Consider the following 228,066-nt stretch of genomic DNA (forward strand, 5'->3'; position numbering starts at 1 on the left):
ACGCTTCAAACGCGCGATGGAAAACCATTTCGAAGGTTTGATCCTCTTTACTATCGCTTGCGGCGTGGTGGTGATCAGCGATCAATCCACCGGTTTCACTGCGGGCTGTGCATGGGTCTACCTCTGCGCCCGGGTGCTCTACGTGCCGGCCTACGTATTGGGCTGGACCCCAGGCCGCTCGATCATCTGGTTTGTTGGCTTTTTTGCCACGGTCTTTATGTTGACCGCAGCGCTGGTATGAGCCGTCATCTTTCCTCAAATACTCCGGGGGAGGCCCGCATGGGCCGGGGGCAGCGCCCCCTCCCCGTCAACCCTGAAGGAGCACATCAATATGGCATCCTATGACGTGATCGTAATTGGCGCCGGCCCCGGTGGCTATGTCTGCGCCATCCGCTGCGCCCAGCTGGGCCTCAAGACCGCAGTGGTCGAGGGCCGCGATACCCTCGGCGGCACCTGCCTCAACGTCGGCTGCATCCCCTCAAAGGCACTACTGCACTCGACCCATTTGCTACATGAAGCTGAACATAACTTCGCCCACATGGGTCTGAAGGGCAAAAGCCCCTCGGTCGACTGGTCCCAGATGAAATCCTACAAGGAAGAAGTCATCGGCCAGAACACCGGCGGTATCGAATTTCTGTTCAAGAAAAACAAGATTGACTGGATCAAGGGTTGGGCCTCCCTTTCGGAAGCCGGCAAGGTCAAGGTGGGTGACGACACCCATGAGGCCAAGAACATCGTCATTGCCTCCGGCTCGGTGCCTTCCTCGCTGCCAGGCGTTGAGGTCGATAACGACAAAGGGATCGTAGTGGACAGCACCGGCGCGCTGGACCTGCCCAAGATCCCAAAGAAAATGGTCGTAATCGGTGCCGGCGTCATCGGGCTGGAACTGGGGTCGGTCTATGCACGTCTGGGATCTGACGTGACCGTGGTTGAATATATGGACGCCGTTTGCCCCGGCATGGACAAAGATGTTCAGCGCAGCTTCAAGCGGATCCTGGAAAAGCAGGGTCTGAACTTCATCATGGGGGCTGCGGTACAGGAGGTTGAAACCTCCAAGACCAAAGCAAAGGTGAAGTACCAGCCGAAAAAAGGCGGCGATGACGAAGTGATCGATGCCGATGTGGTGTTGGTCGCCACCGGTCGCAAGCCCTACGCTGAGGGGCTGGGCCTTGATGCTCTGGGTGTCAAGATGACCGAGCGCGGCCAGATCGCAACCGACGCCCATTGGGCCACCAATGTCAAAGGCGTCTATGCTATCGGTGACGTCATCGAAGGTCCTATGCTGGCCCATAAGGCCGAAGACGAAGGCATGGCCGTTGCCGAGGTGATTGCGGGCAAACATGGCCACGTTAACTACGGCGTGATTCCCGGCGTGGTCTACACCACACCCGAGGTGGCCACCGTGGGACAGACCGAAGATGCGTTGAAGGCCGAAGGTCGCAAGATCAAGACCGGCAAGTTCATGTTCATGGGCAACGCGCGCGCCAAGGCCGTGCATCAGGCCGAAGGTGGCTTTGTGAAACTCATCGCGGATAAGGAAACCGACCGTATACTGGGCGCGGCCATCATCGGTCCCGGCGCTGGCGATCTGATCCATGAAATCTGTGTCGCAATGGAATTCGGCGCCTCTGCCGAGGATCTGGCCCTCACCTGCCATGCGCATCCGACCTACTCCGAAGCCGTCCGCGAGGCGGCACTGGCCTGCGGCGACGGTCCGATCCACAGCTGATCATGGATTTGCCTACAGGAAACGGGGTACTTTCTGCCGCCACCTCCTGCTAGATACAGACCCAACACCAAAGCGGTCCACTCATGGTGGGCCGCTTTCTCATGAACCGGAGCCCCTGCCATGACCGTCAGCCTACAAGTGATCTACCCTGCACCCGAAGACGCGACGTTTGACTACGACTACTATGAAAAAACCCATCTTCCCCTGCTGGAAGAGCACTGGGGCGATATGATGGACACGGTAGAGGCCTCACGCGGGATCGCCAGCGGGCCGGACGTGCCGCCTGCCTTTTTGCTGATCGCGACAATTACCTTCCCGGATATGGAAACGCTCGACACGGCGATGGCGGAGAAAGGCGGGCCGATAATTGATGATGTGGCAAACTTTACCAACATCCGCCCGCAGATCCTTATTGGACAGGTCCTGATGAGCTGATCGGAAACACCTCGCGCCTTAACGGTCGATGTCCTGATGACAGGACAGGGCGCCGGTTTGCCTCCCGACGCCTTGGCTTTACCACATGGTCTTGGCGGCGCGCGGTGCCCAGGCTTCGTCGTAGGCCTTCCCGCCCTCTACTCCGGCGGTCTGCTCGGCAAGGATCTCCCCCATAGTCGGCAGATCCGCGCTTTCATCCTCTGCGGCCCAGGTACGCGCACGCATCAGCGCGCGAGCGCATTGGCTGTAGATCTCGTTGATTTCAATAACAATGACGGTGCGGGGCTGTTTGCCGCTCTTGTCAAACTTGGCGCGCAGATCGGCGTCCGCCGTCACCCGGGCTTCACCGTTCACGCGCACCACGTTGTTCGATCCCGGCACCAGAAACATCAACGAGACACGCGGGTCCCGCACGATATTGCGCAGGCTGTCGATCCGGTTGTTGCCCCGCCAGTCCGGCAGGGCCAGCCTGCCCGGATCCAATTCCAGAACCACCGGACCATCATCGCCACGCGGGCTGTCATCGGTGCCTTCCGGCCCAACCGTGGCCAACATGCATAGCCGCGACGCCATAATCCACTTGCGATAAAGCGGCGTCATCTGCCGTGCCACCTTACGCAGAGAGGGCGCACCGGGTGTGCCGTAATGCGCCTCAAGCGCCTCAACCCTGGTGAGAAACTCCATCGATATTATACCCCGCTTCCTGCATCAACTTGTTTGAGTGTGTCTCCACTTCGCGCTCCAGCGTGGCCATGAAGGCATCACGGTCCAGTCCCGGTGCGATCGCAGGCAGGAATTCCACCACGCCCAACCCCGGTTTGCGCATGATACCGGTGCGCGGCCAGAACAAACCCACATTGGTTGCTGCCGGTACGCAAGGCTGCTCCAGCGCTGCATAAAGAACCCCGGTACCGATCTTATAGGGCCGGTCCGCACCGGGTGCGACACGGGTGCCTTGCGGATAGATCACCAGCTGGCCGGGGTCCGCGAACTCTGCCGCGACGTCCTTGACCATGCGGGCAATGGCATTGCCCTTCTTACCGCGGTTGACCGGCACGCACCCCAAACGCTTGGCATAGATGCCTATGATCGGTGTCCACAGCAACTCGCGTTTCATGATGAACTTGGCTGAAGGGGTGGCGTGAAAGATGATCAGAATATCCAGAAAACTCTGATGCTTCGCTGCGATGATCACCTCCTCAGTCGGCACCGGACCTCGCACCTCGGTACGCAGGCCCAGCATCCAGCGGGCGCACCATAACACATAGCCGGCATAGCTGCGACAGGCCACACGGGCACCGCGTGGCGACACCAGAGCCCAAGGTGCAAAAACCAGGCCAAAGATCAGCATCATCACATAGATCTGAACCATAAACACGGCCGAGAGCAGCCATCGAAATGCAGTTTTCACGCCAAATCTCCAAGACGTTTGTTGGCTGCGCGGGTCGTTGCGGCAAAGGCAACGAGCGCACCAAGCAAAGGAATGCACAACGGCAGGAGCCAGCTCCAGCCCTGAAAGCCGAGACCGGTCAGAAACCCGCCCTCGCGAGAGGCTTCGGGCATCAGCCAGACCCCCAACATGCCAAGCCCCATGCCAACCCCCGCCCCGAACAGAGCGCGTAGGGTAAAGCGCCGGATAAAGGCCTGTGCGATGTAGGTGTCTAATGCACCAACAAGGCGCAGAACCTCAATCACCTGGGCGTTGGCCGCAAGAGCCGCATTGGCCGCGAGGGTGATCATCGCCGCCGTCGCTCCGCCGATGAGCAGAATAGACACCCATGCCAGACGACGCAGCGCTTGCGCCGCATCCACCAAAGGTGCGCGCCAACGGGTATGATCATCCAGAACGGCACCTGGCACCTCAGCCTGCAGCCGCAGTCGCAGCCCCGCATCATCGTAACCCGGATCACCTTCGATCACCTCAATCAGCTGCGGTATCGGCAGTGTATCCAGCGGCAGCTTGGTCCCGAACCACGGCGTCAGCAGCGCAGCCTGCTCTTCGCGGCTGAGCGCGCGGGCCGAGGCGACACCCGGTGTCTGCTCCAGAATGGTCATCGCCACCTCGGTCTGAGCCACGCGTTGCTCGGCGGGCGCGTTGATCCGCAGCGTCGCAGCGCGGGCCAATTCCTCTGCCCAGCGATCCGCCAACCGGCCTGAGGCCAGCGACAAGGCCAGCGCAAAAACCGCGAGAAACGCCATCGCCCCCGACACAAATAACGTCAGCTGGGCCGTAAATCCGCTTGGCGGAACCACGCGGTCAGCCTGAGCATCTCCGACAATCACATCGCGCATCCGGCCTAGGTTCATAGATCTGCCCCCGCCTGCTGAAGCTGCCGGTTGGAAATCCGCAGTACTCGCGCCTGCACCTGTTTCTTGGCCGCCCGGATCAGCGACAGATCATGGGTGGCCACCAGTACCGTCTTGCCCATATGGTTCAGCTCTACCAGCAATTGCAGCAGTCGCTGCGACATTTCCCAGTCCACATTGCCAGTTGGTTCATCCGCGATGATCACTTCCGGTGACAGGATGACCGATCTGGCCAGCGCTGCGCGCTGCCGCTCCCCCCCGGACAGCTCCGGCGGCGTTGCATGCGCCCGCTCCGACAGGCCGACCCAATTCAGCAATTCTCTCAGATTGGCCTCTTCCTGATCAATGTCACGCCCGGACACCGTCAGCGGCAAGGCGATGTTTTCGATTACTGGCAGGTGGTCCAGAAACCGACAATCCTGATGGACCACACCAATACGCCGCCTCAGATAAGCCATCTGATCACGGTCCAAGCCATTAATATCCATATTGAAAGCTCGTGCTCGACCAGACGTTGGCGTCAATGCGCCGTAGCAGAGTTTCAACAGGGTCGTTTTCCCTGCCCCGGATGGACCGGTCAGAAAATGGAACGACCCCGGCGCCAGCTGTACTGACACCTCGCTCAGCAGTTCGCCGCCACCGTAATTGTACCCCACATTGTCCAGCTCGATCACGGCGGTCCCCTTTTGGTCACCGGTGTTTTGCCCGACTGTGCGGCCAGTTTCAATGGTCCGCGCTGTTGCCGCGCTGCGCCCTCTGGAAACAGTCCATGCCCGTCGACGCGATTGGCCCTTTCGTGGAAAGGCGGAACTGCCTATGATTATTCAACAATCACACGCCGACAGCCGCCCGGATCCCCCCCGGAGCCACCCCAGGTCCCAAGGAGTGACCCATGCGACTGACATGTCCGAACTGTGCAGCCCAGTATGAGGTGCCGGATGATGTAATCCCTGATGAGGGCCGCGACGTGCAATGTTCCAATTGCGGGCAGACGTGGTTTCAGGCTGGCCGTGCGCTTGACGCAGATGATGCAGAGCGCGCGCCAATCACAGACCCAGAGCTCGCCGATCTGCCACCGGACGCTGTTGAACCCGCGCCCCATGCTCCAGATCAGGATCCGCTGACAGATGATGCAGGCGATGATATCGCCGAAGAGGCCGATCTGCCACCCGATGAGGAGGCGCCTGAAGATCAGGCCTCCGAAGAGGATACAACTGAGGAACCGGCCCCTGACGTCGCGGCCACTGCGCGCGGTCTGGACCCGGCAATCAGCGATATCCTACGCGAAGAGGCTGAGCGTGAAGCCAGCCTGCGTGCCGCCGAAAACAGCACACTGCAAACCCAGACCGATCTGGGGCTTGATTCACTGCCTGAGGAAGAATCAGCCCGACGCGCCCGCGAGGCGCGCGAGCAAATGGCCCGGATGCGCGGTGAGGATCCGCAGCAGCTTGCGACCGCTGAGACGGAATCCCGCCGTGGACTGCTGCCCAATATTGATGAGATCAATTCCACGCTGCGCTCGGGTGAGGGCGCCGCAGCACCAATTGCGCCCCCCATGGATGCGGCACCTCCCAAGAAAAAGCGCAACTTTACCCGCGGCTTTGCCTTTGCCCTGCTGATCGCTCTGGCCCTTGCTATGGCTTATGACAATGCTCCGCTGATCGCACAGAAGCTGCCACAGGCTGATCCCTATCTCAGCACTTATGTCGCCAAGGTGGATGCCGCGCGGTTGTGGCTGGATACGCAGGTGCGCGCCTTTACCGTGCAGCAATAGCGCCGTTGCCGTTTTGCTCAAGCCTAGAAAACGCCCAAACGTAGCGGCTCCACCGACGCTGTCAGAACCGGTCGAGTAACCGCTCAAGGTAGCTGCGTTCGGTTTCGCTACGGCTACGCTCACCGGCCCGGCGGCGGATTTCTTCCAGCAGGTCCCAAGCCCGGCGATAGGCCTGACCCTCGCTGAACTGCCCGTCCGAGACACCGCCGTCGCCCTGCTCACCATTGCGTCGGCCCAGCGGGTCCATGCGATTGCCCTGCGCCGAGGTACTGGCGCGCCCCTGCCCCTGCTGCTGTCCGGGCTGTTGCTGTTCTGCCATCGCTTCGCCAAGTGCCCGCATACCTTCGCGCAGCGCCTCCATAGCGTCGGACTGGCGGTCTATGGCCTCTGCCAGGTCTCCCTGTCGCAGCGCCTCCTCAGCACCGTCCATGGCGCGCCCGGCATCATCCAATGCATCTCGCGTCGCCTGATCACCCTCGCCATTGCCCAATGGCAGACCCTCGCGCTGTGCGCGCAGCTGATCCCTGAGGGCTTGCTGGCGATCCGCGAGGGAACTACCAAGTCCGCGACCGCCACCCGGCTGGGTCGCGTCGTCGCCACCCTGACCTCCTTCGGCATCCGGTGCGCGTTGCCCCTGACCACCTTGGCCAGGTTGCCTCTCTCCGCCAGGATTGCCAGCACCCGGCCGGTCGCCCTGACCGCCTTGATTGCCCTGCCCGCCCTCGTGGGACTGTCCACGGCCCAGACCGCCATTGCGTCCTTCGTTGCCGTCACTTTCGCCACGACGGGCACCGGGGTTGAACTGCTCTTGCAAGTCGCGGAAGGCCTGATCCGACAAGCCCTGCTGTTCGCGCAGGGTATCGGCCAGCCCATCCATGCTTTGCTCACCGGGCGAACCATCCTGCCCCTGCTGCCCCTCGGTCACGCGCATGTTTTCCATCATCTGCTGAAACTCGCGCAGCGCCTGTTCAGCCTCGGCCATGCGGCCCTGTTCCATCAGTTCCTGAATGCGATCCATCATCGCCTGCAAGTCCTGCTGGGTCAGCTGCATAGCGTTCTCATCCGGGGCGCCCTGCTGCTCTCCCTGATTACCCTGCTCCTGTGCCTGACGCTGTAACTGGCGCAGATAGTCCTGCGTCGCATCGCGCAGCTGCTGCATCAGGCGGGCAATCTCTTCCTCGCTGGCGCCATCACGCATCGCCTGGCTGAGCTGCTCCTGCGCGCGCTCCATTCGTGCCAAGGCATCCCCGACATCCCCCTCCTCAAGCTGAATGGCCAGATCCCAGAGCGCGTCAGCGAGGTCGTCCTGCTGGTCCGGACCCAAAGTGCCCGCCGTGCTATGCTGCTCAAGACGTCGCAAAATTGTACGCAGGCGCAGGTAGTCACCGTGGTCGCGAAACACCTCCGCCGGGTAGGTCGACAGGGTACGCAGGATCTGGGCCACCCTTGGCGCATTGGCGCGCGCCCAGAGGAGGTCGCGCCGCTGCTCGGCCACTGCAGCGGCCATAGGATCAAAGAAACGACGGGTCACAAGCGGCGCGTTCAGCGGCTCGGCATGAGCCTCCTGACCAGCGGCATCCTGTGCAAGCATCCGGTAGGTGACCGGCATATTCGCCCAAGGATGCTTGGCAAAGGTCTCAATCATCTGTTCATCAAACGCACGGCGATCGCCGCTTAGTGGCAGCGGCAGATCCAGTACAATCGGGTCACGCGCATCCGGCGTCACCGCCAATCCGTGACGACGATCCAGCGCCTCCATATCCAGCGCAATCTCCACCTGCCCGCCAGCAACGCCGTAGTCATCACTCGCGGTATATGCCAGCGATGTAGTGTCATCGGATTCAAGCGTCGGGTCGCCGATAATGCCAACGCTCGGAGGCCGGTCCTTTAGCAGCGTAACATCCCAACTGCGTCCGCCTGCACCATTGATCGCAAGCGTGCCGTCACGGGTAATGTCAAAACTCTGTTCTGCGGCAGCGGCAGACGGCAGGTCGCCGACACGTCCGGAGATGGTCTCGTCCAGCGTCAGATCGCCGACCTCGCCATAAAATCGCAGGGTTAGGCGGCTGTTCTCCGGCAAGCTCAGCGCAGTCTCAGTCTGATCATTGAGATAGAGCACCGGAAGGCCAGTGTAGCGTGGCGGTTCGATCCAGCCTTCCCACGTCGGCCCCGTGGCAGCCGCAACCGCGCCGGGGGTCATCTCACCAAGGGTGCCAACCCGCCAGATGGAGCCGAACAACAACGCCACCGCCAGCGCCAACATCGCCAGATATCGCAACGCAAACGGGTCCGCACGTGCAACGGAGAGATTGGGTTTCGGAGCTTTGGCCGCCGCGGCGCGGGCCTGCATCCGTTGTTGATGGGCCTGCCAGAGCGCTTGCGAGGCAGGGTCATCAGATCCAATGGCTTGCGCGTCAAGAACTGCCGCAATCGGATGTCCGGGGACCGTCGCATCCAATCGCGCAAGAGCGTCCGACAGGCGGGGGCGTGTGAACCGCCAGCCCCCAAAACCAAGCGCTGCCACAGCAGCCAGGACGAGTACAACCGCGCCGACCCAGACCAGCTCCACCGGCAGCTGTTCATGGAGGCCAAGCATCATCGCGGCAAGCGCCAGCATCACCAGCGACAACAGGGGCCAATAGGCGCGCACCAGACGTTCAGACAGCAGACCGAGCCATGTCAGTCGCAGGGGCCAGCGCAACCGTGCCAACCGCGGATCTGAGAACTGCAAACCTGATGACGCAGAAACTGGCACCGCGTCGCTGCCGCCTGCCCCCCATGGCAGCCCTACATCTGCCTTACCGCGTCCCGGAGAGCCGGGCGCGGCGGCAGGTATATCGTCAGCCTTGCGGCGGAACTTGGGGGTGTTCACCATGCGGGCGGCGCCTCCGATCAGCCCTGCGCCGCGCCAGATGCCGCGAAACCCGTCAGAGCCACTCAGGGATGGTATCGCGGTTTATCATTTCGTCAAAGTCCGGACGTCGGCGGATAACCGCGAATTGATCCCCGTTCACCAGGACTTCGGGGATGAGCGGGCGCGAATTATATTCGCTGGCCATCACCGCCCCATAAGCCCCTGCACTGCGGAAGGCGACCAGATCCCCAGCCTCAAGTGGCGGCATATCGCGGTGGCGGGCGAAAGTATCGCCGGTTTCGCAGACCGGGCCGACAATATCATAAGCACGCTGCTCGACCCCGGCACTCGGTTCGATGACCGGTACGATATCATGGTATGCCTCGTACATTGCGGGGCGGATCAGATCATTCATCGCACCGTCAATGATCAGGAAATCCCTGTCTTCACCGGATTTCACATAGATCACCTTGCTCACCATGATCCCCGCGTTGCCCGCAATCAGGCGCCCCGGTTCAATCTCGATCTCACACCCAAGGTGGCCCAGTGTGCGCTGCACCATGGCACCATATTCCACCGGCAGCGGCGGTGTATCGTTGGAGCGGGTGTAGGGAATGCCCAAGCCACCGCCGAGATCCAGCCGATGAATGTCATGCCCGTCAGCGCGCAACTGTTCGGTCAACTCCGCAACCTTCTGATACGCCAGTTCAAACGGCGCCAACTCGGTCAGCTGGGAACCGATATGAACATCGATGCCAATCACCTTCAGCCCCGGCAGGCTGGCGGCCCGGGCATAGACTTCCCGCGCGCGGGCAATTGGAATGCCGAATTTGTTCTCGGACTTGCCGGTGGCGATCTTTGCGTGGGTTTTGGCGTCCACGTCGGGGTTCACACGCACGGTGATGGGCGCAACCACGCCCAGCTCCAGCGCCACGGCGTTGATCACATCCATTTCCGGCTCGGACTCAACGTTGAACTGGCGGATGCCTCCGCTAAGTGCGGTGCGGATTTCATCCTGCGTCTTACCAACGCCCGAGAACACGATCCTGTCACCCGGAACCCCGGCAGCCTTGGCGCGCAGATATTCACCCTGGCTCACCACGTCCATTCCGGCTCCGGCCTGTGCCAGCGTTTTCAGGATCGCCTGATTGCTGGCCGCCTTCATCGCGTAGCAGACCAGATGATCCATCCCCTTCAGTGCGTCGTCAAAAAGGTTGAAATGGCGCAGCAGCGTTGCGGTGGAGTACAGATAGAACGGGGTGCCCACAGTGGCTGCGATCTCGGCCACCGGCACATCTTCGGCGTAAAGCGCGCCGTCACGATAGAGAAAATGATCCATAGGTCGCGCTTAGACCAGAACCGGGGCGCGGATCAAATGATTCCGCGCTGTATCACACTCCAAGATAGACGCTGAGTGGCCCCTTGTGCAGGCCAAGACTGCCCCCCGCGTGTACACCGCTGCTGGAGACGCCAACGCCTGCATTCAGAGAGGGGCGCACCGGTTCGCCGTCAACACCACAGGCCGCAAGACCAGCGCAGACTGCCAGCGCACATAGGATCAGACCAGGTTTTGCCATGATGACCTCTTTGACATTGGCGTCTTTTCAATTGGACGGCTGCGATCCGGTTTCGACCTCCTGACCGCAAACTTGCTGCCGTCAATCGGACAGGACATCCTGCCAGCGGGCAATCTGCGCGCGGACCTGCGCCGGAGCCGTGCCGCCATAAGACATGCGTGAGTTTACCGAGTTTTCGACGCCAAGCACAGAGAAGATGTCTTCGGTGATGCCTTCGTGAACGCCCTGCATGTCCGCCAGTGTCAGGTCCGGCAGGTCGCAGCCGCGGCTTTCCGCCATCGCCACCAGGGTACCGGTCACGTGGTGGGCATCGCGGAACGGCACCTTCAGCACCCGCACCATCCAGTCCGCGAGGTCAGTCGCGGTGGAGAAGCCGGAGCCTGCAGCCGCCGCCAACTCAGCGCGGTTACCGGTCATGTCTTTGACCATGCCCTCCATCGCTGCCAGCGCCAGCATCCAGTTGTCGGCAGCGTCAAACACCTGTTCCTTGTCTTCCTGCATGTCCTTGGAATAGGCCAGCGGCAGCCCCTTCATTACCATCATCAGCGCGGTATTGGCGCCAAAGATCCGGCCCACCTTGGCGCGGATCAGCTCGGCGGCGTCCGGGTTCTTCTTCTGCGGCATGATGGAGGAGCCGGTGGAGAAACGGTCAGACAGGGTCACAAAACGGAACTGAGCGGAGGACCAGATCACCAGCTCTTCGGCAAAGCGGGAGAGATGCACGGCGCTGATCGACGCCACAGACAGGAACTCCAGCGCAAAGTCGCGGTCGCTGACCGCATCCAGCGAGTTCGCCGCCGGGCGGTCAAAGCCCAGCGCGCTTGCCGTCATCTCCCGGTCGATCGGGAAGGAGGTACCGGCCAGCGCCGCCGCGCCCAGAGGCGATTCGTTCATACGTTTGCGCGCATCGCGCACACGAGACAGATCGCGGCCGAACATTTCCACATAGGCCATCATGTGGTGGCCCCAAGTCACCGGCTGCGCGGTCTGCAGGTGGGTAAAGCCCGGCATCACCCAATCAGCGCCCGCTTCGGCCTGCGACAGAAGCGCGCGGATCAGCGCCAGGAGGCCGCTTTCGGCTGCGTCCAGCTGGTCCCGCACCCAGAGTTTGAAATCCGTCGCCACCTGGTCATTGCGCGACCGGCCCGTGTGCAGACGGCCTGCGGGCTCGCCGATGATGTCTTTCAGGCGGGCCTCCACATTCATGTGGATGTCTTCCAGAGCGGTGGAAAACTGGAAGGTTCCGCCCTCGATCTCTGACAAAACGGTGAGCAGCCCTTCCCGAATGGCCTCGGCATCATTATCCGTAATAACGCCTGTTGCGGCCAACATCGCCGCATGGGCCCTGGAACCTGCGATGTCCTGAGCTGCCATCCGCTTGTCGAACCCGATCGAGGCGTTGATCGCCTCCATGATCGCGTCCGGGCCAGCGGCAAAGCGGCCGCCCCACATCTGGTTCGAGGATTGATCTGTCATGGTGTGGAACCCCGGAGATAATATGCGTCTGTTACGTCAGCTTTCCCTTTATATGGCCCTGACCTTGGGTGCAAATGCCGCCTTGGCCGCCGATCCGGCCGTGCTGGCGGATATGCGACAGGGTGATATGAAAAAATTGGTGCTACATAGCGCCCCAAAACCTGTTTCCAGCGCAGAGTTTCAGCTGGCGGACGGCGCTGGCGCCGCGACGTTGGGGGATTACAAAGGTAAGATCGTGCTGCTGAACTTCTGGGCCACCTGGTGCGCGCCCTGCCGCAAGGAGATGCCCCAGCTGTCAGAGCTGCAAGAGGAATTTGGCGGTGACGAGTTCGAGGTACTAACCCTAGCCACCGGACGCAACTCGCCTGCCGGTATCCAGAAGTTCTTTGACGATACCGGCATCACCAACCTCCCCCGCCATCAGGACCCCCGGCAGGCCGTAGCACGCGAAATGGCGGTGCTGGGTCTGCCGATTACCGTTCTGCTCAACCGCGAGGGCGAGGAAATCGCACGGCTGCGCGGCGATGCTGAATGGAACTCCGACAGTGCCAAAACCATCATCCGGGCGCTGATCGCCTCTGACTGAACCTCAGGGCAATCGTCAGCCGAACTTCCGGCCTGGGAGAGTACTCAGGCCGGTTGACCCAACGCCACCTTTGACAGGACCGCGACCCTGCCGCCAATCTCGGTGGCAGGGAGGATATGATGCCGCTGGAGATCCTGGTCACAATGGTGCTCGTGGGCATTATTGTCATAGCTATTCTGCTTCATTTCACCGGCTGGTCCGCGCCAGTGCTCATGACGCGCGAGACAGCCTCTAAGGCATGGTCCCGCCACGATCCCGACTCACGGATTCTTGATGCCCGGCCAAGCACCATTGCCCATGCTGCACTGATCGACACGGATAAGGGGCTTGGACTGGTCTGGTGTTTTGGCGCCGATACGATCGCACGCCCGCTTGCTGAGTGCAGCCTTGTAGATCACGCCCAAGGGCTCCGGATTCGATTCGCCGATTTCGCCACCCCATCGGTGCTGCTGCGCCTGTCCGATAAAGAACGCGAGGACTGGCGCAGCCAGATCCTGGCTGCGAGCAAGTCCCCACAGCCCCCGGCCGCCACAGAACAGAGAGAACAGACACATGCCTGATACGATCTCATACCCTGATGTCACCCAATGGGCCGTTCCCTTTTTCATCGCGGCCATTTTGGCGGAGTTTCTCTGGATCGCGATCAAACGGCGGGGCGGGCGCTACGAAACCCGTGATGCTGTCACCTCTCTGGTAATGGGGGCGGGCAGCGTTGCCTCCGGCATTGCGCTCGGTTTCATCGCTTGGGCGTTTTTCATGCTGCTGTGGCAGATCACGCCGCTGGACCTCGGCACTTCGGTCTGGGTGATTGCATTGTGTTTTGTTCTTGATGACCTGCGCTACTACTGGGTGCATCGTTTTGGGCATCGGGTGCGCTGGGTCTGGGCCAGCCATGTCAATCATCACTCCAGCCAGCACTACAACCTGACCACAGCGTTGCGGCAGACCTGGACCGGCACCTTTACCTTCATGATGGTGGTACGCGCGCCTCTGGTGCTTCTGGGGTTCCACCCGGCCATGGTGCTTTTCGTCGGGGGGATTAATCTGGTCTATCAGTTCTGGATCCACACCGAAGCAATTGGCCGTATGCCGCGCTGGTTCGAGGCGGTGATGAACACGCCCAGTCACCACCGTGCCCATCACGGACGCAACCCACGCTATCTCGATTGCAACTATGCCGGCGTCTTCATCGTCTGGGACAAGATATTTGGTACCTTCGTTCCTGAACAAGACCACGACCGCCCGGATTACGGTCTGGTCCACAACATTGGCACCTTCAATCCTCTGCGTGTGGCTTTTCACGAATGGGCCAGTATTTTCAAGGACATGACACAACCCGGCCTGACGCCACGACAGCGGCTTCTCTACGCAGTCGCGCCACCTGGTTACAGCCACGATGGCAGCCGTGACAGCTCAGAGACGATCCGCGCCAAACATCTGCAGCGCCATCCCGAGGACATTGGCAGCGCCGGATTCGACTAGACCTGAGCGCTGCCTCTCAATTTGGGTAAAATTCTCCCTTTAATCCAAGCGCAACGCTTTTGCGTCAAGGTGACGCCTGATCCATATTGATCAGACTACGCCAGTGCCAAGGGATATACCCGTGAAGAAGAAGCAAAAGGTCATGGCCGACATGCCGGAAGGCGGGGAAAACCCGCTGACCTCTGCGGTCGTCTCGCGCGATCGGTCGACCCTCGACATGGTCAGCGATGCTATTCGCCACAATCAGACCATGCTCGCCTATCAGCCCATCATGCAGGCCATGCCGCCACAGGGGGTTGCCCTCTACGAGGGGTATATCCGTGTTCTCGACTCGACGGGCCGTGTGATCCCCGCACGCGACTTCATGCCATTGGTTGAGGATAAAGAGGAAGGCCGCGAACTGGACTGCCTCGCACTGGAACATGGCCTGAAGGCGCTCGCGCGCAGTCCCAATATCCGGCTCTCCATCAACATGTCAGCGCGATCTATCGGCTATCGGCGCTGGATGCGAGTTCTGGAGCGGCACCTGAAGAAAGATCTCACGCTGGGTGAGCGGTTGATGCTTGAGATCAACGAAGCGTCTGCGATGGCAACGCCTGAACTTGTGATCGATTTCATTGACCGGATGCAGAAACATGGCATCGCCTTCGCGCTTGATAACTTTGGTGCGGGAGCAACCGCCGTCAGTTATTTCCGCCAATTCTTCTTCGATGCGGTTAAAATTGACGGGCAGTTCGTGCGCCGCATCCATGCCAGTCACGACAATCAGGCAGTTGTCCGTGCATTGGTCGGGATCGCCAAGCAATTTGACATGCTTGTGGTTGCCGAATCCGTAGAAAGCCCTGCGGATGCAGAATTCCTGATCTCAATTGGGATTGATTGTCTGCAAGGCTATCTGTTCGGCGCCCCCTCCGTCAGCCCGCCGTGGCTGGAAGAGCTGCGGGAAAACAGCCGCGCCTCTTGAACGCCGCCAACCTGTTATCCACCACCTAGTCAGAATTGGCCGATTCTCGCTCCGGGTGGGATCGCCTCAAGGCCGCGTTGAATTGATTGCTTGGCAAATGCACGGGCCTGCCACAATATATTCCCCATAGTATTGATTGACACAGGCTCTCCCTGTGGGACACCTTGCGCGTGCTGCACCTGCAGCGAGATACACAGCCTGTCTCAGAAAAGGCAGGGGATCCCGGTTGCTGCGGCTGCGAAGAAGTGGACTGCTCAGTTGGCCTCCCGGGACTATGAATGGCAGAGGACCCTAACTGATGACTAATGTAGTAATTGCATCCGCCGCACGCACCGCCGTCGGCAGCTTTGGTGGCGCATTCGCCAAGACCCCCGCACATGACCTCGGCGCTGCGGTGCTGCAAGCTGTTGTCGAACGCGCCGGGATCGACAAATCCGAAGTCTCAGAGACCATTCTGGGCCAAGTGCTGACTGCAGCGCAGGGGCAGAACCCAGCCCGCCAGGCACATATCAACGCTGGGCTCCCTCAGGAATCCGCGGCTTGGAGCCTCAACCAGGTCTGCGGATCGGGGCTGCGGGCCGTGGCATTGGCTGCACAGCACATTCAGCTGGGCGACGCTGCCATCGTCTGCGCGGGCGGTCAGGAAAATATGACACTCTCGCCGCATGCTGCAAATCTTCGTGCTGGTCACAAGATGGGCGATATGAGCTATATCGATACCATGATCCGCGATGGCCTTTGGGACGCTTTCAACGGCTACCATATGGGCCAGACCGCTGAGAATGTTGCTGAAAAATGGCAGATCTCCCGCGAGATGCAGGATGAATTCGCCGTTGCCAGCCAGAACAAGGCCGAAGCGGCACAGAAGGCGGGCAAATTCGCCGATGAAATCGCAGCCTTCACCGTCAAGACCCGTAAGGGCGATATCATTGTGGATCAGGATGAATACATCCGCCATGGTGCTACGATCGAAGCCATGCAAAAATTGCGCCCCGCCTTCGCCAAGGATGGTTCGGTCACCGCCGCCAATGCCTCCGGCCTCAATGATGGTGCCGCCGCTACTCTGCTGATGAGTGCGGATGACGCCGAAAAGCGCGGCATAGAGCCTCTGGCGCGGATTGCCTCCTATGCCACCGCGGGGCTGGATCCGTCGATCATGGGTGTCGGCCCGATCTACGCCTCCCGTAAGGCACTGGAAAAGGCAGGCTGGTCCGTTGATGACCTTGATCTGGTGGAGGCGAACGAAGCCTTCGCAGCCCAGGCCTGCGCCGTGAACAAGGATATGGGCTGGGATCCGGCAATCGTGAACGTCAACGGCGGCGCCATCGCCATTGGTCACCCGATTGGGGCCTCTGGTTGCCGGGTTCTCAATACGCTGCTGTTCGAAATGAAGCGGCGCGACGCAAAGAAAGGGCTGGCAACCCTTTGCATTGGTGGCGGCATGGGTGTCGCCATGTGCGTGGAGCGCCCCTGAGGCGCAGACTGCTGACCATATCAAGGGCGCCCCTGTGGCGCCCTTTTCTATCTCTGGTGTATTTTGCGATGGCTTTGCGGAGGAGGCGACGCGACGTCCAACTCAATATCGATCTGAGACACACCCTTTTGCGACGCAATATAATTGCGTATTTCAAAACGAAATAGTAGCAAGATTACCAAGCTAAATAACGGAGGATTTTTCCATGGCACGTAACGCACTCGTCACCGGCGGCTCTCGCGGCATCGGCGCAGCAATTTCTCAGGCGCTGAAGGCGGAGGGTTACACGGTAGCGGCGACCTATGCCGGCAATGATGAGGCAGCCGCGAAGTTCACCGAAGAGACCGGCATCAAAACCTACAAATGGGACGTTGCCAGCTATGAGGATAGCGCCGCCGGAATCGCCAAGGTCGAAGCGGATATCGGCCCCATCGACATTGTGGTCGCCAATGCCGGCATCACCCGCGACGCCCCGTTCCACAAGATGACGCCGGAGCAATGGCAGCAGGTGATCGACACCAATCTCACCGGTGTGTTCAACACCGTGCACCCGATCTGGCCCGGTATGCGTGAGCGCAAATTTGGCCGCGTTATCGTGATTTCCTCAATCAACGGGCAAAAGGGTCAGTTTGCTCAGGTGAACTATGCCGCAACCAAAGCCGGTGACCTTGGCATTGTGAAATCCCTAGCTCAAGAAGGCGCGCGCGCGGGCATCACCGCCAACGCCATCTGCCCCGGCTATATCGCTACTGAGATGGTGATGGCCGTTCCCGAGAAAGTCCGCGAATCGATCATCAGCCAGATTCCGGCAGGTCGCTTGGGTGAACCCGAAGAAATCGCCCGCTGTGTCGCCTTCCTCGCCTCAGAGGATTCAGGCTTTATCAACGGATCAACCATCTCCGCAAACGGCGCGCAGTTCTTCGTCTAAGGCCCACAAAGCCAAAAACGGCAAGGGCCGACCCTACGGGTCGGCCCTTTTCCAATCCCGTAAAGACATGCGCGCTATGCCCAGCGGGAAATTCCTGCACCCACACGGCCAGTACGGCGGGATGCAAATAGACGAGCCCAGAGCGCCCGAAGGACCTGACCGCGTTCTTCATGCGCACGCTGCATGGCCAGTTTCACGGTACTATTGGCAGAATATTCCATCGTTTCGGCCTCCATTCAGATCAGTGTTGCTAACTTGACCTCAATATGGCCCTTTCTTGCAAAAGCGACAAACGAGACTTTTCGCGGCTTCAGTTAAGTAATACTTATGTCGCATGTCGGACCGTCTTCCCCCACTGACCGCGCTACGTGCCTTTGAGGCAGCCGCGCGCCACATGTCCTTCGCCAGGGCGGCGCAGGAGCTCAACGTGACTCCCGCTGCGCTATCGTTCCAGATAAAATCACTTGAAGAGCATCTGGGCACGCCTGTGTTTCGTCGGCTAAACCGCGCAGTCGAGTTGACCGCCGCCGGAGCCACCTTGGCACCAGGAACCTCTGATGGGTTTCAGGCCCTAACCGCTGCATGGCGCACGGCCCTACGCCTGCAAGACGACGGTGCCTTGACGGTCACGGCAGGCCCTGCCTTCACTGCGAAATGGCTGGCCCCCCGGTTCTATGAATTTGCCCGCGCCCATCCGGAGATTGATCTTCGGTTCTCCGCCAGCCTGCGCCGGGTAGACCTGATACGCGACGATGTGGATGTCGCCATCCGCTTTGGCTATGGTCCCTACCCGGATGTCTATTCTATGCCGCTTCCGGTCGAATGGGTCATGCCAGTGATGACGCCGGAAATCGCCAGGCAATACCCCACTGTCGCCGCGCTGAAGGATGCGCCGCTGATCCATGATGATTCACTGAATTTCATGTCACCACTGCTCGATTGGGCAGCTTGGTTCAAGATGATGGGCGAAGAGTTCACCCCGATGCATGGCGCGCGCTTCAGCAACGCAGATCACGCGGTAGACGCGGCTTTGGCCGGTGCCGGAGTGGCCCTAGGGAGGCGGGCGCTGGTGGTGAAGGATATCGCCGAAGGACGGCTGGTTACGCCTTTCAGAACGGCACTGACAGGCAAGGCCCGCTTTAGCTTTCTGTGCCAAAAAGGAGCCGAGAACCGGCCCCAAATCGTCGCCTTCCGCGACTGGATACTCGCCGAGATTGAAAAGACGGCTGGGGTATCCGAAGGCTTGACTATTGTCTCGGTGGACAGCTTTACATGAGTAGAAATCGCGCAACCGCTATCGGATTTGTCGCCGTGCTGCTCTGGGCCCTGCTGGCAGTTTTCACCGTTGGCACGGCCCCGACACCGCCGCTGCTGTTGAATGCGCTATGCTTCAGCATTGGCAACTCACTGGGACTGGTCTGGTGTTGGGGCCTGTTGGTCTGGCGTTCTATGTCTGGGACATCGGTGTGAAGCAGGGCGACATCCAGTTGCTGGGCACCAGCTCTTATGCCGCGCCGCTTCTCTCAACCTTGCTCCTGGTGCTGGTAGGGATTCCCCTGCCACTTGGACGCTGGCCGTCGCAGCCTGCCTGATTACGGGCGGAGCCGTTCTCGCCGCCCGCGCCAACCGAGGGCATTCATAGCGGTGCAAACGAAAAGGGGCCATCAGCCGCGCTGATGACCCCTCACATCCAACTTTCAAGCTCCCTATACCGCAGCGGTGAGACCGCAGGTCATATAGGAGCCAAGGCGCTCCTCAAACGGCAAGCTCTTCCGTCGAGAGGCGTTCAATTTCTTCTTTCAGCTTTAGTTTCTGCTTCTTCATCGACGCGATACTTAGCCCGTCTGTGGCGGGCGAACGTTGGGCGTGTTCAACTTCCATGCTCAGATGCTCATGCTTCTTCTTTAGTTCGGTGAGATGCGAGCTGAGGCTCATGTCATTCCTCCTTCTTTGAGCGTGTTGCGTACAAAGTGAGTGGAACACAAGATTATTGCTCTGTCACGCTGCAGAAGCATATATTTTGTCATGAAACCGTCATTTCGGCATGGACCCGCCGAGCGGGGTCCGATTTTTACGAATCATCCGGAAGTATCATCGAGGCCAGGGCAGCGCACACCCGTTGCGAAGGGCCGCCCGAATATCGGGACGGTAGCTCTCGGCATCACACAGATGCGCCTCACCATCATGCAGGATCATCGGCGCATGCAGCTTGAAACCCGCGCGTCCGCCCTTGCGCGCGCGCAGCAACACAAGCTCTGCGCGCCGGCCCACACGGGCGGCCAAGGGCAGAACCTCAAGCGATCCCAGACGCCCCAGACAGGCCTCCAGCATTTCCGGCAGGCGATCGGCTCGCTGGATCATATGGAGATATCCTTTGTGGCAGAGACGCCGCGCGGCCGTGTCGAACCAGACGCTCAGTTCGGTTGCTCCACCAAGCGCGATTTGCCGCCCAACATCCTGCGCGGGGCTGTGTGCACCTGCACGATAATAGGGCGGGTTGGCGATCACCTGGTCAAATTGCTGTTGCCGTAAATCCGCTGGCAACGCCGCCAGATCCGCCTCAACCACGGTCATATCGACCGAGTTCAGCGCGGCATTGCGTCGCGCCAGATCCGCATAGTCGGCTTGGAGTTCCACACCGGTCAGGTCTAGGTCCGGCACCCGAGCCGCCAGACACAAAAGCCCCGGCCCACCACCGCAGCCCAGCTCCAGCACCCTATCGCCGGGGCGAGCAGGGACAGCAGCGGCCAGCAATACCGGATCTACACCCGCGCGATATCCCTGTATTGGCTGCAACAGCTGCACTTGCCCGCCCAGGAACGCGTCCTGACTAAGCGCCGCGTCATCAAAGCCGGGCATCAGCGCAACGGGATGTCATTATCGCGCATCACGCGCTCAGCAGCTGCATGATCATCGCTGCGCACCATCAACCTGCGGGGGAAGATTCCGATGCCGCCTTCAAGGATGCTCATATTTACGTCCATTTGAAAGCAGTCTATATCCTCACCCTCAAGAAGGGCGGTGGCAAAGGCCATGATGGTTGGGTCGGTGCTGCGCAAAAGTTCCTTCATAGGGATGGATCTAAGGGCAAGGCCCGCGCCTTGTCGAGCCTTGCAAGCGGGAAAACGATGAATCAAATCCTGACGCAAAAGCCGCATGACATGCTGGCCGCGACACTCAGCGACGAAATGGCAGCGGTGAATACGCTGATCCAGACCCGGATGGCGTCCAAACACGCCCCGCGCATTCCCGAAGTAACGGCGCATCTTGTTGAGGCCGGCGGCAAACGCCTGCGCCCGATGCTGACGCTCGCGGCAGCGCGCCTCTGTGGATACAGCGGCGACAACCATGTGAAACTGGCGGCCACTGTGGAGTTCATCCACACAGCCACCCTGCTACATGACGATGTGGTCGACGAAAGCGGCCAACGGCGTGGCCGACCGACGGCCAACCTCCTCTGGGACAACAAAAGCTCGGTCCTGGTGGGAGATTACCTGTTTGCCCGCAGCTTTCAGTTGATGGTGGAAACGGGATCGTTGCGGGTTCTCGACATCCTCGCCAATGCGTCTGCCACGATCGCCGAAGGCGAAGTCCTGCAGATGACTGCAGCCAGTGATCTGGCCACGGACGAGGGGATCTATCTTCAGGTTGTGCGGGGCAAAACCGCAGCTTTGTTTTCAGCAGCCACGCAAGCAGGTGGTGTTGTGGCCAATGCGCCCGAAACACAGATCGATGCACTGTTTGCCTATGGCGATGCGCTCGGCATTGCCTTTCAGATCGCCGATGATCTTCTGGATTATCAGGGCGATAGCGCCGCGACGGGCAAGAACGTCGGTGATGATTTCCGCGAACGCAAGCTGACCCTGCCGGTGATCAAAGCCGTGGCACAGGCCACCGCTGAGGAGCGCGGCTTCTGGGTCCGAACTATTGAGAAGGGGCGTCAGGATGAGGGCGATCTGGATCACGCACTGGCTCTGATGGACAAATACGACACCCTGACAGCAACCCGCCACGACGCCATGGATTGGGTGGCAAAGGCACAGAACGCATTGACCGCGCTGCCCGATGATCCCATCCGCCAGATGCTGCATGATCTGGCCGACTACGTTGTGGCCCGGCTCGCCTGATATCTGAAAAATAAAGTGGCGTTTCCGCCAAGACGAAGCCAGCGCCCATGCGCTGGCTTTTTCACTATCAGGGCATCAGGCCAGCAGACGCCCCGCACGCACCCACCAGTCAGCATGTGCCGACCGCAGCTGGCCTGCGGCGGCCTCTGCCTCTGCATCTGTTGAGTAGAGACCATAGCAGGTCGCGCCCGACCCGGACATCGCGTGATACAGGGGGTCCGTCCCAGATAGTTCCTCCAGAACCGTTCCGATCACAGGTTCCAACCGGATAGCTGGCGGCTGCAGATCGTTGCGCTGCATCTTAAGCCATGCTGCCAGATCGCCAACAGAGTCCCAGGTAGGAAGCTCGGCAGGCATGGCCGGATTGTCCCGTTTGCCCATGGCGCGAAAAATCGCGGGCGTGGCCACGGACACGCCCGGGTTTATGAGCACAATCGCGCAGTCTGGCAACGGTGGCAGACCGTCCAGGCGCTCCCCTATCCCACGCATCCGCTGCGTGCTCTGCGACATACAGACCGGCACATCGGCACCTAGCGGAAGCACATCCTGCGTGCCCGGCAGGGGCAGCCCCCACAATCCAGACAGCGCCCGGAGAGTCGCCGCCGCATCAGAGGACCCCCCACCGATACCCGACGCAGGCGGCAGGTTTTTCTCCAGTGACAGCGCAGCCCCGCGCACAGGATCCATCAGCGCTGCGGCCTGCATCATCAGATTGCTGTCATCCACCGGCACGCCTGCTGCCATCGGCCCAGTCACCTGCAGCGATCGCTCATCCGCTGCAGCAACCGTGATCCGGTCTCCGATATCGGCAAAAACCACCAGCGAATCGAGAAGATGATAGCCATCCGCGCGCTGGCCGGTCACATGCAGGGTCAGATTGATCTTGGCAGGGGCAAATGCCTCAACCGTCATGAGCAACCTTCAAAGGCGCTGCCCCCTCTTCCGCGAGCACCGCATCTAGCCCAGTTTCCAGCTTGCGACGAATACGATCAGGGTCAGCCTCGCTGTCGGTATCCTCCGGGTCGATGAAAGACAGCGCCCGCTTCCATTGGAATTCAGCCTCACGGGCCCGGCCAACAGCCCAGTAAACATCGCCGAGGTGATCGTTGACCACCGGGTCCACCGGCATCAGCTCGACGGCAGTCTCCATATGGCCAACGGCCTCTTCATAGCGTCCCAGCCGATAGAGCACCCAACCAAGGCTATCGACGATATAGCCCGCATCAGGCCGTGCCGCGACAGCGCGCTCAATCATCGAGAGGGCCTCATCCAGCTTGATCTGCTTTTCCACCAACGAATAACCAAGATAGTTCAGCACCTGAGGTTGATCGGGACGAATTTCCAAAGCCGCACGGAAATCGGCCTCCGCCTGCTCCCAGTTCTTCAGCCTCTCATGGCAGATCCCGCGAGCATAGAGCAGGAACCAGCGCCCCTCGACGCTCTCATCCATCAGATCCAGCGCGGTATCATAGGCGGCGACTGCGCCGCCATAATCTTCCTGCTGGCGCAGCAGGTCACCCAGATTGGTGTGAACCGGCACTTCCTTCGGGAAATCACGCGCCAACTGCTGCAACACCTCTGCGGCAGCATCGGGCTTGGCTGCACGGCGCAGTGCCTCAGCCCGACCCAGTTCAGCGGCGTGATAATCGGGATGATCGCGTGGCACCTGTTTGTAGAGGTCGATCGACAGGGTATAGCGGCCCAGCTGGTCGAACAGCTCTGCCGCGAGCAGCAGCGCATCCACGTGATCCTCACGCAGGGCCGCAGCGACGCGCGCATACATCAGCACATAGTCATCCGCCATCTCACCATTGAGTGCCGCACCCATGGTGAAAAACACTTCGGCAATGCCCTGTTGCGGTGTAGCAGCCAGCGCATACGGCAGGGTTTCGTCATTCTGCAGCCGTTCAGAAAGGGCCGCAAGGCCGGGATCCAGCTGCCCACTGAAGGCCTCGGAGAGAACCTCCAGCGCCTTATCGTTGCGGCCCAGCTGCGACAGGATCTCAAGCCGTGCAATCACGGCTCGGCGCGAAGTATTGGTCAGCTGCCCCTCATCGGCGGCAAAGAGCGCCTCCGCCCCCTCATAATCGCCAACAGATGCAAGCGCCAAGGCGCGGTGATAGCGGGCAAAGAGGCTAAGCCCCTCCTTTTCGCCCAGCTGGTCGAACTGCGCCAGCGCATCACTCACCGATCCGGCCCCAAGATGCGCCCAGCCCAACAGCAGCCCATCAACCAGCGCGTTGATTTCGTATTGCCCGTCTGGCTGCGAGGTCACGCGCTCAATGATGGCCGGGTAGTCCTCAGCCATCACCAGACTGGCGGTCATGACAATATTGGCAACCTGACTGCGCGCGCCCATTTCGGACAGGCGTTCCGCTACCGGCGCTGCCCCTTTGATGTCGCCTAACGCCAGCCGGGCAAAGACCACATGCTCCATCAGCAGCGGGTTCTGCGGATCGCGTACCAGCGCCCGATTATAATAGTCGGCGGAGGCTTGAAAATCGCTGTCCAATGTCGCCGCCCGCGCCGCCAGATATGCCCCGGCAAGCCCGTCAGCATGCGCCGCATCGGCCTGCAACAACATCGGCAGGGTGGTCGTCGCGGCAAGAGCCGCCGCACATGTCAGGCTGCGAAAGAATCGGACGGGCACGGGGGGCCTCCTCTGTGGTGACTGGTCAATATCTGCCTCGCCACAAAGCGTAGAGCGCCACCCCATAACACGCAATGGGGCAGCCCGCAGGCTGCCCCCATTATTCCGGCAAATACCCGCCGAAACCGCTCGAGAAGCGATCACATATTCGGGTAGTTCGGCCCGTCACCCCCCTGCGGGGTGGTCCAGGTGATATTCTGGCTCGGATCCTTGATGTCACAGGTCTTGCAGTGAACGCAGTTCTGGAAGTTCACGACAAACTCCGGTTTGCCATCCTTTTCGACCACCTCATAGACACCAGCCGGGCAGTAGCGCTGCGCAGGTTCGGCGAATTTGGGCAGGTTAACACTGATCGGCGTGTCCAGATTGCCCAACCGCAGGTGACAAGGCTGGCTTTCCTCGTGGTTGGTCGCCGCAAAGGCCACGTTGGTCAGACGATCAAAGGACAGCACGCCATCGGGCTTGGGGTAATCAATCGGCTTATGTTTGGAGGCTTCCTCGGTTGCCTCGGCGTCGTTTTTGCCGTGGCCCAAAGTGCCAAAGAAGGAAAAGCCAAAGAGGGTGTTGGTCCACATATCCACGCCACCAAAGGCCAGCGACGCGGTGAGGCCCCACTTCGACCACATCGGTTTGACGTTGCGCACTTTCTTGAGGTCTGTGCCGATCGCGCCATCGCGCACGTTTACCTCATAGTCGGCCAGCTCATCGCCCGATCGCTCCGCCTTGATCGCGTTATAGGCGGCCTCTGCAGCGGCTTTGCCCGACAGCATAGCGTTGTGGTTGCCCTTGATGCGCGGCACGTTGACCATGCCCGCAGAACAGCCCAGCAGGGCCACACCGGGCGCGACCAGCTTCGGCATCGACTGATAGCCCCCTTCGGTGATCGCACGGGCGCCATAGGCGACGCGCTTACCGCCCTTCAGCAGCTCAGCCACCATCGGATGGTGCTTGAAACGCTGGAATTCCATGTAGGGGTAAAGATGCGGGTTCTTGTAGTTCAGGTGAACCACGAAACCGACGTAAACCTGATTGTTGTCGAGATGATAGATGAAGGAGCCGCCGCCAGCATTGGAGCCCAGCGGCCAACCCATCGTATGGGTGACAGAGCCCTCTTTGTGCTTGGCTGGGTCGATCTCCCAGATTTCTTTCATGCCAACGCCGTATTTCTGCGGCTCTTTGTCATCAGAAAGGCCGTATTTGGCAATCACTTCCTTGGAAAGCGAACCGCGTACACCTTCGGACAGGAAGACGTATTTGCCATGCAGCTCCATCCCCGGCTCGGTGTTGGGACCATAGGAGCCATCAGCCTCCAGACCAAAGACACCGGCAACCACGCCTTTGACTTCGCCATTATCACCATAGACCAGTTCAGAACAGGACATGCCCGGGAAGATTTCGACGCCCAGTTCCTCTGCCTGCTCGGCCATCCAACGACAAACATTGCCCATAGAGACGATGTAATTGCCATGGTTGTTCATCAGCGGCGGCATCGGGAAGTTGGGGATACGGATCTGCCCCGCCTCGCCCAGCATGTAGAAATTGTCGTCCTTGACCGGCACGTTCAGCGGCGCGCCTTTCTCCTTCCAGCCGGGGATCAGCGCATCCAGACCGCATGGGTCCAGAACCGCCCCGGACAGGATGTGCGCGCCCACTTCTGAGCCTTTTTCCAGCACCACGACCTGAAGATCGCTGTCCAGTTGCTTCAGTCTGATCGCCGCAGACAGACCAGCCGGGCCTGCCCCAACGATCACAACGTCGTATTCCATCGCTTCACGTTCAATCTCGGCCATTGAGGGCTCCTTGGCTGTAGGTCTGGGCCATCCGATACGGACGGCGTGTCCTTGGCGTAATTTTGTTTCGCGGTTGCTTAGCGGTTGGCAGAGGCACTGGTCAATCCAAACTCTACGTTACACTGCTGTAGAACCCTCAAATGCGACAATTCGAGCGTCAGTTTTCGTCATTTGGAAGAGTATTCCCGTCGTTCACTGTTTCTGAGGGCTTATCTCCCATCAGATAGCGCGGCCCCTGCCCCTTGGCAGCGGCAGCGTCATCCGGGTTGTACAGCTTGCAGGTGGGCAAAGACAGGCAGCCGCAGCCGATGCAGCCATCCAGATTATCGCGCAAACGCTCCAGCGTTTCGATTCGGGCATCCAGATGGCTACGAAAGGCGGCAGACAGATCGGTCCAATCTGCCTTGGTCGGGGTCCTCCCACCCGGCAGACTTTTCAGAAAGTCGCGGATCTCCGGCAGGGTGAAGCCAAACTTCTGCGCAATCATGATGAAACTCAACCGCCGCAGATCAGCCCGATGAAATCGCCGCTGCCCGCCCGTATTGCGCCAAGGCTCAACCAACCCCTGTGCCTCATAGTAGCGAATGGCCGACACCGCGAGGCCCGTGCGCTCCGCCAGATAGCCGATGGTCAACCCGTGAGATGCAGCCATGGGATACTCCCTTACAGTCACTGAGCCCTTACAGTCCCTGAGATTTCACAGCGCCAGAATCCGCAGACTGAGAAAAATCACAAAATATCAAAAAAAATGCTTGAGCTAAAGTTAGGTTTAGAAATTACGACTCAATCAGGCAAGAGAAAACACAAAGGAGCCTGACATGACCGTACGTCTTGAACACGCAAACATCACCGTGTCCTCTCCAGAAACCACCGCAGCCTGGATGCAGGATGTATTTGGCTGGCACATTCGCTGGCAGGGGGAAGCCATCAGCGGCGGCTACAGCCTGCATGTGGGGGAGGCCGACAGCTATCTTGCGCTTTACCGCCCCCCAGAACCACTGGCCGATGCCCCGACCAGCTACACCGTAAACGGAGGGCTCAATCATATTGCCGTTGTTGTCGATGATTTGGACGCCGTCGAAACACGGGTCCGCGCGGCTGGCTTCACCCCAGGTGAGCATCACGACTATGAACCGGGTCGCAGGTTCTATTTCCGAGACCGGGACAATATCGAATTCGAGGTGGTACAATATGATGCTTGATCTTCTCTGGCACAGCAGCCACCCGCGCGCGGTTTTGCCCACCCGGCGGCGGCCCCCCGCCCCAAAGATGCTCTCACAGCAGCGCGCGACGATAGGCCAGCTGCAACAGATCCACCGATCTCCCCCGGTCGACCGCCTGATCAGCTTGCTACAGCGGCTGGATCCACGGCCGCGGGTTCCCCGCCACAGCCTGACTGGCAAGACATCCGGCCTGCCGGAGGGTCCCTGACCCCATAAAGGCGCTGCCGCAATGGTGACAAAACCGGACCTAAACTGGCCGACACATTGCAAGTTTTTCGCCGACCCTCTGTCCGGGAACGTCTGAAAAAGCGGAGTTTTCCGCCTGTTGGCATGAAATCGCTGTGGACAGGCGACCCCGCCCTCTTGCATTCGGCGGCAGGATTGGGTCAGGTAAATGTGACACAACCGGTTTGTCCCGCTGTCAGTTCGGCAGTGGGACAAACCGGTTTTCCTATAGACGCGAACCGCCACGGCCGGTGGCCAAACCTGACACGATATCTGGACACAGACATGGAAAAGATCCCGATGACCCCAACGGGTCACGCCGCCCTCGAAACTGAGCTGAAGACCCTGAAATCGGTGGAACGCCCGGCGATCATCAAGGCCATCGCCGAAGCCCGCGAGCTGGGCGATCTGTCGGAAAACGCCGAATACCATTCCGCACGCGAAAAACAGTCCTTCATCGAAGGCCGCATCAAAGAGCTGGAGGGCATCCTGTCGCTGGCCGATGTGATCAACCCGGCAAAACTCTCCGGCGCGATCAAGTTCGGCGCCAAGGTCACCGTCGTCGACGAAGACACCGATGAGGAAAAGACCTGGCAGATTGTCGGCGAACATGAGGCCAATATCGAAGCCGGTCTTTTGAACATCAGATCACCCATCGCCCGTGCCCTGATCGGCAAAGAAGAAGGCGACAGCGTCGAAGTCCGCACCCCCGGTGGGGACCGCGCCTATGAGATCCTCAAGATCATCTACGCCTGACACACTGCATCGGCGTGGCGCGCCATATAGGCGCCCCGCCAATCTCACCCAGCCGCCGCGTCCCGCGGCATATGCCAACCCACCGCGCCCCTGTTTCCGAGCAACAGTATGACCCGTTCCAGTTCCCCAGCCGCAACGCCCACCAGCGCCCTTGATACGCCACCGGAACGCCCGGTCTTTGGCCTCATTGAGGCCGCGGCACTCGGGCTCAGCGCCATGTGGTTTCTGGCAGTTGTCGCGATTTTTGTATTGGGCGGCACACCAGACGCGCCAGCAGCGGGATGGTCGGATATTCTGTTGCGCATCGTCGCGGTAATCCTGCCGGTACTGCTCATCTGGGTGGGCGCCATCGCCCTGCGCTCAGCGCAGGTGATGCGGGATGAATCACAACGGCTCCACGCTGCCATCGACGGGATGCGCAACGCCTACATCGCCCATGCCCAACAGGCGGCCTCGGTTGCCGAACCTTCGGTAACCCGCAAGCTGGATGAAATCGCCGCCGCAACCCGCAAAACGGAAACGGCCCTCGCCACCTTCCACACCAGCCGTCGTGACCGGCCGATGCCTGGGATCGCCACGGCCGCCGCAGGGGGTGAGGTGACCGATCAGGGGCTTCTGGCACTTGGCACCCCTGCCGAGGATCTGGCCGCCCCCCTGCCCTCCGGCCAGTTGATCCGCGCACTGAACTTCCCAGAAACCGCAGAGGATGAGGAGGGCTTTGCCGCGCTCCGTTTGGCACTGCAGGATCGTAAGGCTGCACAGGTTATTCAAGCCGCGCAGGATGTGCTGACACTGCTCAGCCAGGATGGCATCTATATGGATGATCTGCGCCCCGATATGGCACGTCCTGAGATCTGGCGTCAGTTCGCCCAAGGTACCCGAGGGCGCGCCGTGGCCGCGCTTGGCGGCATCCGCGACCGCAGCTCCCTTGCGCTGACCTCCGCCCGGATGAAGCAGGATCCGATCTTTCGCGATGCGGCCCATCACTTCCTGCGCCGCTTTGATCAGATGCTGGCCGAGTTCGAGGAAGAGGCGAGCGATACAGATATTTCATCGCTGGGCGAAACGCGCACCGCGCGCGCCTTCATGCTGTTGGGTCGTGTGGCTGGCACCTTCGACTAGGACCGCGCGGCTTACAGGCCGAAACTTGCGTAGGGAATGAAACGCACTGGGTCACCGGGTTGGATCGTCGCGGCGCCATCTGCCAGTTCAACCAAACCCTCCGCCCAGCTGAGCGAACTGACCCGCCCTGACCCTTCGGATTTGAACACCTCAACCTTGCCATCCCGCACACGGGCGCGCAGATACTCCCGCCGCCCCGGCTTTTTCCGCTTCTGAAAGGCCGCAGGCAGATCGAAGCCCTGCGGCAGGGTCCAGCTTGCCCCCGCCATCAGCCCCATGGCCGGACGGGCAAAGATCAGGGTACAGACCATCGCCGCCACCGGATTCCCCGGCAGACCAAACACCGGCACCCCCTGCCACAGCCCCAACGCCAGAGGTCGGCCGGGTTTCAAGGCAATCCGCCACTGCTGCATCGCGCCGCTTTCGCGCAACAATGCCGACATATGGTCCTCATCCCCCGCAGAGGCACCGCCGCTGGTCAGGATCACATCGACCCGTGTCGCCGCATGATCAAGACAGGCCCGCAAGGCCGCACGATCATCCGGCGCTTTGCCCAGATCCACAGCGACAAATCCCATCTGTGTCAGCACCCCCAACAACATCGGACGATTAGCATCATAGATCTGCCCTGCCGCCGCAGGCTCGCCCGGCTCCACCAGCTCATCGCCCGTGGAGAGAACCCCAACCCGCAGCAGCTGCCGCACTGGCAGTTCAGACACCCCCGTCGCCGAGGCCAGCGCCAGATCCGCAGGCGTAATCGCCCGTCCCTTGGACAGGATCAGATCACCGGCCACAGCATCCTCGCCTGCCTTGCGGGTATTAGCGCCCTTCTTCAGCGGCCCGTGAAAGGCGATCTCGGCGCCTTCCCGGCTGACGTCCTCCTCAAGGATCACGGTATCCACCCCCGGAGGCAGCGCCGCACCAGTCAGAATACGAATGGCCCGTCCGGCGGCGACCTCTCCCTCATAGGCCAACCCGGCAGCCGCCCGCCCCTCAGTGAGCGGCATGACCTGCGGGCCATCCTCTGCCGGGCCTGCAAACCCGTAACCATCCACGGCGGTATTCGCCTGCGGCGGGTTGCTGCGGGCCGCAAACACATCCTCGGCCAGAACCCGGCCAAGGCTTTCGGCCAGCGATACAAGCTCAACCGCAGTCACCGCAGTCAGGTTCTGTCGCAGATGCTCCAGTGCAACATCCACCGGCGTCCAGTCCACCCCGGCAGGCAAAGCAAAGCAGTCATTGCGCAATGGCGGTGGGGCAAGGGTCATATTTGGTCCACTCCCAGGATCCAGCCCTCTTCGGGCGCGGTGACGGTCAACAGCTGCTGCAATTCTGCCACGGGTAGGCCCGCAAGTTCCAGCGCCACCTTATGCACCTGCCAGGCATCCTTGATCCAGTGGTTCGGCCCCGGCCCAGCCAGCAGTGTCGGCCAGATTTCGACCAATGCCACCGGTTTATCCAGTGGCTCAAACGGCCAGACCGCAACCTGTCTAGCAAAGCGGCGGCGCAAACGATCCAAAACCGGCAGCCCCATCATCACCTGACTGCCAACCGCTCCTGCACCGGCCATTTGCCAGCAGGTGAAACTGCGCTTGTCGTAATGCTCAACTGCGCGGCGCTCGGGAAACGGATTGCGGTAATTGTCTTTCTTGCGTGGCAACCCCGGAATATCCCGCTTTAGACCATTGGCCCAGAACGGCCCCTGACCGCCAAACTGCCGATTGATACTTCCGGCGAGATCAAACCGGTTGTTGTCGCCCGGCGCATCCTCAATGCGCGTCTCGAACCAGTGCCAGAGGTCAAGCGGATCGTCTGATCCAGTCACAGCCCTGCAAAATCCAGCTGGGTAGCCAAAGGGGAAATCGAACCCAAGCAGCAATCTGCGCCCGGCCGTCAGTTCGGCCTCAATCAGACCGGCCAGCCAATCCTCTGCCAGCTGGCGATTGCGCAAGTATAAAGGGTCGCCGGTGGCACCGTCACGACGGACGCAGGCCCAGATCGCATCTTTGCACGGGGTTGCCCCCCGGTCCTTGCCACCCGACCAGTCCACCATGGCAAAACTCTGCCACGGGATCACAGCGCAATCTCCCCCGCGATAAAATCGGCAATCGCGGCCGTATCGTCCAGATCAAACACCGGTCGGTCCAGATGAAGTGGAACATCGCTGGCGACGGCGCGGATCGTCGCGTCCTCGGGCGCAATAAGCGTCTGCCCGGCCGCCGTACGATAAGCTTCGATCTTCGGGTGGGTCTCACGTTTGAAACCTTCGACCAACACCAGATCGACGGGGCGCAACCGGGACAGCAGCTCAACGAAGCTCGGCTCATCCGCTCCACGCAATTCCTGCATGATGGCCACCCGGTTTGGCGAAGCAAGGATAACCTCAGCCGCCCCCGCCGTCCTGTGACGATAGCTGTCGGTGCCCGGCTGATCCACATCCGTGCTGTGATGAGCGTGTTTTAACGTCGAGACGCTGTGGCCGCGCCGACAGAACTCAGCGACCAGTCGCTCCATCAAGCCGGTCTTGCCGCAGTTCTTCCAGCCCGTGACACCGTAGACCTTCATCGCAGCAATGCCTCCGCCCGTGCCAGATCATCCGGTGTATTGACGTTGAAAAAAGGATCAAACGGGCCAGCCTCAAACAGGGCTTCGCGCCCCTGGTGCTGATCCGTCCAGAGCACAACCTTGCGCAAGCCACCCTGCAAGGCCGCACGCAGGTCATCGCGCAGGGCCACCGGCCAGAGGCCAAAGGTTGGATGTCGATTTACCCGGCTGCGCCCACCGGATTTCAGTTCTTCTCCGGTCCGCGGCGTTGTTGCCAGCACCAGTGGATGCATCTGCCCGGTGGCGCTTTCGCTGAGACGCGCGACGAGGTCCTGCGGAAAAAAGGGCGTATCGGCTGCAACGGTCACGATGCTGTCAGCTCCCTGTTCTGCAGCCCAGTCCAATCCCGCCAGCACACCGGCCAGCGGCCCGGCAAACCCGTCAATACTGTCCGCAATCACCGGCAGCCCCAGGTCATCGAAACGCGCAGGCTCTCCGTTGGCGTTCAATGCCATCAGCTCCACCTGCGGCGACAGGCGGTCAATCACATGACGGATCAGGCTGCACCCGCCAACCTGCAGGCGCCCCTTGTCGCCGCCCCCCATGCGGGTGGCGAGACCTCCTGCGAGAATGATGCCCAATGGTCCGTTTTGTTTCATGACATCTCCTCTCGGCGCCCGAAATGAGGTGGTTTCAGAAGCATAGCCCGCATGTAAAGCGCCTATCGCTCCGCGCTTTTGCGCCGATGCGCCTTTGCCTCTACAGGCACTTTGGCCGGATCGGTATCCCGGATCAGCCGCGCCTCGCCCGACAGACAGATGAACCGCTGCCCACGCATCCGGCCGATAAGTGTCAGGCCAAGCTCCTGTGCGATCTCGACACCCCAGGCGGTGAAGCCGGATCGCGACACCAGCACCGGGATCCCCATCATCGCGGTTTTGATCACCATCTCCGAGGTGAGCCGTCCGGTCGTATAGAGGATCTTGTCGGAGACCTCCGCGCCAGTGCTTTGGATCCAACCCGCAATCTTGTCCACGGCGTTGTGCCGCCCCACGTCCTCCATATAGACCAGCGGGCGATCCTCCTGACACAGCACCGTGCCGTGAATGGCGCCTGCCTCAAGATAGAGCGAGGGGGTGCGGTTGATTTTATGCGCAAGTGCATAAAGCCAGGAACTGCGTACGGGTGTCTGTGGCAGCACGACCCCCTCGAGCCCCTCCATCATATCGCCAAACACAGTGCCCACGGCACAGCCGGATGTTCGGGTCTTTTTCTGCAGCTTATCCTCATAAGAGGTCTCAACGGCGGTTCGCACCACCACCGTCTCCAGCTCTTCGTCATAATCGATGGCCGTAATCTCATCACCAGGGTGCAACATACCCTGATTGCGCAGAAAGCCGAGCGCCAGATACTCAGGATAGTCCCCGATGGTCATCGCCGTCACGATTTCCTGACGGTTGAGGTAGATCGTCAGCGGCCGTTCCTCCACCACCGAGATTTCCGTTACCGTGCCGGCGTGATCGATTCCCTGAACCGCCCGCGTTAGCCGGACATCTGCGGGCGCAGGGGCGATCACGTATTCAGCCAATACCGACGCCAGATCAGAGCCTTCTTCAGCCATCATCAATTGCAAACCTCCGCCACCAGGCTTATGCCATCTGAGTAGTAACTCTAGGACCAGATCATGGCAATCACCACCACGAAATCGGCGTTTTGGAAGGGCTTTCGTGATGGCGCACCTTTCCTTCTGGTGTCCGGACCATTTGGGCTGCTGTTTGGCGTTCTCGCCGCCGAAGCGGGACTGATTGTCCCCGAAGCAATGATCTTCTCGCTCTCTGTCTTCGCCGGGTCGGCACAGTTTACTGCTTTGCAGCTGATGGAGGAAAACACGCCACTGGTGATCATCCTGATTTCAGCTCTGGCCGTGAACCTGCGGGTCGCGATGTATTCGGCATCGCTCACACCGTACCTCGGCGGCGCCCCGTTGTGGCAGCGCGCCTGTGCGGCGTATCTGACGGTTGATCAGTCTTATGCGCTCTCGATTGTGCAGTTCGAAACCCATCCGCAGATGACCCTATCCCAGCGCATGGCCTATTTCTTTGGCACCAATGGCTGCGTGGCGCCGGGCTGGATGGTCGCAACCTATATCGGTGCATTGGTCGGCACCCAGATCCCGGCGAGCTGGGGGCTCGATTTTGTCTTGCCGCTCGCGTTTCTGGCCATGATCGGACCAATGCTGCGGACGCCGGCCCACGTTGTCGCCTGTTTCGCCGCCGTCGTCACTGCCCTGCCTGCAACTGCGCTGCCCTATAACCTTGGCCTGATTGTTGCAGGCCTCGTCGGCATGATGGCCGGTGCCCAGGCCGAGGTCTGGCTGGAGCGCCGCCAAATTGCAAAGGACCCGTCATGACCCAGTCCCCCGATCCGACGCTGCTCTGGACTATTATTATTGGCCTTGCCATTGGCAGTTTTGCCCTGCGTTTCGCCTTTATCGGGCTGATGGGTGGGCGCAGTATGCCACCATGGCTGATGCGCCATCTGCGGTACACTGCGGTGGCGATCATTCCGGCGCTGGTGACACCTCTCGTGGTCTGGCCGACGCCAACAGGCGGCACGCCCAGTCTCCCGCATCTGGCGGTCGCCGCCGCTGTCTTTGCGCTTGGCTACTGGACGCGAAATGTGCTGATCGCCATGGGCAGCGGCGCGATCGGTTTCCTGCTGCTGTTTCTGTTCTCAGGCTGATCTATTCCGGCAAAAAGCAAAAGCCGCAGGCGATGCTGCGGCTTTTCAATATCTTCGGTCCTGGCAAGCGCCGAGGTGATCAGCCGCCCGCGTTCAGCGCCGCGTTATTCTTCGCCAGCCCCTCTTGCAGGTCTGCGCTGTCATTTTCCCGGTAGCGCTCCGTTGTGACACCCGGCAGGGCGCCGAACTGCTCAGACAGATTGCCTGGATAGAAGGTCACGTTCAGGCTCTCAAGCCCAGGAACCTGTTTCAGGATTGACGCCGTAGCATTGGCACAAAACGCACCCGGCACGCGCCCGTTCGCCCGAACCAGTTGATAGGCCCGTTGCGCCTGCTCCGGCGTCACCTCAAGCCGCTGCACCACCACATGATGCGTGCTGCGCGCATGAGACCCGCGATAGGCTTTCTCTACACCCGGCGTGATGCCGAACAGCACATCGTCGCGCTCTGGCACCACATCCGCATAGAACGAGCCCGCCGGATCAAAGATCACCCGCTCCGAGGCGTTGACCATCAGCGATGTATGCGCGCCCTTGCCGGTGCGGTTGTTGATCATAGTATACAGCGTCAGCGCAGGCGGACCATTGTGACGATAGGCCACCCGCTCCAGCGTGGCGTCATCGGCATTGGGCTGCTGCTGGGCCGCACAGGCCGTCAGCGCGGCAACTGCCAGACCGAGAGCTGCAAATCGCAACCCAGTCGACAGCCGCCGAACACCGGAACGCACGTTGAGATCAGAACCACTCACGAGGGTGATCAGGTCGCGAAGATTGCAAGGAACACCGCAAAGAGCAGCGCCGCAATGCAGAACCGAGTGGTGAATTTGAGGAAGCCGTTGTAGGTCTTTTCCTGAACGGTGATATCCATCGAACCGTGCTTATGGTCAGCCATGTGTCCATTCCTATTCGCGTCTGTTTTCCGCTGAATACTGGATTTCGCAGACCCTGTCACCACGTCAATCGGGCGCAGCCGGATCAAATCATCGGGTGGAATTGCCACGACAGGGCCGATAGCCATATCCCCAACGCCAACTCAACCCACTGCAGGGCGCGCCGCCGAATCGCACGGCCGCGTAGATCGCTGCCGCCACTGGTGACGCAAGATTGGCGATTGTGGGGTCTTTGGCGCTTAGATTTGTCTCTACGCAGCGGCGCAGAGCCTGATCCGCGACCAGCCGCGCACGTTGGCTAGCCACGGACAGTTCTACCGCTTCCGACACGGCTATATCCGCACCGCCAATCCCAGCCGCGTTGTGATATTTCCGGTCATGGGCAATGCAGCACACCTCAAATGGCGGTCCGCCATCAGCCCCAGACTTTCCGCTCATCTGCCGCCAGATCGCCGACAGACCACCGCTACACCCATCTGTGGTGAATGGCGCCGTCGCACCGCCAGCCGCTGCAACTTCCTGCATCAGCGCGCGATGCGCGGCGCGCTCCAGCCGCTCCCAATATCCGGTCGGCACATCCGTATCCGCGTCAGCAGCGCCCGCGGCAATGCAGCAAAACAACGCAATGCCGCCCCATAAGGATAGCGCCACCCCGCGATCAGGTCTCAGACCCCTCGCCCTCAAGATCAGAGACCAGACGAAAGCCGATCCGATTGGCGGGTGCCGCCTCGTTGCGCTTGGGCAACGCCCGCAACATCACATTCAGCTGGCTGACGTGCTGCACCAGCTGCGTGCGCGCACCGCTGGAGTCGCTGCCATAATATGTGATCATATCGGGATCAAAATACCCCATGCCTTCAATCCGCATCACGCCCGCATCGCCACCGGCAAAGCCCATGGCCACCTCATGCTCGCCGTCGAGCTGCTCCTCGAAGTTCTTGATATAGAGGATCAGCCGCTCATAGGCCCAGCGTGCAGCGCTTTTATCTGCAACCGGCTTTTGCAGCGGCTCAGGCAGCTTTTTGATGCCTGAGCAGGCATCAGGATCTGAATGGACCTCATGTACACAGGGCAGAATAGCGGCCTCGACGGCCTCGGCGCTTGTTGCGATCTCATCTGTCATGATCTCTCCCTTTCCAGGGGTCGATCACCCCTTGCGCTGGTAGAGCCAGGCCCCGTCAGCCCGGCGGCTGCGGTCCACCTGACCCAGATGGTACAGATGATTTACATGGGCCACCGCCTCGACCAAAGCAAGCCCGTATTCCCCCCCTCCGATCTTGCGCTTGAACAGCGGCGCAAAGCACTCAGCCGCAGTCCGCGGCTCATCCAGGTGGTCAAGCAACCGCGCCAGCGCGCCGTGATGATTGTCGATCAGCTGCGCCATGCGATGCGGCAGGCCGAGGAATGGCAACTTATGCCCGCCCAAGGCCAGTTGATCAGCCCGTGTCAGTGGTGCCAGACGCTCGCAGGCCTCCAGCCACTCTGCCACCGGATCGGCCATCGGTTCCGTCGCATAAACGCCGATATTGGGGCTGATAGAGGACAGGATCTGATCGCCGGTGATCACCAGATTGTCATCACGGCTCCAGAAGGTTGCGTGCTCAGGCGCGTGACCATTGCCCATGTGGATGTCCCAGTCACGCCCACCCATGCGCAGCACATCGCCCTGTTTGATGCGGGTAAACCCAAGTGGCATGGGATAAACCGTATCGGAGAAATTGAATGGCCGCTCCGCCACCCGCGCGTCATAGATTGCCGGATCCATTCCGGCACTGCGATAAAACGCCAGTGTCTCCTCCGGCCAGCTCTCCTGCACGTCCAGTGTCAGCATACGTGCAAACAGCCAGGCTGTGCGCGTGGTCACCAGCTCCGCACCATGCTCCGACTGGAACCACCCCGCATTGCCGATATGATCCGGGTGATGATGCGTCACGACCACCCGGCGAACCGGTTTGCCGCCCAAGGGTCCCGCCATCAGCTGCTCCCAGATCCGACGGGTCTTGTTCGACGACATACCTGTGTCCACGACGGTCCAGCCATCGCCGTCATCCAGAGCATAGACGTTCACATGGTCCAGCTTCATCGGCAGTGGCAAGCGCATCCAGAGGACGCCCTCCGCCACCTCGATCGCCTCGCCCTGCGCGGGTGGCTCAGCCCATGGGCCGTCTGGGCGCGGACTGGTCATCCGTCGGCCAGCTCATCCAAAGTCAGCGCCCGCGCGCCCGCGCTCCCCGACTGCGCATGGGCCAGCAGTGCAGCGTGTTCCGGCAACATCCGGTTGATGTAGAAACGCGCCAGCTTCTCACGCGGGCCACCGATATCAGCCATCGCCGCCGCCAGGTGGTAGTGCCCGCCCAGAACCCGCGCAAACGCATGCAGGAACGGCACCGCCCCGGCGAAACGCTCGTCCATATCATCCTGTGCCGTCAGCCATTCGGTCGCCTCGCGCAGGGATTCGCAGGCCTGCCAGACCGCTTCGGCCATATTCGGATGGGTGGTGCGCGCGCGCTCGGCCTGTTCCTCGATCTCGTCGATCAAACGGTGCGCCATATCGCCACCGTCCATCATCTTGCGCCCCACCAGATCCATCGCCTGAATGCCGTTGGTGCCCTCGTAGATCGCCGTCACACGTACATCACGATAGAACTGCGCCGCGCCGGTTTCTTCAATGAATCCCATACCGCCGTGCACCTGCACACCGGTCTCAGAAACCCGCATCCCGGTTTCAGTGCCAAAGGCCTTGGCAATCGGCGTCAGGAAGGCAGCCCGCGCTGCCCACTCCTGCGTCGCGGTGGCCGTCTGCATATCAATCGCCTGCGAACAGGCCAGAAGGATCGCGCGCGCAGCGAAGAGATCTGCCTTCATCTCCATCAGCATCCGGCGTACATCCGCATGATCAACGATGGTGCCAGACGCAGATTTTCCCTGCTTGCGCTCCAGCGCATAGGCCAGCGCCTTCTGATAAGCTGCTCCAGCAATGCCAACGCCCTGACCACCAACACCCAGACGGGCATTGTTCATCATGGTGAACATCGCCGCCAGACCACCGCCCGGCTGACCAATCATCCAGCCGATCGCACCATCATATTGCATCACGCAGGTTGGTGAACCATGCAGACCCATCTTGTGTTCCAGGCTCACCACCTTCAGGTCGTTGGCTTTGCCGGGATTCCCATCAGCATCGGGCAGGTACTTGGGCACCAGAAACAGGGAAATTCCCTTGGTTCCGGGTGCCGCATCAGGCAGGCGCGCCAGCACCAGATGGCAGATATTGCCCGCAAAATCATTGTCACCCCAGGAGATGTAAATCTTCTGCCCACTGATCGCATAGGTACCGTCGTCCAACGGATCCGCCTTCGAGCTGAGCGCCCCCACGTCGGAGCCGGCCTGCGGCTCGGTCAGGTTCATGGTGCCGGACCATTCACCGGAAATCAGCTTCGGCAGATAAAGCGACTTGATCTCATCGCTGGCGTGATGTTCCAGCGCCTCGATCTGACCCTGGCTCATCAGCGGTGCCAGCTGCAGCGACAGACAGGCGCCCGACATCATTTCATTTACGGCGGTGGTCAGGGTCATCGGCAGCCCCATGCCGCCAAACGCCTCAGAGGCGCTCATGCCGATCCAGCCCCCCTCGGAGATCGCCTGCCACCCTTCGGCATAGCCCGGCGATGTGCGCAACACCCCGTTTTCAAGATGTGCCGGCTGGAGGTCCCCGCCCCGGTTCAAGGGCGCCATCACCTCATCACAGAATTTTCCGGCTTCGGTCAGAATCGCAGTCACGACATCGTCGCTCGCCTCGCTAAACCGGTCGGTTGCGGAAATATCGCTATAGCCAACGATGTGGTTCAGAAGAAACTGATACTCGGGAACGGGGGCGCGGAAGGTCATGTCTGGCCTCTTTCAGAGAGAGCTGGTCGGGGCAGCCTTGGCATCATTGCCCCAAACCTTTATGTTGAACGTCTTGTCCGATTACCTAACCGGGCCCCTTATTCAAGCAACCAAAACGCCGCGTCACCAGCCATGTCCAGCCCTACAACCCGCCTCCTGACCGCTCAGCCGCAGGAAATCAGCACCGCTGCGGACCTGTTGAAGGAAGGCCAGCTTGTCGCCTTTCCGACAGAAACCGTCTACGGACTGGGCGCCGACGCGCGCCAGACCAACGCGGTTGAGGCGCTTTATGCCGCCAAGGGACGCCCCAGCTTCAATCCGCTGATCGCGCATGTCCATTCGGTCGAAACAGCCCAGCGCCATGTGATCTGGTCTGATATCGCCGACACACTGGCGGAGGCCTTCTGGCCTGGCCCGCTGACGCTGGTCCTGCCGCTGCGTGAGGACCACGGTATCTCGCCTCTGGTCACCGCCGGGCTGAACACCCTCGGTATCCGTATTCCTGCCCATCCCGCCGCCCGCGCGCTGCTATCGGTGCTGGATGGCCCGGTTGCCGCGCCTTCGGCCAATCCATCGGGCAGGATCAGTCCGACAACCGCAGCCCATGTCATCGCCGGTCTCGGTGGGCGCATTGCTGCAGTTGTTGATGATGGCCCCTGCGGCGTTGGCGTGGAGTCAACAATCATCGGGCTGGCTACCGGCACCCCCCTGTTGCTGCGTCCCGGTGGACTCGCCACAGAAGAGATTGAAGCCGTTCTAGGCCACACCCTGCATTTGCGCGATGCCAGCGATCCGCTGACCGCGCCGGGTCAGCTGCTGTCGCACTATGCCCCCCGCGCCAGCGTCCGCCTGAACGTGACAACCCCGCAAGACGGCGAACTCTACCTTGGTTTTGGCGCCATGGAGTGTGATTTGAACCTCTCCGCCAGCGGCGACCTGCGCGAGGCGGCAGCGCAATTGTTTGGCCACCTGCACCGCCTCGACGCCAGAGCGCAGCCTATCGCAGTCGCCCCCATCCCGGACGCCGGGCTGGGCGTCGCCATCAACGACCGCCTGCGCCGCGCCGCAGCGCCGCGCTGATCGGCAGCCCCCAAACGTCAGCTTATCTTGATCGGTCAGGCGTGACCGGCACTGGTCGACAGGGTCAGCGGATCAACACCCAGCGACCGCAAGGCCGCCTCCCATTTGGTGGTATCATCCAGATCAAACACCAGCTCCGGTGTTGCCGGAGCGTTCAGCCAGCCATTATTGGCGATTTCCGTTTCCAACTGCCCCGGGCCCCAACCGGCATAACCCAGCATCACCATGACCTGTTCAGGCCCGCGCCCCATTGCGATGTCTTCCAATACATCCACGGTCGCAGTCATTGAAAACGCCTCTGCCACCCGCAGAGAACTGACGTTGGATTTATACTCAGGCGAATGCAGCACAAAGCCACGCTGCGTCTCAACCGGTCCACCGAAACGGACCGGCAGCGCTGCCTCCTCTGCACTGCGCGGTGTGATATCCAGTTGTTCCAGAAGGTTGGACAAATCGACACCCGCAGCGGGCTTGTTCACGATCAACCCCATTGCGCCATCGTCTTCATGTGAGCACAGCAAGATCAGCGAATGTTCAAACCTCGGGTCACCGATGCCGGGCATCGCAATCAGCAGTTCGCCGGTAAGATCCATATGAAGCTGTCGTCCTTTTTGTAATTGCCGTCATCCGTAACGCGGCGACGGGCCTGCCCTCTCACAATGGCCACCCACAGCAAGAGGTTCAAGGCCAAGCCGTACCAAAGCGTCGGCTCGCTGGCGCTGACCGGAACGTGACTTGGCATTTCAGGCGGAATTGCGCATGTAATCTGGCATGAAGACACATCCGTTTCTCTCTGCTCTCGCGACAGCTGTCAGATCACTGGCGAAGGGTCTTGGCACACCTCTTGTGCTGGGACTGCTAGCCTTGCCCACCAGCACATCAGCCGAGCAAATGTCCGACATCGTGCAGATTGAGGTGCTGGATGGTGGTGCGACCCGGCGCGGCACACATATGGGTGCATTGCGACTGACGCTCTCGGAGGGCTGGAAAACCTACTGGCGCGCACCCGGTGACGCCGGCATCCCACCCCGGTTCAGCTGGCGGGGATCGCGCAACGTCGGTGCGGTCGAAATCCGCTGGCCCACGCCCGAGGTTTTTCTGACCTCCGGATTTCGCACCATCGGCTACCATGACCAACTGGTGCTTCCGATTGAAATCACCCCCGCCAAACCGGGCCAGCCACTGCGACTGAAAGGCCGGATGGAGCTGGGCATCTGTAAAGATGTCTGCATCCCCTCCGAACTGCGCTTTGATCGCCCGCTAAAACCCAACAGCCGCCGCAATCCAGCGATTGTGGCAGCGCTGGCGGATCGTCCGTGGTCGGCCAAAGAAGCCGGCGTGCAGGCCGCAACCTGTGCGATCACACCCAGCCGCTACGGCATGGAACTCGTCGCCCGGATCACCATGCCCAGCGCAGGCGGAGATGAGATCGTGGTGGTTGAGCCCGGCCCGCCCACCTTGGTGACTACCGAGACGACAACCACCCGGCAGGGCCGCCACCTGACTGCTAAGACCGAGATCATCTCCGCTGAGGGTGGCCCCTTCGCCGTTGATCGCTCACAGATGCGGTTTACCGTGCTTGGGCGCAACCATGCGGTGGACATTCAAGGCTGCACCCGACACTAATAAGGGGATTATCAGCCGGATCGGATCCAGCCATGTCAAACGACGCAGCCGCCCCTGATAGCTCCGGTGGTCACAATCAGCCCCTGCGCCCGATCCTTGGCGCTCTCGCCGTGGTCTGCCAATCCAGCCAAAGCGGCGATCGGGTGATCCTCGTCCAGCGCAGATCGCCCCCGAATGCAGGCTGGTGGGGTTTCCCCGGCGGCCATGTTGAACTGGGCGAAACTGCGATGCAGGCTGCCGCCCGTGAACTGCTTGAAGAAACCGGCGTCATCGCAACCCCGCGTGAAGTCCTGACTCATGTCGATGTCATGCTGCGCGATGAAGCCGGCGAGGTTCAACGACAGTATCTCTTAGTCGCTGTGCTCTGTGACTACGTCTCCGGTCAGCCAGCCCCGGATGATGATGCCCTACAGGCGCAATGGGTGCCGGTCGCCGATTTGACCAGTCGTTTTGGTGCCACCCCTGATCGTATGCTGATCGATCAGGTGGCGGAGGTTGCCGCCCTTGCCCAGAAACGGCAGCGTCGCGCAACGGGCGCCTGACCTTCATTTCGCCATTCGAACAAGTGGCAGCCGCTCATCAGATAGCTGCGCGACGTCCCCCCAGTATCCGCGCTGTAACATAGGTCATCAGGCTCAGCAGCACCGCGCCGATCACGAACAGCAACAGGCCAGCGCGCAGTGGATCCATCTCCACCAGCTCCGGCGCGGCGGCTCTCAACACCGGATGCAGCGCCCCAACCGCCATCGCATAGCCAACAGTCAGCGCCAGCCACAGGATCTGCGCCGCACCAAGCCCCAGCGTCAGCCAACGCAGGTCACCAGCCCGCGACGACAGCCCCCGCCGCAGCGCTGCAAAGGGACGCGCCACATCCGCCTGCACCGCCACCAACGCGGGCACAACCAGCAGCACCAGGAACATGCCGAACCCAAGGCCATAGACCAGCGTGATCACTGTGGGTTTAAGAAACTGCGCTTGCTGCGAACCTTCATACATCAACGGAGCCAGCCCCAGAACGGTCGTCAGAGTCGTTAGCATCACCGGTCGCAATCGATCTGCAGCCCCATCAATGATCGACGGGATCAGCCCGCGCTCTTCTGCGTATTCGTCGATGGTTGTCACCAATACGATCGAGTCGTTGATGATTATGCCTGTCATCCCCAAAAGGCCAACCACAGTGAACATCGACAGCGGCACCTCCCAGAGGTAGTGCCCCCAGATCGTCCCGACGAGCCCAAAAGGAATGATCGCCATAACCACCAAGGGCCGCGTCCAGCTGGCAAAGATCCATGCCAACACCAGATAAATCCCCGTCAGGCATAGGATCAATCCGGTTCTGGCGTCATTCAGAAATTCGTTTTCCTGCTCACTCAGCCCAGCCAATTGCCAATCCACCTGTCGCTCGCTGGCGATCTTCGGCAGGATCTCTTCTTGCAGCGCTGTGACAATTGCCTGTGCCCGTGCCGGATCATCCTCTGAGATATCCCCGGTGACACTGATCACACGGACACCATTTTCACGTCGCACGGTGGAAAACCCGGTACGCTGGGTCACCGACACGATATCGGCCAAGGGCAGATAGACCCCTGCCGGGCTGCGCATCAGCGTGCGCTCCAGGAAATCGGCGGTCAACTCACCCTCCGGCAGTTCGACCCGGATTGCGGCACTGCGCGGCCCATCCGGATAGGTTGCCGCCTCTATGCCGTTCAACCGTGCCCGCAAGGCCCGCCCCAGCGTCTCCACCGTGAATTCCAGCGCGCGCCCCTGCGGTGTCAGTTCGAGCACCAGCTCTTCCTTGTCATAGGCAAGATTGTCCTCAACCGCCGACACCTCCGGGTAGCGCAGGACAGCGGTTTTCAGATCCTCGGACGCTGCTTTCAGCACCTCGACAGCAGCGCCGCTGAACTGCACATCCAATGCATCGCCACCTGGACCCGACCGCCAGCCTCTGAACGATACCGTCTCCGCGAGCGGGTGACGGCGCACACTGTCCTGCAGCTCCGCCACAAAGGCAAAGCTGGAGTATGGCCGCAGATCGGCATCAATCAGCTCAATCGAAATCCCCCCCAGAAGATCGCTGTCCTTGGCATCCACCCCGGCCAGACCACGCCCCGCATTACCGCCAATTTCGGCCATGACAAAATCAACCGGGTTGCGGCCATGCCGTGCCTCGTAGTCCTGTCCCAGCGCCTCTACCGCGCGCTGCATTTCCTGCATCATTGCAAGCGTATCCGCCCGCGTTGCCCCCTCAGCCATGGCAAAATTCCCGGTGACCGATCCGCGCTCCGGCGCGTTGAAAAACCGCCATTTGACGTCGCCGCCGATGAACAGCGCCAGCTGGCTCGCCAGGATCACCGCAGCAGCGGCCAGCACCACGTAGCGGGCACGAACCACCAGCGCCATCAAAGGCCGGAACAGAGTGTCGCGCAGGCGGCGGAACCCCCGGTTTACCACACGGCTGGGCAGGTCATACCAATGCTCCTTGGCACTATGTGCCAGCGCATGGGCCAGATGATTTGGCAGGATCAGGAAACATTCGATCAGCGATCCCAGAAGCACCGCAATCACCGTCAGAGGGATATCTCGGATCAACTCGCCAAACCGCCCACCAATCGACACCAATCCGAAAAACGCGATAACCGTGGTCAATGTGGCTGCGAAAACCGGCATCGCCATGCGGCGCGCGGCGTTCTCTGCCGCGGCAACCGGGTGTTCGCCCAGACGCCGCGCACGGAAATCGGCGTGTTCCCCCACCACGATTGCGTCATCCACCACAATGCCAAGGGTGATGATCAGGCCAAACAGGCTGATCATATTGATGGTCAGCCCCGCCATATACATCAGCGCAATGGCGGCAAACATTGCTGCCGGAATGCCTGCGGCCACCCAGAAGGCGATGCGCGCATTAAGAAACAGGAACAGCAGCGCCAGCACCAGACCCAGACCCATCAGCCCATTATCGACCAGGATATCCAGACGCCCGGTGATCGCTTCGGCGCGGGTGCGGATCAGATCCGCACTGACACCATCCGGCAGGCTGGCCTGCAAGGCCTCCACCACATCTTCGACCTGATGCTGAATATCGATGGCATCGCCCTGATCCGACCGGTCCACCCGGATCGACATCGCAGGGTTGTCCCCGACAAAATAGGAGCGATTGCGATCCACGCCCTCGACCCGGATCGTAGCAACGTCACCAACCGTCAGGGCCGACCCATCCGGATTGGTTCGCAACACGATGCCCGCCAGCTCCTCCGGCGTGCGTTTCTCACTGCCAGTGCGGATGCGCGCATTGGCGCCACTCACGTCACCAGCCGGATTGGCATCAACCTCCGCCGCAATCGCCGCCGCAATATCAGCCATTGCGATATCGTGGGCAATCAAGCTGGCAGAGGGCACTTCGACCATGGTTTGCGGAGCAGCAATGCCCCGGATCGTGGTGCGGGTGACACCCACCTCAAACAGGCGCACAACCAGCTCATCTGCAAACAGTCCCAACTGGCGCGGTGCGATTGGCCCAGTGATCACCACATCCGTGACCCGATCGCGCCACGCCCCGCGACGCACACTCGGGTCTTCGGCCTCCTCCGGCAGTGTGGTGATTCCGTCTACGGCACTCTGCACATCATCCGCTGCGCGCGCCATGTCCCAGCCCGGCTCAAAGTCCAGCGAGATGCTGGCGCGCCCCTCACGCGATGTGGCACTGGAACTTTCGACCCCGTCAACCGCCAGCAGCGCAGGTTCCAGCGCCTGCACAATGGCGCTGTCGATGTCCTCAGGCCCGGCCCCTTCCCATTCGACAGAGACTGACACCCGGTCCACAATCACATCCGGAAAGAACTGCGCCCGCATATTGGGAATCGCCGCTGCGCCCAGCACCAGCAGCAGTACCAAAAGCAGGTTCGACAAGGTCCGGTGACGGGTAAAATAGCTCAGAACGCCGCCAGCCGAGCGGGGGAGGTTCCGCAGCATGACCCCTAGCCCCCCATCCGGGTTTCAATACGGTTGATCAGCCGCGCGGGGACCTTTGCGGCGGCCAGCTGTTCCAGCATCCGCGCCCGCACCGCCTCCGGCATCCGACTATTGCCTTCGACCATGGCGACCAGTCTGGCCCGGCGATCCTCCGACAGTTCAATCAGTTCAGCCTCCGCCGCAGCGGTGTCGCGCGGGGCGTCAGGATTGGCACCGGTAACCTCTGCGCCCTGCCGCAGTGGTCGCACTTTGATGCCCGCGCCCAGCAGAGGCGTGCGCCCGGTGACAACTTCGCGACCCTCCAGCCCTGTGCCACGCAGCAGCACATCGTCCCCCTGCCGACGCACCAATGTCACGTCCAGCGCCTGCAGCCGGTCATCCTCTCCCAGCAGCAGCACGGTCCCGTCGGACCCCAGCGCCGATGCGGGCAGCCGGGCCACGTCGCTCACCACCGGTTCCTCAACCTCCACCGTGACAAAATCACCGGGTTTGAAACCAAGCGCCCGGTTCAGCCGGGCGTAGATCAATCGGCCGGCCAGCCCCTCACCTGCATCGCCACTGTCTCGCACCACCACGCCAGGCGCCTTCAGCGCCGCACCGGTTGCGTCCAGCGTCACCTCTACCGGCGCCGAGAGCAGCTGCCCCGCAGCGTCCAGCAGCCGGGCGTATTGTACGGTCGAAACCCGGAACGCCACATCCAGCTGCGCCGGATCCACCAGATCCGCAAGCTTTTCATTGGCCGATACCAGCCGCCCCTCAACCAGATTGACCGACTGCAAAGTTCCGTCAAAAGCGGCGATGATGGTCGTGTCGTCAAGATTGCGACGGGCCTCATCCAGCGCAATCTGCGCCCGCGCCAGCCGCGTTACCGCCTGATCAATACGCGCCTCCGCCAAGGACAGCGCCTGCCTGCGTGAGATCACCGCCTGCCGGGCCTGTGCAGCAGCCAGTTCCGCCACTTCCACTGTTGCAGCAGACCCAACACCGCGGGTTTCCAGATTTTGCTGCCGGTCCAGCGCCCGGGCCCGCAAAGTCGCCTGATCTTCGGCTGCCGACAGCTCATCCTGCGCCAGCGCCAATCCGCGCCGGGCCTCACGGGTTTCGGCCTCCGCATCCATCATGTCCGCTTCGGCGCGCTGTAGGGCCGCCTGCGCATCGGCCGGGTCGATCTGCACAAGTAAGCTGCCCGCCGTGACGTCGCCGCCATCCTCAAACCCAGGCGCCAGCTGCACCACCCGACCCGCCGCTGCCGTGCGCAGTTCCAGCCTACGACGGCTTTCGATCCGGCCAAAGGCGGTCAGCACAGGCTGCACCGCCCCAAGCTCGGCCCGCACAACATTCACAGCAAACACCCGCTCGCGAGCCGGTGGCGCGCGGCGCTCCTCACCCATACGGGTCTGGATCGCGGACAGGACCATCTGTACCGCCAAGAGCAGCAGCGCCGCCGTCAGCGCCGCAAGGAAAACCCCAATCACCGTTTGCCGCAAAAAACGCATACTCAATTCCTCAATCGGCCAAACGAACCGGTCCACCACCGCCGCGACACACACATGCATGCACGCCGTCAGAGCCGGAGAATACCAGTTTGCACAAAGCTATACGAGGTTACACGCAGTCGCGGATCAATTCCGTCTCACTTGCGGCGCAAATGTTCGTCAAGTCGTGGCATGATTTCCACGAAATTGCAGGGCCGATGCCGGTAGTCGAGCTGCTTCACGAGGATTTCATCCCAGGCATCCTTACAGGCCCCCGGGCTTCCCGGCAGCGCAAAGAGGTAGGTGCCCCCCGCAACCCCGCCCGTGGCCCGTGACTGCACGGCCGAAGTGCCGATTTTCTGCATCGACACGATGGTAAAAACAGTTCCAAACGCATCGATTTCCTTCTCGTAGACATCGCGGTGCGCTTCGACCGTGACATCGCGCCCGGTCAGACCAGTGCCTCCGGTTGAGATCACAACATCAATCTCCGGGTTGGCGACCCAGTCCCGCAGCTGGCCGGCAATTTCCTCCCGTTCATCCGGCAGGATCTTGCGATCCGCCAGCACATGTCCCGCCGTTTCCAGCCGGTCAACCAGCACCTGACCGGAGCGATCTTCAGCCAGTGACCGGCTGTCCGATACGGTCAGCACCGCAATCCGAACCGGAATGAAATCCTTGCTATTGTCGCGTTGCGCCATGGTCGTGGCCCTTATTTCTGATGTTTTCACAGTCTTGAAGAATGATGCCGAAGACCCCCCGAGATTTGGGCTAGATTCAGTCCGCTGTCAGCCGGGCCTTGATCTCCAGCAGATCAGCCCAGGCTGCCCGTTTCTGCGCGGGCTGGCGTAACAGATAAGCCGGGTGGAACATCGGCATGACGGGCTTGCCCTGCGCCTCCTGCCAGGTGCCGCGCATCCGGGTGATTCCGCGTTTGCCAAGCAAGGCATCACAGCTGATGTTGCCCATAGCGATCAGGATATCCGGCTTTGCCAGCGCGATATGACGCTCCAGAAAGGGCGTCATCATGGCGATTTCTGCCGGTAGGGGATCGCGGTTCTGCGGCGGCCGCCAGGGCAGCACATTAGCGATATAGACGCTGTCCTTACGAGACAGCCCGATGGCCGCCAGCATCCGGTCCAACAGCTGCCCGGCCCGGCCCACAAACGGTTTGCCTGCAATATCCTCGTCGCGGCCGGGCGCCTCGCCCACCACCATGACGCGGGCACCGGGCTGACCATCTGCAAACACCAGATTGCGCGCGCCTTTTTTCAACTCGCAGTGTTCAAACTGCCCCAGCGCCTCATAAAGGCCCTCCAGCGACCCTGCTGCACCCGCCATCTGTCGGGCCACCTCAACCGGATCAATGTCCCGAGGTTTCGCCGGTGCCACCTCAGCCGCCGCTGCGCCGGGTTTGGGCAGCCGCGCCTGCAATTCATAACGATTGACGGGCGCGTCACCGATCGCATCGGTCGCCCCCAATTCAATCTGCCAGGCCAAGAGCGCATGGGCGCTGTGATAATCCAATGCCGATTCCATACCCCAAGCTACCCCGCCTTGCGACGGATCAAAATACCCGCTGTGCGCACCGCTTGCCGCAGGTCACAGCCCTGCTATAAGAGCGCAAACATCGCGGAGCCTGCCCATGCCCACAGCCACCTCGTCACCTGATCCGATGGCCTTTTCTCAACGGCATCTTCTGGGCATCGAACCGCTGAAACCGCATGAAATCACCGCGATCCTTGATCTCGCGGACAGCTATGCAGAGCTGAACCGGCGTCCCGACAAACACGCCAATGCGCTGTCGGGGCTGACCCAGGTCAATATGTTCTTTGAGAACTCCACCCGCACGCAGGCCAGCTTTGAAATCGCGGGCAAGCGGTTGGGCGCGGATGTGATGAACATGGCGATGCAGGCCTCCTCAATCAAAAAGGGGGAAACCCTGATCGACACCGCGATGACGCTGAACGCGATGCACCCAGATCTTCTGGTGGTGCGCCATCCGCATTCCGGCGCCGTGGATCTCTTGGCGCAGAAGGTAAACTGCGCGGTACTGAATGCCGGCGACGGGCGGCATGAGCACCCTACACAGGCGCTGCTGGATGCGCTGACCATCCGCCGTGCAAAAGGCCGTCTGCACCGGCTGAACATCGCAATTTGCGGTGATGTGGCCCACTCCCGTGTGGCGCGCTCGAACCTGATCCTGTTGGGCAAGATGGAGAACCGCATCCGCCTGATTGGCCCGCCGACACTGGTGCCCGGCCACTTTGCCGACTTCGGCGCCGAGATTTACGACGACATGCGCGAAGGCCTGAAAGACGTGGATGTGGTCATGATGCTGCGCCTCCAGAAGGAGCGTATGGATGGCGGCTTCATCCCGTCGGAGCGCGAATACTACCATCGCTACGGGCTTGATGCGGAGAAACTGGCGCTGGCCAAACCCGACGCCATCGTCATGCACCCCGGCCCAATGAACCGGGGCGTTGAAATCGACGGCACGCTTGCCGATGACATCAACCGCTCGGTCATTCAGGAACAGGTCGAAATGGGCGTCGCCGTCCGCATGGCCGCCATGGACCTTCTGGCCCGCAACCTGCGCACCAGCCGCGAGCGGGCAGCGGCGCAACCGGGCGTGGCCTGATCCATGGCTGAGTTGGTTGCACAACCCTTCAGCATCGCCGCAGGTGAGCAGAGGATGATCCATGTCTTCGACCTCGACATGCGGCCCGAACAGGCGCGTTTCCTGCGAGAACCCGGCGCGCTGGCGCAGGTTCTGGGAATTGAAGATATAGATCTGGATCACGTGGAGATCTTCCCGGTGAGCGATCTGGAGGATCTGGGGCTTGTCGGCTATCTGCGTGACGGCTGCGGTATCCCGAATGAGCAGCTGGCCTCAGACACACAGAAACTCACCGGGATTGAAGGCTATGTGCTGCTCCTGCGCTCCCGCGCGCTGCGGGGCGAGGAAACGCGTCTCACTCCGGCCCGTCAAATTCGACATATTGGCGGCTATAGTGAGGTGGGGGCGGATTGGACCAGTCTACCCAGCCACCCCGACGACACCCCCGATAGCGCCAAACTCTACTCGGCGCCACGCCCCTCCCCGCGGGAGGCCCGCTCCCGCGCGCGGCGCATCGGGGCCACGATCTTTGCGATTGTGATGGCGCTGATCCTATTCGCCGTCCTGATGCTGGCAACCTGAGATGTCCGAAACCGTCTTCCCCCCTGATCGCATGGCCTACTGGCGCAGCCACGCCTGGCTCGCTGTGATTGCCATGGTTGGTGCAATGGGCATTCTCTGGGTGATGGGAAACCCGCATGTCTGGACCGGTGCCATCGGCGGGCTGGCCGCCATTGGCCTGCGCGGCGGCTACCTCATGTCCGATGAGATGACCCGTGTTTGGAAGCTCGGCGACACCACCATCAACGGCCCCGACCAACAGACCATCCCGCTGGCCGATGTGGCCGAGCTGAACCGCCTTGGCAGTACTGTCCAGATCGTCACCCATGATGGCCACAAGTACCTGATCAAATACCAGCCCGACCCAGGCGCGACCCTCAATGCAATTGAAAGAGCAAAGGTATGAGTAGCACAGACGAATGGACCGGCATCCTTGACGATGGTGAAGAAATTATCTGGCAGGGCCGACCTGATGGGGCGATTGCCTTACGTCCCGCAGCCCTGTTCAAAGCTGCTTTTGGATTGTTTTTTTCTGGCTTTGCACTGTTTTGGATGCTGGGGGCATTCAAATCGGGCGGATCCTTCTGGATGTTTGGTCTTTTACACTTCAGCGTCGGCTTAGGGATCATTTTCCACGCTGTCTTTTGGTCATCATATGTTCGCCGGAACAGCTGGTACACGCTAACCGACCGTCGCGCGTTCATCGGAATCGGCCTGCCATTGCTTGGACGAAAGCTGCAGTCCTACCCGCTCACCGGCAGCACACCGCTAGAACTGGTTGATAGACAGCCCGCCAGCGTATTTTTTGCCGAAAGAACCAAGCGCGGGCAGAACGGATCAACGACTGTTCCGGTTGGATTTGAGCGAATTGCGGAAGGTCGCGAGGTCTATCGCATGATGCGCGATGTTCAGGCCAGGGCGCCGGAAAGGAAATGACACTTATGACCACTCTCTTCACCAACGCCCGCCTGATCGACCCTGAGGCCGGAACCGACAGTATCGGCGCGGTTCTGGTGCAGAACGGGCGCATCGCGGCCGTGGATAAGAATGGCACCGGCTCTGACCAATTGTTTCGCACGCGAAACATTGGGGCAGAGGATGTGACCCTTATTGATTGCCGCGGCAAATGTCTGGCCCCCGGCATTGTCGATATCGGCGTGAAGGTCTGCGAGCCGGGTGAGCGCCATAAGGAAAGCTATAAATCTGCAGGTCTCGCGGCGGCGGCGGGTGGGGTCACCACCATGGTGACACGCCCTGACACCACCCCGTCCATCGACAGTCCGGAAACGCTGGAGTTCGTGACCCGTCGCGCGCAGGCCGATGCGCCGGTGAATGTTCTGCCAATGGCCGCCCTGACCAAGGGCCGTGCAGGTCGGGAAATGACCGAGATCGGCTTTCTCATGGATGCGGGCGCGGTTGCCTTCTCCGATTGCGATCACGTGGTCGCCGACACCAAGGTCTTTTCCCGCGCGCTGTCTTATGCGCGCAGCTGCGGCGCGCTGGTCATTGCGCATCCGCAGGAGCCGGGATTGAGCAAAGGGGCTGCGGCAACCTCGGGTAAATTCGCCACTCTGCGCGGGCTGCCCGCCGTCACGGCGATGGCGGAGCGGATGGGGCTGGATCGCGATATCGCCCTATTGGAGATGACCGGCGCCAGATACCACGCCGACCAGATCACCACCGCCCGTGCCCTGCCCGCCCTGCAACGGGCAAAGGCAAACGGGCTGGACATCACCGCAGGCACGTCGATTCACCATCTGACGCTGAATGAGCTGGACGTTGCGGACTACCGCACCTTCTTCAAGGTGAAACCGCCGTTGCGCTCCGAAGAGGACCGTCTGGCGCTGATCGAGGCACTGCGCGAGGGGCTGATTGATACGATCTCCTCCATGCACACGCCACAGGACGAGGAAAGCAAGCGCTTGCCCTTTGAAGAGGCCGCCGCCGGTGCCGTGGCGTTGGAGACACTGCTGCCTGCGGCCCTGCGGCTTTATCATGCGGAGCAGCTCGACCTGCCGACACTGTTTCGCGCGATGGCACTGAACCCGGCCAAACGTCTGGGACTGGACTGTGGCCGTCTGTCCCAAGGTGCTCCTGCTGATCTGGTGCTGTTTGATGCGGACCAGCCCTTTGTGATGGACCGGTTTGCGCTGCACTCGAAATCACAGAACACCCCCTTTGACGGGCAGCGGATGCAAGGTAGGGTGCTGGCAACCTATGTGGCCGGTGAACCGGTCTACCGGAGAGATTGATGCCGCCTATTGAAACTGCCGCCCCTGTCCTGCTGCTATGGGCCGTGATTGGCTATGCACTGGGGTCTATTCCCTTTGGCCTGCTGCTGACACGGATCATGGGGTTGGGCAATCTGCGCACTATCGGATCGGGCAATATCGGCACCACCAATGTGCTGCGCACCGGCTCGAAAAAAGCCGCCGCGCTGACTCTGCTGCTGGACGGTGGCAAGGGGGCGGTCGCGGTGCTGCTGGCGCGCACGCTGGCGGGCGAAGATGCCGCACAGCTGGCGGGTCTGGCGGCTTTTCTTGGCCATTGCTACCCGATCTGGCTGAAATTTCAGGGCGGGAAAGGCGTTGCCACCTTCCTTGGCCTGATGCTGGCGCTGGCCTGGCCCGTAGGGATCGCCTGCTGCCTGACCTGGCTGGCCGCCGCCTATCTGAGCAAGATCTCCTCAATGGGGGCTTTGGTGTCTGCAGTGGCGGCCCCGCTGTGGTGCCTGCTTCTGGGCGCACCCATAACGACGGGGCTGGCCGCTCTACTGGCCGCGATCATCCTGTGGCGGCACAAGGAAAACATCGCGCGATTGCGCATGGGCACCGAGCCCAAGATCGGACAGAAGTAGCCCGATATCAGCTAAACCTCTGTTTTGTAAAAAGCCCTCCTCCACCATGGACGAGGGCTTTTTCATGCTCACAGGAATGTGCCACCGCGCCTGTGCAGAGAATTTGTGCATCAACGCACATACAAAAGGAGTTGTTTTGAACGTGATCGAGGGAGTCCTCATATCGGTGTCGTGACCAAAACGGTCCAATTTTGAAGACCTGTATTTTGATGACGTAACGCTTTGATCATTCCAACTCAGGGTGCCGAGGTACCCGCTACATCGAAAGGTTCATACCGATGAATACCGTAAAATCCCTTCTGGGCGGGATCGCCCTCTCCGTTACGCTGGCAACCTCCGCGCTGGCCGCTGGCGTTGATGTCAACGCCTCCTCTACCGGTCTGGCCATGCAGGGATATGACCCTGTCGCCTATTTCAACGCCGGTGAAGCGACCAAAGGTTCCTACAAGGTGACCGCCACCCACGACGACGCTACATATTGGTTCGCTACCGAGGAGAACAAAGCCCTGTTTGAAGCCACACCGGACGCCTACATCCCGGCCTACGGCGGCTACTGCGCCTTTGGTGCGGCGATGGGCTTCAAGTTCGACGGCGATCCGCATCAGTGGAAAATCGTCGATGATGTCCTCTACCTGAACCTGTCGAAGGACATTCAGGAACGTTGGAGCACGGACATTCCCGGCTTCATCGAAAAAGCCGATGTGAACTGGGATGAGATCGCTGACGCCGAGCCGGCGGAGCTGCTGCAGTAAGCCTGTAACGGCAGATCCAAATCGCAGATGGGCGGCAGGATATCCTGCCGCCCATTCTGTTCATGCCTCAGAGGGAACACTCCCTCTGCGCAGGATATTACTTCGAGGCCAGCCGTTCGACCGCCTCGGCCGTGCGCTTGGTGTTGTTGTAAATTCCCAGCGCCAGATAGAGCGAGCCGGCGATCAGGATCACATAGAGGGTGCCAACCACAAGCACACCGAGTGCCGCGAGGATACCGCCGCCGCCCGGCTGCATGGTTGCCAGAACTGCCCCGCCGACAACTGCGAGCAGCAGCAGCACAACGACGACACCAACCAGTTTTTCAAATGCTGAAATAAAGAAATTGCCCATATCAATACCTTTCCGAGCTCTAGATTGCGCGTTTTCTAGGGGGGAGAAATAGAGAGAACAAGCTCTCAATTAGGGGGAAAATCAAGCGGGTAGCGCCAGAGGGAGCCCACACCAACACCCGCAAAATCAGTCGAGAACCCGCCGCGCGGCCCGCGCAGAAAAAAGGGCGCCTGCACAGCGCCCTCTTCGATGGTCTCAATCTGGTCCCCTGTGGGTCTCAGTAGCTGTATTCAGAGTAGATGCGGCTCAGATCGCCATTCCAGTCGCCATGGTAGCGATCCAGCAGCTCATCCGCTGGGACTTTGCCGGTCTCGATACTGTCCTTCAGCGCATTGAGGAAGTGGGTTTCATCCGGCACCAACCCCCCGGCCCCGGCGCGCGCGCGGGATTTGAGGCCCGCCTCAGAGATCGCCACCACTTCGCGGGCCAGATCATGCATCTTGATATTGCCGACCTGTGCCTGCAGCCCTTGTTCCGATGCGGCCACACGCAGGGCCTCGCGGGTTTCTGCATCCCAGCCCTTTGCCAGATCCCAGGCGGCATCAAGGCTGGATTGATCGTACATCATCCCCACCCAGAAGGCCGGCAGGGCACAGAGGCGGCGCCAGGGACCGCCATCGGCACCGCGCATTTCCATATATTTCTTGATCCGGGCTTCGGGGAAGGCGGTGGTCAGATGATCAGCCCAGTCGCTCAGGGTGGGGGTTTGCCCCGGCAACGCGGGCAGTTCTCCCTTGAGGAAGTCGCGGAAGGACATGCCAAGCGCGTCGATATACTGGCCGTCGCGGTAGACGAAGTACATCGGCACATCGAGCGCGTATTCGACCCAACGTTCGAACCCGAATCCCTCATCAAAAACAAAAGGCACCATGCCGGTCCGGTCAGCATCCAGATCGCGCCAAACGCGCGAGCGCCAGGATTTGTGGTTGTTCGGCTTGCCCTCAAGAAAGGGCGAATTGGCAAAGAGAGCGGTTGCGACGGGCTGCAGCGCGATGGCCACGCGCATTTTCTGCACCATGTCCGCCTCGGATCCGAAGTCGAGATTGACCTGAACGGTACAAGTCCGGCGCATCATCGTGCGACCCATAGTGCCGACTTTACCCATATAGGCATCCATCAGCTTGTAGCGGCCCTTGGGCATCAGCGGCATTTCTTCGTGCGACCAGATCGGAGCCGCCCCCAGACCGATAAAACCGACGCCGATTTCATCGGCGATATCCTTTACCTCGCGCAGGTGGGTGTTCACCTCGTCACAAGTTTCATGGATTGTCTCCAATGGGGCACCAGAAAGTTCCAGCGCACCACCGGGTTCCAGCGAAACATTGGCGCCATCTTTTTCAAGACCGATCAGGTGGCCACCTTCGCGCACCTCGGACCAGCCGTGACGGTCGCGCAACCCCTCAAGAACGGCCACTATTGACCGCGTGCCTTCAAACGGCAGCGGCTTCAGCGAGTCCTTGCAATAGCCGAATTTCTCATGCTCGGTGCCGATACGCCATTGGTCACGGGGCTTGCAGCCAGAGGCAAGATATTCCGCCAATTGTTCGTGCCGTTCGATCGGCCCACCGCCGGATTGAGGGATAGACATCTGGGGCTCTCCGTAAGGTTGATCCGTCCTGCGCTGCAAGTCGTGGTCGGTATTTCCGGCAGTGTCAATGCAGCCTGTGCACGGTTGGTCGTGTTGGTGCGCGCTCCCAGATCACGACCTGGTGACCACCGGATTTGCGCAATTCTGCCAGCATCCGCTCCATACGCAACCCCGGCAGGGTCGCAAAGGCGTCAAAGAGCGCATCGGTGTTGGTCGCATTGACGGGGATCGCCAAGGCGGACTGCCCCGGTTGATCCAATAGCCAATGAGGTGGTTTCGCAGCGTGATCCAGTGTCAGGCGCTCCAATTCGGAGAGCGCGACAGCGCCGCCAGTGAGGGGGCCGAAATAGGCGATCTGCCCTTCGTCCACTTGAACCACGCCGGGGCCGCCGCCGCCCAGACGGAACCGCATCCGCTGCATGCCGATAACTGCGATGACAACACCCAGCCCTAGCAGCGCCCAGCCCAGCAGCGCCTGAGCCCCGTAGCTGCCAAGCGCCCAGAACAGGCCAAGCGCACCGAGAGCAGCCGCCGCGATCATCTCGCGCCAGCGCCAGAGGGCCGCGCGGGCTTCTGGTCGAATAAAGGTCATGAAGCAGGCTCCCCCTCAGCCATCGAAGGCAGCGGCGCGTGATCAAAAAGGATGAGCGAATAGCCGCCAATGGATTGAAATCCGATGGCCCGATAAGCACGCACAGCGGCCTCTCCTGCAGCAAAGAGAACCGCCTGTTCCACACCCGCCGCGCGGGCTTCCTTAAGGTGCAGTGCCAGAGCGCAGCGGGCGTAGCCGTGGCCGCGTTGTTCCGGCGGTGTATAGACCCCGCCGATCTGCACCACCTCGGGCAGTTGCGCGTTGAACCCTGTCATTGCGACCCAACGGTCTGCGATATTCAGCACGCGGTGACTGTCGCGCAGCAGGTAGCTGTCGATATCTTGTGATGCGACAGCTACCGCCTCAGACGCGGGGGTGCCGAGAATTTCCTGGTGATAGGCCGCGCGCCATTGCACGAGCATTGGTCGGGGCGCAGCCGACAGGGGATGCAGAACGGCGCCAGACAACTGCGGGCGATCCAGACTGCCCAGATCCAGTTCCGTCAGCGATAACGCCAGTCCCGGTTCATCGCGATCAAGTCGCTTGGGGTGCTGGTCAAGCCCGGTGGCCGCAAGATAGCGCCGCACCTGCGCCGTTTCGCCCAGGACGCCGACCTGCGGTTGTGGCGTCCCCGTCGACAGCTGCAAATCGACCAGTTGTTGTAGTTCATGCCAATCCGTGGCGCTAGCCTCCGCCGCCTGCAACAATAAGGTGCCATCGTTGGTCAGACCGGCGACGCCACCGTCACCACTGCCGCGCACCCATACACGCATCGCCTTGGCTGCGGCACTGTGCAAGCCGTGGTCCCGCAAATTGATCAGCAGAAACATGGAGCTGGCGACATTGCGACGCAGCAGATCATGGATCGCGGCGAGATCGCGATCCTGTGCCGGGCGCCAGCTCATCCCCAATCTCCATAGCGTTGCTGCCACACAGTCAATGCGGCCACCGCTGCGGTATCAGCGCGCAGGATGCGGGGGCCAAGACTCACCACATGGGACTGCGGCAACGCGTGCAGTCGCTTGCGCTCGGCCTCGGAAAACCCGCCCTCGGGTCCGATCACAATGGCCCAGGGTGCCTGTGCCGCTGTCTCGCTGGCCAGTGCCAATGCACTGCCGACCTCTGCTTCGTCACAAAACATCAGCTGGCGTTCTTCAGGCCAGTGGTCCAGCAGCCGCGAGAGTTTTTGCAGATCTGCCACCTCCGGCACATAGGTGCCACCACATTGCTCGGCGGCCTCAACCGCGTGGGCCTGAAGCCGGTCCTGGCGAATGCGGTCAGAATTTGTGAACTCGGTCTGCACCGGCAGGATCCGCGCCGCGCCCATTTCAGCAGCCTTCTCCACGATGAAATCAGTTCGCGCCTTCTTGATCGGGGCGAACAGCAGCCACAAATCCGGCGGCAGCACCAATGGCCGCGTCTGCTCCTGGCAGATAAGGACACCACTGCGCTTGCTCGCCTCGGCCACCTCGGCGCGCCATTCGCCATCCTCTCCGTTGAACAGCAACAGCTGCGCCCCAACCGTCTGCCGCATGACCCCAAACAGGTAATGCGCCTGATCGCGGTCCAGAGGAACCGATTGCCCTGCCCCCAGCGGGTGCTCTACATACAGTCTGATCTTTGCACTCATGAGGCATACATATGCAAGGCGGGACGCCAACACCAGATGGACAGGTCGCAGATGCGGTCAAAGGCAATTGGGTCGATCGCTACGCCCCTGAATGGAGTCGCCCCTATCTGCGCCTCAGCCGCGCCGACCGACCGATCGGCACCTGGCTGCTGCTAATCCCCTGTTGGTGGGGCCTGATGCTGGCGATTCTGTGGGATCAAAGCCCACGCTGGGAGGATCTGTGGATCTTTGCCGCCTGCGCTGCTGGGGCATGGCTGATGCGCGGCGCAGGCTGCACATGGAACGATATCACCGACCGCAATTTTGACGGACAGGTGGAACGCACCCGGTCCCGCCCCATTCCATCTGGTCAGGTCACGGTCACCGGAGCATTTATCTGGATGGGGCTGCAGGCACTGATCTCGCTCGGCATACTGCTGAGTTTCAATCAGGCTGCTATCGCGATGGGCATTCTGGCATTGTTTCCAGTGGCGATCTATCCCTTTGCCAAGCGGTTCACCTGGTGGCCGCAGGTGTTTCTGGGATTGGCCTTCAACTGGGGCGCGATGCTGGCCTGGGTGGCCCATACCGGCACTCTCAACTGGCCGCCGGTGATATTGTATCTGGCCGGGATTGCCTGGACGCTGTTTTATGACACTATCTATGCCCATCAGGATACTGAGGATGACGCGCTGATCGGGGTTAAATCCACAGCACGCCTGTTTGGCACACAAACGCCGATGTGGCTGCGCCGGTTCATTGTGGCAACCGTCAGCCTGATGGCGATCGCCATCATTCTGGCCGTCCAACCGCAGGGATCGGTTCTCGCGCTGATGCTGGCACTGGCCGCGCCCTGGGCGATGGGCTGGCATATGACCTGGCAGCTACGGGTGTTTGACGCCGAGAACAATGATCGTTTGCTGCAACTGTTTCGCCTCAACCGGGATACGGGCTTGATTCCGCTGATCTTCTTTGCCGCAGCTCTGTTCGCATGATTGAACCCGTCGCGCAGCCCCTGTAAGACAGGCAAAAGCCGTCTCAGACGGACGCCCTAACGGAGACCAGCCTGCCCATGCGCCTGTCCTCGCTTTTGATCTCTGGCCTGACGTTTGTCGCCGCTGCCGCGCTGAGCCTGGTGGTGGCCGGTTTTGCGGTGACGGGTATCGAAGCAGGCAGCGAAACCGCCGTACGCCGTGCGCTGGACAAAGTCGGCTATACCTGGGCCGAGGTTACCGCGGATGGGCTGCGCGTGATCCTGAATGGCACCGCACCGGATGAGGCCACACGATTTGGCGTGATATCGCTGGTCGGCGGTGTGGTCGATGCGGCGCGGGTGATTGATGAAATGCAGATCACCCCGTCCGAAGGCATCGCCCCTCCCCGGTTCTCAGCGGAAATTCTGCGCAATGACAGCGGCATTTCGATCATCGGGCTCATCCCGAGGGTTACCGACCGTGAAACCGTGATCACCCGGCTGAATACGATCGCAGGTGCGGATCAGGTCGCGGATCTGCTGGAAACCGCAAATTACACCGCCCCCAGGGGCTGGATGGCCGCAATGGACTACGCACTGGATGCCTTGAGCCTGCTGCCCCGGTCGAAGATCTCGGTCGAGGCGGAAGAAGTCTCCATCACAGCGATCTCCGACAGTGTTGATGCCAAGGAACAAATCGAAAAACGCCTGACCCGCATGGCCCCAGCCGGGCTGCGCCTGTCACTGGATATCGCTGCGCCGCGTCCGGTCATCACGCCGTTCACGCTGCGCTACAGCCTTGATGACGCGGGCGGCCGCTTTGATGCCTGCTCTGCCGAAAGCGAGTTGAGCCGTGATCGAATTCTGCGGGCAGCGACCAAGGCAGGGTTTGACGGCAAAGCCGATTGCGTGATTGGCATGGGGGTGCCCTCGCCCAATTGGGCCCGCGCCGCGGAGCTGGGCATTGCGTCCTTGTCAGAGCTGGGCGGGGGCTCCGTGACACTGGCCAATGCCGATATGACTCTGGTTGCGGCAGAGGGAACGGCACCGGCCCTGTTTGACCATGTGGTGGGTGAGTTGGAAAGCGCGCTGCCCCAGGTCTTCGCCCTGCATGCGGTGTTGCCCGAGCCGGAAACCGAAGACGGCAACGGTCCGCCTGAGTTTACCGCAACCCTAAGCCCGGAAGGTCAGGTGCAGCTGCGGGGCCGGATTTCGGATGAGGCCCTGCGCCAGATCAGCAGCAGCTATGCCCAGGCGCGCTTCGGTTCGCAGAATGTCTACAGTGCCACGCGGGTGGTTGAGGATCTGCCTGCTGACTGGCCGGTGCGGGTGCTGGCCGGGCTGGAGGCGCTGTCCCATCTTCAGCGCGGCGCGGTTTCGGTGACCCCTGACAGTCTGAGCCTGAGCGGGATGAGCCACCGCGAGGACGCGCCCTCCGAAATCGCCAAACTCTTGTCTGCGAAACTGGGCGATGCAGAGAGCTATGAGCTGAACGTCACCTATGAAGCGCCGCCCGAACCTGCGGACAAGCCGATGTCGCCGGAGCTGTGTGAGGCGGAGCTGGCTGCGGTGCAGACGGTCTCCAAAATCACCTTTGAGCCGGGGTCGGCGACTGTGGCCGCGGGCAGCCGGGACACATTGGATCAGATTGCAGACATCCTGGCACGCTGTGACGGGGTACGGCTGGAAATCCAGGGCCATACCGACAGTCAGGGACGCGAGGAAATGAACCAGACACTCAGCCAGTCGCGGGCACAGTCGGTTCTGAATGAGCTGCGTGGCCGTCGTCTGGTCACCAGCAGTTTCACCGCCAAAGGCTATGGCGAAAGCACCCCGATTGCGAGCAACGACACCGAGGACGGCCGTGAAGCCAACCGTCGGATCGAGTTCCGCCTTATCCGCCCGGCCAATGACGCCGCCAGCGAAACCACACTTGATGAGGCCGCCACCGCACCTGAAGGCACCTCAGAGACCCCTTCCGACAGTGAACAGGAGACATCCGGACAATGAACAGGACAGAGTTCATCATTACCACTGCCATTATCCTGTTTGTCGCCTTTGCGATGGGGTGGTTTGCCAATTGGCTGGTGCATCGCTTCACCCGCGTGAAGCAGAGCGACGTGGCCGATCTGGACCGGATGAGCCAGGAACTGCACGAAGCAGAGGAAACCCGCGATCAGGCGATCACCTATCTGCAGCAGCGTGAGGCTGAACTGTCCAACCAACTGGCCCAGACAGAGGCAGAGTTACGGGCGGCTATGGATGGTCTGCGGGATGCGCGTCGCGAGGCAGAAGAGCTGCGCGGACAGCTGCACGGCTGAAGCGGCCGGCACGGGGATCAGTCCCAACGGGTCAGCGCCTCTTCGTCGCTGTGCTTTGCCTCAACCCAATTGCCGGTGCCGTCCTGCGTCATCTCTTTCTTCCAGAAGGGGGCGCGGGATTTGAGGTAATCCATCAGATATTCCGCTGCCTCAAACGCATCGGAGCGATGGCGCGCAGCGGTGGCGACCATCATGATCTGCTCGCCCGGAACTAACCGCCCATGACGATGAATGACCAGCGCATCCGCAAGTGACCAGCGCTGCTGCGCCTCCTGCGTAATCGTCTTTATCGCGCGCTCAGTCATGCCGGGGTAATGCTCGATCTCCATCGCCACCATCTCACCCTTCTCGGATCCCCGCACAACACCGGTAAAGGTTACGAGAGCGCCGGCATTGATCCCAGAGATGGCGACATCCGACGCAAAGCGCTGGCTTTCCTCCCCCAGATCAAATGCGTCCTTCTGAACCGCGATCCGCATCGCTCAGCCTCCGGTCATTGGTGGGAAGAACGCCACCTCTCGCACGCCTTCAAGCGGGGCGTCAAAATCCGACAGGTCCTGATCCAGCGCCACACGTAGCGCCGACAGATCGGCAAAAGCCGCGGCATAGCGCGGATCGCGGGCGCTGAGTTCAGCCACAAGATCGCGCACGTTTGCGGCTGTGGTCTCAACCTTTTCCTTGGGCAGTCCGATGCGCTCGCGCACCCAGGCAAAATAGAGAACATCCATCAGCGCGTCTCCTTCAGATGTGGCAGCGCCTTGCGCATGTAGTCAGCGCCAGTGATCAGCGTCAGTGCCGCCGCGATCCACAGCAGCCACAGGCCCAGCCGGCTGGTCCAGATCATGCCTTCATATTTCCAGCGCAGACCAAACTCATCGCTGACCTCCCCCAGCATAATCTGATCCACCAGCGCCTGATCCATGCCAAAGGAGGACATCACCAGATAGTGTTCGAAGATGCCTTGGGAAAACAGCGTGGCGATCGCGATCATCTGCGCGGTGGTCTTCCACTTCGCCAGCGCCGTCACCTTGAGCGTGCCGGCCGTATCGCCGAGGAACTCACGCAAACCCGAGACAAACACCTCACGAAACAGGATCACGGTGGCGGGCAGCACCAGCCAGGGCGTCCAGTGTTCGGCGGCATATCCGACAAGGATCATCAATGCGATCACCACCATCGCCTTGTCAGCGATGGGATCAAGCATTGCCCCCATCTTCGTCTCCTGGCCCCAAGACCGGGCGAGGTAGCCGTCAAACCAGTCAGTAATCGCCGCGCTGACAAAGAGGATCAGCGCAAACCAATCCGCATAGGGGCGCGAAAAATAGAGGAACATAATCGCGAGCCCCGGTGCTGCCACCAGGCGCAATAGGGTGAGGATATTAGGCACGGTCCATTTCATGGCTGCACACTAGCTCGCAGTGTCACGGGTGGAAAGCGGTACAGATGAATTTTCGGACGCGAATGGTCACATCTGTGCGGCTGTTTTTTGACCATCAAGTCAGGACCTTGTCGCCGCCACACCTTCGGCCTCCCACGGAGCGTGCCGCACCCGACACCGGATGGCTGTCGTGCGGGCTGACACCTGCGCGGGGCCCCTACCCCTGCGCGTGAAAGAAATCATAGATCCGCTGTGCCAGCGCCGCCGAAACCCCCTCTACAGCCTTCAGGTCCGATAGATTGGCCCGGCTGACCGCCTTGGCGCTGCCAAAATGCGCGAGAAGCGCACGCTTGCGGGCCGCGCCGACACCTGGCACCTCGTCCAGCGGTGTGGCGCCCATGGCTTTCGCCCGTTTGGCGCGGTGGGTGCCAATCGCAAAGCGGTGCGCCTCATCCCGCATCCGCTGCACGAAATAAAGCACCGGATCATTGCGCTGGAGAGCAAAGGCGGGCGCACCCAGGCGGTGGAATTCTTCCTTGCCGTGGTCACGGTCGACGCCTTTTGCCACACCAATCATCGGTATGTCCTGCACACCATGCTCTGCCATGATCTCCGCCACCGCACTGACTTGCCCGGCGCCCCCATCAATCAGCAAAAGATCCGGCCAGAGACCCTTCTCGCGGTCAGGGTCCTCTTTCAGCAGACGAGAGAAGCGGCGGTTGAGCACTTCCTTCATCATGCCGAAATCATCACCGGGAGTGAGATCATCTCCCCTGATGTTGAACTTGCGATAGGCGTTTTTCATGAAACCCTCGGGGCCGGCAACGATCATGCCCCCCACCGCATGGCTGCCCTGAATATGAGAGTTGTCGTAGACCTCGATCCGCTGCGGCGGACCCTCCAGACCAAAGGCTTCAGCCACACCGCGCAGCAGTTTCGCCTGTGTCGCGCTTTCGGCCATGCGGCGGGCGAGAGATTCGCGGGCGTTGCGGACGGCACCTGCCACCAGCTCTGTCTTCTCCCCCCGTTGCGGCACCAGAATTTCGACCCGGCGCCCGGCCTTATCGCTGAGAGCCTGTTCCATCAGGTCGCCATTCTCAATCTCATCAGACAGGATCAACTGCCGGGGCGGTTCCTTGTTGTCGTAGAACTGGCCAATGAAGGCCTCCATTACCTCCGCCGGGGAGACGTCCCCGTTGATACGGGGGTAGAAATCCTGGTTGCCCCAGTTCTGATTGGCCCGAATGAAAAACACCTGCACGCAGGCCTGTCCGCTGTCGAGATACAGACCGATCACATCTGCCTCCGCCACACCACGTGGGTTGATACCCTGCGAGGTCTGCACCTGTGTCAGCGCCTTGATCCGGTCGCGCAGGGCGGCGGCGCGTTCAAACTCCATCGCTTCGGAGGCTGCGGCCATCTGCTCGGCCAGTTCCTCTTGAATCTTGGTTGAGCGCCCGGACAGGAAACGTTCGGCATCCCGCACAGAAGACGCATAGTCCTCGGCCGATATCTCGCCGGTACAGGGCGCGGTGCAGCGCTTGATCTGATACTGCAGGCAGGGACGCGTGCGGCTTTCAAACATCGCATTGCTGCAATTGCGCAGCAGGAAGGCCTTCTGCAACTGATTGAGAGTTCGGTTCACCGCGCCTGCACTCGCGAAGGGACCAAAGTAGCTGCCCTTCTCGCGCCGGGTGCCGCGGTGTTTCTTGATTTGCGGAAACGCGTGATCCTTCGCGACCAGAATATTGGGGAAACTTTTGTCGTCACGCAGCAGCACGTTGTACTTCGGCTTGAGCTGCTTGATCAGGTTCTGCTCCAGCAGCAGTGCCTCAGTCTCCGTGCGGGTGGTCAGGAACATCATCGATGCGGTTGCCGCGATCATCCGCTCAATCCGGGGCGAATGGCCCGGTCGGGAATAGTTCGACACCCGCGCCCGCAGATTGCGCGCCTTACCGACGTAGAGCACACGGCTCTCGCTATCCAGCATCCTGTAGACGCCCGGCGAGCTGTCCAGGGTCTTCAGATAATCCTGTATTACGGCGTACCCCGTCCGGTGGGTCGGGCGCGCCGTTTCAGGCGGGGTGTCGGGCTGATGGTCTGTCATGTTTCGAGATCTATGATTCCCGCAGGTGGTCTGCAATGTTAGCGCATCAGGATCAACATGGAACAAATCCACTGATGCTGTGGATAAGTCTGGTAATATCTTATGGCTATCCGCGATTTTTCCTTATTTTTGGCTGATTTCCAGCGTTTGCTTAAAAAATAGGCACTTATTTAACTAATTGATAAAAAACAAAAACTTTTCACATTGCGGACAAGTTTATGATTTCAAAAGGATTTTTGTAACGAATTTACGACGGGTTGACGCTACGTGCACAACTTCGGCGCTACCACTTTTGAACCGCCCCGCAAACCCGGTTATTCCAGCCCCACAACGTCCGGTGTTTCCCAGCTGAGATGTTGACCGCTATCGATGCAAATCAGCTGTCCGGTGACCGACGGCGCGCGCAAAAGATAGCTTAGCGCGGCTCTGCTGTCAGCCGGATCAGCACCGCGCTGCAACGGTGTGTTGGCACATTGGCGGGCGAATTGGCTTTCGCTCTGCCGTGGACCTCTCAGCGTGGGTCCCGGGCCGATTCCATTGACACGGATGCGCGGCGCGAGCGCCTGTGCACTGGTGCGGGTCAGCGTCCAAAGCGCCGATTTCGCCAGCGTATAGGTCATGAATTCCGGTGTCAGTTTACGCACGCGCTGATCAATGAGATTTATAACGGATGCAGACGCCAGCGCCCGCCCCTGCTCATCGACCTGTTGCGGCAGATCCTGCGCGGCCAATTGTTGTGTCAGGATGAAAGGCGCGCGCAGATTGCTGTCCATGTGGCGATCCCAGCTGCTGCGGGTCGCGGTCTCCAGGCTGTCATGTTCAAAGATAGAGGCATTGTTCACCAGACAGGTGATCAGCCCTCCCAGAGCGTCCGCCGCAGCAGGCAGCAGGGCCTCTGTCGCCTCTTCCTCCAGCAGGTCGGCCTGCAGGGTAACGGCAACGCGGCCCATAGCGCGAATATCCACCGCTGTGGCTTCTGCCGCATCAGCAGAGCTCGCATAGTGGACGGCGACGTCATAGCCGTTTTCCGCCAGTTCCAGCGCCATCGCGCGGCCAAGTCGCTTGCCCGCGCCGGTTACCAATGCCCGCATATTGCTCTCTCCTCATCTGCCTGTTGGCAATGAGTTAGAACAGCTGCACTAGGTAGACCACATAAACAGCAGATAAAATAATTCCCCAGGTGCGGGTGATATCCATTTTGAAGAACACAAATGGCACCAGCAGCAGCGAAGAGGCCAGCATCACCCAGAGGTCGACCCGCAGGAAAGAGGGATCAACGCTGATCGGGCCAATAAAGGTGGCGATGCCCACGATGGCCAGCAAGTTGAACATGTTGGAGCCGATGACGTTGCCAAGAGCAACATCCGCCTGACGGCGCAGTGCCGCCATTACGGTTGTCGCGAGTTCCGGTAAGGAGGTGCCAATGGCAACCAGCGTCAGGCCGATCACGGTTTCCGTGACCCCATAGGTACGGGCGATGATCGACGCGTTATCGACCAGCAGATCAGCCCCCAGCGGCAGGCCGATCAACCCCAGGAAAAGGTAAATGCCGATGCGCCAGTAAGGCATATCGGGATCCGCCTCTTCGATATCATCCAGTTCACTGTCCTTGCCATTGCGGCGATGAGCGCGGGCCTCACGGAAGGCGACCCCAAGAACCACCGACAGGGCCGCAAGCAGGATCAGGCCGGACCAGATCGTGAAGGTCCCGCAGAAGGCCAGCGCAATGAAGAGGACCGAGGCGATCAGCATAAAGACATAGTTTTTGCGCGTGTCGCACTCGCTGGTATGCAAGGATCGCATCAGGGCGGGAATGCCCAGGACCATCAGGATATTGGCGGTGTTTGACCCGACCACATTGCCAAGGGCAATCCCGTCAGCGTTTTCCCCGACGGCACGGATCGCGATCAGCAGCTCAGGCGCCGAGGTGCCAAAAGCCACGATCGTCAGACTGACGATCAGCGCCGGCACGCCCAGTCGCAGACTGAGGTTCACAGCCCCGCGCACCAGAGCGTCCCCGGCGAGCAACAGGATCACAAGCCCAAGTCCAGACAACAGCCATGGCATCATTGCCGAGGCCCTCCATTCTTTTTACAGGCACAGGGGCCTTTTCCGATCCTGAAGCGGCCGCAGCTGCCACAGCGCCGCGAGGCCAGGTGTTTTTGGCCGGGCATCCGCAGCTTGCCGAACATCGCCAGCACAGCCATCACCACAAGAAACAGGGAAACGATCTTAAATATCACGTCAGAGGCCAAACCGCGCATATTCGGCGCGTTCCTCGATGCCGCTCAGCGCATCTTGCGCGATCTGTACACCGATCCGACCCAGAAGCGGCTTCTTGATGCCATAGCGGCGGAACCGCACCTTGGGCCCGAAGCGAGCCTGCATCTTGGGGCGCAGATGGCCGATGCCATCAATCAGACCAAGGGACACGGCGCGTCGTCCAAGCCAGATCTCACCGGTATAGAGATCCTCGCTTGTGTCCAGTTTGTCGCCACGGCGATCTTTGACATGGGCGATGAAATTGTCGTGAATATCGCCCAGAAGCTGTTTCAGGCGCTTCACGTCCTCGGCATTTTCCGGGCGGAAAGGATCCAGCATCGATTTGCTGCGACCGGCGGTATAGACACGCCGTTCAACACCTTGACGCGCCAGGAAGACATGGGCGCCGAAGCCTGCAGAAATAACACCAATGGAGCCGAGGATCGAGCTTTCGTCGGCCCAGATCTCATCCGCTGAGGCCGCCAGCCAGTAGCCACCAGAGGCGGCCACATCTTCGACAAAGGCGATGGTGGGAACCTTCAGCTCCTCAGAGAGGCGGCGAATACGCGCGCCGATCAAGGCGCTTTGCACGGGGGAGCCACCTGGCGAGTTGATCTCGAACGCGACCGCAGCAGGCTTGCCCTTGCGGAAGGCACGTTCGAGCACCGGACCCAGTGCGGCATCATTCAGCGCACCGCGACCGGCCATGCCAATGGCGCCATTGAGGCGCACAACAGCAACCAGCGGTGGCTTGTTCAAGAAAGGCAATTTCAGGTTCATGTCGCCGATGTAGAATGCCGACTGACCTGAAACAAGGGATGGCGCCGGAACGAAGCAAGCGCAGCGGCAAAAAAGCCGCGCAGCTTGGGTAAAATTGCAACGTTCCCCTAATACGTGCGAGGTTCGCACAGATTGCCTGCCGTTGGGGCAGCCCGGCAAGGACCACCCCGATATCATGTTTTGGAGGGTCAAACCTCACCGCAGAGGCGCGATGGTCTGACCATATTGACGGGTCATCAGGACCGAATGCGCCAACCGGTTTTGAAAATCCACCAGATCACCGCAAGGCAGAGCGTCGTAAAGCCACCGATAGCCAGCAGGCTAAGCCCGACGGGCACGTCTGAGGCCCCGAAGAACGACCAGCGGAAACCGGAAATCAAATAGACCACCGGGTTAAAGAGGGTGATCTTCTGCCAGATCGGCGGCAGCATCGAGATCGAATAGAAAGACCCGCCAAGGAACACCAACGGTGTCACGATCAGCAAGGGCACCAGTTGCAGCTGTTCAAAATTCTTGGCCCAGACCCCAATGATGAACCCCAGCAAAGCGAAGCTGACGCATGTCAGCACCATGAACAACACCATAGCCAGCGGGTGCGCAATGGTCAGATCGACAAAGAGCGACGCCGTCACCAGAATTACCACGCCGATAAACAGCGCCTTGGTTGCCGCCGCCCCCACATAACCGATCACGATCTCCAGGAAATTCACCGGCGCGGAGAGCAACTCATAAATGGTGCCGATAAATTTTGGAAAATAGATCCCGAAGGACGCGTTGGACGTGGCCTGTGTCATCACGCTGAGCATGATGAGACCAGGCACGATGAAGGCACCGTATGGCACGCCTTCAACCTCATCGATACGGCTGCCGATGGCGGCCCCGAACACAACGAAGTAGAGCGAGGTAGACAGGACAGGGGATAGGAAACTCTGCATCAATGTGCGAAAGAACCTTGCCATTTCAAAGCGGTAGATTGAAGCGATTGCGGTCCAGTTCATGTCGGTTCTCCTGAAACCAGCCCGACGAATATGTCTTCAAGACTGGATTGCCGGGTTTGCACATCCGCCAGCGTCAGGCCGGATTTCGCCACATCATTCAGCAGCGTCGTGATGCCGGTGCGCTCGGCGTTGGTGTCATAGGAATAAATCAACCCGCGGCCATCCTCGGTCAGGGTCAGCCCATAGGCACCAAGGCTGTCGGGTACGGCTGTCAGCGCGTCGGTCAGCTGGACTTCAAGCTGCTTCTTGCCAAGCTGCGCCATCAGCCGGGCCTTCTCCTCCACCAACAGGATTTCCCCATTGGTGATGACGCCCACCCGGTCGGCAATGGCCTCGGCTTCCTCAATATAGTGAGTTGTCAGAATGATGGTGACGCCATCGCGTTTCAGCTCCGCCACCACGTCCCACATATCTTTTCGCAGTTCCACGTCGACGCCTGCCGTCGGTTCATCCAGAAACAGGATGCGGGGATCGTGGCTGAGCGCCTTGGCAATCAACACCCGCCGTTTCATCCCACCTGACAGCTCCATGATCCGGCTCTTACGTTTATCCCAGAGCGACAGCTTGCGCAGGATTTCCTCAAGCAGCGCATCGTTGCGCGGTTTACCAAACAGCCCGCGGGAAAATCGGACAGAGTTCCAGACTGTTTCAAACGGCTCCAGGTTGATTTCCTGCGGCACAAGCCCGATCAGGCTACGCGCGGCCCGGAAGTCTTCGATAATATCGTGCCCGCCGACCGATACGTGACCCGAAGTGGGTGTTGTGATACCGCAGACGGTTGAAATCAATGTGGTCTTGCCGGCGCCGTTTGGACCAAGCAGCGCGAGAATTTCGCCCTCCTCAATGTCGAGCGAGACACCCTTGAGGGCCTGAAACCCGCCCTCATATGTCTTTTCCAAATCACGAATGGATAGGATGGCTGACATTGCTGCCTCCCTTCAAAAGTAAACTCATCAGTTCAGCGCACGGTAGCGCCAACACTGCCCAATCGCCAGCGGGGATTGCAGCGCGGGTGTTTACACGTGCGCATTGCCTTGTGCGTCAGTGCAGGGCGGATTTTATCTTGACGTCAAAGTAAAATCGGAACATTAGTTATCTCGATGTCAAGATATGAGGGTTAAATGGATATTCTTCTTTTTGGGGCGACCGGAGATGTTGGCCGTGCCACGGTGCAGCAAGCCATTGAACGCGGGCACCGTGTGACCGCAATCGCGCGCAAGCCTGACCTGCGCGGACCACTTGGCGACAGGTTGGTGACACCCCTTGCACTGGATGTGTTGACCAGCGCAGACCAGCTGGCCGATCTTGCCCGCCACCATCAGATCATTATCAGCGCATTGCGCCCCGTTGCCGGGCAGGACGCGCTGCTGGTGGAGCTGACGCAAGCGGTGCTGCGGGCCGCAGAGGCAGGCAATATCCCTGCACTGATCACCGGGGGCGCTGCCCTTCTGAAGCTAGCCGATGGCAGCGGAGAAACGGTGCTGAGCGCACCGGGCTTTCTCCCAGATACAGTACGTCCGATCGCCACGGCCTGCGCTGCGCAAGACCATCTACTGGAGAGCACCCCATATGTCGATTGGACATGCCTGCGCCCACCTGCGATGCTGCAGGAGGGAGAGCGGCGAGATCGCTACGAATGGGGCACCGATACGCTGGTCACCGATACCAATGGGCTGTCGCAGATTTCCTTTGCCGATTTTGGCGGCGCCCTGATGGATCTGGCAGAGCAGCAAAATCGCCCCGAAAAGCGGCTGACGGTCGCCTGGGGGAACGCCTGAACCTAGACCCTAATAGGGTAATCCCACATAATTTTCCGCCAAAGATGCCTGGGCCGCGTCGGAGGAAAACAGATAGTCCAGATCCGCCTGCTGCAGCCGCAGATCCGCTGGCGACATGTCAGGGAAGCGATGCAGCAGGTTGGTCATCCACCAGCTAAACCGTTCAGCTTTCCAGATCCGCGCCAGCGCGCGTTCGGAATAGCTGTCCAGCGCAGTATCATCATTGCGTTGAAAGTGATCAGACAAACCTTCGTACAGATAGTGGATATCCGAGGCCGCGAGGTTCAGCCCTTTGGCCCCGGTGGGGGGCACAATATGGGCGGCGTCACCCGCCAGAAACAGCGCTCCATAGCGCATCGGCTCTGCCACGAAGCTGCGCAGCGGCGCGATGGATTTCTCAATCGAAACGCCGGTCTGCAGACCCTTCGCCACATCCTCGGGCAAGCGCCGCTTCAGCTCCTCCCAGAAGGCAGCGTCGCTCCAGTCCTCGACCCGATCCGTCAACGGTACCTGAATGTAATAGCGGCTCAGCTGGGCATTGCGCATCGAACATAGCGCAAAGCCACGATCGTGTCGGGCATAGATCAACTCATCCGCAGCGGGCGATGTCTGCGAGAGCACGCCGAGCCAGCCGAACGGGTAGACCTTTTCATATTCGCTCAGGACATCTGACGGGATCGACTTGCGGCTGACCCCATGAAACCCATCCGCGCCCACGATGAATTTGGTATCAATCCGGCGGGTTTCGCCCTGTTGTTCATAGGTAACATTAGGCCGCGCCGTCGTCAGATCATGCAGGGCGACATTCGCGGCTTCGTGGATGATCTGCCCGCCCATGGCGTCGCGGGCGTCATAGAGATCGCGGGTCACCTCGGTCTGGCCGTAAACCATCACCGTCTGCCCTTTGGCGCTGCCTGCAAGATCGATGCGGTCCAGCCGCCCCTGATGGGCAATGTGAAATCCGTGATGCACCATACCATCGCGGTCCATGCGCGCGCTGGCACCAGCCCGGCGCAGCAGGTCCACAAACCCGTGCTCCAGAACGCCTGCGCGAATACGTCCCAACACGTAGTCCCGAGTCTGGCGCTCCAGCACGATTGTGTCGATCCCGGCCCTGTGCAGCAGCTGCGACAGCAACAGCCCGGAGGGACCACCCCCAACAATCACCACCTGTGTTGTCTGGCTCTGCATCAGCTTTCTCCTGTTCGCCCGTCCATCATGCCGAAACTTCGCCATCTTGCGAATAGACCCAACCGCCCGGTTCTTGTATATTTCGCACATGACTGAGCCAAAGGCGATAACCACCTACTCCCTGTTCGGAGAGAATACGGAGTTGGCGGATCTACTGCATATTGAAAGCATTGAAGCACGGTCCTCGCTCCATGATTGGTCGCTGACGCCCCATCGTCATGCCCGGTTGCATCAGCTGTTGACGCTGACGCATGGCGGTGGACTGGCCACGCTTGACGGAAACGAGCAGGATCTTCATCCCCCGTGCATGGTCAATGTTCCCCGTGGCGCCGTGCATGGGTTCCAGTTTAGCAGCGATACCAGAGGATGGGTGCTGACACTGACATCCGATCTTATGGATCAGGTGCTTGGGGATAGTCTCGATATTCTGACAACCCTAGATCGCGCGGCGGTCACACCGCTACGGGATGACCTGCTACAGCTTCTCACCGCGATCCGCGACGCCTATGACGCCGACGGTTTTGCGCGCACACCGATCCTGCGTGGACTTGTCGGCGCGATCACCGGCACCGTCGCGCAGTGCATCGGCGCGCAGCAGTCGCGCGATGCCAACCCGAAGGCGCATCAACTGTTCGCCCGGTTCGAAACGCTGGTGAACAGGGATTTCCGTGCCCGGCGTCAGGTCAGCGACTACGCGCGCGAACTTGCCGTTTCGACAACGCACCTCAATCGGATAAGTCATCAGGCCACCGGACAGTCCGCCTCGCAGCTGATCAACGAGAGGATGCTCCGCGAGGCGCGACGCCTGCTGATCTATACGTCCATGAGTGCGGCACAGATCGCCTATGAGCTCGGCTATGCAGACCCGGCTCACTTCAGCCGGGTCTTTGCCCGCGGCACCGGGCTGCCACCACGTCGCTTTCGCCGACAAATCATTACGAGCGGGCTGCCCCCTGAGTGAGGAACTACGCTATCCGACAAAAAAACCGCCCCGAGGTATTCCGAGGCGGTTTTTATAATGTGCACAGGGTTGCGCCAGCGCTTACTGCTCCGGCCCCAGCTTTGACAGACCCTTCAGAATATCGATGGCATAGGCCAGCTGATAATCTTCCTCGCGGCGCTCCGCTGCGGCCTCGGCCTTGGCGCGGTCTTCCTCGATCTGGCGGATCTCATCCTCGGAAAGGCTGTCGTTGTTCAGACGCCCCCGCAGATCTGCCTCAGACCGGGTCCGGCGGGCGGCGGAGGTGTTTTCCTCTTCCTCTTCCGCATTTGGATCCCGGCGCGGCTGTTCCACGACGATATCGGGCGAAACCCCAAGCGCCTGGATCGAACGACCAGACGGCGTGTAATAGCGCGCCGTGGTCAGGCGCATCGCGCCATCTCCCTTGAGCGGCATTACCGTCTGAACCGATCCTTTGCCAAAGGACTTGGTACCGACCACAATGGCACGGCGGTGATCTTGCAGCGCACCCGCCACGATCTCAGATGCAGACGCAGAGCCGCCGTTGATCAACACCACAATGGGTTTGCCGTCGACCAGATCGCCGGGAGTGGCATTGAACCGTTCGCCGTCCTCAGGGTTGCGCCCACGGGTAGAGACAATTTCGCCGCTGTCGAGGAAACTGTCAGCCACCTTGATCGCCTGCGTCAGCAGGCCACCGGGATTGTTGCGCAGATCAAGGATGATACCGTTGACATTGTCCATGCCACCGGCTTCCTCCAGCTGCTTTTTCAGGCCAGCCTCAAGATTGGGCGTGGTCTGATCGTTGAAAGTGGTCAGACGCAAGACGACCGTTTCATCTTCAGTGCGGGCGCGTACAGCCGTCAGTTTGATTGTATCGCGAATGATCGACACATCAAAAGGCTCCGCCTCGCCTTCCCGGACGACGGTGATCACGATCTCTGATCCCACCGGACCTCTCATCAGATCCACCGCCTCGTCCAGAGCCAGCCCCAGAACACTTTCGCCATCCACGTGGGTGATGAAGTCGCCCGATTCCATCCCGGCCTCATCCGCCGGGGTGCCATCAATGGGCGAAACCACTTTGACGAAGCCTTCTTCCTGTGTGACCTCAATACCGAGACCACCGAACTCGCCACGGGTTTGCACCCGCATATTGGCAGCATCATCCGGGGAGAGATAGCTGGAATGCGGGTCCAGCGAGGCAAGCATGCCACCGATGGCGGCCTCAATCAGCTCAGTCTCATCGACGTCTTCGACATATTGCACGCGGATGCGTTCAAAAATGTCTCCGAAGAGGTCCAGCTGCTCATAAACGCTGGCCTCCCGGCTGCCTTCCTGCGCCAAAAGCGGCTCAGCTACATAGGTGGTGGCAAGTATCCCTGCCAGCGTGCCGCCCACTGCGGCCATCGCGAATTTTCTCATGAACTAATTTCCATCCTTGTCGGTGCGGAACCAGGTTTCGGGGTCCACCGGACTGTTGTCCATTCTAACTTCTATATAGAGCGTTTCTGTGCGGTCAGTTCCAGCCCCTTCACCGCTTAGTGACAAAATGGCGCCGATTTCCGGGTTTTTGCCCCCCATCAGGCCAATCGGAGTTCCTGCGGGGATGACCTCACCCATGGTTCCATACACTTCGGCCAGTCCCGACAGCACAAAAAGTGTCTCAGGCTGCGGTTCGAGGATGACCACATTGCCAAGATCCAGCAGCGGCCCCTGATACCGGATCGTGGCAGCGGCGGGCGAGACCACCAGTGCGCGCGGGCGCGCCGCGATCAGCCAACCGGGGCGAGCGATGCCAGCGGCGTCTTTCTCACCATAGCTGCGCAGGACCAATCCTTCGACAGGGATCGGCAGCGTACCGCGCAGGGCGCTGACGTCGGCATCAGTTGTTGCGATCTCCCCCTCCGCGATTTCAGCCAACCCGCTGGCAAACCCGCTGAGCGTCTCCGTCGAGGATATCAGGATCGCAGTGCGCACCGGATCCTGGGTAAAGCGGCGTGGAAGGTCGGTGCGGTCGGCGATCGCGGCAGACAGTTGCACACGGGCCTCTTGTACACCGTTCAGACCCTCCTGCAGAGTGTTGGCGGCGCTTTGTTGCAGCAGCCGCAGCGTCTGGACCTCCTCCAGATCACGGCGCAGCGCGGTTGCCCGCGCCTGCAAGGCCGGTGTCACCTCAGCCAATGTCATGGCAGAGCGGGCGGCCCCAAGCGGCCCCGAGGGGTGCAGCATCAGCACCGGTGGTGGTGCGGTCTCAATGGTCTGCAAAACCCCGAGCAAATCCGCCACGTCATCTTCGCGCGCTTTCAGTTGAGCCGCCAGTTGCCCCTCGCGCTGCGCGACACGGCGCAGGCCATCGCGCATGGCCGCCAGCCCGGCCTCATAGGCGCGGACGGTTTCGGTCAATGCAGCGACGCGGTCCCGTGCAGTTTCCGCCTGCTGAAGCGCCAGCGTGGCGGTCTCCAGCTGGTTGGCCGCCCGCTGCGCCGCTGTCGCGGGATCCTCTGCCGCACTTGCCCCCATTGCCGATGCGGACAGGACCACCGCAAGGGCGCAGATCTGAAAACCACGCCTGACAGCAGCCGGCCCCAAGATGCCAAATGCTGAGCTCATGCCAGCAGGCTCTCTCCGGTCATTTCATCCGGTTTCGGGAGGTTCATCAGCTGCAAAAGCGTTGGCGCCAGATCTGCGAGACGGCCATCACGCAGCTCAGCCCCAGCTGGTCCACCGACCAGCGCGACGGGTACCAGATTGGTGGTATGGGCGGTATGCGGGCCGCCTGTGTCAGGATCGACCATCACTTCACAATTGCCATGATCAGCTGTGACCAGCATCACGCCACCTGCGGCCTTCAACGCGGCGACGACCTTGGCCAGCCCCTGATCGACCGCTTCGCAGGCCTTTATCGCAGCACTTAGATCACCGGTATGACCAACCATATCCGGGTTCGCATAATTGGTGACAATCAGGTCATAGCCCGCTTCAATCGCCTCGACAAACCGCTCGGTCACCTCTGGCGCTGACATTTCCGGTTGCAGATCATAGGTCGCAACCTTGGGCGATTTCGGCATGGCGCGGTCTTCGCCCTCCTCCGGGTCTTCTTTGCCACCGTTGAGGAAGAAGGTCACATGCGGATACTTCTCCGTCTCGGCGAGGCGGAACTGACGCTTGCCCTGTTTCGCCACCCAGGCACCCAATGTGTTGACGATCGCGCGTTTGGGAAACACGGTTTGCATGTATTCGTTATGACCTGCGGAATATTCCACCATGCCCAGCAATGCAGCCAGCTCCGGGCGTGCCCCGGTATCGAAAGCATCAAAACCCGGCTCCCCCATAGCGCGCAGGATCTCGCGGGCGCGGTCGGCGCGGAAATTCAGGCAGAACAGGCCGTCGCCATCTTTCACGCCATCATAGCCATCAATCACCGTGGCCTTGATGAACTCATCCAGCTCATCGCGGGCATAGCTGGCTTTGATCGCGTCCGCGGCGGTTTCCGCCTGATATTGGCCGCGACCATGGATCATAGCGTCATAGGCCTGACTGACGCGTTCCCAGCGATTGTCGCGATCCATTGCATAATAGCGCCCTGTCACGGTGGCGATACGCGCGCCCTCGGCCAGCTTGCTTTGCAGGGCGGTAACGAATTCCAGAGCAGATTTCGGGGCGACGTCTCGTCCATCCGTCATCGCATGCAGCCAGACGGGGATACCTGCATCACGAATGGCCTTCACCGCAGCGATGATATGAGAGACGTGACCATGGACGCCGCCATCCGAAGCCAGCCCCATGAGATGCGCCGCACCGCCGGTTTCTTTCAGCCGGGCAATGAACCCCTGCAGTGCGTCATTGTGGAAAAACGAGCCATCCTCAATTGCGAGATCAATCTGGCCCAGATCCATTGCCACCACCCGGCCGGCGCCGATATTGGTGTGGCCCACCTCGGAGTTCCCCATCTGACCGCTTGGCAGGCCGACATCCGGACCGTGGGTGATAAGCCGCGCCGTCGGGCAGGTTCTGGCGATCTCGTCGAGCGTTGGTGTCTCAGCCAGATAGGGCGCATTGGCGGTTCCCGGCTCGGCATTGCCCCAGCCATCAAGGATACACAGAACAACTGGTTTGGGCGTCGACATGGTTTCAGGCTCCGGCTCTGAGTGGCGTTACTGCCTTCTACAGATTTGCCGGGGATTGGGAAACCGCCGATCGGTCTGGAGAGGCTATCCGCGTGCCCCTCCGTTCTTGGGCGAGATCCTCATACCGGCTGCGCCGCCGATGTGCGATACTGGCGTTCAATGTCCAAGAGCCGCTGTTTGCGCCACAGCCCGCCGCCATATCCGGTCAGCGACCCATCGGCACCGATCACCCGGTGACAGGGCACCACCAGAGCGATCTGATTGGCACCATTGGCGCGGGCAACAGCACGGGTGGCATCGGGGCGGCCTATGGTGCGGGCAATCTCCGAATAGCTGCGTGTGATGCCCGGTGGGATTTGTCGCAGCGCGTCCCAGACCTGCTGCATGAAGGCTGTGCCATGATAAGCCAAAGGAGTCTCAAACCGCGCCGAACGCCCTGCGAAAAACGCGTCAAGTTCCGCCCGGATCTGCTCGCTCGGCGGTGTGGGACCTATGCCGAGGTCGCCTTTCACCGCGCGTTGTAGCTTGTCCAGCTCCCCCTTCAGCGCCCTGCGCTCCACAAATTCCAGCAGGTGCAGCTCGGTCCGGCTGCTGACTGCAATCATGTCACCAAGCGGCGTCGGGATCCAATCCGCCAGCAACAGGCCCTCGCGGGTCAGGCTGCCGGGTGCCCTGCCCAGCAACCGGGCGAAGGCCGCACGAAACGCACTCGGAGAGTCGAATTGCGCGTCCAGCTGCGCCTCAATCACCTTGCCTCCATCGGACAGAACGGTGAAACCTTCGCGCAATCTGCGCTGGCGTGCCATCTCCAGAAACGTCATGCCGAACTGCCGCTTGAAACTGCGACGCACCGTGGAGAGATCAAGGCCCATGCGGGTGATGTCCCCCTCCCCCCACCGGTAATCCGGGCGTTCATCAAGGGCCGCCAAGAGGGTGGCCACTGCGGGATCCGCCTCTGCCATCGGGCGCAGCGGGTGGCACCGCTTACAGGCGCGAAACCCGGCTTCGATACATTCGCCTACACTGCCGAAAAACTGGCAGTTTTCGCGTTTAGGTTTGCGTGCCGGACAAGTCAGTCGACAGAAGATGCCGGTCGTAGCGACGCAGACATAAGCCTGCCCGTCATAGCGGTCATCGCGAGTGAGTAGCGCCTGATACAGCGCCTCGTGGTCAGGAAGATCAAATAACATATGCCTTGTTTAGCATAGGGCAGCGCGCCTGCCGCCGATAATCAGGCGTGGATTATGCAGCGACAGGCTTCTTGGCTCAGCAGCGCCTGACGGGCACCCGTATCAGTCCAGCGCGACACGACACCAGACAGCATCGTGATCGGACAGCGGACGGCCATTTTCATCGACTGAAGACACCAGACGGTTCTCAGTAGAGCGCATGCCACGGGTGCAGAACCAATCCAGTTTCATCTGCCGGTCCGGATGCGGCGTGATGAGGCTTGGCCGCGTGGTGACACCACCCGGGGTCGCCGACCAGTCATAGCCTTGCGCGCGCGCCAGCTCGAACAGCGTCTCACGTTGCCAGTCGAAATCCGGCGGCAAATGGTTGCCGGTGTTGAGATCACCGCCGATCAGCACAGGCATATCCGGTGCAAACGCATCAATCGCACGCAGCAGACGATCAAATTGCGCATGGCGGTGGTCAGCGTCAGCGTTGCTTTCCAAATGGGTGGAGACAACACAAATCGGTCCGGCCTCGGTCGGCAGGACCGCCGCGATAGCCATCCGCCCACCAAGACGCGGCTGGTCCGGGTCGGCGGGCACCTCATCGGAAGAAAACCAGTGGCCGTGGTCATCCAACCGGATCAGGGTTACGCGCTCTGGCGGAACGGCCGAGAGAATGGCATTGCCATGCCAGCCAAACAGATTGAAATCATCCGTACAGAACGCCTGCTCTGTTGGGCCACCCAGATCCAGTTCATGGAACTCAACGCCAAAGACGTAGGCCATCTCCAGCGCCTTTGCCATAGCCTCGGTGGTGTGGCGTTGACCGGTGCGGGCCATGCCGTGATCGACCTCGGACAGCAGGACAACCTGCGGGGCGAGAGGTTGGATATGGCTGGCTGTGTCCTCCGGGAACAGGCAGCGCTCGACGTTCCAGGCCACAACAGAAACCGAGGCGGTCAACGCGTCCAGAGCTGCCTTACCGCCGGATTGCAAGGCCGACATTGCCGGCACCTCAGTCATCAGCGCCCGGTGCGCCACCGCATTGCGCGGTGCCGCCTTGATCCGCGCCTGCAAATCGGACGAAACCGACGGCAGACTGTCCAGAACCCGTGTCATCGTCGCTGGCCGCTTTCCGCATCAAACAGGCAGATCGCTGCAGGATCGACCGAAATCTGATGGGTGCCGGGATCAACCGGAATGTCTTTCAGCACATGAATGGTGAAGGGTTGGCCCCCCAGTTTGCCATGCAACAGACGATGGGCGCCCAGTTCTTCGATCAGTTCCACATCGATGGCGAGGCCACCTTCGGCGACCAGTTGGACGTCCTCCGGGCGGATACCCAGCTTAACCGCCCCTTGGGCCGAGGTGTCCAGCGCGCCCATCGAGACCCCATCCGGCAATGTCACCTGGCCGTTGGCTATGGTGGCGTCGAGTAGATTCATCGGCGGCGCGCCCATGAACGAGGCCACAAAGACGGACGCCGGATTGTGGTAGATCTCCGACGGCGTGCCGATCTGTTCGATACGGCCACCGTTCAGCACGATGATGCGATCCGCCATAGTCATCGCTTCGACCTGATCGTGGGTCACATAGATCGAGGTGACCCCCAACCGGCGCTGCAATGCCTTGATCTCAATCCGCATCTGGTTACGCAGCTTGGCATCAAGGTTCGACAGCGGTTCGTCGAACAGGAACAATGCCGGGTCACGCACGATAGCGCGCCCCATGGCAACCCGCTGGCGTTGTCCACCGGACAACTGCGAAGGTTTTCGGTCCAGATATTCCTCGAGGTTCAGCATCTTGGCGGCCTCGGCCACCTTCTGCTTGATCTCAGCCTCGGGGGTTTTGCGGTTCTTCAGGCCATAGGCGATGTTCTTGCGCACCGTCATATGCGGATAAAGCGCGTAGTTCTGGAACACCATCGCGATATCGCGATCTGCCGGATCGACATTGTTGACCACCCGGTCGCCGATTTCCAGCGTACCTTCGGTGATATCCTCTAGACCGGCAATCATGCGCAGCAAGGTGGATTTGCCGCAGCCCGACGGGCCGACCAGAACGACGAATTCGCCGTCCTCAATCTTGAAGCTGGAGGAAGTGACGGCCTCAACCCCGTTAGGGTAGACCTTGCGTACAGAATTCAGGGTAACCTGAGCCATTGTGTGAAGTCCTTACTTATCGGATTCCGTCAGGCCCTTGACGAACCAGCTTTGGAAGAAAATGACGACTGCCACCGGGGGCAGGATGGCAATCACTGCCAGAAGATTTGCGCGACCAAATTCCGGCACATTGGTGCCTTCAAGGGTCTGGGTGATCTGCTTGATCCCCCGCACAAGCGTATACATGTCTTCTTCGGTCGTGATCATCGTGGGCCAGAGATACTGGTTCCAGCCGAAGACAAACATGATGATGAACATCGCAGCGATCATGGTTTTGGACAGCGGCACGAGAATATCGATGAAGAATTTCACCGGCCCTGCCCCATCGATGCGGGCGGCTTCGACCAGTTCCTCAGGGATCGACCGGAAATACTGCCGGAAGAAGAATGTCGCCGTGGCCGATGCGATAAGCGGGATAATCAACCCCTGATAGGTGTTCAGCATACCCAACTGCTGCACAACCTCATAGGACGGCAGAATACGCACCTCCAGCGGCAGAAGCAGCGTGGTGAAGATCACCCAAAATGCCAACGAGGCGAACCGCAGGCGGAAATAGACGATGGCATAGGCCGCCATCATCGCGATCACGATCTTACCAAGCGCAAAGCCGATGCCCAGCACGAAAGAGTTGAACAGCATACGGGTCCCGGTATTCGCTCCGGAGAACCCCGACGCCTCGAACATCGCCTTCTCGAAGTTCTCATCAAACTGATCGCCTATCTTCAGCTGTGGGCCGTATTTGATGATATCCACATCCGGCACGGTCGTGGTCATCACCACCATGATCAGCGGCACCAACATGAACAGCGAGCCGAGGATCAGAACGGTGTGGTCGCCAACCGCCCCCCAATTGATGGAGCGGCGCGGCGTTTGAACGGGTGTTTGGTCAGCCATGTCAGCCCCCTCAGGTATAGTGGATGCGGCGGTCGATCAGCCGGAACTGAAAGATCGTGAGCGCCAGGACAAGGACCATCAGAATGACCGACTGTGCCGACGAACCACCCAGATCGTTGCCACGGAAACCATCCACGTAGACCTTGTAAACCAGGGTCATCGGGTTGTTCCCCGGCTCACCTTTCACAAGGGTGTCGACGATGCCGAAGGTGTCGAACAGCGCATAGGTGATGTTGATGATCAGCAGGAAGAAACCAGTCGGCGCCAGCAGCGGAAACGTGACATCCCAGAACCGGCCTGTGGCGGAGCGATTGTCGATTAGCGCTGCTTCGCGCACAGAACGCGGGATCGACTGAAGCCCGGACAGGAAGAAGATGAAGTTGACCGGGATCTGTTTCCAGACCGAAACCAGGACCATGGCGGCGGCAGTGTCATTGAAGTTCACGCCAAGAACAAAGTCCCAGCCAAAGAAGCCCGCGAGGCGTGTCAAAGGCCCCCAGCTTTGGTCGAACATGATCAAGCCGATAAAGCCCGCAACCGGAGGTGCCACCGCGTAGACCCACATCAGAAGGGTTCGGTAGGTGCGTGCGCCGCGCAGAACATTATCCGCCTTAACCGCCAGCAACAGCGCAATCGCCAACGAGAAGAAGGTCACAAGGACCGTAAAGACTAGAGTGAAAATCGCGACACGGCGATATTCGGAATTGCCAAGTAGATCGGTGTAATTATCCAACCCGACGAAGGTCGAGCCAAACCCAAACGGGTCCTGAAGGTAGAAGGACGACTGGATTGCATGCCAGGCGGGCCAATAGAAGAAAATAGCGATAATGACGAGCTGCGGCATAAGCAACAGGATCGGCATCCACTTGGTCGAGAATCCGGCGCGTTTCACGGTGTGCCTCTTCGTTGGAATGCGTGACGGCCGCAGGGGCTGCGGCCGTCACAAGTAAGGGGAAGCCCCGCGATTAGCCTTGGGTCTTGGCGAAACGGGCCAGCAGGTTGTTGGCTTCGGCTTCGATGGCATTGAACGCGTCTTCAACCGATGTTTCACCAGTCAGGATGCGACCATATTCGCGGTTCATTACGTCGCGGATCTGCACGTAAAAGCCCATGCGATAGCCTTTGGTGTTGTCACCACCGGGCAGCGACAGCTGCTGGATGCCAACCTCGGCAGCAGGGGCACGGTCATAATGGCCGTCCGCTTTCGCCATTTCATAAGCGGCTTCGGTGATCGGCACATACCCGGTCTCTTTGTGCCAGAAATACTGCACCTCAGAAGACGTCAGGAAGTCGAAGAACGCAGCGGTTGCCTTGTTTTCTTCGGCATCATGACCAGCCATCGCGAACAGGGACGCACCACCGATGAAAGTCTGCGTCGGCTCTTTGGTCACACCTTCCCAGTAGGGCAGCATGGTTGCGGAGAAATCAAACGGCAGGTCTTTCTTGCTCAGGCCACCAAAGGAGCCGGAAGAACCGAGCCACATGGCAACCTTGCCTTCTTCAAACGGCGTCTGATTGTCACCCCAGCCCGTGCCGAACCATTCGAAATGGCCCTTTTCCTGCCAGTCGGTCACGGCGGTGAAATGCGCTTTGATCGCGTCATTGTTCACTAGAATCTGAGTGTCGACGCTGTCGTAGCCATTGTTGTTGGTCGCAAACGGCAGGTTGTGGCGGGAATGGAAGTTCTCGGTGAAGATCCAGGGCAGGTGAGATTGCGACAAGGCGGTATAACCAGCCTCTTTCAGCGCGGGCGCGGTCACGGTCTGGAATTCTTCCCAGGTTTTGGGTGCGGTAACACCTGCTTTTTCCAACGCCTGGATATTGTAATACATGATGGGCGTGGAGGAGTTGAACGGCATGCCGATCATCTTGCCATCGCTGTCGGCGTAGAAATAGCGCACGCCAGCGATGTAGTCGTTGATGTCGAAATCAACGCCATTGTCGGCCAGCAGATCCTGAACCGGGATGGTCGCGCCCTTCGCGCCAATCACGGTAGCGGCGCCGGCGTCAAACACCTGCATCACATTGGGTTGCTCACCCGCGCGGAAGGCGGCGATGCCCGCAGTCAGAGTCTCTTCATAGGTGCCCTTGAAAACCGGGGTGATCTTATACTCATCCTGGCTCGCGTTGAAGTCGGATGCGATCTGGTTGACGGTATCACCCAGCGCACCACCCATGGCGTGCCACCAGGTGATTTCAGTTTCGGCATATGCAGCATTGGCGGCGAATGCCAGCGTGGCAGCGGTTGTGAACGCAATACGTTTCATCTTCTGTCTCCGGTCCTCCGTCGCCCAGTTGCGAGCGAGCGGTTCCAATTGAACCACGGCGACCGGTTCAGCCCGCCGCGGTATTATGAATTGGCCTCCCCTTAGGCCAGTGAGCTCTGCTGCAGCAGCGCTTGAAGCGCTTTTGTCTCAGGAACGAGTCCATTGCACCAGACCTGCACACGTGTTCATATAGGGGCGGTATGTAACGGTTGTGTCAAGGGTTTCGGTGTTTAACGAAAAAAACATCCCGCCCGAGAGGGACGACATATGAAACGACAAAGCCCAGCAGCTGGCAGGCGGCTTCCGCGCGTGACAGCAGCGGATGTAGCTGAAATCGCAGGTGTTTCACGCTCAGCAGTGTCACGAGCCTTCACCGAGGGCGCCTATCTTGATCAGGAAAAACGCGAGCGCATCCTCTTGGCAGCGCATGAGCTGGGCTATCAACCGAATGCACTGGCGGCCACATTGCAGGGCGCCCGCTCCAATCTGGTTGCGGTCTTTGCTGGTGAGATGCGGAATGAATACGACAAGGAAGCAACCTCTGCTCTGATTGCTGGCCTGAACGCTGCGGGTAAATGGCCTGTGGTTATCGCTGGTAGTGGTGACCACGCCCGTGATGCCGTCACTCAGGTATTGCGCTATCCGCTGGACGCAATGATTCTGCGCAGTGGCAGCCTCGCCACCGAGATCGTCGATCTCTGCAGCAAGCTGCATATTCCCGTTATCGCCTCCGGTCGGATTATCGATGCTGAGCGGGTCGATAATATATGTCTGCGCAACCACCAGGCGGCGATGTTGGCAGCAGATTTGTTTGCGAAACGGGGGCGGCAGCGAGTCGCCTTAGTGGGTGGACCGGACGACTTCGGCGCGACCGCTGAGCGCCGGAACGGGCTGCTCGACGGCCTGACGAAACATCAGCTCACCCTGGCCGGAGAAATCAAAGGAAATTACACCACCGAGAGCGGATATTTCGCCACGCAGCGATTGTTGGAACAGGCCAACTTCGACGGAATATTCTGTGCCAATGATGCCATGGCCATCGGGGCACTCGGGGCGCTAAAGGACGCAGGGCGGCTTGTATCACAGGATATCTCGGTCATCGGTTTTGATGATATCGAAATGGCCCGCTGGCCGACCATCCGGCTTACCACATTGCGCAACCCGATTGCTGACATGGTCACTGCGGTATTGCGCTGTCTAGATCGGCGCCTTGACCACCCGCAGGCACAGGAAGAGACCGTGCTGCTGGATGCAGAAATCATCCTGCGTGACACTCATTGACCACCATCGCCTGTTTACTAGCGGCAGCCCCAATAACTTACCACCTAAGGCAGATCTACCCGCCTGCGACCTCAGACGATGAAGTCATTTTCCGCGCCCCAAGGCGCAGGCGCCAGATTGTGTCCAGACTTGTTTGCTCCTCGCATGATGATGCTTTCCCTCCTGGGTTGAGCTAGGATAGGCTGAGGCCCGAACTTAGCACTCCAGAAGAGCTATCAGAGGACGGTTGGTAGATCCGTTCTTGCGAAGAATCCACCTGCCAGAGAGCGCGTGCCAACCGGTCATTGTTCAGCAAGTCCGGGGTTTCATCAGTGCCGCGCCAAGGCACCAACTCTCCCCCGTCTGAAAGCGACCGTACCTCCCGGCGCGCCAGCACAGGCAAAATGCGGGGTCCGTAGGCCTGCTCCACCCGATAGAGTATCAGTTGCGGCAGGCATTTATAGAGGCACAGCCGATCTGCCGGGCGAAGCGTTGAAACAGCCATCGGACCCGGGTAAAACGTTTCGCTGGGGATCCCGTTGGACATAAGATTATCATGCGTTTTCAGCAGGATATGCACGTATGTTACCTGCGTCATCTCGCATGCAAAAGACGCAAAATCAGTCATCTGGGCCAAGTGCTTAGCTCGCAGATGCAACGGTCGACCACTGCTACGATGCTTCATAAGGATGCAATGCTGAGGCGACACAACAGGTGCCCCGTCGCTGCCAAAAGCGTCAGAGTTCAATCGAACCGGCATCAGCGCTTCCGGTAACTGTTTGCGAGCAGTTGTGGAGAAAGAGGCGCCAACCCAGAGGACGCGCTGCACCCCTGCACCCAAAGTTGTGACGTAATCACCCGGACTGAGTTCCTCGGCCCTTACCGGCCCGGTTGGCGTATCAATCAGCGTCCCGGCCGTAAAACAAGGAATGCCCATTGCATACATTTCAGGCCCGCTATCCACCTGCGACGACTGAACCCCGACCAGCGTAATACTCTCTCCGTTCGGGAAGGTCATGATCGCGTCGCCGGTTCCGTCACCATTGGTATCGGTCACCACGATATCACCGATTTTGACCGGATCTCCGGCCAAATTCGTGAGGCCCGAAACATCCAGTTGATCAACGGTGGTTCCGTCACCGCTGTCGCCCAGATCAAAGTTGTAGATCAGATCTGAGCCAGATCCATCTTCCAGTATCACCTCATCGCGATCCGTATCTGCCGTCAGCTGAATTGTATCGTCACCGGTCCCGCCAATGACCGTGTCAGATCCCGTTCCCGCATCGATATAGTCGCCACCAGTGCCACCATCGAGATAATCATCGCCGGCCCCGCCGCGCAGATCATCAGTGCCCGAACCACCTAGGATAGTGTCGTCACCGCCACCACTGTTCACGTAGGCGAGGTTCCCAGATTGAGCCGACCCGTCAATATAATCTGATTTCTCTGTCCCAGTTATGCTTTCGATTTCGGAAAACTGGGCCGTATCACTGCCGACGGTAACTGTGCCGGCCTCAGGTCCCGACATGGTGATCACGGCCCCAGAAGAAAGCTGAGACAGATCGAGGGAATCCTGATCAACCCCACCCTCACCGCCAGTGATGGTATCGTTCCCAAAACCATCTTGCAGGATGATCTGATCCTGCCCGTCCCCCCCATCGATACTATCTGCTCCGTATCCGCCGGTTAGGGTGTCGTCGCCCTCGCCCCCGCTGAGTGTCGCGCCACTTATAACGGAAGTGCCGAAAAACTGTGCTGGATCCGAGATCGCAGCGCCGCCATCATTGTAGAACCGAAACGACTGGGTATTCCCGTTGGCATAGGTCACGACAAAGTCCGACACGCCGGAGCTGGCGAGCGTGTTTGTGAACGAAACAGGCTCTTCCGAAAGGTAGACTTTGTCGATCCCGACATCAAATTGGCTCACCCCCAGAAAGGCGCCATCAGTGGTATTCAAAACCGTAATTGAATCGTAGACGTCATCGCTGCCGGTTGTTCCTGGTGTGCCCCCCATTGAAATTGAGCTGCTGCTGGAACTGCCGGGGTTCCAGGCAAAATCGTTGCTGTCATAGTCACCAGATGCAGATCCCCCATCGGAAACTACTGTCGCGCCTGACGGTGCAACGGAGCCCCCTGATGCGGCATTTACCGTGATTTGATCGTTGCCGGCGCCGCCAACTAGGGTGTCACCGCTTGACCCCGTTACAACGTCGTCCCCCGAGCCGGCGTCAATGGAATCTGCCCCCGCCCCGCCGTCGACGGTATCAGCCCCCGCACCGGTGGAGATCGTGTCGTCTCCCATACCACCCGTGACGCTGTTGTCACCACCGCCGGTTTGGACATTGATCGCCGAGGTCGCAGCAGAGCCATCTAGCGTATCGTGTCCAGAATGGAGGTAGAACCGTTCAAATTCCCAGAAATAGGCTGTCTGGCCGCCAAATGTGACAGTGCCATCACCATCGCCGGTAAAGGTGACGTTGACATCAACACCGGCGTAGTCACCATAAACTTCGAGCATATCGCCCAAAGTTTCGCCAGTTTCGCCACCATAAAGCGACTCGCCATCCATGTTGTCGTAGATGGCCACCCAATCATCACCACCCTCACCATAGAAAGTGTCGTTACCGGTATCGGTGTCGTAGTTGTCGCTCCCCTCGCCGCCAAAGATAATGTCATCGCCTGAGGAGCCGGTCAGATAGTCATCACCATCGCCGCCATAGATAACGTTGTCATTGGCATCGCCGCTAATCGTGTCGTTGCCAGATGTGCCCGACATTGAATTAGCGGGGATCGTCGTGGCGTTGGCGGATCCGCTCGTCGTGTACCAAGTGTCTGGTACAAAATAAACATTCCCGTCACTGCCGTAGTGATAGGTGCCGGTGTCGGTAACGTTTGAGTAGGTCTGACCGTCGCCCTGGTATTGCCCGCTCCAGGTCCAGCTGCCGGTTCCGATAACATCCGATGAGGTGAAAGCAGATTGATTGGCAGAGATTCCATCCCCGGAATCCAACGTGCCGTCACCTAGCGTAACAAGATATCCAACTGCCATGTTCAGCCTCCAAGATGACCGCTCTTCGAGGGCACGCAAACTGCATCAGGCGCATCTCAGCGGGTACACCACCCTAGACAAGGAGGGTTGAAAAGGGGTGAAGACCCTAGCGGGCAAAACTCGGAAAGCAGATTCGGTGCAATAAATCCAAAATACTGCTAACTCCAACCGTTGAGCTGATCGCAGAATATAGTGAAGACTTGGTTACGTGCTCTTCTGAAATGCCATCGCTTTGAGGTTGGCCTGCTCTCCAACTGAGCAGGCAGACGATGGAAAAGAAGCCGGCTCCCTATCTTGTGTGTGACCGACGACCTCATCCGGGAATGCCTGGCTAAGTGACGCTCCCACCCACAGCCGAAACCACTCGCGCATAAAACAGGGGTATTTCGCCCTTTTTCAAGCGCTCTGCGTGTTGCGATGTTGTCAGAAAAGCCAGTGGCTGGGGTGGTAGGATTCGAACCTACGATCTTCAGTACCAAAAACTGTTGCCTTACCACTTGGCCACACCCCATCGGTGAGCGGCTGTCTAAAGGCAGATATCGGGAGGCGCAAGGGGGTTTTTGGAAAAAAATGCAGTTTTCGCGCTTCCCTTTGATCCCACGGATTGGCCTTGGAAATCACCGCCTGCGATCTTTGGTTTTTCGTGGTTCACCCGGTCTTTACAAGGATCGCTCCTGCGCGTTTTCCGGCTTCCACGGCGTGATGCGCCTTAGCTGTATCGACCAGGTCGAAGACCGCAGCAATAGGAGGCTGAAGCGCGCCCTGAGCTGCAGCGGCGTTGATCCGTTCGATGGCATTGTGCCGGGCCTCTGCGAGCAGCAGATAGACCAGCGCCATTTCCAGTGTCACAGCTTTGAACATCAAGGGATAAAACGGCAGGTTTGGGGTCATGTTCCGCGCCGATCCATATGCGGCGATGCGCCCGTTGGGGGCGATAACGGCGGTGTCGACCGTACAGTTGGCACCGAATTCGACCTCAACAATGTGATCCATGGGGCGGCCCCCGTTTGCGGCCAAGATCTGTTCGGCCAGATCATCCTCAGCGTAACTCAGCACCGCATCGGCGCCAACACGTCGGACGCGATCAAAATCCTCTGGCGAGCAGGTGGCAACCACCCGCGCACCACCCCATTTGGCCAGCTGCACCGCCAGCAGACCAACAGTACCGGCTCCTCCCTGTACCAGCACGGTTTTGCCGCCGACATCACCGCCAGAAAACACCGTGTGGGCCGCTGTAAGCCCTGGAATACCCAGAACTGCCCCCTGTTGCAGGGTCAGCCCAGCGGGCAAAGCGACAGCCTGATCCGCAGGCAGGGTGATCGAACAGGCTGCAGTGCCATTTGGACGCTGCCACTGACCATTCCAGATCCAGACTTCCTCACCGATCCGGGCCGGATCAACTCCTTCGCCCACCTCGACGATCACCCCAGATCCGTCGCTATGCGGGACAATCACGGGATAGGGTAGTTCAGAGACACCGGCACGGGCACCGGCCCTCGCCTTCACATCCGATGGGTTGACGCCAGAATAGGCCAGTTCAACGCGGAGCTCGCCCCGCGCAGGCGCGATATCGGGCAAATCCTCCAACTGCAGCACAGTTTCCGCCGATCCAAATGCCCGATATGTGATCGCTTTCATAATGTGGCCCTTTTCACCTGATGCTACCGACCGCCTGCTCCGACAGGACCAGGCGTCAGTCACCCCGCAAAAGAGCGAAGACGCGGCGGGCTTGCAAGCCCCCGCGTCTGCGTTGCTTTCACCGGGGTTGAAAATCACCCGGCTTTCATCGTGTTCAGGCAGGAACGCCTGCAGATCTCAGCGCCTTGCTCCAGTCCTTGCCAAAGGAGGCATTGGGGGCAGCATGGTCCTTTTCATAGCGGGCGATATTGAAGCCCGGCTGGACATCCAAGAGGGACTTCACAACATCCCGCGCCTTTGCCGTCTGACCCATCGAGTGCAGGGCAATGGCCTTCGTCCGCAACGTTGCCGGGAACGTCGGGTTAGCCTGTAGCGACCGATCCGCAAGGCTAATCGCGCGGTCATAGTTCTGTGCCCCAAGATTGGCCGTCGCCGAGAGCGAATCGAAATAGTATCGCTGCGGCCCAAGAGGTGACAGCCGACGCGCGGCATCGGTCAGGCGTACAGCGTCTTCCGGCTGGTTCTGATAGGCGAGTGTGGTCCCTTTCAGCAGCAAGGCCAGGGCTTCGTTCGGGTTGTCCTTCAACGCAAGATCATAGGAATCCTGCGCCAGATCAAAGCGGAACATCAGATGGCTGGCGATCAATCCGCGCACCGTCAACGCCAGAGAGAAGGAAGGGTCCTGCGCCAGTGCCGCCGCAACCAACTGATTGGCCAGATGTGCATCCAGCTGCCGATCAGTCGAGAACCCCTTCTGGACCCGCATCACATGCCACATGGCCATCCATGTCAGAGCAACCGGGTGCTGTACCTCTCGCTCCAACAATACCGCGAGAATTTCCTGCGCCTGATTGAACTGCGGCAACTGCATGTCCTGCATCAGTGCAATCGCCGCCATCAGCAGCGTATGGCTGTCGTGTTTGGACAGGGGGCGAAAGCCGACCAGTCGCACTGACTCTCCCACAACCGTCCATCCGATCTGCGCAGTCACATCCCGCAACGCGGCACTACAGCCGCTGGTCAGTGACGAGAGGGCCTCCGTGAAATCACGGGACCAGATGACCCGCTCACGCTCGGCATCATGCAGATCGACCTGTAACCGATACGTCTGCCCGGTAACATTTACCGTTCCTGAGACCAGATAATTGGCGCCCGCCATCGAGTAGACTTCGCTTGGCCGGATCTGATGCGGATCAAACTGCCGCGAGGCCAGATAAGACGTCACGCAAAAGGCGTGGCTGCGCGACAGATGGCGCACCAATTCCTCAGAGAGCAATGCACCGAGCGGCGATTTCGCATCTCCGGGCGCACGGTGCACAAACGGTAGAACCGCAATCGGTGGCAGCAGGCTGTCAAGCACCGCACGGCTATAGTTCCGCAGCATTCCGGTGGCAGCCCGGTTCCGCGCATCGGCTCGTGTCAGCTCATTGCGCTGCTGTTCCAACCAGACTGCAAATGTCGTCTCATGCGGGAGTTCGAATCCCTCCATGAAATCGCCTTTTCCCGGATCCGCATCCACTTCGATCTTGGACAAATCCAGTACCACGCGCTCCCGATTTGCAGAGAGTAGAGTCGCGCAGTCCGCGCCAAGATGTCTTCGAAGGGTCGAAAGCGCGGTCCGCAGGCTCGCCTTGGCCTGTTCTGGCTGCGCCAAACTCCAAAGTGTGCGCTCCAGAAAGGCCCGCGTTCGGACCCCCCCCTCTGCGGTAGACAAAAGTGCCAATAGTGCTTGGTGCTTTGAGCCGAGGAGAATACTTTCTCCATCGGGCAGAAAAACTCCAAAAGCGCCAAAATGGCGAATTCTAAGTTTATTTTCCATATCCCAAACCCACTGTCTCTAGCAATTCAACCGGAACCCAAACCCCCTATCCCGACAAAATTGATTACCCACGAATTAACCATCTCACAGGAAACAGTGAAAGTCACCATAAATAATACAACCTAAAGGATTTTAAAAAGTTTGAATAACGAACTTTTGTAGCAAGTCCAACTTAGCCTCGCCGTTGTTCGCAGGCACTCACAGTAGAGTACGTAATCTGTATGCAGGGCAGCGCTGGGTTTGGGACCAAACCCCCTCATCCTCATCGCCTCGTGACGCCAGTGCGAGGGCTAATGGTATAAAAAACAGAATCTTACAGGTCGAATACGAGGTTACATCTACCCTGCGCCCATTTCATGTGGGGTCGCTAGGTCAGCAAATACACGCAATAGTTGTCCTTGAGTTAAATGCCCGGCACGAAGCGATACCCACCGCCGGTTGCCTCGACATACCCCATACCACCATCGGGCAGATGATAGCCCACAACCAACAGCTGTTCAGAGGCCAGTTGTTGTAACAGCTGCTGGCGCACCCGTGCCGCGGTAACTGGATCCTGATCTGACGCAATCTCCCAGCTCGGTTCAGAGAAACTGACATGAGCATTGGTAACTGCATCCCCCAAGATCATAATCCTGTCGGTTCCACGAGCGATCTCAAACGACATATGGCCAGGCGAATGGCCAAAGGTGGCGCGCGCAGCGATGCCGGGCAGGAGCTCGACACCGTCATCAAAGAGAGTGATTCCATCTGCCAGTATCTCCATTCGGCGACGCGCACCGACGGCCATGGACGCCCTGTCCTCGCCGATTGTATCGACAGTCGCCGGATCAAACCAATAGTCCCACTCCTGACGCCCCATCAAATGCTTTGCGTTGGCAAAAAGCGGATCGTCGAAATCGTCCAGAACCCCCCAGAGGTGGTCCGGATGGCAATGGGTGAAGACAACGTGGGTAATATCCTCGGGGCTGATCCCGGCCGCTGCCAATGCATCCGGCAACAGACCTGTCCCATCCTGAAAACCAGGCCCAGCACCCGCATCGAAGAGAACAATGCGATCCGCATCACGCAGAAGCGTGATATTGATCGCCGGCGTCAGCGGGTCGTCAGGAGTCATCCCATGCTTTGCCAGAACCGGCGCGAGCATGGCGGGATCTAGGTCACCGTATAAAAACGACGGTGGCAGACGCATCTGACCATCGGACAGGCTGAGAACCTCCGCACCACCAAGCGAGACCCTGGTCTCGGCCCAGACGCGACCCGCTGGCAGCAAAGCCATCCCCGCCCCCAACCCCTGCACGAAACGCCGTCTTGTCACTGTCATGATCTGCCTCCCTCGACACTCCTGAATGATATTCAAATATGTGCATGAAATGAAGCCCACTCAGACCTGATCTCTCGGATTGTTTCCTCAGAACAAAAAAGAGCCTGCAGATCGCAGTCTGCAGGCTCTCCATTTTCTCATTGCAGGAATACTGCTTACTTCCGGCTCAATTCTTTCCAGAGACCATTTTCGACCACCGAAATAACAATGACATCGGCACCCCGATGATCATCGGGGCCATAGGTGATCTGCGTGTCAGTCAGCGCATCAAAGAAATCGAGGCTTTCCATCCCCTTGATGAAGCTATCATGCGTCAGCTCAGGGCCCGCCGCCTCCAGCGCGTTCACCACGGTATTGGCCGCACTATATCCAAGCATGGCAAAGCCACCGGCGGGCTGGCCGAACTTGGCCTCATAATCCGCCATAAACTTGGCAGGCACTTCATCATCGGCCCGTGCGATTAGATCCGCCCAGCCAGCTGCCGCATATAGCCCATCTGTCACACCACCAGGTACGGCGGCCACCACTTCAAGAAACCCGGCTGAGGTGTTGAGAAACTTCACATCTGTCCAGCCCAATTTCTTGGCTGTGCCAACCACTGTGATCCCCTGGCGTACACCAAGCGCCATAGTCACGACATCGCAACCTTCCGCCTTCAGCTTTGTGAGGGAGCCGACAAAATCCAGTTCGTCCGGTTTGTGTGTGGTCTCTGCGGCGAAACGCAAGCCCAAGTCGGCGGCAATATCCGCGCTGCCCTCCCTGATCTCCTTGCCAAAGTCGGACGGGATGTACATGGAGCAGACTTCCTTGGCATCGAACTCCTCCGCTAGGTAGCTCACCCCGGCCTGCACCTGATCGTAGTAGCTGGAAAAGCCGATGAATTTATTGTCCACCGGGTCCTGCAACATCTGACGCGCAGCAGTCAGCGGGCTGATATTGGGAATGCCTTTCGGGTCGAGCAGTTTGAAACCTGCGATATTCATCGGCGTCCCAAGCGACAACAGCATCGCAAAAACCTGATCGCGGTTCAGAAGCTTGTTGTAGCCCTGCATGGCCCGCGGGATCTGGTAGCCGTTGTCTTCCACCACAAAACGGATCTGACGGCCATGGACGCCGCCATTGGCATTGGCTTCATCAAAACGCAGATTGGCGCCATTTACCGCAGGAACGCCCACAGCAGCAAAGATACCGCTCAGGTCACTCACCGACCCCAACACGATTTCACTGTCACTGACACCCTGAGTGTCCGCCATCGCCTGTGGCGCAAGCCCGGCTGCCAGAGCTACCCCGACAAGCTTCGCTGTCCATGTCTTCATCTGCGCTTACTCCCTTGTGTCCCCCGGCGCGGATGCGCCTGTTTGTCAGTACATCTGGTCGATCAGGTTCTTGTGCTTTTTCTCCACCAGCCCGCGTTTCAACTTCATCGTTGCGGTCAGTTCGTCATCTTCAGCCGTCAGCAGGACGTTGATCAGGCGGAAATCCTTGATCTGTTCGACCCGCGCGAAATCCCTGTTCACCGCGTCGACCTCCCCCCGGATCAGATCAACAACCTGTTCCGCCGCGCAGAGCGAGGCAAAATCACTAAACGGGATTTTTCGGTCCTGGGCAAATTTCTCGACGTTTTCCTGATCAATCATAATCAGGCAGGTCAGGAATTTGCGCCGATCACCAATCACAACTGCGTCGGAAATATAGTGGCTGAATTTCAACCGGCTCTCGATTTCCGCCGGGGTGATATTTTTCCCACCAGCGGTGATAATAATGTCCTTGATCCGCCCGGTGATGGTTAAAAAACCTGCATCATCCAGCTGTCCGACATCGCCTGTACGCAGCCAGCCGTCCTCGGTGTAGGTTTCAGCGGTTTTTTCGGGCTTGTTCCAGTAGCCCTGGAAATTATTCAGCCCCCAAAGTTGGATCTCGCCATCCGGCGCGATGCGGATCTCGACACCCGGCACCGCCTGGCCAACGGTGCCCGGACGATGCGACAAGACCCGGTTGGCAGCGGTCAGACCGGCGTTTTCGGTCATCCCGTAGCCTTCAATCAGAGGCACCCCGATCGACCAGTACCAGCGTAGCAACTCAGGTGAGATCGGTGCCGCACCCGTGCCGCCCCGGCGCAACCGGTCCAGCCCCAGCATGCGGCGCAGATTACGCAGGACCAGCAGATCCCAGATCCGGTAGCGCAGGGCAATGCCGGACGGGACGGGTTTTGCGGCAAGCACATAGTTGGCCCGCGCCGCGCCCGCCGCAACCGCCCGGTTGAAGGCCCAGCGGCCCAGCCATGTCGCCTCCTGCGCCAGCACCAGAACGCGGGAATAGACTTTCTCCCAGACGCGCGGCACCGCAAAGAAGGTTGCAGGCGAGACCTCCTGAATATTGTCAAATACCGTTTCCGGGCTTTCAGCGAAGTTGACCGTACTGCCCGCCGCCATGGGCAGATAGACTGAGACATTGCGCTCAAGAATATGGCAGAGCGGCAGGAAACACAGCTGTTCATCCGTGGCGTAGCATTCCAGCGACCGCGCGCCGGACTCCATCGTGGCCAGAATATTCTCATGCCTCAGCATGGCGCCCTTAGGCAGACCGGTGGTGCCCGAGGTATAGATCAGCAGCGCAGTGTCATCCGGCCGAGATCGTGCCACCGCATCCTCGAACGCCGTTGGGTTGGCGATTTTGTAGGCCGCCCCCTGATCATAGAGCTGATCAAGAAACAGACATTTTTCATGCCGGAGATCATGCAGCCCGTCGCGGTCCAGAATGATCACCCAGCGCAGGTGCGGAACCTCCGCCTCGATCTCCAGAAACTTGTCCAGCTGTTCGTCATTCTCCACCACCAGAAACCGGCTGCCGCTGTCGTTGACCAGATAGGCCAGCTGCTGCGCTGAATCCGTGGTGTAGACCCCCGAGGCAATTGCTCCAGCGCCCTGAATACCCATATCGAGGTAGAGCCATTCCTTGCGATCCTCGCTGAGGATTGAGACCACTTCGCCGCGCTCCAGCCCAAGCGCCATCAGTCCGAGACCGATCTTCTCGGCGTGGTCCCAATAGTCCTGCCAGGAATAGGCCTTCCAGATGCCCATGTCCTTTTCCCGGTGAGCGGTGCGAGGGCCAAGCGTGCGGCAGCGCAAGGCAAACAACTTCGCCACCGTATCGCAGCGATCTACCATGACCGGCCGCTGCCCGGGCGTCGCGTTGTAGCTGGCACCATTCAGCACAACCTGAGGCAACAGGGCCGTTTCCCCGTCCTGCTCTGCTCTGCGATCTGCCGCCACCACTGTCTGTGTCACCGTTATCCCCATCCGCGCTTGAACCCGTGTTTTTGCGCCTGTTCAGGCATCTTGGTCAGCGCCATGTTTTCTTGCGCTTCCAGCGTTTTTCACTACGTTGCCCTGCTTCCTGATGGCCCAGGTAGAATGACTTGATGTCCTCGCTCTCCATCAGCCGGTCGGCGCTGCCGTCCATGACAATGCGCCCGATTTCCATGACATAACCGACATGAGCCAGTTCAAGCGCGATGCGGGCGTTCTGTTCCACCAACATCATGGTCACCCCCTCGTCTCGGTTCAGTCGTTTGAGGATGCCGAAAATTTCCTGCACCAGTAGCGGCGACAGCCCCAGGCTTGGCTCATCCAGAAGCATGATCCGCGGGCGCAGCATCAAACCGCGGCCAATCGCCAGCATCTGCTGCTGGCCACCCGACAGCGTCCCGGCCTCCTGATGGCGCCGCTCCGCCAGAATGGGAAAATAGTCGAACACCATCTGGCGGTCACGCTCGATCTCCGCCTGATCGCGCCGGGTGTAGGCACCCAGTGTCAGGTTTTCCTCAACACTCAGAAGGGGAAAAACCTCCCGCCCCTCCGGCACATGCACGATGCCGCGCCGAACGATACGGTGCGGTTCTTCGCCTTGGATCTCTTCACCATTAAAACTGACACTGCCCTTTTCAGGATCCATGATCCCCGAGATCGTCTTTAGCAGCGTCGACTTCCCAGCCCCATTTGCGCCCAGAACAGTGACAATCTGACCGGCCTGCACCGACAGGGAGACACCGCGAATGGCCATGATGGGGCCGTAGAAACTCTCCAGATTGCGGATATCCAACAAGGCTGCGCCCATCACACCGCCCCCGCGCCCAGGTAGGCCTCGATCACCGCAGGATTGGCCTGAACCTCAGCCGGGGTGCCCTCCGCCAATTTGGCACCATCCGCCAGCGCCAGCACACGGTCCGATACGCTGGAGACCAGCCCCATATCATGTTCCACCATAAGAACGGTGATCCCCATCTGCTTTCGGATATCATCGATCCACCAGCGCATGTCCTGAGTTTCTTCAACCGACAGGCCGGAGGCGGGTTCATCCAAGAGCAAAAGGCGCGGGCCCAATGCCAGCGCGCGACCCAGTTCAACTACCTTGCGCACCCCATATGGCAGCCCGGCGATCATCTTGTCGCGGTAGGCCTGCAAGTCAAGAAAGTCGATCACCTCTTCCACCGCGGCCCGGTGGCGCCGCTCTTCGCGCCGGACGCGCGGCGTGAAGAACAGCTCTTCCATCAGCGTGCTGCGTCGGTGGCGATGCCGCCCGACCAGCAGGTTCTGCAACACGGTCGCATGGTCGAACAGCTCGATATTCTGGAATGTCCGTGCGACACCCAAATCGGCGACCGCATCGGCTTTGGACTGCAGCAGGTCCCGCCCGTCAAAACTCAGACGCCCCGAATGCGGTTGGTAGAACCGGGAAATCAGATTGAAAACCGTCGACTTACCCGCCCCGTTAGGGCCGACGATGGCGTAGACCTCTCCCTCCTCGACCGAGAAGCTGAGGTCATTCACCGCCACCACGCCTCCAAATTTCAGCGTCGCGTGTTCGATCTCCAACAGGCTCATCTGAGGCGCTCCGTCTTGAGATAGGATTTCTGGCGGCGGAACATGTCTTTGCGGGCAAAGGGGAACAGCTCAAACCAGATGCGGATCTTCAGCCATCGCCCATAAAGCCCCATCGGCTCAAACAGGATGAACAGGATCAGGATCATGCCAAAGACGCCGGTTTCCAGCCCCGGAATGGCGACACCACTGCCCAGAACACTGTCTTTGAGGATCGACAGCCCCTGCGGCAGGAACGCAACCACCACCGCTCCAAAGAACGCACCGTGAATAGATCCAAGCCCCCCGATGACGATCATCATCAGCAAGGTGATGGAGATCACCAAGGAGAATGTCTCATTGTTGAAAGCGCCCGCATAATATCCCATCAACGCCCCGGCCCAACCGGTGATCATGCAACTCAGCCCGAAAGCGGTCGCCTTGGTGCGGGCAATATGAACACCCATCGCGGTGGCGCTGACCTCGCTGTCGCGCACCGCAGCAAACGCCCGGCCAAGCGGTGAGCGCAGCAGATTTCGATAAAACAACGTGCAGATTACCGTAACGCCGAGCACGAGATAGTAGAACCGCACCGGCATCGTCCAACGCTCGATCTCAATACCGAACAAGCGGATCACATCGGGGAATTTACCCGAAACACCGCCAGTCCAGGGTTCCAGCAAAACGATGATATCATCGGCGAGGATCGACAGGGCAATCGTCGCAATGGCGAGGTATATCCCATGCAGGCGCAGCGCCGGAATAGCGATGATGCCCCCCACGATCCCCGTAATCACACCCGCCAATGGAAAGGCCACTATAAAAGGCAGACCCTGTTCGATCAGGATGGTATTGGCGTAGCAGCCAATTGCCAGAAACGCCGCATGCCCGAGGCTGGCCTGACCGGTTTGCCCAGTCAGCAGCATCAGCCCCAGTCCTGCAATCGCCCAGATCAGCACATTGGTGACTTCGCCGATGTAGAACTCATTGATCAGCAGCGGCAGCGCCAATGCCAACATGACCAACGCGCCGTAGACCAGCAGGCTGTGGCGGTCTGGAAACAGGCGAATATCGTGATCGTAGCTGGTTTTGAATTGGATCCGCATCGTCTCAGACCTTCTTCGTGCGGACTTGGCTGAACAGGCCATGTGGGCGGAACAATAGAACGGCCAGCAACAGCACATAGGGGGCAATCTGTGAATACCCTGCCGCGAGATATCGCGCGGCAAAGGGTTCAATGACGCCCACGATCACCCCCCCTGCCAGGGCGCCCGGCAGCGAACCGAAACCGCCAATGACTGCCGCTGCGAAAGCCTTGATCCCCAGCAGCCCCGCATTCGGATCAATCGCCCCTTTGGAAGCAAAGAGAATGCCTGCAACCGCCGCAGTTGCCCCGGAGAGCCCCCAGATCAGCCCCTGTACCCGTTTGACAGGAATGCCCATGAAATAAGCCGCCATCTGGTTCTGACTGGCCGCCTGCATCGCCAATCCCAGTTTGGTGCGCTGAAAGAACTGATAGAGCGACCAGGTCAGCAGCACGGTCACAATTATGATCGCCAGATCCGCCAATCCCAGCACAACCCCTGCGAGTTGCACATCACCTAGGGCAAGCGGGCTTTCCAGCGTTTGCGGCTCATGCCCCCAGATGGCGCCCGCGAAAAACCGGATAACAAAGCCGAGCGCGATGGTCAGAATAACCACCGCCGTCTGGTTCTGACCGAAAAGATGGCGCAGGATCACCAGATCCAGCAGATACCCAAGCCCGGCCATGATCGCGATCGACAAGGGGGCCGCCAGCCAGAACGGCAGATGCAGATATTCGGCGTTGGTCAGCCCCAGCGTGACAAAGGCGCCGAGCATCATGAAATCGCCCTGGGCGAAATTGACCGCTTCGGTCGCCTTGTAGATCAGCACAAAGCCAAGCGCGATCAGACCGTAAACACAGCCATTCGCAAGCCCGCTGACCAGCAGCTGCACTCCGTCCAAATTGTCCTCCCCTGCCCGTTCAGGGCGGTTTTCGCGTATTTTTGTTCGATGCAGACCTCCTCAAGCCCGCTCGCTACGGCGACTAAACCCAGAGTAGAGAGATAGATTTTCACCTGTCAATGCACGCGACCCTGCGTCAGAGCCAGAAAAACAGGCTACCAGTTTCGCAGGAAGCACCTAACATTCGCGCCGGATCTACAGCCCGCAGCAGCACCGAAACAGGCCGCGTCTTCGCTGTCAGCTGCAGACATTCTTCAGTGCGGCGCAAAATCTGGCCGCGGCTGGGGACAGGCGGTGTTCACTGCGCAAGCACAGCCCAACCGGCCCACGGGTGCTGTCCGTATCCAATGGCAACGCCACCAGAACTCCGCTAGCAAGATCGGATCGCACAACACCGTGGCTGATCACCCAGATTGCCTGATGTGCCAACGTAAACTGGCGGCCGAACGTCGAAGACACCGTCTCGATGGCCGCATCAGGCATGGGAATGCCCTGCTCCAGGAACATCCGCTCAACCGATGAACGTATGATCGACGCCGGTGGCGGCATCAGTACCGGATACTTGCCGAACAGCGCATCCGGCAACTGTGCGGCATCCAGCCTTGTCAGCGGATGGTCAGGCGCCACAACCACCGTTACCCGTTCGCGAAACAGCGGATCGAAATCCAGCCCAACCATGTTTTCAGGGGCGGGCAAACGCCCGACCACGACGTCCAGTTCTCCCCGTCGCAACAGATCGAGGAGATATTGATTGTCACCCGACATCACCGAAAACCGGTTGCGCCCGCCTTGCTCCCAGATACTGGCCAGTGCTTCTGGTACCACGGTGGCCGACACCGTCGGCAAAGCACCAATTGTGACTTTCGATCCTTCTGCCGCATCCAGCCCGCGCAGCATCTCAACACCATCACGCGTCAGCGCCAGACTGCGCCCGGCATAGTCCCGAAACATCTCGCCATAGGCAGACAGACGAATACCGCGTCCGTGCTTCTCCACTAGCGGCTTCTCACATACCGCTTCCAGCTCACGCAGGGCGCGCGTCACCGCCGGTTGGGTCATACCCAACCGCTCCGCAGCCTGGGTGACGCTCATCTTTCGCGCAACCTCGACAAAGACCTCCAGATGGCGGAGTTTCAACTGAGACGAAAGGCGCATATCATTTTCGACATAAAACTATCCATATTGCAGGATTATACAGACCAATTACGATATGAGATAACACATAGCGAATGGAGAAGCAGATGCGCAAGCCACAGTATGACGCAGGTCAGAACATTCGCCGAGAGGTCTTGGGAGCCGCCCATGTCACCAACGCAGATGCGGCCACAACCCCATTGGACGCGCCGTTTCAGCAGCTGATTACCGAAGCCGCGTGGGGCACGGTCTGGGCTTCAGATCAGATCAGCCGCCGCGAGCGGTCTATGCTGACGCTGGCGCTCTTGGCAGCGCTCGGCAATTTTGATGAGATCCCGATGCACATACGCGCAACCGCAAACACAGGGGCAACGCCCGAGGATATTGCAGAAGTTTTTCAGCATGTCGCCATTTATGCCGGGGTGCCACGCGCCAATCATGCGTTGAAGCTCGCCAAGACAACCTATGCCGAGATGGCCGCCGAAAAAGAGGCCACAGACAACCGTGCAGGAGACAGCCATGACGCCCCCTGATTACTTCTCCCGCGACCGACGTTGGCACCCGCCCGCTTTTACACCGGACTACAAAACATCGGTTAGCCGGTCACCGCGATTGCCCCTGCTCAGTCTGGAGAACACGGCGAGCGAAATCACCGGCCCGACCTTTGCGCCAACTGACATCGCAGAAGGCGACAACGATCTTCTGACCAATTTCGCGCGTGATGGCGGCAGTCCAATCGGAGAGCGGATCCTGCTGCATGGCCGGGTCTTGGACGAAAACGCACGACCTGTCCCCAACACGTTGGTAGAAATCTGGCAGGCCAATGCCTCTGGTCGGTACCGGCACAAGAAAGACGGCTATTTGGGCGCATTAGACCCGAATTTCGGAGGCTGCGGACGGGTGCTGACTGATGACAACGGCGCCTATGCTTTTCGCACGGTGAAGCCGGGGGCTTACCCTTGGCGCAATGGCATCAACGACTGGCGTCCGGCACATATCCATGTTTCGGTCTTCGGCAGCGCCTTTGCCCAGCGCTTGATCACCCAGCTTTACTTCGAAGGCGATCCGCTGATTGCCCGCTGCCCCATCGTCAGCACCATTCCGGATCCCGCCGCCGTGCAGCAGTTGATCGCGCGGCTGGATATGAATGAAACCCGTCCACTGGATATGATCGCTTATCGGTTCGACATCGTTCTGCGCGGGCGTCGGTCGACGATGTTCGAAAACCGAATGGAGGGGAACTGATGACGTCGCTGAAGGAAACACCATCGCAAACCGCAGGGCCTTATGTTCATATCGGCCTCGCCCCCGGCGCCGCAGGTTTTGATATCTACGAGACCGAGCTGGGGCAGGATATCGCGGGGCCAGAGGCCAAGGGCCAGCGCATTCGCATAGAAGGCCGGGTTCTGGATGGCACTGGAACCCCGCTGAAGGACGTGTTGATCGAGGTCTGGCAGGCCAATGCCAAGGGGATATATGCGCATCGGGAGACGCCCCAACCGGAAGGGGAGCCACAACAGGTCGAAGCTGGTTTCCGGGGCTGGGGACGTGTGATTTCTGATTTTGACACCGGCGACTGGCAGTTTGAAACCGTGAAACCCGGTCCGGTTCGCAGGCGCGACAGTCGGATGATGGCGCCTCATATCAACCTCTGGATTGTGGCGCGCGGTATCAACCTTGGCCTGAATACCCGGCTCTACTTCGAGGAAGAGCGGAAGGCGAATGACAACGACCCTGTTCTGAAGCTGATTGAGCAAACCGGTCGGCGCCACACCCTCCTTGCCCGGACACAGGATCAGGCGAACACCGGCACCGTAGAAACACCTTCGGTCTATCGCTTCGACATTCATCTGCAAGGGCCGGATGAAACCGTGTTCTTTGATATCTGAGGAAGCTGATCATGAACAATCCCTGCATTATCTGCGTGGCCATTACCGGATCAGTTCCCCGCAAGGCTCACAATCCTGCCGTGCCGATCAGCATTGAAGAGCAGATCGAAAGCACCCATGAGGCCTACGAAGCCGGCGCCAGCATCGCCCATTGCCATGTCCGGCTTGAGGATGAGACGCCGACCTCGGATCCAGACCGTTTCGCCCGGCTCATGGGTGGGATCCGTCATCACTGCCCTGACATGATCATCCAGCTGTCTACCGGCGGGCGATCCGGTGCCGGGCGCGAACGTGGCGGCATGTTGTCACTGCGACCGGATATGGCCTCGCTCTCTGTTGGCTCCAACAACTTCCCGACCCGTGTCTATGAGAACCCGCCAGATCTGGTGGACTGGCTCGCGGCGCAGATGGTGGAATATGACGTCAAACCGGAGATTGAGGCCTTTGACCTCTCTCACATTCACCAGGCCGTGGCGATGTCACGGGACGGACGACTGAAGGCCCCGCTCTATGTGCAGTTTGTCCTGGGGGTCAAAAATGCGATGCCGGTGGATCGCAATGTCTTCGACTACTACGTCAAGACTATGGAACGGCTTGCTCCGGACGCGCAATGGTGTGCCGCTGGGATTGGTGCCGGTCAGCTGGAGGTCAACGAATGGGCCATCGCAGCAGGTGGTCACACACGCACCGGGCTGGAGGACAATCTGCGGCTGGATCGCCAGACGCTTGCGCCATCCAACGCGGCACTGGTCCGCCGTGCCGCAGATCTTTGTGATCGCTACGACCGTCCTGTTGCGACATGCGACGAAGCCCGTACCATTCTGGGTCTGCGCCCTGCCAACGGCTGAATTCCCTCGCACACAAACGCTCAGACCAAGGTGGTCACGTGTCCTCCCCTACCCCTCTCTCGGCAGTTTTATGCTGAGATTTTCGGACGCTGCGTCAGGCGGCTCTCACCTCTTGTTTGCGCGAATAGCGCACCTTATCTCGATGGTGCGCGCGACGCATTCGCAGCAAGAGCCGCTCCTCCCTCGGCTGCTGTTGGCCCACTGCCTAACCCTCCCGAGTTGCATAGGGCCTCGAATGCGCCGCGCGTCACCTTACACCACAAACATCTACCGATCTGAACGGCCCTCTAGGTGAGCCACCCTATTGGTCACCCGCGTCAGGCGGCTGCGACAGGTCGCGCAGAATGGGGCAGTCCGGCCGGTTGTCACCTGCGCAACAGGTCACCAGTTCCGACAGCGTATCCCGCATCGCTTCCAGATCGGCGATCTTGATATTAATTTTGTCGAGATGCTCCTGCGCCAATTGTTTCACGTCGGCGCTGGCCCGACTCTCATCCTCATAAAGCGCAAGCAGAGTCCGGCAATCTTCGATGGTAAAGCCAAGCGCGCGGGCCCGGCCCAGAAACGCCAGCTTGTGCAGGTCGGTCTCCGCAAAACAACGATAGCCATTCTCACTGCGCCGCGGTTTGATCAGGCCAATGTCTTCATAGTAGCGAATGGTTTTGGCCGGCAGGCCAGAACGGCTGGCCACATCACCAATGTTCATGGTCGCACCTCATTCATCTGCTGCGCGGGTGTTGGATCCGCCTGTGTCTCTGACTGATCTATGTCCGACCGCAGCCCACGCAAGCGCAGCGCATTGCTGAGCACAAACACGCTGGACAGCGCCATCGCACCGGCTGCCAGCCCTGGTGACAAAAGCGGCCCGCCAAAGGGCACCAGGATCCCCGCAGCCACAGGCACCAGCAGAATATTATAGCCAAAGGCCCACCCCAAATTCTGCCGGATATTGCGCAACGTCGCCCGGCTGATCTTGATGGCGTTGACCGCCCCGCGCAGGTCACCAGAGACCAGGACGATATCGGCCGTCTCAATGGCCACATCGGTACCAGTGCCGATTGCAATCCCGACGTCTGCCGCCGCGAGGGCCGGGGCGTCATTGATCCCGTCACCAACGAAGGCAAGGGCCCCGTGTTGCTTTTGCAGCGCCTCCAATGCGCTCACCTTATCACCGGGCAGACAGTTCGTTTCAACGATCTCAATCCCCAGATCATCAGCGATAGCCTGCGCCGTGGCCGCCCCATCGCCGGTCAGCATCGCAACCTTCAGCCCCTGCGCGGCCATGGCTTTCACAGCGGCACGGCTTCCCTCTTTGACAGGGTCCGTTACGGCCACCAACCCAGCCAGCCGTCCGTCAACCGCCGCATATAGCGTGGTTGCACCGCCTGCGGCGAGGCTGTCTGCCTCCGCCTCGAATGGCGCACAGGAGATCCCCTCACGCGCCATCAGTCGCGCCGCCCCGATAAGGATCTGCTGGCCCGCCACGGATGCACGCAAGCCATATCCTGGTATGGCCTCCACCTCCGTCGCCTGCGGGATATCCGCCCCCGCTGCCGCTGTAATGGCCCGTGCGATCGGATGTTCCGACTGTGCCTCCGCCGCCGCCAGCAGCGGCAGCAGCCCGGTCCTGTCAAACCCTTCAGCACAACGCAGCACGGTCAAGGTCGGGCGGCCTTCGGTCAGGGTTCCGGTCTTATCCAGGGCAACAACGCGCGCGTCCTGCAGCCGCTGCAGCGCATCCCCCTTGCGAAACAACACCCCCATCTGTGCCGCACGTCCGATCCCGACCATGATTGAAGTGGGCGTCGCCAGCCCCATTGCGCAGGGGCAGGCAATGATCAGCACAGACACCCCCGCAACCAGCGCAAAGGGCAAGGCCGGGTCCGGGCCGAACAGCAGCCAGACGGCGACTGTCAGCGCCGCAATCACGATGACCGCAGGGACGAACCACAGGGTCACGCGATCCACCAGCGCCTGCACCGGCAGCTTGGCGCCCTGCGCCTGCTCGACCATGCGCACGATCTGCGCCAGCAGCGTATCCGCACCGACATGGGTGGCGCGATAATCCAGAACGGCCGCGCCATTGATGGTGCCCGCTGTCAGCATATCGCCATCAGCTTTCTCGACAGGGATCGGTTCTCCGGTGATCATACTCTCATCAACAAAGGAGCGTCCGGTCAAAACCGTGCCGTCCACGGCGATCCGCTCACCCGGCCGCGCGCGCAGATGATCCCCGACGCGCAGCTCCGAGACCGAACGCTCTTCAGCCTGGGTGCCGGTAACAACCCATGCGACCCTGGGCTGCAACCCGACCAGAGCACGGATCGCAGCACCGGTGCGCCCCTTGGCGCGGGCCTCCAGCCAACGCCCTAGCAGAATCAAGGTGACGATAACCGCTGCCGCCTCATAGTAGACATTGGCGGTTCCCGCAGGCAGCAGGCGCGGGGCAAAGGTTGCCACCACCGAGTACCCGTAGGCCGCCGCAGTCCCGATCGCCACCAGCGCATTCATATCCGGCGCACCACGCAACAGCGCAGGCACCCCCTGGCGATAGAACCGCAGGCCAGGGCCAAACAACACCAGTGTTGTCAGCAGAAATTGCAGAATATGGCTATTGCCAGTGCCGATGGTACGCGCGACCCAGTGGTGCAGCGCGGGGATCATATGGCCGCCCATCTCGATCACAAAGACCGGTAGCGTCAGGGCCGCAGCGATAAGGAACGCCCAGCCAAGACGCTGAATTTCGGCTTCCTTTCCAGCCCTCTGGCTATCCGCGTCACTTTGCGTGTTACCGACATATGTCGCGGGATAGCCTGCACGCTTGCTGGACTTCAGCAGATCCTCAGCAGTCAGCACACCAGCCAGATAGGTCACATGGGCCTGCTCCTGGGCAAGGTTCACATCCGCCGAAATTACCCCCTCGACCTGCTGCAGGGCGCATTCGACACGCGCGACGCAGCTTGCACACGTCAGACCGCTGATCTGCAGCTCAATCGTCGCCTCTGCCGCCGGATACCCGGCTGTTGTCAATGCCCCGCGCAGATCCTCCGCCGAGACCTCGGGTGAAACAACGATGTGCGCCTTGCTGGTTGCCAGATTGACGGATGCCTCCCGCACTCCGGACACCGCAGCCAGCGCCCGCTCTGCCCGACCGACACAACCCGCACAGCTAAGGCCGGTCACCTCAATATGCAGTTCCCTGACGTGTGGCTCTTCCATAGCAGACACCTTCCGGACATTGTCGTTAAGATTATATCTTTGCTGATATGGGGCTTCCAGTCACAGGAAGGTCAAGAGCCTATCCGCATAATACTGATATCTTCGACATCGCAGACCACCCTGCACCAGAACTCGCTCCGGGATGACGGGAACGGATGTCCCGCTGTCGTATTTTTTCAGGGCGCAGTCGGTCAGCATCGCTAGACTGGGAGCATCAAGAAATGCACATCCCGCGACGGCGGGTGGTTTACGCCCCCCCAACGGGTCTGCCAATATGCCGCTCAGCGCAATTGGCGCCTGCCGTTACAGACAGAACAAAGGAATTTCACCATGATACGCACTCGCGCCGCTGTGGCCGTTGCCCCGGGCAAACCGCTGGAGATTATGGAGGTGAACCTCGAAGGCCCGAAAAAGGGCGAGGTGCTGGTCGAAATCAAGGCAACTGGTCTTTGCCACACGGATGAGTTCACCCGCTCCGGTGATGATCCCGAGGGTATCTTCCCGGCAATTCTGGGCCATGAGGGCGCGGGCGTGGTGGTCGAAGTTGGCGAAGGCGTGACCAGCCTGGAAGTGGGCGACCATGTAATCCCGCTCTACACGCCGGAATGCCGCGAATGCGAATACTGCCTCAATCCCAAGACCAACCTGTGTCAGGCGATCCGTTCAACGCAAGGGCAAGGCCTGCTGCCGGACGGCTCCACACGGTTCTCGATGCTGGATGGCACGCCGATCTACCACTACATGGGCTGCTCGACCTTTGCCAACCACACCGTGGTGCCGGAAATCGCCCTAGCAAAGATCCGCAAGGACGCACCTTTTGACAAGGTCTGCTACATCGGTTGCGGCGTCACCACGGGTATCGGCGCGGTGATCAACACCGCCAAGGTGGAGATCGGCTCACGCGCGATTGTCTTTGGTCTTGGCGGCATTGGCCTCAACGTGATTCAAGGCCTGCGCTTGGCTGGTGCCGATCAGATCGTCGGTGTTGACCTCAACCCCGGCAAAATCGAGATGGCCAAGCAGTTTGGCATGACCGATTTTGTGAACCCGGCTGAGGTTGACGGCGATCTGGTCGCTCATCTCGTTGAGCTGACCAAAGGCGGTGCTGACTACACCTTTGATGCCACAGGCAATGTGCAGGTCATGCGGACCGCGCTTGAGGCCGCGCACAAGGGCTGGGGCGAGAGCATCATCATCGGCGTGGCACCCGCTGGTGCCGAGATTTCGACCCGCCCGTTCCAGCTGGTCACAGGCCGCAGCTGGCGCGGCACCGCCTTCGGCGGCGCTGCCGGGCGTACGGATGTGCCCAAGATTGTGGACTGGTATATGGACGGCAAGATCGAAATCGACCCGATGATCACCCACAAGCTGTCTCTTGATGAAATCAACCATGGGTTCGACCTTATGCACGAAGGCAAATCGATCCGCGCCGTCGTCGAATTCTGATCCTGCATTGCAGACAAGACCATGACGCAGGCCACCCGGCCTGCGTTTTCATTTGGGCCGCGCATCTGCCTCATCCCAATCAGACCTGTCGACGGGGCTGGCGGCGGCGTTCAACCACAGGCATAATCGACCTCACAAACTCCGCTTTGGCCGAGGAACCGGATTGAAACTGCACGCCATCGATATCTCCAAGACCGAGTCCGCCGCGACGATCATCTTTCGTACCCTGCAGAAGGCAATCATCACCGGCGAGCTCTCTGACGGCACTCCCTTGCGACAGGACGAAATCGCCAAGGCTTTTCGCACCTCACGCTTTCCCGTACGGGAGGCCATCACCCGCCTGGAACAACAGGGGCTGGTCACCTCCCAGCGCTACAAGGGTGCCGTGGTCGCGACGCTGTCGATGCAGGATGCCTCCGAAATTTTCGAACTGCGCGCGAAACTTGAGGCCGATATTATCCGCGCCGCGGTGGCCAATATGACCCAAGAGATTACCGATCAGGCCCACGCGCATCTGGATGCCTTTGCCGCCTGCGATGACCCGATGCAATGGGGGCCACTGAACCGGCAATTTCACGGCACGCTCTACAGCGTCAGCGGCCTGCCCTACAATGTCGAAGTTATCGAGAGCGCGATGGATCGCATCGACCGCTACCTGAGGGCGCAGCTGATCATGAGTGACGGCATGGCCCGCAGCGACCAGGAACATCGCGATATCCTCCGTGCCTGCGAAGAGCGCGACGCCGAAAAGGCCGCCCGACTAACGACGGCACATATTCTGGCCGCCAAAACCTCGCTTGAGGAGCAATTGCGGGCCCAAATCCCCTGATCCGACGTCATCCCCCTGCGTCGACCGCCTCAAGACTGACATCGTATCCCCATAGCCTGCGCAGATGCTTCAGCACCTCATCGCGATCCTCCTCCGACAGGTGGATCCCATCCCGCACCGTATGGGTCAGCTTCAGCTCACGATCCCCCTTGAGGTCGGCGTCGGTGACCTGAATATCAGGCTCTAAATAGGCCAGATCATAGGAATGCGCGAGATCTCGGCGCACTGAGCGATAGCCGCTGCGATTGTGGATCTGGCTCACCACCAGATGTGATTGATCCGCATCATCGGCGAGCGTGAACAGCTTGAACTTGCGGATAAGGTGCGGTGACAGGAACTGCTGGATGAAACTCTCATCGCGATAGTTGGCCCAGGCATCCCGCATCACCCGCCGCCAATCCGGATCGCCTGCAAAATCAGGGAACCACTCCCGGTCTTCATCAGTCGGGTTCTCACAGATACGGCGGATGTCCTGCATCATCGCAAAGCCGAGCGCATAGGGATTGATGCCGGAATAGCGCGGGTCATCATACTCAGGCTGAAGCACCACATTGGTATGGCTGTGCATCATTTCCATATAAGCGCCTTCGGTCAGGCGCCCCTGCTCGAACAGCTTGTTGATGATGTAGTAATGCACAAAGGTCGCGCAGCCCTCATTCATGACCTTGGTCTGCTTCTGCGGATAGAGATACTGTGCCAGCATCCGCACAATGCGCAGGATCTCACATTGCCAAGGGTCCAGCACCGGACTGTGCTTTTCCAGAAAATACAGCAGGTTCTCCTGCGGCAGATTCATCAGCTTGCGGCGGGCACTGTAGGGTTCATCCTTGATCTGCTCCAGCTTGTCCTGGCCCAGCGTCGCATCGGTCCAGATGTCCAATACGCTCTGAGCGCTTTCATAACCTTCACGCACCTTCTGCATCGCGGCCAGTTCTTCGGTGGTTGGTTTGGGCGGACGCCCATAGCGAAACACGCCCTGCGATTGCAACGCATGGGCCGCATCCAGGATTTCCTCCACCGCGCTGAGGCCATACCGTTCCTCGCAGGCCGAGATGTAATTCTTGGCGAAGGCCAGGTAATCATGGATGCCGGCCGCGTCAGTCCATTGCTGGAACAGGTAGTTGTTCTTGAAGAAATGATTGTGCCCAAAGGCCGCATGCGCCATGACCAGCGTCTGCATGGCCATGGTATTTTCTTCCATATTATAGCTGATACAGGGGTTCGAGTTGATGACAATCTCATAGGCCAGCCCCTGCCGCCCGGTCCGGTAAAGCGCTTCATCACGGGCAAAATGCTTACCAAACGACCAATGCTGATACATCAATGGCAGGCCGACGCAGGAATAGGCATCCAGCATCTGCTCGGCCGAGATGATCTCAATCTGGTTTGGATAGACGTCCAGCCCCAGATCATTGAGCGCGATTTCCTCAATCGCGTCGCGCGCGACTTCCAACAATTGAAAGGTCCATTCTGGCCCCGTGAACATCGGTGTCGCGACAGTGTCACCCGCCTGCATTCTGCGCCCCTTTTGCCTTGGGAAGGAAGAATTCCCGGAAAATCGGATAGATATGCGATGGTTGCGACACCCGCTGCATTTCAAAGTGCGGAGCCTGTGCCTTCACCTGCCGGTAGTTCTGCCACAAATCCTCGCCCGCCTCGGGATTGTTCAACAGCATCTCGGCGTTTTCATCGACGATTTCAACGTAAGCGTAATACTGGCAAACTGGCAGCAGGTCCTCCAGCAGCAGCGCCTTGCAGCGCGCCGAGTCATTGCCGAAGTTTTCCCCGTCAGAAGCCTGCGCACCATAGATGTTCCATTCATCCGGCGGATACCGTTCTGCGACGATCTCCTTCATCTTCTCCAGCGCGGTCGAGACGATGGTGCCACCGGTTTCGCGCGCATAGAAAAACGTCTCCTCATCTACCTCCTGCGCGTGATGGGTATGGCGGACGAACACCAGTTCGGTGTGTTCATAGCTGCGTGTCAGGAACAGATGCAGCAGCAGGAAAAAGCGTTTTGCCAGATCCTTCTCCCGCTCCTGCATGGAGCCCGACACATCCATGAGGCAGAAGACAACCGCACGCGAGTTGCGGATTTTCTCAGGCACATGTGTATCATACCGCAGATCCAGCGGATCGATGTAGCCAACCACCCGACGTTTGCGCTCCAACACCTCCAGCCGGTGTCGCAAATCCTCGAGATCGCTCTCCTGTTTTTTGCTGCGTTCCGGCAGCGCCTCCAGCTCTTCGATCTCGGCCTGTAGCTCGGCAATGGATCTGACGGAGGGCCGCTGCAACGCGATCCGGCGCCCCAGGGAATTTCGCATGGTCCGCACAAGGTTGAGGTTATTCGGCGTGCCCGCAGTGGTCAGCCCCGCGCGGCGTGTTCCGATGGTTTCCGTCTCTACAGTGGCCTTTTCAACCAGATCGGGCAATTCCAGCCCGTCGAACAAGATCTCAAGATACTCGTCGCGCGTCAGGGTGAAAGAAAATTCATCCGCGCCGTCGCCATCCTCGGAGGCCTGTTTGCCTCCCTCACCCGCGCCGCCCTGGGGTCGTTTCAGCGTATCGCCAACCACGAATTCCTTGTTGCCCGGCAGCACATGGCGTCGCCGCCCCCCTTTTGACGAATGGTGGAAACGGGGTTCCTTCAGCCCGCGGGAGGGGATGGTGACCTTTTCACCTTCGGCCGGGATGCCACCACCATCCTTGATCGACTTATCTCGGACCGATCTGTCGACACGTTCCTTGATACTTTCGCGGGCACGCTCAAGGAACCGTTGCCGGTTCCCCAAACTCTTGCCCTTGGGATTGGCGCGCCTGTCGATAAAATGATGCATCTGGCACCCACCCTTTTTTGTTAGCCCGCCTTGTTCACGCGCATATACCACTCCACCAGCCTGCGGACCTGCCGATCGGTGTAGCCGTGGCTGCGCATCCTTTCGACGAACTCCTGGTGTTTGCCTTCGGTCTTGCTGTCTTTCTTGGAGCCGAAGGAAATCACCGGCAGCAGTTCCTCAACCTGGCTGAACATGTGTTTTTCGATCACATCGCGCAGCTTCTCATAGGAATTCCACGCCGGGTTTGACCCGGTATTCGCGCGGTGGCGCAGAGCGAATTTCACAACCTCATTGCGGAAATCCTTGGGGTTGGCGATGCCGACGGGCTTTTCGATCTTGCTGAGTTCCGCATCCAGAACCTCACGATCATAGAGCTGGCCGGTATCGGGGTCTTTGTAATCCTGCTCTTCGATCCAGGCGTCAGCATAAGAGATGTACCGGTCGAACACGTTCTGCCCGTATTCGGTATAGCTCTCCAGATAGGCTTTCTGGATTTCGTTGCCGATGAATTCTTCGTACCGCGGCGCCAGTTCCGTCTTGATGAAGGCGAGATATTTCGCCTCCGTCTCCGTCGGGAACTGCTCGCGCTTGATCATCTGTTCCAGCACATACATCAGATGGACCGGATCTGCCGCAACCTCATCGGTGTCGAAGTTGAACGTGGTCGACAGCACCTTGAAGGCAAAGCGCGTGGAAATCCCGTTCATCCCCTCATCAACACCGGCGCGATCCTGATACTCCTGCACGGTCTTTGCCTTCGGATCGGTATCCTTCAGGCTCTCGCCATCATAGACCCGCAGCTTGGAATAGAGGTTGGAATTCTCATGCGGCTTCAGCCGGGTGAGGACCGAGAAACGGCTGAGGATTTTCAACGTCTCAGGGGCACAGGGCGCCGCCGCAAGCTCGCTGTGCTCAATCAGCTTGTCGTAGATCTTCGCCTCTTCGGTGACACGCAGACAGTACGGCACCTTCACAATCGACACCCTGTCGATGAAGGCCTCATTGTTCTTGTTGTTCTTGAACTGCTGCCATTCAGATTCATTTGAATGGGCAAGGATCAGGCCCGTGAAGGGGATCGCGCCAAAGCTCTCGGTCCCCATATAGTTGCCTTCCTGCGTCGCTGTCAGCAGCGGGTGCAGCATCTTGATCGGAGCCTTAAACATCTCGACAAATTCAAGGATGCCCTGTGTCGCTCGGTTCAAACCGCCTGAGAAACTATAGGCATCCGGGTTGTCCTGGCTGAAATGCTCCAGCTGACGAATGTCGACTTTGCCCACCAAAGTGGAGATATCCTGATTGTTCTCATCACCCGGTTCAACCTTGGCCACGCAGATGCGACGCAGCCGGGAGGGATACAGCCGTACCACCGAAAATTTGTTGATATCGCCACCGAATTCATCAAGCCGCTGTACCGCCCATGGCGACATCAGCCCCGGCAGGCGATGCTGTGCGATCCCGTATTCATCGTTCAGCAATTTGCCCATCCGCACCGGATCAAAGAGGCCAAGCGGGCTTTCAAAAATGGGAGACAAATGGTCCCCGGCCTTCAGCACGTAGATCGGCTGTTCCTCGACCAGACGCTTCAGACGCTCTGCCAGAGAGGATTTACCACCCCCAACCGGACCCAACAGGTAGAGGATCTGTTTACGCTCCTCCAGCCCCTGCGCAGCGTGGCGGAAGTAGCCCACGATCCGCTCGATCGTGTCCTCCATCCCGTAGAAATCCTTGAAGGCAGAGTATCGTTTGATGGTCCGGTTCTGAAAGATCGGGCCCAGTCGCGCATCTTTTGACGTATCGACCAGCTCTTCGTCGCCAATCGCCTTGAGCATGCGCTCTGCGACATTGGCGTACATGCTGGGATCATCACGGCAGGCATTCAGATAGTCCTGCAGTGACATCTCCTGCTCGCGCGTTTCACCATATTGTTCGGCAAAGATTTCGGCAATGTCTTTCATCTGGCTCTAGCCTCCTAGTTACTGCGCGCCGGTCCTCCTGGGGTCCAAGATCGCACACGGACAGAGGGCGCCCAGCGCGAGGGCCAAGTAATGTCCGCGTGAAAATATTCGTCTGAATTCTGCTCGGCGCCGGATCCGGCGATACAAGACCAGCGGGTCACTCTGAGCGGTGACATTCCAGCTGTGGCCTGGGTTTCGGCGTCGTGTACTTAGGATCAACTCTACACCAATTATGCCCTTCATCCTATCTGAAACTGGTGTCTTTTTGGTTAATTGCCAGTGCGTTTTAATAGAACACTTGTTCACACATCAGCGATATACACGTGACCTGGGCCACCCAAAACGCACCTTCATCACGCCGTCCAAGATACGGAAAGTTCCGACAACCGCCTTAGAGATAAGGCCCATGAACGCTGGCGCGCCGCGCAAACCTATCGCAAACCCCGTGCAATAAATTCCCTAACGTCAAGCAGAGGGGAACATTAACAAAAATCACCCAATAAACTTCGATGCAAATTGAATACAAATTAGCCACACCCGGATCTTTTCGGTAAAAATCCGCTCATCAAAACCTAGACAAGGCCGCTGAGAAGGCAGCAATATGGCGTCAATATGGCCGCGGAGACGGCTGATGGGCAAAACAATGCAGGCTACCTTGGCGCTACGATTCTGGCGCTTTGGTCTTTGACGAGCGGTATATAAAAATGAGTACGGTTGGATACATCGTCCGCGACATGGCGGGCACCAAACAGCATGGTACATCTGCTGACACCCCCCAGGCGACAATTGCAACAGCAACGGCGAAAGACATTTCGCTGAACCTCGGCCCGTCCGATGTCGAGAGCTATGCGCGGCGCGGTCAGGACCTTCATATCACGCTGATCGACGGCCAGGTGGTGGTGCTGGATGATTTCTTCAACACCGGTGCAACGGGAAATAAAAACCTGTTCCTGAGCGAGGAAGGCAACTTCGTCGAGGTGGTTCTGGAGGACCGTACCGATGGGATGCTCTATGCCAGCTACGAACCGCTAGACCTAAGCGGCAAGTGGAGCGCCTATGATGATATGGTGTTCCTTGACGTGGAACGCATTGAACCAGTTGTTGCGCCTCTCGTAGCACCACTGCTTGGCGGCCTCGGCACCGCCGGCGCGGCGGCCGGTGTTGTCGGTGCAGCTGCCATCGTTGGCGGTGGTGGCGGCGGCGGCGGTGGTGGCGGCGCAGTCACACCAACCGTCGACAACCCCGATGCAACCTATCCCGTCGCCGGATCCACCACCGAAGATGTGGTCGTCAGCGGCACCGGCGCCCCCGGCTCCACCGTCGAGGTAACACTGGGCACAATCACCGAAACCGTCACGGTTAAGGACGACGGCACCTGGGTTGCGAACTTCCCGGTCACCAACCTGCCGCCAGACGGTTCTTACGAGACCACAGTCTACGTAAAGGACCCGGACGGGACCGAATTCAATCTTGATGGCCCTTCGGTCATCATCGACACCACACCGCCGCCGATCGCTGTCAACACCGTCGAGGGCGATGACCACATCAACTATATCGAAGTGGCCGATGGTGTTGTGATCAACGGTACCGGAGAAGCCGGTGCCAGCGTCAGCGTGGAATTCCAGGGCGTGACCCGCACCACGACGGTTGCCGATGACGGCACATGGTCGGTGAACTACAGCGTGAACGAAGTGGCGACGGGCATCTACAGCTCCACCATCGAAGTCACCAGCGCTGATTCCTTTGGCAATACCAGCACCACCACCCACACTGTTGATGTCGACACCGAAACCCGTGTGACCATCAACACCCAAGTGGGCAATGATCACATGATCAGCGGTGCCGAGCAGGCAGCGGGCATCACCCTCACGGGTACCGCCGAAGCCGGGTCAAGTGTTGTGGTGACCTTCCAGGGTGTTAGCCGCACCGTGACGGCTGACGCACAGGGCAACTGGTCGGCCAGCTATCTCAGCTCGGAAATCGCAACCGGCACCTATGACGCAAGCGTCTCTGCCGTGGCGACCGACACCAGCGGCAATACCAGCTCCACCTCAACCTCGATCCCTGTGGACACCGAAACCACGGCGTCTCTCGACGCGGTTCAGGCAGGCGACAATGTAATCTCCGCTCCGGAAGCGACCAGCGGTGTAACCCTGACGGGCAAGGCCGAGGCCGGCGCCAGCGTCGCTGTGACACTTGAGGGGACTACGCGCACCGTGACGGCGGATGCGCAGGGCAACTGGAGTGCGGATTTCGCCAGCAGCGAGATCCCAACCGGCGAATACGATGCCAACGTCTCGGTCACTGCAACCGATGCGCTCGGCAACACAGCCTCCACCACCGGTACCGTCCGTGTAGACACCGAAACCGAGGTGGCACTCAGCAACCCGCTTGCAGGTGACAACCTGATCAACGCGGTCGAGGCCAACAACGGCCTGGATCTGACCGGCACCGCCGAGGCAGGCGCCAGCGTTGTGGTTCAGCTGGGCAATGCAACCCGCACCGTGACGGCCAATGCCCAAGGGCAATGGACGGCGAGCTTTGCCGGGTCCGACATTGCCGATGGGACCTATGACACAACCGTGACAGCGACGGCGACCGATGCCTACGGCAACACGGCTTCGGCCAGCAGCCAGATCCACGTCGACACCACGACCAGCGTTGGCCTCGACAACGGGCAGGCCGGTGGCGATGACGTGCTGAATGGTGCGGAAGCCGCAGGCGGCCTCACCTTGACCGGCACTGCGGAGGCCGGTGCCTCCGTTGCGGTCACCTTCCAAGGCATCACGCGCACAGTGACAGCCGATGCACAGGGCCGCTGGAGCGCGCCTTATACCACCGGCGAAATCACCCCCGGTGAATATGATGCTCCGATCAGCGTCACTGCAACGGACGCCGCCGGAAACAGCGAGAGCACTACAGGCACCCTGCGCGTCGACACCTCGACCGCGGTCAGCATCGATGCCAATCAGGCAGGCGGCGACAATATCGTCAACGCCGCTGAAGCGCAGGCCGGTGTAACTCTTACGGGCGCTGCTGAGCCAGGGTCTGCCGTCGAGGTAACGGTCGCAGGTGTAACCCGGACCGCAACCGTGGCCGCAAATGGCACTTGGAGCGCCCTCTTCGAGCCAGGCGCGCTGGCGGCTGGCGAATACAATACCTCGGTCACAGTGTCGGCAACGGACGCAGCGGGTAACACTGCTTCGGCCTCCTCTGCCCTTCGGGTAGACACCGTTGCAGGCACTGTGGCGCTATCTCCCGACCCGATCGAGATTGACGACGTGATCAACGCCGTTGAACGTGCCGACGGTGTCGAAATCAGTGGCACCGCGACGCCAGGCCTGACCGTGACGGTTGGCCTCGGCGCTGCAAGCCGCCAGGTGGTCGCCGATGTCAACGGCGACTGGGCCACGACCTTCCCGGCGACCGAAATTCCGACAGGCACCCAATCCTTGCCGATTACCGCCTCGATCATTGATGATGCGGGCAACACGGCAAGTGTCTCTGACACCGTTGCACTCGATACCGAAGTGGTACCTTTGACGGTTCAGCCGAACCAGACGTCGGACGACATCGTCAACAAAGCGGAGCAGATCGCGGGCACCACCCTGTCGGGCACGGTTGAGGCTGGCTCTACGGTTGCCGTCACCATCGGCGCGATCACCAATAACGCGACGGTTGATGCCTCCGGGAACTGGAGCGTGACCTTCTCTGATGCGGATCTGCCCGACGGCACCTATACCGCAACGGCCACCATCCGTGCCACAGACGCCGCCGGCAATGAACGCAGCACTGTGGAGCAGTTCTCGGTCGATACCGAAGTTGGCGCCGCGACGATCAACACGGTCACAGAATCGAGCAATGGGATCGTCCGGCTGGAAACGCTGGATGCGACCGACAATTATTCTGTCAATACGCTCAATCCGAATGGCACCATGGGGTCCCCTGCTGCGTCCAAAACCGTCGATCCTATCGACGGAACGGAATTCCGCTTTGGCACTGCTATTCCGGATGGGACGCATCTTGTGCTGTCGCGCAATGACGCGGTCGGCAATACCTCCAGCACGCTCGTGGTCTTTGACGACAATGCGACCAATTCAGGCTCTCTGGATCACGCGGCCCTTGGCCAGTTCAACGTGGACGATCTGAACCTGCACTATGCATCGGATGTCAGCCTGACCCTGAACGAATCCGCTATCAAAGCGCTGTCCGGCAATTCGGACACGCTCACGATCCGGGGCGACAACAACGACACCATCACCCTGGCCGGCGGCAACGCAGGTGGTACCCGTCAGATCGACGGCGAGACCTTCAATGTCTACACCATCGGCAACGATGGCACGACGCTGATTGTCGACCAGGACGTGCAGGTGGTTCTCTGATCCACAAGGGTCAACCGGGGGCCGATTTGGCGCTGGCCATTTTGGCCCCCGAGACAAATACCCGGCAACAAGGGTAAGGACACAGGCGATGCGAGGGGGCAGAATGCAACTGGGACGACCCATTGGCGCGGTGGCACTGTTGTGCTGCCTGTCGGCCTGCATGCAGTCCCTGCCCTTTGCCAAGCCCGGCGAAGGCACCGAAACGGACGTCAGCCGTCGCGCCAGCAGCTTTGCCCAGCCGGATGCCAAGAACCCCTCGGTTGTGATCTCCAATCTGATGCAGCGTCAATCGCTGCTGGAGGACGGCAGCATCTATGACGTCGTGGCCCAGTCAACGATCTCCGCCTCTGCCCGCGCTGCAGAGGCAGAGCTGACCAGCGCCAAGCTGCGCGCCGAAGCCAAGTCCAAAAACTGGTTACCAACGCTCGGCCCCTCGGTCAGCCTGACGGATCTTGGGGATCTGGTGGCTGGGATCCTGATTGAGCAGGTGCTGTTCGACAACGGCCGCCGCAAGGCCGAGCGCGCCTTTGCCGCCGCCGACGTCGAGGTCGCCGCCGTAAACCTGTCGATTGATATGAACGAGCGCGCCGAAACCGCGCTCAGCCTCTATGTGTCCGGGTTGCGTGGCGCCGAGAAAGCCGCCGTCGGCACCCGTGCCCTGTCACGGATGTATGAATTCGAGCGTATCGTGTTGGGCCGCGTTGAAGGCGGAGTCTCTGATCGCGCCGATCTCAATGTGGTACAGAGCAAAATCAACGGTATGCGCTCTGCTGTAGCAACAGCCAAGGACGCCACAGCAACAGCCACCGCCGAGTTGAAAGCGATCACCGGTCAAAGTTTTGCGGAGACCCCGAGCCGCCTACATCTGGCCTCCCCTCCGGAAGCCGGAACCTATTTGACCGTGCTGAAGGCCGAAGCCGAGGCTACCCGCAGTGTGGAACAGGCCAAGATGGAACGCGCCGGCCTGCTGCCCCAGGTCTCTGCGGCGGGCAATGTCACCAGTGACGGGTCCGGTGCGGGGCTGACACTTGATCTGGCCCAGCCCTTTGGCCTTGGCACCCCTGCCGCGCTGAAGGCGATTGAAGCCTCAAAGGAAATTGCCAAACGTCAGGTCTCCGAAGTCGAAGAAGACGCGCGCCGCGACTACAGTCGGCAGATGCAGCGCCTTGCCTCCTATCGCAGGCAAGAGGCCGAAGCCGCAACGCTGGCGCAGACCAGCCGCGAGACCTATCGCCTGTTTCAGGCACAGTTTAAGGCCGGGCAACGCTCGGTCATGGATGTGGTGTCCATCTATGAAGAAGTGGTACGCCGCGAACACGCCCATATCGATGCAAAATACGAAGTCGTTCTGATCCAGCTGGCGCTGGCAAGCGATATGGGACTTTTGGCCGATGGGGACCGGATTTGAGCAATTCCAACCGCCCGACAGATGAGACCGTGCTGCGGACCGTCCCCCCAGCCCCCCGCGCGCCGGATGATGCCGCACGCGTCGGTGGCGGCAAACCTGTGCTCCGTGCTGTTGAGACCCAAGCCGCACCACATCTGGCACCGGCTTCTGCTGCGCCAGCGCCCCCCCCCGGCCCTGCTGCCCCGCCGATGGCTGAGGTGGATCTGACTGGGCTGTTGGAAGACGGTGACATCGGTGAGGTCAGCGCACTGATCGAGGATGCGACAGCCCGCATTCAGCACCGCGCCGCATTGATCGCGACCTTTGCCGCACTCAAGGGCACCAATGTCGCTCTCAGCGACATTGCCGAGCACATGTGGCGCAATGACCCTGGCGATGTCTCCGTGGACTCGCTTGCACGTGCGCTTCAAACCACTGGCATGCAGGCCCAGATCAATCATCAGGTGCTTCTCACCGCCGAAAGCTGGCCCGCGCTGGCAATGATGAACAACGGCCAATGTGTGCTGGTGCTGTCGCAGAGCCGCGACATGCTCAGCGTCTATGACACCACCTGCACGGACAATCGCGCGGATGTTCCGGTGGGCGAGTTCGGCCCCTACTTCACCGGCACCACGCTGGGCGCGCGGAATTCGTTGAAGCAGATCGCCGCCCGTCATACCCCGCAGCTGGAAAGTGACCATTGGTTCTGGGGGGAATTCCCCAAATACCGCCGTCAGGTGGGTGAAATCATGCTCGGCTCTCTGGTTGCCAATATTCTGGCAGTCTCGGTCGCGCTGTTCTCCCTGCAGGTCTATGACCGCGTCGTGCCGCACCAGTCCCATGCAACGCTTTGGGTGCTGGCTGTTGGTGCTTTCCTCGCCATCATGCTGGAAGCGCTGCTGAAACTGGCCCGTGCCCGGCTCACCGATGCTGCCGGACGCCAGATTGAGCTCTCGGTTCAGAACAACCTGATGCGCCGCCTGATCGGGATGCGGTCGGATAAGAAACCGCTGCCGCCATCAGGCTTGTTTGCCGCGATGCGCGATTTCGGCTCGGTGCGCGAGTTCTTCACCTCGACCACGATTTCGACACTGGCTGATATCCCCTTCATCGCCGTGTTCCTGCTGCTCGTCGCCTCAATTGCCGGCCCGATTGTCTGGATTATCATTGCCGGTGGCATTCTGATGCTGCTGCCCGCGTATTTCATGCAGAAGCGCATGATTGCGCTGACCCGCCAGACCCAAGGGGCAAATGCCAAGGCAGGTCGCCTGCTGCACGAGGTGGTGAATGAGCTGGACACGCTCAAGAGCCAGCGCGGCGAAGATCGCGTCTTGCGCCTCTGGGACGAGTTGAACACCCTGTCCACCCATGCCGCAACCGAGCAGCGCCGACTGTCCAGCGCCCTGACCCATTGGTCACAGGGTGTGCAGCAAGCGACCTACATCGGGTCGGTTGTTGTCGGTACTTTGATGGTCTTTGCCGGAGAATTCACAGTTGGCACCATCATTGCGACCGGCATCCTGACCAGCCGAACGCTGGCCCCGCTGACCCAGTTTGCCGCCACGTTGGCCCGTTGGAGCAACGTCAAAGGCGCGCTGGAAGGCCTAGATGCCATCGCCAATTCTGCTCAGGAAAAAGAAGACGAGCGGTCCTATCTGCGCCGCGACAGCCTTCAAGGGCGGTTTGAACTGCGCGAAGTCATGTTCCGTTATGACGAAGATGGCGCACCGACGCTGGATGTGCCGGGTGTCGCGGTGACACCAGGCCAGCGGGTCGCGGTGCTGGGCGTCAATGGTTCGGGCAAATCTACGCTGCTCAAACTGATGTCGGGACTTTATGCACCGGATCGCGGCCGGGTGATGATCGACGGCACTGATATGACCCAAATAGACCCGCGCGATCTGCGCCGTCATATCGGTTATCTTAGCCAGGACGTGCGCCTATTTGCCGGCACCCTGCGCGAAAACCTGAACCTCAACCAGCTGGAACGCGACGACGACCGGTTAATGACAGCGTTGGATTTTGCAGGTCTTGGCGCGCATGTACGCAACCACCACAAGGGCCTCGACCTGGAAATTTTCGACGGGGGCGGCGGTCTGTCCATCGGGCAACGCCAATCCATCGGCTGGGCCCGCCTGTGGCTGCAGAACCCGTCTATTGTCCTGCTGGATGAGCCTACGGCGGCGCTGGATCAGACGTTGGAACGGACCTTGGTCAGCCGCTTGGAAACCTGGCTGGAAGGGCGCACAACCGTGATCGCCACCCATCGCATGCCGATCCTGTCACTGACAAACCGCACTTTGATCCTCCAGTCCGGCCGCATGGTCGTAGACGGTCCGCGTGATCAGGTTCTGGCCCATCTCGCGGCAGGGGAAACCAAATGATCTCAACCGGCTACGATCTTCGCGAAACCTCGCGCGGGGCCAGCCGTATCATCTATCTGGTCGCAGGCGCGCTGGTGGTGTTTCTGCTCTGGGCCAGCTTTGCCTGGGTTGATGAAATCGTGCGCGCGGATGGCGAGGTTGTCTCCTCCTCGCGCTCCCAGATCGTGCAGAACCTTGAGGGCGGCATTCTTGCCGAACTGCATGTCCATCAGGGCGATGCGGTCAAAGCGGGCCAGATCCTTGCCCGTCTGCAAGACACCAAGTTCCGCGCCGCAGCAGATGATCTGCAGGACCGGATCGACGCGCTGGAAATCAAACAGTATCGGCTTGAGGCCGAACTGGAAGGTGCCTTCGACTTCAATGTGCCGGAGGAATTGGCGGATCGCTCTCCCGGAATTTATACGTCTGAACGCGCGCTTTTGAATGCCCGTCAGACAGATTTTACCAGCCGTCGCGCCAGTGCCCGCGAAATCCTTGACCAGTTGAAGGATGAATTGGCCAACATGCAGCGCCTCTATAAAAAAGAGATCGTTGCGCTGATCGAGGTCAATCGCGCGCAAAAATCTGTGAGCGATGCGCAGGCGAAATACAATGAAATCGGCACCCAGTCAGAGCTTGAGCTGGCGGAGGACTACTCCAAGACGCTGCGTGAGCTGACCTCCTACCGGCAGGAACTGCGGCTGGCGCAGGACCAGCTGAACCGGACCGTGATCACCTCCCCCATGGCAGGGATTGTCAACAGTCTGGCCGTCACCACCATCGGTGGCGTGATCCGCCCGGGCGAGGAGATTGTCGAAATCATCCCGCTGGGTGAGGAGATGTTTGTCGAAGCGCGGGTGAAGCCCGAGAATATCGCCAGCGTGCAACCCGGACAGGATGCCACGATCAAACTCTCGGCCTATGACTACACCATCTATGGCTCGCTGCGTGGCAAGGTGGATTTTGTTTCCGCTGATACATTCGAGGACGAACGCAATCCGCGTGCCGAACCTTACTATCGTGTTACTGTGAAAGTGGACCGGTCGGAGTTTACCGAACGCCAGCAGGCGATTGAGATCCGTCCAGGTATGCGCGCCACGGCGGAATTGCAGACCGGTAGCAAGACGATCCTCAATTACATGCTGAAGCCGCTGTATAAATCCCGCGAGGCGCTACGCGAACCTTAGTGCCTGTTCTCAGCCCACCCCCTGCGTTCCAATCGGGATCAGGCGATATCGCAGCGTCTCGTCGCTGAGCTGAGATCTGTCTGAGGCTGCGTGAGCCAGGGAGGGCAGCTCAACAAGATGCTTTTCATCAGTCAGGTGCTTTGCCCGAAAACATCTGGCATGCGTCTGTCCGAATGGGCCAACGGGGGCTGCTCGACCCGGTCTCTATGCCGGTTTACCCCGTCAGATCATCACATCAGCTGGCAGAACGCATCATCGCAATCACCGTTCGGTCAAATGACGTCCCGATGGATACCCTGCGATTGCCTACCGCCGCCTTGGCCGAAATGACCGAAACCAACCGCGGCATCCGGCCCGGCACCACATCAAACACCGGCGCCCCGGAGGCTCCGAAATCAACCCGACAGGTCATGACCACGATCTGCGCCTGTCGCGCCAAGACATGGCAGTTCTGCTCCAGATTGGGGCGGTTCTGCTGCGCCATCGAATAGGACAGAACCTCAACCGACGCGCCGCGCGCCGGACGGTTGGCCAATTCAAAAGGCTGGATCATCTTGCGACTGATGGGGCGGTCTAACCGAAGAATCGCGATGTCATTGCCAAGCTGTGAATCGCCCGGCTGCTCATATTGATAGCTGGGATGCACGACCGTCTTTGTGATCGACCGCGCCGCCTTTGCCCGCCGCCCGTTCAGACCCGCTTCGAAGCGGATACTGGTCGGGTCGACCTGCCGACCGGTGGTCGGATCATAGACACAATGCGCGGCAGTCACGACCAGATCCGGCGCAACCAATGCCCCGGTACACATGTTCCGTCCCGAAATGTTCAGCCGACCTACGGCTTCCCATCCGACAACGGAGGTGATGCTGGACTGCGGATCTTCCGCAGCAGCACTATCAGGCATGCCAAACAGGAGGCATGCCGCAAAAGCAGCAAAAATGCGTTTCATCACCCTCTCCAAATTCCCACGCTCACACCTTGGTGTAAGGCTGCGGCCGGAATGAGGCGCGAAGCTGCCGAACATGGCCGAAACCATGCGCGAAATAAGTCTCTATTAACAAATCAGTACCCCCCCCAGGGTTTTGATGCCCCATCATCGCAAAAAAACCGCAGAGCGCACACAATTTCTCAGTGATTTTATTAACTTTTTAATAAGTCACTGTAATCATTTGCCAAATCAAGTTGTCACCCCGCAGTACCCCGGCATTCCACAACCCAACACCGCAGCATTGCGACCTTACCGCGGCACGGTCGCCACAATGTCGCGGGCGCGGCCCTCATTGACGACAGCTACCGACGGAAAATAGCCGCCTTACCTTTCAAAAAATCAAAACCAGGCCTTAACGCTCTGTTAGGTTTTATCTGCAATATCTTAACGCGCGGTGGTGTGATGCTGCCAATTTGACCTACCTGGAGCGGCGTAGCCCCCTGAACGGCTCGATAAGAATCATATTGAGCCGGGGAATCAGGGCCCACATAGCAGCGCCGATTGCCAGACAGGCCAACAGCACAGCCGCCGCACGAAACATCCCCAGAAACCCGAGTTTGGCGATTCCCGGAATGCTTACAGCCGGGGACAGGACCTGTCCCAGAAACACCGAGGCCATCAACGCTCCTGCAACGATGCCGCGCCGGTTGGCCGGTGATAACGCCAGAGCCAGGGCGATGAAATTTGGCATGACGGTTGCCAACCCGCCACCAATGGTAACCATCGCCATGCTGTGCCACAGATCGCCGTCAACTGTCAGCAGCAGGAAGCCACCCGCCATCAGAGCATACCCCAGCATATAGGAACCAGCCTCACGAAGAACCCGGTTGATGCGTAGGTAGAAGAACCCCATCATGCCGCCAGACAGCGTCAGAATGCCCAGCATTAACCCGGTCTTTGCCGAATGATCCCCGCCTTGTGAGGCAAGGAAAAACGGCAATTGGGTTGGCATCATAAAGAAGACCAGACTGGTAATCATCTGTAGCAACGCCAGTCCGGAGAGCAGTATCCGCCATCTTACGTGGCCTGCACCACCTTCAGCCCCGGCAACATGTTGGTTTTGGCGAAGCGGATCCGGCTCTGTCACGTACCGCCAGACCAGCGGCACCAAAATGATTGCAGCGCCGTAGATGGCAAACGGCAGCCGGGGAGATATCAGCGCCAGCCAGCCGGCAGAGGTGATGAACAGCAGCCCACCAAAGTTGCGCGCCGAGGTCTGCAACCCCATCATACTGCGCCGTGCATCGCCAACAAAGTAATCGCCGATCAGCGCGGTTTGTGCCGTCATGATCATGGCCACAGCCACCCCCAGCAGCAATCTGCTGATCATGATGGATGTCAAGTCGGGCAACATCAGCCCCGCCGCACCGCTGATCGCAAAGAGCACGACGCCCAACAACAGCATCCAGCGGCGCCCGTATCGGTCTGCAAACCACCCTGCGACGGGCGCACAAATCAGGACTGAAAGCGATGGTGCAGGCACCAAAAACCGCGTCAGCAACGCTGCATTCGGGCTTCCGGCGAATTCTGCCTCGATGCCTGGCAGCGCCGGGCTGATGGTGGCGTTTGCCATGATCGTCAAAGTTGCCGCCAGCAACAATGCAATGGCGCGCGGATCTCTCCAAATGCCGTCGGATCCTGTGTCTATCTGCCCGGACATGCAAAACTCCTGTTGTGATATTCAACACTCTCAAGCACTCTGCGACTTCAAGTCCACTTTAGGTCAAGAGGGGAAATCGATGCGCCTATATGACATCGGAGAGGTTGCTGCCCGCTGTGGTGTCACGCCCGCCACGCTCAGGTATTACGAGGAACTCGGCCTGATCACCTCCCTGAGCCGCAAGGGGCTGCGGCGGCAATTCGGACCGGAGACGCTCTTAAAGCTCTCACTCATCGCGCTTGGCAAGGCCGCCGATTTCACACTGGCGGAAATTTCCGGCATGTTCGGTTCCGATGGTCAACCCGATCTACCACGCGCAGAGCTGCATCAGCGCGCGGACCAACTGGATCAGCAAATCCACAGCCTGTCGACACTGCGGGACGCCATCCGCCACGTCGCCGACTGCCCTGCCCCGTCGCATATGGAATGTCCAACATTTCAACGCCTGCTGAAGGTTGCGAACCGCGCGCGTGCCACCGGTTGACACTGCATATGGCTCATCGCCCATAGACTTATGCACGCTCTGATCCATATCGCAGGGAGCAAGAGGTTCAGCTACGAGGCAAAGACATCATGGGTGTGGCAAATTCGATTTATAAGCTGATCACGGATGCGAAGGCCCCCGATCAACAAGCCGCTGACCGGGTTGCCACCCATGTCATCGCACTGACCGCAACCAAACTGGCCGACGGGTTGATCGACCCGAAACTGGTTCTGGCCTGGTTGCTCAACGCAATCGGGGCGCCGGGCTACCTGATTGGCGTGCTGGTTCCAGTGCGTGAATCCGGGTCACTGCTGCCGCAGCTGGCACTTGCACAGCGCATCGAACAAAGTCGCCAGCGCAAATACTATTGGGCTGCGGGATCAGCGCTGCAAGGGCTGGCGGCACTCGGCATGGCAGCAGCGGCTTTGTTGCTGCCGGGGTATTGGGCCGGGTGGGTCATCTTGGTCTGTCTGGCGTTGCTCGCGGTGGCGCGGTCGGCCTGCTCTGCCAGCTATAAGGATATTCTGGCCCGCACCGTGGACAAGGGTAAACGCGGCTCGGTCTCTGGCACGGCGGGGACGCTCGCGGCCAGTGGCGTGTTCTTGTTTGCCATTCTTCTCAGCACCGGCATTCTGCCACGCACGACTGTTGCAATCTCGCTGGTGGTTGCTTTGGCAGGGGTTTTCTGGCTTGGCTCAGCAGCCATTTTTGCGCGACTGGATGAGCCCGAGGCCGCACCTCAGGAAGCGGAGGGTTTTGCCCCGAACGAGCTGCTACGTCCACTCAAAGAAGACCGGGAGCTGCGCCGCTATATCGGCACAAGAGCACTGCTGATCTCAACCGCCCTCGCGCCACCGTTTCTGGTGATGCTTGGCGGCCGAAATGCAGAGAGCGGGTTTGGCAACCTTGGTCTCTTGGTGCTGGCGTCATCGGTTGCGGCTATTGTATCGTCATATATCTGGGGAAAACTGTCGGATCGCTCCAGCCGCCAGACCTTGATGATCTCCGGTGCGTTAAGCGCTGTGACGCTGACCATGGCGGCAGCAGTTGGCTGGGCAACCGGAGCGCCTGCCAGTGTCGTTGTCGCAGGCTTTGTCTTTGTGGCGCAGATCGCCTACCAAGGCGCGCGCGCCGGGCGAAAGACCCACCTGACGGACATGGACACCCATGGGCACACATCGGTCTATACGGCGCTTTCCAACACGATGATTGGGGTACTCCTCCTGCTGGGCGGCGGCTTTGGGCTGCTGGCCGATGCTATAGGCGCCGCCCCGGTTTTGGCCATCCTCGCAATGCTCAGCGGGCTTGGCGCAGCTCTTGGCGCACGGTTGAGCGAGGTGCAGGACGAGGCTGACGACTGACCGTTGATCACCTCACACCTCGCCTGTGCATCTCAGGCTGCAAAAGAAGACGACTGGCCATCTCGCACCTCTGGGCCGCCCTCGGCCTCTGCCGACAGTGGAGCACAATCAGTCTCAGTGTTTGCCCGCCTTTCGGCATCCAGCCCGGCGCCAAACAGGATGACAAAGGCCGAAAGCCACATCCAGGTGAGGAGAAGGATCACCCCCGACAGCGCGCCAAATGTCTCGTTGTAGCTGCCAAAGGCCTGCACATAGAGGCTGAAACCGATGCTCCCAGCCACCCAAAGCGTGCAACTGAGGATTGCCCCGGGAGTAAACAGCTGCCAGCCCTCGCCCGACCGGTCCGGACCAAATCTGTACAGCAGAGAAATCCCGGCAATCCCGACCACAAACATCAACGGCCAGCGCAGCAGTTGCGTTATCCCCGCCAGCAGGGCGGAGTCCCCAAAGAGCGCAACCGCTGCCGGAATTGCTGCAACGATTAACAGCAGCAGAAGCGCACCACAGATTGCGGCAAATGTGATGGTGACAATCACGGCTTTCAGCACGATGAAACTGCGCTGCTCCTTCGTGCCAAAAATGACGTTTAACCCCTGGATCACACTATCGGTGCTGCGTGACGCCGACCATAATGCCAGCGCTGCAGAGGCCGCAGCGGCCCAACCGAGTGTGTCCGGCCGCGCCCCTGCAACCTGCACCAACTGCTGGTTAACCAGCTCCGCCGCCGAAGACGGTAATAGGCTGGTCAGCCACGTAGATTGCTCGGTGATCAATGTCGGATCCGCAATCAACCCAAACAGTGCAACAAACGCGGTGATACCTGGGAACACCGACAGAAGCCCGTAGAAGGCCACACCCGCCGCCAACAGCCCGCCATGAGCGTTGCCCATGCGGGTCCACGCACACCAGAGCAGTTTGACGGACGAAGGGAGCCTTCCTAGCCAGCCCGTGGCGGTAGAGAGACGTCCTTGGTTAGCGGTAACAGAGCTATCGCCCGCCGCGCCGTCCGGCCGCAGCGCATCCCGGCCTTGGGGGGGAGTATTCGCAAAATCATCCGTAACCGGAGTACCGTCCTCAGTGTAGTCTACAGTGGAAGCTGCCTCTCTGGACGCATCCCCTCGATTGTCTGGCTGGCTTGGCATGATGTCTCTCCTGAGTTGACAGACCAACGCAACAAACGCGCTTTTTGTTTCTTGGAACTTACCCGTTGTCTGCGGGTTGGGGTCCTGACTCAGTCTGATCGGAGATAACCATGAGCCATTTAACCCACCCACCCGCCGCCTCCCATGATCTTGTGGTGATCGGCGGAGGTTCCGGAGGGCTGGCCGCAGCAAAGGCCGCCGCACGGCTTGGCGCATCTGTCGTCATGATCGAGCGGGCAGAACTGGGTGGAACCTGCGTGAACCGGGGATGCACGCCGAAAAAACTGATGTGGAGCGCAGCGGCGCAACAGCAGAGCCTAAGAGAAATGGCCAAGGTCGGCCTGACCGACAGACCTCACCTTGATTTCGCGGCCCTACGCCGCCGGTCCGACGCGAAGATCGACCGGCTCAATCGCCATTTCGAAGAAGAGCTGCAACAAGCCGGCGTTCGCCTGCTGCGGGCAACCGCCGAGATTGGCGAAGCTGGTCAGGTACACGCCGGCGGCGATGTCTTTCAACCGGGCAAGCTGCTGCTCGCCACCGGTGCCCGCCCGCGTGCTCTGGATATTCCGGGAGGGGATCTTGCCGTCACAAGCGATGACGTCTTCCACTGGACCGATCTGCCCGGCCGACTGCTTATTATCGGCGGCGGCTATATCGGCTGCGAGTTTGCCAGCATATTTGCGGCGCTTGGTAGTGAAGTCCAGCTGATGACCGATAGCGACCGGCTGTTGGAGCAGTTTCACGCGCCCGCCGTCGACTGCGTGCAAGCTGGTCTCGAGAAACAGGGCGTGACCATCGAATTCGACTGCAAGCCAGTTCAGATCGACTTTAACGGAACCATGTTCAAGGTGAGCTTTGATGACGGCAGCATTCAATATGCTGATCGTGTCATTGCGGCGATTGGACGGGTGCCCAATACGGACAATATGGGGCCAGGTCTTCAGGGCATCGCTCACGCCAATACCGGGGCTCTGGCCATTGATGAGCATTTCCAGACCTCGATTCCCGGTATCTATGCGATTGGCGATGTAGCGGACCGTCTGCCCCTGACACCGGTGGCGACACGCGATGGCGCCTGTTTTGCCGCACAACATTTTGGGGCGGGCGCCGATCAGATCAATCTGGATCTGGTTCCGCAGTCGGCCTACACGATCCCGCCCGTGGCCCAGGTTGGGTCCATGTCAGAGGGGCAGGACGATGGCGAGGTTATTGCCAATCTAGCCAGCGATGTATTGGACGACGGCACTGCAGCGAATTCTTTTGTCGCACGTGCAATCTGCGACGGTCGCCTTAGCGGTATCGCCTTGGTCAACCACGCAGCACCTGAAATGATCGCCCCATTTGCCGCACTCCTAGCAAGCGGCGCAAGTGCTGATGATCTAGCTGCCGTCACCGGGGTTCATCCGAGCTTTGGGGAGGAAACTGTCGGTCCTTAAGTCTCGCCCGAACAAAAAGATGCGCTCCCACGGGAGCGCATCTTTTTTGTGGCGGACAGAGTCGTACACCCAGCCGATGTCCGTTACCGTCTGGCATGCAGCAGGATCAGCTGCAGAGCGTCCGGTCGATCAGTGCGAGTCCAAGTAAAAACATCGAAATCAGAAACACAACATTCGCAGCTACAGCGAGCCCGGTCGCAACGCCACCAAATGCCAGCGCCGCTGAAGCCGCGGCAATCAGAGTGAAAATCAACGGCCAGTTTATCATCGCTCTTCCTCATTCTGTCGTTATCGATCTGTTGAGAAAACGCTTTTGATAAGGGAAAGTTCCCCCGGACCGAGCCGCAAAGGCGCCCGGTCCGGAAATATGCTGGGGGCCCGATCTATTTTTCAGGGATCTCGGGTTTGATCTGCGCATAGGTCAACACGGTGAAGACGGCGGTGCCGCCGATGACATTGCCAATAAGAACCGGGATGAAAAACCCGAAGATCGCTTGCCCCAGAGGCAATAACCCCTGCACCATCAGGAACGCCATTTCCACCGACCCGGCAACGATGTGGGTGAAATCGCCCGCCGCGATTAGCCATGTAAATATGATGATCAGAGGAATTTCGCTATGCTGGGTCGAGGGCAGCATCCAGACAATAGCGGCAATCAATATTCCTGATGGGATACCGCTGATCAGTCCTATGAGAGGCGGCATGCCGGTTGCATGTTCACTGATTTTCACCATGGCCGCGCGCAGATCCGCATCCAGTACCGGTGTCAGCGCAAAAAATGACGCGATGAGAAAAGCCCCCACGACATTCGCCGCAAGCACGACCCCCCAAAGCCGCGCGGTGCGCAAGAAGCTTGCCTTATCCCAGCGCAGCATAACAGGCACCACGGTGGTGATAGTATTTTCGGTGAAGAGTTGCATACGCCCCAAGATTACCATCAGGAACCCCAGCGAATAGCCGAGGTTTTCCACCAGAGGTGACCAGCTGGCATCCGGCAGATGTGTCTTGAAGACGGCCTTGCCCAGCACCGAAAAACTGATCAGCAACCCTGCGGCAATCCCCGACCACCAAAGCGCCCGGACTGGGCGCTCCAGTTCCTCTTCACCGTTGCGACGTATCGTTTCAAAGATCAACCTAGGAGACAGGCCCGTCGCCTCCTCGACCGCCTCATTCTCGCATTCTTCTTGAATGAGATCTTCGCCGTGGGTCCTGGCCTCGGTCATATGCAGCTCCTGTTTTTCCTATTCTTCACAACGCTCAGGCACCCCGGAATGTTCCGCCAAGCGGAACCTTTTCCGCGCAACCGCGTTGAGAGTCGAACTTTGCAAGAAGGGGATGTCGGTGACCGAAGACCTCAGCATGACACTGATGGAGCAGATGAGCGACTGGTTGGCGAGTGCGGTCATCGCGCTGCCACGCGTCGGTGTTGCGCTCACGATCCTGCTTTTGACAGCCCTTCTGGTCTGGGCGGCCAAGACTGTTATCAGACGGATCAGCCGACAATTGAAGTTACGCCGCAATCTCTGCGATGTGCTGCAGCTGCTGGCCAGTGTGATACTCTGGCTGATCGGCAGCCTGATTGCCGTAACGGTGGTCTTCCCAACCGTAACACCCGGCAAGGCGCTTACTACGCTTGGGCTTGGCTCGGTCGCCATCGGCTTCGCGTTCAAGGATACATTCGAGAATTTTCTGGCCGGTATCCTGTTGCTGCTGCGCGAGCCGTTTCAGATTGGTGATTTCATCGAATGTGAGGGGGCAGAAGGCAAGATCGAGGCGATCACGGTGCGCGACACCCACATCCGCCAAACCGACGGGCAGCTGGTTGTTGTCCCCAACGCTCAGCTCTTTCACAATGCGGTCACGGTCCGCACCAATCGAGAACTGCGCAGAGCCACACTGATCTGCGGTATCGCCTATGGCGAGAACGTTGATACGGCGCGCAGCGTTATCTCCGAAGCGGTTCGAAACGTAGATATGGTTCGCGACGATGTTCGCGATGTTCAGGTCTTTGCGAAGACCTTTGGCGCCTCCTCCGTTGACTTCGAAATCACTTGGTGGACCGGCTCCGAACCTCTGGATATCCGTGCCAGCCGGGATCAGGTCGTGGCGGCCGTGAAAACCGCCTTGGACGATGCTGGAATCGAAATTCCGTTTCCCTACCGAACACTGACTGTAAACGAGCCAATCCCGGTCCAAATTGACGGCCAGCATGATGGCCGAGAATAACGGCGCATCAATGAGTTTCTGCCAACCCATGCCAATCGCAGGGACTGGTTGTTTCTGCCACCTACGCCGCAGATCACTTTGGCCTTACGATGGGCTAATGCGGATTTAATTCACCTTAAGGTTGCATTTATGATATTCAAACCTCCTTTAATCCCGGAGGAGTATACGCCATGAACCTTGGCCTTCTTGACGAAAATGCTACTGGCATAGCTGCGCAAAATTTGACCTATGCTCTAAGATGCGTTGCGTATAGTGACGCCTATCTTCGAATGGATGCAAACGGTGTCAACAATCCCGCCCCTGAAGGGGCAGGAACGGTCAATGCTCAGATTGGGGCCGGATCGTGGGAGCAGTTTGTCCTGACTCCACAGGATGGAGGTACGGTTGGCCTGCTCTCGGCAGAGTGGCACAACTGTTATCTGCGCATTGGCACCCCCTCGCCGCAACAGATCAAGCCGATTAACTGCCAGTTTGGCTGCGGTGCACTTGAAAAATGGGTGGTGCGCTTCGTTGGCCCCAATCGTGTCGCCTTCGAATGCTCGACGCTGCAGGGCTACTATCTATCGCTGAATACCGAGGGCGCCACAGAGGGTAACGGGAATGGCGTCGGCGTCGCTCAGGGCATTCAAGAACTGACTGAAAACTCTACGTTTGAGTTGGTGTCGAAAACCAGCTGATATCCTGATTTACGGACAAATGTCGGCTATTGTCTCGTTTCTGAGGCGATGACCGGCCACATAGATTTTCACAGCGCTGGTGCCCATGCTCTCAGCCCTCGGTGCTGACCGGCAGATCCATGCCGTGTTCTTTCAGCAGGGCATGGCGGCGGGCGGTTTTGAGGTCTTCGCGCACCATCTCGGCGCACATCTCTTCGGTGGTGATCTCCGGCACCCAGCCCAGTTTCTGCTTCGCCTTGGTGGGATCCCCCAGCAGCGTCTCCACCTCGGCGGGGCGGAAATAACGCGGATCAATCCGCAGCACCACATCGCCCACCTTCAGCGCCGGGGCCATATCGCCCTCGATCGCGGTCACGGTGGCAATTTCCTCCACACCTTCGCCCGAAAACGCCAGCGTCAGCCCCAGCTCCTGCGCCGACCAGGTGATGAACTGGCGCACCGAATATTGCTTGCCGGTGGCAATGACAAAATCCTCCGGGGCCTCCTGCTGCAACATCATCCACTGCATCCGCACGTAATCCTTCGCATGGCCCCAGTCGCGCAGCGCGTCGATATTGCCCATATAAAGGCACTCTTCGAGGCCTTGCGCGATATTGGCAAGGCCGCGGGTGATCTTGCGGGTCACGAAGGTTTCACCCCGGCGCGGGCTCTCGTGGTTGAACAGGATGCCGTTGCAGGCATACATACCATAGGCCTCGCGGTAGTTCACCGTGATCCAGTAGGAATAAAGCTTGGCCACAGCATAAGGCGAACGCGGATAAAACGGCGTCGTCTCGCGCTGCGGGGTTTCCTGCACCAACCCGTATAATTCCGAAGTCGAGGCCTGATAAAACCGGGTCTTTTTCTCCAGCCCCAGAAAGCGGATCGCCTCCAGCAGGCGCAGCGTGCCGATGCCATCGACATCGGCGGTATATTCAGGTGCCTCGAAACTTACGGCGACATGGGACTGCGCGCCGAGGTTATAGACCTCATCCGGTTCAATCTCGCTCAACAGCCGGGTCAGGTTGGAGGTGTCAGTCAGATCGCCGTAATGCAGTTTGAACCGGGCATGATCGGTGTGCGGGTCCTGATAGATGTGATCCACCCGCTGGGTGTTGAACGACGACGCCCGCCGCTTCAGCCCATGCACCTCATAGCCCTTCTCAAGAAGAAACTCCGCAAGGTACGAACCATCCTGACCCGTTACACCGGTGATGAGGGCTTTTTTCACAGTTGGCATTCTCATATCTATTGTTCTCGCGATCAGACGTCACATACAGCTCAGGCTGCACGATCACGCATGGTTTTGGGCTGAGCCACAGCTTTGAACGTACCGGCGACGCTGAGGACGTCCGCAGTCGACAGGTTGTGGTGGTTTGGCAAATAGATCCCGTAGTCATGGATCAGATCCGCATTTGGCAAAATTTCACGCCCATAGTGCCGAATCCAGAAAGGATGGCGAGCGATGTTACCGCAGATAAGCGGCCGACATTCAATCTGCTGCGCCCTCAGGTGCTCAAACACGTCCATTCTATTCTCAACCAGTGTGCCATAGGCAAAGGAGGACAACAGATCAGTCTCGCTATCCTGAGAATAGTACCCGTGCAATTCCTCGGCATAGGTATCGAAATTGCGCGCCCGCACGCGGCAGATATCGTCAAGTTTCAGAATCTGCTGCCGCCCTATGAATGCCTGCAAGTCGGTCGAACGCAAATTAAAGCCGGCGTAATAGAAGGTATAGAGATTGCGAAAATCATCGATGTTGTGGTCCTGCTGCAGTTGATCCCGCAGCGTTGGGTTCAGATCTCGGCTCCAGCCATGGGAGCGCAGCGACAACATGACCTGATGCAGCTCACTGTCGTCTGTGACCACCATCCCACCCTCAATCGTTGAGATATGGTGGCCATAGTAGAATGAAAAACTGCCCGCAGCACCATGGCAGCCGAGTTTGCGCCCACCGCTGACCGAACCAAGGGCTTCGCAGCTGTCTTCCAGCAACAGCACATCGTAACGGTCACAGATGTCTTGGATCGCCTTCATGTGATTGGCATGACCCAACACATGCACAAGGATCAGCATCGCCGGGGCCTCATCCTTGCAGAGCTGTTCCAGGTGTTCCAGATCCAGACCCAGATTCATCGGATCACAGTCACAGAGCCTGACATCGAACCCAAACTGAATGAGCGGCGACACGGTTGTGACCCAGCTGACTGCGGGAGCAATCACCTTATTGTTCCGCAGTCGCCCTGCCTCGCGTGCCGCGTATATCATCAACAGGTTCGCTGAGGAGCCGGAGTTGACGAATACTGCATGTTTGGAGCCCATCCAGGCCGCAAATTCTTCCTCAAATGCGACGGTTTCCTCGGCCTTTGTCAGACGATTACCAGCCATCATCCAATCCGCCGTCTGCTGCAGTTCACGCCGCGAGATCGTGTCCTGCGCAAGGGTGATCGGGCGGGGAGGTTGAAAATTCTTCATGTCTGTGCCCCCCTCACAGCTTGCATCGCCTTCAGCTCAACATAGTAATGGCGCACCTCATTGTAGGCGGCAGCTATATTGGCGGCTTTCTCTTTGTCCTTCAGCGCATCGATCGTGATCGATCCATCGTGAGCGCGGAAACTTGCGAGAGGTTCCTTTACAAAACCCACCTTTGGATAGCGCAGCATGGACAACAGCGAGGCAAAGATGTCCGGGCCCACACCATGGTATTCGCTGCTCTGGAGCGGAAGGCGCCCCTGATAGAGCGCATCTATCAGCACCTGGCGCCGGAACAGCGCCGCGCCCGGCGAGATGAGCGAGCCGACAATGTTTTCCTCCGCTAGGCGGTTGTCGAAAATTCCCGTCTCCGGCAGCCATTCCAAAAACTGCATCATCATCTGCTTGCCGGTTTTGTCGTCAATGACTTCCGCACCGGTAAAGGCAAAGCCGACATCCTCCTTGAGGACAGACGCGCATTTTTCGATGAAGGTCGGCGCGATCCAATCATCATCATACTGCAGATGGACAAATTCACCGGTGGCGTGCAGTACGCCTTCAAGCCAGCAAAAATGCGGGCCAAAGTCTTTCTCCCGGCGAATATAAGTGATTTTATCGCCATATTCTGCAGCGACCTGTGCAGTATGATCGGTCGACCCGTGATCAGACACGATGACCTCGCATGGCATCGTTTGATTAAGCGCGCAGTCAATCGCTTTGGGCAACATATCCGCACGATTAAACGTCGGGATTACGATGGAAATTGTCTTAGTCATGGCGTTCTCCAAGGATCGCACGCAGGCGCGTCACATCAGCCTCGAGCGTGTCATTTTGGCCCACAGGCCGTATATTCAGCGGAAAGGGAGCGATTGCTTGTGCAAAGTCGGCCACAGTCACCGCGTTACCAGACGCGACATTGACCGGACCCTCGGCTTCAGAAAGCGCGAGTTCAGTAATCAGGCGCGCAGCCTCAGACGCCGGAAGAAAGTCGCGCCGACTGCCAGCCCCATGCAATTCAAACGGCGCCTCTGGTGAATGGGTTGCAAATCGCTTCTCAAGTGTTGGGCGCAGATAGCTTCCGGTTTGGTCGGGATCGTGGATTGAAAATAGCCGTGCGATGCACAGCGATCGACCAGTCGCGGCACAAATCTGCCGCGCAGCCTGCTCCGACATGAGCTTTGTTTGACCATAAAGTGACACCGGCTCAGTTGTGTCGGTCTCTCGAAGCGGTGTCTCTTGGCTTGCGTAAACGTGACTGGACGAACACAGAAGCATCCGTGCCGGGCTGCCATCAAGCGCCGTAAGAAGGTTAATCGCCCCACCGGCATTCACCGCAAAGGCCGCGCCCGGATTTGCGCGAACCGATTGAACCGGCACCATTGCGGCAAGGTGGATAACCAGATCAAGCGGCCCAGCTCTCTCGATGGCCTGTGCAACCTCATGCGGATTGGTCAGATCAGCGGTGTTTCGCAACACCTCGGCATCAGGTGCTAACGTCTCCAGTGCCCTCAGAGCATGGCGTCCCACGACCCCCCCGCTACCGGTTAGGAAAATACGTCTCGACATGGTTACTGCACCGCAACCGACTGTGACGGGCACTGTGCCCCAAGCCCCATAGCGCGGAATTGAGCGGCCAACTTGTCACTGGCCTGTTCGATCTTGTTACGCGGTCCGCGTTCCGGAACAACGGGCTCAGGATCTAAGCCCGGCCACTTCGAGAAATCACCTGAAAGGACGAAGTTTGCGAAGGAAACCAGACTGACACCATGAGCGCGCAGATGATCATTGTCCTGATGAGGCCGAAATTCGGCTTGCGAGTCCTCGTCTGAATAATACCGGCCGACGATCATAGGAATGCGCGTGAATTTGCAGTTATTCTTGGACAGCATTTGCCAGAAAATCGAGTCTCCAATCGATTTGATCGGCGTTTGGTTGCCGAAATAGCTGGGGTACCACTGCCCCACTTGTTTCAGGTTCCAAAGCGTCGCCGGCCCATAGGTCCCCCGCTCTGCAGTACCACTGCCAAGCCGCAGGCCAGCCTGTGCCTTGGGCGGCCAGTCGGCGACGAAACTCGTCTTCCAGAGGTCCTCAACCACAAACTCCTGTTCCAAATGGCTCTCATCAAAGCTTACCAGCCATTCGCCACCCACCAATGTCGATTTGGTGGCAGCAGCTGTCGCCACCATCGCTTGGACCGCGTTGGTGGCCAGCCGATCATCCATATTGAGGTTCATGATGTAGTTGGTCTGTGCCAATGCCGTTGCCGCTGACCAGGCTTCGTAGATCGTCAGAGGCGCGTCGAAGCTATACCAGGGAGCCTCCAGCCAATCTGGAGCAACGTCGCCGTTGTCAAAGATATAACAAGGCTCCACCGGAATCGACTGCGCCTTCAGATTCGCCCAATGGGAGCGCAACAATTCCAACTTGTTGGGCTGCTTATGCCAAACAGCACAGAAAACCGTCACCAATGGGCGATCAGGCGCATTTGGATCAGGAGCATTAAACGAACGAAACTGCATGTGACCGGTTCTCCAGCAAAACACGCACGGCTTTGTGCGCGTACATTCGCGAAGATATGCCCAGAAGAGATAAATTTGAGTTAAGTCACCATGGTTTTGGCGACTTCTCCGACCGCTTAGTCAGGTTGGTCTTGTCACGCTTTCGTGCCGCTCCAAGTGCTCGTTTAAGCCACCTTCCGTTCGAAAGCGACCGGGCTTATCCAGCCCAGTGCTGAGTGACGGCGTCGTGGATTGTAGAACCCGTTGATGTATTCGAAGATTGCCATCTCAGCCTTCCGCCGTGTCTCCCAAGGATGCCGCCAGATCAGCTCCGCCTTGATCGTCTTAAAGAAGGTTTCGACGGCAGCATTGTCGTAACAATTACCCTTGCCGCTCATGGACACCTTAAAGCCGTGCTGGCGCAGGATCTTCTGATAATCATGAGAACAATATTGCGATCCGCGATCGGTGTGGTGGATGCAGTCCTTGGGCGGTTGCCGGAACGCGATGGCCATGTTCAACGCTCGGATTGCCAAGTCGCGTTTCATGCGGTTGCTAACGGCCCAACCGATTACCCGCCTGGAATGTAGGTCCAGGATAACAGCCAAATACAACCAGCCTTCGCGCGTCCAGACATAGCTGATGTCACCCGCCCATTTCTGGTTTTGTTTATCAGCGTTGAAGTCACGATCCAGCAGGTTGGGTGCTATATTGAGCTTATGATCGCTGTCAGTGGTCACCTTGTGTTTGCGGGTCCGAACAACAGATATGCCGTTCTGACGCATCAATCTGCCCACACGGCGATGGCCAACATCCAAGCCGATCTCCTTCAGCTCTTCGGTCATACGCGGCCTGCCATAACTGCCTAAACTGAGACGCGACTGTTCTTTGATATGCGCCAGCGTGACCAGGTCAGATCGCTGTCTGCGGCTGGCTGGCCGACTGCGGAACGCACGCAAACCGCGCAGGCTGACATCCATAACCTGACACAGGCGCGCTGCCGGAAACGCATCCCGGTGTTCTTCGATGAACCTAAACCTCATGGCTTTTGGCTCGCGAAGAACTGCGTTGCTTTTTTTAGGATGTCCCGCTCCTCCTTGAGAATGCGGTTCTCACGCCTAAGCCGGTCATTCTCTTGAGCAAGGCTCAAATCTTCTTTCGACACCACGTCTGTATCTCTGTGCGCGGTGATCCATTTGTTCAGCGTCGACATACCGACGCCAAGATCATCCGCCACCTACTTACGCGTTAGCCCGCTGGTTAACGCAATCCGCACCGCATCTTGGCGAAATTCGTCCGTCCGTTTTAGTCCCATAGTTCATCTCCTTTGGTGCAGTAAATGCTATCAAAGGAGCGGCATCAAACCGCGACAGGTCCACTTGCGCATCTCATCGTCCAGTTCCCTGCATTTCCCTTGTACCCTGCGGATGTCCTCCACGGGGATCGACAGGCGTTCCGAGACCCCAGCGTTGCGGTCGTAGTAGACATTGGAAAAAGGCGAGGTGATATCAAGTCCTTGTTCGGCTGCAGCAAAGTTGAAGACCGCTCGCACGGTACCAAAGATCCGAGTGACTGAGCTGCCGGTCAAACCACGCTTGACCAAAGCGTCACGAAAGGCGTTGGCGTCTGCTTTTGTGTAGTCAGATAGCGGTTTGTCACCACAAACGTCGATCACATAGCCACACGAACGATGCGCTGCCCTCTCGAACGTCTTTGGGCGTCCGTGGCCCTTGAGGCGGACATATGTCAACACTCCCTCGGAAAGCGTCAGAACGTCAGGTGTGACAACTTTAGAATTGGTGGAAGCAGGACGCGACAACCCATGGCGCAGCAAGTGCTTCCCAGGCAACTCGGCATCCTGAGATCTAAGATGGTACCAATATTCATCCAACTTCACCGATGCGCTGTTAGCCCTAGCCAATGCAATGGCACGTGATCGTGTTCTCAGAGAGTAGGAAATTTTCGCAGAGGAATAGTGTGGCCTGAGATCCTTAGGAACCCGCCGGTTGAAGTAAAAAATACCCTCTTTGAGGAAAAGGTACTTACCGGAAATGTTCTCCAAAATGTTCTACGCCTCGCCTTGCCATGTGCAAAAGCTGATGCAAAACAACAGGTTAGATCTGATAAATGGTGCCCGGGGGCGGAATCGAACCACCGACACGAGGATTTTCAATCATTCTGCACTCTAATCGCGCCGCTATCGGCTGGCCCGAAATGAGACAAAATGAGACAGCCTAACGCCTGAAAACACAGGGAAAACCAAAGACGAAACTGCGACATGCTGACGCATTGGTTGTCTCAGGTTGTCTCACCCGATTTCAGGCTATCCAACAGGTTTTGCAGTCCCGTGCAGTCCCACTTCGCGTTCGGCGGTTTGGCCAATGTTCACCTCGTAATCAACACGAGGTTCGACATGAAAACCACTCAAAACCTGACCGACAAACTGGTCCAGAACATTACGACAGACAAGCCCCGTCTCCAGATCACTGACGCAAAGACAACCGGCCTAAAACTGCGTGTTTCGCGCTCTGGGCACAAGTCGTTTGCCCTGATGATCCGCAACAACGCCGGGAAGTATGAAACATTCACAATCGGTTCCTATCCGGACATTTCGCTCAAGCAGGCCCGAGAGATCGCCCTTCAAATCCGCGTGGACCTGAAAATCAATGGGGAGTTCAAACCGACACCGCCATGCGTTGCCCCGGTGGAAAAAATCACCCTGCGGCAATTGCTGGACGAGGTTCAGCCCTTTTTTGCATTGACCAAGAAAAGCTGGCGTCCCCGTGGCGGTCCGGAATCGTCCGCCTACACACGGAACACAATTGAGCGCGTTTTCGCGCCGTTGTTGGATAAACCAATCGAGGCCCTAACGGCAGAAGAGTTCGGCTTGGTTGCCAATGCTTACAAACCTGTTCGCCCCCTGAAAGGCAAAGCCACGGCGAACGGCCAAGTGTCGCGGGCCTTGTCCTATCTGTCACCGGTTCTGGATTGGGCCGCACACCGAGGGCGCAAGTTCGGCAAAATTGGCGCGGGTCGTCCTAATCGCCTCAATGCGCCTGAGCTTCGCCGCATCCACGATCCTGCCTCAACCGACCCCACGATCTCAGGCAAGCGGGAACGAGTGCTAAGCGTCGAGGAAATCGCGGCAATCGTTCCGTTGCTCCAATACCCGGCTCCGCAGAAACTCCGCCGCCGGAACATGCTGCCAAAAAATGACTTTGGCCCCATCGCATTGCGGTTTCTGTTGCTGACCCTGGCACGGCGTGAGGAAGTGGCTGCTGCCCGCTGGCGAGACATCGACTTTGCCAACGGCGTCTGGGTCAAACCCGAGGTGAAAGACACGACAGGGGAAGGACGCAGCCAGCGCCTGCCGTTATCGGGTGCAACCTTGGACCTCCTCAAAGCGCTTCCCGGCTACACCAAAGGCGCGGGTAATGCATTCGTGTTTCCAAACCGCGATGGAGGCAGGCTCGACAATTGGAACCGCATCGCGGAACAGGTCCAGAAAGGCAGCAAAACCAGCGACTGGACGCGCCATGACCTGCGCCGCACCGGGGCAACCCTGCTGGAGGAATTACAGGTGCCAGTTCAGACCGTCGAAGCGATCCTCGATCACACCAACCGGTTCGCCAACGCGGGCGTCAGCGGGTCTGCGAGCCACTATATGATCGCCACACGGATTTTGAACGAAACGGAAGACCCCAAGGTCGTCGCGCTGAACAAATTGAGCGCCGCATTAGACCACATCGTTGCGACCGTGAAACCCTCAAATCCTGCTTAGGACACCGGACGGACGGACGCCTCCCCTTAAGGGGGGCGTCCGTCCGTCCGGAAAATGCAGGATTTGTTTCCGTGCATTTCGCCCTGACCAAACATCATTTCTGGCTTCCGATTTTCCCCACCGAAGGCCGCCAACCAAATGCTCACTTTCAAGGATAAAATAGTGAAAAACACAACCTCCACCAAAGCCCTGAACGCTCCCACCTTCAATGGCATCAGCCCGGTTTCGGCAAATAAGTTCCAGATCAATCCCAACCGGCCCTTCATCGTCAAAGGCCTCCTGCTGGCCGGGCAGGTTGGCATGATTGCTGGCGAACCCAATCTTGGGAAGTCCGCGATCATGTCGTGCATTGCCTCCCATGTCGCCATGGGCCGCGACATGGGCGACATGAAAGTCAAACGCGCAGCAGTCCTCTATGTTGCCGCCGAAGACCCAGAGGGGATTTTGGAACGCGCCTATCCCTACATGCACAACGCTCCCGATGGTGCCGCCGCATTCGAAGTCCTCGATGTGGTGCCCGATTTGACCGACCCCAAAGCGGTCAAAGAGTTCCTGGCCTATGCCGAGGCGTTCCGTGAGTATCACCAATGCGATTACCTGCTGATCGTTTTCGATACCCTCAACCTGTCCATTGGTGATGCCGACGAAAACTCGGCCCGGGATATGAGCCGGGTGTTTCGCCACGCGCAGTTCATTGCGAAATCAACCGGAGCGCATGTGCTGTTCATCCACCATGTAGGCACCGGCGACAAAGGCAGACCGCGCGGGTCTTCAGCAATGACTGCTACCCTCGATACGCTTCTTACGCTGGAAAAGGCTGAGGACGATTCCGGTGTGGCTGCCATGCTGCTGCAAAAAAAGCAGAAGCGCATTCGGAAAGGCCGTGCCCTCGCATTCCGCATCGAACCCTTCGAAGCCGGAACCGATGATGACGGCGATGTATTCACGGTTCCGATGGCGGTGCCGTTCAAGCATGACAACTCCCTGACGATCACGAAAGGGGCAAAGGCGAAGCCTTCGACCAAACCGAGCGTTTCCGGCGAGCGAGCCGCCGAAGTTTTGCGGCTGCTGAAAGGTATCGTCAAACACGACGCCGGGAAGTGGCACAGCCGAAAGGACATTGGCGAATTGGTTGGCGGGCCGTTCAACGAGACCCGAGCCAATAGCGACAACCACCGGAAAGCAGTCAGCAGGGCGCTTGAAAGCCTGCAAAATGCTGGGTCGGTCGAGAAAGGCGAGTGCGGTGGATTCCGCTACTCTGCCCCGTTCGAGGTCATTGACGATGCCATCGAAAACGAGAAACCCATACTGCACTAACCGCGAGATCGGCCATGGTTTCCCGCCCCCCAATCGCCACTCTGCGCCCCCTTCTTTGGGGGCGCTTTCATGTCATGCTGCTGGACGCGATCTACAAATAAATCGACAACCTCGTTCCCGATGGCATCCATCGTTTCTGGTGGCAAATCCCCAAGGTTGATATCTAACATCCGGTGTTTGCGGCAGTAGTTGGCAAGCATCATCAGCACTTGGCCGTTCTGCTTTCTCTTATCGGCCAGAATACCAGTTTTTTCCGATTGCATGGTCAGTTTCCTATTTCCGTTTCCGAGGAGATAGGGAAGGCGCACAACGGATAAAAAGCTTCGCAATTTTATCCACGCCCCCTCACGGAATAGATGGCACTGTTTTCATTTAGGCACTCAGTTAAGACTTTTTCGGAGAAGCGCACGGATGAAACCCGCGCGGCAAAGCCCGGCCAAACTGCGGCCCATCTTCGTTATATCGCTCGGCCACAGGCGGCGCGAGTGGTGATGCAGGAACGGCTTTCTGGCGGTTCTCACCCGAAGACAGCCAACCTTGCCGAGGAGGAAGCACAGAAGCGCAAGGGGCGCGTCTGTGAGCGGTTCGTTATTGCCCTGCCATCAGAGGCATCCCCGGAGCAGAGAGAGGCCCTGACTCGGGCCTATGCGGAGCAAATGAGCAAGGGTATTGCCGGGTATGTCGCTGCCATCCACGACCAACATGGAAACGACTCGAAGAACCCACACGCGCATTTCGTATTGTTCGATGTTCAGCAGAAGACCGGCGGGCGTGGCAGGCCGAAAAGCACCCTTGGCCTTGCCCGGAAGAACGCCATCGAAGGCGCTGCCAAATTGTGGGCAGAGCTTCACAACGAGATGATGCGCGGCTGGGGCTTTGGCCCAGATTCCGAGATCAGCCACTTGTCATATGCAGATCGTGGCATCGACAGGATTCCAACAATCCACGAAGGCGCAAGTTCCCGGGCGACCCCGGAGGCCAAGAAGAAAAGCAAAGAGAAATGGAAGCACATCGACCAAGGCCACACCCGGGCCGAGGCGAATGCCGTCATCCGAGAAATCAACAAACTGAAAGAGAGTCAGAAAAATGCAGGAACCGTTCGATTGGGAACAGGCGATGGAGACAACGAGGCGCAGCGCAACGGCGGCATCGCAAAACAGCGAGAACGCGGTGGCGGGAATGTCAAAGCTGCTCCGGGAAATCGACCGCCATTCAAACAATCTGGCCAGCCTGTCCAGGAGCATCGACCAGTTGTCGGCGACACAGGCCCAACAAGTGGTCCACTCCAAAGCCGCGCTCAACCGCGCCCAGGGCGACAACCGCCATTCTTGGCGGCTGCCCGCCTTGGGCTTGCTCGCCGTCTTCGCCGTGGGCGTGACGTTCGGCGGGTTTATCGTGAGTTGATCATGTTGCGCGATACCTTGAAGGCGCGGCTTTTGCCTATTGAGGGGCAACGCCGCTTGCGCCCCGAGGCAGAGCGTCATCATCATCGCCCACCCAAAACGACAAAGCCCCGCAGTGGCGGGGCTGAGCGTGGGGCATGAGGGTCGCGGCAACCGGCCACTTTTACTTGTCAGCACATGTTTGCAAACAGCGTTCGACGGTATCTATCAAGTCATAGCTCTGCACGACAAATCCAAGACCGTATGTATCGCCACGATACTTGTATAGGCCAATAGCGCGGGCTTGGCGTGTGCCCGGTTCAACTGGCAAGCAGGCTGCCGGAATGAAATAGCGCGGGTTGCCATTCCTATCACGATCCAGCCGGGTGGTTCTTTTGATGATGCTCTGCACTTTTTCACTGCGCATTGTTTGCTCCCTCCTCAATGCCAAGGCCGATCAATCGACGACACGGCAGTTTTCGAATGCGCAACGGTAAAGAGCGATTTGAACATTAAGGCTCGCATTCCACCATTTTCGGTTTTTGCAAACTCAATGGATGTTTCGAGCAAAGAAATTGCGGCATCCAGATCCCCCTCGTCGATGAGTTGGGCGAGCGCCAGTTTGATACCTTCAGCTTCGGCACGGGTCAGATTGGTGATGTGATTCATGTTAGTTCCTTGATTTCTAAATATTGTTTGTGGCGAATGCGACGGCTTACGCCGCCAGTGGTGCTTCAGGATCAATGATCTTGTTGAGGTCCGACATGCGCCAGCGGGATGAACCACCCAGCTTGATCGGTTCGGGAAAATCGCCGCGCTGAATATCGCGGTATAGGCTGGCGCGGGACCGGCACAGCGTCGTGCAAACGGTCTTGATATCGACGAGGGTATCTTTGGGTTGCGGTGTTGGCAGAATTGTCATATTGGCTCCATGATTATAGTCGCGGCGGACGCCGCGACTATAAATTTGGCCATTTCTGGAAATCCGAAGGGCGAGCGGCAACTTTTTGACTGCCGATTTTTTGCCCGGTCTATAAAAGCGCACAATTAGCCCGAAAATCCGCAATGCGGTGCAGGGAGCGCCGGGTAGCCGCCGAAGACCTCTTACCAAAATATGGGGGCAAGAAATCAGGTCTTCAACCCCAAGAGCTGAGCAAAAAGGTCATTGACGTATTTGTGTGGGCTTGGATGCCCGGCGGCGCATTCTGTGGCAGGTGGCGATATCTGACTTGACCGTGTTAATTTTTTCAACCACAATTGAGGCATCAAAAATTAACACGAGCAGACCCGATATGGAATCCATCCAACCCACCACCCTCAAAGATTTGAATGAAGGCGATACTCGCCTTTCAGAGCTTGAACTTGAACGTGACCGATTGATTGCAGCTGGCCACCACGCTTTGGCCGCCCGCACAAGCGCATCCCCGCTCCACCCAGCGAACGCTGCAGGCTATTTTTCTTACGCCGATGGCGTCAAAGGGCTGCGGGCTGAAAATATGGGCGACAATTGGCAGTTCTTTCGTAGCGAAGGTGTCGAAGGTATTTGCAATGAGGAACTGAAGCTGAGGGTCTTGTTTGCCAATGTGCATGAAGCTTGTGGCGAAGTTAGTCCTCAAGCCCGCTCTCGCAAAGGCGCAGGTTCCGAGCGTGTCGCCTGCGGTGATATGTTCGATGCCGCAGGTGTTGATCTCCCGGTCAGCATCGTGAAGTTCCATGGCGACTACAAAACTTATTACCTGATGGTTGATCAAAATGGGGCTATGGAACTCAGCCTACCCATTGTGAAAGGCGGAAACTTTCTGCGCTGTGTTGAGCGGATTTTCCTAATTGATGGGAATGACCTTGACGAGATTGACTTCGGCGTTGATGGACCGGCCGACGAATCCGACTTGGATATCGTCGTGACCCGGAAGTGACGTGAAAATACTATGTTTAGCAGCAAAAGACTCAGCCTCGCCAGAAAGCGGCGCAGGCTGACGGCAAAAGGACTCGCAGAAGAAGCAGGCGTATCACCTGTAACAATCACTCGATTGGAAACCGGCCAAAATGAAGCCGATCCTGCAACTGTGGAAAAGCTCGCGGAAGTTCTGGATTACCCAGCATCCTTTTTCTTCAAAGGGGAACCGGCGCCGCTTACCAAGGAGATTGTGAGTTTCCGCAGCCTGAAGAGTATGAGCGCCAAGGAACGGGATGCCGCATTGTCGGCTGGCGAGATTGGTGTGGAGGTCTATTCATGGCTGGATGATCACTTCAATTTGCCACCGCTCAATCTCCCTCCGTTCGATCCGGAATTGACCCCCGAAGCAGCCGCAGAGGCACTGAGACAGCATTGGGGGCTTGGATATGATCCTATCCCAAACTTACTTAAGCTGTTTGAATCCAAGGGTATCCGCGTTCTCGGACTGGAAGAAAACACCGCTAACGTGGATGCGTTCTCGTTCTGGCAAGACGATAGCGCGTATGTCTTCTTGAACTCCTACAAGTCCGCTGAGCGCAGTATCTTTGATGCAGCGCACGAGTTGGGCCATCTCGTGCTGCATAAGCACGGCGAAACCTCTGGTGCAAACGGGGACACCCGTTCTGTTGAGTTGGAGGCCAACAGGTTTGCAGCTGCGTTCTTGATGCCCGAAGAGGATATTCGTGCCCGAATGCCTCGCCTAATTACCGCAAACCTCATCATCAAAGCGAAGAAACGGTGGCGTGTGTCAGCTATGGCCCTGGCATATCGTCTGAGCCACTTTAACAAGCCCATGCTGACTGAGTGGCAATATCGCTCCATCTGCATTGAGTTAGGGAAACGGGGATACAGAAGCGGGGAGCCAGATGGGATCACCAGAGAAAGCTCAGTTCTCTGGGGGAAGATTTTGGCCGAGCTTTGGTCGGATCGAAAGAACCTACAGAACTTGGCGAACGATCTATTTTTACCCGTGAGCGAAGTGGAAATGCTACTTTCAGGGATATTGCCCCGAACGGATCAAAGCGCTGCGGGCAAAAGCAATGAACGCCCGGCTTTGCGCATTGTCGAATAAAGTGTGATGGGTGGACTGCTGGCTGTGAGATGTCAGCAGGCACTGTATGTTATCAATGGTGGCCGAACTCCCCCCACCTCAAAGATGGATGATCTCAAGGTTACCCCATTTTTGATCAAGGTATTCAGCCAAAAGCCGTCGATGGCAAAAGTGAGGGGTGTCTTCACTGCAAAGCAAACAACATCCGTCCAAATCAGCGGGACGCAGTTTCTCGACTTTCCGTTTCATCATGAGATCCAGATATTGGTTCTCATAGTTTGACCACTCGATTTTCTTTTTCTTGTATGAATCAAGCATTGGTTTGGTTGGAGCGAAGTTCGGCGCGTGCAGGTAGTCCATATTGCAAAGACTTCTGGCGAAGAATTTGAGGTCGTCCCGCTTGGCAAACCCTGCCAACTGCGAAACGTTATTCAAGCGAACATCGACAAGCTTACGGGATTGAGACTCCTTCAATCGACCAAAGAAATGCTCGGCGGTGGTTTTGGTAAATCCAATAGTGAATACCTGAACCATGGTGTGCTTATCCTTCCCGCCGGTAGGCGATTTGCTTTTCACGGCCTTCATACGCCCGAGCAATCAAGTCATTTTCAGAATCGAGCATGTCACCTCGGGGCGTTCCAAGAATGTCGAGCACCCTCAGCATGGTATTCCTGTGTGGTTCCAGCGTCCCATCACCAAGGATATGGCTGATCTGCGCACCTCGCTCTTGTAGCACCTTCGAAACCAAAATCGTTCGATGGCACTCAGTAGGGTCACGCTCAGAGCACATGAGTGCAACACGATAACGCTGGCTTCCATCCTCAACTCGCTGGATGCCAGACAAGAAGAGGGACGTTTTGGCCAGTTTATTGTAGCTAACGGTGTTGTCGATGTAGCAAGAAGCATCTTCGGACCTTGCGCCAAGCTCCTTCCCCAAGAAGACATAGGCAATTCCATTCTCTTTGAGCGCGTTCTTTAGAGTATCTGTATTGAAATGCGGCGCATGGCGACTGTATGGCGAAGACCTGACGTCTGCCACCGCTGAAACTTGGTTCTTCAACAGCAAGCTTAAAAAGCTCTCAAAAGGCTGCGTCGAGTGCCCCACAGTGTATATTTTCTTTGCGTCATCCATGGGGCTTAGGCTATCAAACCGGCGACCAACTTGGAAGCAGTGCGCTTCTCCACCCAAACCTTAGCCAAACTGATGCAAAGGATTGGGTTTGCAAGCGTATGGCGGTCACCAGCGGTTGTGTTGAACCTTTGAAATTGGACTGGATCAGTGAGTTTCATCTTGTGGCCAACTCCAGCCCAAGAGAAACTTACCCATATATCGTTATGGTCCTCGAACTTGTTGTAAATCACTTCCACAATTGCTTCGGTTGGTTGAATAAGAGACAACGAATTTGTTGCGGCGTTTGCAATCAAGGTGCTGAGCAGGTCATTCTGCCCAATGAATGTGCTACTTGAAGGCCCCCAGAGTCGGGTGTTAGCTGGCGCTACCGCTGCTTGCACATGCGCTGGAGTTAGTTGCCCCACCTTATTCCAATGAACACCCTGAGAGATAACCCAGTTTTCGGTCTGGTGCTGCTCGGGCTTGTGGGCGTCAAAAGTGATTTCCACTAAATCCAGCATCGCCAATTCGCTGCCGTCGGCATATGTCTTTTCGGCGTCGTTGATAGCCTGATTGCCACGGTGGCTGACCGGGCGTATCCAATCGCCGAACTGGCCGTTGTTGTATTCAATCCCGGCCACACAGCTTCCACCTGGTCGAAATGAGTTTGCCAAGCAAACAATCGTTTTGGTTACGGGCATAAAAAGACTCCAAGTAATGCAGAATGCAATTTAAGGAAGAACGCGGTGACTTCAAGATCACCTGACGCTAATTAGCTGCGATTTCGCGTCGCAGAGTAATTGGATGAGCTTGATAAAGACGCTCACTGGTTCCCAACAACGAATGTATATGAAATATTGATATGCAGTCCCGGTGCAGTCCCGGTGCAGTCCCGGGCAATTAACCGACGAGGTGCAATAGCGGCCAAGCCGCCAACACATTGCTTTTAATTGTTAAAAGTGGTGCCCGGGGGCGGAATCGAACCACCGACACGAGGATTTTCAATCCACTGCTCTACCCCTGAGCTACCCGGGCACGGGAAGGCTGTTCGCCTTGGGTGTGGGCCTTCTATGACGTGTGCATGACCGTGTCCAGAGGCTTTTTCAAAGAAATTCGCTAATGTTTCGTTTCGCTGGAATTTGCGACTTCTTCCAGAGCGTTTTCAATGTCTTCCGGGTCCGTGCTTGGGGTCGCGTAAGCGCCGTTCAGCCATTTTGCGAGATCAATGTCCGCGCAGCGGCGCGAACAGAAGGGGCGGTAATCTTTTTGAGTTTCCTCAGCGCAAATCGGGCAGCTCACGCCAGGACCTCCTTCAACGGGATGCGACCGCGTTTGCGCTGCAATTCAAAGTGGCCAAGCGTGGTCCACCCCACCAGCACCGTGTCTTCGCTATCACTGCGGAAGCTGGCCCGCAGGGCCGTTTCAAAGGCGCGGCGATCCTTCTTGGGCATGGGAGCAGGGTCGATCACAATCTGCCCCCCCAGCCCGCGCAGGCGCAAGGCCCGGGCGAGGGATTTGGCGCAGGCCATGTTCGCCTTCACCCCAGCTGCCAGCGAGGTGTCCGCGCCGGTGTTCACATCCACCGCAACCAAGGCGCGGGTCTCCTCAATGAACAAAAACGCGCCACCGCTGAGAGGTTCCCGAATACCCTGCACTGTTTCCAAGGCGTCTAACACGCCCAGACGTTCAAATCCGCCAGCGTCGCGCTCTATATCTGCCGGATCGGTCCAGTCGCGCCATGCCAGAAGATGCGGAGTATCGCCCTCTGCCAGGACCTCTGGCCCGCTACCGGCATCCTCCAGCACCTGGGATGCCAGCGACACCATAGCAAGAATGTCTTCTTCAATGTCGGCGCTGTCAGCGCCGTCGCAGGCGGATCGCAGGATCAGACCATAGCCAATATCACCCATCGCGTCATGAGCAATTTCCAACAGCCGATCACGCTCATCCTCGTCGCGGATGGAGCGAGAGATATTGAGCCCGGGAGCCTCGGGTGTGATGATGGCGTAGCGGCTTTTGAACAGCAGCTTCTGCGAGACCGGCAGTGCTTTGCCCGCTTCGGCATAGCCGGTCAGCTGGACCAACAACTCCTGTCCGGGCGCCAGACCTTTGACCTGGCGTAGAAAGGCAGGGCCATCCGGCGTTGTCAGGAACATACCACCCTGTCCCTTTACAGGCCGATCAGCCCGGGCACGGTAGATTGTTCCGGGGGTGGGCGCATCGCTGTCGATCAGCAAATCCTCAAGCTGGCCATCTACCATGAGGGCCGCGGCTTCGCGGCCGTCGATGTGGTCGAGAATGATTGTGCGGCCCTTCATGCGGTGGCCTCCTTGTTTGGTGTCCAGCCAGCCCCGCGCAACAGGGCAGCAGTTTCGGCCAGTGGCAAGCCGACAATTCCCGTGAAAGATCCATTGATCCAAGGAATAAGCGCTCCCGCAGGTCCCTGAATGGCATAGGCACCTGCCTTGCCCTGCCAGTCCCCGGTCGCGAGGTAGCCGTTCAGCTCTTCATCGGAGAGCCGCTTCATCTTCACGGCGCTCACTACATCGCGGGACCAAATCCGATCCCCCCGACGCACGGCAACAGATGTGATCACCTGGTGCCGGCGCCCGGAGAGAGCCGACAGAAATTGAGCGGCCTCTGCGACGTCGTCAGGTTTTCCCAGAATCCGACGACCAAGGGCGACGGTGGTGTCAGCGCAGAGGATGAGATCCTCCGCAGCGGCGGAAATTGCCTCGGCTTTCTGACGGGCAATGCGGGCGCAATAGAGCCGCGGCAATTCCCTCGGCTTTGGCGTTTCGTCGATATCCGGCGGACAAACCGCATCAGGGGTGATTCCCAATTGGGCCAGTAACTCCAGCCTGCGCGGGCTGCCCGATCCAAGAATGAATGCCATGTCTGGCCCTTTTGTCCTATGGCGCAGCAGGGCTGCACTTAATGTTGGCTTCGGCCCAGTCATAGCCGGTTCATCAAGGCTGAAAAACCCCAACTGGTTATCGCGGTGAGGGCGTTCATACTACGCTTGGCCGATCGCAGGTGAACCAAAACAAAAGCCCGGCGAAGAGGCCGGGCTTTTGTTACTTGGTGGACACCAGCGCTTATTTGAAGCGATAGTTGATCCGTCCTTTGGTCAGATCATATGGGGTCATCTCGACCTGTACCTTGTCGCCAGCCAGAACGCGGATGCGGTTTTTGCGCATCTTGCCTGCCGTATGTGCGATGATCTCATGGCCGTTTTCCAGCTCGACCCGAAACGTCGCATTGGGCAGGAGTTCCTTCACGACACCGGGAAATTCGAGCGTATCTTCCTTGGCCATGTTATCTCCATAATTATGGTTTCCCGCGAGTCTGCGGGACGTGCGCTTAAATGAGCGCTTTTTCCCTGATTTTCAAGGGCGCAATCACCGCAGCGGACATATTGTGACTGTTTTCCCCGGTTCTGGCCTTTCATCCCAATGGGTTCGGTTGCGTACGACACCGTCACGGCGCACATGGGCGATTGCCTCAAGGTCGACATCAGCATAGGTCCAGCCCGGTTTGTTCAACACTCCTTCGGCCAACACGCCGGTTGCCGGGAAGCCTGTGTCAGGGGGGCCGAATATTCCGCCCATGCCAGTGTTCTGGTCCACGGCTTCGGACCATTCTGCGGGACCGACTATAGATGACATTACTGAAACACACTGGTTCTCAAGCGCGCGGGCCATAGCCCCGATACGCACCCGCCAGTAACCTGCCAGTGCCTCCGTGCAGGACGGCACCAGTAACACATCCACATCTGCAAGCGCGCGGCCCAGCAGAGGGAACTCACTGTCGTAGCAGATCAGGACGCCGATTTTTCCCAGTGTCGTGTCGAATACTGTGAGCGCCTCTCCATTCGTCACGTTCCATGGATCCCGCTCAAACATGGTCATGATCTGCTTGTCTTGAATGCCTTTCTGTCCGTTCGGCGTATAGAGGGTCGCGCGGTTCACAGGACGTGCGCCACCATCAAAGACTGGCGCGGATGCACCAAGGATGTGCACGCCGAATTCCGCCGCGAGACGCAGGTGCAGCGCATCAACATCCGGCATGCGCCGGGAGACCGCATGCAAGGATCGCTCCAGATCGCCCGCCACCGCTGCGCCATCCAGCGTTGACAGCTCCATCGCGCCATACTCGGGAAACACCAGCAGATCTGCTCCCTCCCCTGCAGCCTCCTGCACCCAGCGGGTGATCTTTGCCACGTAGGCGCTCCAATCATCGAACCAATCAAGGGGGTATGCGGCAGCAGCGACTTTCATAAGAGGGTCCTGTTTGTTGGGTCCTGTCAGTTGATGACAAAATGGGCCGCAAGTCTCAGCTCAGGTCAAGAGCCGGGACCAGAATTGCAATGGCTTGCGGGTTTCCTCAGCGTCTCCGACATCGCGCCAGGAGAAGCGCGCAACAGCCCCCGGCATCGGAGCATACCCACGCTTGCGCCAGAAGTCATTCAGATCGCGATAGTACGGCGGTCTGGACGGGTGATTATCCGGTCGCTGGACGCTGCAAAATGCCGACACGACATAGCCAAGTTTCCTGGCATGGGCCTCCCGTAGATCAAAGAACCGGTGCCCCAAGCCCATTCCGCGATATTCCGGCAATAGAACAGATTCGGCGCAATAAAAGACATCCTTCAGCGCCAGACCGGTCCCCTCGAAAGCCGCCGCAAAATCTTCGGCGTGATCAATGAGAGGTGCGCCAGTCGACGCACCAACCAACCTCTCTCCGTCCCATGCACCGACCACCACAGCCCTGTCACTGTCCAGATAGCTTTGCAGATAACTGCGCTCATAAGCCAGGTCACCATCGTAAAGATAAGGCCAGTCCCGGAACACAGTGATCCGCAGGCGAGCGACGTCGTCCAGCACCTGCGCCAGCGCTGCGCCGCGCAGGCTCTCCAGACGCAGTCCCATCAGGCTGAGACCTGTGCCATCCAATCCGCAAGGTTATAGTAGGTCGTCACGCGGGTAATCTTGCCATCTTCCAAATCAAAGAACGACCCCGCGGGCAGGCGATAGGTTTGCTGATCTGCCTCCGGCAGCCCTGCATCTGTTTCGAGATAGGTGCCGTTCACGATGTATTCAGCGGCGGCGCGTTTGCCATCTGCATTGACGAACACCACCATATCAGTGAGTGCTTCATCATAGCAGCGGCTCATGTGGGTGCAAAACTCCGCAAACAGCGCCTTGCCGATGCGAATCTTGCCCTCATTCACATGGTGGGCCACGTCGTCCGACAGGCACTCAAGCATGGCGTCGGTGTCTTTTGCGTTGAATGCCTCGAAATAGCGGGTGACGGTGCTGTTCATTTTATCTCCAACGGGTTGCCCCAGCGCTCTGTCAGGCGCTGGATGATCTGGGATCGGGTTTGCCTGTAACTGTCTAGCTTGGCATCCCGGGTTTCCCCCAGTCCAGTTGGGTCCATAATTGGCCAATATTCGACATCAAGGTGGAAAAACCGCGTCAGTTCCAGCGCCCGGCGCTGACTGGCCGGAGAGAGGGCCACCACCAGATCGAAGGAGGATAGGTCATCCCCCCACTGTTCCATCTCGTCGAATGAACGTGAACGATGGCGTGACAGTTCCACACCGATCTCCTGACAGACCGCGATGCAGAAGCCGTCAATCTCCATATCGTTCTTGACGCCGACAGATTGCACATAGGTACCGGAGCCATAGAATTGTTTCATGATCCCCTCTGCCATCGGGGATCTGACCGCGTTGTGGTCACAGCAGAACAGGATCGACTGCGGCAACTCGCTCACGCTTCAGCCTCCAAAATGCAATACGCAAATTAGGGTGAAGAGACGGCGCGCCGTGTCGGTATCAATTTCCGCCTTGCCTTCCAGCCGCTCCCGCAACACGCGGCTGCCTTCGTTGTGAATACCCCGGCGGGCCATGTCGATGGTTTCGATCTGACTGGGCGGCAGTGTTTTGACGGCGGTAAAATAGCTTTCGCAGATTTGGTAATAGTCTTTGACCACCTGACGGAACGGCGAAAGCGACAGGTGAAACTCCGCCGCCTTTTCACCAGCCTCGGATGCAACATCAAAGACCAGCCGCTTGTCGCGGATGGCAAGCCCCAGATGGTAGGGCCCCTCAGGCGCCGCTCGCTCACCACGCGCAGGCAGCGCAAAACTATTGTCCTCAATCAGGTCAAAAATCGCGACCCGACGCTCCTGCTCGATTTCGGGCGTCGGCGGCGGCAGATTGCGGTCATCAAGGTCGATTTGGCTGATGCGGCTCATGGGTCAGGTCTCTGTGCGCAGGTTAGGTAGATAACTGACTAGCCGATGGTCGGTGCCACGGCAATCCGCAGGGCACAGTTGTGCCCTAACGATGTGCCAGCGCCACCATCCATACACGCGGGCAAGCAACAGCCTGCTTCCCCGCACTCCCGTCCTCTGCGTTCAGCGGTTCAGCCGATCCAGGCGCGCCCGGATTGACAGGCCATGCGCTTCCAGGCTTTCGCTCTTGGCCAGCGTTTCGGCCGCTGGACCGATTGTACGTAACGCGTCCGGGGTCATTTCGCTCAACGTGGTGCGCTTCAGGAAATCCATCACCGACAGCCCAGACGAGAACCGTGCAGATCGGGCGGTTGGCAGCACGTGGTTCGGGCCGCCGATATAATCCCCGATCGCTTCGGGTGTATATTGGCCAAGGAAAATCGCGCCCGCGTGAATGGTTTTCTCACTGAGCGCACGAGCGTCCGCAACGCAGAGCTCCAGGTGCTCCGGGGCGATACGATTGGACAGCTGAGCTGCCACATCCAGATCAGGCACCACGATCACCGCACCGTAGTCCCGCCAGCTGGGCCCTGCGATGGCGGAGCGTTCCAGTGTCTGCAAGCGCGCCTCCACCGCATCCGCTACAGAGCGGCCAAATGCCTCGTCATCTGTAATCAGGATCGATTGCGCGCTTTCATCATGCTCGGCCTGGCTGAGAAGGTCGAGCGCGATCCAGTCGGGATCGTTGTCCTTATCGGCGATGACCAGAATTTCCGACGGGCCAGCAATCATATCTATGCCGACCTTGCCAAACACCCGTCGTTTTGCCGCCGCGACAAACGCATTTCCGGGGCCGGTAATCTTGTCAACCGGGGCAATACTCTCTGTTCCATAGGCGAGGGCCGCAACCGCCTGCGCGCCGCCGACACGGTAGATTTCATCGACACCGGACAAGCGTGCTGCAAGCAACACCAGCGGGTTTATCTGACCATCAGGAGTGGGGACCACTACTGCCAGCCGTTCGACACCCGCCACTTTCGCCGGAACCGCGTTCATCAAAACAGAGGACGGATAACTCGCCAGACCGCCCGGCACATAGAGACCGGCCGCCGACACTGCCGACCAGCGCCACCCTAGTGAAGCCCCGGCATCATCCTGCCATTCGGCGCCCTGAGGCATCTGCCGCAGGTGATAGGCGCGGATACGCTCCACCGCCAACTCCAGCGCGACGCGCTCCTCAGTCGATACATCCTGAATGGCGGCGTCGATCTCAGCGTCCGAAATGCGCAGTTGATCTGCGGTCAACTGCAAACGGTCAAATTTCGCGGTCAGCTCGATTAGTGCCGCATCACCACGGGTGCGCACATCCGCGATTATGTCGGCGACCACTGCATCTACATCGGGGCTATCTTCGCGTTTTGCCCCCAGAAGGGTTGCAAACGCCTGATCAAAACCAGCATCGGACGCGTTCAGAAAAACGGGCATCATGGCTCTCCTTTGAGCCTGCAATATAGGCCCCTGCCCGCAGTCTCAAGATGGTTGCGTGTATTGGAGGTCAGTCAAGCACCTGCCGCGCAAGCGACGGGATTTCATCCGCAGCCAGAGCATTATCCAGCGGGCACAGCATCAGCACATCGTTTCGCGGCTGGCTCTCCACGACAACAGAGCGCGGGCGCAGGCCAAACGGACGAAACCCTGCGTTTTCATAAAGCCTCCGCGCGGCGTGGTTTTCCTGATCCACGCACAACTCCACCTGCTTTAACCCTCGCTCACGAGCCTGACCCAAGACCCGTGCCAAAAGGGCTTTGGCCACCCCCTGACGCTGATAGTCCGCCGAGATGTAGAAGGGACCAAGATCAGCTGTATGCGAGAGACGTGACAGCCCGCCCTGACGCAAAACCGCAAAGCCGACCAATTGATCACTAATAAACACGCCCCAATAGGAGCCGCTCTCGAACCCGCTGAGCAGGCTCGCATCCGGGATGCCATCCGCCTCTTCTGCGGTCATCAAGAAAGAGGCCGGAAAGGCGGTCAGCCCTTCGCGCCACAGGACACGAAGATCGGCAAGATCAGCGCCCACCAACTCACGTAGCATCATGTCTCGTGCAGAGGAGCCTGCCCGGACGGCGCCTGATAGGGACGCGTCACATCGCGCAGGGTGACCTCAACCGCCTCAACGGCAAGCCGGATTGCACCGTCACCGGCAAGGGTCAGAACGATATGCCCGTCACCATCCGATCCCGGCTCAAAACTCAGCGACAGCAACGAAAGAATCAGATCGCGCTCCTTCCGATCAACGCCTTGAGAGGCCACCGACAAAACTTGATCGACGACCAGCACACTTTGCACCCGTTCATAAGGGCGACCACGCTGTTCGGCGGCATCTTTGTCTTCCCAGCGAAACCGGTTCAACAGCAGCGCAAATCGCCGCTCCGCAGGTCGCCAGCTGATCTCCGTCACCGGAAACACCGCATCCTGCGCAAGCGAGGCAATAATTTCCAGATCCTCAGCGCCAAGGGCGCCAAGATTCAGCGGCGCTTCGCGCCCGTCGTCGAATGTTGCATCTGCCATTACTGCTCCTGGATCCGTTCAATCTTGGCACCAACTGAGGACAACTTGCGCACCACATGTTCGTACCCGCGATCCAGATGATAGACACGGCTAACGGTGGTCTCGCCTTCAGCCGCTAGACCTGCAAGAATCAAGGAGACCGACGCCCGCAGATCAGTTGCCATCACCGGTGCGCCCTTCAGCCCCTCAACGCCGGTTACCGTGGCATGACCACCCTGAACGTCAATCTGCGCCCCCATACGTATGAGTTCCGGCGCATGCATGAACCGGTTTTCAAAGATCTTTTCTTCCAGAACACTGGTCCCTTCAGCGGTACACATCAGTGCCATCATCTGTGCCTGCAAGTCGGTCGGGAACCCGGGGAAGGGTTCGGTCACGACATCTACCGCTTTTACCCGGTTATCACCGCGGCGTACCGTCAGGCTGTTCTCGTTCTCGGTAATCTCAACCCCGGCAGCCTCCAACTTGTTACAGAAGGCTTCGATCAGGGATCGCTTCCCACCCAGCAGCTCGACCTCGCCACCGCAAATGGCAGGCGCCAGCATATAGGTCCCCAACTCGATCCGGTCGGTGACAACCGGATGAGTGGCGCCGTGCAGACGGTCCACGCCTTGAATCGTGATGGTGGATGTACCCTCACCTTCAATCTGCGCACCCATTTTACGCAGGCACTGCGCCAGATCAACGATCTCCGGCTCGCGCGCCGCGTTATTGATAAGGGTTGTACCCTTGGCCAATGTCGCGGCCATCAGCGCATTCTCCGTTGCGCCGACGGAGACAAGCGGGAAGTCAATGACCCCGCCTTTCAGCCCGCCCAGAGGCGCCTTAGCATGAACATAACCGTCTTTCAGATCCAGCTGCGCCCCCAGCGCTTCAAGCGCCTTCAAATGCAGATCCACCGGGCGCGCGCCGATGGCGCAGCCGCCGGGCAACGAGACAACAGCATGACCATCACGCGCCAGCATCGGCCCCAGTACAAGGATCGACGCCCGCATCTTCCGCACGATATCGTAGTCAGCGGTGTGATTGTTGATGTCATGGCTCGACATGGCCAACACCTGACCATCCTGCAGCGTTGAAACCTCAGCACCCAGCGACTGCAACAGCGTTGTCATGGTGCGAATGTCAGACAGTCGCGGTGCGTTTGTCAGCGTCAACGGCTCCTCGCTCAGCATCGTTGCCGGCATAAGCGTCAGACAGGCGTTTTTTGCACCCGCGATAGGGATCTGCCCTTTCAGTGGGCCATTCCCCGTCACCAAAATCGAATCCATCTGCCCTTACTCCTTAGAACTGCCTGTTGTGGGGTCGTCTGCCGGACCGCCGGTCTCGTCATCTTTGACCGCACGCGCCTTCGCCTGGGCCTTCCGACGGCCCATATTCGCCTTCAATGCGGCCTTCAACCGATCTTCGCGCGTGGGCGCCGACCCGCCATTTTTTGCTGTTTTCTTCTCTGCCATAGATCTTCTGTACCGGAGTGTGAAAAAACCGTCCAGAATGCTCTTGCGCCCCAGTTCGTTTATGCCTAAAAGCCCCCTCACCGGCGCTGCTGTAGCTCAGAGGTAGAGCACTCCCTTGGTAAGGGAGAGGTCGAGAGTTCAATTCTCTCCAGCAGCACCAGTCTCCAAAACATTGATATTTCACATCTTTATAAGATAACACATTTGTTTTGAGCGCTTCTCGCTGTGCTTGATTACGTTCCATCTCACTCCCTCGCCAACCATTGATAGGGCGGCGCGGGCACGGCCCCCCAGACCATTCGGCGCCCCCCTCATGCCCGGATCCGAATCGATCTGAAACCGAGACAATCCTCGATTCGCACAGATTGTCGCACACACAGCGACAACACCTCAGCTCACTCAAGACTGTCAGCGATTAACCGCCGTTGAATCAATTTGTTTGCAATTTCCTGCGCTCGAATCGCATCGGTTAAGGCTGATTTTAATTTTCACCCGCCAGTCTGAACCTCGAAGGCTCACCCATCTGCAAGCTTGGAGCGGGTGCGGGGCCGCAACAGCATCGGGTGCAGGAGGGTTGAATGATAGATGCAAAACCAAAGCAACCGCCTGTTCCAAAACTGCGGATATCGACCACTCCGCTTGGTACTAAGCGACAGGTGAACGACCCAGGCCATTTGAGTCACGCAAAAAAATGGGCGCCGGTGCTACAGTTTTCCAGGCATTGCGTCACACGGCAGATCATACAGGCACATACTCAGTGGCTCTGGCCCCTCCCCAGCTTTGACACGAACAAAGGCGTCTGGCTGTCGTTAACATGTGGCCCTGACAACGGCTCGGATCTGGTCAGATCGCCAACATTCTCCCACCTCAGATCCTATTGGAAACGACGACGGTATTTCGGCGCGCTTGCCAATCGACAAAAAAATCAAGTGGCCTCCTGAAACTGCTCTGCCAGAAATCCGCCTATCCGTTGGAGGGATCCCGCCCATTCCAGCGGACTCTCTTTGAGCGCGATGCCGCATCTGGTGTATCCGCTTTGCTTCAGTCGTAAGGCGCTGAAGATCCGCCCCACCACAAGGGGCGCATCAACGCCTCACCTCCGAGCTTCTGCAGGATCGGTCCGCAAGCCACCAAAAGACGCAAATTACCGCCGACAGGGCACTACAGAAAACGACCGCCACCCAGGCGAGCCGACAGCCGGTCGGCCCGTCTGGCGATCAGAAGAGACACCAGCGCGCAGCCTTATCCAGGCAGCCGCGAGAACCCGAGGCCGCCCTCGATAAGGAACATGTCATGTCGACGATATGGAACTCCATTTTCAGAAAAACCGCCGTGGCCGCTGCCGCACTGACCGTGATGAGCGTCTGTGCCGGTATGCTTCCTGCGCAGAGCATCAACAATGATATCAAGAGCCAGCTGGATCAATTTGTCCGACGTGGCACCGAAGTCAGATTTGAAGGTTATCTGACGGGGTATAGTTATTGGGATAACACACCCCCTGGCAGCGCCGCCATCGCACGTCCCGTCCTGCGACGCCAGGCTGGGGGAACCGGGACATATAATGACCCGGTCACCATCGCTGTGGGACACGCCATCCGGCGGGGGCGCCAGACGCTGGATTTCCCGGCGGGCACGCGGTTCTACATTGAACGCCTGCGCAAATATGCCATCGTGGAAGACGTCTGCGGTGACGGTCATCAACCACAAAATGGCCCCTGCCATACGGGCAAGAATGGCCGCCCGTGGCTTGATATCTACATCGGGGGCAAGCGGAATTCCGTTCGCGATACAGAAAGATGTATGAACCGACTGACCGGGATGCAGCCGATCCGCCTCAACCCCCGGCGCGGTTACCCAGTGGCACGCGGTGAGATTTCAGCCAGCGGATGTCAGGTTTTTGGCCCTGTAAGCTGACGCTATTCTAGCGGGTGCGACGCTTCAGATGCGCCAGCGCCTGCAAGACGATCCCGTTTGTGTTGAGGTCGGCATGGTTTTTCATTTGGGCATACCCATCAAGGAACAATCCACTGCTCATTCCAAAACCGTCAATCCGGGCGTGCTCTTGTGCCATGTCCAGCATTTTACGAGTGTGCCTGCAGGGTCTGACCGCGTACCAAAGATACGCTGCCTTGGTTGAGAAAATGCCATAAGGGCTGCTGGCAACCGGTTCGAACACTACCTCGCGCCCTTTCCTGTAGCTGACGTTCCAACGTGTTTCGTGGCCCAGATCGAAGCCTTGGTAGACAAACCAAGGCGCCGTATCGATTGGCGTCTCAGATGGCGCGAGCAATTGACCGGTTTGATCAAAGTGGTGCTTCATCGCGCCCAGAAAGACATCCGTTAGTACGGCGCATTCAGCAGATGGTCCCAGTTCCACATATTCGAGCAACAGCGGCTCAGTCGGCAGGATGCCAATTTTATCAACCGTATAGAGCAGGTTGACCGTTCTATCTGCAACCGTTTCTCCGGCAAACGCCTCCCGGTAGGGTGAGCGGGTTTCCGACTGGCCCAGAGCTGGTAGAACCCGGGTCTGGTAGTGCGCACAATGCGACAGATAAGATGATTGGATACGTGTCTTGAGGATATTGTTAAGGACACCACCCTGCATCAAACCCGCAATCTGCCATTTACCCATCAGCTGCGAACTGGCGTCCGCAAGCGCGGTATGTTGCGCAGCCCGGGTAACTGCGCTGGTAAGCCGTGCGAAATCACAGGCATCGAACCCTCGCCTTTCAATTGATGCATCCCGAACATTGATCAGCGTCGGCGGATATGCCGCGTCACCATCCTGAATAACCGGAAGCGATGCCATAATCTTCTTGATGCGGCGGTAGATTCTGTCAGCCGGTGCCAGCTCCAGCTCAACCGCTGCCAACAAGCCAAGGATCAGACTCCCGACATCCCACATCGTGATCTCGGAGTTGTTGAATGACTTGCCGTTGATCTGCTTTCTAACCGTCAATGCCAATCCGGTAGCGTTCATTTCTGCCTGTTCGAGGTAGCTATAGGCCAACTCGGCATCAGCCATCATAGCGGCATCGAAAACAGGTGCCTCTGGCGACAGACTGCTGTCACGTAGCGTGTCTCGTGCTTCAAGCAGAAGCTCATGAGCTGGATCAACTATTCCTGTAGGATAGTTGAGGCAGATACCGTTTGCGGCCGGTACTTTCGCAGAAAGCCGACTGACCGTTTGAGCCTTGTGGACAAACACTGCATCTGGATGACGCACATCGCCACGTTGTGGGGCCACATCGTCTGCAAGAAAAATCGGACCTTCGATTGGCTCCCCGTCAGGCCCCAGCCCTGGTGCCCCAAGCCGATGCTGCTCGCCATCACGAGTTTCGACCAGGAATGCGCCGTCTGCTCGGCGTTCCCCACCGCGCACCAAGGTCACACAGTCTGTGCCCAATCGGGTCCGCGCCTGATCCAGCAGCCCATTGTACCCCTCAGCACTGCCCGGAAACTCCGGCAAAATGACATAGTGTCTGGAGTGATTCGGCAAGAACGCGCAGCACCGTTTGTAGATTTCACGCGGCAAAACAGACAAAAGATACCCTGATAGCCGCGCGCGATTGACGCTCGCGGCAATACGCTGACCAACCTCATAAGCGCGGGCCGGGTCAATCGGCAGCTCTGCAACATCCACCGCAAGAACAGTCCCATCCCCCAATTTGGAAAACAGCCCTGATGTCATCTTCTCTTGCGCGGACCTCAGATCTAAGCGCGCCTTCAGTGGCAACATCAATACTGCGGCAGGACCAAGCAACGCCTCGCGCTCAGCCGCCTCAACCGCATCATAGATCACGGTCGTGCACCCCCCGGTCCGCAAACCGTCCTGCCGCAACTCGCCCTCAAGCTCATTGGTCGACACCGTCGAAAAATGCGCTGGCTGAGCAGCAGCAGCCATAGCGCCGGGCAGCTGTTGATCAATTTGCGAGCGCAGCCCCCAAAGACTACGCGCCTTAAAATATCCTGTCTTGCGCATCAGATTGCGCGACGCAGGAACGATCTCGACAAATGTGCGGTTTTGGGAGGCGGTATCGCTTAGCATCGCCAGCAGCGGATGGGTCCTATCCGGTGTGTGTTTGGCGAAGTCTTCGAATGCGACTTCAACGGAGAGTGCAACCCCTTGCGACAGAAATGCAAAAATCAAAGAGCCAAGCGCATTTACCGGCAGCGACGGATGTACGCCGGTCAGTAATATGGAAAACGCACGTATCCCCTCGGCCTGCTGAGGCTGCGCCAGGGCCGGCCAGGTCGTGCTTAGCAGGCCACCTGAGGCCAAACCCAGAAACTCACGGCGTTTCCACGACATTAGCTTGTCCAACTTTCTGGTTCCGGCGGTGTTTACCATAACTTGAACGATCCGCGATGCCCATCTTGAATTATCATTAGGACTTTGTTAAAAACTTAATTAGCGGACGCGGAATCGAAATGGTTCGCGCGAAAGTCAATCTGGCGAAAATCGCCTGCCCCCCAAACGAGTGAATGAAAAAGTAACACGTTATTTGAACGGGTTGGCAAGTGATGCATACGACGACTAAAAATCGGACGGCGCCAGAGGCAAGGAAACGCAGATCAAAACCATCTGCGCCCCAGGCCCGTGTGCACAAGACATTTCCGACCGAAATCTTACCGGCAGAGATGACCAGCTCGACCGACGCCCAAAGGCAGATTTTCAAGGCAGGTACGGCAACTCGCCCGTTTCTTGCCGCCTTGTTTTTTGTGTTGGGATTGGCTCTGGCTGCGGCCATGATCATCGCAGTCACACAGAGTGTCATCACTGAGTTTAAACTGGCCCGCTCATTGTTTCAGAACAATGCGCCGACAGATACAGTCAATTCGGACTGGCGCCGGTTCCTGCCGCAAAGCGACAGTCTTGAGGGTGATGGTGGCTATGACAAGCTGGACAGCGATGGCCCGAGCGTCGCAACGGCGGCGAAAAATGCCTGCCAAACACATACATCCGCAGCCCGCAGCGCCAGCAACAATCCTTCAACGCTATATGCCTTCGTGACAGCCGATCTGGAAGACGTGTCCAACTCCGTTCAACGGACCTGCGACACGATTAATGTGTTTGTTCCAGAGTGGTTGATCATCAGTGACGAGGGGATCGACTGGCTGCAATCCGGCAATCAGGATTTTGGCACGCCTTACATTGTGCGAACCAATCCATTTGGCGATCACCCCATTCAACCGTTGATGCATGTTCAGGCCACCGCGCTTGAGGAAGACGGCAGCCGCCACTGGTCCAAGGCCGCAGATCTCGCAACACGGCACGGGTGGTCCGGCCTGTGTTTTGATATGCGCCGGTTGGAGGCACAGAACCTGCAGAAGGCGCTGACCCATCTGGATGGCGTGCGAGATGATTTCGCAGCCAAGAGCCTCGAGTCCTGCGCGGTCATTGCCCCCGATCAGATTGAGACCCTTTCCTACGGGGCCGCCTTACCTGACCGGGTCATTCTACCTGCGGTTCAAAACAGCTATCGTCTTGGAATATATGAAGAGTCACCGGCCCCTCTGGATTGGTTCCAGACCGTTCTGGAACGCGCGCGCAGCATCATTCCCAAGGAAAAACTGGTGATTGGCATGGCGGCTGGCGGGGTGCATTGGACAACTGGCGCGCCTGCGCCCGAATTCATCAGCTACGCAGATGCGATGTCTCAGGCGGATCAATACGGGGCCTTTGCAGGCTATGCGCCTGAGAAAGGCCACGGGCTGATTTCCTACATGGATGCGCGCGGTGAGCGAAACATGATCTGGTATCTGGATGCCGTGAGCCATTACAGCCAACTTCTGAGCATTGCGGAGGCCGGCATCGACGGCTTTGCAATTTGGGGTTTGGGGCAGGAAGATCCCTCCATCTGGCCGTTGCTCGCAAACGAAGATATTCTTTCGGACAGTGCTTTTGACACGCTACGCGACATTGATCTGAACAGCTTCGTCTCATATCGCGGCACTGGGCCCTTCCTGCGGTTCGCCCAAAAAGAGCTCCTTGGCCGCCGTCATGTCACGCGGGATGCCGAGACTCTGATGGTGACAGATGCGGTCACCGATCCTTTGCCGTTGCCAGTCATTGCGGACCGCTATGGTACCCTTCCGGAAAAATCTATCCTTCTTACATTCGATGATGGACCCGCCCAGGATCACACGCAGGATATCCTCGATATCCTGAACGACGCCGAGGTGCCCGCAACCTTCTTCATGGTCGGCAATCAGATGTTCGAGCAAAAGAATGTCGTTGACGCGTTGGCCCGGTCCGAGTTCGATTTTGGCCTCCACACCTTTTCTCACCCTCGGCTTGATCGAGCTTCTCCGGCACGGGTTCAGGTTGAACTGGCGTTGCAGTCCCGGATCTTCTCCTGGCTGACAGGCCAAACACCTGTGGTGTTTCGCGCGCCCTACATGCGCGGACCCGGCCCGCTTGAAGGGGATCTGGCGCGTCGGTTGAAGACCATCATTGACCAGCGCTACCACCTTCTGGGTGCCGATATCGTGCCACCTGACTGGCGCAGCCTCAGTCCCAAGCAACTGGTCGACTACACGCTGGACGCATTGGATGGCAGCGGTCAGGTCCTGCTGCTGCATGACGGCGGCGGCGCCCGCAGCAACACGATCAGCGCACTACGTCTGCTGATCCCTGAGCTGAAGGCGCGCGGCTATCAGTTTCTGACACTGAAACAGGCCATGGCGGGGGTCGGCAGCCCCTATGAAACCCGACAGGCGGCCAGTCTCGAACCGTTTGAGGCGCTTGCCTTCACCGGTTTCGGGAATAGCGCAACATGGGTGGCCTTCCTGGTGCCCTTCGCGGTGCTGCTCGGTGTCATTCGTGCCCTTGTTTTGTTTGTAATGGCGATCCGGTCCCGCCGAGCCGACCGTACCGACCTGCGCCATCGTACAGGTGATTTCTCCGCCCCGGTCACGGTTGTGATCCCCGCCTATAACGAAGAGAAGAGCATTCTGAAGACAATCTACAGTGTGCTGGAATCAGACTACCCAAATCTCTCGGTGCTGGTGGTTGATGACGGGTCAACTGACGACACGCATGAGCTGGTGACCAAGACCTACAAAGACAACCCAAACGTCCAGATCCTGCGCCAACCCAATGGAGGCAAGTGGAAGGCCGCCAATCTTGCCTTCTCGCATGTGACAACTGACTATGTCGTCGCGATCGACGCCGATACCATCGTCGCACCGGATGCGATCCGCCGTCTGATGCAGCCCCTGCGTAACCCCCAGGTCGGCGCCGTAGCCGGGAAAATCATGGTGGGCAATTCGAACAACTTGCTGACCAAGCTGGAAAAACTGGAATATACGGTTGCCCAGAACATCGATCGTCGCGCCTATGAGACGATTAATGCGATCATGGTGGTCCCTGGCGCCTTTGGTGCTTGGCGGACTGAGGCGGTGCGCAAATGCGGCTATTACTCCAGCCAGACCTTAGCCGAGGACACCGATCTGACGATATCCCTTTTGGAACAGGGCTATGAGGTTCGCGCGGCCGAGCGTGCCTATGCCTACACCGAAGCACCAGCCTCCGTTGGCACCCTGATGAAGCAGCGGATGCGCTGGTCCATCGGTATTTTGCAATCCGCATGGAAGCACCGCAGTACCATCCGGAAGGGGCACGCAGTCGGGTTGGTCGGGCTCACCGATCTCGTTATCTTTGGGGTAATCATGCCTCTGCTTGGCCCGATCATCGACCTGTTGCTGGTGCTCATGCTGGTGCGGTTTGTCTCCAGTTTTGATGGCACCACCTTTGATGCCTTCACGGTTCGCGATTATGCCGTGCTCTCTATCTTCCTGGCGTTGCCGCTGCTGGAAATGATCATGGCAGACTATGCTGTGCGGTCAGAGCCAACCATGCCTCGGTCCATGGTGTTGTTACTGCTGCTGAACAGGCTCATCTACCGCCAGCTTCTGATCATAAATGTCTACCGTTCGCTGTGGCGGATCCTGACCGGGCGGCTGACAGGTTGGCACAAGCTCCGCCGATTTGGATCTGTTCAGGCTCCTGTCCGACCCACGGTGGCCGCTCGGGCGCGCCTCAGCTGATCTCTGGTTAACCGATCGGCGAGCCACCAAAATTCGCCAACGCCAAACCTGAGTGACTGACCACTAGCCGACCAAGGTATCGCACATAAAAAACCTGCCCAAGCACGAGGCCTGGGCAGGTTTTTTGTTTGCACCGGCGGCGTATCAGTTGCCGTCTGACGTACTACCACCGGAGAGCGCATTCGGGTCGAAGGCCCCTCCGAAAGCGGAATTGCCGCCTGTCGCGGGCGCTGGAGCGCTGCTTTCGTCTTCGCCCTCGCTTGTAGCGGCATCACCACCCAATGCGTTGGGATCAAAGACCCCGCCAAAGCCGGAGTTGTTCCCGCCGCTGGTTGTGGGCTCGGATGTTGCACCACCGGCCTCAGACCCACCGCTTTCGGCCTCTTCCGCTGCCCTACGGGCCGCTTCATCGGCGCGACGCTGACGCAGTTCCTGAATACGCACCTCGGTTTCTAGGCGCTTCTGCTCTTTGACATCCGCGATACATTGGGCCGGGCTATAAACAGTCGCAGTGCCAACAATCACGATAGTGAAACAGGCCACCCCAACCAACCCTAGGGCCGCCCAGTTCGAGCTGAGGAAGCCGGGCAAACGCAGGCGCCCGCTTTCCAACTCCTCAACAGTGGCATCCTTGCGGGCAGCTGCGACAAGTTCGCGCCGACGGATGGTCGCCTCGTTGAACAGCGCGGCAAAAACCGTCAGCACAACAATAATAAATGCCAATGCAGAGATTGCCGGCGTAATGCCGTAGCGCACCTTCTGCGCCAGTTCGATGGTGAGGGTTGGATATTCTCCGAAGGTGAAGGTGGTGGTGTTGTAGTTCTCGAAGCTGGCAAGGAAAGCCAGAACTGCCGCTGATGCAATTGCAGGCTTCATGAAGGGCAACAGGACCTTGCGGAACGCCTGCGCATGAGTGGCCCCCAAATCAAGCGCCGCCTCGGTCAACGCCATGTCATAGCGCTGCAGACGGGCCACCAGCACCAGCATGCAGTAGCTGGCAATGAAGGTGGACTGACCAATGATGGTCAGGAACAAACCGTTCGACAGAAAACTATCCGCCCCCAGCCCAACCATGCGATTGATGCGATCCCAGAACACCAGTGTTGAGATACCAATCACCACACCCGGTATCAGGATCGGCGCGATGATCACCGTGTAATAGGTGGCACGCAACTTTGGCCAGATCTGGGTCAGCATCAGCGCGCCCGCTAACCCCATCGCAACCGATAGTACAACCGTACCCGCCCCGACGAGGATCGAATTCTTGATCCCGTTCAGAATACGTTCGTCCTGGAACAGAGCCGAAAACCACTCGAACGTCAGACATTCCCATGGCGTCGCCTGCGGAAACCCAGGTGAGTTGAAAGCCGTGACCGACATGATCACCAGCGGCCCCAGCAGATAGGCGAAGAAGATCGCCAGATAGAACCAGACGCTCAGGCGCAGAAAGGAGAGGTTTTTCATTTGCCGATATCTCCCATGTTCACCTTGAACAGGCGCATGACGGCCAGAACCAACAGGATACAGGTCACCAGAAGAACAACCGCATAGGCAGCACCCTGCGGCCAGTCGGAGTTGTCATTGAACTGCTGGTAGATCAGCTGTGTGAACCACAGGGAAGACGGTCCGCCCAAGATCTGCGGCGCGGCCAGAGCGCCCGCCGACAACATGAAGACCATAGTGCAACCCGAGCTGATACCAGGCTTGGCATAGGGGATGACAACGCGCTGATGGATCTTGGCCCAACTGGCCCCCATGTCACGGGCCGCCTCAATCTGATTGCGGTCCAGACTCTCGATCACGTTGTAGATCGGGAAAATCATCAGCAGGATGTAGGCATACCCAAGCCCTGCATAAAGCGCGATATCGTTCCGGATGAAATCAAACGGTGTGTCAAACACTCCCATCCCGACCAGCGCCGTGTTCAAGACCCCGCTTTCGCCGAAGATGATGCGCAGCGCAAAGGCGCGCAGGATTTCGTTGATCCAATAGGGAATGATCAGCATCAACGCGAAGATGCGAATATGATTGCCCTTCGTCTGCGCCAGATAATAGGCAATCGGATAGCACAGGATCAGGTTGAACAGTGTCACACAGACTGCCGCGACCAGCGTGCGGAAGAACACACGCAGATCAACCGCATTGTAGTCCTGACCGCCGCCCTCGGGACCGAAAACCAGATATTTGTAGTTCTCCAGCGTATAGACATCTTTCGGCCCGCCGATTTCTGGCGGCGGCAGGTTCGGCCGGAATGAAAAATCGAGCATCGACAGCTGTGGCAGGATGATAAGACCAATCGTCCAGAACAGGACGAGCCCCAACATCAGAGAGCCCAGCCCATAGCCGTTGCGATTGAAGAATTCCCTCAGGAATCTTGGCATGGTCCAGGCCTCCCTATTCTGCGGCCAGTTCACCGGCGGGTACGATGACAGCGTTCTGCGTCTCGTATTCCAGGGTGATTGTCTGGCCTGTGTGATCTTCAAAGGACTGGCCAAGGTTGGGGATTGAAACCTTCAACTCCTTGCCACCGTCGCCCTCCATGAAAATATTGAAGGCATTGCCCTCAAACTCCTCATGATTGACCTTGGCGCTGACCACATGGTCGCCAGTTGCGCCCTGTGGTGCCAGGGCAAATGCCTCCGGGCGAATGAACATCATCGCGTCATCCCCCTCTTTCATCTTGCCCTGATTGGCGGAGGAAATCCGTGCAACCAGATCACCGGACCGGTTGGTTGCGATGAGTGCTTCATTGCCCATTACCCGCTTTACCTTACCCCGGAATACGTTGTTTTCGCCAACAAAAGACGCAGCAAAGGCTGTTGCAGGGTCGTTGTAAACCGCCTTACCGTTGCCGATCTGGTCGATCACCCCGGCGCGCATCACGGCGATATTGTCTGACATGGTCAGCGCCTCGCCTTGGTCGTGGGTAATGTAAATGAATGTGATGCCGACACGCTGCTGGATCTCGCGCAGCTCCGTCCGCATGTGCTGACGCAATTTCAGATCCAGCGCAGAAAGCGGCTCGTCCAGCAACAGAACATCCGGTTCGGCACATAGCGCACGCGCGATAGCCACCCGTTGACGCTGACCGCCGGAAAGCTCTGAGGGCAGTTTGTCGCCCTGCCCCGGCAGGGCAATCATATCCAGCAACTCATCTGCACGCTTGCGTCTGTCCTTGGCCGAAGCTCCCTTGATCTCCATCGAAAACGTAATGTTTTCCCAGACCTTCATCAGCGGAAACAATGCGAGATTCTGGAAAATCAGGGCCGTTGGCCGCTTGTTCGGGCCAATCCCGCGCATATTGTTGCCGCCAATCAGAACATTGCCTTCGCTTGGCTCCAGAAAACCGGACACCGCGCGTAAGATGGTCGTCTTGCCACAGCCAGACGGGCCCAGGAACGAAAAGAAATCGCCTCCGTTGATTTTGACATTCGCGTCGCGCACAGCAACGAAATCTCCAAAGCGGATCCAGAGATTCTCAAGATCTACGCCTACCCCAGCACTCATGTGGCCTCTCCCTCGGTGCAACCGTCCGTTCGGAGGCGAGCCCCCGGCCGATGCAGATAGCATCCGGTTGATAATATGTTGAATTTACGCTCTCAGGCGTGTGGCTGGCCCCCGCATGAAACGGGAGCCAGATATGATCGCGCGATCAGGTAATCAGGCGCTTTTGAACTTGTTAACGAATTCGGTGCGCACATCCGCATACCAAGGAGCTTCGGCAGGCCATGGGTTCAGATTGGCCAGACTGTTGCCCGGATAGGCTTCCGCGAAGTTTTTCTTATAGATATCACCGGAATAATCGTCGGCCTTCAGCACCGGTGAGTTGTAGCCGTGGCTGTCGATGGCTTTGCCCGCAGGTTCCTGTTCGTAAGCATAGTCAATAAAGGCATAGACCTGCTCTTCGTTCTTGGCACCGACCGGCATCGACATCCCGTCGACCCAGGCCATCGCACCCTCAACCGGTGCCTGATAATGGACCGGTTCACCTGCAGATTTCAGCGCCAGCGGCGGTCCATCCCAGGTCTGGCCAACAACAACACCTTCGTTCAGCAGGCCGTTTTTCTGAGAATCCGCATCATTCCAGATCAGCTTGATGCGGTTTTTACGCGCCACGCACCAATCAGTGACCTGCCCCCAAACCTTACGCATGGTCTCTTCGTCATCATAGGCCGCCCAGATTGAGCCCGGCTCCATTTCACCGGAAGCTTCCATATAGAGACCTGCACCCAGCATCATCGAATGTGCGCGGCCCATGGTTTTGCCTGCGTTTTCTTCACTCCAAACATCCCCGTAAGACGGTGCATCCCCGGAAGGCAGCCATTTGTCCGTACGGTAGGCGATGCCCTCGGTGCCCCAGATATGCGGCAACCAATGCGCACCATCATCGTCGAAGTTCCAGGCATCCGTACCGATCTTGGCCATTGCCGGGTTCACCGCATCCATATTGACCTTGTTGAGGTCGAACGGCTTCAGCAGCTCCAGCGGACCCCATTGCAGGGAACGGTTATTGGTCGGTGAAACGATATCGAAACCCTGACCCTTCGTTGCCTTCATCTTGTTGATGATTTCTTCGTTCGACCCGATACCCGTGTAATTCACCTTGATCCCGGTTTTGGCCTCAAACCCGGCGATGAACTCGGGCGGCAGATAATCCGACCACATTAGAATGTTGATCTCACCGGAGGATGCCAGTGCGCTCTTGGAGTAGAGCGGTGCTGCCAGCGCTGCCGCGCCTGCTCCCTTCAGAATGGAGCGGCGGGTTACTTTGGACTTTGCAGTCATCTTGTCTTTCTCCCTATGGAACTGTTGGTCTTTTGTTTTTGCTTTTGGTGGTGAAACTCTGCGGAACACACTCCTGTTGCTACAGTGACAGATTCAGAATTCGATAAGGCCAGACGATGTCGGGCAGGCACATTTATGGGGCCAGTTTCAGCTCTCCACCGTCAACGATCAGAACAAGGCGCTTATGCGCTTTTCGACAAGGATGCCGACTCTCACATTGTCTCACACGGATCAGTCTGCGCCCCGGAGGCCCCTCACGTCAACGCTGCAACACTGTGGCAGCGTTCACAAAATCGCCGAGGCGCTCAAACCGCCATACCGATAAGCGCAACCCCGACCGCCATCAGGACAGCTGCCCCGAGGCGGCGCTGCCAGTTGCCCTCCTTCAGGATCAGGAAGCCAATCAGCGCTGCGAAGATGACCGATGTTTCACGCAGGGCCGAAACCGCGCCAAGCGGTGCGAAGTTTTTCGCAAACAACACCAGCCCATACGCGCACATCGACACCAGACCACCCGCGATTCCCAACGCCCAAACTCTGAGCGGCAATCCGGGCAATGTCTCTCGCTTTCGCAAGATGACAAACACCGCGACAAAGATGTGCAGAAAGGCACCCCAGGCCCAGTAGCTGACTGTATTCCCCGACAGCCGTACACCGATACCATCAACCAGCGAGTATACCGAAATGCAAAACCCGGTACCCAGCGCGTACCATAACGCCCCCCGCCCGACACCGGATCGCAGCGCTTTCCAACTGCTCAGCTGGATCCCCAAAGCAATAAGCGCAATCCCGAACCAAGCCTGTAGGGGCAGCATTTCCCCAACGAAAATCATCGCCCAGAGTGAAACCAGAGCAGGCACGATTCCGCGCGCAATCGGGTAGACCACGCTCAGATCACCATGCTGATAGGCACGCCCCAGCATGTAAAAATATCCGAAATGCACGACGGTCGAGAGGCCAATATAGGGCAGGCTCGCCACCGCAGGCAAAGGCAGCGACGCCACCATGACCGCGCCGGGAAGAACATGCCCCAGCGCCACCAACCCCAACGTCGTGGGTCGATCTGTTGCGGTCTTGACGATGGCGTTCCAGATCGCATGCAGCAATGCAGCCGACAGGATGATGGCAATCACAAATGGAGTCATGTCAGGCTTTCAGATCTGGCAGGGCGCCACTGGAAGGCATCAATCCATTTCCTCGGCAGGCATATCCTGGATCAGGCGCGTTTCCAGCAACTGTCCGTTCCGATAGAGGATCGGATAGGCGATAGCTGCGATATGACTGTTAAATTCCCGCAGCGCGCGCAAGGTCTCAAGATGGATATCGGAACTCTCGAAACTCTCCGCAGCCCCTCTCTGGAGCCTACGCAGATGGCGCTTGCGGCTGTCACGTTCCATGCGCTTCACCTCCGTCTTCTCTAGGCTCAGCAGACGCGCGCTTTCCAGATCGTCCGAGATCAGCACATTGGAGGCCAGCTGCATATTGGCGACAATGACCTCGTGCATACGGGTGATCTCGGCCCAACCTTCCTTCGAAAACCGCACGCCTTTCTTGTGCATTGAGGTTGCAAGGGTGGCGAGGCGTTCGTCCACCACATCTCCCGCCGTCTCCAGCCGGATGGCATATTCCACCAAGTCGCGGGCCACTTTCGCGTTTTCCTTGCCAAACCCCTCACTCGGCATGCCCGCCACATAACTCCGGATACCTGACAGGCAATTGTTCACCTCCCGGTCCAGCGCCTGTACTGCCCTGATCTGAGTACGGTCACCATGTTGGTAGAGATCCGGAACAGGTCGAAACATGGCGCTAACCAGATCCGACATTCGCAACAGTTCCCGTTTGAGACTGCTGATCGCCTGATTGGGCTGCCTATAATCGTCCGTATTCAGCACACTGACGGGCATCCCGTGCGCTGTATCCTGCGGCGTCGCCGGATTCGGTACCAGACCTGTCAGCACCCCGTGCAGCATACCGCAAAACGGCAGCGCCAATATCAACAACGATGTGTTGAACAACAAATGCGCATAAACCAGCGTCTGCCCCCCCTCAGGCGCGCCCAGAATACCGGTTCGCAACGCCATATTGACGCCAAACAGGCACAGCACGGCCCAGGTCCCGCGCAGCCCCAGATTGGCCAGCGGTATTCGCCGCCCTGGCGCTGGCATCCCTCTGCTCAGCCAGACCGGAATGAACGCAGAGCCGAAATTCGCACCCAACACCAAAGACAGGCCAGCCGCAAAGGGGATCGCATCAATCTGCACCAAGGTGACACACATCAAAATAGCCGCCACCGAGGAGTGCATGACAAAGGCGAGTGCAGCCCCGACAAGGAACGCGGTGATGTAGTCCCGTGCCAGGTATTCTGCAATCGCGGGCAAAAACGCGCTTTCCCGGATCGGGTCCATCGCCTCACGCAGAAAACGCAAGGAAATCAAGATGAACGCAATCCCCATCAGGATGCGCCCCATCTGACGGGCTTTTTTTGCCTCAACCTTGACGAAGAGATAGCCACCAACCGCCAGCAGCACCGGCACCAGCCAGTCCAGACGGAACGACAGAAGCTGAATGATCAACGCGGAGCCCAGATCCCCGCCCAGCACAATCGCCAACCCGGAGGCAAAGGACAGCATCCCCCCAGCCGCGAACCCGGACGTCAGCAAGGCAACCGCTGCAGAACTTTGCAGCACGATGGCCATGCCAACGCCGACGAAACTAGCCTGCACGAGGCTGCGCTGTTCGGTCAAGAGACGCTGAAACGTAGCCCCATAGCTGCGTTCAATGCCGGTGCGCACCATACGCACTGCAAAAAGAAGCAGCATGACAGCACCGGCGAGGCTGGTAAGAAAGCTCAATATGGCCATAGGCTCGTGTCTTTTCCTTCTGTCGGGCAGTTTCTAACGGCTGCCGATCTTTATTTGGCGCCCAACGGAAGCCCGTCTACGCAACTGTACCCACGGCTCACTCGAGCAAAGAGGCCCGTTTCTTTGCTTTCACCTCGCTCGCCGCTTCAGCATCCTGTGTTGGCGCCAACTCAAGGCCAATCCCCCAGGTCTCCAACGCACGGCGATACTTCCGGCCGGGCAAGACATCGGTCATCAGCAGGTCCAGCATCTCCGGTTGTGGCCCCCGGTGCGGCGCCATGTCACCGAACTTCGGGTGGGCCAATATCAACAGCGTCCGTTCGGCGGCCTGCGCAACCACCGCCGCGAGTTGGGCCTCCGTCGCACTGTGGTAGAGGGCGCCGTGTTTGGCAGAAAATGCATCAGCCGACAACACCGCCAGATCCAATGCAAATGCGCGTACCTGCTGTTCGGCAACATGACCAAACGTGCCACGTTCGTTGCTCTGGATTTCTCCGCCAAGAAAATGCACCCTGTTGCCGTTGTGATTGGCCAGCGTCTGCGCAACGCCAATGGAATTGGTCACCACTGTCAGATTGGCTCGGCAACGCAGTTCCTTTGCGACGAACGCAGTGGTGGATCCCACATCAAGAAAAATCGCCATCCCGTCTGTGATCTGCGGTAGAACTCCGGCGGCGATGCTCTGCTTTTCTTCGGTATATTTGGAGATCCGCCGACAGAAACTATCCGCGGTATCCGGTCCACTCAGATAGGCGCCACCATGGACCCGTTGTACCAACCCCTGCTTGGCCAACGCCTTGATCGTGCGCCGCACAGTTTCTTCCGAAACACCCAGTACCTTGGCCAGTTCTCCACTGCGCGCTGAACCGCCCAGACGGCGCAGAGCCTCTAGCAGTTCGAGTTCGCGATGGGACATTTTCTGGTCTGCTGGCACCCGGTGACCTCAGTGCAGGAGTGTTGAATAGGCGGCCAGTGAACCACAGCTCAATCAAAAAAATCAAACAAGAAAACACAAAAACCCACATTATCGGTCAATTCTGACCGTATTGAGCCGGGAAACTCTTTGCCATGAAGGCGATTTCGGGCTTATCTGGCGTCAATTACCGTGAGGAAGGTCTCTATGAGCCGATGTTCAGATCAGCGCAGGAATGTCCTGTTCATCCTGATTGACCAGATGCGGGCCGACTGCCTGTTTGGCGCCTTAGCAGAGCATGTGGCTTTGCCCAATCTTCGCGCCCTGATGGGGGATGCCGTCACCTTTCAGAAAAACTACACCGTCGTGAACCCCTGCGGGCCGTCGCGCGCATCTATCCTGACCGGCCAGTATGCGATGAACCACCGCTCCGTTCGCAATGGCACCCCCTTGCGGCATGATACACCGAACCTCGCCTCGGAGATGCGCAAGGCAGGCTATCTGCCAATGCTGTTTGGGTACACTGACACGTCGCATGATCCCCGCGTATATCACCCCAATGACCCGGCGATGCAAACATACGAATACCCGATGAGCGGGTTTCATGAGATGCTGGAGATGCGGATGGAAATGTCGCACCCATGGCGCGCACATCTTCTGAACAAAGGTTACACATTCGACCGCTACTGGGACATCTACAAACCGGTATCTCCAACCGGGGATGCCCCGCGTCTCAACGATCCGGCCCTGTATCGAGCTGAGGACAGTGACACCGCATTCCTGACCGACCGATTTTTGGCAACCCTGCCCGGATACAGTGACCAGAATTGGTTCGCGCATCTGACCTATATACGCCCGCATCCGCCTCTCGTGGCGCCAGCACCCTACAACCGGATGTATGATCCTACGTCCCTGCCCCTGCCGCAACGTCTTGCCACTGTTGAGGACGAGCGTGCAGTCCATCCGTTTTTTGATCCAGCCACCCGTGCCTCCTCGCCTGCATCCTTTGTCGAGGGGTTCCCCGATCTAGAACCTAGTGACGAGGTGATCCAAACGCTTCGGTCGATCTATCTGGGCCTTGCCAGCGAGGTCGACGCCCATATCGGTCGGGTTATGGCGTATCTCCGCGATAGCGGTCAGCTGGAGGATACGCTTGTGGTGCTCAGCGCAGATCATGGGGAAATGCTGGGCGACCGACACAGCTGGGGGAAATTCTCGGTCTATGAGGCGGCCTATCACACGCCGCTGATCATTCGCCAACCTGGCAACGCAGCACGCGCCGGGGCTGTGGTGCACGACATCACCGAATCCGTCGACCTTGCACCGACCATCTTGGACTGGGTGGGCCAGCCTATTCCGAACGCAATGGACGGGCGCTCCCTGCTACCGCTGCTTGCCGGAAACACTCCAGGCAACTGGCGCAGCTACAGCTATTCGGAACTGGATTTCGCCGAACCGGAGCGCCCCAACATCTGGCAGCAGCACCTGGGCACGGATGCGAGCTGTTCCTGTCTTGCGATTCTGCGCGATGCGCGATTCACACTGGTGGAGTTCGCCGCCGACTTGCCGCCACTGCTGTTTGATCACGACGATTTGGGCGAGGCCGTCAATGTCGCGGAGCACCCGGACTATCAAGGTGATTTGGCCCGGCTGACGCGACAGATGTTGCGCCATCGCATGCGCAACATGGATCATACGCTGTCGCTGGACACCATCACCCCACAGGGGCCGCGCAGGCAGCTGCGCCATAGGCCGACGCTCATTCCAGGCCGCCAGGATGACTGATCTGCGCAGTATTGCCCGCAGGTTCTTCGCAGCAGCGGTTGCCCGCGCCAATCCTGCCGCGGCCCTGGCCGAAAGCCTGCGACAACACCCGCCCGCCCTGCCGCAACCGGGTGGGCGCCTGATCCTTGTCGCGCTTGGGAAAGCCGCCGTTCCTATGATCCGGCAAGCTATGGCGATTCTGCCGCCCCCGGACCGCGCAATTGCTGTGACCAATCCAGAGAATGTTGCTGATCTGTCAGATGTTGAAGTTCTGGCAGGCAACCACCCCGTCCCGCACCAGATGAGTCTGGCCGCGGGGGGCGCCCTGCGCTCAGCACTCAGCAATCTGAACGCTAAGGACAGGGTAATCGCGCTGATATCAGGCGGTGGCTCCGCTCTGGCGGTAGCGCCTGCGGGAGGTCTCACGCTTGCTGACAAAACCGCTGTGACGGATCTGCTGCTCGGAGGCGGTGTCGACATCACCCAGATGAACCTGATCCGCCAGCAGCTGTCGGAGCTGAAGGGCGGCGGCTTGTTGCGCGCGGCGCAGCCCGCGCAGGTGTTCAGCTATATCCTCTCGGATGTCATCGGCGATGATCTGAGAGCCATCGCCTCAGGCCCCACAGTGGCACCATTGGGCTCGCGGGCAATGGCGCGCGACTGTCTTCTGTCTCATAATCTGTGGGAGGGGTTGCCTCACGCGGTTCAAACCCATCTGACAACACCGGAGGAGCCGCAGCAGTCGCCCGCGAATTCCAGCGTGACGTCAGCCCATCTGATCGGGTCAAACCGCCATAGCCTGGGTGCTGTGCGCGATCAGGCAAGGCGCGACGGCTGGTCGGCACATATCGTCAGCGATGCACTTATCGGTGATGTCGAGGTGGCAGCAACAGAAATTCTCGCCGCAACCAAAGAACAGGAGACCGGTCGCCCTACTGCTCTGATTTTTGGCGGTGAAACCACTGTACAGCTAACCGGCAGCGGCCGTGGCGGACGGAACCAAGAGCTGGCATTACATATCGCCCGCCTGGGGCGTCGCGCCCTCAAAGAGCGTTGGACCTTCCTATCCGCAGGCACCGATGGGCGTGACGGTCCGACAGATGCAGCAGGCGGTGTTGTCGATAGCGGAACCTGGCAGCGTATCGGTGACAACGGTGGCAACCCCGATGCCCTCCTCAGAAATAACGACAGCAACGCTGCGCTGAAGCTGGCGGGAGATCTCCTTATGACGGGTGGAACCGGCACCAATGTAGCCGATGTCCAAATCATGCTGCTGTCCCCGCGGTAGACCTGCGCCCCTATTCGTCCAGTTGATGCAGCTCGTTCAACAAATCCAGCAACGCCTCGTAGCGATCCTCCCCCATTTGGGTACGAGTGCGCGCAATCACGGCAAGGCTGGCCTCAAGATTATCGTCAATGACCTGCGCCCCCGCCGAGGTAATGCTCACGATCTGGCGGCGGCGGTCTATCTGATCCTTCGTACGCTGGATCAGCCCCTTGTCCTCAAGCTTCTGCAAGATGCGTGTCAAACTTGGCAGCAGAAGACAGGCCCGTTCAGAAATCTGCGTAGGGTCGATACCTCCGGTTTCCTGAACAACACGCAGCACACGCCACTGCTGCTCCGTCAAACCGGCGTCGCTCAGCAGCGCGCGGATAGGTCCCATCACACGCTCCCGGGCGCGCAGCAGCGCGATGGGCAAGGATCGGTCTGTGCTTGGTAACTGCTTGGTCATGACCAATTATCGCCGCCCCGGCGCACAAAGGCAAATCTTCAATGCAGGCGTTACCAAGAGAGTGTTTCTGAAAACGGCACGTACAGGGCAGCCGCCTGCCCAGATGGGCAAAATGGCGCTCAACCAATCGTATCTATTGATATAAATCCGCTGTGTAGACAGATTTTAATACACATGTTAATCACATGAAGTCTCGTGGGTTTCTCCCTCTCAGCGCAAAGGACAGCAAATGAACTGGACTGACTTTTCCTATTGGGGGCGCAAGATTGCCGACTGGACGCAAGACTATCATCAGACGGTTGGTGACAGGCCGGTCCGCGCCAGAACCGAACCCGGTGATGTTCTGAATGCGCTCCCCGCCACGCCGCCCGAAACCGGTGAAGACATGGAAGCTATCTTTGCCGATTTTGAAGCAGTCGTGATGCCCGGTATCACCCATTGGCAGCATCCACGGTTCTTTGCCTACTTCACCTCCAATGCCGCTGCCCCATCGGTTTTGGCTGAATTCCTCACCTCTGCCATCGCGCCGCAATGCATGCTCTGGCAAACCTCTCCTTCGGCGACCGAGATGGAAACCCGCATGATGGACTGGCTGCGCCAGGCGCTTGACCTGCCGGAAGAGTTTCAGGGTGTCATTCAGGATAGTGCCTCCTCCGCCACCCTCGCGGCAGTCCTCACAATGCGGGAAAAGGCGCTGAACTGGCAGGGTAATGAGCAAGGGCTGTTTGCCCAAAAGACCTTGCGGATCTACTGCTCTTCGGAGGTACACACCTCCGTCGACCGCGCCATCTGGGTTGCAGGTATCGGCCAGCAAAATCTAGTCCGTGTTCCGATCAAGGGAGACTGGCGTGGCATGGACCCGGAAGCGCTGGACGCAGCAATTGAGGCCGACATCGCGGTCGGCCACCAGCCCGCCGGCGTCATTCTCTGTGTCGGAGGGACGGGAGTTGGGGCCACCGACCCGGTCGATCAGGTGCTTGATGTGGCCGAAAAATACGGTCTCTATACCCATGTGGATGCCGCCTGGGCCGGCTCTGCCATGATCTGCCCCGAATACCGCGATTACTGGCCTGGCATTGAGCGCGCCGACAGTATCGTTTTCAACCCACACAAATGGCTAGGGGTGCAGTTTGATTGCTCTGCCCATTTCCTGAAAGATCCGGACGATCTGGTCCGGACGCTGGCCATAAGCCCCGAATATCTCAAAACCCATGGCAAAGACGGCATCATCAACTACTCTGAATGGTCGGTGCCCTTGGGGCGCCGTTTCCGCGCGCTCAAAATCTGGTTTCTGATCCGTACCTACGGTCTGGAAGGGCTGCGCCAACGGTTACGCAACCATGTGACATGGTCACAGCAACTGCACGATCGGCTCAAGTCAGAGCCTGATTTCGAGATCGTAACACCGCCAATGTGGTCTCTTTGGTCCTTTCGCTATCAACCCAATGGAGCCGCAGATCTGGACGATCTGAACCTGCGATTGGTGAACGCAATCAACGACGATGGTCGCATTTATCTGACCCAAACCCGCGTTGATGGGGCTTTGGTGATCCGCTTTCAGGCAGGGCAATTCGAAACAACCGAAGCCGATGTCATGATGGCCCATGATGTCATCACCGAAATCGCTCGAACGCTCGAGTGATGACCAACCCACTCCGCCGAGGCTGATGCCTGACCGCTGGACAAGCCACTGCGCGGGGCGATACCTTTTTCCTCAGTTGCGCCCGACCCGAACAGACACAACCGATTGCGCCCGATCCAAACCGGAGAGTTTCCATGCCCGCACCCAAAAATATCTTCAAACAGGCGCTGGCCAACGGAGATCGTCAAATCGGCTGCTGGATGAGTTTTGGCGAAGCGGCCGTCGCCGAAGTCATGGGGACCTGTGGCTTTGACTGGCTGGTGATCGACGGGGAGCATGCCCCCAATGACATCCGATCCATTCGTGATCAACTGATGGCACTGGCGGCATCGGACAGCCATCCGGTGGTGCGCGTGCCAGTGGGTGAGACATGGATCATCAAACAGGTGCTGGACGCCGGTGCGCAAACCGTTCTGGTCCCTATCGTGGAGGATGCAGATCAGGCCCGCGAACTTGTGCGCGCCTGCCAGTACCCGCCGCATGGCACCCGTGGTGTCGGCGCGACAGCAGCGCGGGCGACCCTGTTTGGTACCGCCAGCGACTACATTCAAACCGCCGATCAGCAGATCTGCCTACTGCTACAAGTCGAAAATCGTAAAGGCATCGAAAATCTCAACGAAATTCTGGCGGTGCCGGGTGTTGATGGCATTTTCATCGGGCCTGCCGATCTCTCCACAGATATGGGTTTTGAGGGCAATTCGGCCCACCCGGAGGTGCGGGCCGTGATTGCCGACGCGCTGGCGCGAATCAAGGCCGCAGGCAAGGCGCCGGGCATACTGGGCACCTCGCCTGAGGCCACCCAGGCTTATTTCGATATGGGGGCGCAATTCCTCGCCGTCGGGATTGATGTCATGCTACTGGCCAAGAGCGCGCGCGCCCTCGCCACGGACTGGACATCGAAGTAGCCCCAGACACACCACGAGACAAAACCGCATAAGAAAATACGTATTTTCGCGCAATTGACCCGTTTGACACCTCGCCGCTAGCCTGCCACGACAGGAGCGAGACCGCGCCAGACGGCTTGGCGCGCCACGAGGGAGTTACAGGATGAAACGCACATTTGCTGCGGGGATGGTCTCCGCACTGACGCTGACGTCAGCTATGGCCACCGCCGCCTTTGCTGATATCAAAATCGCCCATGTCTATGGCAAAACCGGCCCGTTCGAGGCTTACGCCAAACAGTCACACGACGGGCTGATGCTGGGGCTGGAATACGCCACCGGTGGCACCATGGAGGTGAACGGCGAGAAGATTGTGGTGATCGAAAAAGACACCCAGCTCAAGCCCGAGAATGGCAAGGCGCTACTTGAGGAGGCCTATGGCGATGATGAGGTCGATCTGGCCATCGGGCCGGTCAGCTCCGGAGTTGCGCTGGCGATGCTACCGGTTGCCGAAGAATACGAAAAACTGCTGATCGTAGAGCCGGCCGTCGCTGACTCCATTACCGGGTCGAACTGGAACCGCTATATCTTCCGGACCTCGCGCAACTCCTCACAGGATGCCGTGGCCAGCGCCATCGCCCTGGCCGGGGACAATGTGCATATCGCAACGCTGGCGCAGGACTATGCCTTTGGCCGCGACGGCATCGCCGCCTTCCGCGAAGCCCTTGCCGCGCAGGGTCACGAGATCGTCCACGAAGAATTCGCACCGACCGATACCACTGACTTCACGGCGGCCGGAGAACGGATCTTCAACGCAATGAAAGATCTCGAAGGCGAAAAGAAGCTTTTCATCATCTGGGCCGGTGGCGGCAACCCTTGGGCCAAAATCAACGCCATGGATCCCGGCCGTTTCGGGATCGAATTTGCCGGTGTTGGCAATATCCTGGCCGCTCTGAAGGGGTTCAAGGACTTCGCAGGCATGGAAGGTGGCACCTATTATTACTATGAGCTGCCCGACAACCCTGTGAACGACTGGCTCGTCAAAACCCATTTCGAGCGGTTCGACAGCCCCCCTGATTTCTTCACCGCGGGCGGCATGGCCGCTGGTATCGCTGCCGTCGAAGCAATCAGAAAAGCAGGTTCTACCGATACCGAAGCGCTGATCACCGCGATGGAAGGCATGGAGTGGGAAACCCCGAAGGGCACCATGCAATTCCGGGCTGAAGATCATCAGGCGCTGCAGCCGATGTATCACTTCAAACTGCGTGTCGAAGACGATGTGGAATGGGCGATCCCTGAGTTGGTTCGCGAGCTGAGCATCGACGATCTGCCGATCCCAGTGCGTAACTGATCTTACTCTTCTCACGGGTCCGGCGCATGCGGTGCCGGGCCCTGTCACGCACCAAAAGATCGCACCTGCCGGTGCCAGGCGGACAACCCCGATTTAATCCCTGTTCAAACGGATCCGTTCATGACTGCCCCCCTTCTGACCACCGATGATCTGACTGTACGCTTCGGTGGGCATGTGGCTGTCGATGCGGTTACATGTGCCTTTCACGCCGGAGAACTGACCGCCATCGTCGGCCCCAACGGCGCCGGGAAGACCACATATTTCAACCTGATTTCCGGGCAGATCCCAGCCAGCGCCGGACGCGTCACACTTAACGGTCAGGATATCAGCGCCGCCTCCGTTTCAGCCCGCACAAAGGCCGGTATCGGACGCGCCTTTCAGATGACCAACTTGTTCCCCGATCTGACCGTATTGGAGAATGTCCGTCTGGTGGTTCAGGCCAAAGCCAGGCGCGGCTTCAATCTCTGGTCAGTGGTGACAGGCCACACCGATCTTATGGATCAGGCCGAAGAAATCCTGGCCCGTGTGCGCCTTCTGGATGAGCGTAACCAGATCGTCTCAGAGCTGTCCCACGGCAATCAGCGCAAGCTGGAAGTCGCTCTTTTGATTGCCCTCGATCCACTGATCTACATGTTTGACGAACCAACCGCTGGTATGAGTGTCGACGAGGCCCCGGTCGTGCTGGACCTCATCGCGGACCTGAAGGCGCAGACCGACCGCACCGTCCTATTGGTTGAGCATAAGATGGATGTGATCCGAACGCTGGCCGACCGTATTATCGTGCTGCACAATGGCGCGCTGGCTGCGGATGGTGCCCCGGCCGAGGTGATGGCCTCGGATATCGTACAAGAGGCCTATATGGGGCGCGGACTTGAGGGAGTTCTGGATCATGTCTGATCTCCCTCACACTGAGACCATCGGCGATCCCATCCTTCGGATTGAAGGGATCTATACGAATATTGCGCAGTATCATATTCTTCAGGGCGTCGATCTCAACGTCCCGCGCGGCGGCGTTACCATGCTGCTGGGGCGCAACGGCGTCGGTAAAACCACCACCCTGCGCAGCGTGATCGGGCATTGGCGGGCTCATCGCGGGCGTATCCTCTTTGACGGCGATGACATCACTCGGATCCCCACCGCCAACATAGCGCGCTCAGGCCTGGGATTCGTGCCCGAAGACATGGGCATCTTTGCCGATCTGACCGTGGAGGAAAACATGGTGCTGGCCGCTGTGTCCGGCCCAATTGATCCCGCACGTCTGGACTGGATCTTTCAGGCGTTTCCGCCGCTGAAGACATTCTGGACATCCGAAGCCGGCAATCTCTCCGGCGGGCAGAAACAAATGCTGTCGATTGCCCGCGCTATGATCGAAGAACGCAAACTCTACCTGATTGACGAACCAACCAAGGGGTTGGCCCCTGCAATCATCTCCACCATGGCCCGCGCGCTAAAGGACCTAAAAGATCAGGGAGCCTCAATCCTGATGGTCGAACAGAATTTCGCCGTCGCCAAAGCGCTTGGCGATACCGCGAACGTGATGGACGATGGCCGCGTGATCTGGTCCGGAGAGATGGCCGAACTCGCCGGTGATCCCACTCTACAGGAACAGCTGATGGGCCTCAGCATGGAAGCGAAGTGAACGATGTCTGACGAGAGCAACATACTCCGCAATTCCTGCATCGGACAGGAGATGAGCCGATGACCACAGCCCCTGAACATAGCCCAACAATGGCTCGGTCTTCTGTTGCCGATCGGCTGGCGCCTTGTGCGCCGCTTATGCTGGTTCCGGTCTTGGCGATTGCCGGTCTGATCGCGGTGCAGAACCCCGCCAGCTGGCTGACCCTGACGGTATCCGGACTGGCCATGGGGATGATGATCTTCCTGATGGCCTCGGGGCTGACCCTGGTGTTTGGGCTGATGGACGTCATAAACTTCGGTCACGGAGCCTTTGTCTCGGTCGGGGCCTTCATCGGGATTTCCGTCCTGCTGACACTGGGTCACCTGACCAATGCCCCGTCACTGGGGCTAAACCTGCTGGCAATCCTGGTTGCGGTTCTTGCCGCTATGGCTGCAACCGCCGTTATGGGCTGGGCCTTCGAACGGGTGATTGTCAAACCCGTCTATGGCAACCACCTCAGCCAGATCCTTGTCACCATGGGTGGGCTGATCATCGCAGAACAGCTGATCATTGTGCTATGGGGTCCAGAGGAAATCTATTTCACCCGCCCCGAAGCGCTAAAAGGCGCGCTCACCTTCGGCGATGCCGCGATTGAGAAATACCGGCTGGTCACAGTCGGCGTTGGATTGGCAGTCTTTGCCGCCATGCGGTTCGTCCTGCGCCGCACCAAGATCGGCCTGATCGTCCGGGCAGGTGTTCAGAACGGGGAAATGGTTGCGGCACTGGGATACCGGCTAAGGTTGGTTTTCATCGGTGTTTTCATCGCCGGATCGGCATTGGCCGGCCTTGGGGGCGTTATGTGGGGCCTCTACCAAGAGGTGATCACCGCCCATATGGGCAATCAGGCGATGATCCTGATCTTCATTGTGGTGATCATCGGCGGCCTGGGGTCGGTTGAGGGCTGCTTCATCGGCGCGCTGCTGGTCGGGCTGCTGCAGAACTATGTCGCCTTCGTTGAGCCGAAACTGGCCCTTGTTTCCAATATCGCCCTGATGGTGGCCATCCTGATGTGGCGTCCGATGGGCATGATTCCGGTGGTAAAGGCAAAATGATCCGTTCCCTTCTCTCTGGCGATCTGCCGCGCTCCCGCGTGCTGGCACTGCTGCTTGTGGTTATCCTGATCTGTCTGGCCTTCGCGCCATTTCTGTTCCCCGGCGTTCGCACTGTCGATACGGCCGCGCGCATCTGCATATTTATCGTGTTGGTTGCCAGTTACGATCTCTTGCTGGGGTACGGTGGTATCGTCAGCTTTGCGCATACGATGTTCTTCGGCATGGGCGCCTATGGGGTTGCCCTAACCTCAACCCATATGGGGCGTGGCTTTGACGCGCTGGCAATCGGGTCTATTTCGGGGGCGGCGCTCGCAGCGGTTCTGGCGCTGCTGATCGGGTTGTTTTCCCTTCGTGTTCGAGCAATTTTCTTCGCCATGATCACGCTCGCTGTTGCTTCTGCCGTGGCGGTCCTGGTCAGCCAGCTTTCAGGTCTCACAGGGGGCGAAGATGGGCTGACCTTCAAGACCCCACGCGAACTGGGGCCTGCGTTCAAATTTGGCAAAGAGACGTTTGACGGCACATTGTTCGGGGTCAAACTGAACGGAAAATTGCTGACCTACTACCTGATTTTCGGCGGCAGCGCGTTGCTGTTCCTGGCTTTACTGCGGGTCGTAAACTCGCCGTTTGGCCGCGTGCTGCAAGCGATCCGGGAAAATGACTTCAGGGCGGAGGCGATTGGCTACCGTGTCGTCTACTATCGCGTCACCGCCACCTGCCTCTCGGCTGCGATAGCAGCGTTGTCAGGATCTCTCTATGCGATCTGGCTGCGCTATGTGGGGCCGGACACCACCCTGTCGATGACAATTATGATCGACATTCTTCTGATGGTCGTCATTGGCGGCATGGGCACCATCTACGGTGCAGTCATCGGCGCAACCCTGTTCGTGCTGGCACAGAACTATCTGCAAAACCTGATGGGTGTTCTCTCTAGCATGACCGAAGGACTACCTCTGCTGCCCGAACTGCTCAGCCCGGACAGGTGGCTGTTGTGGCTGGGGGTCCTGTTCATTCTCAGCGTCTATTTCTTCCCCAGCGGTGTGGTCGGCCGCCTACGCGGCCAACGCTAGCGCGCAGATCAGCGCAGGATCTGGCCTTCGGGCCAGCTCAGCTCCGTCTCGATCTCGATCACCTCGGTCGCGCCGGCGGCAATCTCCATGTCCCATGCCAGGATACCACGCTGCTTCTCGACGTTTTCTTCCGTCGGTGCAGGTCGGGCGTCCCAGGAAATCTCCAGCGCGTCCTGCTGAGAATAGGGCACCCGGTCCAGCACGCGCAGCGGCCAGGCCCGGTCTGTCAGATTCTCCACCTCAATCTCGACCCGGCGGACCTGCTCTGAGCTGCGCGAAATCAGCCCTTGCTCCCCCTCACTCTGGTCCAGAATATCGCGGCTCAGGGTCAGACCTTTGATCGCTCCAAACCCCAAATCCGCCTCTGCTCCCGGTGCCAGCCCCGCAAAATCCGCAACCGCAATCAGTTTACCATCGACGAAATGGGCAGCCTGCGTCGCAGCCAGCAGCTGTTCACCAAATTCATTGGTGAAGCGCACCATACGGTAGGCGGTCTCATTGCGCAGCGGCACCGCCTGGGCCGTGAGCGTCGCGGTGGTCTTCAGACTGTCCATCTCCAACCGCAGCGCCTCCGCCCCTGATGCAACGGAGACCGGCGTATCAAACCCATAGACCGCGGCGACGCCACTGCGGTCGACAGACCATTGCCGCAGAATCTCATCAACCACCACAGCCGCTTCGATTATCGGTTCGTTCGCAAGATCCAATTCCATATCAGATGACAACCGCTGCTTCGATGTTGGAACGGGCATCGGTTTCTCAATCCGCCGCAGCTGTGGGAAAAGGCGCGATGGCCCTGATTGCCCCAAAGGTTCCGCCGTCGACAGCGTCAGCGCAACATCCTGCCAGTTTTCGCCGGTGTCCTGTGACAGGATCACACTACGGTTCAACGTCAGTTCCGGATCACCGCCAGTTGTGAGATGCAGCTCATAGCTCGGGGACCAGCCGATATTGCCTGCCCCCTCAGTCAGATAGTCCAAACGAATTGAGGTCGCACCCGCAGCGGCCGCCTCAACTGCGACCTCAATATAAAGGCGGTCATCATCCTCTGTCGTAAGAGCCGCAAGCGCGGCGCGCGCCTCGGTCAGGTTCTCCTGCAAGGTGGCGAGCGCTTGCTCTTTGCTGCGGGCATCAGCCTCGGCATCAACAATCTGGCGGTGATTTTCGGCGGCACGACGGCTGATCATCAGGGAGATATCAGCAAGCGCGGAGGCATCCGTGCCCACAAGCCCGTCATTGTTGCCAAGCTGCTCCAAAAAATGAATAGAGCTGCGCGCCGCATGGGCCGCGGCCCGGGCGCGCGCGGCCTCATCTTCCACCGCAGCGATCTGTGTTTCGATCTCATCTATCCGCGCCTCGGCGGCCTCAATCTCCGGTGTCGAAGCATCACGCGGCGGAACAAACTCATCTCGCACCCGGGTACTGATGCGGCGGGCACCGTCTATTTGAACCTGCAGGCTCGCCGTCTCCGCACTTCGCGGCACCCCTTGCAGGATCAGCTCATGTCGTCCCTCAGGCAACACTACGTCGGCGGTTCGGGTAATCTGTGCCAATCCTGGATACAGCGTGACCGCTGCGACCTGGCTGTCCACTTGTATCACGTCCGAAACCGCAGCTGAGGCAATATGTGTGGTCACGGCAAGCGTCGCGCTAAAGGTGAAAATTGAAAAAGCAGATCGCATAATCTCTCTCGACTGATGAACATTGCGGGACAATACCCCACCTGTCATCGAACCTAGAGACGCACGCGTGATGTTACCAGTTTCATTGGCGAAAGCCTGCGCATTACTCTCTCGACTCTGAGACTTCTCAGATATGTTCTGGCAAAGGTCCGCCGAAACGGGTTTCCAGTTCCACCCCCGGATAGCCCAGAAACCGACAGGTGCAGATTTCAACATGGCTATGGGCATCCCGCAGGCGAATGCGCCCGTCCTTCCGCTCCAGGTAGAATCCCTTGCTGCGCAGTGCGCGGATCAGATCCAGCCAATTCTTTGCGGTGCGGAAACTCTCGCTCAGGACCATTCTCAGCTGTGCTGCCATCTCTGCGTCCAACCGCGAGCTATTACGCGCGGTGGCCCAAGCACTTTCGCCCGCGCTTATGTACTCACCCGCTGTGATATCTTGCGTTGATCGTTTTTCCATCATGATCTTGTCCCCCATTTACCGTTGTCTAACCCCCATCAGACTAGTGGTATCAAGGCTGGCAAGAACAGCTGTACAAACGGTAAAGGGGCCGCCTCTTTCGAAGCAGCCCCCTACCTGAATGGATAGGTTTTTAGCCTTTTTTTAGAACTTCACGCCCCAGAAGCTCCGCGATCTGAACCGCATTCAGAGCAGCCCCTTTGCGCAGGTTATCGCTGACACACCACAGGTTCAGACCATTATCCAAGGTCGAATCCTGACGGATGCGGCTGATGAAGGTTGCGAAATCACCGACACATTCGACAGGCGTCACGTAGCCGCCATCTTCGCGCTTGTCGATCACCATGATGCCAGGTGCCTCACGCAGGATATCGCGCGCCTCGTCTTCATCAAGGAAGTCTTCGAATTCGATGTTGATCGCTTCGGAGTGACCAACAAAGACCGGCACGCGTACACAGGTCGCTGTCACCTTGATCGAGGGGTCAATAATCTTCTTGGTCTCGGCGACCATCTTCCACTCTTCTTTGGTCGAGCCGTCGTCCAAGAAAACGTCGATGTGCGGGATCACGTTGAAGGCGATCTGCTTGGTGTAGACACTCGGCGGCACGTCCTGTGTCGGGTTATAAACCGCTTTGGTCTGATCCCACAGTTCGTCGATCGCATCTTTGCCGGAGCCGGACACCGACTGATAGGTGGAGACCACAACGCGCTTGATCTTGGCACGATCATGCAGCGGCTTCAGCGCAACGACCATCTGCGCGGTGGAGCAGTTGGGGTTGGCGATGATGTTCTTCTTGGCATAGCCGTGCACCGCCTGCGGATTTACCTCGGGCACGATCAGCGGCACGTCGTGATCATAACGATAAAGCGACGAGTTATCGATGACGACACAGCCGGCCGCAGCCGCTTTCGGTGCGTATTTCTTGGTGGCGTCGGAGCCAACAGCAAACAGCGCCATATCCCAACCCGCAAAGTCGAACGTGTCCAGATCCTGGGTCGTCAATGTCTTGTCGCCGAATGTGACTTCGGTGCCGAGGGATTTGCGGCTCGCCAGAACTGCAATCTCATCCACAGGAAACTGGCGCTCCGCCAGAATGTTCAGCATTTCGCGACCCACGTTGCCCGTGGCGCCCGCGATAACGACGCGATAACCCATTTTGTTTCTCCAATTGTATCCGGCCTCGTGACCGGCTGCGGTGTCTTATCGGGAAAGCCCGCGCGAGGGAAGGCTAGATCAATCCAAGCTGTCGCGGCTGAGCAGATATATTGCGCACCCGGCCGCCAGAAACGCGAGGAGGAAACCAAAAATGACAAAATACGGTAAGGAAAGCTCCGCTCCGGTTGTTTCCGCATGCAGACGCCCACTGGCGAACTGCATGATTCCCACACCGCCAATGCCAAAGAAGTTGAGCATGGTCACTCCCCGCCCCACCAGATGCGGCGGCACAAAGGCACGTCCCTGCGCCAGAATGACCGGGAACGCCGCACCGAAGAAACCGACGGCCGCCATCAGAGCCACCACCAGCGGCACCGGCCCGTCGATGTACAACATCAAGCCACCCAGCGCTGCGCAGGCCAGAAGATTGCCACCAAGCACCACACCTTTGCGTGTCCCCAAAAGCCGATCCATCGGCCCATAGGCAAAGGTGCCGAGAATCATCGCACCCCCCATCACCAGACTGGCCACCCCAATCGCCTCGGAACCAAGACCAAAGACATCGCTCATATAAGGGCCGATCCACAGGCCTCGCAGCGCTGCCGATGGCGCATAGGCCACAAACATCATGATGAATATCGGCCAGAGCACCGGCATGCGCAGAATATCCAGCACTGAACCCTTGGGGCCGTCGCTGACCTCAACCCGCGCGGGGTCCTTCACTGTCAACGCAATACCAAGCGCTACCGCAGTCGAGATCCCCGCAAGCCCAAACAATGTACCGCGCCATCCCAGTACCTCAACCGCAAGCGCCGTTGGATAAGACGCCACCAGATTCCCAAGGGAGCCAACACCAAGCATCAGGGCCGCCAATGTCGCAAAGCGGCGCGGCGGATACTCGCGCGCGAATATGTAATAGGACGCCATGAGGACGGGCGAACATCCTACCCCGATCAGGACCATCGCAAAGCTGATGTGAACCGGCTGGCTGGCCAGCGCAAACACCAATGCCCCGCCGCCCCCGCCGAACAGCAACAACGCCGCAGCGGTACGGCTTGGCCCGATACGGTCCAACGCCCACCCCACCGGCAACTGCATGACGGCGAAGGTCAGGAACCAAAGTCCGGAGGCAAAGGCAAGATCCTCAGGCGAGGCGCCTAGGTCGGTTTGCAGAGCAGAACTGAGCACCGCCAGAAATGCGCGAAAGAACTGGCTGAGCACATAGCCCAGACATAAGATGATCAGCCCCGCCTGCATGAAATCCCCCGAATGAGATGCGCGGCCCCGGCAGATGACCTGGGCCAGAAATTCTGATCGGTCCACAGTGGCGATTTCGCACCAATTCACAAGAGCGCGAAACCACTTAGCCGTGATTGGTCGTGCGTCACAGCCGCACTAGGCTATGGTACCTACAGGATGAACGGATCGCATATGACACAGGATGGTTTCTACCACAGCCTCTCGCCCAGCCGCGATTTTGCCGGTTTGACACGGGCTGGCGCGTTTACCCCACTGCCCAGAGACTGGATGGTGGGCTGTTGTGATATCGTCAATTCCACGGATCTCATCGCATCCGGGCGCTACAAGACGGTGAATACCATCGGAGCCTCGGTTATCGCAGCCATGATAAACGCATTGCAGGGTGTGCCTTTTCCCTATGTGTTTGGCGGTGACGGGGCCTCCTTTGCGGTTGGTCCTGAACATGCCGATATTGCCCGTGACACCTTGGCTCGGTTGCGCAGCTGGGCCAGTGCTGAGTTTGACATTGACCTGCGCGCGGCACTGCTACCGGTGTCCTGGATCAGGGCCGAAGGGCTGGATGTTGCTGTGGCCCGCTATGCCGTATCCGAAGCCGCTGACTACGCGATGTTCGCAGGCGGTGGTTTGAACTGGGCCGAACGACAGATGAAGCTCGGCGGCTTTGAAGTGCCGCCCGCCCCGCTGCCCGATCCACCGGACCTGACCGGCCTGTCCTGCCGCTGGAATACAATCCCAGCCCGCAACGGCCTGATCCTTTCGGTGGTAGTGCAACCAGAACCAACGGCCTCCGCCAAGGATTTTGCAAAGATTGCCGGCGATATTCTCGCCGTGGCGGATAAGCTGCAACGCAATGGTCATCCGGTACCAGAAGGGGGGCCAAGCTTCAGTTTCCCGCCGCCAGGTCTGACACTTGAGGCCAAAATCTCACGCGGGAAAACCGCTCTGATCCTGCGCAAGGCCCAGCTGTTTATTCAGACAACATTGGCGGCGTATGCCCTTAGCCGAAAACGCCCGCTTGGCAGTTTTGATGCGCAGCATTATCGCAGGATGCTGGTGGCCAATGCCGATTTCCGAAAGTTCGACGATGGCCTCAAGCTGACGCTCGACTGCCCGCCACAAGTGCGCGACGACATTACGCGGATCCTGGAGAAAGCTGCGACCGCCGGTCATGCACGATACGGGCTCCACGAACAGGATGAGGCGCTGGTAACCTGCATTGTTCCATCGGTAATGCGCGACGATCATGTCCACTTCATCGATGGTGCATCTGGCGGCTATACCCAGGCCGCGCTGCGGATGGCGGCCTCAGACCGAGCAACGGCCTGAGACCCACCCTGGGCCGCCGCTCAACTACAGATCTCAGACCGGTTGGAAGTTGCCGCTTCGCGGTTCATAGCATTCCAACCCACCTTCGCCGATATCAGTCCAGAGGCCGTGCAGGCTCAATGTGCCATCACGTACGGCATTGTCGATGAACGGGAATGTCATCAGATTTTCAAGCGATGCCACAACTGCCTGACGCTCGAACTGACGCGCCTGTGTATCGGTATCCTCGATGTCCTCAACCAGCGAAAATTTCGGCTTCAGGATATCCATCCAGCGCCCGACAAAGCTCTCCTTGGCATCCAGTGCAGGTGCGTGACCTTTGCACATATCAATACAGCCCTGTACGCCGCCGCATTGTGAATGACCCAATACGATCAGATGCGCCACTTTCAGAACAGTGACAGCGTATTCGACCGTCGCACTGGTCCCGTGGTGGTCGCCATCCGGCTGATAGGGCGGCACCAGATTCGCGATATTGCGGTGGATGAAGAACTCACCCTGGTCGGCGCCGAAAATCGAGGTGACATGCACCCGGCTGTCACAGCAGGAGATAACCATTGCGCGCGGACGCTGGCCCTCACTGGCAAGCCGCCGGTACCAACCCTGATTTTCGCTATAGGTCGTGGCTTTCCACCCGTGATAGCGCGTCACCAGATAGCTGGGCAGGGGTTTTGCAAATTGCATCTGTTGTTCCTCGATTGACCTCTGGCAGGTCTGTTACCAAGGATTGTTAGCAAATTCGAGAGATTTGACCACCCGCTTGGAAACCTTTTGACAACTTCTGAGGCCCAAGTTTGGCCCGTGCCGTGGGGGCATGAATATATGGGGTTTAATGTGGTGGCTCAAATACTCACTGTAATACACAAAGAAAACGTGCGTCTGGATTCCGACAAATTGTCGGACCTCTATGCGCAACTTGGCGAAGCAGGGGCCGAAGATGTGGTCTGTCGCGCAATTGAAGAACTGGCTGTGCGCCTGTCTCACTGCGAGCGGTTGTGGCGGCAAAACGATATGGCCAACCTGCGTAAAAGCGCGCGATCGCTGATCGCTATCGCTGATCAGATCGGAATGACGGCTATGGCGCGGGTCGCCCGTGACGTGACCGGGGCAATTGATATCAACGATTTTGCCGCGGTGTCGGCGACCCTGTTCCGACTGATGCGGATTGGAGAACGGTCCCTGACTGCCGTCTGGGAGCAGCAAGACCTTTCTGTCTGACACGTGATCCTGGGGGGACACTTGCTCAGATCAGTCTGACAGCGGATCTGCCGCCGACGGAGCCAGTCTCCACCTGTCAGAACCAAGGTAGACTGCATACCGCCTACTGGTTTTGTTGTGACGTGTGTGATGCGTCCGGGCTCTTTTCGGGGCCCTCATTGGCGTTGCAGCCACAACAATTCGCGAACGGCACCCGCTGGAAACGGCGGGTCACCCGGCAATTGCAGGGCTTGCAGGCAGCGCTGTGACGGATACTGTGACGATCAAATCGCCCCCCGAGCCGGAGTATCCTGTTATGCCCTCTGCCAAGCATCCTGCCTTTGCCAAACCGGACACTGCAAGCATCGCTTTGCACGTGCTGGATCAGGACAGCTGCGAGGGCTGGCTGGCCAAGGCACCGGCTGAGACTGCGACCTGGGCGCGCGCCAACGGGTTTAACGGAGCCGTCGGGCAGATCCTCACCCTCCCCGACAAGGATGGTCATCCAAGGCAAGCATTGGTTGGATATGGTACGGAGAAAGACCGCGCGCGGCGCAGATTTATCCTTGCCGGTGCAGTGTCCAAGCTGCCCAAGGGCACATATCATCTCGTCGAAGGCATCGCACAACAGGACCGCTCAGCAGAGTGTCTGGGTTGGCTGCTCGCCCAGTACCAATTTGATCGCTACAAAAAAGGGCGAGACACCGAGACACATCTGATCGCGCCCGAGGATATTGATGGCGCCCGGATCGAAGCCCTCGCTGCCGGGGAATTCCTGACACGGGATCTAATTAACACACCCGCAGCAGACATGGGTCCGGCTGAACTGCAGGACGCGGCACAGGCCCTTGCCGACCAGCATGGCGCAAGCCTTGATGTGATCGCAGATCAGGATCTTCTGACGCAGAATTTTCCGATGATCCATACCGTCGGCCGCGCCTCTGATCGCCGCCCGCGCTTGCTGGAGATGCGCTGGGGTAGCACTGGTCCCAAGCTGACACTTGTCGGCAAAGGGGTCTGTTTTGACACCGGCGGACTGAACCTCAAACCCGGCAGCAGCATGGGGTTGATGAAAAAGGATATGGGCGGCGCGGCCAATGTGATGGGACTGGCTCATATGATCATGGCGCTGAAGCTGCCCGTCGAGTTGCGTGTGCTGATTCCGGCGGTCGAGAACAGTGTCTCTGCCAATGCGTTTCGCCCCGGCGACGTGCTGACCGCCCGCAACGGGTTGACCGTTGAAATCAACAATACCGATGCCGAAGGCCGGCTGGTTCTGGCCGATGCGCTGGCCTATGCTGCGGAGGACACGCCGGATCTATTGATTTCCATGGCAACACTGACAGGGGCGGCCCGCGTCGCCGTCGGTCCGGATCTCGCGCCGTTTTATACCGATGATGACGCCGATGCGGATGCCGTCGGCACGGCAGCAGCTGCGGTCGCCGATCCGGTCTGGCGCATGCCCTTCCACGCGCCCTATGAGGCGATGATCGAACCCCAGATCGCCGATCTGGACAATGCGCCCAGCGGCGGCTTCGCCGGCTCAATCACCGCAGCCCTGTTCCTGCGCCGTTTTGCCGGAGAACACCGCTATATGCACTTCGATATCTATGGTTGGACCCCCAGCGCAGCCCCAGCGCGTCCCAAAGGCGGCGCATTGCAGGGTGCGCGCGCAGTTTTCGAAGCGTTCCCTCAGATGCTGAAACTCTGAGGCATACGATGATGGATCCTCGCCGCACGCCCGCAAACGACCGCGTGATCGCCGCACATCTGGCGTTGGATGCCGACGGCAGGCACATCGCCGAGGGGCAATCTGCACAGGTTTGTCGGCCCGTGGTAAATCTCCTGCGACGCCCAGATGGACCAAGAGACCGGCAGCTGCTGCTGGGGGCTGAAGTCACCATCTATGATGACCATGACGGTTGGGCATTCATACAGGCTGCTGCAGATCGCTATGTCGGCTATGTCCCGACCTCCTCGCTTGAGCAGTCCCCCGAGCCGGTCACGCATCAGGTCTGCACCCCGGCGACCCATGCCTACAGCGCGGCAGATATGAAATCCGCAGATCTCTGCGGCCTCAGCCATGGCAGCAGGCTGCGTGTGTTCAGCTTCGACGGAAAATTTGCCGAAACAACTCAAGGCTACGTTCCCCGGCATCATCTGCGGCCGATTTCACAAACCGACAGAAATCCGGTCGCCGTTGCACAGCTTTTCATGGGGACTCCTTATCTATGGGGCGGCAACAGCCGCTGGGGCATCGACTGTTCCGGTCTGGTTCAGGCGGCGATGCTGGCCTGCGGGGTGGACTGCCCCGGTGACAGTGACCAGCAGGAACTTGAGTTGGGCGACAATATCCCGCTTGGCAACACAGCGGTGCCCACCGATCTGCAATCGGGTGACCTGCTGTTCTGGAAGGGGCATGTGGCGCTGATACAGGACCCCGAAACCATGATCCATGCAAACGCCTATCATATGGCCGTCGCATTGGAGCCTGTTGCTGATGCCATAGAGCGGATCATGTCACAGGGAGATGGACCGGTCACCGGCCATCGGCGCGTCACCCTCTGAGACACAGCCCGCCGCCATGCGGCCGAGTGTCAGTTCTTCAGGTCACTGATCTGATCAGCTTACGCTCAAGCACACGCAGCACCATTCGCAGATCATGTCCACGTTTCAGGATCTGACCATCCATGCCGACAACCGCGTATTGTCCTTGCCGGTTGCGCAGCTTGGGCCGCTTTTCGATCCGGTACAACGGGTGCTCAGCGGTACGGCGAAACACCGAAAATACAGCCAGATCCCGTAGGGTGGAAATGCCGTAGTCTCGCCATTCCCCGGCGGCAACCATACGACCATAGAGCGACAGGATCACCGAAAGTTCGGTACGGTGAAAGGCAACCTGCTGCGGGTCAGAAAACGATGAGAAGGGCTGCACTTGGTCAAAGCTCATATCAACAGGGTCGCGCCAAACAGGCCGTAAATCAAGCATTATTGCTGATCGACCATGCTGCGCCGCACTCAGGACGACGAAAGTTCGGGAACGACAGACCGCGTATCCAGCCCAATGATCTGCTCAAATGCCGCCCGACCCGGCGTCGTCAGCAACAGGCCCCGTTTGACGGACTGGCGCTTCACCCAGCCCGCGTCCAGCGCGTGAGACAGGAGCTGACGCCCCAAGGGGCCAGAAATATGCAGGCGCCGTTCCGTCCAGTCCATACAAGGGCGGGCAAATGGCTGCTTTCCCGGTCGGCCAGGCAGCACCACACCAAGCCTGTCCCATTCTGCCGCGGGGATCACCTCAAACCCACCGTTGCGCTCAACCAGAAGGCCCAGCTCAACGAAACGTCCAGTCATCGCAACAGCCAGCGGACCCGCAAAATGGTCATAGCAGCTACGGAGCGGTGCCAACTGACCCGCCTTTCGCTGCTGTGCGCGATGCAGATGATCCGACGGCGCAATCGCTGCCAGCTGTTCGAGGGTATGTGCCACCTCCGCACTGGCCAACCGGTGAAACACACAGCGCCCGCGCTTTTCGGAGACCACCAGACCTGCGGACTGCAACATCTGCAAATGTGCGGTGGCGGTGGGCGGGGTCACACCTGCGGCTGAGGCCAATTCCTTGTTGGTGTACGACCGCCCATCCAGCAATTCGCACAACATACGGGTGCGGCTGGCATCGGCCAATGCCTGGCCCAGGATATCAAATCGTGGCGTACTCATGAACATAGACTAACCCGGCGTCTGCGATCAGGCCCAGTACAAACGTTTCGCTCACTGTCGAACCATCCGCGTTGGCAGTCTGTTTGCACGTTAACCGCGATCTAACCCGATCCGCCTAACCTGTCCGCATTGCAGCACATCTGACCAGGGAAGCAGCAGGCGATGACACCCCACCTGACAAGGGAAAACACCCAACCGGCACGGGCCGTTGCAGGGAGTCGTAACAACTGCCAGCTTCTGATACCTATGTTCGCGATCATGAGCGGCCTGTTGCTGATGGCTGTATTCCTATTGCTCGCGGGCAGGGTTGAGGCAGAAAGCCCACCACCGAACAAATATGTCGCCCAGCGCATCGCTCTGATGAGCAGCCAGAAAAAGGCGCTTCAGGATCTCACTGCAATGACGCGGGACTATATCGCGTTTGATCGATCCAGCGCACGTGCAGCGCGACGTGCCCTGATCCGGTCAACACGTCGTATTCCGCGCCATTTTCGCCGCGACGTGACCGATCTCTCGTCCCACGCGCGTGGTGGCATCTGGACGAATTGGGCTGATTTCAAACGCCATGCCGATGATGCTGAAAAAGCAGCGCACGCCCTGAACATCCGCTCTGCTTCAGGACTAAGACGCAGTTTGCCAAGGCTGATCTCCGCCTGTCATAATTGTCACCAGATCTATCGGGACACACCGAGGGAATTCACCACCCACTAGGGGTAATCAGCGGGCCGTTTCCTCAGTCGCGACAGGCGCGCCATAACGGGCGAGGAATGTGGTGATCGCCGCATCGACAACCCGCTCCCGCTCCTGCGGTTCGATCTCAGCCTCGATATTGAACAGCAAGCGCAAGAACATATCCGCGCGGCACAGCTCGGCGAACTGATCCGCGGCCAGATCCAGATCGTTGATCCGCAATTCCCCGCGCGACGTCGCCTCCGCCAGATACTCTCGCAACTGAGCCCGAATGGTCGCAGGGCCGCTTTCGTAAAATCGACGCCCCAGATCGGGAAACCTGTCCGCCTCGGCAACACAGATGCGAAACATTTTCACACCGAACTCCGACAGGATCACCGAGAGGATATGATGACCCGCCTCGCGCAGCGCCGTCTCGGGATCGCAGCAACCGGACGCAATGGTCACCGCGGTATCCGCCTGACGGGCACAGCCGTGGCGGGCAACCTCCATAAACAGTAGCCGCTTGTCTGGAAAGTAGCTGTACAGCGTCGCCTTGGAGACACCGGCTTTGCGGGCGATATCGTCAACGCTGGCGCCTTCGAACCCGTGAGCCATGAATACATCCCGTGCGCCCTGAAGCACCTGATCGTATTTGCGGCCCTTACGGGGAATGGCGGCTGGCTGGTTCATCCATACTCTCTGCTGTGGCGTCGGGCGCGACCGAATATGTCGCAGTTCTGGGGTCCAATCTACACATTCGCAAATGAGGTCAAGCAGTGCCTCACACCCATCTGTAACACCTTGGTAGCCTGTGAGTTAGCGTTCTGCGCGCTCAAGGGAAATAAACTCGTCCTTAGAACGTTGCGACACAGACATCACCTCGGCGACCAACGCCCCTCTGCACCAGACGCATCAGCGCCGCAGTGCCCGTCGGGCATGGCATTGCGGGGGAGGACAAATGCAGGGGCCGATGCCGGGCCAAACACTCACGCCAAGCGGAGACAGAACCCTCTTCCCGCGTTGGTCAATTCAGGTTACCAATTGGCGCAATGCTCGACATATTTCTGAGAACACTTCCGTTTTTCGCAATTATTGGCCTTGGGTATTGGGCCGGGCGCAGCCGTTTTTTCTCCGAGCAGGCGACTGCGAGCCTGACCAAATTTGTCTTCTACTTTCCACTGTCGGCAATGATTTTTCGGTTTGCCGCCAATTTGTCCTTCTCCGAAATCTTCGACCCCCGACTGATCTTAGGTTACCTGCTGGGCACGATGGCGGTCTATATCCTGACCACCGCGGTCGCACTTCTGCGGCGTCTCGATATGCAGACTGCCGCAGTTGAGGCGCAATGCGCGGCGATCGGCAATGTCGGCTTTCTTGGTTTGCCGATGATGGTTCTGCTGTTCGGTCCTGCCTCAGTAGGACCAATGATGCTGATCCTCAGCGTTGATCTGGTGGTGTTCTCCTCCCTGATTGTGGCTCTGATAAATGTCGGGCGCGGCAGCGGGTTCGGCGGCGATACGCTTCGGCTGGTTGGGCGAGGGCTGCTGCAGAACCCGATGATCCTGTCAATTTGCGCGGGGTTGATATGGTCAGCGCTGGCCCTGCCGATTCCGACTCCTGCCAATGCGTTTCTGTCGTTGCTCGGCGATGCCGCAACACCGGGGGCGCTCTTTGCCATTGGGGCTTCTCTGGCCTCCAAATCTGCTGAGCGGGTACAGATCGCCAGCTGGCTCAGTTTTGCCAAACTGGTGCTGCACCCGGCTGCTGTCGCGCTCTGTCTCCTGCTGCTGATCCCGGTCGACCCCTATGCCGCCGCGGTCGCAATTGCCGCCGCAGCTCTGCCGGTTGCCGGCAATGTCTACATGCTGGCCCAGCACTATGGCGTCGCGCCGCATCGTGCCTCCGCCGCAATACTGCTCTCCACGACCCTCTCCATCCTGACACTGCCAATGGTGATCGCCTGGGTTTCGGAGCTAACGCTACCCTAACACAGGCCAAGCGCCCTGATAGGCGAATTGAGCAGCACTTGGGGCCATCAGAGACCGCAGTCTTCAGGTTTTTGCAATCATATGTCGCAAAAACAGGGGCCGGGGACGCGCAGTCACTGGACGCTATGCCCCACCAAAGGTAGCGATAGACCAACACAGAAACAAAGGAGTCGCCCCATGGAAACCGTCTCGGAAAATGCCGCCTTCGGAGGCGTGCAAGGCGTCTATCGTCATGCCAGCAGCAGCACCAACTGCGACATGACCTTTGGGCTGTTCCTGCCGGAGGAGGTCGCCGACGGCCCAGTACCGCTGCTGTGGTATCTCTCCGGGCTGACCTGCACCCATGAAAACGCGATGACCAAGGCCGGAGCCCAAGCCTGGTGCGCCGAACAAGGCATCGCCATGGTTTTCCCCGACACTTCCCCCCGTGGCGAAGGGGTCGCCGATGATGAGGCCTACGATCTGGGCCAGGGCGCCGGTTTCTATGTGAATGCCACGCAGGCCCCTTGGGCGCCGCATTTCCAGATGTGGGACTATATCACCGAAGACCTGCCCGCCCTGCTTGGCGAGCGGTTTGCGCTGGACATGGACCGTCAGTCGATCACCGGTCACTCAATGGGCGGACATGGGGCGCTGACGATGGCGATGAGCCTGCCGGGTCGGTTCCGGTCGGTGTCAGCCTTCGCACCGATCTGTAACCCCTCAGCCAGCGACTGGGGTCGCAAACAGCTGACCGCATACCTCGGCGCGGACGAGGCGGCGTGGGCGCGCCACGACGCCACCCTAATGATGCAGGATAGCGGCTTTGACGGACCGATCCTGATCGACACCGGCACATCCGATCAATTCCTCGACCTGTTGAAACCGGAGGCTCTGGCCCAGGCTGCGGCGGCCCGCCGTCAGCAGGCCGTCCTGCGCATGCAGCCGGGATATGACCACAGCTATTTCTTTGTCTCCACCTTCATGGAGGACCATGTGTCCTTCCATGCCGAAGCGCTCTACCGGGGTTGATACATGACAGATTTCAACTACGATCTCATCATTATCGGCTCCGGCCCATCAGGCCGGACCGCAGCCATTCAGGCTGGGAAACTGCACCGACGTGTACTGGTCATCGATCGCAAGGATCGGCTGGGTGGTGTCTCGGTCCACACTGGCACCGTGCCGTCGAAAACCCTACGCGAAACGGTACTGAACCTCTCCGGCTGGCGCGAGCGCAGTTTCTACGGGCGCGCCTACCGAGTGAAGGACCAGATTCAGGCAGAGGATCTGAAGGCTCGCCTGCATATGACGCTCGACCATGAGGTCGACGTGCTGGAACACCAGTTCAATCGCAACCATGTTGAGGTTCTGCCCGGCCTTGCCCGTTTTGTCGGCCCGAACGAGGTCGAAGTCGCAACCGAAGCAGGTGATACCACTCGCGTGACCGGCGAGAAATTCCTGATCGCGACCGGCACACGCACCTATCGTCCGGAATACGTGCCCTTCAACGGAAAAACCGTGGTCGATGGCGATGAATTCCTTGAGATGGAGGAAATCCCCCGCTCACTGGTTGTCGTTGGTGCGGGCGTGATTGGCGTCGAATATGCCACCATGTTCTCCGCCCTTGATGTGCGTGTGACCTTGATCGAGCCACGCGACACCTTCCTTGACTTCATCGACAGCACACTGATTCAGGACTTTACCCATCAGATCCGCGAGAATGGTGTCGATCTACGGCTTGGCTCGGCCATCACCAAGATCGAGGACGAAGGCAGCCATATTGAGGTAAGTCTCGAAAACGGACGTCATGTGCGTGGCGACATGCTGCTGTTTGCCGCTGGTCGCATGGGCAATACCGAGGCGCTTAATCTTGAGGCCGTCGGGCTGGAGACGGATCACCGCGGCCGCCTCAGCGTGGATCGCAAATCCTATCAGACCCCGGTGCCGCATATCTATGCCACCGGCGATGTGATCGGTCACCCCTCGCTGGCCTCGACCTCGCTGCAACAGGGGCGGGTTGCGGCCTGTCACGCGCTGGAAACCCCCACCCTGCCGGAAAGCCCGTGGTTCCCATACGGAATCTACTCGGTGCCCGAAATGTCAACCTGCGGCATGTCCGAAGAGGAACTGCAGGAACGCGGCATCCCCTATGAGATCGGTATCGCCCGGTTCCGCGAAACCTCGCGCGGGCATATCATGGGGTTGGAACATGGTATGCTGAAAATGTTGTTCTCCCTCAAAACCCGCCGGGTTCTGGGCGTCCAGATTGTCGGCGAAGGCGCAACGGAGCTGATCCACATTGCGCAGGCGGTGCTGAACCTGAAAGGCACCGTGGATTACTTCGTTCAGAACACCTTCAACTACCCGACCCTGGCAGAGGCTTATAAGATCGCCGGCCTTGATGCCTTCAACCGGATGCCCATCCCTGATGAGTTCAAGGTGAAGAAATCAGACGCGGAGAACTCCAAGCCCGCCGCCAAGGGCAAATCGGCAGCCAAGGCGAAGCCGACTAAGGCTGCGGAGTAATGGCGCTCTACATCGACGCGGATGCCTGCCCGGTCAAAGCCGAGGCAGAGCGCGTGGCAACCCGCCACAAGGTAACCATGTACGTGGTCTCCAATGGCGGGTTGCGCCCCTCGCAAAACCCGCTGGTAGAGACCGTGATCGTATCTGAAGGCGCCGATGTGGCGGACATGTGGATCGCGGATCGTTGCGGTACAGGCGATGTGGTGGTTACCGGAGACATCCCGCTGGCCGCCAAATGTATAGAGGCTGGCGCCCGAGTGCTGCGGCACAATGGGGAGCGGTTCACGCAAGCCAACATCGGCCAGCAACTGGCGATGCGCGATCTGATGGCAGACCTGCGCGCCGCCAATCCATTGGGTGCGGGCGGCAGCGGCAAGGGCTTTACCAAGGCGGACCGGTCTCGCTTTTTGGACGCGTTAGAGCGGGAAATCCGCGCTGCAGCTGCCAACTGACCGACGCCGGTTGCGCGGCCCTTGCCCTTGACCGCTCTTTGCGCCACTGATCGCAGTAGAGACGACCACAGGGGGCAGACGTGACGCAGCAACAGGCCAGCCTCCCCATTCTTGGCGTCATTGCGGCAGTCGGGGCCGCCGTCTGCTTCTCCATCATTGATGTGATTTTCAAATTCCTGTCCGGAGACTACCCGCTCTATCAGGTGGTGATGCTGCGTTCCGTGGTGGCCATGGTTGTATTGCTGGCGCTGATTATCCCGCTCGAAGGCGGTTACGGTATTCTGCGAACGCGCCAACCTCGCCTACATCTGCTGCGCAGCCTTGCGGTGCTGTTTGCCAATCTCTGTTTCTTCACCGGTCTTGCGATCATGCCCATGGCCGAGGCGGTAGCCATCGCCTTTGCCACGCCACTGGTGGTGACCAGCCTGTCGGTCCTCTTCCTGAAGGAACGGGTCGGCCCCTGGCGCTGGATGGCGGTTGCGATTGGCTTTACCGGTATCCTGATCATCATGCGCCCCGGCCCGGGCACCTTTCAACCGGCTGCGATCCTACCTTTTCTGGGGGCCTGCGGCTACGCCACGCTGCATGTTCTGACCCGACGTGCGGGCGGTGCGGACAAGGCGGCAACGCTTTCCTTCTATCCCACGCTGGGCTTTTTACTGGTGAGCACCCTTGTGGGGCTGACAACCGGCGACGGACGTTTTGCCGGCTCTGACAACGCCGGGCTACAGTTCATTCTGCGCGCCTGGATCTGGCCAGAGCCACAGGACTGGATCCTGTTCCTCACCGTCGGGCTGGCCGGCTCCATCGGCGGCTACCTCGTCAGCCAGGCCTATCGCCAATGCGAAGCCGGTCTGGTCGCCCCATTTGAATATATCGCCATGCCGATGGCCGTAATCTGGGGGATTCTGGTGTTCGACGAATGGCCTGACGCGCCAGTCTGGATCGGATCCACCTTGATCATTGGCGCCGGGCTTGTTTCAGTCTGGCGCGAAACCCGCCGCAGTCGCCCCGCACCACGCCCGCGACCGCGCTCGACTGGATAGGAGAGCCTGAAGATGACCATCCAAGCCGTCGTTTTTGATATCGGCCGTGTGCTGATCGAATGGGAGCCCGAGCGCTTTTACGATGCCAAGATCGGCAAGGCCCGACGCGAGGCACTGTTTCGCGAAGTCGATCTGCATGGCATGAATCTTGGCATTGACCGAGGTGACAACTTTAAAGGCGCTGTTTACGCGCTAGCCGATCAACACCCCGAATGGGCCGAAGAAATTCGCCACTGGCACGACAGCTGGCTCCAGATGGCCAGCCCTGAAATCCCGCACTCCGTCCGCCTGATGCGCGCGCTGAGAGATAGCGGCGTGCCAGTGTTTGCACTGACCAATTTTGGTGTCGGCACGTTTGATCTTGCCAAAACCACCTATCCGTTCTTCAACGAATTCGATCAGGCCTTTGTGTCTGGTCATCTGCAAACCCTCAAACCGGAAGGGGAGATCTACGCCCATCTGGAGCGAGACACAGGCGTGGCAGCAGAGCGGCTGCTCTTCACCGACGACCGACATGAAAATATTGAAGCCGCCGCCGAACGTGGCTGGCAGACGCACCTCTTTACCCACCCTCAGGGCTGGGCCGATCGCCTGGTCTCCGAGGGCTTGCTGACAGCGGAGGGGGCCCAATGAACGCCATCCTGCAGATCCCCTTTGATCAGGGGGAAGCCAATCTTGACTGGCTCTCATTCTGCGACGCGCTTGCCGCGGGTCACCAGTTGCCGAGGGCCGAGGTCGCCGACAGTTTCCTCTACCGGGACAACGATACGCTGTTAAACCGTGCTGCCTGGATCGATGGTCTGGGCCTTGCCGTAAAAAGTGCCACAATTTTTCCCGGCAACCCGGATCAGGGTCACCCAATGGTCAACGGCGCTGTCTGTCTATATGCCGATCAGTCCGGCATGCTGGAGGCTTTGGTTGATTTCCATCTGGTGACCAAATGGAAAACCGCAGGGGGCAGTCTTCTTGGCGCTCTGCGGCTGGCCAACCCTGACAGCCGAGAGGTTCTGATTGTCGGGGCCGGAACCGTTGGCGCATCGCTGATCGAAGCCTTTGGCACCGCCTACCCCAAGGCACAGATCCGCATCTGGAACCGGACCGCTGAGAAGGCCGAAGCACTGGCCGAACAGTATCCAAACGCCAAAGTTGCAGCCGATCTGGAAGCTGCCGTGCAGGCGGCTGATATTATCCTGACCTGCACAATGTCCTCCACCCCTGTCATCAAGGGCGCTTGGTTGCGACCTGGCCAGCACCTCAACCTGATTGGCGCCTACCGCCCTGATATGCGCGAAACCGATAATGAGGCGTTGCAACGCGCGGACATCTACTGCGACAGCTTTGAGACCACTGTAGATCACATCGGTGAATTCAAGATCCCTCTTTCAGAGGGGGTGATCAGCCGCGATGATGTGCGGGCAGATTTCTACAATCTGACGGCCTTCCCCCGCTTCGATCCTACGAGGATCACATTGTTCAAAAACGGCGGCGGCGCCCATATGGACCTGATGACCAGCCGTCACATTCTGGATTGCTGGCAAGGGGGGACATAATCCCCCGTCCCGCCATCATCAGGCGGTGGCCAGCACGGTGCGTGGATGCTCGCGGATCGGCAGATGGACAATGGCGCTGAAGGCTCCGATCCCGACGCCGATCCACCAGACCAATGTGTAGTCACCATAGATGTCATACATCCGTCCGCCCAGCCACACACCAAGGAAGCTGCCCAGCTGGTGGCTGAAGAACACAATACCATAGAGCGTGCCCATGTAGCGCAGCCCATAGAGATGTGCGACCAGACCGGAGGTCAGCGGCACCGTGGCCAGCCACAGAGACCCCATGACGATGGAAAACACGATGACAGTGACCGGCGTGATCGGCACGAGGATGAAGGCTGCCGCCGCAATCGTGCGACCGGTATAAATCGCCGCCAGCAGGTATTTTTTGGAGTAACGGTTGCCAAGCCAGCCAGCCAACAGCGTGCCGCCCACATTGGCAGCCCCAATCAACGAGATCGCCACGGCCCCAAGCGCTGAGGTAGAGGTAATCCCGATGGAATACAGCGCGCCACCCGGCAGGATCGGCCCGCACATCTCGGTCACAAAGGCCGGAAAATGCGCCGTAACAAAAGCCAGCTGATACCCGCAGCTGAAGAAGCCGAGAAAAATCAGCGTGTAAGAGGGGTCCTTGAACGCCTTTTTCAGGATTGCCCCCATGCTTTCTTCCAGCTCAGCCTTCGAGGCGGCTTCGGGCGCCCGCATCAACGGCAATGTTGCAATCAGCGCCAGAACCACGCCCGCGAACACCAGAAAAACGCTCTGCCAGCTCAGGAATGTCAGCAGCCACTCCGCGGTTGGCGCGCCAAAGATCTGACCGGCAGACCCCGCCGCCGTCACAACGGCCAGCGACATCGACCGGTTCTCATCCGAGCTCGCACGGCCAACCACGGCCAGCACAACGCCAAACCCTGTGCCCGCAATGCCGAACCCCACCAGCCATTCATAGGCCTGCATCTCAAATGGCGTGGTGGCCCAGGCGCTGAACACCAGGCCAGCCGCATAGATCAGCGCACCTATAATGATCGCCTTTCGGTCACCGATTTTCTCGGCAATCGCGCCAAAAATAGGCTGTCCGATGCCCCAGGCCAGGTTCTGAATGGCAATCGCCAACGAGAATTCCGACCGCAGCCAGCCGAACTCCTCAGCAATGGGGATCTGAAACACACCAAAGGACGCCCGCACAGCAAAGCTGACCATGATGACAACACAGCCAACAATCAGAACGGGAGTGAACAGCGGGGCAGGTCGGGTCATGGTCGGGCTCCTTGCCGGGATATGTCCGGTCAGACGACGGTACGGAAAAACCAAATCCGGTCAAATCAGGATTTTTGCGAGAATAGGTAAGAATAATTGATGTATGAAGCGCTCCGCATCCCGCATCGGTCACCGCATCCATCGCATCACCTGCCAGGCAGGCCCGTAGAGACCTGTCGGGACATCTCTTCCCATCCGCAGCCCTCCGCGCTATCCCTTGCGGCATGACCCATCTGACCGCGCTCTATCAGCAGAAAATCGACGCAGGCCTGTTGAAGCCTGATCCTGCACAGGAAGCCGTGCTCCCCCATTTTGATCGCATAGCCGAAGGTCTGAAAGCCCCCCCTGTTAAGCGTGGCCTGTTTCGCAAAGCCACCTATGAGACGGTGAAAGGACTGTATCTTTGGGGCGGTGTCGGGCGTGGCAAATCGATGCTGATGGATCTGTTTGTTGACAGTCTCGACGATATCCCGTCGCGCCGCGTGCATTTCCATGCCTTCATGCAGGAAATGCACGGCAAGATGCACGAGGCACGCCAGCAAGGTATCGAGGATGCCCTCGCACCCGTGGCGGCTGAGGTGGCCGGATCGGTCCGGCTCTTGGCGTTTGACGAAATGCAGATCACCGATATCACCGATGCGATGATTGTTGGGCGGTTGTTTGAGGCCTTGTTTACCGCAGGTGTCACGGTGATCACGACATCAAACCGGATACCGGACGACCTCTACAAGAACGGGCTGAACCGGCAGCTGTTCCTGCCGTTCATTGATCTCATAAAGCAGCAGATGCAGGTCCATGAGATGGTCAGCCCGGTCGATTATCGCCAGGATCGTCTGACTGGGGCGCAGGTCTATTTCTCTCCGGTAAATGCCGAGGCAAACGCCAAGATTCGGGAGATCTGGGAGGATCTCTCCGGCGGCCCCGCCCTTCCCCTGACGCTGGAGGTCAAGGGGCGCGAGGTTACTCTACCTGCCTTTCGCAACGGTGTCGCCCGGGCCGGGTTTTATGATCTGTGCGGTAAGATGTTGGGGCCGGGCGACTATCTGGCCATTGCGGAGGTTGTCAAAGTTCTGGTTCTTGAGGACATACCCCGCCTGTCGCGCAACAACTTCAACGAGGCCAAGCGGTTCGTGACGCTGATTGATGCGCTGTATGAGGCAGGGGTGCGCCTGATTTGTTCCGCTGCGGCAGAGCCGGAAATGCTCTATGTCGAAGGGGAAGGCACGTTTGAATTCGAACGCACCGCCTCACGTCTGCGGGAGATGCAGGACAAGGACTGGGGTCAGCAGACCTGAACCAACCTATGGGAACTGGATGCGTTTCCGGGGGCGCTGCCCCCTCGAAAGCAAGGCTTTCTCACCCCCGGAGTATTTTGGGAAAGGTGACAGGCGGGGTACGCAGCAGGCATCCCGGATTTCAGTGTCACCCGTTGTCGCGCAGAATATGACCGGCCAGATAGAGCGAGCCGCAGATCAGCACCCGTGCGTGCGGATCCTTGGCGATGATTGCCTGCAGCCCCGCGATTGTACTCTCTGCCGTTCCTGCTGCAATGCCCACGGACTTGGCGGCGGCTTCGGTCTCTTCAGCGCTGAGCGTATTCACCTCGTCCGGGATTGAAATCGCCGTGAGGCTTTCAACATGTGGCGCCAGCGGGGCCATGTAGCCGCTCACGTCCTTGGTGTTCAACATCCCGCAGATGAGATGCGTGGACCTTGCGGGCAACCCCGCGAGCACCTTCGCCAGCGCAAGGCCTGCCGCCGCGTTATGACCACCATCCAGCCATAGCTCAGCCTCAGGGGCCACATCCACCAATGGGCCGGTTTTCAGCTTTTGCATTCGGGCCGGCCATTCGGCGTTGGTCATTGCTGCCTCGCAAGCCGCCTCATCAGCGCCCATATGGCGCAGAACAGCCAGCGCGGCACCCGCGTTCTGGATCTGATGCGCACCCAGCAAGGCAGGCAGCGGGAGATCCAAGAGGCCGGCCTCATCCTGAAACACCAGTCGGCCGCGCTCTTCCCAGACATGCCAGTGCTGACCATAAGCGATCAACGGCGCACCGAGGCGAGCCGCGGTGGCCTCAATCACCTCCATCGCCTCATCAGGCTGCGGGCCAACCACAACCGGTACGCCGCGTTTGATGATGCCCGCCTTCTCCGCAGCGATCTTGGCCAGCGTATTGCCCAAGAACTGTTCGTGATCGATGGAAATAGGGGTAATCACCGACACCTCCGGCGTGATGACGTTGGTCGCATCCAGACGCCCACCAAGGCCGACCTCCAGCAGAGTGTAATCCGCAGGCATGCGCGAAAACGCCAGGAGGCCCGCCACCGTTGTGATTTCGAAATAGGTGGTATTTTCGCCGCCATTCTTGGCATAGCACTCATCCAGTACCTCACTCAGGTGCTGCTCCGAAATCAGTTCCCCCGCCAGCCGGATGCGTTCGTGGAACCGCGCCAGATGCGGCGAGGTATAGGCGTGAACGCTCTTGCCGCCGCCCTCAAGCCCTGCCCGGATCATCGCCTGAGTCGAGCCCTTACCGTTGGTGCCGGCCAGGTGGATCACTGGCGGCAGCTTGTCCTGTGGATTGTCCAGGGCCGCCAGCAACCGCCAGACGCGGTCCAGCGTCAGATCAATGATCTTGGGGTGCAGCGCCATCATGCGGGCAAGGATCGCGTCGGAGGTCTGGGTCATTGTGCGGCTCACTGATGTAGGCGACTTTACGAGGGCAATATGCAAACGGCCCGCGCGCAGAACGAGCGGGCCGTGATATCAACATTCTAGCAGGATCAGGTCCCTGACGTCGGTGCGTCTGCGGCACCGTTGGCATCATTCGCGGCCTGCTCGCTCTTATCTGGTGCAGGCAGGTCGCCAACAATCTGCGGTGGCAGCCCCAGGAGCATCCGGGTGATCTTGATCAACTCTTCCCGCATTTCGGTGCGCGGTGTCACGCGATCCAACATGCCGTGATCCAGCAGGTATTCGGCGCGCTGGAACCCTTCGGGCAGTTTTTCGCGAATGGTCTGTTCGATCACGCGTGGACCGGCAAAACAGATCAATGCATTGGGCTCAGAGATATGCACATCCCCAAGCATCGCATAAGAGGCGGTCACACCACCGGTGGTCGGATGGGTCAGCACCACAATGTAAGGCAGACCTGCTTCTTTCAGCATCTGCACAGCAACCGTGGTCCGGGGCATCTGCATCAGCGACAGGATGCCCTCCTGCATACGCGCGCCACCAGCGGCGGAAAACAGCACCAGAGGTCGCTTCAGTTTCACGGCCTCTTCGGCAGCGGCAATGATCGCGTTGCCAACATACATGCCCATGGATCCTGCCATAAAGGAGAAGTCCTGCGCAGCGGCTACGATCGGGGTCCGACCAATTTCACCGGCGGCCACCAGCATCGCCTCTTTCTCGGAGGTCGTCTTCTGCGCTGCTTTCATCCGGTCGGGATAGCGTTTCTGATCCCGGAACTTCAGCGGATCCGCCAGTGGCTCAGGCACGGCAACCTCGGTGAAGATGCCACCATCAAACAGCGCCAGAAAACGGTCGCGGGGGGTGATGTGCATGTGATGGCCGCAATTGTTGCAGACATTCAGATTGTCGCTCAGCTCGCGGTGAAACAGCATGGTGCCGCATTCATCGCATTTGCGCCAAAGGTTCTCGGGAACTTCGCGGCGCGAGAAGATCGAATTGATCCGCGGCCGGACGTAGTTGGTGATCCAGTTCATAAGTCGTGCCTTTGTAGGGGCGGTTTGGACCTTCAAATAAGGCCCCGCGCGTCTAAATGCAATCAGCGCCGGATGGCAAGCCGCGCAACCAGCCAGCAAAGCCCCACAACTGCGAAGTCGAGCCACAGCATCTGCCGCAGTACGACGGGGTCAGACAGTTCAAACGGCACCAGAAAGAGGGCCAGCCCAGACAGGCTGGTAGGGGAGCCAAACAGCAGGATCGCAATGATGTTATTAACGAAATGCACGGCCATTGCAGGACCCAGCGTGCCCGCACGCGCGGTGAGGTCCGCCATCATCAGACCAAATCCACCAGCCCAAAGCGCAATGAGAGGTGCATTTGAACCGGCATCCCCCGGCGCGTAGTGACCAACCGCAAAAATCGCAGATGGCACCAAAAGCCAGATCAGCGGGTGTAACCCCCGCGCGGCAAGTGTCTGCTGAAGGTAGCCGCGAAACAGGATCTCCTCCGCGCTGATCTGTATGAAAATCGCAACCAACGCCAGCGGCAGCAGGCGAAGCCACTGGTGCAGCGCGAGATTCGGCACCAGATCCGACACCACGCCACCGTCCAGACCACCCGGCAGGACTAGCCAGAGCAGCGCCAGCCCGACCATCAGGACAGCAAGACGCAGACCGGTGCGACCAAACTGTTGCAGCGCCAGCGGCATGGGGCCAATCACGCTGCTCAAACTGCGCCGGTGCAGCAGCGGCAGTACACAGGCGACAGCAGCTGTCACACAGAGAAAGCTGCCCAGAAGAACCAACATCGCGACCGGCGATCCACCAGCGGGCAGATCGCGGACCCAAGCGCCCGGAAAGGCTGCGATCAGCATCTGAACGGTGACATTCGTCAAAGCATAGCTGAGCACGCCAATGAGAAGCAAACCCAGCAACAGACGCCAGAGTTGCGGCGCAGACCGCGCCGGATCGACCAGCAACGCATGGGCCGCATAAGCTGTTGTCGCGGGCTTAGTGGACATTGCCGGGACGCTCCTCCGCAACGATAGCGGCGGCTGCAACCGCTGGCGTGTCACCGTCGGCGACATTCTGATCCGCTGCCCGTGCGACCCCTGCCACCTGCACCAGGTGCCGCGACACTGTCTCAAGCAACTGCACAGCAACACCGGCGTCAGCCTCGATCACGGCGCGGTACTCTTCGGCACCAATCCTGAGGAAACGGCAATCCTCCACCGCGATCAGATCCAACTGTCGCGTCTCGTGCAGGATCACGGCCAGATCCCCGATCAGCCGCCCCGGTTCAATCTGTGATATCGGCGCGGTCTCCGGAGCGCGGTCCGGCCAGAACAAATCCGCCTTGCCGGACAGGCAGAGGAACACCGCGTCACCGGCTTCTCCATATTGGAAGACATAATCGCCATTGGCCACGTCATGCCAGCGTGCCGAGAAGGCCAGCAGACGCTGGTTTCGTGCATCCAGTTTCGAGAACAGCTCTGTGCTCTGGATCAGTTCCAGCCGTTTGCCCAGGTCGTTTCGCGCGGCACTCTCCATTGGGTCGGTCAGATTACCCTCAACGCCATCAATTCGGCCATTCTGGATTTTCACAAAAATATCATAACGTTCCGGATGGTTGAACTGGTCTTCCAAAAACAGCATCGTGGCATTTGGCATCAGCTTGGACAGCCGCTCGCGGGATTTTAGCCTGCTGGCGCTGTCATGGCTGGCCAAGGCGCGGTCCAGAATCAGGATATCGGGCCGCTTGATCGCCGCCCGGGTAAAGGCCGCGCGCTCCTGAAACACAGGTTCCAATGCAGTCCCGCCCAGACCGGCGGGCAGATCATAAAGGATCAGCGCCAGACGCTTGCGCAGCCCGTGTTCTTCCAACACTTCCGCGACCAGATCCTCGACCTGTTTGGCCTTGGCACCCGCACTGAGCGACAGACGTCCGTAGAGCACGTTTTCCAACACGGTTAGCCGTGGCAGATATGCGTCAGGTGTAATCGAGACGAAGAGATCGCCCAATTGCGCCTGCAGAGCCGGTGCCACATCACGCCGCATATCCAGAATGCGCTGCTTGAACCGCTCCGGAAATGCCGTACCGATCTGCTCCTCAGAGATCAGAAACGGCACTGAGGCCAGCAGCACCCGTTCATCCTCGCGCAGCCCGGTCACCCCCAGCGTGGCCTGTCGGTCAGCAACCTCAGCGATACGCTGATACAGCGCCTCGTCCAGCCCAAGCCGTTTGAACAACGGATGGTTTGTGTCCTCCCGACCAAAGGTCTGCCGCAAGGTTTCCATCACCCCAAGCCCGAAGGTTATCACGTCTTGCTGCAGGCCATGATCCCGCAAAGCACTGATGATCGGTCCGTCTTCCGCGATCAACTCCTCGGGCGCGAGAGGGCGGGTGGGCGCCGCAAAAAGGATATTGCCGCCCAGCGGAACCGCCGGATTGAACACCTCCGGATCAAAACGATGCACCACATCGGCCAGACCCGCATGCGCCAGCCGCTCCGCAACAAGAGGGCGCAAGGCAATGATCTGCTGCACAAGGCCGAGATGCGGACCAATCTGAAACCGGGTGTGCAGGGTGCGCCGAAACAGCTGCTCGTCGATACCCATCGCCTCGACCAGCTGAAACCACCAGTCACGCAGCTCGTTTTCGGATCCAAGCCCCGCCAGCGCCGGGTTGATCCAGTCCGCAGCCAGTGGATCCGGGCTGTTGCCGGCGCGGCAGGCTTCGGTCATCACACGGCTCTTGCCACGGGACTCGCTGCCTGCAGGCATATGGGGATGATCGCGCAGTGACATCAGCACATTGTCGCCAAGTGAGCCATTGAACAGATAGGGCCGCGAATAGGCATAGCCGACGCGCGCCGCAATCACCCCCTGATGCAGTTGGTCCAACCGATACCCTGCAATCGTCACCGACCCGCGAAATGGCACGACCTCCCGCGTCAGCAGTGCTGCAAAAGCCGCGCGTTCCGCCTCGCTGCTGCTCTGGATTGCAACACGCCCCCCCGCCGGGATGGTCAGAGACAGATCCTCCAGCACCATATTTCCGTCGGCATCTTTCACCGACACATTGCGCAGTTCGATGGCGCCGCGCAGATGCGGGATATCAGTTGGTGTGCCCTCGATCAGTTCCTCTGGGATCATGCCCTTGGGCGCGAAACGATCGGTCATGATCGACCAGCGCAAGCTCATGTCCTGCACCTGATTGTAGTAGGTCAGCAGCTCCCGCCACGGGGCTGACAAATCCTTGTAAGCGGCCAGAGCGGCCACCAATGCGCCCACCGTGATATCGCCACGGATCGCCAACACTCCCCCGGCTGAGTAAAACACAAAGGGCGTCAGATGCCCGATCATGTTGTTGAGGAACTTCATGAAATACTTTTTGGTGTAGATCCGCCGCCGAATATCGAACAACCGTCCCAAACGTGCCGAAATCTGTGCCAACCGATACCGGCGGCCACCATTGATCCGCAGATCACCGATCCCCGCTGCGGTCTCCCCAATCTCCGCGGAGAAAGCCCGCACCTCTTGGATACGATCCTTGTTCAGCAGGTTGATCTGACGTTGCAGCATCGGGATCAGCCAGGCCTGCAGCGGGATCAGCGCCACCGAGGCCAGCCCGAACCACACGCTTTGCATAAAGAGAAACGCGACAATCGTCAGCATCTGCCCGGCCTGAAACACCGGCTGCGCCACGGCGTCGCCCATCAGGCCGCCCATCGGTTCAGATTCCGAGGTGATCATAGAGACCAGCTCACCCTGACTGGTGGTCCGGAAGTATGGCGCCGGAAAGCGCATCATCCGGTTGATCAGCGTGTACCGCAGGCGCCGCAGAAGACGTTCGGCGACAATGCCCTTCATGGTATTGAGGCGCATCTTCAGAAGGCCACTAATCAGAACAGCCGCTAAAAACCCTACACAAAGCAGCAGCAGATAGTCGACCTGCCCGATCTGCTGCCCCAGAACCTCAACCTGATCCATCGGCGCGCCGATGGCGTCGTTGATAATCCGCTTGGGCAATTCCAACGCCGCATAGAGGAAGGGGAACGTGACCATGGTCAACGCCAACAGACCTATCTGCTGGCGCCGTGAATAGGTCCAGATGAATGAAAACAGGGTGGATTGCATCCCCTGCTCCTTTTGCGTGTCGGAAGATCTCAGCGAGAAATCGCCTGCTGGCTGTGCAGCGGTCAGACCGTAATCATTGCCCCCTGACATTACAAGGCAACACCCGGTCGACTTTTGTGTGAGGCGCTTGCTCCAACACGCCCCTCGGACTATGCCAAGGTTGAGCAAGACAACGACAGGCAGAGACCACTGTGACCATCGTAAGCAACGGAAACAACGTATCTATTCAGGATGGAGAGCAGGCTGCGCAACAAGCGCAATACGGGTGGATCTCTATCCTGGCGGGCAGATACTGGTGTGGCTTTTCTACCGCCTTTGCACAGTGGTTTTGCGGTGGCGCACAGCGTATATCGTCAACGATCAGGCAATGTGGTCTGTCCCGGCTGACCCTAATGATGGTGGCCCCTCTCGCGCTGGCGGGATGCGCTGCGGGAACCGGCCCGTCGCGGATCACAGATACATCTGGCCCGCAACCCGGCGATATCACCCGCATGAGCTTTGCCAGCGACACCATTCATCTGGTTCCGCCAACCGGATTTTGCATCGATCCTCGCATGACCGGCCACCGGGCCGAAGGTGGCTTTGCCATCGTGGTCCCCTGCTCCAGCTTGCGCCCCGGCCCCTCGGGCCGCAACCGCGCCTTGATTACAGTCGCTGTTGGCCCCGCCGGACCAGCGGATAAGGCACTGACCAGCGCGGATCTGCTGGAAAATGCGCCCGGCGCGCGACTGCTGACGGAACGGAGCGATATGATGCTGCCATTGGTCAAACTGAACATGCCGGATCACCGCGCCCGAGGCGCCAGCCCGATCCATTGGCGCGGCGCCTTCGTGCTGAACGATCAACTGGTGGCGGTTGCGCTCTATGCCCCCGGCGGCAGCCGCAACCTCGGCGGGCACGGCGCGCGACTGCTGAATGAGCTGACCGCGAAAACGCTTGAAGCCTCCGTGACCGCAGATCTGCCCCCCAGCACCGATGCCGCCGCGCAATAGCGACCGATGCCCCGGCTGCAAACAGGTCGACGCACCCACCAATGCCATCGACCGGCAAGATTACCGGCCCGGAGGTTTGTCAGCGCCGATCGCTTTGGCTAGGGTCAGAAAAACAATGCGCACGTCGCCACATTCCGCATCGCGCCGACAATGACAGTGCGCAGGACAGGATATTGAGCCTATGGGCAGGACGATTGAAAAACTGCTATTCAAACGCGTGCTGAAACGATGGCGACGGCTTGCACAACAGGCTCCCAAGGCGCCGCTCAGCCGCCTGAGGGAACAGCGCAATCGCGCCAGAACACTGCGTTTGCATCTGGATCGACTGGTTCATGTCGCCGAAAGCCGACTGGCGCTGCCGCAAATCGGGTCCAACGCCTTTCCCCGCCCCCATGGTACCGACTGGGGCTGGCGCCCGGAACTCTGGCGCGGCCCGCTGCCTGTTCCCGGTGCCTCCGCGATTCCCAGCAAAACCCGGCTCGGCGATGAGGTTCAGCTGTTTCACGACTGCGCCGTCTCAGAAATCACCCTGCGCCAGCTGCGCAACAACCGTGAGGAAGACCTCGCCCCCTATGGCGTCCGTCTGGACGTGTTTCGCTTTGACGGTTCCTTCCTGTCGCTGGTTATCGAGCTGCCGCAAGAGGTGACCAACGGGCTAAGCCGTGATCATCTGCTGCGGGTGGATTGCACGGTGGAAACCGAAAACCCGATAGAAATCTTTGCCCGGCTCAACATCAAGCATGGTCCGAACACCGAACAATTGGTGCGTGAAATGCCCATGGGCGACAAGCGGACCCACGTCGAATATGACCTCGCCTATGCTGAGCTGAACGAAAAACGCGTCGAGCGGCTGTGGCTGGAACTGATTTTTGAAGCCCCGGAAATGAACCAGGTGACCCTGCGCGATCTCACCCTGTCCCGCAGCCGTCGCGCCAGTCTCTAACCCGCATTCGAAAGGCCCGATATGAGCCAGCTGACATTGACCAAAATTCGTTTTCGCGACGGCCTGTGGGAGGGACGGATCGCAGGCCCCGGAGCGTCAGGCTCCATGCCCGTGATCGAGGTGCGCCACTTGGACCGCCCGGTGCCAGATGTCGCCCTAGAAGAAAGTGAAACCGCTGACGAATGGTCCCTTACCATTCCAATCCCAACCGAAGCGATTGCCGATGGTGTCCAGAGTTTTGTGATCTATGATCTGACGGCCGATACAAAAATCGGTGATTTCACTCTCATCTGCGGTGAGCTGACCGGCGATGATCTGCGAGTCGAGGTAGAACTGTTGCGCGCCGAACTCGATATGCTGAAACGTGCCTTCCGCCGTCATTGCGTCGAAACACAATAACGGCCTCCGAGAGGATATTCAGGCTCTAATAAGGGCGAAGTTCTGACACGCCACCGCGCTGTCAGCTCCGCGATTTTGTCAGCGCCAAAAACACATCTTCCAGATCAGCTTCCTCGGTCTTGACGTCCCGGATCGAAATCCCGGCCTCACGTACCGCCGACAAAACCTCTTCTGCGCGGGTCCGATTGCCGTGGTAGCGCAGGATCACCGCGCCATCGCCGCGCAACTCCGATGCGATCCCATCGCCCACTGGCAATGCCGTCACAGGATGCGCCGGATGAACAACCATGGCCTTTGCATCCAGCCGCCCCAGCAGATTTGCAGTAGTGTCGCGCGCCACCAGCTCACCCTGATTGATGATGGCAATTTCATCACACATTTCCTCGGCCTCTTCGAGGTAATGTGTGGTCAGAATAATTGTCATGCCTTGCGCGTTCAGCTTGCGGATATTCTCCCACAACATCTGGCGCAATTCTATATCCACACCTGCCGTTGGTTCATCCAGTACGAGGATATTGGGGTGATGGACCAGCGCCTTGCCCAACAGCAACCGCCGCTGCATCCCGCCCGACAGGGTCCGGGCGTAGGCATGCGCCTTATCCTCCAACCCAACCATGCGCAGAATATCATCACTGCGGCGTTCGGCTTTCGGCACCCCGTACAATCCGGCCTGCACCTCCAGCGCGCCACGCGGGCTGAAAAACGGATCCAGGTTCAACTCCTGTGGCATCACCCCGATGGAGGCACGGGACTGGCGCGGGTTTTCATCCTGATCGAAGCCCCAGATCGTGACCTTTCCCGCTGTTTTCAGTACCAGCCCGGCCAGAATATTGATCATGGTGGATTTACCGGCACCGTTGGGACCGAGAAGACCAAAGACCGATCCGCGCGGAATGCTCAGATCCACACCTTTCAGCGCATCTTTAGCAGGTTGCCCCCTGCGGCCCTTGTAGGTTTTCTGCAAACCTTCGATACGGATTGCGTCCTCAGTCATTGCGGCCCTTGCCCCCGGTTTTCCCTTGGCTCATAAAAGCCACTAACTGATAACCAAGAGGACCGCCAGAGATGACCATCGAAGCGCCGGAAACCAAGATCGTGGACAGCTACCGCGTCGCCTGCGACGGCAGCGAAGGTGCGCTGGGACATCCACGGGTCTACCTGCAAATTCCCGAGGCCGAAGGCTTCGTCGAATGCCCCTATTGCGACTGCAAATTCGTCCATAAGGATGCTGTGGGCAAGCAAGCGTAGCGGCCTGCCATATCTCCATTCTAACAAAACGCCGCCAGCTTGGGCGGCGTTTTTCGTATGTGCGTATACTCCCGCCCACTGTCAGAAACAGAAGTCGGTTGTAACGAATTTGAAGCATCAAGACTGCAACGATCAGGGCATGGTAGCTGTTTCTTTACGATGATGGTGCACAGAATAAAGAGTGTATCTGCCACTACCGGAGATTGAGATGTACAGCGTCGTTCAGTGCATTACGCAAGAACACAGCCTGGGCCTTGTGGCCGTGGCTGCGCTTGTCTGCGTCATCGGTTCCTGTCTGTCGGTACTGATGACCCAGCGCCTCGGCCGGACGGCTGGCACGCGCAAACTTGTCCAGCTTGCCCTCACCAGCCTGATCAGCGGCGGCACCGTCTGGACGACACATTTCATCGCCATGCTCGCCTTCGACCCCGGTTATGCTCATGGGTATGATCCTCTGCTGACCGGCGTGTCACTTGCTGCAGCGGTCGTGGGGATGCTCATGACAAACGGCGTCTACGCATTTGCCCACTCGACCAACTATCGGGTTGCGGCCAGCGGCGCGATGTTCGGTCTGAGCGTTTCAACCATGCACTATCTCGGAATGAGTGGGTATTTGCTGCCTGGAGAAATCGTCTGGCAAACCACCCCGTTGATTTCATCGATTTTGCTCGGCGCTGTGCTGGGGGTGGCGACCTACGAATATCTGACACGCTATGTGACCGGGCGGCACTGGATTGTCGCAGTTGTTCTGATGACACTGACAATCTGCACCATGCATTTCACCGGAATGTCAGCCATCACAGTGCAACTCAGCCCACTCTACTCTGTCCCACCAGAAGTAATTTCTGACGCGACACTCGGCCTGTTCGTACTTGGAACGATGGCAATCATCCTGATGATCGGTTTTGCGGCGCTGAGCATTGAAACCAACATGGAGAGCGAGGCGCGCAATCAGCTGCAACATGCCGCGTTGCATGATCCGCTGACCGGCCTGCCCAACCGGATGGCCCTGACGCGCAAAATGGCAAGCCTGACCGAATTGCTGGAACGCGACGAGACAGAGCGCGTGGCCGTGCTGACCCTGGACCTCAATCTTTTCAAAGAGATCAATGACCTATACGGTCACTCTGCCGGAGACTCCGTTCTGACGACGGTGGCGAACCGCCTCAATTCCGTGCTGGAGAAAGATGAATTTATCGCCCGCGTTGGAGGTGATGAATTTGTTGCTCTGAAACAGGGTTTCCGCCGGGTCGATCAGGTACTGGCCTTTGCCGAACGCCTGCATGCGCTCACCGTGGAACCCGTGGATTTCGACAATACATCCGCCATCATCGGCGTCGCGATCGGCGTTGCCACCAGCCTTGAGGACGGTCGGGATATCCGCGATCTGCTACACAAATCGGACGTGGCCATGTATCGCGCCAAGGCGGATGCCGACCGGCATATCTACCTGTTCAACGCACAGATGGAGAAACACAACCGCGCGCGTCTGGAACTGGTCAGCGATCTTCGGCAGGCCTGTATCGCTGGCGATCAGTTTGAACTGGCGTATCAGCTACAGAACGACCTCAGTTCCCTTGCACCCGTTGGCTTTGAGGTCCTGCTGCGCTGGAATCACCCCACAAAAGGTCGCGTTTCTCCGGACACCTTCATCCCGATTGCTGAAGAGACAGGGTTGATCCGTGAGATTGGCCTCTGGGTTCTGCGCACGGCCTGTCAGGAAGCCAGCAGTTGGCCGGGGGATTTCAACATCGCCGTCAATGTCGCCCCGCAACAGTTGATGCAACCGTCCTTTGCCGAACATGTCTCGGACATCCTGCTGGAAACCGGCCTGCCGGCCGAACGGCTCGAACTGGAAATCACAGAGGCCAGTATCATCGATGATCAGGTCCATACGCTGAAGGTCATGCAGCAGCTCAAGACCATGGGTCTGCGCATTGCCATGGATGACTTTGGCACCGGCTATTCCTCGCTCGCGATGCTGCAAACATTCCCCTTCGACAAGATCAAGATTGATCAGAGCTTCGTTCAGAATGTGCACATCGACGCACAGCGGGCTGCAATCGTACGCTCGACCCTGCTGCTCGGCGCGGCATTGAACATTCCCGTCCTGGCCGAAGGTGTCGAAGTCGAGGACGAACTACAGTTCCTGCGCATGGAAAATTGTTCTTCGGTGCAGGGGTTCTATTTCGGCAAACCAATGACCCGCGACGAAATGCGCGAAGTCGTGCAAGCAAATCAGCCGAAAAAGAAAACCGCTTAAACCCCTGACCTGAGGTTGATTGCTACTGCACCCGATCCAGCACCGCTTTGCGTGCTGGTCTGGTTCTGGGCTTCGCGGCATCGGGCATGGCCGCGGGGTCATCAGCAACGGCCCAAGTGTAATAGCGGCAAAATGTGCCGCAGGCCCTTGGCGCCGCCACGCCGGGGTGCGAAACGGCAATTGCTCTCACTCGCGCGATCACCGATAACGGGGACAACGCGAAACACCGGAGCATCAGCCATGACAACCACCCCCTTTGGCACCGGCTGCCACCTGCATCTGATCGACGGGTCGGCCTTCATCTTTCGCGCCTATCACGCGTTGCCGCCCCTCACCCGGAAATCTGATGGGCTGCCCATCGGTGCTGTGGCGGGTTTCTGCAACATGCTGCACCGCTATGTTGAAGGCAACACAGGCCCGGACGCGCCAACCCATGTTGCGGTGATCTTCGACAAGGGATCGCACACATTCCGCAATGATCTTTATGATCAATACAAGGCCAACCGCGAAGCCATGCCCGAGGATCTGCGCCCGCAGATCCCCCTGACCCGCACCGCCACTGAAGCGTTCAATATTGCCTGCAAGGAACAGGAAGGATTCGAGGCCGACGATATTATCGCCACGCTTGCGTGTCAGGCCCGCGATGCAGGCGGCCGGGTGACGATTATTTCCTCTGACAAGGATCTGATGCAGCTGGTCGGCGGTGGTGTCGAAATGCTGGACGCGATGAAGAATAAACGCATCGACACCGATGGTGTCTTTGAGAAATTCGGTGTCGGCCCGGACCGTGTGGTGGATGTCCAGGCGCTTGCTGGCGACTCGGTCGACAATGTGCCCGGCGCACCGGGGATTGGGATCAAGACAGCAGCACTGTTGATCAACGAATACGGGTCGCTGGAGGACCTGTTGAACCGCGCCGAAGAGATCAAGCAACCCAAGCGCCGCCAGACTCTGATCGAGAACCGCGCGCAGATCGAACTGTCAAAGCAGCTCGTCCAGCTGGACAACAATATGGAGCTGGACTTCACACTGGATGATCTGGGCGTACGCGACCCAGATGCAGACCATTTGCTCAGCTTTCTGGCTGAGATGGAGTTTCGCACTCTGTCCAAGCGTGTCGCCGATCAATTGGGCAAAGAGGCGCCAGCCATTGTCGACACCCCCGCGCAGAGCACCGACACCGCCGAGGCTGCGACTGTGGCGGATATGCCCTTCGACAGCAGCAGCTATGAATGCGTCCGTGACGCCGAGGCGCTGAAAAAATGGGTGATCCAGATTCGCGAACGCGGCTGGGTGGCGGTGGACACGGAAACCACTGGTTTTGACGAGATGGTGGTGGATCTTGTGGGCATCTCGCTCTGCGTGGAACCGGGCAGCGCCTGCTACATCCCGCTCACTCATAAATCCGGCAGCAGCGATGATCTCTTCGGCTCCGATGAATTGGCAGACGGGCAGATGCCCCTGCAGGACGCACTCGATCTGCTAAAGCCCGTGCTTGAGGACAACAGCATCCTCAAAATTGGCCAAAATATGAAATATGACGCCAAGATTTTTGCCCGCCGAGGCATTGATGTGGCGCCAATTGATGACACGATGCTGATGTCCTATGCCATGCACGCAGGTCAGCACGGGCACGGCATGGACACACTGTCAGAGCGGTATCTGAACCACACGCCAATCCCGATCAAACCCCTGCTGGGGACGGGCAAATCGGCGATCACCTTTGACCGTGTACCTATTGACGATGCCGTGGCCTATGCCGCTGAGGACGCCGATATCACCCTGCGTTTGTGGCAGCTGTTCAAGCCGCAGCTGCACCAGTCAGGCGTCACCACGGTCTACGAGACGCTGGAGCGTCCGCTGGTGCCAGTGCTTGCCCGGATGGAGCGCGAGGGTATCAAGGTTGATCGCGATACGCTGTCGCGTATGTCCAACGCTTTTGCCCAGAAAATGGCTGGGCTGGAGGCCGAGATTCATGAACTGGCCGGCCAAAACTTCAACGTCGGGTCCCCCAAACAGCTGGGCGAGATTCTGTTTGATAAGCTCGGCATGGAGGGTGGCAAGAAGGGCAAGACCGGCGCTTATGCCACCGGGGCGGATATTCTTGAGGACCTCGCGACCGAACACGCCTTACCGGGTCTGGTGTTGGACTGGCGCCAGCTGAGCAAGCTGAAATCGACCTATACCGACGCGCTTCAGGATCATATCAACGCCGAAACCGGGCGCGTTCACACCTCTTATGTGCAGACCGGGGCCAACACCGGGCGCCTCGCCTCAACCGATCCCAACCTGCAAAATATCCCCATCCGCTCCGAGGAAGGGCGCCGCATCCGCGAGGCCTTTGTTCCGGAGGAGGGCAATGTGCTTCTGGCGCTGGACTACAGCCAGATCGAACTGCGTATTCTTGCCCATGTTGCGGGAATTGACACTCTCAAACAGGCCTTTGCCGAGGGGCAGGATATTCACGCCCTCACAGCGTCAGAGATGTTCAACGTCCCGCTGGAGGAGATGACATCGGACATCCGCCGACAGGCCAAAGCGATCAATTTTGGCGTGATTTATGGTATTTCCGGCTTTGGTCTGGCCCGTAACCTGCGCATCCCGCGGGCCGAGGCGCAGGGCTTCATCGACCGTTATTTTGAACGGTTCCCCGGCATTCGCCGTTACATGGATGAGACCGTTGCCTTCGCCAAAGAGCACGGCCATGTGCAAACCCTGTTCGGGCGCAAGATCCACACGCCGGAGATTTCCGCCAAGGGACCGCGCGCCGGGTTTGCCAAACGCGCCGCGATCAATGCGCCGATCCAGGGTACCGCAGCCGATGTGATCCGCCGCGCGATGATTCGGATGCCTGCTGCCATTGCTCATCTGCCGGCACGGATGCTGCTGCAGGTTCACGACGAACTGCTATTCGAGGTACCGGAAGCCGCGGTTGAGGACACCATCGAAACCGCCCGTCAGGTGATGGAAACCGCAGCAGACCCGGCCGTTCATCTGGACGTGAAACTGGTGGTGGATGCAGGCAGGGGCCAGAACTGGGCGGAGGCTCACTAAAGATCTGCTCCAAAACCGACAAGGCTTGCTGCCCCCCCTTTGGCCGGGGCGGCACCACGGTGATACGCGCCTGATCGGGCAATGCCAGCCATCGACCTGAGGCGCAGCGCGCCATGCCACCGGCATGGCGCCCGGCCCAACGGGAAGACCGGCATCTTTGATGCTGGGGTGACGGGCGGGAGAACCGCGCCCCTTGGCCTGCGCTCTTAGTCTTTTGCGCTGTGTGGCCCTGTTTCCGCAGGCGGTTTTACCATCCAGGCCACCAATCGGCGGACCGCAGGCGCCACCACAAGCACAACTGCAAAGGCCACAGGCCAGCCGAAACTCCAGGCTGACATCCATAGCCCCGGCGCCGCAGCGCTCAGGCCAACCGCCTTCAGCGTGGCAACTCCCGTCACAATGCAGGACATGACACCCGACAAAATCAGACCAAACAGGATAGGGGCGAATCGCGCAGGGAACATGATGGTCTCCGGTCGTGGATCAATTGCCGCCTTATGCCCTGCGATCAATCACATTTCAATTCTCGAATATGTCATGACGCAGCAGTCGGACCTTTGGCCGCAGTCACCTCATGCCTGAAAGTGGTTGGCATTACCCGATGCGACCTCTGTCAGCCCATCCAGGCCAGACTGTCTTCTGTCCGTTTGGTACTCGGGGTGTATTCGGCACTGACCCAGCCTTCATAACCGCTCTCGTCAATCGCCGAGAAGAGCTGCTCGAAATCCACCGGTCCGGTTCCCGGCTCGCAGCGCCCAGGAGCGGCCCCGATCTGAACATGGGCTGCGCGGTCGCCAAAGGCCTCCCAGACCTTGATCGCATCCCCATGGATCAGCTGCGCGTGATAGGCATCATATTGCAGGCCAACATTTTTGCGGTCCACGGCCTCCAGCACCTCAACTGCGAGATTATAGTCGTCTAGATAGTACCCCGGCTGATCACCGCTGTTCAGCGGTTCGATGGTGAATTGCTGTCCGGGCGCATAGTCGGCGGCCCATTGCAGATTGCGGATCAACGTGTCTTTGGCCACATCTCCTTTGGCGTAACCAGCCATGATGTGGATCATGCCCGGCCGCAGCACCTCCGCGTAGCGCAGCACCCGCCGGATATCGCGTTGAAACCGGTCCGACCCCATCGGCAGCGCTGCATAGCCAGGCATCCCGCCGGTGTAATTGGGAGGCGGTGCGTTGATCAGCAGCAGCTCAAGCCCATTGGCCAGCAAGGCCCTCTGAGTTTCTTTAGCAGCCAACTCATAGGGAAACAGGATTTCCACCGCCTCAAACCCGGCCCGCGCGGCCGCAGAAAAACGATCCAGATAGGGCAGTTCCGCAAACAGCAATGAAATATTGGCCGCAAATTTCGGCATTGGAAAACCTCCTTTGGAGCCACCCCCGATTGGCGGCCAAATAGACATGTGCCGGACGATGCCACCTCAATGGTCCAGCCCAGCCCCCGCTAGGTTCACCATTGATCCGTCCAGGATCACACCGCCTCAATCTGCCTCAGATCTCCACCGATTTTGAGCAGGTTTTCGCAAGAATTTTCGCTAATTTTACAATATACTCAATTGGGTCAGCGACTTCCCGCCGCATCGCAGCGCGACCGGCAGCCCTCTGCCGACGCATTAAGATTTCGGTCCGGTTCAGTCGTCCGGCAGTTCATCCGATGGGATGACTCCAAAGAACTCGCCACCCGACCACAGGCCAAACCATCCGTCCCGATGACACCCCAGATCCACCAGCCGGTAAAAGCTCTTGCGATCGATCAGCGCCTCCAGACCGGCGCGTACCATCACATAGGGGGCTGGCTCACCAGTCTCTTCGTCTCGCACCACGCGGATTTTATGGGCAGGCCCGGCCTCAACCCTGTCGCCGACATGGGTTTCAAACCGCAGCACCTGCGCCTCATCAGTGCCGTCCACTTCGAAATCAACCGCGACGAAGGGGGCATCCTCCACCGTGATGCCAACCTTTTCGACGGGTGTGACAAGAAAATACTTGCCGTCTTCCAGCTTCAGAATGGAGGAAAACAGCTTCACCAGTTCAAACCGCCCGATTGGGGTGCCGAGGTAGAACCAGGTGCCATCGCGGGCAATCCGCATGTCCAGATCGCCGCAAAACGGCGGATTCCACAGATGCACAGGTGGCAGCCCACCTTTGCTCGCCGTTTTGGCCGCAGCCGCCAGACCCTCCGCGCTGGGGGGTTCTGATCCGGTTTCGGGGGGGGTGCTGCCGGAAGTCACGGGATTTTGTCCGCTCATTGCTTTTGCCATTTTCTGTCAACGCGATACAGTATCACTATATATTCGCCGTGAAGGGAAAGTCATGTCCGAACCCGACGATCTGCTGGCCGAGATTGAAGCGCTTGAAGACAAGCTGACACAGGCCAGGTCCTCTATCACCCGGCGCTTTATCGGTCAGGAGCGTGTGGTCGATCTGACCCTGAGTACGCTGCTGTGCGGTGGCCACGGTCTGTTGATCGGCCTGCCCGGGCTGGGCAAGACCCGGCTGGTGGAAACCTTGTCTACGGTCATGGGACTTGCAGGCAACCGGGTGCAGTTCACCCCGGATCTGATGCCCGCCGATATTCTGGGATCCGAGGTGCTGGATACCGCCAATGACGGCAGCCGCGCCTTTCGCTTTGTGCCGGGGCCGGTCTTTTGTCAATTGCTGATGGCGGATGAGATCAACCGCGCCAGTCCCCGCACACAATCTGCGCTGCTGCAGGCAATGCAGGAGCGGATGGTGACCGTGGCAGGTGCCGACCGCCCCCTTGGCACACCCTTTCACGTGCTGGCCACTCAGAACCCGATTGAGCAGGAAGGCACCTATCCTCTGCCGGAGGCACAGCTGGACCGTTTTCTGTTCCAGATTGATGTGCCCTATCCGACCCGCCAGACCGAACGCGATATTCTTCTGGCCACCACAGGGGTTGAGGAAGGCCGCGCGCATCAGGTCTTCACTGCGGATGATCTGATGGCTGCACAGACTCTGCTGCGCCGGATGCCTGTCGGGGACAGCGTGGTAGAGATGATCCTGGATCTGGTTCGCGCCTTCCGCCCGGAGGACCCTGCCGCCTCTCAACGGGTGCAGCAGACGGTGGCTTGGGGACCAGGGCCGCGGGCAGCACAGGCCCTGATGCTGGCGGTACGTGCCCGCGCGCTGCTGCAGGGACGCCTCGCCCCCAACGCTGACGATGTGCTGGATATGGCGCAGCCCGTGCTCAGCCACCGGATGGCCCTGAACTTTGCAGCCCGCGCCCGCGGCGAAAGCCTGACTGATCTGATCACCACCACAGCCGAGACCATGGCACGACCCGGCGTCGCCGCGTGACACAGGCGCGCGCCCATCAGCCAGGCGGAACCGCTGGCAGCCCCCCAGGATCTGCAGCGGACCTGCGCCACCGCGCAGAAAGTGCGGCCAGTCGCTTCCCGCCGCTTCTGGTTCGCGCACATCAGCTGGCCGGGTCCGTGCTTCTGGGCGAACACGGCCGCCGTCGTGCCGGGATGGGCGATGATTTCTGGCAATACCGTCCGGTGCAGGCTGGGGACAGTCGCCGCATGATTGATCACCGCCGGTCCGCCAAGGGAGATCAGCAGTTCGTACGTGAACGGGAATGGCAGATCGCCCAGACGGTGCATCTTTGGGTCGATCAGGGCGCGTCCATGCGCTTTGCCTCCACCCCGGCGCTGCCGGAGAAAATTGACCGCGCCCGGCTGCTTGGACTGGCCGCCTCAGTGATGATGCTAAGGGCGGGGGAACGTGTCGGCCTCACCGGCGGACGCCTGCCGCCCCGGCGCGGCAATGCCCAGATCCTGCGATTGGCCGACGCATTCAGCCTGAATGACGAAGACGACTATGCTCCGCCCGAAGATCGCGCCATGCAACCACAGGCGCGAGTGCTGTTTCTCTCCGATTTCCTGGGCCCCTTTGCGCCACTGGAACAGGCGCTGGCCAAGGCCGCAGATCGTGGTGTCCACGGAGTGCTGATGCAGGTGCTTGACCCTGCGGAGGAAGAGTTTCCCTTCGACGGGCGCACCATCTTTGAAAGCGTGGGTGGCGGG

The 228,066-nt window shown here is 59.1% G+C and carries 214 protein-coding genes, 3 tRNA genes and 2 pseudogenes (2 of these 219 cut by a window edge); 87 read left to right on the plus strand and 132 right to left on the minus strand.

The window, feature by feature from the left end; genetic code table 11:
- The 3 genes from INHI_RS0114405 to INHI_RS0114415 form a co-directional block, all read left to right on the plus strand.
- On the plus strand, nt 1-241 hold the 3' portion of the coding sequence (locus INHI_RS0114405; RefSeq protein ID WP_027248092.1) for an MAPEG family protein. The gene continues 149 nt to the left of window position 1, outside the view; only the last 241 of its 390 coding nucleotides appear in the window; its start codon lies beyond the left edge, outside the window; its stop codon occupies nt 239-241.
- Nucleotides 242-331: 90 nt separating this feature from the next.
- Nucleotides 332-1,729: a dihydrolipoyl dehydrogenase gene (gene lpdA, locus INHI_RS0114410; protein ID WP_027248093.1), complete on the plus strand. Its 1,398-nt coding sequence runs from the start codon at nt 332-334 to the stop codon at nt 1,727-1,729.
- 120 nt (nt 1,730-1,849) lie between these two features.
- A complete protein-coding gene (locus INHI_RS0114415; RefSeq protein WP_027248094.1) occupies nt 1,850-2,164 on the plus strand; it encodes an EthD family reductase in 315 nt (104 codons plus the stop codon).
- 78 nt (nt 2,165-2,242) lie between these two features.
- Here INHI_RS0114415 and INHI_RS0114420 read toward each other — a convergent pair whose 3' ends face one another.
- Genes INHI_RS0114420 through INHI_RS0114435 form a run of 4 tightly spaced genes read right to left on the minus strand, consistent with a single transcriptional unit; the run spans nt 2,243 to nt 5,145 of the window.
- Complete coding sequence (locus INHI_RS0114420) at nt 2,243-2,848, minus strand: pyridoxamine 5'-phosphate oxidase family protein (RefSeq protein ID WP_027248095.1); 606 nt, start codon at nt 2,846-2,848, stop codon at nt 2,243-2,245.
- Nucleotides 2,826-3,575, minus strand: coding sequence for a lysophospholipid acyltransferase family protein (locus INHI_RS0114425; RefSeq protein WP_027248096.1), 750 nt, complete (start codon nt 3,573-3,575; stop codon nt 2,826-2,828). The genes INHI_RS0114420 and INHI_RS0114425 overlap by 23 nt, the downstream gene beginning before the upstream one ends.
- Nucleotides 3,572-4,471 (minus strand): cell division protein FtsX, encoded by a 900-nt coding sequence (locus INHI_RS0114430; RefSeq protein ID WP_014879043.1) that lies wholly within the window; start codon nt 4,469-4,471, stop codon nt 3,572-3,574. The genes INHI_RS0114425 and INHI_RS0114430 overlap by 4 nt, the downstream gene beginning before the upstream one ends.
- On the minus strand, nt 4,468-5,145 hold the full coding sequence (locus INHI_RS0114435; RefSeq protein WP_014873455.1) for a cell division ATP-binding protein FtsE: 678 nt from the start codon (nt 5,143-5,145) through the stop codon (nt 4,468-4,470). Before INHI_RS0114435 ends, INHI_RS0114430 begins: the two co-directional genes overlap by 4 nt.
- A gap of 218 nt (nt 5,146-5,363) precedes the next feature.
- On the opposite strand from INHI_RS0114435, the gene INHI_RS0114440 reads away from it, so the two are divergent.
- Nucleotides 5,364-6,245 (plus strand): zinc-ribbon domain-containing protein, encoded by an 882-nt coding sequence (locus INHI_RS0114440; RefSeq protein WP_027248097.1) that lies wholly within the window; start codon nt 5,364-5,366, stop codon nt 6,243-6,245.
- A gap of 61 nt (nt 6,246-6,306) precedes the next feature.
- Here INHI_RS0114440 and INHI_RS0114445 read toward each other — a convergent pair whose 3' ends face one another.
- The 4 genes from INHI_RS0114445 to argH all read right to left on the minus strand — a co-directional run bounded on the left by INHI_RS0114445 (nt 6,307) and on the right by argH (nt 12,152).
- Nucleotides 6,307-9,120 carry a DUF4175 domain-containing protein gene (locus tag INHI_RS0114445; protein WP_027248098.1) on the minus strand — a complete coding sequence of 938 codons (2,814 nt, stop codon included), beginning with the start codon at nt 9,118-9,120 and terminating at the stop codon, nt 6,307-6,309.
- A gap of 52 nt (nt 9,121-9,172) precedes the next feature.
- On the minus strand, nt 9,173-10,438 hold the full coding sequence (gene lysA / locus INHI_RS0114450) for a diaminopimelate decarboxylase (RefSeq protein ID WP_014879040.1): 1,266 nt from the start codon (nt 10,436-10,438) through the stop codon (nt 9,173-9,175).
- A 52-nt stretch (nt 10,439-10,490) separates the two neighbouring features.
- On the minus strand, nt 10,491-10,676 hold the full coding sequence (locus INHI_RS0114455; protein ID WP_014879039.1) for a hypothetical protein: 186 nt from the start codon (nt 10,674-10,676) through the stop codon (nt 10,491-10,493).
- A gap of 81 nt (nt 10,677-10,757) precedes the next feature.
- Complete coding sequence (gene argH, locus INHI_RS0114460; protein WP_027248099.1) at nt 10,758-12,152, minus strand: argininosuccinate lyase; 1,395 nt, start codon at nt 12,150-12,152, stop codon at nt 10,758-10,760.
- A gap of 22 nt (nt 12,153-12,174) precedes the next feature.
- Here argH and INHI_RS0114465 point away from each other — a divergent pair, with 22 nt between their 5' ends.
- The 8 genes and pseudogenes from INHI_RS0114465 (at nt 12,175) to INHI_RS20950 (ending at nt 19,228) form a co-directional block, all read left to right on the plus strand.
- Nucleotides 12,175-12,738: a TlpA disulfide reductase family protein gene (locus INHI_RS0114465; RefSeq protein WP_027248100.1), complete on the plus strand. Its 564-nt coding sequence runs from the start codon at nt 12,175-12,177 to the stop codon at nt 12,736-12,738.
- A gap of 119 nt (nt 12,739-12,857) precedes the next feature.
- The gene (locus INHI_RS0114470; protein ID WP_014879037.1) at nt 12,858-13,298 is read left to right on the plus strand and encodes a hypothetical protein; all 441 of its coding nucleotides are present in this window, start codon (nt 12,858-12,860) and stop codon (nt 13,296-13,298) included.
- Complete coding sequence (locus tag INHI_RS0114475; protein ID WP_027248101.1) at nt 13,291-14,220, plus strand: sterol desaturase family protein; 930 nt, start codon at nt 13,291-13,293, stop codon at nt 14,218-14,220. The genes INHI_RS0114470 and INHI_RS0114475 overlap by 8 nt, the downstream gene beginning before the upstream one ends.
- Nucleotides 14,221-14,362: 142 nt before the next feature.
- Complete coding sequence (locus INHI_RS0114480) at nt 14,363-15,184, plus strand: EAL domain-containing protein (protein WP_086002972.1); 822 nt, start codon at nt 14,363-14,365, stop codon at nt 15,182-15,184.
- Nucleotides 15,185-15,482: 298 nt separating this feature from the next.
- Nucleotides 15,483-16,658, plus strand: coding sequence for an acetyl-CoA C-acetyltransferase (locus INHI_RS0114485; protein ID WP_014873445.1), 1,176 nt, complete (start codon nt 15,483-15,485; stop codon nt 16,656-16,658).
- A 205-nt stretch (nt 16,659-16,863) separates the two neighbouring features.
- Nucleotides 16,864-17,586 carry an acetoacetyl-CoA reductase gene (gene phbB, locus INHI_RS0114490; protein WP_027248102.1) on the plus strand — a complete coding sequence of 241 codons (723 nt, stop codon included), beginning with the start codon at nt 16,864-16,866 and terminating at the stop codon, nt 17,584-17,586.
- A gap of 334 nt (nt 17,587-17,920) precedes the next feature.
- A complete protein-coding gene (gene gcvA / locus INHI_RS0114500) occupies nt 17,921-18,862 on the plus strand; it encodes a transcriptional regulator GcvA (protein WP_027248103.1) in 942 nt (313 codons plus the stop codon).
- Nucleotides 18,859-19,228: pseudogene (locus INHI_RS20950) on the plus strand (hypothetical protein). The gene gcvA and the pseudogene INHI_RS20950 overlap by 4 nt, the downstream one beginning before the upstream one ends.
- A 113-nt stretch (nt 19,229-19,341) precedes the next feature.
- Here INHI_RS20950 and INHI_RS0114510 read toward each other — a convergent pair.
- From INHI_RS0114510 to INHI_RS0114520, 3 genes are all read right to left on the minus strand, one after another.
- Nucleotides 19,342-19,521: a YdcH family protein gene (locus INHI_RS0114510; RefSeq protein ID WP_014873441.1), complete on the minus strand. Its 180-nt coding sequence runs from the start codon at nt 19,519-19,521 to the stop codon at nt 19,342-19,344.
- 156 nt (nt 19,522-19,677) lie between these two features.
- A complete protein-coding gene (locus INHI_RS0114515) occupies nt 19,678-20,445 on the minus strand; it encodes a tRNA1(Val) (adenine(37)-N6)-methyltransferase (protein ID WP_027248104.1) in 768 nt (255 codons plus the stop codon).
- Nucleotides 20,445-20,657, minus strand: coding sequence for a putative signal transducing protein (locus tag INHI_RS0114520; RefSeq protein ID WP_024098507.1), 213 nt, complete (start codon nt 20,655-20,657; stop codon nt 20,445-20,447). Before INHI_RS0114520 ends, INHI_RS0114515 begins: the two co-directional genes overlap by 1 nt.
- 57 nt (nt 20,658-20,714) lie before the next feature.
- On the opposite strand from INHI_RS0114520, the gene INHI_RS0114525 reads away from it, so the two are divergent.
- A complete protein-coding gene (locus INHI_RS0114525; protein WP_014879030.1) occupies nt 20,715-21,713 on the plus strand; it encodes a polyprenyl synthetase family protein in 999 nt (332 codons plus the stop codon).
- Between the two features lie 75 nt (nt 21,714-21,788).
- Here the strand turns inward: INHI_RS0114525 and INHI_RS0114530 are convergent, their stop codons facing one another.
- The 4 genes from INHI_RS0114530 to soxR all read right to left on the minus strand — a co-directional run bounded on the left by INHI_RS0114530 (nt 21,789) and on the right by soxR (nt 26,805).
- The gene (locus INHI_RS0114530; protein ID WP_027248105.1) at nt 21,789-22,625 is read right to left on the minus strand and encodes a 4-(cytidine 5'-diphospho)-2-C-methyl-D-erythritol kinase; all 837 of its coding nucleotides are present in this window, start codon (nt 22,623-22,625) and stop codon (nt 21,789-21,791) included.
- Nucleotides 22,615-24,363, minus strand: a complete 1,749-nt coding sequence (locus tag INHI_RS0114535) for a tetratricopeptide repeat protein (protein ID WP_014879028.1) — start codon at nt 24,361-24,363, stop codon at nt 22,615-22,617. Before INHI_RS0114535 ends, INHI_RS0114530 begins: the two co-directional genes overlap by 11 nt.
- Nucleotides 24,364-24,503: 140 nt before the next feature.
- Complete coding sequence (locus INHI_RS0114540; protein WP_027248106.1) at nt 24,504-26,153, minus strand: electron transfer flavoprotein-ubiquinone oxidoreductase; 1,650 nt, start codon at nt 26,151-26,153, stop codon at nt 24,504-24,506.
- Nucleotides 26,154-26,310: 157 nt separating this feature from the next.
- Nucleotides 26,311-26,805, minus strand: a complete 495-nt coding sequence (soxR, locus tag INHI_RS0114545; protein ID WP_027248107.1) for a redox-sensitive transcriptional activator SoxR — start codon at nt 26,803-26,805, stop codon at nt 26,311-26,313.
- Nucleotides 26,806-26,971: 166 nt separating this feature from the next.
- Between soxR and INHI_RS0114550 the strand changes: the two genes are divergently transcribed.
- From INHI_RS0114550 to INHI_RS0114565, 3 genes are all read left to right on the plus strand, one after another.
- Nucleotides 26,972-27,355, plus strand: a complete 384-nt coding sequence (locus tag INHI_RS0114550) for a VOC family protein (RefSeq protein ID WP_014879025.1) — start codon at nt 26,972-26,974, stop codon at nt 27,353-27,355.
- A gap of 531 nt (nt 27,356-27,886) precedes the next feature.
- On the plus strand, nt 27,887-28,357 hold the full coding sequence (gene greA / locus INHI_RS0114560; protein ID WP_014873433.1) for a transcription elongation factor GreA: 471 nt from the start codon (nt 27,887-27,889) through the stop codon (nt 28,355-28,357).
- A gap of 108 nt (nt 28,358-28,465) precedes the next feature.
- Nucleotides 28,466-29,479: a hypothetical protein gene (locus INHI_RS0114565; protein WP_027248109.1), complete on the plus strand. Its 1,014-nt coding sequence runs from the start codon at nt 28,466-28,468 to the stop codon at nt 29,477-29,479.
- Between the two features lie 11 nt (nt 29,480-29,490).
- Here the strand turns inward: INHI_RS0114565 and INHI_RS0114570 are convergent, their stop codons facing one another.
- The 5 genes from INHI_RS0114570 to INHI_RS0114590 form a co-directional block, all read right to left on the minus strand.
- Entirely contained in the window at nt 29,491-30,747 is a 1,257-nt protein-coding gene (locus INHI_RS0114570) for a molybdenum cofactor synthesis domain-containing protein (protein WP_027248110.1), read from the minus strand.
- Nucleotides 30,744-31,556: a hypothetical protein gene (locus tag INHI_RS0114575; RefSeq protein WP_014879022.1), complete on the minus strand. Its 813-nt coding sequence runs from the start codon at nt 31,554-31,556 to the stop codon at nt 30,744-30,746. Before INHI_RS0114575 ends, INHI_RS0114570 begins: the two co-directional genes overlap by 4 nt.
- Entirely contained in the window at nt 31,553-32,044 is a 492-nt protein-coding gene (gene mobB / locus INHI_RS0114580) for a molybdopterin-guanine dinucleotide biosynthesis protein B (protein ID WP_014873429.1), read from the minus strand. Before mobB ends, INHI_RS0114575 begins: the two co-directional genes overlap by 4 nt.
- Entirely contained in the window at nt 32,041-32,682 is a 642-nt protein-coding gene (gene mobA, locus INHI_RS0114585) for a molybdenum cofactor guanylyltransferase MobA (RefSeq protein WP_027248111.1), read from the minus strand. The genes mobB and mobA overlap by 4 nt, the downstream gene beginning before the upstream one ends.
- A 62-nt stretch (nt 32,683-32,744) precedes the next feature.
- Nucleotides 32,745-33,647: a formate dehydrogenase accessory sulfurtransferase FdhD gene (locus INHI_RS0114590; protein ID WP_014879020.1), complete on the minus strand. Its 903-nt coding sequence runs from the start codon at nt 33,645-33,647 to the stop codon at nt 32,745-32,747.
- 60 nt (nt 33,648-33,707) lie between these two features.
- On the opposite strand from INHI_RS0114590, the gene INHI_RS0114595 reads away from it, so the two are divergent.
- Nucleotides 33,708-34,433 carry an AzlC family ABC transporter permease gene (locus tag INHI_RS0114595; RefSeq protein ID WP_014873426.1) on the plus strand — a complete coding sequence of 242 codons (726 nt, stop codon included), beginning with the start codon at nt 33,708-33,710 and terminating at the stop codon, nt 34,431-34,433.
- Nucleotides 34,430-34,765, plus strand: a complete 336-nt coding sequence (locus tag INHI_RS0114600; RefSeq protein WP_014879019.1) for an AzlD domain-containing protein — start codon at nt 34,430-34,432, stop codon at nt 34,763-34,765. The genes INHI_RS0114595 and INHI_RS0114600 overlap by 4 nt, the downstream gene beginning before the upstream one ends.
- 79 nt (nt 34,766-34,844) lie before the next feature.
- Here the strand turns inward: INHI_RS0114600 and INHI_RS0114605 are convergent, their stop codons facing one another.
- From INHI_RS0114605 to INHI_RS0114630, 6 genes are all read right to left on the minus strand, one after another.
- On the minus strand, nt 34,845-35,513 hold the full coding sequence (locus tag INHI_RS0114605) for a hypothetical protein (RefSeq protein WP_014879018.1): 669 nt from the start codon (nt 35,511-35,513) through the stop codon (nt 34,845-34,847).
- 8 nt (nt 35,514-35,521) lie between these two features.
- Nucleotides 35,522-35,656 (minus strand): aa3-type cytochrome c oxidase subunit IV, encoded by a 135-nt coding sequence (locus INHI_RS0114610; RefSeq protein WP_014873423.1) that lies wholly within the window; start codon nt 35,654-35,656, stop codon nt 35,522-35,524.
- 88 nt (nt 35,657-35,744) lie between these two features.
- Nucleotides 35,745-36,305: a hypothetical protein gene (locus INHI_RS0114615; protein WP_254656886.1), complete on the minus strand. Its 561-nt coding sequence runs from the start codon at nt 36,303-36,305 to the stop codon at nt 35,745-35,747.
- 7 nt (nt 36,306-36,312) lie between these two features.
- The gene (locus tag INHI_RS0114620; protein WP_027248114.1) at nt 36,313-36,777 is read right to left on the minus strand and encodes a DUF6173 family protein; all 465 of its coding nucleotides are present in this window, start codon (nt 36,775-36,777) and stop codon (nt 36,313-36,315) included.
- A gap of 24 nt (nt 36,778-36,801) precedes the next feature.
- Complete coding sequence (locus tag INHI_RS0114625) at nt 36,802-37,839, minus strand: MBL fold metallo-hydrolase (RefSeq protein ID WP_027248115.1); 1,038 nt, start codon at nt 37,837-37,839, stop codon at nt 36,802-36,804.
- A complete protein-coding gene (locus INHI_RS0114630) occupies nt 37,836-39,542 on the minus strand; it encodes an acyl-CoA dehydrogenase family protein (RefSeq protein ID WP_027248116.1) in 1,707 nt (568 codons plus the stop codon). The genes INHI_RS0114625 and INHI_RS0114630 overlap by 4 nt, the downstream gene beginning before the upstream one ends.
- Nucleotides 39,543-39,674: 132 nt before the next feature.
- Between INHI_RS0114630 and INHI_RS0114635 the strand changes: the two genes are divergently transcribed.
- Nucleotides 39,675-40,622 carry an L-threonylcarbamoyladenylate synthase gene (locus INHI_RS0114635; protein WP_014879013.1) on the plus strand — a complete coding sequence of 316 codons (948 nt, stop codon included), beginning with the start codon at nt 39,675-39,677 and terminating at the stop codon, nt 40,620-40,622.
- Between the two features lie 35 nt (nt 40,623-40,657).
- Here the strand turns inward: INHI_RS0114635 and INHI_RS0114640 are convergent, their stop codons facing one another.
- The gene (locus INHI_RS0114640; protein WP_027248117.1) at nt 40,658-41,215 is read right to left on the minus strand and encodes a YqgE/AlgH family protein; all 558 of its coding nucleotides are present in this window, start codon (nt 41,213-41,215) and stop codon (nt 40,658-40,660) included.
- A 178-nt stretch (nt 41,216-41,393) separates the two neighbouring features.
- Between INHI_RS0114640 and INHI_RS0114645 the strand changes: the two genes are divergently transcribed.
- On the plus strand, nt 41,394-42,248 hold the full coding sequence (locus INHI_RS0114645; protein WP_027248118.1) for a protein-disulfide reductase DsbD domain-containing protein: 855 nt from the start codon (nt 41,394-41,396) through the stop codon (nt 42,246-42,248).
- A 32-nt stretch (nt 42,249-42,280) separates the two neighbouring features.
- The gene (locus INHI_RS0114650; protein WP_014879010.1) at nt 42,281-42,790 is read left to right on the plus strand and encodes an NUDIX hydrolase; all 510 of its coding nucleotides are present in this window, start codon (nt 42,281-42,283) and stop codon (nt 42,788-42,790) included.
- Between the two features lie 37 nt (nt 42,791-42,827).
- Here the strand turns inward: INHI_RS0114650 and INHI_RS0114655 are convergent, their stop codons facing one another.
- From INHI_RS0114655 to INHI_RS0114670, 4 genes are all read right to left on the minus strand, one after another.
- Entirely contained in the window at nt 42,828-46,220 is a 3,393-nt protein-coding gene (locus INHI_RS0114655) for an efflux RND transporter permease subunit (RefSeq protein WP_027248119.1), read from the minus strand.
- Between the two features lie 5 nt (nt 46,221-46,225).
- Nucleotides 46,226-47,716, minus strand: coding sequence for an efflux RND transporter periplasmic adaptor subunit (locus INHI_RS0114660; RefSeq protein WP_027248120.1), 1,491 nt, complete (start codon nt 47,714-47,716; stop codon nt 46,226-46,228).
- A gap of 137 nt (nt 47,717-47,853) precedes the next feature.
- Nucleotides 47,854-48,396, minus strand: coding sequence for a molybdenum cofactor biosynthesis protein B (moaB, locus tag INHI_RS0114665; protein ID WP_014873412.1), 543 nt, complete (start codon nt 48,394-48,396; stop codon nt 47,854-47,856).
- 76 nt (nt 48,397-48,472) lie between these two features.
- Nucleotides 48,473-49,234 (minus strand): uracil-DNA glycosylase, encoded by a 762-nt coding sequence (locus INHI_RS0114670; protein WP_014873411.1) that lies wholly within the window; start codon nt 49,232-49,234, stop codon nt 48,473-48,475.
- A gap of 106 nt (nt 49,235-49,340) precedes the next feature.
- Here INHI_RS0114670 and INHI_RS0114675 point away from each other — a divergent pair, with 106 nt between their 5' ends.
- From INHI_RS0114675 to INHI_RS0114705, 7 genes are all read left to right on the plus strand, one after another.
- Nucleotides 49,341-50,336 (plus strand): aspartate carbamoyltransferase catalytic subunit, encoded by a 996-nt coding sequence (locus tag INHI_RS0114675; protein ID WP_036767108.1) that lies wholly within the window; start codon nt 49,341-49,343, stop codon nt 50,334-50,336.
- 3 nt (nt 50,337-50,339) lie between these two features.
- The gene (locus INHI_RS0114680) at nt 50,340-50,897 is read left to right on the plus strand and encodes a hypothetical protein (RefSeq protein WP_027248122.1); all 558 of its coding nucleotides are present in this window, start codon (nt 50,340-50,342) and stop codon (nt 50,895-50,897) included.
- Nucleotide 50,898: 1 nt separating this feature from the next.
- A complete protein-coding gene (locus INHI_RS0114685; RefSeq protein ID WP_027248123.1) occupies nt 50,899-51,282 on the plus strand; it encodes a hypothetical protein in 384 nt (127 codons plus the stop codon).
- On the plus strand, nt 51,279-51,812 hold the full coding sequence (locus INHI_RS0114690; RefSeq protein WP_014879004.1) for a hypothetical protein: 534 nt from the start codon (nt 51,279-51,281) through the stop codon (nt 51,810-51,812). The genes INHI_RS0114685 and INHI_RS0114690 overlap by 4 nt, the downstream gene beginning before the upstream one ends.
- A gap of 5 nt (nt 51,813-51,817) precedes the next feature.
- Nucleotides 51,818-53,128 (plus strand): dihydroorotase, encoded by a 1,311-nt coding sequence (gene pyrC, locus INHI_RS0114695; RefSeq protein WP_027248124.1) that lies wholly within the window; start codon nt 51,818-51,820, stop codon nt 53,126-53,128.
- Entirely contained in the window at nt 53,128-53,733 is a 606-nt protein-coding gene (plsY, locus tag INHI_RS0114700; protein ID WP_027248125.1) for a glycerol-3-phosphate 1-O-acyltransferase PlsY, read from the plus strand. The genes pyrC and plsY overlap by 1 nt, the downstream gene beginning before the upstream one ends.
- Before the next feature lie 278 nt (nt 53,734-54,011).
- Nucleotides 54,012-54,485, plus strand: coding sequence for a YHS domain-containing (seleno)protein (locus INHI_RS0114705; RefSeq protein ID WP_014873405.1), 474 nt, complete (start codon nt 54,012-54,014; stop codon nt 54,483-54,485).
- Nucleotides 54,486-54,582: 97 nt separating this feature from the next.
- Here INHI_RS0114705 and INHI_RS0114710 read toward each other — a convergent pair whose 3' ends face one another.
- The 5 genes from INHI_RS0114710 to INHI_RS0114730 all read right to left on the minus strand — a co-directional run bounded on the left by INHI_RS0114710 (nt 54,583) and on the right by INHI_RS0114730 (nt 58,647).
- On the minus strand, nt 54,583-54,837 hold the full coding sequence (locus tag INHI_RS0114710) for a hypothetical protein (RefSeq protein WP_014873404.1): 255 nt from the start codon (nt 54,835-54,837) through the stop codon (nt 54,583-54,585).
- 217 nt (nt 54,838-55,054) lie between these two features.
- The gene (locus INHI_RS0114715; protein WP_014873403.1) at nt 55,055-56,425 is read right to left on the minus strand and encodes a glutamate--cysteine ligase; all 1,371 of its coding nucleotides are present in this window, start codon (nt 56,423-56,425) and stop codon (nt 55,055-55,057) included.
- Nucleotides 56,426-56,489: 64 nt separating this feature from the next.
- Entirely contained in the window at nt 56,490-57,017 is a 528-nt protein-coding gene (locus INHI_RS0114720) for a hypothetical protein (protein WP_014873402.1), read from the minus strand.
- Nucleotides 57,014-57,922, minus strand: coding sequence for a GNAT family N-acetyltransferase (locus INHI_RS0114725; protein ID WP_027248126.1), 909 nt, complete (start codon nt 57,920-57,922; stop codon nt 57,014-57,016). The genes INHI_RS0114720 and INHI_RS0114725 overlap by 4 nt, the downstream gene beginning before the upstream one ends.
- Nucleotides 57,919-58,647, minus strand: a complete 729-nt coding sequence (locus INHI_RS0114730) for a 16S rRNA (uracil(1498)-N(3))-methyltransferase (protein WP_014879000.1) — start codon at nt 58,645-58,647, stop codon at nt 57,919-57,921. The genes INHI_RS0114725 and INHI_RS0114730 overlap by 4 nt, the downstream gene beginning before the upstream one ends.
- Nucleotides 58,648-58,658: 11 nt before the next feature.
- Between INHI_RS0114730 and ubiA the strand changes: the two genes are divergently transcribed.
- The 3 genes from ubiA to INHI_RS0114745 all read left to right on the plus strand — a co-directional run bounded on the left by ubiA (nt 58,659) and on the right by INHI_RS0114745 (nt 61,920).
- A complete protein-coding gene (gene ubiA, locus INHI_RS0114735; RefSeq protein WP_027248127.1) occupies nt 58,659-59,621 on the plus strand; it encodes a 4-hydroxybenzoate octaprenyltransferase in 963 nt (320 codons plus the stop codon).
- 77 nt (nt 59,622-59,698) lie between these two features.
- Nucleotides 59,699-61,609 (plus strand): OmpA family protein, encoded by a 1,911-nt coding sequence (locus tag INHI_RS0114740; protein ID WP_014873398.1) that lies wholly within the window; start codon nt 59,699-59,701, stop codon nt 61,607-61,609.
- Nucleotides 61,606-61,920 (plus strand): hypothetical protein, encoded by a 315-nt coding sequence (locus INHI_RS0114745; RefSeq protein WP_014878998.1) that lies wholly within the window; start codon nt 61,606-61,608, stop codon nt 61,918-61,920. Before INHI_RS0114740 ends, INHI_RS0114745 begins: the two co-directional genes overlap by 4 nt.
- Nucleotides 61,921-61,937: 17 nt before the next feature.
- Here INHI_RS0114745 and INHI_RS0114750 read toward each other — a convergent pair whose 3' ends face one another.
- The 10 genes from INHI_RS0114750 to INHI_RS0114795 form a co-directional block, all read right to left on the minus strand.
- Entirely contained in the window at nt 61,938-62,399 is a 462-nt protein-coding gene (locus INHI_RS0114750) for a molybdenum cofactor biosynthesis protein MoaE (RefSeq protein WP_027248128.1), read from the minus strand.
- A gap of 3 nt (nt 62,400-62,402) precedes the next feature.
- Complete coding sequence (gene moaD / locus INHI_RS0114755) at nt 62,403-62,648, minus strand: molybdopterin converting factor subunit 1 (protein ID WP_027248129.1); 246 nt, start codon at nt 62,646-62,648, stop codon at nt 62,403-62,405.
- Nucleotides 62,648-63,319 carry a CDP-diacylglycerol--glycerol-3-phosphate 3-phosphatidyltransferase gene (pgsA, locus tag INHI_RS0114760; protein WP_014873394.1) on the minus strand — a complete coding sequence of 224 codons (672 nt, stop codon included), beginning with the start codon at nt 63,317-63,319 and terminating at the stop codon, nt 62,648-62,650. Before pgsA ends, moaD begins: the two co-directional genes overlap by 1 nt.
- Nucleotides 63,320-63,515: 196 nt before the next feature.
- On the minus strand, nt 63,516-65,405 hold the full coding sequence (gene uvrC / locus INHI_RS0114765) for an excinuclease ABC subunit UvrC (RefSeq protein WP_027248130.1): 1,890 nt from the start codon (nt 65,403-65,405) through the stop codon (nt 63,516-63,518).
- A 314-nt stretch (nt 65,406-65,719) separates the two neighbouring features.
- Nucleotides 65,720-66,496, minus strand: coding sequence for an SDR family oxidoreductase (locus INHI_RS0114770; RefSeq protein ID WP_027248131.1), 777 nt, complete (start codon nt 66,494-66,496; stop codon nt 65,720-65,722).
- Between the two features lie 34 nt (nt 66,497-66,530).
- Nucleotides 66,531-67,475, minus strand: coding sequence for a calcium/sodium antiporter (locus tag INHI_RS0114775; RefSeq protein ID WP_014873391.1), 945 nt, complete (start codon nt 67,473-67,475; stop codon nt 66,531-66,533).
- The gene (locus INHI_RS21330; protein ID WP_036767111.1) at nt 67,472-67,669 is read right to left on the minus strand and encodes a hypothetical protein; all 198 of its coding nucleotides are present in this window, start codon (nt 67,667-67,669) and stop codon (nt 67,472-67,474) included. Before INHI_RS21330 ends, INHI_RS0114775 begins: the two co-directional genes overlap by 4 nt.
- On the minus strand, nt 67,650-68,447 hold the full coding sequence (locus tag INHI_RS0114785; RefSeq protein ID WP_027248133.1) for a S49 family peptidase: 798 nt from the start codon (nt 68,445-68,447) through the stop codon (nt 67,650-67,652). The genes INHI_RS21330 and INHI_RS0114785 overlap by 20 nt, the downstream gene beginning before the upstream one ends.
- Before the next feature lie 236 nt (nt 68,448-68,683).
- On the minus strand, nt 68,684-69,445 hold the full coding sequence (locus tag INHI_RS0114790; protein WP_027248134.1) for an ABC transporter permease: 762 nt from the start codon (nt 69,443-69,445) through the stop codon (nt 68,684-68,686).
- The gene (locus tag INHI_RS0114795; protein WP_014873388.1) at nt 69,442-70,371 is read right to left on the minus strand and encodes an ABC transporter ATP-binding protein; all 930 of its coding nucleotides are present in this window, start codon (nt 70,369-70,371) and stop codon (nt 69,442-69,444) included. Before INHI_RS0114795 ends, INHI_RS0114790 begins: the two co-directional genes overlap by 4 nt.
- Before the next feature lie 195 nt (nt 70,372-70,566).
- Between INHI_RS0114795 and INHI_RS0114800 the strand changes: the two genes are divergently transcribed.
- A complete protein-coding gene (locus tag INHI_RS0114800) occupies nt 70,567-71,223 on the plus strand; it encodes an NAD(P)-dependent oxidoreductase (protein WP_027248135.1) in 657 nt (218 codons plus the stop codon).
- A gap of 9 nt (nt 71,224-71,232) precedes the next feature.
- On the opposite strand, the gene pobA is transcribed toward INHI_RS0114800, so the two are convergent.
- Nucleotides 71,233-72,414, minus strand: a complete 1,182-nt coding sequence (pobA, locus tag INHI_RS0114805; RefSeq protein ID WP_027248136.1) for a 4-hydroxybenzoate 3-monooxygenase — start codon at nt 72,412-72,414, stop codon at nt 71,233-71,235.
- Nucleotides 72,415-72,502: 88 nt separating this feature from the next.
- Between pobA and INHI_RS0114810 the strand changes: the two genes are divergently transcribed.
- Nucleotides 72,503-73,375, plus strand: coding sequence for a helix-turn-helix domain-containing protein (locus INHI_RS0114810; RefSeq protein ID WP_027248137.1), 873 nt, complete (start codon nt 72,503-72,505; stop codon nt 73,373-73,375).
- Between the two features lie 81 nt (nt 73,376-73,456).
- Here the strand turns inward: INHI_RS0114810 and INHI_RS0114815 are convergent, their stop codons facing one another.
- The 9 genes from INHI_RS0114815 to INHI_RS0114855 form a co-directional block, all read right to left on the minus strand.
- Nucleotides 73,457-74,800 carry a S41 family peptidase gene (locus INHI_RS0114815; RefSeq protein WP_014873384.1) on the minus strand — a complete coding sequence of 448 codons (1,344 nt, stop codon included), beginning with the start codon at nt 74,798-74,800 and terminating at the stop codon, nt 73,457-73,459.
- Nucleotides 74,801-74,803: 3 nt separating this feature from the next.
- Nucleotides 74,804-75,988 carry a murein hydrolase activator EnvC family protein gene (locus INHI_RS0114820; RefSeq protein WP_051338970.1) on the minus strand — a complete coding sequence of 395 codons (1,185 nt, stop codon included), beginning with the start codon at nt 75,986-75,988 and terminating at the stop codon, nt 74,804-74,806.
- Entirely contained in the window at nt 75,985-77,505 is a 1,521-nt protein-coding gene (gpmI, locus tag INHI_RS0114825; RefSeq protein WP_027248139.1) for a 2,3-bisphosphoglycerate-independent phosphoglycerate mutase, read from the minus strand. The genes INHI_RS0114820 and gpmI overlap by 4 nt, the downstream gene beginning before the upstream one ends.
- A gap of 119 nt (nt 77,506-77,624) precedes the next feature.
- Nucleotides 77,625-78,695, minus strand: coding sequence for a bifunctional transcriptional activator/DNA repair enzyme AdaA (locus INHI_RS0114830; protein WP_014878989.1), 1,071 nt, complete (start codon nt 78,693-78,695; stop codon nt 77,625-77,627).
- A 102-nt stretch (nt 78,696-78,797) separates the two neighbouring features.
- Nucleotides 78,798-79,799 carry an endonuclease/exonuclease/phosphatase family protein gene (locus INHI_RS0114835; RefSeq protein WP_014878988.1) on the minus strand — a complete coding sequence of 334 codons (1,002 nt, stop codon included), beginning with the start codon at nt 79,797-79,799 and terminating at the stop codon, nt 78,798-78,800.
- Entirely contained in the window at nt 79,796-80,842 is a 1,047-nt protein-coding gene (locus tag INHI_RS0114840; RefSeq protein ID WP_014878987.1) for an ABC transporter ATP-binding protein, read from the minus strand. The genes INHI_RS0114835 and INHI_RS0114840 overlap by 4 nt, the downstream gene beginning before the upstream one ends.
- Nucleotides 80,843-80,854: 12 nt before the next feature.
- Nucleotides 80,855-81,736, minus strand: coding sequence for an ABC transporter permease subunit (locus tag INHI_RS0114845; protein ID WP_014873378.1), 882 nt, complete (start codon nt 81,734-81,736; stop codon nt 80,855-80,857).
- A gap of 10 nt (nt 81,737-81,746) precedes the next feature.
- Nucleotides 81,747-82,628: an ABC transporter permease subunit gene (locus tag INHI_RS0114850; RefSeq protein WP_014878985.1), complete on the minus strand. Its 882-nt coding sequence runs from the start codon at nt 82,626-82,628 to the stop codon at nt 81,747-81,749.
- A gap of 73 nt (nt 82,629-82,701) precedes the next feature.
- Complete coding sequence (locus INHI_RS0114855; protein ID WP_024098572.1) at nt 82,702-84,003, minus strand: extracellular solute-binding protein; 1,302 nt, start codon at nt 84,001-84,003, stop codon at nt 82,702-82,704.
- A 267-nt stretch (nt 84,004-84,270) separates the two neighbouring features.
- On the opposite strand from INHI_RS0114855, the gene INHI_RS0114860 reads away from it, so the two are divergent.
- On the plus strand, nt 84,271-85,284 hold the full coding sequence (locus INHI_RS0114860; RefSeq protein ID WP_014878983.1) for a LacI family DNA-binding transcriptional regulator: 1,014 nt from the start codon (nt 84,271-84,273) through the stop codon (nt 85,282-85,284).
- Nucleotides 85,285-85,456: 172 nt separating this feature from the next.
- Here INHI_RS0114860 and INHI_RS0114865 read toward each other — a convergent pair whose 3' ends face one another.
- The 12 genes from INHI_RS0114865 to pcaQ form a co-directional block, all read right to left on the minus strand.
- Complete coding sequence (locus INHI_RS0114865; protein ID WP_027248140.1) at nt 85,457-88,312, minus strand: Hint domain-containing protein; 2,856 nt, start codon at nt 88,310-88,312, stop codon at nt 85,457-85,459.
- A 436-nt stretch (nt 88,313-88,748) separates the two neighbouring features.
- Nucleotides 88,749-88,823 (minus strand) — tRNA-Gln (locus INHI_RS0114870).
- A 137-nt stretch (nt 88,824-88,960) separates the two neighbouring features.
- The gene (locus tag INHI_RS0114875) at nt 88,961-89,950 is read right to left on the minus strand and encodes an NADPH:quinone reductase (protein ID WP_027248141.1); all 990 of its coding nucleotides are present in this window, start codon (nt 89,948-89,950) and stop codon (nt 88,961-88,963) included.
- A 154-nt stretch (nt 89,951-90,104) separates the two neighbouring features.
- Nucleotides 90,105-91,769 (minus strand): tetratricopeptide repeat protein, encoded by a 1,665-nt coding sequence (locus tag INHI_RS0114880; RefSeq protein WP_027248142.1) that lies wholly within the window; start codon nt 91,767-91,769, stop codon nt 90,105-90,107.
- Nucleotides 91,770-92,172: 403 nt separating this feature from the next.
- Nucleotides 92,173-93,090, minus strand: coding sequence for an MBL fold metallo-hydrolase (locus tag INHI_RS0114885; protein ID WP_027248143.1), 918 nt, complete (start codon nt 93,088-93,090; stop codon nt 92,173-92,175).
- Nucleotides 93,091-93,245: 155 nt separating this feature from the next.
- Nucleotides 93,246-94,406 (minus strand): ABC transporter substrate-binding protein, encoded by a 1,161-nt coding sequence (locus INHI_RS0114890; RefSeq protein ID WP_027248144.1) that lies wholly within the window; start codon nt 94,404-94,406, stop codon nt 93,246-93,248.
- Between the two features lie 45 nt (nt 94,407-94,451).
- Nucleotides 94,452-96,389, minus strand: coding sequence for an AMP-dependent synthetase/ligase (locus INHI_RS0114895; RefSeq protein WP_036767114.1), 1,938 nt, complete (start codon nt 96,387-96,389; stop codon nt 94,452-94,454).
- 43 nt (nt 96,390-96,432) lie between these two features.
- On the minus strand, nt 96,433-97,206 hold the full coding sequence (locus INHI_RS0114900) for an ABC transporter ATP-binding protein (protein WP_014878976.1): 774 nt from the start codon (nt 97,204-97,206) through the stop codon (nt 96,433-96,435).
- Complete coding sequence (locus INHI_RS0114905) at nt 97,206-97,973, minus strand: ABC transporter ATP-binding protein (protein WP_027248146.1); 768 nt, start codon at nt 97,971-97,973, stop codon at nt 97,206-97,208. The genes INHI_RS0114900 and INHI_RS0114905 overlap by 1 nt, the downstream gene beginning before the upstream one ends.
- The gene (locus INHI_RS0114910) at nt 97,970-99,055 is read right to left on the minus strand and encodes a branched-chain amino acid ABC transporter permease (protein WP_027248147.1); all 1,086 of its coding nucleotides are present in this window, start codon (nt 99,053-99,055) and stop codon (nt 97,970-97,972) included. The genes INHI_RS0114905 and INHI_RS0114910 overlap by 4 nt, the downstream gene beginning before the upstream one ends.
- A 4-nt stretch (nt 99,056-99,059) precedes the next feature.
- The gene (locus INHI_RS0114915) at nt 99,060-99,935 is read right to left on the minus strand and encodes a branched-chain amino acid ABC transporter permease (RefSeq protein WP_027248148.1); all 876 of its coding nucleotides are present in this window, start codon (nt 99,933-99,935) and stop codon (nt 99,060-99,062) included.
- Between the two features lie 237 nt (nt 99,936-100,172).
- Entirely contained in the window at nt 100,173-101,090 is a 918-nt protein-coding gene (gene pcaQ / locus INHI_RS0114920; RefSeq protein ID WP_014873364.1) for a pca operon transcription factor PcaQ, read from the minus strand.
- Nucleotides 101,091-101,176: 86 nt separating this feature from the next.
- Here pcaQ and pcaC point away from each other — a divergent pair, with 86 nt between their 5' ends.
- The 4 genes from pcaC to INHI_RS0114940 are packed head-to-tail and all read left to right on the plus strand — an operon-like array spanning nt 101,177 to nt 103,806.
- Nucleotides 101,177-101,602 (plus strand): 4-carboxymuconolactone decarboxylase, encoded by a 426-nt coding sequence (pcaC, locus tag INHI_RS0114925; protein WP_027248149.1) that lies wholly within the window; start codon nt 101,177-101,179, stop codon nt 101,600-101,602.
- A complete protein-coding gene (gene pcaH, locus INHI_RS0114930) occupies nt 101,589-102,314 on the plus strand; it encodes a protocatechuate 3,4-dioxygenase subunit beta (RefSeq protein ID WP_027248150.1) in 726 nt (241 codons plus the stop codon). The genes pcaC and pcaH overlap by 14 nt, the downstream gene beginning before the upstream one ends.
- A complete protein-coding gene (gene pcaG, locus INHI_RS0114935; RefSeq protein WP_027248151.1) occupies nt 102,314-102,958 on the plus strand; it encodes a protocatechuate 3,4-dioxygenase subunit alpha in 645 nt (214 codons plus the stop codon). The genes pcaH and pcaG overlap by 1 nt, the downstream gene beginning before the upstream one ends.
- 11 nt (nt 102,959-102,969) lie before the next feature.
- The gene (locus tag INHI_RS0114940; protein WP_014873360.1) at nt 102,970-103,806 is read left to right on the plus strand and encodes a 3-oxoadipate:acetyl-CoA acetyltransferase; all 837 of its coding nucleotides are present in this window, start codon (nt 102,970-102,972) and stop codon (nt 103,804-103,806) included.
- Between the two features lie 301 nt (nt 103,807-104,107).
- On the opposite strand, the gene cueR is transcribed toward INHI_RS0114940, so the two are convergent.
- Entirely contained in the window at nt 104,108-104,512 is a 405-nt protein-coding gene (gene cueR, locus INHI_RS0114945) for a Cu(I)-responsive transcriptional regulator (RefSeq protein WP_027248152.1), read from the minus strand.
- Nucleotides 104,509-107,025, minus strand: coding sequence for a heavy metal translocating P-type ATPase (locus INHI_RS0114950; RefSeq protein WP_027248153.1), 2,517 nt, complete (start codon nt 107,023-107,025; stop codon nt 104,509-104,511). Before INHI_RS0114950 ends, cueR begins: the two co-directional genes overlap by 4 nt.
- A gap of 330 nt (nt 107,026-107,355) precedes the next feature.
- Here INHI_RS0114950 and INHI_RS0114955 point away from each other — a divergent pair, with 330 nt between their 5' ends.
- A complete protein-coding gene (locus INHI_RS0114955; RefSeq protein ID WP_014873357.1) occupies nt 107,356-108,471 on the plus strand; it encodes an S-(hydroxymethyl)glutathione dehydrogenase/class III alcohol dehydrogenase in 1,116 nt (371 codons plus the stop codon).
- 163 nt (nt 108,472-108,634) lie between these two features.
- Entirely contained in the window at nt 108,635-109,300 is a 666-nt protein-coding gene (locus INHI_RS0114960) for a GntR family transcriptional regulator (RefSeq protein WP_027248155.1), read from the plus strand.
- 7 nt (nt 109,301-109,307) lie between these two features.
- On the opposite strand, the gene INHI_RS0114965 is transcribed toward INHI_RS0114960, so the two are convergent.
- The 3 genes from INHI_RS0114965 to INHI_RS0114975 are packed head-to-tail and all read right to left on the minus strand — an operon-like array spanning nt 109,308 to nt 114,095.
- Entirely contained in the window at nt 109,308-110,816 is a 1,509-nt protein-coding gene (locus INHI_RS0114965; RefSeq protein WP_014873355.1) for a SpoVR family protein, read from the minus strand.
- The gene (locus tag INHI_RS0114970) at nt 110,803-112,140 is read right to left on the minus strand and encodes a YeaH/YhbH family protein (protein WP_027248156.1); all 1,338 of its coding nucleotides are present in this window, start codon (nt 112,138-112,140) and stop codon (nt 110,803-110,805) included. Before INHI_RS0114970 ends, INHI_RS0114965 begins: the two co-directional genes overlap by 14 nt.
- 20 nt (nt 112,141-112,160) lie before the next feature.
- Nucleotides 112,161-114,095: a PrkA family serine protein kinase gene (locus INHI_RS0114975; protein WP_014873353.1), complete on the minus strand. Its 1,935-nt coding sequence runs from the start codon at nt 114,093-114,095 to the stop codon at nt 112,161-112,163.
- 704 nt (nt 114,096-114,799) lie between these two features.
- Here INHI_RS0114975 and INHI_RS0114980 point away from each other — a divergent pair.
- The 4 genes from INHI_RS0114980 (at nt 114,800) to INHI_RS0114995 (ending at nt 123,414) form a co-directional block, all read left to right on the plus strand.
- Nucleotides 114,800-118,477 (plus strand): Ig-like domain-containing protein, encoded by a 3,678-nt coding sequence (locus INHI_RS0114980; protein ID WP_027248157.1) that lies wholly within the window; start codon nt 114,800-114,802, stop codon nt 118,475-118,477.
- A 103-nt stretch (nt 118,478-118,580) separates the two neighbouring features.
- A complete protein-coding gene (locus tag INHI_RS0114985; protein ID WP_027248158.1) occupies nt 118,581-119,885 on the plus strand; it encodes a TolC family protein in 1,305 nt (434 codons plus the stop codon).
- Entirely contained in the window at nt 119,882-122,248 is a 2,367-nt protein-coding gene (locus INHI_RS0114990; protein WP_014878960.1) for an ATP-binding cassette domain-containing protein, read from the plus strand. Before INHI_RS0114985 ends, INHI_RS0114990 begins: the two co-directional genes overlap by 4 nt.
- Nucleotides 122,245-123,414 (plus strand): HlyD family type I secretion periplasmic adaptor subunit, encoded by a 1,170-nt coding sequence (locus INHI_RS0114995; protein WP_027248159.1) that lies wholly within the window; start codon nt 122,245-122,247, stop codon nt 123,412-123,414. Before INHI_RS0114990 ends, INHI_RS0114995 begins: the two co-directional genes overlap by 4 nt.
- Before the next feature lie 235 nt (nt 123,415-123,649).
- On the opposite strand, the gene INHI_RS0115000 is transcribed toward INHI_RS0114995, so the two are convergent.
- Nucleotides 123,650-124,363: a trypsin-like serine peptidase gene (locus INHI_RS0115000; RefSeq protein ID WP_014873348.1), complete on the minus strand. Its 714-nt coding sequence runs from the start codon at nt 124,361-124,363 to the stop codon at nt 123,650-123,652.
- A 457-nt stretch (nt 124,364-124,820) separates the two neighbouring features.
- Nucleotides 124,821-126,062 carry an MFS transporter gene (locus INHI_RS0115005; protein WP_027248160.1) on the minus strand — a complete coding sequence of 414 codons (1,242 nt, stop codon included), beginning with the start codon at nt 126,060-126,062 and terminating at the stop codon, nt 124,821-124,823.
- A gap of 79 nt (nt 126,063-126,141) precedes the next feature.
- Here INHI_RS0115005 and INHI_RS0115010 point away from each other — a divergent pair, with 79 nt between their 5' ends.
- On the plus strand, nt 126,142-126,546 hold the full coding sequence (locus INHI_RS0115010; protein WP_014873346.1) for a helix-turn-helix domain-containing protein: 405 nt from the start codon (nt 126,142-126,144) through the stop codon (nt 126,544-126,546).
- Between the two features lie 89 nt (nt 126,547-126,635).
- On the plus strand, nt 126,636-127,907 hold the full coding sequence (locus INHI_RS0115015) for an MFS transporter (RefSeq protein WP_027248161.1): 1,272 nt from the start codon (nt 126,636-126,638) through the stop codon (nt 127,905-127,907).
- Between the two features lie 32 nt (nt 127,908-127,939).
- Here INHI_RS0115015 and INHI_RS0115020 read toward each other — a convergent pair whose 3' ends face one another.
- Nucleotides 127,940-129,265 carry a YihY/virulence factor BrkB family protein gene (locus tag INHI_RS0115020; protein ID WP_367834107.1) on the minus strand — a complete coding sequence of 442 codons (1,326 nt, stop codon included), beginning with the start codon at nt 129,263-129,265 and terminating at the stop codon, nt 127,940-127,942.
- Here INHI_RS0115020 and INHI_RS0115025 point away from each other — a divergent pair.
- On the plus strand, nt 129,160-130,488 hold the full coding sequence (locus INHI_RS0115025; RefSeq protein WP_027248163.1) for a dihydrolipoyl dehydrogenase family protein: 1,329 nt from the start codon (nt 129,160-129,162) through the stop codon (nt 130,486-130,488). The genes INHI_RS0115020 and INHI_RS0115025 overlap by 106 nt on opposite strands.
- Nucleotides 130,489-130,871: 383 nt before the next feature.
- On the opposite strand, the gene INHI_RS0115035 is transcribed toward INHI_RS0115025, so the two are convergent.
- Nucleotides 130,872-131,711, minus strand: a complete 840-nt coding sequence (locus tag INHI_RS0115035) for a formate/nitrite transporter family protein (protein ID WP_027248164.1) — start codon at nt 131,709-131,711, stop codon at nt 130,872-130,874.
- A 112-nt stretch (nt 131,712-131,823) separates the two neighbouring features.
- Between INHI_RS0115035 and INHI_RS0115040 the strand changes: the two genes are divergently transcribed.
- The gene (locus INHI_RS0115040; RefSeq protein WP_027248165.1) at nt 131,824-132,714 is read left to right on the plus strand and encodes a mechanosensitive ion channel family protein; all 891 of its coding nucleotides are present in this window, start codon (nt 131,824-131,826) and stop codon (nt 132,712-132,714) included.
- 170 nt (nt 132,715-132,884) lie between these two features.
- Nucleotides 132,885-133,391: a fascin domain-containing protein gene (locus INHI_RS0115045; RefSeq protein ID WP_014878951.1), complete on the plus strand. Its 507-nt coding sequence runs from the start codon at nt 132,885-132,887 to the stop codon at nt 133,389-133,391.
- A 91-nt stretch (nt 133,392-133,482) separates the two neighbouring features.
- Here INHI_RS0115045 and gmd read toward each other — a convergent pair whose 3' ends face one another.
- The 7 genes and pseudogenes from gmd to INHI_RS21130 all read right to left on the minus strand — a co-directional run bounded on the left by gmd (nt 133,483) and on the right by INHI_RS21130 (nt 140,405).
- The gene (gene gmd, locus INHI_RS0115050) at nt 133,483-134,601 is read right to left on the minus strand and encodes a GDP-mannose 4,6-dehydratase (RefSeq protein WP_027246729.1); all 1,119 of its coding nucleotides are present in this window, start codon (nt 134,599-134,601) and stop codon (nt 133,483-133,485) included.
- Nucleotides 134,602-134,651: 50 nt separating this feature from the next.
- On the minus strand, nt 134,652-135,848 hold the full coding sequence (locus tag INHI_RS0115055) for a DegT/DnrJ/EryC1/StrS family aminotransferase (protein ID WP_014878949.1): 1,197 nt from the start codon (nt 135,846-135,848) through the stop codon (nt 134,652-134,654).
- Nucleotides 135,845-136,633: a glycosyltransferase family 2 protein gene (locus INHI_RS0115060; RefSeq protein WP_254656887.1), complete on the minus strand. Its 789-nt coding sequence runs from the start codon at nt 136,631-136,633 to the stop codon at nt 135,845-135,847. Before INHI_RS0115060 ends, INHI_RS0115055 begins: the two co-directional genes overlap by 4 nt.
- Entirely contained in the window at nt 136,614-137,411 is a 798-nt protein-coding gene (locus INHI_RS0115065; protein WP_027248167.1) for an NAD-dependent epimerase/dehydratase family protein, read from the minus strand. Before INHI_RS0115065 ends, INHI_RS0115060 begins: the two co-directional genes overlap by 20 nt.
- Nucleotides 137,412-137,413: 2 nt before the next feature.
- Nucleotides 137,414-138,364 carry a glycosyltransferase family protein gene (locus INHI_RS0115070; protein WP_027248168.1) on the minus strand — a complete coding sequence of 317 codons (951 nt, stop codon included), beginning with the start codon at nt 138,362-138,364 and terminating at the stop codon, nt 137,414-137,416.
- Nucleotides 138,365-138,528: 164 nt separating this feature from the next.
- Nucleotides 138,529-139,658, minus strand: a pseudogene (locus INHI_RS0115075) (IS3 family transposase).
- Nucleotides 139,659-139,688: 30 nt separating this feature from the next.
- Nucleotides 139,689-140,405 (minus strand): DUF6538 domain-containing protein, encoded by a 717-nt coding sequence (locus tag INHI_RS21130; RefSeq protein ID WP_155805605.1) that lies wholly within the window; start codon nt 140,403-140,405, stop codon nt 139,689-139,691.
- Nucleotides 140,406-140,756: 351 nt separating this feature from the next.
- Between INHI_RS21130 and INHI_RS0115090 the strand changes: the two genes are divergently transcribed.
- Both INHI_RS0115090 and INHI_RS0115095 read left to right on the plus strand, forming a co-directional pair.
- Nucleotides 140,757-142,124 carry a tyrosine-type recombinase/integrase gene (locus INHI_RS0115090; RefSeq protein ID WP_027248169.1) on the plus strand — a complete coding sequence of 456 codons (1,368 nt, stop codon included), beginning with the start codon at nt 140,757-140,759 and terminating at the stop codon, nt 142,122-142,124.
- A 162-nt stretch (nt 142,125-142,286) separates the two neighbouring features.
- Nucleotides 142,287-143,441, plus strand: coding sequence for an AAA family ATPase (locus tag INHI_RS0115095; RefSeq protein ID WP_036767120.1), 1,155 nt, complete (start codon nt 142,287-142,289; stop codon nt 143,439-143,441).
- On the opposite strand, the gene INHI_RS0115100 is transcribed toward INHI_RS0115095, so the two are convergent.
- Complete coding sequence (locus INHI_RS0115100) at nt 143,438-143,704, minus strand: hypothetical protein (protein WP_027248171.1); 267 nt, start codon at nt 143,702-143,704, stop codon at nt 143,438-143,440. The two genes, INHI_RS0115095 and INHI_RS0115100, sit on opposite strands and share 4 nt — an antisense overlap.
- Before the next feature lie 93 nt (nt 143,705-143,797).
- On the opposite strand from INHI_RS0115100, the gene INHI_RS21135 reads away from it, so the two are divergent.
- Nucleotides 143,798-144,985: a MobA/MobL family protein gene (locus tag INHI_RS21135; protein WP_155805608.1), complete on the plus strand. Its 1,188-nt coding sequence runs from the start codon at nt 143,798-143,800 to the stop codon at nt 144,983-144,985.
- Between the two features lie 22 nt (nt 144,986-145,007).
- On the opposite strand, the gene INHI_RS0115110 is transcribed toward INHI_RS21135, so the two are convergent.
- From INHI_RS0115110 to INHI_RS0115120, 3 genes are read right to left on the minus strand one after another with little or no spacing between them, the layout of a single operon-like run.
- Nucleotides 145,008-145,250 (minus strand): hypothetical protein, encoded by a 243-nt coding sequence (locus INHI_RS0115110; protein WP_027248173.1) that lies wholly within the window; start codon nt 145,248-145,250, stop codon nt 145,008-145,010.
- 14 nt (nt 145,251-145,264) lie between these two features.
- Nucleotides 145,265-145,492 carry a hypothetical protein gene (locus INHI_RS0115115; protein WP_027248174.1) on the minus strand — a complete coding sequence of 76 codons (228 nt, stop codon included), beginning with the start codon at nt 145,490-145,492 and terminating at the stop codon, nt 145,265-145,267.
- Nucleotides 145,493-145,538: 46 nt separating this feature from the next.
- On the minus strand, nt 145,539-145,745 hold the full coding sequence (locus INHI_RS0115120) for a helix-turn-helix transcriptional regulator (RefSeq protein WP_027248175.1): 207 nt from the start codon (nt 145,743-145,745) through the stop codon (nt 145,539-145,541).
- A gap of 370 nt (nt 145,746-146,115) precedes the next feature.
- Between INHI_RS0115120 and INHI_RS0115125 the strand changes: the two genes are divergently transcribed.
- Nucleotides 146,116-146,739 carry a hypothetical protein gene (locus INHI_RS0115125; protein WP_027248176.1) on the plus strand — a complete coding sequence of 208 codons (624 nt, stop codon included), beginning with the start codon at nt 146,116-146,118 and terminating at the stop codon, nt 146,737-146,739.
- 12 nt (nt 146,740-146,751) lie between these two features.
- The gene (locus INHI_RS0115130; RefSeq protein WP_027248177.1) at nt 146,752-147,852 is read left to right on the plus strand and encodes a helix-turn-helix domain-containing protein; all 1,101 of its coding nucleotides are present in this window, start codon (nt 146,752-146,754) and stop codon (nt 147,850-147,852) included.
- A gap of 78 nt (nt 147,853-147,930) precedes the next feature.
- Here the strand turns inward: INHI_RS0115130 and INHI_RS0115135 are convergent, their stop codons facing one another.
- The 18 genes from INHI_RS0115135 to INHI_RS21335 form a co-directional block, all read right to left on the minus strand.
- Nucleotides 147,931-148,365 carry a DUF488 domain-containing protein gene (locus INHI_RS0115135; RefSeq protein ID WP_027248178.1) on the minus strand — a complete coding sequence of 145 codons (435 nt, stop codon included), beginning with the start codon at nt 148,363-148,365 and terminating at the stop codon, nt 147,931-147,933.
- Nucleotides 148,366-148,372: 7 nt separating this feature from the next.
- Complete coding sequence (locus tag INHI_RS0115140; protein ID WP_027248179.1) at nt 148,373-148,963, minus strand: DUF488 domain-containing protein; 591 nt, start codon at nt 148,961-148,963, stop codon at nt 148,373-148,375.
- 5 nt (nt 148,964-148,968) lie between these two features.
- Nucleotides 148,969-149,643: a dual OB domain-containing protein gene (locus INHI_RS20755; protein WP_155805611.1), complete on the minus strand. Its 675-nt coding sequence runs from the start codon at nt 149,641-149,643 to the stop codon at nt 148,969-148,971.
- Nucleotides 149,644-149,902: 259 nt separating this feature from the next.
- Nucleotides 149,903-149,977: transfer RNA gene (locus INHI_RS0115150), tRNA-Phe, on the minus strand.
- An 81-nt stretch (nt 149,978-150,058) separates the two neighbouring features.
- Nucleotides 150,059-150,241 carry a DNA gyrase inhibitor YacG gene (locus tag INHI_RS0115155; protein WP_014873308.1) on the minus strand — a complete coding sequence of 61 codons (183 nt, stop codon included), beginning with the start codon at nt 150,239-150,241 and terminating at the stop codon, nt 150,059-150,061.
- Nucleotides 150,238-151,260 carry a ribonuclease E/G gene (locus INHI_RS0115160; RefSeq protein WP_027248181.1) on the minus strand — a complete coding sequence of 341 codons (1,023 nt, stop codon included), beginning with the start codon at nt 151,258-151,260 and terminating at the stop codon, nt 150,238-150,240. The genes INHI_RS0115155 and INHI_RS0115160 overlap by 4 nt, the downstream gene beginning before the upstream one ends.
- On the minus strand, nt 151,257-151,838 hold the full coding sequence (locus tag INHI_RS0115165; protein WP_027248182.1) for a Maf family protein: 582 nt from the start codon (nt 151,836-151,838) through the stop codon (nt 151,257-151,259). The genes INHI_RS0115160 and INHI_RS0115165 overlap by 4 nt, the downstream gene beginning before the upstream one ends.
- A 202-nt stretch (nt 151,839-152,040) precedes the next feature.
- Nucleotides 152,041-152,259: a translation initiation factor IF-1 gene (gene infA, locus INHI_RS0115170; protein WP_005978431.1), complete on the minus strand. Its 219-nt coding sequence runs from the start codon at nt 152,257-152,259 to the stop codon at nt 152,041-152,043.
- Nucleotides 152,260-152,343: 84 nt separating this feature from the next.
- Nucleotides 152,344-153,222 (minus strand): carbon-nitrogen hydrolase family protein, encoded by an 879-nt coding sequence (locus tag INHI_RS0115175; protein WP_027248183.1) that lies wholly within the window; start codon nt 153,220-153,222, stop codon nt 152,344-152,346.
- Between the two features lie 60 nt (nt 153,223-153,282).
- Nucleotides 153,283-153,873, minus strand: a complete 591-nt coding sequence (locus INHI_RS0115180) for a GNAT family N-acetyltransferase (protein WP_014881234.1) — start codon at nt 153,871-153,873, stop codon at nt 153,283-153,285.
- Complete coding sequence (locus INHI_RS0115185; protein WP_014881235.1) at nt 153,873-154,268, minus strand: ketosteroid isomerase-related protein; 396 nt, start codon at nt 154,266-154,268, stop codon at nt 153,873-153,875. The genes INHI_RS0115180 and INHI_RS0115185 overlap by 1 nt, the downstream gene beginning before the upstream one ends.
- On the minus strand, nt 154,265-154,723 hold the full coding sequence (locus tag INHI_RS0115190) for an arsenate-mycothiol transferase ArsC (protein ID WP_014873302.1): 459 nt from the start codon (nt 154,721-154,723) through the stop codon (nt 154,265-154,267). Before INHI_RS0115190 ends, INHI_RS0115185 begins: the two co-directional genes overlap by 4 nt.
- Nucleotides 154,724-154,726: 3 nt before the next feature.
- Nucleotides 154,727-155,206 carry a UPF0262 family protein gene (locus INHI_RS0115195; protein ID WP_014881236.1) on the minus strand — a complete coding sequence of 160 codons (480 nt, stop codon included), beginning with the start codon at nt 155,204-155,206 and terminating at the stop codon, nt 154,727-154,729.
- A 162-nt stretch (nt 155,207-155,368) separates the two neighbouring features.
- Entirely contained in the window at nt 155,369-156,670 is a 1,302-nt protein-coding gene (gene hisD, locus INHI_RS0115200; protein WP_027248184.1) for a histidinol dehydrogenase, read from the minus strand.
- Between the two features lie 70 nt (nt 156,671-156,740).
- Nucleotides 156,741-157,280, minus strand: coding sequence for a GNAT family N-acetyltransferase (locus INHI_RS0115205; protein ID WP_254656888.1), 540 nt, complete (start codon nt 157,278-157,280; stop codon nt 156,741-156,743).
- Entirely contained in the window at nt 157,280-157,756 is a 477-nt protein-coding gene (locus INHI_RS0115210; protein WP_014873298.1) for a DUF2948 family protein, read from the minus strand. The genes INHI_RS0115205 and INHI_RS0115210 overlap by 1 nt, the downstream gene beginning before the upstream one ends.
- Entirely contained in the window at nt 157,756-159,027 is a 1,272-nt protein-coding gene (murA, locus tag INHI_RS0115215) for a UDP-N-acetylglucosamine 1-carboxyvinyltransferase (RefSeq protein WP_027248185.1), read from the minus strand. Before murA ends, INHI_RS0115210 begins: the two co-directional genes overlap by 1 nt.
- 6 nt (nt 159,028-159,033) lie before the next feature.
- On the minus strand, nt 159,034-159,213 hold the full coding sequence (locus INHI_RS21335) for a hypothetical protein (RefSeq protein WP_014873296.1): 180 nt from the start codon (nt 159,211-159,213) through the stop codon (nt 159,034-159,036).
- 85 nt (nt 159,214-159,298) lie between these two features.
- Here INHI_RS21335 and INHI_RS0115225 point away from each other — a divergent pair.
- Nucleotides 159,299-159,373 (plus strand) — tRNA-Thr (locus INHI_RS0115225).
- A 1,133-nt stretch (nt 159,374-160,506) separates the two neighbouring features.
- Nucleotides 160,507-161,127: a hypothetical protein gene (locus INHI_RS0115230; RefSeq protein WP_014873295.1), complete on the plus strand. Its 621-nt coding sequence runs from the start codon at nt 160,507-160,509 to the stop codon at nt 161,125-161,127.
- Between the two features lie 7 nt (nt 161,128-161,134).
- Here INHI_RS0115230 and INHI_RS0115235 read toward each other — a convergent pair whose 3' ends face one another.
- Nucleotides 161,135-163,567, minus strand: coding sequence for a DUF3131 domain-containing protein (locus INHI_RS0115235; protein WP_027248186.1), 2,433 nt, complete (start codon nt 163,565-163,567; stop codon nt 161,135-161,137).
- Between the two features lie 398 nt (nt 163,568-163,965).
- Here INHI_RS0115235 and INHI_RS0115240 point away from each other — a divergent pair, with 398 nt between their 5' ends.
- Complete coding sequence (locus tag INHI_RS0115240; RefSeq protein ID WP_254656889.1) at nt 163,966-167,268, plus strand: trifunctional glycoside hydrolase family 18/polysaccharide deacetylase/glycosyltransferase family 2 protein; 3,303 nt, start codon at nt 163,966-163,968, stop codon at nt 167,266-167,268.
- A 144-nt stretch (nt 167,269-167,412) separates the two neighbouring features.
- On the opposite strand, the gene INHI_RS0115245 is transcribed toward INHI_RS0115240, so the two are convergent.
- The 7 genes from INHI_RS0115245 to INHI_RS0115275 all read right to left on the minus strand — a co-directional run bounded on the left by INHI_RS0115245 (nt 167,413) and on the right by INHI_RS0115275 (nt 175,830).
- Nucleotides 167,413-168,732: an ABC transporter permease gene (locus INHI_RS0115245; protein WP_014873292.1), complete on the minus strand. Its 1,320-nt coding sequence runs from the start codon at nt 168,730-168,732 to the stop codon at nt 167,413-167,415.
- Nucleotides 168,729-169,649 (minus strand): ABC transporter permease, encoded by a 921-nt coding sequence (locus INHI_RS0115250; RefSeq protein WP_014881243.1) that lies wholly within the window; start codon nt 169,647-169,649, stop codon nt 168,729-168,731. The genes INHI_RS0115245 and INHI_RS0115250 overlap by 4 nt, the downstream gene beginning before the upstream one ends.
- 13 nt (nt 169,650-169,662) lie before the next feature.
- Nucleotides 169,663-170,775: an ABC transporter ATP-binding protein gene (locus tag INHI_RS0115255; protein WP_014873290.1), complete on the minus strand. Its 1,113-nt coding sequence runs from the start codon at nt 170,773-170,775 to the stop codon at nt 169,663-169,665.
- A 153-nt stretch (nt 170,776-170,928) separates the two neighbouring features.
- Nucleotides 170,929-172,053, minus strand: coding sequence for an ABC transporter substrate-binding protein (locus INHI_RS0115260; protein WP_027248188.1), 1,125 nt, complete (start codon nt 172,051-172,053; stop codon nt 170,929-170,931).
- A gap of 305 nt (nt 172,054-172,358) precedes the next feature.
- Nucleotides 172,359-173,198, minus strand: coding sequence for a DMT family transporter (locus tag INHI_RS0115265; protein ID WP_027248189.1), 840 nt, complete (start codon nt 173,196-173,198; stop codon nt 172,359-172,361).
- A 39-nt stretch (nt 173,199-173,237) separates the two neighbouring features.
- The gene (locus tag INHI_RS0115270; protein ID WP_027248190.1) at nt 173,238-174,914 is read right to left on the minus strand and encodes a Na/Pi cotransporter family protein; all 1,677 of its coding nucleotides are present in this window, start codon (nt 174,912-174,914) and stop codon (nt 173,238-173,240) included.
- A gap of 97 nt (nt 174,915-175,011) precedes the next feature.
- The gene (locus INHI_RS0115275) at nt 175,012-175,830 is read right to left on the minus strand and encodes a DeoR/GlpR family DNA-binding transcription regulator (protein ID WP_415837533.1); all 819 of its coding nucleotides are present in this window, start codon (nt 175,828-175,830) and stop codon (nt 175,012-175,014) included.
- A gap of 204 nt (nt 175,831-176,034) precedes the next feature.
- Between INHI_RS0115275 and INHI_RS0115280 the strand changes: the two genes are divergently transcribed.
- Both INHI_RS0115280 and INHI_RS0115285 read left to right on the plus strand, forming a co-directional pair.
- A complete protein-coding gene (locus tag INHI_RS0115280) occupies nt 176,035-177,612 on the plus strand; it encodes a sulfatase-like hydrolase/transferase (protein ID WP_027248192.1) in 1,578 nt (525 codons plus the stop codon).
- Nucleotides 177,605-178,879 carry a glycerate kinase type-2 family protein gene (locus INHI_RS0115285; RefSeq protein WP_027248193.1) on the plus strand — a complete coding sequence of 425 codons (1,275 nt, stop codon included), beginning with the start codon at nt 177,605-177,607 and terminating at the stop codon, nt 178,877-178,879. The genes INHI_RS0115280 and INHI_RS0115285 overlap by 8 nt, the downstream gene beginning before the upstream one ends.
- A gap of 10 nt (nt 178,880-178,889) precedes the next feature.
- On the opposite strand, the gene hpaR is transcribed toward INHI_RS0115285, so the two are convergent.
- Nucleotides 178,890-179,324, minus strand: a complete 435-nt coding sequence (gene hpaR / locus INHI_RS0115290; protein WP_014881250.1) for a homoprotocatechuate degradation operon regulator HpaR — start codon at nt 179,322-179,324, stop codon at nt 178,890-178,892.
- 229 nt (nt 179,325-179,553) lie between these two features.
- Here hpaR and INHI_RS0115295 point away from each other — a divergent pair, with 229 nt between their 5' ends.
- The 7 genes from INHI_RS0115295 to INHI_RS0115325 all read left to right on the plus strand — a co-directional run bounded on the left by INHI_RS0115295 (nt 179,554) and on the right by INHI_RS0115325 (nt 186,995).
- On the plus strand, nt 179,554-180,966 hold the full coding sequence (locus INHI_RS0115295; protein WP_027248194.1) for a pyridoxal phosphate-dependent decarboxylase family protein: 1,413 nt from the start codon (nt 179,554-179,556) through the stop codon (nt 180,964-180,966).
- A gap of 134 nt (nt 180,967-181,100) precedes the next feature.
- Entirely contained in the window at nt 181,101-181,871 is a 771-nt protein-coding gene (locus tag INHI_RS0115300) for an HpcH/HpaI aldolase family protein (protein WP_014881253.1), read from the plus strand.
- A gap of 142 nt (nt 181,872-182,013) precedes the next feature.
- Entirely contained in the window at nt 182,014-183,198 is a 1,185-nt protein-coding gene (locus INHI_RS0115305) for a substrate-binding domain-containing protein (protein WP_014881254.1), read from the plus strand.
- A 120-nt stretch (nt 183,199-183,318) separates the two neighbouring features.
- Entirely contained in the window at nt 183,319-184,095 is a 777-nt protein-coding gene (locus INHI_RS0115310; protein WP_014881255.1) for an ABC transporter ATP-binding protein, read from the plus strand.
- Nucleotides 184,088-184,837 (plus strand): ABC transporter ATP-binding protein, encoded by a 750-nt coding sequence (locus INHI_RS0115315; protein ID WP_036767126.1) that lies wholly within the window; start codon nt 184,088-184,090, stop codon nt 184,835-184,837. The genes INHI_RS0115310 and INHI_RS0115315 overlap by 8 nt, the downstream gene beginning before the upstream one ends.
- A 59-nt stretch (nt 184,838-184,896) precedes the next feature.
- On the plus strand, nt 184,897-185,928 hold the full coding sequence (locus tag INHI_RS0115320; protein WP_027248196.1) for a branched-chain amino acid ABC transporter permease: 1,032 nt from the start codon (nt 184,897-184,899) through the stop codon (nt 185,926-185,928).
- Complete coding sequence (locus INHI_RS0115325) at nt 185,925-186,995, plus strand: branched-chain amino acid ABC transporter permease (protein ID WP_027248197.1); 1,071 nt, start codon at nt 185,925-185,927, stop codon at nt 186,993-186,995. The genes INHI_RS0115320 and INHI_RS0115325 overlap by 4 nt, the downstream gene beginning before the upstream one ends.
- Before the next feature lie 8 nt (nt 186,996-187,003).
- On the opposite strand, the gene INHI_RS0115330 is transcribed toward INHI_RS0115325, so the two are convergent.
- The 4 genes from INHI_RS0115330 to INHI_RS0115345 all read right to left on the minus strand — a co-directional run bounded on the left by INHI_RS0115330 (nt 187,004) and on the right by INHI_RS0115345 (nt 191,550).
- On the minus strand, nt 187,004-188,632 hold the full coding sequence (locus INHI_RS0115330) for a DUF4139 domain-containing protein (protein ID WP_254656890.1): 1,629 nt from the start codon (nt 188,630-188,632) through the stop codon (nt 187,004-187,006).
- Nucleotides 188,633-188,804: 172 nt separating this feature from the next.
- A complete protein-coding gene (locus tag INHI_RS0115335; protein WP_027248199.1) occupies nt 188,805-189,140 on the minus strand; it encodes a hypothetical protein in 336 nt (111 codons plus the stop codon).
- A gap of 130 nt (nt 189,141-189,270) precedes the next feature.
- Entirely contained in the window at nt 189,271-190,293 is a 1,023-nt protein-coding gene (locus INHI_RS0115340; protein ID WP_014873273.1) for an aspartate-semialdehyde dehydrogenase, read from the minus strand.
- Between the two features lie 78 nt (nt 190,294-190,371).
- The gene (locus INHI_RS0115345) at nt 190,372-191,550 is read right to left on the minus strand and encodes an MFS transporter (RefSeq protein ID WP_014873272.1); all 1,179 of its coding nucleotides are present in this window, start codon (nt 191,548-191,550) and stop codon (nt 190,372-190,374) included.
- A 174-nt stretch (nt 191,551-191,724) separates the two neighbouring features.
- On the opposite strand from INHI_RS0115345, the gene INHI_RS0115350 reads away from it, so the two are divergent.
- Entirely contained in the window at nt 191,725-192,879 is a 1,155-nt protein-coding gene (locus INHI_RS0115350; RefSeq protein ID WP_027248200.1) for a DUF3095 domain-containing protein, read from the plus strand.
- A 33-nt stretch (nt 192,880-192,912) separates the two neighbouring features.
- On the opposite strand, the gene INHI_RS0115355 is transcribed toward INHI_RS0115350, so the two are convergent.
- Nucleotides 192,913-193,563: a carbonic anhydrase gene (locus INHI_RS0115355; protein WP_014873270.1), complete on the minus strand. Its 651-nt coding sequence runs from the start codon at nt 193,561-193,563 to the stop codon at nt 192,913-192,915.
- Between the two features lie 138 nt (nt 193,564-193,701).
- On the opposite strand from INHI_RS0115355, the gene INHI_RS0115360 reads away from it, so the two are divergent.
- The 3 genes from INHI_RS0115360 (at nt 193,702) to INHI_RS0115370 (ending at nt 196,644) form a co-directional block, all read left to right on the plus strand.
- Nucleotides 193,702-194,097 (plus strand): hypothetical protein, encoded by a 396-nt coding sequence (locus INHI_RS0115360; protein ID WP_173677667.1) that lies wholly within the window; start codon nt 193,702-193,704, stop codon nt 194,095-194,097.
- Nucleotides 194,098-194,392: 295 nt separating this feature from the next.
- Nucleotides 194,393-195,787: a leucyl aminopeptidase family protein gene (locus tag INHI_RS0115365; protein ID WP_027248202.1), complete on the plus strand. Its 1,395-nt coding sequence runs from the start codon at nt 194,393-194,395 to the stop codon at nt 195,785-195,787.
- 8 nt (nt 195,788-195,795) lie between these two features.
- Nucleotides 195,796-196,644 carry a C40 family peptidase gene (locus INHI_RS0115370; protein WP_027248203.1) on the plus strand — a complete coding sequence of 283 codons (849 nt, stop codon included), beginning with the start codon at nt 195,796-195,798 and terminating at the stop codon, nt 196,642-196,644.
- Between the two features lie 37 nt (nt 196,645-196,681).
- On the opposite strand, the gene INHI_RS0115375 is transcribed toward INHI_RS0115370, so the two are convergent.
- Together INHI_RS0115375 and INHI_RS0115380 are read right to left on the minus strand one after the other, a co-directional pair.
- Complete coding sequence (locus tag INHI_RS0115375; RefSeq protein ID WP_173677666.1) at nt 196,682-197,026, minus strand: DUF2794 domain-containing protein; 345 nt, start codon at nt 197,024-197,026, stop codon at nt 196,682-196,684.
- A 68-nt stretch (nt 197,027-197,094) separates the two neighbouring features.
- Nucleotides 197,095-197,802, minus strand: a complete 708-nt coding sequence (locus INHI_RS0115380; RefSeq protein ID WP_014881263.1) for an ArsR/SmtB family transcription factor — start codon at nt 197,800-197,802, stop codon at nt 197,095-197,097.
- Nucleotides 197,803-197,958: 156 nt separating this feature from the next.
- Between INHI_RS0115380 and INHI_RS0115385 the strand changes: the two genes are divergently transcribed.
- Entirely contained in the window at nt 197,959-198,507 is a 549-nt protein-coding gene (locus tag INHI_RS0115385; protein ID WP_027248204.1) for a c-type cytochrome, read from the plus strand.
- A 6-nt stretch (nt 198,508-198,513) separates the two neighbouring features.
- Here INHI_RS0115385 and INHI_RS0115390 read toward each other — a convergent pair whose 3' ends face one another.
- On the minus strand, nt 198,514-199,158 hold the full coding sequence (locus INHI_RS0115390; protein WP_027248205.1) for a TetR/AcrR family transcriptional regulator: 645 nt from the start codon (nt 199,156-199,158) through the stop codon (nt 198,514-198,516).
- 359 nt (nt 199,159-199,517) lie between these two features.
- On the opposite strand from INHI_RS0115390, the gene INHI_RS0115395 reads away from it, so the two are divergent.
- The 7 genes from INHI_RS0115395 to INHI_RS0115425 all read left to right on the plus strand — a co-directional run bounded on the left by INHI_RS0115395 (nt 199,518) and on the right by INHI_RS0115425 (nt 206,012).
- Nucleotides 199,518-200,456 (plus strand): AEC family transporter, encoded by a 939-nt coding sequence (locus INHI_RS0115395; RefSeq protein ID WP_014881265.1) that lies wholly within the window; start codon nt 199,518-199,520, stop codon nt 200,454-200,456.
- Nucleotides 200,457-200,633: 177 nt separating this feature from the next.
- Entirely contained in the window at nt 200,634-201,467 is an 834-nt protein-coding gene (gene fghA, locus INHI_RS0115400) for an S-formylglutathione hydrolase (RefSeq protein ID WP_014881266.1), read from the plus strand.
- A 3-nt stretch (nt 201,468-201,470) separates the two neighbouring features.
- Nucleotides 201,471-202,964: a Si-specific NAD(P)(+) transhydrogenase gene (gene sthA, locus INHI_RS0115405; protein WP_014873260.1), complete on the plus strand. Its 1,494-nt coding sequence runs from the start codon at nt 201,471-201,473 to the stop codon at nt 202,962-202,964.
- The gene (locus tag INHI_RS0115410) at nt 202,964-203,416 is read left to right on the plus strand and encodes a YaiI/YqxD family protein (protein WP_027248206.1); all 453 of its coding nucleotides are present in this window, start codon (nt 202,964-202,966) and stop codon (nt 203,414-203,416) included. Before sthA ends, INHI_RS0115410 begins: the two co-directional genes overlap by 1 nt.
- 80 nt (nt 203,417-203,496) lie before the next feature.
- Nucleotides 203,497-204,462: a DMT family transporter gene (locus INHI_RS0115415; RefSeq protein ID WP_014881268.1), complete on the plus strand. Its 966-nt coding sequence runs from the start codon at nt 203,497-203,499 to the stop codon at nt 204,460-204,462.
- Nucleotides 204,463-204,474: 12 nt separating this feature from the next.
- A complete protein-coding gene (locus tag INHI_RS0115420; protein WP_014873257.1) occupies nt 204,475-205,095 on the plus strand; it encodes an HAD family hydrolase in 621 nt (206 codons plus the stop codon).
- Nucleotides 205,092-206,012, plus strand: a complete 921-nt coding sequence (locus INHI_RS0115425; RefSeq protein ID WP_014873256.1) for an ornithine cyclodeaminase family protein — start codon at nt 205,092-205,094, stop codon at nt 206,010-206,012. Before INHI_RS0115420 ends, INHI_RS0115425 begins: the two co-directional genes overlap by 4 nt.
- 18 nt (nt 206,013-206,030) lie before the next feature.
- Here INHI_RS0115425 and INHI_RS0115430 read toward each other — a convergent pair whose 3' ends face one another.
- Nucleotides 206,031-207,272 (minus strand): MFS transporter, encoded by a 1,242-nt coding sequence (locus INHI_RS0115430; RefSeq protein ID WP_014873255.1) that lies wholly within the window; start codon nt 207,270-207,272, stop codon nt 206,031-206,033.
- A gap of 224 nt (nt 207,273-207,496) precedes the next feature.
- Here INHI_RS0115430 and zapE point away from each other — a divergent pair, with 224 nt between their 5' ends.
- Nucleotides 207,497-208,567, plus strand: coding sequence for a cell division protein ZapE (gene zapE, locus INHI_RS0115435; protein WP_027248207.1), 1,071 nt, complete (start codon nt 207,497-207,499; stop codon nt 208,565-208,567).
- 127 nt (nt 208,568-208,694) lie between these two features.
- On the opposite strand, the gene INHI_RS0115440 is transcribed toward zapE, so the two are convergent.
- From INHI_RS0115440 to INHI_RS0115455, 4 genes are all read right to left on the minus strand, one after another.
- Complete coding sequence (locus tag INHI_RS0115440; protein WP_027248208.1) at nt 208,695-209,963, minus strand: bifunctional folylpolyglutamate synthase/dihydrofolate synthase; 1,269 nt, start codon at nt 209,961-209,963, stop codon at nt 208,695-208,697.
- Between the two features lie 95 nt (nt 209,964-210,058).
- Nucleotides 210,059-211,003: an acetyl-CoA carboxylase, carboxyltransferase subunit beta gene (gene accD, locus INHI_RS0115445; protein WP_027248209.1), complete on the minus strand. Its 945-nt coding sequence runs from the start codon at nt 211,001-211,003 to the stop codon at nt 210,059-210,061.
- Nucleotides 211,004-211,065: 62 nt separating this feature from the next.
- Nucleotides 211,066-211,986 (minus strand): CPBP family intramembrane glutamic endopeptidase, encoded by a 921-nt coding sequence (locus tag INHI_RS0115450; protein ID WP_014881274.1) that lies wholly within the window; start codon nt 211,984-211,986, stop codon nt 211,066-211,068.
- Nucleotides 211,976-215,104 (minus strand): ABC transporter transmembrane domain-containing protein, encoded by a 3,129-nt coding sequence (locus INHI_RS0115455; RefSeq protein WP_254656891.1) that lies wholly within the window; start codon nt 215,102-215,104, stop codon nt 211,976-211,978. The genes INHI_RS0115450 and INHI_RS0115455 overlap by 11 nt, the downstream gene beginning before the upstream one ends.
- Nucleotides 215,105-215,499: 395 nt before the next feature.
- Here INHI_RS0115455 and INHI_RS0115460 point away from each other — a divergent pair, with 395 nt between their 5' ends.
- The 3 genes from INHI_RS0115460 (at nt 215,500) to INHI_RS0115470 (ending at nt 217,438) form a co-directional block, all read left to right on the plus strand.
- On the plus strand, nt 215,500-216,096 hold the full coding sequence (locus tag INHI_RS0115460; RefSeq protein ID WP_254656892.1) for a hypothetical protein: 597 nt from the start codon (nt 215,500-215,502) through the stop codon (nt 216,094-216,096).
- A 181-nt stretch (nt 216,097-216,277) separates the two neighbouring features.
- Nucleotides 216,278-217,039, plus strand: coding sequence for a DUF6478 family protein (locus tag INHI_RS0115465; protein WP_014873248.1), 762 nt, complete (start codon nt 216,278-216,280; stop codon nt 217,037-217,039).
- 21 nt (nt 217,040-217,060) lie between these two features.
- Entirely contained in the window at nt 217,061-217,438 is a 378-nt protein-coding gene (locus tag INHI_RS0115470; RefSeq protein WP_014873247.1) for a hypothetical protein, read from the plus strand.
- Nucleotides 217,439-217,499: 61 nt separating this feature from the next.
- On the opposite strand, the gene INHI_RS0115475 is transcribed toward INHI_RS0115470, so the two are convergent.
- The gene (locus tag INHI_RS0115475; protein WP_014873246.1) at nt 217,500-218,432 is read right to left on the minus strand and encodes an ABC transporter ATP-binding protein; all 933 of its coding nucleotides are present in this window, start codon (nt 218,430-218,432) and stop codon (nt 217,500-217,502) included.
- A gap of 71 nt (nt 218,433-218,503) precedes the next feature.
- Between INHI_RS0115475 and INHI_RS0115480 the strand changes: the two genes are divergently transcribed.
- The 3 genes from INHI_RS0115480 to polA all read left to right on the plus strand — a co-directional run bounded on the left by INHI_RS0115480 (nt 218,504) and on the right by polA (nt 224,003).
- Nucleotides 218,504-218,686 carry a zinc-finger domain-containing protein gene (locus INHI_RS0115480; RefSeq protein ID WP_014873245.1) on the plus strand — a complete coding sequence of 61 codons (183 nt, stop codon included), beginning with the start codon at nt 218,504-218,506 and terminating at the stop codon, nt 218,684-218,686.
- A gap of 208 nt (nt 218,687-218,894) precedes the next feature.
- Nucleotides 218,895-220,949 (plus strand): bifunctional diguanylate cyclase/phosphodiesterase, encoded by a 2,055-nt coding sequence (locus INHI_RS0115485; protein ID WP_014873244.1) that lies wholly within the window; start codon nt 218,895-218,897, stop codon nt 220,947-220,949.
- Between the two features lie 240 nt (nt 220,950-221,189).
- Complete coding sequence (polA, locus tag INHI_RS0115490; RefSeq protein WP_027248212.1) at nt 221,190-224,003, plus strand: DNA polymerase I; 2,814 nt, start codon at nt 221,190-221,192, stop codon at nt 224,001-224,003.
- Nucleotides 224,004-224,209: 206 nt separating this feature from the next.
- Here the strand turns inward: polA and INHI_RS0115495 are convergent, their stop codons facing one another.
- From INHI_RS0115495 to INHI_RS0115505, 3 genes are all read right to left on the minus strand, one after another.
- A complete protein-coding gene (locus tag INHI_RS0115495; protein ID WP_027248213.1) occupies nt 224,210-224,467 on the minus strand; it encodes a DUF2798 domain-containing protein in 258 nt (85 codons plus the stop codon).
- A 149-nt stretch (nt 224,468-224,616) separates the two neighbouring features.
- On the minus strand, nt 224,617-225,369 hold the full coding sequence (locus tag INHI_RS0115500) for a hydroxypyruvate isomerase family protein (protein ID WP_027248214.1): 753 nt from the start codon (nt 225,367-225,369) through the stop codon (nt 224,617-224,619).
- 276 nt (nt 225,370-225,645) lie between these two features.
- Nucleotides 225,646-226,263, minus strand: a complete 618-nt coding sequence (locus tag INHI_RS0115505) for a DUF1285 domain-containing protein (RefSeq protein ID WP_027248215.1) — start codon at nt 226,261-226,263, stop codon at nt 225,646-225,648.
- Between the two features lie 64 nt (nt 226,264-226,327).
- Between INHI_RS0115505 and INHI_RS0115510 the strand changes: the two genes are divergently transcribed.
- Nucleotides 226,328-227,335: an AAA family ATPase gene (locus INHI_RS0115510; protein WP_014881280.1), complete on the plus strand. Its 1,008-nt coding sequence runs from the start codon at nt 226,328-226,330 to the stop codon at nt 227,333-227,335.
- Nucleotides 227,332-228,066 carry the 5' portion of a DUF58 domain-containing protein gene (locus INHI_RS0115515; RefSeq protein ID WP_014881281.1) on the plus strand. The gene runs 189 nt beyond the window's last position, so only the first 735 of its 924 coding nucleotides appear in the window; it begins with the start codon at nt 227,332-227,334; the stop codon falls past the right edge of the window. The genes INHI_RS0115510 and INHI_RS0115515 overlap by 4 nt, the downstream gene beginning before the upstream one ends.

Source organism: Phaeobacter inhibens DSM 16374, from assembly GCF_000473105.1.
Taxonomy (GTDB): Bacteria; Pseudomonadota; Alphaproteobacteria; order Rhodobacterales; family Rhodobacteraceae; genus Phaeobacter; species Phaeobacter inhibens.

What these genes read in the sequence shown, in the direction of transcription:
- INHI_RS0115100 (WP_027248171.1), bottom strand. Translation starts at nt 143,704, where the DNA reads ATGCAATCGGAAAAAACTGGTATTCTGGCCGATAAGAGAAAGCAGAAC.
- INHI_RS0115385 (WP_027248204.1), top strand. Translation starts at nt 197,959, where the DNA reads ATGACACCCCACCTGACAAGGGAAAACACCCAACCGGCACGGGCCGTT.
- INHI_RS0114950 (WP_027248153.1), bottom strand. Translation starts at nt 107,025, where the DNA reads ATGGAAGAGCCACACGTCAGGGAACTGCATATTGAGGTGACCGGCCTT.
- INHI_RS0115045 (WP_014878951.1), top strand. Translation starts at nt 132,885, where the DNA reads ATGAACCTTGGCCTTCTTGACGAAAATGCTACTGGCATAGCTGCGCAA.
- INHI_RS0114830 (WP_014878989.1), bottom strand. Translation starts at nt 78,695, where the DNA reads ATGTTATTTGATCTTCCTGACCACGAGGCGCTGTATCAGGCGCTACTC.
- INHI_RS0114630 (WP_027248116.1), bottom strand. Translation starts at nt 39,542, where the DNA reads ATGACCTTCCGCGCCCCCGTTCCCGAGTATCAGTTTCTTCTGAACCAC.
- INHI_RS0114645 (WP_027248118.1), top strand. Translation starts at nt 41,394, where the DNA reads ATGAAGACACATCCGTTTCTCTCTGCTCTCGCGACAGCTGTCAGATCA.
- greA (WP_014873433.1), top strand. Translation starts at nt 27,887, where the DNA reads ATGGAAAAGATCCCGATGACCCCAACGGGTCACGCCGCCCTCGAAACT.
- INHI_RS0115250 (WP_014881243.1), bottom strand. Translation starts at nt 169,649, where the DNA reads ATGCCAAGATTCCTGAGGGAATTCTTCAATCGCAACGGCTATGGGCTG.
- INHI_RS0114995 (WP_027248159.1), top strand. Translation starts at nt 122,245, where the DNA reads ATGATCTCAACCGGCTACGATCTTCGCGAAACCTCGCGCGGGGCCAGC.
- INHI_RS0114540 (WP_027248106.1), bottom strand. Translation starts at nt 26,153, where the DNA reads ATGGCCGAGATTGAACGTGAAGCGATGGAATACGACGTTGTGATCGTT.
- INHI_RS0114660 (WP_027248120.1), bottom strand. Translation starts at nt 47,716, where the DNA reads ATGCGTTTTTTGCGGCAAACGGTGATTGGGGTTTTCCTTGCGGCGCTG.
- pobA (WP_027248136.1), bottom strand. Translation starts at nt 72,414, where the DNA reads ATGCAGAGCCAGACAACACAGGTGGTGATTGTTGGGGGTGGTCCCTCC.
- INHI_RS0115180 (WP_014881234.1), bottom strand. Translation starts at nt 153,873, where the DNA reads ATGGGACTGCGTCTGGAGAGCCTGCGCGGCGCAGCGCTGGCGCAGGTG.
- murA (WP_027248185.1), bottom strand. Translation starts at nt 159,027, where the DNA reads ATGGATTCGATTTTGGTGACGGGGAATGGCCCACTGAAAGGGCAGATC.
- INHI_RS0114890 (WP_027248144.1), bottom strand. Translation starts at nt 94,406, where the DNA reads ATGAAGACATGGACAGCGAAGCTTGTCGGGGTAGCTCTGGCAGCCGGG.
- soxR (WP_027248107.1), bottom strand. Translation starts at nt 26,805, where the DNA reads ATGGCTGCATCTCACGGGTTGACCATCGGCTATCTGGCGGAGCGCACG.
- INHI_RS0114620 (WP_027248114.1), bottom strand. Translation starts at nt 36,777, where the DNA reads ATGACAGATGAGATCGCAACAAGCGCCGAGGCCGTCGAGGCCGCTATT.
- INHI_RS0114970 (WP_027248156.1), bottom strand. Translation starts at nt 112,140, where the DNA reads ATGCATCATTTTATCGACAGGCGCGCCAATCCCAAGGGCAAGAGTTTG.
- INHI_RS0115465 (WP_014873248.1), top strand. Translation starts at nt 216,278, where the DNA reads ATGGGCAGGACGATTGAAAAACTGCTATTCAAACGCGTGCTGAAACGA.
- INHI_RS0114510 (WP_014873441.1), bottom strand. Translation starts at nt 19,521, where the DNA reads ATGAGCCTCAGCTCGCATCTCACCGAACTAAAGAAGAAGCATGAGCAT.
- INHI_RS0114480 (WP_086002972.1), top strand. Translation starts at nt 14,363, where the DNA reads ATGGCCGACATGCCGGAAGGCGGGGAAAACCCGCTGACCTCTGCGGTC.
- INHI_RS0114670 (WP_014873411.1), bottom strand. Translation starts at nt 49,234, where the DNA reads ATGGAATCGGCATTGGATTATCACAGCGCCCATGCGCTCTTGGCCTGG.
- moaB (WP_014873412.1), bottom strand. Translation starts at nt 48,396, where the DNA reads ATGGCGCAACGCGACAATAGCAAGGATTTCATTCCGGTTCGGATTGCG.
- INHI_RS0115355 (WP_014873270.1), bottom strand. Translation starts at nt 193,563, where the DNA reads ATGCAATTTGCAAAACCCCTGCCCAGCTATCTGGTGACGCGCTATCAC.
- INHI_RS0115395 (WP_014881265.1), top strand. Translation starts at nt 199,518, where the DNA reads ATGCTCGACATATTTCTGAGAACACTTCCGTTTTTCGCAATTATTGGC.
- ubiA (WP_027248127.1), top strand. Translation starts at nt 58,659, where the DNA reads ATGCAAGGCGGGACGCCAACACCAGATGGACAGGTCGCAGATGCGGTC.
- INHI_RS0115360 (WP_173677667.1), top strand. Translation starts at nt 193,702, where the DNA reads ATGGGGTTTAATGTGGTGGCTCAAATACTCACTGTAATACACAAAGAA.
- INHI_RS0114835 (WP_014878988.1), bottom strand. Translation starts at nt 79,799, where the DNA reads ATGACACGGGTTCTGGACAGTCTGCCGTCGGTTTCGTCCGATTTGCAG.
- INHI_RS0115315 (WP_036767126.1), top strand. Translation starts at nt 184,088, where the DNA reads ATGTCTGATCTCCCTCACACTGAGACCATCGGCGATCCCATCCTTCGG.
- mobA (WP_027248111.1), bottom strand. Translation starts at nt 32,682, where the DNA reads ATGAAACAAAACGGACCATTGGGCATCATTCTCGCAGGAGGTCTCGCC.
- INHI_RS0114740 (WP_014873398.1), top strand. Translation starts at nt 59,699, where the DNA reads ATGCGCCTGTCCTCGCTTTTGATCTCTGGCCTGACGTTTGTCGCCGCT.
- INHI_RS0114595 (WP_014873426.1), top strand. Translation starts at nt 33,708, where the DNA reads ATGGCAATCACCACCACGAAATCGGCGTTTTGGAAGGGCTTTCGTGAT.
- INHI_RS0115000 (WP_014873348.1), bottom strand. Translation starts at nt 124,363, where the DNA reads ATGAAACGCATTTTTGCTGCTTTTGCGGCATGCCTCCTGTTTGGCATG.
- INHI_RS0115450 (WP_014881274.1), bottom strand. Translation starts at nt 211,986, where the DNA reads ATGTCCACTAAGCCCGCGACAACAGCTTATGCGGCCCATGCGTTGCTG.
- INHI_RS0114895 (WP_036767114.1), bottom strand. Translation starts at nt 96,389, where the DNA reads ATGGGGATAACGGTGACACAGACAGTGGTGGCGGCAGATCGCAGAGCA.
- INHI_RS0115010 (WP_014873346.1), top strand. Translation starts at nt 126,142, where the DNA reads ATGCGCCTATATGACATCGGAGAGGTTGCTGCCCGCTGTGGTGTCACG.
- INHI_RS0115375 (WP_173677666.1), bottom strand. Translation starts at nt 197,026, where the DNA reads ATGAGCTTTGACCAAGTGCAGCCCTTCTCATCGTTTTCTGACCCGCAG.
- INHI_RS0114530 (WP_027248105.1), bottom strand. Translation starts at nt 22,625, where the DNA reads ATGACGGTTGAGGCATTTGCCCCTGCCAAGATCAATCTGACCCTGCAT.
- INHI_RS0115470 (WP_014873247.1), top strand. Translation starts at nt 217,061, where the DNA reads ATGAGCCAGCTGACATTGACCAAAATTCGTTTTCGCGACGGCCTGTGG.
- sthA (WP_014873260.1), top strand. Translation starts at nt 201,471, where the DNA reads ATGACAGATTTCAACTACGATCTCATCATTATCGGCTCCGGCCCATCA.
- INHI_RS0115115 (WP_027248174.1), bottom strand. Translation starts at nt 145,492, where the DNA reads ATGAATCACATCACCAATCTGACCCGTGCCGAAGCTGAAGGTATCAAA.
- INHI_RS0115510 (WP_014881280.1), top strand. Translation starts at nt 226,328, where the DNA reads ATGTCCGAACCCGACGATCTGCTGGCCGAGATTGAAGCGCTTGAAGAC.
- INHI_RS0115185 (WP_014881235.1), bottom strand. Translation starts at nt 154,268, where the DNA reads ATGAACAGCACCGTCACCCGCTATTTCGAGGCATTCAACGCAAAAGAC.
- INHI_RS0114610 (WP_014873423.1), bottom strand. Translation starts at nt 35,656, where the DNA reads ATGGCTGACCATAAGCACGGTTCGATGGATATCACCGTTCAGGAAAAG.
- pcaC (WP_027248149.1), top strand. Translation starts at nt 101,177, where the DNA reads ATGCGCAAGCCACAGTATGACGCAGGTCAGAACATTCGCCGAGAGGTC.
- INHI_RS0115265 (WP_027248189.1), bottom strand. Translation starts at nt 173,198, where the DNA reads ATGACTCCATTTGTGATTGCCATCATCCTGTCGGCTGCATTGCTGCAT.
- INHI_RS0114655 (WP_027248119.1), bottom strand. Translation starts at nt 46,220, where the DNA reads ATGCTGCGGAACCTCCCCCGCTCGGCTGGCGGCGTTCTGAGCTATTTT.
- lpdA (WP_027248093.1), top strand. Translation starts at nt 332, where the DNA reads ATGGCATCCTATGACGTGATCGTAATTGGCGCCGGCCCCGGTGGCTAT.
- INHI_RS0114715 (WP_014873403.1), bottom strand. Translation starts at nt 56,425, where the DNA reads ATGTCTATCCCTCAATCCGGCGGTGGGCCGATCGAACGGCACGAACAA.
- INHI_RS0115245 (WP_014873292.1), bottom strand. Translation starts at nt 168,732, where the DNA reads ATGAAAAACCTCTCCTTTCTGCGCCTGAGCGTCTGGTTCTATCTGGCG.
- INHI_RS0114885 (WP_027248143.1), bottom strand. Translation starts at nt 93,090, where the DNA reads ATGACAGTGACAAGACGGCGTTTCGTGCAGGGGTTGGGGGCGGGGATG.
- INHI_RS0114750 (WP_027248128.1), bottom strand. Translation starts at nt 62,399, where the DNA reads ATGCGGATCGCGGTTCAGAAGGACGCATTTGATCTGGGGGAGGAAAGC.
- INHI_RS0114975 (WP_014873353.1), bottom strand. Translation starts at nt 114,095, where the DNA reads ATGAAAGACATTGCCGAAATCTTTGCCGAACAATATGGTGAAACGCGC.
- INHI_RS0114800 (WP_027248135.1), top strand. Translation starts at nt 70,567, where the DNA reads ATGGATATTCTTCTTTTTGGGGCGACCGGAGATGTTGGCCGTGCCACG.
- INHI_RS0114650 (WP_014879010.1), top strand. Translation starts at nt 42,281, where the DNA reads ATGTCAAACGACGCAGCCGCCCCTGATAGCTCCGGTGGTCACAATCAG.
- INHI_RS0114525 (WP_014879030.1), top strand. Translation starts at nt 20,715, where the DNA reads ATGAATCAAATCCTGACGCAAAAGCCGCATGACATGCTGGCCGCGACA.
- INHI_RS0115485 (WP_014873244.1), top strand. Translation starts at nt 218,895, where the DNA reads ATGTACAGCGTCGTTCAGTGCATTACGCAAGAACACAGCCTGGGCCTT.
- INHI_RS0114820 (WP_051338970.1), bottom strand. Translation starts at nt 75,988, where the DNA reads ATGAGCTCAGCATTTGGCATCTTGGGGCCGGCTGCTGTCAGGCGTGGT.
- INHI_RS0115065 (WP_027248167.1), bottom strand. Translation starts at nt 137,411, where the DNA reads ATGTCGAGACGTATTTTCCTAACCGGTAGCGGGGGGGTCGTGGGACGC.
- INHI_RS0115300 (WP_014881253.1), top strand. Translation starts at nt 181,101, where the DNA reads ATGCCCGCACCCAAAAATATCTTCAAACAGGCGCTGGCCAACGGAGAT.
- INHI_RS0115130 (WP_027248177.1), top strand. Translation starts at nt 146,752, where the DNA reads ATGTTTAGCAGCAAAAGACTCAGCCTCGCCAGAAAGCGGCGCAGGCTG.
- INHI_RS0114465 (WP_027248100.1), top strand. Translation starts at nt 12,175, where the DNA reads ATGCGTCTGTTACGTCAGCTTTCCCTTTATATGGCCCTGACCTTGGGT.
- INHI_RS0115305 (WP_014881254.1), top strand. Translation starts at nt 182,014, where the DNA reads ATGAAACGCACATTTGCTGCGGGGATGGTCTCCGCACTGACGCTGACG.
- INHI_RS0115195 (WP_014881236.1), bottom strand. Translation starts at nt 155,206, where the DNA reads ATGAGCCGCATCAGCCAAATCGACCTTGATGACCGCAATCTGCCGCCG.
- INHI_RS0115230 (WP_014873295.1), top strand. Translation starts at nt 160,507, where the DNA reads ATGTCGACGATATGGAACTCCATTTTCAGAAAAACCGCCGTGGCCGCT.
- accD (WP_027248209.1), bottom strand. Translation starts at nt 211,003, where the DNA reads ATGAACTGGATCACCAACTACGTCCGGCCGCGGATCAATTCGATCTTC.
- INHI_RS0114570 (WP_027248110.1), bottom strand. Translation starts at nt 30,747, where the DNA reads ATGACCCTTGCCCCACCGCCATTGCGCAATGACTGCTTTGCTTTGCCT.
- INHI_RS0115460 (WP_254656892.1), top strand. Translation starts at nt 215,500, where the DNA reads ATGGTGGCCCCTCTCGCGCTGGCGGGATGCGCTGCGGGAACCGGCCCG.
- INHI_RS0115005 (WP_027248160.1), bottom strand. Translation starts at nt 126,062, where the DNA reads ATGTCCGGGCAGATAGACACAGGATCCGACGGCATTTGGAGAGATCCG.
- INHI_RS0115125 (WP_027248176.1), top strand. Translation starts at nt 146,116, where the DNA reads ATGGAATCCATCCAACCCACCACCCTCAAAGATTTGAATGAAGGCGAT.
- INHI_RS0114815 (WP_014873384.1), bottom strand. Translation starts at nt 74,800, where the DNA reads ATGAGAAAATTCGCGATGGCCGCAGTGGGCGGCACGCTGGCAGGGATA.
- gcvA (WP_027248103.1), top strand. Translation starts at nt 17,921, where the DNA reads ATGTCGGACCGTCTTCCCCCACTGACCGCGCTACGTGCCTTTGAGGCA.
- INHI_RS0115090 (WP_027248169.1), top strand. Translation starts at nt 140,757, where the DNA reads ATGAAAACCACTCAAAACCTGACCGACAAACTGGTCCAGAACATTACG.
- INHI_RS0115365 (WP_027248202.1), top strand. Translation starts at nt 194,393, where the DNA reads ATGCCCTCTGCCAAGCATCCTGCCTTTGCCAAACCGGACACTGCAAGC.
- INHI_RS0115325 (WP_027248197.1), top strand. Translation starts at nt 185,925, where the DNA reads ATGATCCGTTCCCTTCTCTCTGGCGATCTGCCGCGCTCCCGCGTGCTG.
- infA (WP_005978431.1), bottom strand. Translation starts at nt 152,259, where the DNA reads ATGGCCAAGGAAGATACGCTCGAATTTCCCGGTGTCGTGAAGGAACTC.
- INHI_RS0115280 (WP_027248192.1), top strand. Translation starts at nt 176,035, where the DNA reads ATGAGCCGATGTTCAGATCAGCGCAGGAATGTCCTGTTCATCCTGATT.
- INHI_RS0115140 (WP_027248179.1), bottom strand. Translation starts at nt 148,963, where the DNA reads ATGGATGACGCAAAGAAAATATACACTGTGGGGCACTCGACGCAGCCT.
- INHI_RS0114445 (WP_027248098.1), bottom strand. Translation starts at nt 9,120, where the DNA reads ATGGTGAACACCCCCAAGTTCCGCCGCAAGGCTGACGATATACCTGCC.
- INHI_RS0115070 (WP_027248168.1), bottom strand. Translation starts at nt 138,364, where the DNA reads ATGCAGTTTCGTTCGTTTAATGCTCCTGATCCAAATGCGCCTGATCGC.
- INHI_RS0114980 (WP_027248157.1), top strand. Translation starts at nt 114,800, where the DNA reads ATGAGTACGGTTGGATACATCGTCCGCGACATGGCGGGCACCAAACAG.
- INHI_RS0114720 (WP_014873402.1), bottom strand. Translation starts at nt 57,017, where the DNA reads ATGACCTTTATTCGACCAGAAGCCCGCGCGGCCCTCTGGCGCTGGCGC.
- INHI_RS0114685 (WP_027248123.1), top strand. Translation starts at nt 50,899, where the DNA reads ATGTCCGAAACCGTCTTCCCCCCTGATCGCATGGCCTACTGGCGCAGC.
- INHI_RS0114940 (WP_014873360.1), top strand. Translation starts at nt 102,970, where the DNA reads ATGAACAATCCCTGCATTATCTGCGTGGCCATTACCGGATCAGTTCCC.
- INHI_RS0114635 (WP_014879013.1), top strand. Translation starts at nt 39,675, where the DNA reads ATGTCCAGCCCTACAACCCGCCTCCTGACCGCTCAGCCGCAGGAAATC.
- INHI_RS0114875 (WP_027248141.1), bottom strand. Translation starts at nt 89,950, where the DNA reads ATGAAAGCGATCACATATCGGGCATTTGGATCGGCGGAAACTGTGCTG.
- INHI_RS0115455 (WP_254656891.1), bottom strand. Translation starts at nt 215,104, where the DNA reads ATGCAATCCACCCTGTTTTCATTCATCTGGACCTATTCACGGCGCCAG.
- INHI_RS0115175 (WP_027248183.1), bottom strand. Translation starts at nt 153,222, where the DNA reads ATGAAAGTCGCTGCTGCCGCATACCCCCTTGATTGGTTCGATGATTGG.
- INHI_RS0115110 (WP_027248173.1), bottom strand. Translation starts at nt 145,250, where the DNA reads ATGCGCAGTGAAAAAGTGCAGAGCATCATCAAAAGAACCACCCGGCTG.
- INHI_RS0114845 (WP_014873378.1), bottom strand. Translation starts at nt 81,736, where the DNA reads ATGGCTGACCAAACACCCGTTCAAACGCCGCGCCGCTCCATCAATTGG.
- INHI_RS0114710 (WP_014873404.1), bottom strand. Translation starts at nt 54,837, where the DNA reads ATGGGCAATTTCTTTATTTCAGCATTTGAAAAACTGGTTGGTGTCGTC.
- INHI_RS0115390 (WP_027248205.1), bottom strand. Translation starts at nt 199,158, where the DNA reads ATGAACCAGCCAGCCGCCATTCCCCGTAAGGGCCGCAAATACGATCAG.
- INHI_RS0114745 (WP_014878998.1), top strand. Translation starts at nt 61,606, where the DNA reads ATGAACAGGACAGAGTTCATCATTACCACTGCCATTATCCTGTTTGTC.
- INHI_RS0115025 (WP_027248163.1), top strand. Translation starts at nt 129,160, where the DNA reads ATGAGCCATTTAACCCACCCACCCGCCGCCTCCCATGATCTTGTGGTG.
- fghA (WP_014881266.1), top strand. Translation starts at nt 200,634, where the DNA reads ATGGAAACCGTCTCGGAAAATGCCGCCTTCGGAGGCGTGCAAGGCGTC.
- INHI_RS0114515 (WP_027248104.1), bottom strand. Translation starts at nt 20,445, where the DNA reads ATGCCCGGCTTTGATGACGCGGCGCTTAGTCAGGACGCGTTCCTGGGC.
- INHI_RS0114910 (WP_027248147.1), bottom strand. Translation starts at nt 99,055, where the DNA reads ATGCGGATCCAATTCAAAACCAGCTACGATCACGATATTCGCCTGTTT.
- INHI_RS0114440 (WP_027248097.1), top strand. Translation starts at nt 5,364, where the DNA reads ATGCGACTGACATGTCCGAACTGTGCAGCCCAGTATGAGGTGCCGGAT.
- INHI_RS0114625 (WP_027248115.1), bottom strand. Translation starts at nt 37,839, where the DNA reads ATGACCAGTCCGCGCCCAGACGGCCCATGGGCTGAGCCACCCGCGCAG.
- INHI_RS0114475 (WP_027248101.1), top strand. Translation starts at nt 13,291, where the DNA reads ATGCCTGATACGATCTCATACCCTGATGTCACCCAATGGGCCGTTCCC.
- INHI_RS0115505 (WP_027248215.1), bottom strand. Translation starts at nt 226,263, where the DNA reads ATGAGCGGACAAAATCCCGTGACTTCCGGCAGCACCCCCCCCGAAACC.
- INHI_RS0115350 (WP_027248200.1), top strand. Translation starts at nt 191,725, where the DNA reads ATGACACAGGATGGTTTCTACCACAGCCTCTCGCCCAGCCGCGATTTT.
- INHI_RS0115120 (WP_027248175.1), bottom strand. Translation starts at nt 145,745, where the DNA reads ATGACAATTCTGCCAACACCGCAACCCAAAGATACCCTCGTCGATATC.
- INHI_RS21330 (WP_036767111.1), bottom strand. Translation starts at nt 67,669, where the DNA reads ATGCGCGGTTTGGCCTCTGACGTGATATTTAAGATCGTTTCCCTGTTT.
- INHI_RS0115135 (WP_027248178.1), bottom strand. Translation starts at nt 148,365, where the DNA reads ATGGTTCAGGTATTCACTATTGGATTTACCAAAACCACCGCCGAGCAT.
- INHI_RS0114470 (WP_014879037.1), top strand. Translation starts at nt 12,858, where the DNA reads ATGCCGCTGGAGATCCTGGTCACAATGGTGCTCGTGGGCATTATTGTC.
- INHI_RS0115410 (WP_027248206.1), top strand. Translation starts at nt 202,964, where the DNA reads ATGGCGCTCTACATCGACGCGGATGCCTGCCCGGTCAAAGCCGAGGCA.
- INHI_RS0114795 (WP_014873388.1), bottom strand. Translation starts at nt 70,371, where the DNA reads ATGTCAGCCATCCTATCCATTCGTGATTTGGAAAAGACATATGAGGGC.
- INHI_RS0115260 (WP_027248188.1), bottom strand. Translation starts at nt 172,053, where the DNA reads ATGACTGCAAAGTCCAAAGTAACCCGCCGCTCCATTCTGAAGGGAGCA.
- INHI_RS0114860 (WP_014878983.1), top strand. Translation starts at nt 84,271, where the DNA reads ATGAAACGACAAAGCCCAGCAGCTGGCAGGCGGCTTCCGCGCGTGACA.
- INHI_RS0114790 (WP_027248134.1), bottom strand. Translation starts at nt 69,445, where the DNA reads ATGAACTGGACCGCAATCGCTTCAATCTACCGCTTTGAAATGGCAAGG.
- INHI_RS0114590 (WP_014879020.1), bottom strand. Translation starts at nt 33,647, where the DNA reads ATGATGGCTGAAGAAGGCTCTGATCTGGCGTCGGTATTGGCTGAATAC.
- INHI_RS0115235 (WP_027248186.1), bottom strand. Translation starts at nt 163,567, where the DNA reads ATGGTAAACACCGCCGGAACCAGAAAGTTGGACAAGCTAATGTCGTGG.
- phbB (WP_027248102.1), top strand. Translation starts at nt 16,864, where the DNA reads ATGGCACGTAACGCACTCGTCACCGGCGGCTCTCGCGGCATCGGCGCA.
- INHI_RS0114965 (WP_014873355.1), bottom strand. Translation starts at nt 110,816, where the DNA reads ATGCAGGCGGGTGACACTGTCGCGACACCGATGTTCACGGGGCCAGAA.
- INHI_RS0114485 (WP_014873445.1), top strand. Translation starts at nt 15,483, where the DNA reads ATGACTAATGTAGTAATTGCATCCGCCGCACGCACCGCCGTCGGCAGC.
- INHI_RS0115430 (WP_014873255.1), bottom strand. Translation starts at nt 207,272, where the DNA reads ATGACCCGACCTGCCCCGCTGTTCACTCCCGTTCTGATTGTTGGCTGT.
- INHI_RS0114705 (WP_014873405.1), top strand. Translation starts at nt 54,012, where the DNA reads ATGAATACCGTAAAATCCCTTCTGGGCGGGATCGCCCTCTCCGTTACG.
- INHI_RS0115040 (WP_027248165.1), top strand. Translation starts at nt 131,824, where the DNA reads ATGTCGGTGACCGAAGACCTCAGCATGACACTGATGGAGCAGATGAGC.
- INHI_RS0114730 (WP_014879000.1), bottom strand. Translation starts at nt 58,647, where the DNA reads ATGAGTGCAAAGATCAGACTGTATGTAGAGCACCCGCTGGGGGCAGGG.
- INHI_RS0115340 (WP_014873273.1), bottom strand. Translation starts at nt 190,293, where the DNA reads ATGGGTTATCGCGTCGTTATCGCGGGCGCCACGGGCAACGTGGGTCGC.
- INHI_RS0114550 (WP_014879025.1), top strand. Translation starts at nt 26,972, where the DNA reads ATGACCGTACGTCTTGAACACGCAAACATCACCGTGTCCTCTCCAGAA.
- pcaH (WP_027248150.1), top strand. Translation starts at nt 101,589, where the DNA reads ATGACGCCCCCTGATTACTTCTCCCGCGACCGACGTTGGCACCCGCCC.
- INHI_RS0115015 (WP_027248161.1), top strand. Translation starts at nt 126,636, where the DNA reads ATGGGTGTGGCAAATTCGATTTATAAGCTGATCACGGATGCGAAGGCC.
- pcaG (WP_027248151.1), top strand. Translation starts at nt 102,314, where the DNA reads ATGACGTCGCTGAAGGAAACACCATCGCAAACCGCAGGGCCTTATGTT.
- INHI_RS0115480 (WP_014873245.1), top strand. Translation starts at nt 218,504, where the DNA reads ATGACCATCGAAGCGCCGGAAACCAAGATCGTGGACAGCTACCGCGTC.
- INHI_RS0115475 (WP_014873246.1), bottom strand. Translation starts at nt 218,432, where the DNA reads ATGACTGAGGACGCAATCCGTATCGAAGGTTTGCAGAAAACCTACAAG.
- INHI_RS0115440 (WP_027248208.1), bottom strand. Translation starts at nt 209,963, where the DNA reads ATGACCCAGACCTCCGACGCGATCCTTGCCCGCATGATGGCGCTGCAC.
- INHI_RS0114675 (WP_036767108.1), top strand. Translation starts at nt 49,341, where the DNA reads ATGCCCACAGCCACCTCGTCACCTGATCCGATGGCCTTTTCTCAACGG.
- INHI_RS0115255 (WP_014873290.1), bottom strand. Translation starts at nt 170,775, where the DNA reads ATGAGTGCTGGGGTAGGCGTAGATCTTGAGAATCTCTGGATCCGCTTT.
- INHI_RS0115020 (WP_367834107.1), bottom strand. Translation starts at nt 129,265, where the DNA reads ATGCGCCAAGCCGTGCGGCGGCCTTTGCTGCGGCCAGCCCTCCGGAAC.
- cueR (WP_027248152.1), bottom strand. Translation starts at nt 104,512, where the DNA reads ATGAACATTGGTGATGTGGCCAGCCGTTCTGGCCTGCCGGCCAAAACC.
- INHI_RS0114520 (WP_024098507.1), bottom strand. Translation starts at nt 20,657, where the DNA reads ATGAAGGAACTTTTGCGCAGCACCGACCCAACCATCATGGCCTTTGCC.
- INHI_RS0114905 (WP_027248146.1), bottom strand. Translation starts at nt 97,973, where the DNA reads ATGAGCCTGTTGGAGATCGAACACGCGACGCTGAAATTTGGAGGCGTG.
- polA (WP_027248212.1), top strand. Translation starts at nt 221,190, where the DNA reads ATGACAACCACCCCCTTTGGCACCGGCTGCCACCTGCATCTGATCGAC.
- INHI_RS0115495 (WP_027248213.1), bottom strand. Translation starts at nt 224,467, where the DNA reads ATGTTCCCTGCGCGATTCGCCCCTATCCTGTTTGGTCTGATTTTGTCG.
- uvrC (WP_027248130.1), bottom strand. Translation starts at nt 65,405, where the DNA reads ATGACAGACCATCAGCCCGACACCCCGCCTGAAACGGCGCGCCCGACC.
- INHI_RS0115310 (WP_014881255.1), top strand. Translation starts at nt 183,319, where the DNA reads ATGACTGCCCCCCTTCTGACCACCGATGATCTGACTGTACGCTTCGGT.
- INHI_RS0115055 (WP_014878949.1), bottom strand. Translation starts at nt 135,848, where the DNA reads ATGAAGAATTTTCAACCTCCCCGCCCGATCACCCTTGCGCAGGACACG.
- pyrC (WP_027248124.1), top strand. Translation starts at nt 51,818, where the DNA reads ATGACCACTCTCTTCACCAACGCCCGCCTGATCGACCCTGAGGCCGGA.
- INHI_RS0114985 (WP_027248158.1), top strand. Translation starts at nt 118,581, where the DNA reads ATGCAACTGGGACGACCCATTGGCGCGGTGGCACTGTTGTGCTGCCTG.
- INHI_RS0115275 (WP_415837533.1), bottom strand. Translation starts at nt 175,830, where the DNA reads ATGTCCCATCGCGAACTCGAACTGCTAGAGGCTCTGCGCCGTCTGGGC.
- INHI_RS0114785 (WP_027248133.1), bottom strand. Translation starts at nt 68,447, where the DNA reads ATGAACCTGAAATTGCCTTTCTTGAACAAGCCACCGCTGGTTGCTGTT.
- INHI_RS0115160 (WP_027248181.1), bottom strand. Translation starts at nt 151,260, where the DNA reads ATGAAGGGCCGCACAATCATTCTCGACCACATCGACGGCCGCGAAGCC.
- INHI_RS0115035 (WP_027248164.1), bottom strand. Translation starts at nt 131,711, where the DNA reads ATGACCGAGGCCAGGACCCACGGCGAAGATCTCATTCAAGAAGAATGC.
- INHI_RS0114810 (WP_027248137.1), top strand. Translation starts at nt 72,503, where the DNA reads ATGACTGAGCCAAAGGCGATAACCACCTACTCCCTGTTCGGAGAGAAT.
- INHI_RS0114770 (WP_027248131.1), bottom strand. Translation starts at nt 66,496, where the DNA reads ATGCGGGCATTGGTAACCGGCGCGGGCAAGCGACTTGGCCGCGCGATG.
- INHI_RS0115370 (WP_027248203.1), top strand. Translation starts at nt 195,796, where the DNA reads ATGATGGATCCTCGCCGCACGCCCGCAAACGACCGCGTGATCGCCGCA.
- lysA (WP_014879040.1), bottom strand. Translation starts at nt 10,438, where the DNA reads ATGGATCATTTTCTCTATCGTGACGGCGCGCTTTACGCCGAAGATGTG.
- gpmI (WP_027248139.1), bottom strand. Translation starts at nt 77,505, where the DNA reads ATGTCGACGCCCAAACCAGTTGTTCTGTGTATCCTTGATGGCTGGGGC.
- INHI_RS0115335 (WP_027248199.1), bottom strand. Translation starts at nt 189,140, where the DNA reads ATGATGGAAAAACGATCAACGCAAGATATCACAGCGGGTGAGTACATA.
- INHI_RS0115425 (WP_014873256.1), top strand. Translation starts at nt 205,092, where the DNA reads ATGAACGCCATCCTGCAGATCCCCTTTGATCAGGGGGAAGCCAATCTT.
- INHI_RS0115500 (WP_027248214.1), bottom strand. Translation starts at nt 225,369, where the DNA reads ATGCCGAAATTTGCGGCCAATATTTCATTGCTGTTTGCGGAACTGCCC.
- INHI_RS0114640 (WP_027248117.1), bottom strand. Translation starts at nt 41,215, where the DNA reads ATGGATCTTACCGGCGAACTGCTGATTGCGATGCCCGGCATCGGTGAC.
- mobB (WP_014873429.1), bottom strand. Translation starts at nt 32,044, where the DNA reads ATGAAGGTCTACGGTGTCACGGGCTGGAAGAACTGCGGCAAGACCGGC.
- INHI_RS0114725 (WP_027248126.1), bottom strand. Translation starts at nt 57,922, where the DNA reads ATGAGCTGGCGCCCGGCACAGGATCGCGATCTCGCCGCGATCCATGAT.
- INHI_RS0114420 (WP_027248095.1), bottom strand. Translation starts at nt 2,848, where the DNA reads ATGGAGTTTCTCACCAGGGTTGAGGCGCTTGAGGCGCATTACGGCACA.
- INHI_RS0114865 (WP_027248140.1), bottom strand. Translation starts at nt 88,312, where the DNA reads ATGGCAGTTGGATATCTTGTTACGCTAGGTGACGGCACGTTGGATTCC.
- INHI_RS0115345 (WP_014873272.1), bottom strand. Translation starts at nt 191,550, where the DNA reads ATGCAGGCGGGGCTGATCATCTTATGTCTGGGCTATGTGCTCAGCCAG.
- hpaR (WP_014881250.1), bottom strand. Translation starts at nt 179,324, where the DNA reads ATGACCAAGCAGTTACCAAGCACAGACCGATCCTTGCCCATCGCGCTG.
- INHI_RS0114775 (WP_014873391.1), bottom strand. Translation starts at nt 67,475, where the DNA reads ATGATGCCATGGCTGTTGTCTGGACTTGGGCTTGTGATCCTGTTGCTC.
- argH (WP_027248099.1), bottom strand. Translation starts at nt 12,152, where the DNA reads ATGACAGATCAATCCTCGAACCAGATGTGGGGCGGCCGCTTTGCCGCT.
- INHI_RS0114565 (WP_027248109.1), top strand. Translation starts at nt 28,466, where the DNA reads ATGACCCGTTCCAGTTCCCCAGCCGCAACGCCCACCAGCGCCCTTGAT.
- INHI_RS0114430 (WP_014879043.1), bottom strand. Translation starts at nt 4,471, where the DNA reads ATGAACCTAGGCCGGATGCGCGATGTGATTGTCGGAGATGCTCAGGCT.
- INHI_RS21335 (WP_014873296.1), bottom strand. Translation starts at nt 159,213, where the DNA reads ATGGCAGAGAAGAAAACAGCAAAAAATGGCGGGTCGGCGCCCACGCGC.
- INHI_RS0115210 (WP_014873298.1), bottom strand. Translation starts at nt 157,756, where the DNA reads ATGGCAGATGCAACATTCGACGACGGGCGCGAAGCGCCGCTGAATCTT.
- zapE (WP_027248207.1), top strand. Translation starts at nt 207,497, where the DNA reads ATGACCCATCTGACCGCGCTCTATCAGCAGAAAATCGACGCAGGCCTG.
- INHI_RS21135 (WP_155805608.1), top strand. Translation starts at nt 143,798, where the DNA reads ATGGCACTGTTTTCATTTAGGCACTCAGTTAAGACTTTTTCGGAGAAG.
- INHI_RS0114900 (WP_014878976.1), bottom strand. Translation starts at nt 97,206, where the DNA reads ATGGGCGCAGCCTTGTTGGATATCCGCAATCTGGAGAGTTTCTACGGC.
- INHI_RS0114600 (WP_014879019.1), top strand. Translation starts at nt 34,430, where the DNA reads ATGACCCAGTCCCCCGATCCGACGCTGCTCTGGACTATTATTATTGGC.
- INHI_RS0115380 (WP_014881263.1), bottom strand. Translation starts at nt 197,802, where the DNA reads ATGTTCATGAGTACGCCACGATTTGATATCCTGGGCCAGGCATTGGCC.
- plsY (WP_027248125.1), top strand. Translation starts at nt 53,128, where the DNA reads ATGCCGCCTATTGAAACTGCCGCCCCTGTCCTGCTGCTATGGGCCGTG.
- INHI_RS0114415 (WP_027248094.1), top strand. Translation starts at nt 1,850, where the DNA reads ATGACCGTCAGCCTACAAGTGATCTACCCTGCACCCGAAGACGCGACG.
- pcaQ (WP_014873364.1), bottom strand. Translation starts at nt 101,090, where the DNA reads ATGCGCCTTTCGTCTCAGTTGAAACTCCGCCATCTGGAGGTCTTTGTC.
- INHI_RS0115285 (WP_027248193.1), top strand. Translation starts at nt 177,605, where the DNA reads ATGACTGATCTGCGCAGTATTGCCCGCAGGTTCTTCGCAGCAGCGGTT.
- INHI_RS0115240 (WP_254656889.1), top strand. Translation starts at nt 163,966, where the DNA reads ATGATCATCGCAGTCACACAGAGTGTCATCACTGAGTTTAAACTGGCC.
- moaD (WP_027248129.1), bottom strand. Translation starts at nt 62,648, where the DNA reads ATGGATGTTCTCTATTTTGCCTGGGTGCGCGAGCGCATCGGACTGCCC.
- INHI_RS0115165 (WP_027248182.1), bottom strand. Translation starts at nt 151,838, where the DNA reads ATGGCATTCATTCTTGGATCGGGCAGCCCGCGCAGGCTGGAGTTACTG.
- INHI_RS0114690 (WP_014879004.1), top strand. Translation starts at nt 51,279, where the DNA reads ATGAGTAGCACAGACGAATGGACCGGCATCCTTGACGATGGTGAAGAA.
- INHI_RS0115295 (WP_027248194.1), top strand. Translation starts at nt 179,554, where the DNA reads ATGAACTGGACTGACTTTTCCTATTGGGGGCGCAAGATTGCCGACTGG.
- pgsA (WP_014873394.1), bottom strand. Translation starts at nt 63,319, where the DNA reads ATGAAATGGACCGTGCCTAATATCCTCACCCTATTGCGCCTGGTGGCA.
- INHI_RS0115270 (WP_027248190.1), bottom strand. Translation starts at nt 174,914, where the DNA reads ATGGCCATATTGAGCTTTCTTACCAGCCTCGCCGGTGCTGTCATGCTG.
- INHI_RS0114840 (WP_014878987.1), bottom strand. Translation starts at nt 80,842, where the DNA reads ATGGCTCAGGTTACCCTGAATTCTGTACGCAAGGTCTACCCTAACGGG.
- INHI_RS0114855 (WP_024098572.1), bottom strand. Translation starts at nt 84,003, where the DNA reads ATGAAACGTATTGCGTTCACAACCGCTGCCACGCTGGCATTCGCCGCC.
- INHI_RS20755 (WP_155805611.1), bottom strand. Translation starts at nt 149,643, where the DNA reads ATGCCCGTAACCAAAACGATTGTTTGCTTGGCAAACTCATTTCGACCA.
- INHI_RS0115420 (WP_014873257.1), top strand. Translation starts at nt 204,475, where the DNA reads ATGACCATCCAAGCCGTCGTTTTTGATATCGGCCGTGTGCTGATCGAA.
- INHI_RS0114955 (WP_014873357.1), top strand. Translation starts at nt 107,356, where the DNA reads ATGATACGCACTCGCGCCGCTGTGGCCGTTGCCCCGGGCAAACCGCTG.
- INHI_RS0115320 (WP_027248196.1), top strand. Translation starts at nt 184,897, where the DNA reads ATGACCACAGCCCCTGAACATAGCCCAACAATGGCTCGGTCTTCTGTT.
- INHI_RS0114680 (WP_027248122.1), top strand. Translation starts at nt 50,340, where the DNA reads ATGGCTGAGTTGGTTGCACAACCCTTCAGCATCGCCGCAGGTGAGCAG.
- INHI_RS0115205 (WP_254656888.1), bottom strand. Translation starts at nt 157,280, where the DNA reads ATGCTACGTGAGTTGGTGGGCGCTGATCTTGCCGATCTTCGTGTCCTG.
- INHI_RS0114455 (WP_014879039.1), bottom strand. Translation starts at nt 10,676, where the DNA reads ATGGCAAAACCTGGTCTGATCCTATGTGCGCTGGCAGTCTGCGCTGGT.
- INHI_RS0114880 (WP_027248142.1), bottom strand. Translation starts at nt 91,769, where the DNA reads ATGGAAAATAAACTTAGAATTCGCCATTTTGGCGCTTTTGGAGTTTTT.
- hisD (WP_027248184.1), bottom strand. Translation starts at nt 156,670, where the DNA reads ATGCCCGTTTTTCTGAACGCGTCCGATGCTGGTTTTGATCAGGCGTTT.